The 230,686-nt window shown below is 48.5% G+C and carries 180 protein-coding genes, 4 tRNA genes, 1 other RNA gene and 2 pseudogenes (1 of these 187 cut by a window edge); 84 read left to right on the top strand and 103 right to left on the bottom strand.

Annotation, left to right across the window (positions count from 1 at the left end; all coding sequences use genetic code 11):
• From B3A20_RS09255 to B3A20_RS09240, 4 genes are all read left to right on the top strand, one after another.
• Positions 1 to 885 carry the 3' portion of a sodium-dependent transporter gene (locus B3A20_RS09255; protein WP_290763881.1) on the top strand. 801 nt of this gene lie to the left of the window's left edge, so only the last 885 of its 1,686 coding nucleotides appear in the window; its start codon lies beyond the left edge, outside the window; its stop codon occupies positions 883 to 885.
• Positions 886 to 1,180: 295 nt separating this feature from the next.
• Positions 1,181 to 4,516, top strand: a complete 3,336-nt coding sequence (locus B3A20_RS09250; RefSeq protein WP_290763878.1) for an MFS transporter — start codon at positions 1,181 to 1,183, stop codon at positions 4,514 to 4,516.
• Between the two features lie 229 nt (positions 4,517 to 4,745).
• A complete protein-coding gene (locus B3A20_RS09245) occupies positions 4,746 to 5,213 on the top strand; it encodes a RidA family protein (RefSeq protein ID WP_290763876.1) in 468 nt (155 codons plus the stop codon).
• Between the two features lie 206 nt (positions 5,214 to 5,419).
• Positions 5,420 to 6,418, top strand: a complete 999-nt coding sequence (locus B3A20_RS09240) for an Rpn family recombination-promoting nuclease/putative transposase (RefSeq protein ID WP_290763873.1) — start codon at positions 5,420 to 5,422, stop codon at positions 6,416 to 6,418.
• A gap of 97 nt (positions 6,419 to 6,515) precedes the next feature.
• Here B3A20_RS09240 and B3A20_RS09235 read toward each other — a convergent pair whose 3' ends face one another.
• The 5 genes from B3A20_RS09235 to rapA form a co-directional block, all read right to left on the bottom strand.
• The gene (locus B3A20_RS09235) at positions 6,516 to 6,998 is read right to left on the bottom strand and encodes a hypothetical protein (protein WP_290763870.1); all 483 of its coding nucleotides are present in this window, start codon (positions 6,996 to 6,998) and stop codon (positions 6,516 to 6,518) included.
• A gap of 141 nt (positions 6,999 to 7,139) precedes the next feature.
• Complete coding sequence (gene mutS, locus B3A20_RS09230) at positions 7,140 to 9,779, bottom strand: DNA mismatch repair protein MutS (protein ID WP_290763867.1); 2,640 nt, start codon at positions 9,777 to 9,779, stop codon at positions 7,140 to 7,142.
• Positions 9,779 to 10,483, bottom strand: coding sequence for an SMC-Scp complex subunit ScpB (gene scpB / locus B3A20_RS09225; RefSeq protein WP_173389478.1), 705 nt, complete (start codon positions 10,481 to 10,483; stop codon positions 9,779 to 9,781). Before scpB ends, mutS begins: the two co-directional genes overlap by 1 nt.
• A gap of 41 nt (positions 10,484 to 10,524) precedes the next feature.
• Positions 10,525 to 11,664, bottom strand: a complete 1,140-nt coding sequence (gene proB / locus B3A20_RS09220; RefSeq protein WP_290763859.1) for a glutamate 5-kinase — start codon at positions 11,662 to 11,664, stop codon at positions 10,525 to 10,527.
• A 214-nt stretch (positions 11,665 to 11,878) separates the two neighbouring features.
• The gene (gene rapA / locus B3A20_RS09215; protein WP_290763856.1) at positions 11,879 to 14,869 is read right to left on the bottom strand and encodes an RNA polymerase-associated protein RapA; all 2,991 of its coding nucleotides are present in this window, start codon (positions 14,867 to 14,869) and stop codon (positions 11,879 to 11,881) included.
• Positions 14,870 to 14,935: 66 nt separating this feature from the next.
• On the opposite strand from rapA, the gene B3A20_RS09210 reads away from it, so the two are divergent.
• Both B3A20_RS09210 and murA read left to right on the top strand, forming a co-directional pair.
• The gene (locus tag B3A20_RS09210) at positions 14,936 to 15,700 is read left to right on the top strand and encodes an RDD family protein (protein ID WP_290763854.1); all 765 of its coding nucleotides are present in this window, start codon (positions 14,936 to 14,938) and stop codon (positions 15,698 to 15,700) included.
• Positions 15,701 to 15,705: 5 nt separating this feature from the next.
• On the top strand, positions 15,706 to 16,983 hold the full coding sequence (gene murA, locus B3A20_RS09205; protein ID WP_088629505.1) for a UDP-N-acetylglucosamine 1-carboxyvinyltransferase: 1,278 nt from the start codon (positions 15,706 to 15,708) through the stop codon (positions 16,981 to 16,983).
• 56 nt (positions 16,984 to 17,039) lie between these two features.
• Here murA and B3A20_RS09200 read toward each other — a convergent pair whose 3' ends face one another.
• From B3A20_RS09200 to B3A20_RS09175, 6 genes are all read right to left on the bottom strand, one after another.
• Entirely contained in the window at positions 17,040 to 17,900 is an 861-nt protein-coding gene (locus tag B3A20_RS09200) for a tetratricopeptide repeat protein (RefSeq protein WP_290763849.1), read from the bottom strand.
• An 18-nt stretch (positions 17,901 to 17,918) separates the two neighbouring features.
• A complete protein-coding gene (locus B3A20_RS09195) occupies positions 17,919 to 18,497 on the bottom strand; it encodes an OmpA family protein (RefSeq protein WP_290763846.1) in 579 nt (192 codons plus the stop codon).
• A gap of 11 nt (positions 18,498 to 18,508) precedes the next feature.
• Positions 18,509 to 19,786: a translocation protein TolB gene (locus B3A20_RS09190; RefSeq protein ID WP_290763843.1), complete on the bottom strand. Its 1,278-nt coding sequence runs from the start codon at positions 19,784 to 19,786 to the stop codon at positions 18,509 to 18,511.
• A 122-nt stretch (positions 19,787 to 19,908) separates the two neighbouring features.
• Positions 19,909 to 20,841 carry an energy transducer TonB gene (locus B3A20_RS09185; protein WP_109572308.1) on the bottom strand — a complete coding sequence of 311 codons (933 nt, stop codon included), beginning with the start codon at positions 20,839 to 20,841 and terminating at the stop codon, positions 19,909 to 19,911.
• Positions 20,828 to 21,244, bottom strand: coding sequence for an ExbD/TolR family protein (locus B3A20_RS09180; RefSeq protein WP_085490153.1), 417 nt, complete (start codon positions 21,242 to 21,244; stop codon positions 20,828 to 20,830). The genes B3A20_RS09185 and B3A20_RS09180 overlap by 14 nt, the downstream gene beginning before the upstream one ends.
• On the bottom strand, positions 21,241 to 21,942 hold the full coding sequence (locus B3A20_RS09175; protein WP_144065916.1) for a MotA/TolQ/ExbB proton channel family protein: 702 nt from the start codon (positions 21,940 to 21,942) through the stop codon (positions 21,241 to 21,243). Before B3A20_RS09175 ends, B3A20_RS09180 begins: the two co-directional genes overlap by 4 nt.
• Before the next feature lie 191 nt (positions 21,943 to 22,133).
• Between B3A20_RS09175 and B3A20_RS09170 the strand changes: the two genes are divergently transcribed.
• Positions 22,134 to 22,673, top strand: a complete 540-nt coding sequence (locus B3A20_RS09170; protein WP_290763833.1) for a hypothetical protein — start codon at positions 22,134 to 22,136, stop codon at positions 22,671 to 22,673.
• Positions 22,674 to 22,783: 110 nt separating this feature from the next.
• On the opposite strand, the gene B3A20_RS09165 is transcribed toward B3A20_RS09170, so the two are convergent.
• Positions 22,784 to 24,121: a bifunctional folylpolyglutamate synthase/dihydrofolate synthase gene (locus tag B3A20_RS09165; RefSeq protein WP_290763831.1), complete on the bottom strand. Its 1,338-nt coding sequence runs from the start codon at positions 24,119 to 24,121 to the stop codon at positions 22,784 to 22,786.
• Positions 24,122 to 24,818: 697 nt separating this feature from the next.
• Here B3A20_RS09165 and B3A20_RS09160 point away from each other — a divergent pair.
• Positions 24,819 to 25,562, top strand: coding sequence for an endonuclease (locus B3A20_RS09160; RefSeq protein ID WP_290763829.1), 744 nt, complete (start codon positions 24,819 to 24,821; stop codon positions 25,560 to 25,562).
• A gap of 97 nt (positions 25,563 to 25,659) precedes the next feature.
• Complete coding sequence (gene rpsD / locus B3A20_RS09155) at positions 25,660 to 26,265, top strand: 30S ribosomal protein S4 (protein ID WP_012820048.1); 606 nt, start codon at positions 25,660 to 25,662, stop codon at positions 26,263 to 26,265.
• A gap of 63 nt (positions 26,266 to 26,328) precedes the next feature.
• On the opposite strand, the gene B3A20_RS09150 is transcribed toward rpsD, so the two are convergent.
• The gene (locus tag B3A20_RS09150) at positions 26,329 to 26,688 is read right to left on the bottom strand and encodes a hypothetical protein (RefSeq protein WP_290763824.1); all 360 of its coding nucleotides are present in this window, start codon (positions 26,686 to 26,688) and stop codon (positions 26,329 to 26,331) included.
• 309 nt (positions 26,689 to 26,997) lie between these two features.
• Here B3A20_RS09150 and B3A20_RS09145 point away from each other — a divergent pair, with 309 nt between their 5' ends.
• Entirely contained in the window at positions 26,998 to 28,116 is a 1,119-nt protein-coding gene (locus B3A20_RS09145) for a glycosyl hydrolase family 8 (protein ID WP_290763821.1), read from the top strand.
• A 55-nt stretch (positions 28,117 to 28,171) separates the two neighbouring features.
• On the opposite strand, the gene B3A20_RS09140 is transcribed toward B3A20_RS09145, so the two are convergent.
• The gene (locus tag B3A20_RS09140; protein WP_290763817.1) at positions 28,172 to 29,497 is read right to left on the bottom strand and encodes a GntR family transcriptional regulator; all 1,326 of its coding nucleotides are present in this window, start codon (positions 29,495 to 29,497) and stop codon (positions 28,172 to 28,174) included.
• Positions 29,498 to 29,564: 67 nt separating this feature from the next.
• Here B3A20_RS09140 and B3A20_RS09135 point away from each other — a divergent pair, with 67 nt between their 5' ends.
• Positions 29,565 to 30,176 carry an FISUMP domain-containing protein gene (locus B3A20_RS09135; protein WP_290763814.1) on the top strand — a complete coding sequence of 204 codons (612 nt, stop codon included), beginning with the start codon at positions 29,565 to 29,567 and terminating at the stop codon, positions 30,174 to 30,176.
• A gap of 62 nt (positions 30,177 to 30,238) precedes the next feature.
• Here B3A20_RS09135 and B3A20_RS09130 read toward each other — a convergent pair whose 3' ends face one another.
• Both B3A20_RS09130 and B3A20_RS09125 read right to left on the bottom strand, forming a co-directional pair.
• Positions 30,239 to 31,252 (bottom strand): hypothetical protein, encoded by a 1,014-nt coding sequence (locus tag B3A20_RS09130; RefSeq protein WP_290763811.1) that lies wholly within the window; start codon positions 31,250 to 31,252, stop codon positions 30,239 to 30,241.
• Positions 31,253 to 31,466: 214 nt separating this feature from the next.
• Positions 31,467 to 31,790 (bottom strand): hypothetical protein, encoded by a 324-nt coding sequence (locus B3A20_RS09125; RefSeq protein ID WP_290763809.1) that lies wholly within the window; start codon positions 31,788 to 31,790, stop codon positions 31,467 to 31,469.
• Between the two features lie 151 nt (positions 31,791 to 31,941).
• On the opposite strand from B3A20_RS09125, the gene B3A20_RS09120 reads away from it, so the two are divergent.
• Positions 31,942 to 32,826, top strand: a complete 885-nt coding sequence (locus tag B3A20_RS09120) for a phosphoribosylaminoimidazolesuccinocarboxamide synthase (protein ID WP_072828256.1) — start codon at positions 31,942 to 31,944, stop codon at positions 32,824 to 32,826.
• Positions 32,827 to 32,905: 79 nt separating this feature from the next.
• Here the strand turns inward: B3A20_RS09120 and B3A20_RS09115 are convergent, their stop codons facing one another.
• From B3A20_RS09115 to B3A20_RS09100, 4 genes are all read right to left on the bottom strand, one after another.
• Positions 32,906 to 33,715 carry a tyrosine-protein phosphatase gene (locus B3A20_RS09115; protein WP_290763806.1) on the bottom strand — a complete coding sequence of 270 codons (810 nt, stop codon included), beginning with the start codon at positions 33,713 to 33,715 and terminating at the stop codon, positions 32,906 to 32,908.
• Positions 33,716 to 33,846: 131 nt separating this feature from the next.
• The gene (locus tag B3A20_RS09110; RefSeq protein ID WP_290763804.1) at positions 33,847 to 34,533 is read right to left on the bottom strand and encodes a hypothetical protein; all 687 of its coding nucleotides are present in this window, start codon (positions 34,531 to 34,533) and stop codon (positions 33,847 to 33,849) included.
• Positions 34,530 to 35,771 (bottom strand): glycosyltransferase, encoded by a 1,242-nt coding sequence (locus B3A20_RS09105; RefSeq protein ID WP_290763802.1) that lies wholly within the window; start codon positions 35,769 to 35,771, stop codon positions 34,530 to 34,532. The genes B3A20_RS09110 and B3A20_RS09105 overlap by 4 nt, the downstream gene beginning before the upstream one ends.
• Complete coding sequence (locus B3A20_RS09100; RefSeq protein ID WP_290763800.1) at positions 35,768 to 38,308, bottom strand: NPCBM/NEW2 domain-containing protein; 2,541 nt, start codon at positions 38,306 to 38,308, stop codon at positions 35,768 to 35,770. Before B3A20_RS09100 ends, B3A20_RS09105 begins: the two co-directional genes overlap by 4 nt.
• A gap of 205 nt (positions 38,309 to 38,513) precedes the next feature.
• Between B3A20_RS09100 and B3A20_RS09095 the strand changes: the two genes are divergently transcribed.
• The 4 genes from B3A20_RS09095 (at position 38,514) to B3A20_RS09080 (ending at position 42,079) form a co-directional block, all read left to right on the top strand.
• Positions 38,514 to 39,533: a hypothetical protein gene (locus B3A20_RS09095; protein ID WP_290763797.1), complete on the top strand. Its 1,020-nt coding sequence runs from the start codon at positions 38,514 to 38,516 to the stop codon at positions 39,531 to 39,533.
• 101 nt (positions 39,534 to 39,634) lie between these two features.
• Positions 39,635 to 40,537: a hypothetical protein gene (locus B3A20_RS09090; RefSeq protein ID WP_290763796.1), complete on the top strand. Its 903-nt coding sequence runs from the start codon at positions 39,635 to 39,637 to the stop codon at positions 40,535 to 40,537.
• 15 nt (positions 40,538 to 40,552) lie between these two features.
• On the top strand, positions 40,553 to 40,981 hold the full coding sequence (locus tag B3A20_RS09085) for a hypothetical protein (protein ID WP_290763794.1): 429 nt from the start codon (positions 40,553 to 40,555) through the stop codon (positions 40,979 to 40,981).
• A 21-nt stretch (positions 40,982 to 41,002) separates the two neighbouring features.
• Positions 41,003 to 42,079, top strand: a complete 1,077-nt coding sequence (locus B3A20_RS09080; protein ID WP_290763792.1) for a TIGR04133 family radical SAM/SPASM protein — start codon at positions 41,003 to 41,005, stop codon at positions 42,077 to 42,079.
• 150 nt (positions 42,080 to 42,229) lie between these two features.
• On the opposite strand, the gene B3A20_RS09075 is transcribed toward B3A20_RS09080, so the two are convergent.
• Entirely contained in the window at positions 42,230 to 43,135 is a 906-nt protein-coding gene (locus B3A20_RS09075; protein WP_290763790.1) for a hypothetical protein, read from the bottom strand.
• 67 nt (positions 43,136 to 43,202) lie between these two features.
• Positions 43,203 to 43,511, bottom strand: coding sequence for a type B 50S ribosomal protein L31 (locus B3A20_RS09070; RefSeq protein WP_012820063.1), 309 nt, complete (start codon positions 43,509 to 43,511; stop codon positions 43,203 to 43,205).
• Positions 43,512 to 43,606: 95 nt separating this feature from the next.
• Between B3A20_RS09070 and B3A20_RS09065 the strand changes: the two genes are divergently transcribed.
• Positions 43,607 to 44,191, top strand: coding sequence for a hypothetical protein (locus tag B3A20_RS09065; RefSeq protein WP_290763787.1), 585 nt, complete (start codon positions 43,607 to 43,609; stop codon positions 44,189 to 44,191).
• A 295-nt stretch (positions 44,192 to 44,486) separates the two neighbouring features.
• Here B3A20_RS09065 and B3A20_RS09060 read toward each other — a convergent pair whose 3' ends face one another.
• The 6 genes and pseudogenes from B3A20_RS09060 to rpsT form a co-directional block, all read right to left on the bottom strand.
• Positions 44,487 to 45,887 carry a BamA/TamA family outer membrane protein gene (locus B3A20_RS09060; RefSeq protein ID WP_290763785.1) on the bottom strand — a complete coding sequence of 467 codons (1,401 nt, stop codon included), beginning with the start codon at positions 45,885 to 45,887 and terminating at the stop codon, positions 44,487 to 44,489.
• Complete coding sequence (locus B3A20_RS09055; protein WP_290763783.1) at positions 45,887 to 48,760, bottom strand: hypothetical protein; 2,874 nt, start codon at positions 48,758 to 48,760, stop codon at positions 45,887 to 45,889. Before B3A20_RS09055 ends, B3A20_RS09060 begins: the two co-directional genes overlap by 1 nt.
• A gap of 6 nt (positions 48,761 to 48,766) precedes the next feature.
• Positions 48,767 to 49,234 carry a hypothetical protein gene (locus tag B3A20_RS09050; RefSeq protein WP_290763781.1) on the bottom strand — a complete coding sequence of 156 codons (468 nt, stop codon included), beginning with the start codon at positions 49,232 to 49,234 and terminating at the stop codon, positions 48,767 to 48,769.
• A 9-nt stretch (positions 49,235 to 49,243) separates the two neighbouring features.
• Entirely contained in the window at positions 49,244 to 49,669 is a 426-nt protein-coding gene (locus B3A20_RS09045; protein WP_290763779.1) for a roadblock/LC7 domain-containing protein, read from the bottom strand.
• A gap of 398 nt (positions 49,670 to 50,067) precedes the next feature.
• Positions 50,068 to 50,634, bottom strand: a pseudogene (locus B3A20_RS15550) (GTP-binding protein); the annotation flags it as partial.
• A gap of 227 nt (positions 50,635 to 50,861) precedes the next feature.
• Positions 50,862 to 51,122: a 30S ribosomal protein S20 gene (gene rpsT / locus B3A20_RS09035; protein ID WP_012820070.1), complete on the bottom strand. Its 261-nt coding sequence runs from the start codon at positions 51,120 to 51,122 to the stop codon at positions 50,862 to 50,864.
• 207 nt (positions 51,123 to 51,329) lie between these two features.
• Between rpsT and B3A20_RS09030 the strand changes: the two genes are divergently transcribed.
• Positions 51,330 to 52,496, top strand: a complete 1,167-nt coding sequence (locus tag B3A20_RS09030) for a DegT/DnrJ/EryC1/StrS family aminotransferase (protein WP_290763774.1) — start codon at positions 51,330 to 51,332, stop codon at positions 52,494 to 52,496.
• Positions 52,497 to 52,587: 91 nt separating this feature from the next.
• Here the strand turns inward: B3A20_RS09030 and B3A20_RS09025 are convergent, their stop codons facing one another.
• Entirely contained in the window at positions 52,588 to 53,433 is an 846-nt protein-coding gene (locus B3A20_RS09025) for a Cof-type HAD-IIB family hydrolase (protein ID WP_290763773.1), read from the bottom strand.
• 75 nt (positions 53,434 to 53,508) lie between these two features.
• On the opposite strand from B3A20_RS09025, the gene B3A20_RS09020 reads away from it, so the two are divergent.
• Entirely contained in the window at positions 53,509 to 54,459 is a 951-nt protein-coding gene (locus B3A20_RS09020; RefSeq protein WP_290763771.1) for a DHH family phosphoesterase, read from the top strand.
• Between the two features lie 29 nt (positions 54,460 to 54,488).
• Here the strand turns inward: B3A20_RS09020 and B3A20_RS09015 are convergent, their stop codons facing one another.
• Both B3A20_RS09015 and B3A20_RS09010 read right to left on the bottom strand, forming a co-directional pair.
• Entirely contained in the window at positions 54,489 to 55,157 is a 669-nt protein-coding gene (locus tag B3A20_RS09015; protein WP_290763770.1) for a LysE family translocator, read from the bottom strand.
• Positions 55,157 to 55,537, bottom strand: coding sequence for a hypothetical protein (locus B3A20_RS09010; RefSeq protein ID WP_290763769.1), 381 nt, complete (start codon positions 55,535 to 55,537; stop codon positions 55,157 to 55,159). The genes B3A20_RS09015 and B3A20_RS09010 overlap by 1 nt, the downstream gene beginning before the upstream one ends.
• A gap of 136 nt (positions 55,538 to 55,673) precedes the next feature.
• Between B3A20_RS09010 and mraY the strand changes: the two genes are divergently transcribed.
• From mraY to B3A20_RS08985, 5 genes are all read left to right on the top strand, one after another.
• Positions 55,674 to 56,822 carry a phospho-N-acetylmuramoyl-pentapeptide-transferase gene (mraY, locus tag B3A20_RS09005; protein WP_173561780.1) on the top strand — a complete coding sequence of 383 codons (1,149 nt, stop codon included), beginning with the start codon at positions 55,674 to 55,676 and terminating at the stop codon, positions 56,820 to 56,822.
• 147 nt (positions 56,823 to 56,969) lie between these two features.
• Entirely contained in the window at positions 56,970 to 58,307 is a 1,338-nt protein-coding gene (locus B3A20_RS09000) for a UTP--glucose-1-phosphate uridylyltransferase (RefSeq protein WP_290763765.1), read from the top strand.
• Positions 58,308 to 58,437: 130 nt separating this feature from the next.
• Positions 58,438 to 59,301 (top strand): lauroyl acyltransferase, encoded by an 864-nt coding sequence (locus B3A20_RS08995; protein ID WP_290763763.1) that lies wholly within the window; start codon positions 58,438 to 58,440, stop codon positions 59,299 to 59,301.
• Positions 59,302 to 59,406: 105 nt separating this feature from the next.
• A complete protein-coding gene (locus B3A20_RS08990) occupies positions 59,407 to 59,862 on the top strand; it encodes a Smr/MutS family protein (protein ID WP_073424555.1) in 456 nt (151 codons plus the stop codon).
• Positions 59,863 to 59,964: 102 nt separating this feature from the next.
• Positions 59,965 to 60,038 (top strand) — tRNA-Pro (locus B3A20_RS08985).
• An 828-nt stretch (positions 60,039 to 60,866) separates the two neighbouring features.
• Here the strand turns inward: B3A20_RS08985 and B3A20_RS08980 are convergent.
• The 6 genes from B3A20_RS08980 to B3A20_RS08955 all read right to left on the bottom strand — a co-directional run bounded on the left by B3A20_RS08980 (position 60,867) and on the right by B3A20_RS08955 (position 67,506).
• Complete coding sequence (locus B3A20_RS08980) at positions 60,867 to 62,015, bottom strand: FISUMP domain-containing protein (protein WP_290763760.1); 1,149 nt, start codon at positions 62,013 to 62,015, stop codon at positions 60,867 to 60,869.
• A 7-nt stretch (positions 62,016 to 62,022) separates the two neighbouring features.
• Positions 62,023 to 63,096, bottom strand: a complete 1,074-nt coding sequence (locus B3A20_RS08975) for an FISUMP domain-containing protein (RefSeq protein ID WP_290763757.1) — start codon at positions 63,094 to 63,096, stop codon at positions 62,023 to 62,025.
• A gap of 91 nt (positions 63,097 to 63,187) precedes the next feature.
• Positions 63,188 to 64,282 (bottom strand): FISUMP domain-containing protein, encoded by a 1,095-nt coding sequence (locus tag B3A20_RS08970; protein WP_290763755.1) that lies wholly within the window; start codon positions 64,280 to 64,282, stop codon positions 63,188 to 63,190.
• 93 nt (positions 64,283 to 64,375) lie between these two features.
• Positions 64,376 to 65,428, bottom strand: coding sequence for an FISUMP domain-containing protein (locus B3A20_RS08965; protein ID WP_290763753.1), 1,053 nt, complete (start codon positions 65,426 to 65,428; stop codon positions 64,376 to 64,378).
• Positions 65,429 to 65,524: 96 nt separating this feature from the next.
• Positions 65,525 to 66,328: a hypothetical protein gene (locus B3A20_RS08960; protein ID WP_290763751.1), complete on the bottom strand. Its 804-nt coding sequence runs from the start codon at positions 66,326 to 66,328 to the stop codon at positions 65,525 to 65,527.
• 311 nt (positions 66,329 to 66,639) lie between these two features.
• Positions 66,640 to 67,506, bottom strand: a complete 867-nt coding sequence (locus B3A20_RS08955) for an NAD(P)/FAD-dependent oxidoreductase (protein WP_085490083.1) — start codon at positions 67,504 to 67,506, stop codon at positions 66,640 to 66,642.
• A gap of 54 nt (positions 67,507 to 67,560) precedes the next feature.
• Here B3A20_RS08955 and B3A20_RS08950 point away from each other — a divergent pair, with 54 nt between their 5' ends.
• A complete protein-coding gene (locus B3A20_RS08950) occupies positions 67,561 to 68,697 on the top strand; it encodes a glycosyl hydrolase family 8 (protein ID WP_290763747.1) in 1,137 nt (378 codons plus the stop codon).
• 10 nt (positions 68,698 to 68,707) lie between these two features.
• Positions 68,708 to 69,622 carry an FISUMP domain-containing protein gene (locus B3A20_RS08945; RefSeq protein ID WP_290763744.1) on the top strand — a complete coding sequence of 305 codons (915 nt, stop codon included), beginning with the start codon at positions 68,708 to 68,710 and terminating at the stop codon, positions 69,620 to 69,622.
• 187 nt (positions 69,623 to 69,809) lie between these two features.
• Here B3A20_RS08945 and B3A20_RS08940 read toward each other — a convergent pair whose 3' ends face one another.
• The 3 genes from B3A20_RS08940 to argJ form a co-directional block, all read right to left on the bottom strand.
• Positions 69,810 to 70,988, bottom strand: a complete 1,179-nt coding sequence (locus tag B3A20_RS08940; RefSeq protein ID WP_290763741.1) for an iron-containing alcohol dehydrogenase — start codon at positions 70,986 to 70,988, stop codon at positions 69,810 to 69,812.
• Positions 70,989 to 71,083: 95 nt separating this feature from the next.
• Positions 71,084 to 72,307 carry a hypothetical protein gene (locus tag B3A20_RS08935; protein ID WP_290763739.1) on the bottom strand — a complete coding sequence of 408 codons (1,224 nt, stop codon included), beginning with the start codon at positions 72,305 to 72,307 and terminating at the stop codon, positions 71,084 to 71,086.
• A 140-nt stretch (positions 72,308 to 72,447) separates the two neighbouring features.
• Positions 72,448 to 73,665, bottom strand: coding sequence for a bifunctional glutamate N-acetyltransferase/amino-acid acetyltransferase ArgJ (gene argJ / locus B3A20_RS08930; RefSeq protein WP_012820087.1), 1,218 nt, complete (start codon positions 73,663 to 73,665; stop codon positions 72,448 to 72,450).
• A 74-nt stretch (positions 73,666 to 73,739) separates the two neighbouring features.
• Here argJ and greA point away from each other — a divergent pair, with 74 nt between their 5' ends.
• Together greA and holA are read left to right on the top strand one after the other, a co-directional pair.
• Positions 73,740 to 74,207: a transcription elongation factor GreA gene (greA, locus tag B3A20_RS08925; protein WP_290763736.1), complete on the top strand. Its 468-nt coding sequence runs from the start codon at positions 73,740 to 73,742 to the stop codon at positions 74,205 to 74,207.
• Positions 74,208 to 74,210: 3 nt separating this feature from the next.
• Positions 74,211 to 75,179 carry a DNA polymerase III subunit delta gene (gene holA / locus B3A20_RS08920; RefSeq protein WP_290763734.1) on the top strand — a complete coding sequence of 323 codons (969 nt, stop codon included), beginning with the start codon at positions 74,211 to 74,213 and terminating at the stop codon, positions 75,177 to 75,179.
• Positions 75,180 to 75,312: 133 nt separating this feature from the next.
• Here holA and pilQ read toward each other — a convergent pair whose 3' ends face one another.
• From pilQ to pyrR, 9 genes are all read right to left on the bottom strand, one after another.
• Positions 75,313 to 76,782 carry a type IV pilus secretin PilQ gene (gene pilQ, locus B3A20_RS08915; protein WP_290763731.1) on the bottom strand — a complete coding sequence of 490 codons (1,470 nt, stop codon included), beginning with the start codon at positions 76,780 to 76,782 and terminating at the stop codon, positions 75,313 to 75,315.
• A complete protein-coding gene (locus B3A20_RS08910; RefSeq protein ID WP_290763729.1) occupies positions 76,779 to 78,518 on the bottom strand; it encodes a hypothetical protein in 1,740 nt (579 codons plus the stop codon). The genes pilQ and B3A20_RS08910 overlap by 4 nt, the downstream gene beginning before the upstream one ends.
• Positions 78,518 to 79,123 (bottom strand): type 4a pilus biogenesis protein PilO, encoded by a 606-nt coding sequence (locus tag B3A20_RS08905; RefSeq protein WP_290763727.1) that lies wholly within the window; start codon positions 79,121 to 79,123, stop codon positions 78,518 to 78,520. Before B3A20_RS08905 ends, B3A20_RS08910 begins: the two co-directional genes overlap by 1 nt.
• A gap of 1 nt (position 79,124) precedes the next feature.
• Positions 79,125 to 79,736, bottom strand: a complete 612-nt coding sequence (locus B3A20_RS08900; RefSeq protein ID WP_290763724.1) for a PilN domain-containing protein — start codon at positions 79,734 to 79,736, stop codon at positions 79,125 to 79,127.
• A complete protein-coding gene (gene pilM, locus B3A20_RS08895; protein ID WP_290763722.1) occupies positions 79,736 to 80,881 on the bottom strand; it encodes a pilus assembly protein PilM in 1,146 nt (381 codons plus the stop codon). The genes B3A20_RS08900 and pilM overlap by 1 nt, the downstream gene beginning before the upstream one ends.
• Before the next feature lie 90 nt (positions 80,882 to 80,971).
• On the bottom strand, positions 80,972 to 82,003 hold the full coding sequence (locus B3A20_RS08890) for a PilZ domain-containing protein (protein ID WP_290763720.1): 1,032 nt from the start codon (positions 82,001 to 82,003) through the stop codon (positions 80,972 to 80,974).
• A gap of 9 nt (positions 82,004 to 82,012) precedes the next feature.
• A complete protein-coding gene (locus tag B3A20_RS08885) occupies positions 82,013 to 83,272 on the bottom strand; it encodes a dihydroorotase (protein ID WP_290763717.1) in 1,260 nt (419 codons plus the stop codon).
• A complete protein-coding gene (locus B3A20_RS08880) occupies positions 83,259 to 84,200 on the bottom strand; it encodes an aspartate carbamoyltransferase catalytic subunit (protein WP_012820097.1) in 942 nt (313 codons plus the stop codon). The genes B3A20_RS08885 and B3A20_RS08880 overlap by 14 nt, the downstream gene beginning before the upstream one ends.
• A gap of 1 nt (position 84,201) precedes the next feature.
• The gene (gene pyrR, locus B3A20_RS08875; protein WP_073424570.1) at positions 84,202 to 84,759 is read right to left on the bottom strand and encodes a bifunctional pyr operon transcriptional regulator/uracil phosphoribosyltransferase PyrR; all 558 of its coding nucleotides are present in this window, start codon (positions 84,757 to 84,759) and stop codon (positions 84,202 to 84,204) included.
• 344 nt (positions 84,760 to 85,103) lie between these two features.
• On the opposite strand from pyrR, the gene B3A20_RS08870 reads away from it, so the two are divergent.
• The 4 genes from B3A20_RS08870 (at position 85,104) to B3A20_RS08855 (ending at position 88,522) form a co-directional block, all read left to right on the top strand.
• Complete coding sequence (locus B3A20_RS08870) at positions 85,104 to 85,652, top strand: peptidylprolyl isomerase (RefSeq protein WP_290763712.1); 549 nt, start codon at positions 85,104 to 85,106, stop codon at positions 85,650 to 85,652.
• 193 nt (positions 85,653 to 85,845) lie between these two features.
• Positions 85,846 to 85,918, top strand: a tRNA-Ala gene (locus B3A20_RS08865).
• A gap of 161 nt (positions 85,919 to 86,079) precedes the next feature.
• A complete protein-coding gene (locus B3A20_RS08860) occupies positions 86,080 to 88,086 on the top strand; it encodes a M23 family metallopeptidase (RefSeq protein WP_290763708.1) in 2,007 nt (668 codons plus the stop codon).
• 58 nt (positions 88,087 to 88,144) lie between these two features.
• On the top strand, positions 88,145 to 88,522 hold the full coding sequence (locus B3A20_RS08855) for a hypothetical protein (protein WP_290763706.1): 378 nt from the start codon (positions 88,145 to 88,147) through the stop codon (positions 88,520 to 88,522).
• A gap of 15 nt (positions 88,523 to 88,537) precedes the next feature.
• Here the strand turns inward: B3A20_RS08855 and B3A20_RS08850 are convergent, their stop codons facing one another.
• Positions 88,538 to 89,263 (bottom strand): polysaccharide deacetylase family protein, encoded by a 726-nt coding sequence (locus B3A20_RS08850; protein ID WP_290763704.1) that lies wholly within the window; start codon positions 89,261 to 89,263, stop codon positions 88,538 to 88,540.
• Between the two features lie 136 nt (positions 89,264 to 89,399).
• Here B3A20_RS08850 and B3A20_RS08845 point away from each other — a divergent pair, with 136 nt between their 5' ends.
• The gene (locus tag B3A20_RS08845; protein WP_290763702.1) at positions 89,400 to 90,245 is read left to right on the top strand and encodes an undecaprenyl-diphosphate phosphatase; all 846 of its coding nucleotides are present in this window, start codon (positions 89,400 to 89,402) and stop codon (positions 90,243 to 90,245) included.
• Between the two features lie 90 nt (positions 90,246 to 90,335).
• Here B3A20_RS08845 and B3A20_RS08840 read toward each other — a convergent pair whose 3' ends face one another.
• Entirely contained in the window at positions 90,336 to 91,247 is a 912-nt protein-coding gene (locus tag B3A20_RS08840) for a PD-(D/E)XK nuclease family transposase (RefSeq protein ID WP_290763700.1), read from the bottom strand.
• A gap of 1,459 nt (positions 91,248 to 92,706) precedes the next feature.
• On the opposite strand from B3A20_RS08840, the gene htpG reads away from it, so the two are divergent.
• Complete coding sequence (gene htpG / locus B3A20_RS08835; protein ID WP_290763698.1) at positions 92,707 to 94,593, top strand: molecular chaperone HtpG; 1,887 nt, start codon at positions 92,707 to 92,709, stop codon at positions 94,591 to 94,593.
• A gap of 153 nt (positions 94,594 to 94,746) precedes the next feature.
• On the opposite strand, the gene B3A20_RS08830 is transcribed toward htpG, so the two are convergent.
• Positions 94,747 to 97,014, bottom strand: coding sequence for a fibrobacter succinogenes major paralogous domain-containing protein (locus B3A20_RS08830; protein ID WP_290763696.1), 2,268 nt, complete (start codon positions 97,012 to 97,014; stop codon positions 94,747 to 94,749).
• A 171-nt stretch (positions 97,015 to 97,185) separates the two neighbouring features.
• A complete protein-coding gene (locus tag B3A20_RS08825; protein ID WP_290763694.1) occupies positions 97,186 to 98,601 on the bottom strand; it encodes a PLP-dependent aminotransferase family protein in 1,416 nt (471 codons plus the stop codon).
• 295 nt (positions 98,602 to 98,896) lie between these two features.
• Here B3A20_RS08825 and pdxS point away from each other — a divergent pair, with 295 nt between their 5' ends.
• Together pdxS and pdxT are read left to right on the top strand one after the other, a co-directional pair.
• The gene (gene pdxS, locus B3A20_RS08820) at positions 98,897 to 99,775 is read left to right on the top strand and encodes a pyridoxal 5'-phosphate synthase lyase subunit PdxS (protein ID WP_097019906.1); all 879 of its coding nucleotides are present in this window, start codon (positions 98,897 to 98,899) and stop codon (positions 99,773 to 99,775) included.
• A 27-nt stretch (positions 99,776 to 99,802) separates the two neighbouring features.
• Positions 99,803 to 100,399: a pyridoxal 5'-phosphate synthase glutaminase subunit PdxT gene (gene pdxT / locus B3A20_RS08815; protein WP_349680074.1), complete on the top strand. Its 597-nt coding sequence runs from the start codon at positions 99,803 to 99,805 to the stop codon at positions 100,397 to 100,399.
• Positions 100,400 to 100,575: 176 nt separating this feature from the next.
• Here pdxT and B3A20_RS08810 read toward each other — a convergent pair whose 3' ends face one another.
• Together B3A20_RS08810 and B3A20_RS08805 are read right to left on the bottom strand one after the other, a co-directional pair.
• Complete coding sequence (locus B3A20_RS08810) at positions 100,576 to 100,968, bottom strand: YkvA family protein (RefSeq protein WP_173561864.1); 393 nt, start codon at positions 100,966 to 100,968, stop codon at positions 100,576 to 100,578.
• 120 nt (positions 100,969 to 101,088) lie between these two features.
• Positions 101,089 to 102,573, bottom strand: coding sequence for a DUF1846 domain-containing protein (locus B3A20_RS08805; protein WP_290763686.1), 1,485 nt, complete (start codon positions 102,571 to 102,573; stop codon positions 101,089 to 101,091).
• Between the two features lie 105 nt (positions 102,574 to 102,678).
• Here B3A20_RS08805 and B3A20_RS08800 point away from each other — a divergent pair, with 105 nt between their 5' ends.
• A complete protein-coding gene (locus tag B3A20_RS08800; protein ID WP_290763685.1) occupies positions 102,679 to 104,433 on the top strand; it encodes an NAD(P)/FAD-dependent oxidoreductase in 1,755 nt (584 codons plus the stop codon).
• A 154-nt stretch (positions 104,434 to 104,587) separates the two neighbouring features.
• Positions 104,588 to 105,745 (top strand): RluA family pseudouridine synthase, encoded by a 1,158-nt coding sequence (locus B3A20_RS08795; protein ID WP_290763683.1) that lies wholly within the window; start codon positions 104,588 to 104,590, stop codon positions 105,743 to 105,745.
• Between the two features lie 112 nt (positions 105,746 to 105,857).
• Here B3A20_RS08795 and B3A20_RS08790 read toward each other — a convergent pair whose 3' ends face one another.
• Positions 105,858 to 108,278 (bottom strand): ATP-dependent helicase, encoded by a 2,421-nt coding sequence (locus B3A20_RS08790; protein ID WP_290763681.1) that lies wholly within the window; start codon positions 108,276 to 108,278, stop codon positions 105,858 to 105,860.
• A gap of 234 nt (positions 108,279 to 108,512) precedes the next feature.
• Between B3A20_RS08790 and B3A20_RS08785 the strand changes: the two genes are divergently transcribed.
• A complete protein-coding gene (locus tag B3A20_RS08785; RefSeq protein ID WP_290763678.1) occupies positions 108,513 to 108,776 on the top strand; it encodes a YbjQ family protein in 264 nt (87 codons plus the stop codon).
• A 5-nt stretch (positions 108,777 to 108,781) separates the two neighbouring features.
• Here the strand turns inward: B3A20_RS08785 and B3A20_RS08780 are convergent, their stop codons facing one another.
• Positions 108,782 to 109,126, bottom strand: a complete 345-nt coding sequence (locus B3A20_RS08780) for a hypothetical protein (RefSeq protein WP_290763675.1) — start codon at positions 109,124 to 109,126, stop codon at positions 108,782 to 108,784.
• 128 nt (positions 109,127 to 109,254) lie between these two features.
• Between B3A20_RS08780 and ispD the strand changes: the two genes are divergently transcribed.
• On the top strand, positions 109,255 to 109,992 hold the full coding sequence (gene ispD, locus B3A20_RS08775) for a 2-C-methyl-D-erythritol 4-phosphate cytidylyltransferase (protein ID WP_290763673.1): 738 nt from the start codon (positions 109,255 to 109,257) through the stop codon (positions 109,990 to 109,992).
• A gap of 80 nt (positions 109,993 to 110,072) precedes the next feature.
• Positions 110,073 to 112,508: a phenylalanine--tRNA ligase subunit beta gene (gene pheT, locus B3A20_RS08770; protein ID WP_290763670.1), complete on the top strand. Its 2,436-nt coding sequence runs from the start codon at positions 110,073 to 110,075 to the stop codon at positions 112,506 to 112,508.
• Between the two features lie 109 nt (positions 112,509 to 112,617).
• Here the strand turns inward: pheT and B3A20_RS08765 are convergent, their stop codons facing one another.
• Complete coding sequence (locus B3A20_RS08765; RefSeq protein ID WP_290763668.1) at positions 112,618 to 113,295, bottom strand: hypothetical protein; 678 nt, start codon at positions 113,293 to 113,295, stop codon at positions 112,618 to 112,620.
• Positions 113,296 to 113,317: 22 nt separating this feature from the next.
• A complete protein-coding gene (locus B3A20_RS08760) occupies positions 113,318 to 113,701 on the bottom strand; it encodes a hypothetical protein (RefSeq protein WP_290763665.1) in 384 nt (127 codons plus the stop codon).
• Positions 113,702 to 114,037: 336 nt separating this feature from the next.
• Between B3A20_RS08760 and dnaX the strand changes: the two genes are divergently transcribed.
• The 6 genes from dnaX (at position 114,038) to B3A20_RS08730 (ending at position 123,603) form a co-directional block, all read left to right on the top strand.
• A complete protein-coding gene (gene dnaX / locus B3A20_RS08755) occupies positions 114,038 to 115,765 on the top strand; it encodes a DNA polymerase III subunit gamma/tau (protein WP_290763662.1) in 1,728 nt (575 codons plus the stop codon).
• A 192-nt stretch (positions 115,766 to 115,957) separates the two neighbouring features.
• Positions 115,958 to 116,266: a YbaB/EbfC family nucleoid-associated protein gene (locus B3A20_RS08750; RefSeq protein ID WP_012820129.1), complete on the top strand. Its 309-nt coding sequence runs from the start codon at positions 115,958 to 115,960 to the stop codon at positions 116,264 to 116,266.
• Between the two features lie 146 nt (positions 116,267 to 116,412).
• Positions 116,413 to 117,828: a TolC family protein gene (locus tag B3A20_RS08745; RefSeq protein ID WP_290763656.1), complete on the top strand. Its 1,416-nt coding sequence runs from the start codon at positions 116,413 to 116,415 to the stop codon at positions 117,826 to 117,828.
• A gap of 20 nt (positions 117,829 to 117,848) precedes the next feature.
• Positions 117,849 to 118,898 carry an efflux RND transporter periplasmic adaptor subunit gene (locus tag B3A20_RS08740; RefSeq protein WP_290763654.1) on the top strand — a complete coding sequence of 350 codons (1,050 nt, stop codon included), beginning with the start codon at positions 117,849 to 117,851 and terminating at the stop codon, positions 118,896 to 118,898.
• Positions 118,899 to 118,918: 20 nt separating this feature from the next.
• Positions 118,919 to 122,083 carry an efflux RND transporter permease subunit gene (locus tag B3A20_RS08735; RefSeq protein ID WP_290763652.1) on the top strand — a complete coding sequence of 1,055 codons (3,165 nt, stop codon included), beginning with the start codon at positions 118,919 to 118,921 and terminating at the stop codon, positions 122,081 to 122,083.
• Between the two features lie 233 nt (positions 122,084 to 122,316).
• Positions 122,317 to 123,603: a GspE/PulE family protein gene (locus B3A20_RS08730; protein ID WP_290763649.1), complete on the top strand. Its 1,287-nt coding sequence runs from the start codon at positions 122,317 to 122,319 to the stop codon at positions 123,601 to 123,603.
• 93 nt (positions 123,604 to 123,696) lie between these two features.
• On the opposite strand, the gene B3A20_RS08725 is transcribed toward B3A20_RS08730, so the two are convergent.
• Positions 123,697 to 124,869 (bottom strand): CHC2 zinc finger domain-containing protein, encoded by a 1,173-nt coding sequence (locus B3A20_RS08725; protein WP_290763648.1) that lies wholly within the window; start codon positions 124,867 to 124,869, stop codon positions 123,697 to 123,699.
• 27 nt (positions 124,870 to 124,896) lie between these two features.
• Here B3A20_RS08725 and murB point away from each other — a divergent pair, with 27 nt between their 5' ends.
• On the top strand, positions 124,897 to 125,862 hold the full coding sequence (gene murB, locus B3A20_RS08720; RefSeq protein WP_290763646.1) for a UDP-N-acetylmuramate dehydrogenase: 966 nt from the start codon (positions 124,897 to 124,899) through the stop codon (positions 125,860 to 125,862).
• Between the two features lie 22 nt (positions 125,863 to 125,884).
• On the opposite strand, the gene B3A20_RS08715 is transcribed toward murB, so the two are convergent.
• Together B3A20_RS08715 and B3A20_RS08710 are read right to left on the bottom strand one after the other, a co-directional pair.
• Positions 125,885 to 126,292 carry a VanZ family protein gene (locus B3A20_RS08715; RefSeq protein ID WP_290763643.1) on the bottom strand — a complete coding sequence of 136 codons (408 nt, stop codon included), beginning with the start codon at positions 126,290 to 126,292 and terminating at the stop codon, positions 125,885 to 125,887.
• A gap of 26 nt (positions 126,293 to 126,318) precedes the next feature.
• Positions 126,319 to 127,794: a FecR family protein gene (locus B3A20_RS08710; protein WP_290763642.1), complete on the bottom strand. Its 1,476-nt coding sequence runs from the start codon at positions 127,792 to 127,794 to the stop codon at positions 126,319 to 126,321.
• A 226-nt stretch (positions 127,795 to 128,020) separates the two neighbouring features.
• On the opposite strand from B3A20_RS08710, the gene B3A20_RS08705 reads away from it, so the two are divergent.
• Entirely contained in the window at positions 128,021 to 129,223 is a 1,203-nt protein-coding gene (locus B3A20_RS08705; RefSeq protein WP_290763640.1) for a class I SAM-dependent rRNA methyltransferase, read from the top strand.
• A 117-nt stretch (positions 129,224 to 129,340) separates the two neighbouring features.
• The gene (locus B3A20_RS08700; protein WP_290763638.1) at positions 129,341 to 130,873 is read left to right on the top strand and encodes a xylulokinase; all 1,533 of its coding nucleotides are present in this window, start codon (positions 129,341 to 129,343) and stop codon (positions 130,871 to 130,873) included.
• 168 nt (positions 130,874 to 131,041) lie between these two features.
• Here B3A20_RS08700 and B3A20_RS08695 read toward each other — a convergent pair whose 3' ends face one another.
• Positions 131,042 to 132,316: a tetratricopeptide repeat protein gene (locus B3A20_RS08695; protein WP_290763635.1), complete on the bottom strand. Its 1,275-nt coding sequence runs from the start codon at positions 132,314 to 132,316 to the stop codon at positions 131,042 to 131,044.
• A 98-nt stretch (positions 132,317 to 132,414) separates the two neighbouring features.
• Between B3A20_RS08695 and B3A20_RS08690 the strand changes: the two genes are divergently transcribed.
• Positions 132,415 to 132,660 (top strand): hypothetical protein, encoded by a 246-nt coding sequence (locus B3A20_RS08690; protein WP_290763633.1) that lies wholly within the window; start codon positions 132,415 to 132,417, stop codon positions 132,658 to 132,660.
• Between the two features lie 275 nt (positions 132,661 to 132,935).
• Here the strand turns inward: B3A20_RS08690 and B3A20_RS08685 are convergent, their stop codons facing one another.
• Both B3A20_RS08685 and B3A20_RS08680 read right to left on the bottom strand, forming a co-directional pair.
• Positions 132,936 to 133,943, bottom strand: a complete 1,008-nt coding sequence (locus B3A20_RS08685) for an FISUMP domain-containing protein (protein ID WP_290763630.1) — start codon at positions 133,941 to 133,943, stop codon at positions 132,936 to 132,938.
• Between the two features lie 87 nt (positions 133,944 to 134,030).
• Positions 134,031 to 134,801 (bottom strand): phosphatase PAP2 family protein, encoded by a 771-nt coding sequence (locus B3A20_RS08680; protein ID WP_290763627.1) that lies wholly within the window; start codon positions 134,799 to 134,801, stop codon positions 134,031 to 134,033.
• Between the two features lie 178 nt (positions 134,802 to 134,979).
• Between B3A20_RS08680 and B3A20_RS08675 the strand changes: the two genes are divergently transcribed.
• Together B3A20_RS08675 and B3A20_RS08670 are read left to right on the top strand one after the other, a co-directional pair.
• A complete protein-coding gene (locus B3A20_RS08675) occupies positions 134,980 to 135,933 on the top strand; it encodes an ArsR/SmtB family transcription factor (RefSeq protein ID WP_290763625.1) in 954 nt (317 codons plus the stop codon).
• A gap of 374 nt (positions 135,934 to 136,307) precedes the next feature.
• Positions 136,308 to 138,917, top strand: coding sequence for a YfhO family protein (locus B3A20_RS08670; protein WP_290763622.1), 2,610 nt, complete (start codon positions 136,308 to 136,310; stop codon positions 138,915 to 138,917).
• Positions 138,918 to 139,675: 758 nt separating this feature from the next.
• On the opposite strand, the gene ilvC is transcribed toward B3A20_RS08670, so the two are convergent.
• From ilvC to B3A20_RS08640, 6 genes are all read right to left on the bottom strand, one after another.
• Positions 139,676 to 141,154 (bottom strand): ketol-acid reductoisomerase, encoded by a 1,479-nt coding sequence (gene ilvC / locus B3A20_RS08665; RefSeq protein ID WP_290763620.1) that lies wholly within the window; start codon positions 141,152 to 141,154, stop codon positions 139,676 to 139,678.
• A 209-nt stretch (positions 141,155 to 141,363) separates the two neighbouring features.
• A complete protein-coding gene (locus tag B3A20_RS08660; protein WP_290763618.1) occupies positions 141,364 to 143,298 on the bottom strand; it encodes an FISUMP domain-containing protein in 1,935 nt (644 codons plus the stop codon).
• 99 nt (positions 143,299 to 143,397) lie between these two features.
• Complete coding sequence (locus B3A20_RS08655; protein WP_290763616.1) at positions 143,398 to 143,763, bottom strand: helix-turn-helix transcriptional regulator; 366 nt, start codon at positions 143,761 to 143,763, stop codon at positions 143,398 to 143,400.
• 255 nt (positions 143,764 to 144,018) lie between these two features.
• Entirely contained in the window at positions 144,019 to 144,150 is a 132-nt protein-coding gene (locus tag B3A20_RS08650) for a hypothetical protein (RefSeq protein ID WP_290763614.1), read from the bottom strand.
• 278 nt (positions 144,151 to 144,428) lie between these two features.
• Complete coding sequence (locus B3A20_RS08645) at positions 144,429 to 145,379, bottom strand: fibrobacter succinogenes major paralogous domain-containing protein (RefSeq protein ID WP_290763612.1); 951 nt, start codon at positions 145,377 to 145,379, stop codon at positions 144,429 to 144,431.
• Positions 145,380 to 145,524: 145 nt separating this feature from the next.
• Entirely contained in the window at positions 145,525 to 146,235 is a 711-nt protein-coding gene (locus B3A20_RS08640; protein ID WP_290763611.1) for an SDR family NAD(P)-dependent oxidoreductase, read from the bottom strand.
• Positions 146,236 to 146,684: 449 nt separating this feature from the next.
• Between B3A20_RS08640 and B3A20_RS08635 the strand changes: the two genes are divergently transcribed.
• Complete coding sequence (locus B3A20_RS08635) at positions 146,685 to 147,077, top strand: helix-turn-helix transcriptional regulator (RefSeq protein ID WP_290763609.1); 393 nt, start codon at positions 146,685 to 146,687, stop codon at positions 147,075 to 147,077.
• Between the two features lie 21 nt (positions 147,078 to 147,098).
• Here B3A20_RS08635 and B3A20_RS08630 read toward each other — a convergent pair whose 3' ends face one another.
• Positions 147,099 to 148,004: an MBL fold metallo-hydrolase gene (locus B3A20_RS08630; protein ID WP_290763607.1), complete on the bottom strand. Its 906-nt coding sequence runs from the start codon at positions 148,002 to 148,004 to the stop codon at positions 147,099 to 147,101.
• Positions 148,005 to 148,085: 81 nt separating this feature from the next.
• On the opposite strand from B3A20_RS08630, the gene B3A20_RS08625 reads away from it, so the two are divergent.
• Positions 148,086 to 148,484, top strand: coding sequence for a GNAT family N-acetyltransferase (locus B3A20_RS08625; RefSeq protein ID WP_290763604.1), 399 nt, complete (start codon positions 148,086 to 148,088; stop codon positions 148,482 to 148,484).
• Between the two features lie 4 nt (positions 148,485 to 148,488).
• On the opposite strand, the gene B3A20_RS08620 is transcribed toward B3A20_RS08625, so the two are convergent.
• The gene (locus B3A20_RS08620) at positions 148,489 to 149,592 is read right to left on the bottom strand and encodes a PDDEXK nuclease domain-containing protein (RefSeq protein ID WP_296013820.1); all 1,104 of its coding nucleotides are present in this window, start codon (positions 149,590 to 149,592) and stop codon (positions 148,489 to 148,491) included.
• A 1,276-nt stretch (positions 149,593 to 150,868) separates the two neighbouring features.
• Here B3A20_RS08620 and B3A20_RS08615 point away from each other — a divergent pair.
• From B3A20_RS08615 to B3A20_RS08605, 3 genes and pseudogenes are all read left to right on the top strand, one after another.
• Positions 150,869 to 151,315 (top strand): GNAT family N-acetyltransferase, encoded by a 447-nt coding sequence (locus tag B3A20_RS08615; protein ID WP_290763600.1) that lies wholly within the window; start codon positions 150,869 to 150,871, stop codon positions 151,313 to 151,315.
• 73 nt (positions 151,316 to 151,388) lie between these two features.
• Positions 151,389 to 151,724, top strand: a pseudogene (locus B3A20_RS08610) (DoxX family protein); the annotation flags it as partial.
• A gap of 106 nt (positions 151,725 to 151,830) precedes the next feature.
• The gene (locus tag B3A20_RS08605; protein ID WP_290763596.1) at positions 151,831 to 153,765 is read left to right on the top strand and encodes a glycoside hydrolase family 44 protein; all 1,935 of its coding nucleotides are present in this window, start codon (positions 151,831 to 151,833) and stop codon (positions 153,763 to 153,765) included.
• A 46-nt stretch (positions 153,766 to 153,811) separates the two neighbouring features.
• On the opposite strand, the gene B3A20_RS08600 is transcribed toward B3A20_RS08605, so the two are convergent.
• Complete coding sequence (locus tag B3A20_RS08600; protein WP_290763594.1) at positions 153,812 to 154,798, bottom strand: guanosine polyphosphate pyrophosphohydrolase; 987 nt, start codon at positions 154,796 to 154,798, stop codon at positions 153,812 to 153,814.
• Between the two features lie 209 nt (positions 154,799 to 155,007).
• Here B3A20_RS08600 and B3A20_RS08595 point away from each other — a divergent pair, with 209 nt between their 5' ends.
• Positions 155,008 to 155,247, top strand: coding sequence for a DUF1653 domain-containing protein (locus tag B3A20_RS08595; protein ID WP_290763593.1), 240 nt, complete (start codon positions 155,008 to 155,010; stop codon positions 155,245 to 155,247).
• Between the two features lie 20 nt (positions 155,248 to 155,267).
• Positions 155,268 to 156,038: a lysoplasmalogenase family protein gene (locus B3A20_RS08590; protein WP_290763590.1), complete on the top strand. Its 771-nt coding sequence runs from the start codon at positions 155,268 to 155,270 to the stop codon at positions 156,036 to 156,038.
• 44 nt (positions 156,039 to 156,082) lie between these two features.
• On the opposite strand, the gene B3A20_RS08585 is transcribed toward B3A20_RS08590, so the two are convergent.
• The 6 genes from B3A20_RS08585 to B3A20_RS08560 all read right to left on the bottom strand — a co-directional run bounded on the left by B3A20_RS08585 (position 156,083) and on the right by B3A20_RS08560 (position 163,440).
• A complete protein-coding gene (locus tag B3A20_RS08585; RefSeq protein ID WP_290763588.1) occupies positions 156,083 to 157,462 on the bottom strand; it encodes a glycoside hydrolase family 16 protein in 1,380 nt (459 codons plus the stop codon).
• Positions 157,463 to 157,619: 157 nt separating this feature from the next.
• A complete protein-coding gene (locus B3A20_RS08580; RefSeq protein WP_088629278.1) occupies positions 157,620 to 159,035 on the bottom strand; it encodes an MATE family efflux transporter in 1,416 nt (471 codons plus the stop codon).
• 46 nt (positions 159,036 to 159,081) lie between these two features.
• A complete protein-coding gene (locus tag B3A20_RS08575; protein ID WP_290763581.1) occupies positions 159,082 to 159,426 on the bottom strand; it encodes a MetQ/NlpA family ABC transporter substrate-binding protein in 345 nt (114 codons plus the stop codon).
• Positions 159,427 to 159,434: 8 nt separating this feature from the next.
• Positions 159,435 to 160,625 carry a hypothetical protein gene (locus B3A20_RS08570; RefSeq protein WP_290763579.1) on the bottom strand — a complete coding sequence of 397 codons (1,191 nt, stop codon included), beginning with the start codon at positions 160,623 to 160,625 and terminating at the stop codon, positions 159,435 to 159,437.
• Between the two features lie 49 nt (positions 160,626 to 160,674).
• Entirely contained in the window at positions 160,675 to 162,069 is a 1,395-nt protein-coding gene (locus B3A20_RS08565) for an alpha/beta fold hydrolase (RefSeq protein WP_290763577.1), read from the bottom strand.
• Between the two features lie 162 nt (positions 162,070 to 162,231).
• Positions 162,232 to 163,440, bottom strand: coding sequence for a pyridoxal phosphate-dependent aminotransferase (locus tag B3A20_RS08560; RefSeq protein WP_290763575.1), 1,209 nt, complete (start codon positions 163,438 to 163,440; stop codon positions 162,232 to 162,234).
• A 50-nt stretch (positions 163,441 to 163,490) separates the two neighbouring features.
• Between B3A20_RS08560 and B3A20_RS08555 the strand changes: the two genes are divergently transcribed.
• Positions 163,491 to 164,924, top strand: a complete 1,434-nt coding sequence (locus B3A20_RS08555) for an alanine/glycine:cation symporter family protein (protein WP_290763572.1) — start codon at positions 163,491 to 163,493, stop codon at positions 164,922 to 164,924.
• Between the two features lie 241 nt (positions 164,925 to 165,165).
• Here the strand turns inward: B3A20_RS08555 and B3A20_RS08550 are convergent, their stop codons facing one another.
• From B3A20_RS08550 to B3A20_RS08540, 3 genes are all read right to left on the bottom strand, one after another.
• Positions 165,166 to 166,161, bottom strand: a complete 996-nt coding sequence (locus tag B3A20_RS08550; RefSeq protein ID WP_290763570.1) for an Rpn family recombination-promoting nuclease/putative transposase — start codon at positions 166,159 to 166,161, stop codon at positions 165,166 to 165,168.
• A gap of 497 nt (positions 166,162 to 166,658) precedes the next feature.
• Entirely contained in the window at positions 166,659 to 167,198 is a 540-nt protein-coding gene (locus B3A20_RS08545) for a hypothetical protein (RefSeq protein WP_290763567.1), read from the bottom strand.
• A gap of 62 nt (positions 167,199 to 167,260) precedes the next feature.
• Positions 167,261 to 168,436, bottom strand: a complete 1,176-nt coding sequence (locus B3A20_RS08540) for a hypothetical protein (RefSeq protein WP_290763564.1) — start codon at positions 168,434 to 168,436, stop codon at positions 167,261 to 167,263.
• A 1,024-nt stretch (positions 168,437 to 169,460) separates the two neighbouring features.
• Between B3A20_RS08540 and ffh the strand changes: the two genes are divergently transcribed.
• A complete protein-coding gene (gene ffh, locus B3A20_RS08535; protein WP_173564720.1) occupies positions 169,461 to 170,825 on the top strand; it encodes a signal recognition particle protein in 1,365 nt (454 codons plus the stop codon).
• Positions 170,826 to 170,839: 14 nt separating this feature from the next.
• On the opposite strand, the gene B3A20_RS08530 is transcribed toward ffh, so the two are convergent.
• A complete protein-coding gene (locus tag B3A20_RS08530; RefSeq protein ID WP_290763560.1) occupies positions 170,840 to 172,213 on the bottom strand; it encodes a GGDEF domain-containing protein in 1,374 nt (457 codons plus the stop codon).
• A 323-nt stretch (positions 172,214 to 172,536) separates the two neighbouring features.
• Between B3A20_RS08530 and rpsP the strand changes: the two genes are divergently transcribed.
• The 10 genes from rpsP to B3A20_RS08480 all read left to right on the top strand — a co-directional run bounded on the left by rpsP (position 172,537) and on the right by B3A20_RS08480 (position 180,302).
• Positions 172,537 to 172,950: a 30S ribosomal protein S16 gene (gene rpsP / locus B3A20_RS08525; protein ID WP_073424630.1), complete on the top strand. Its 414-nt coding sequence runs from the start codon at positions 172,537 to 172,539 to the stop codon at positions 172,948 to 172,950.
• A 183-nt stretch (positions 172,951 to 173,133) separates the two neighbouring features.
• Positions 173,134 to 173,688 (top strand): ribosome maturation factor RimM, encoded by a 555-nt coding sequence (gene rimM, locus B3A20_RS08520; protein ID WP_290763558.1) that lies wholly within the window; start codon positions 173,134 to 173,136, stop codon positions 173,686 to 173,688.
• Positions 173,685 to 174,389, top strand: a complete 705-nt coding sequence (gene trmD, locus B3A20_RS08515) for a tRNA (guanosine(37)-N1)-methyltransferase TrmD (RefSeq protein WP_014547027.1) — start codon at positions 173,685 to 173,687, stop codon at positions 174,387 to 174,389. The genes rimM and trmD overlap by 4 nt, the downstream gene beginning before the upstream one ends.
• A 16-nt stretch (positions 174,390 to 174,405) precedes the next feature.
• Positions 174,406 to 174,753 (top strand): 50S ribosomal protein L19, encoded by a 348-nt coding sequence (gene rplS / locus B3A20_RS08510; RefSeq protein WP_073424632.1) that lies wholly within the window; start codon positions 174,406 to 174,408, stop codon positions 174,751 to 174,753.
• A 31-nt stretch (positions 174,754 to 174,784) separates the two neighbouring features.
• The gene (locus B3A20_RS08505; protein ID WP_290763554.1) at positions 174,785 to 175,693 is read left to right on the top strand and encodes a Crp/Fnr family transcriptional regulator; all 909 of its coding nucleotides are present in this window, start codon (positions 174,785 to 174,787) and stop codon (positions 175,691 to 175,693) included.
• Positions 175,690 to 176,589, top strand: coding sequence for a Crp/Fnr family transcriptional regulator (locus B3A20_RS08500; RefSeq protein ID WP_290763552.1), 900 nt, complete (start codon positions 175,690 to 175,692; stop codon positions 176,587 to 176,589). The genes B3A20_RS08505 and B3A20_RS08500 overlap by 4 nt, the downstream gene beginning before the upstream one ends.
• A 146-nt stretch (positions 176,590 to 176,735) precedes the next feature.
• On the top strand, positions 176,736 to 177,101 hold the full coding sequence (yajC, locus tag B3A20_RS08495; protein WP_015732288.1) for a preprotein translocase subunit YajC: 366 nt from the start codon (positions 176,736 to 176,738) through the stop codon (positions 177,099 to 177,101).
• 2 nt (positions 177,102 to 177,103) lie between these two features.
• Positions 177,104 to 177,643, top strand: coding sequence for a peptide deformylase (def, locus tag B3A20_RS08490; RefSeq protein WP_173564726.1), 540 nt, complete (start codon positions 177,104 to 177,106; stop codon positions 177,641 to 177,643).
• Between the two features lie 38 nt (positions 177,644 to 177,681).
• A complete protein-coding gene (locus B3A20_RS08485; protein ID WP_290763546.1) occupies positions 177,682 to 178,896 on the top strand; it encodes a SpoIID/LytB domain-containing protein in 1,215 nt (404 codons plus the stop codon).
• Positions 178,893 to 180,302 (top strand): MiaB/RimO family radical SAM methylthiotransferase, encoded by a 1,410-nt coding sequence (locus tag B3A20_RS08480; protein WP_290763544.1) that lies wholly within the window; start codon positions 178,893 to 178,895, stop codon positions 180,300 to 180,302. The genes B3A20_RS08485 and B3A20_RS08480 overlap by 4 nt, the downstream gene beginning before the upstream one ends.
• Positions 180,303 to 180,429: 127 nt before the next feature.
• Here B3A20_RS08480 and B3A20_RS08475 read toward each other — a convergent pair whose 3' ends face one another.
• Positions 180,430 to 181,899, bottom strand: a complete 1,470-nt coding sequence (locus tag B3A20_RS08475; protein ID WP_290763542.1) for a carbohydrate binding domain-containing protein — start codon at positions 181,897 to 181,899, stop codon at positions 180,430 to 180,432.
• A 301-nt stretch (positions 181,900 to 182,200) separates the two neighbouring features.
• Between B3A20_RS08475 and serS the strand changes: the two genes are divergently transcribed.
• Complete coding sequence (gene serS, locus B3A20_RS08470; protein WP_290763541.1) at positions 182,201 to 183,487, top strand: serine--tRNA ligase; 1,287 nt, start codon at positions 182,201 to 182,203, stop codon at positions 183,485 to 183,487.
• Between the two features lie 277 nt (positions 183,488 to 183,764).
• Here the strand turns inward: serS and B3A20_RS08465 are convergent, their stop codons facing one another.
• On the bottom strand, positions 183,765 to 184,097 hold the full coding sequence (locus tag B3A20_RS08465) for a hypothetical protein (RefSeq protein ID WP_290763539.1): 333 nt from the start codon (positions 184,095 to 184,097) through the stop codon (positions 183,765 to 183,767).
• A 61-nt stretch (positions 184,098 to 184,158) separates the two neighbouring features.
• Here B3A20_RS08465 and B3A20_RS08460 point away from each other — a divergent pair, with 61 nt between their 5' ends.
• Positions 184,159 to 185,928, top strand: a complete 1,770-nt coding sequence (locus tag B3A20_RS08460) for an AMP-dependent synthetase/ligase (RefSeq protein ID WP_290763536.1) — start codon at positions 184,159 to 184,161, stop codon at positions 185,926 to 185,928.
• 90 nt (positions 185,929 to 186,018) lie between these two features.
• Here the strand turns inward: B3A20_RS08460 and B3A20_RS08455 are convergent, their stop codons facing one another.
• From B3A20_RS08455 to B3A20_RS08425, 7 genes are all read right to left on the bottom strand, one after another.
• A complete protein-coding gene (locus B3A20_RS08455) occupies positions 186,019 to 187,185 on the bottom strand; it encodes a phosphoglycerate dehydrogenase (protein ID WP_290763534.1) in 1,167 nt (388 codons plus the stop codon).
• Between the two features lie 125 nt (positions 187,186 to 187,310).
• Positions 187,311 to 189,059, bottom strand: coding sequence for a (E)-4-hydroxy-3-methylbut-2-enyl-diphosphate synthase (ispG, locus tag B3A20_RS08450; RefSeq protein ID WP_290763532.1), 1,749 nt, complete (start codon positions 189,057 to 189,059; stop codon positions 187,311 to 187,313).
• Positions 189,060 to 189,202: 143 nt separating this feature from the next.
• Positions 189,203 to 190,921: an HD domain-containing phosphohydrolase gene (locus tag B3A20_RS08445; RefSeq protein WP_290763529.1), complete on the bottom strand. Its 1,719-nt coding sequence runs from the start codon at positions 190,919 to 190,921 to the stop codon at positions 189,203 to 189,205.
• Positions 190,922 to 190,944: 23 nt separating this feature from the next.
• Positions 190,945 to 192,651 carry an HD domain-containing phosphohydrolase gene (locus B3A20_RS08440; protein ID WP_290763526.1) on the bottom strand — a complete coding sequence of 569 codons (1,707 nt, stop codon included), beginning with the start codon at positions 192,649 to 192,651 and terminating at the stop codon, positions 190,945 to 190,947.
• A gap of 171 nt (positions 192,652 to 192,822) precedes the next feature.
• Positions 192,823 to 195,060: a polyribonucleotide nucleotidyltransferase gene (pnp, locus tag B3A20_RS08435; protein ID WP_290763523.1), complete on the bottom strand. Its 2,238-nt coding sequence runs from the start codon at positions 195,058 to 195,060 to the stop codon at positions 192,823 to 192,825.
• A 20-nt stretch (positions 195,061 to 195,080) separates the two neighbouring features.
• Positions 195,081 to 195,353, bottom strand: a complete 273-nt coding sequence (gene rpsO / locus B3A20_RS08430; protein WP_290763522.1) for a 30S ribosomal protein S15 — start codon at positions 195,351 to 195,353, stop codon at positions 195,081 to 195,083.
• Positions 195,354 to 195,620: 267 nt separating this feature from the next.
• Positions 195,621 to 199,817: a hybrid sensor histidine kinase/response regulator gene (locus B3A20_RS08425; protein WP_290763521.1), complete on the bottom strand. Its 4,197-nt coding sequence runs from the start codon at positions 199,815 to 199,817 to the stop codon at positions 195,621 to 195,623.
• Positions 199,818 to 199,976: 159 nt separating this feature from the next.
• Here B3A20_RS08425 and B3A20_RS08420 point away from each other — a divergent pair, with 159 nt between their 5' ends.
• The 4 genes from B3A20_RS08420 (at position 199,977) to B3A20_RS08405 (ending at position 203,742) form a co-directional block, all read left to right on the top strand.
• Positions 199,977 to 201,554, top strand: a complete 1,578-nt coding sequence (locus B3A20_RS08420) for an NfeD family protein (protein WP_290763519.1) — start codon at positions 199,977 to 199,979, stop codon at positions 201,552 to 201,554.
• A gap of 115 nt (positions 201,555 to 201,669) precedes the next feature.
• Positions 201,670 to 202,644, top strand: coding sequence for a flotillin-like protein FloA (gene floA, locus B3A20_RS08415; RefSeq protein WP_290763516.1), 975 nt, complete (start codon positions 201,670 to 201,672; stop codon positions 202,642 to 202,644).
• A 3-nt stretch (positions 202,645 to 202,647) separates the two neighbouring features.
• Entirely contained in the window at positions 202,648 to 202,914 is a 267-nt protein-coding gene (locus B3A20_RS08410) for a hypothetical protein (protein ID WP_290763514.1), read from the top strand.
• On the top strand, positions 202,915 to 203,742 hold the full coding sequence (locus B3A20_RS08405) for a hypothetical protein (RefSeq protein ID WP_290763511.1): 828 nt from the start codon (positions 202,915 to 202,917) through the stop codon (positions 203,740 to 203,742). It begins immediately after the preceding gene.
• 187 nt (positions 203,743 to 203,929) lie between these two features.
• Here B3A20_RS08405 and B3A20_RS08400 read toward each other — a convergent pair.
• From B3A20_RS08400 to B3A20_RS08365, 8 genes are all read right to left on the bottom strand, one after another.
• Positions 203,930 to 204,002: transfer RNA gene (locus B3A20_RS08400), tRNA-Asn, on the bottom strand.
• Positions 204,003 to 204,148: 146 nt separating this feature from the next.
• A tRNA-Asn gene (locus tag B3A20_RS08395) sits at positions 204,149 to 204,221 on the bottom strand.
• 102 nt (positions 204,222 to 204,323) lie between these two features.
• A complete protein-coding gene (locus B3A20_RS08390; protein WP_290763508.1) occupies positions 204,324 to 205,151 on the bottom strand; it encodes a deoxyribonuclease IV in 828 nt (275 codons plus the stop codon).
• A 1-nt stretch (position 205,152) separates the two neighbouring features.
• Positions 205,153 to 207,435, bottom strand: a complete 2,283-nt coding sequence (locus tag B3A20_RS08385) for a hypothetical protein (protein WP_290763505.1) — start codon at positions 207,433 to 207,435, stop codon at positions 205,153 to 205,155.
• Positions 207,432 to 208,754 (bottom strand): FecR domain-containing protein, encoded by a 1,323-nt coding sequence (locus B3A20_RS08380; RefSeq protein WP_290763502.1) that lies wholly within the window; start codon positions 208,752 to 208,754, stop codon positions 207,432 to 207,434. Before B3A20_RS08380 ends, B3A20_RS08385 begins: the two co-directional genes overlap by 4 nt.
• Positions 208,755 to 208,843: 89 nt before the next feature.
• On the bottom strand, positions 208,844 to 209,170 hold the full coding sequence (locus B3A20_RS08375) for a stress response translation initiation inhibitor YciH (RefSeq protein WP_290763499.1): 327 nt from the start codon (positions 209,168 to 209,170) through the stop codon (positions 208,844 to 208,846).
• Positions 209,171 to 209,309: 139 nt separating this feature from the next.
• The gene (locus tag B3A20_RS08370) at positions 209,310 to 217,976 is read right to left on the bottom strand and encodes a cadherin domain-containing protein (protein WP_290763496.1); all 8,667 of its coding nucleotides are present in this window, start codon (positions 217,974 to 217,976) and stop codon (positions 209,310 to 209,312) included.
• Positions 217,977 to 218,257: 281 nt separating this feature from the next.
• Complete coding sequence (locus B3A20_RS08365; RefSeq protein ID WP_290763493.1) at positions 218,258 to 224,104, bottom strand: cadherin domain-containing protein; 5,847 nt, start codon at positions 224,102 to 224,104, stop codon at positions 218,258 to 218,260.
• A gap of 225 nt (positions 224,105 to 224,329) precedes the next feature.
• On the opposite strand from B3A20_RS08365, the gene ffs reads away from it, so the two are divergent.
• Positions 224,330 to 224,426: signal recognition particle sRNA small type (gene ffs / locus B3A20_RS08360), an RNA gene on the top strand.
• A 155-nt stretch (positions 224,427 to 224,581) separates the two neighbouring features.
• Positions 224,582 to 225,205, top strand: coding sequence for a histidine phosphatase family protein (locus tag B3A20_RS08355; protein ID WP_290763490.1), 624 nt, complete (start codon positions 224,582 to 224,584; stop codon positions 225,203 to 225,205).
• Here B3A20_RS08355 and B3A20_RS08350 read toward each other — a convergent pair.
• Positions 225,202 to 226,320, bottom strand: coding sequence for a DUF5683 domain-containing protein (locus tag B3A20_RS08350; protein WP_290763489.1), 1,119 nt, complete (start codon positions 226,318 to 226,320; stop codon positions 225,202 to 225,204). The two genes, B3A20_RS08355 and B3A20_RS08350, sit on opposite strands and share 4 nt — an antisense overlap.
• A 232-nt stretch (positions 226,321 to 226,552) precedes the next feature.
• Here B3A20_RS08350 and B3A20_RS08345 point away from each other — a divergent pair, with 232 nt between their 5' ends.
• The 3 genes from B3A20_RS08345 to B3A20_RS08335 all read left to right on the top strand — a co-directional run bounded on the left by B3A20_RS08345 (position 226,553) and on the right by B3A20_RS08335 (position 229,226).
• Complete coding sequence (locus B3A20_RS08345; RefSeq protein ID WP_290763486.1) at positions 226,553 to 227,086, top strand: CinA family protein; 534 nt, start codon at positions 226,553 to 226,555, stop codon at positions 227,084 to 227,086.
• A 41-nt stretch (positions 227,087 to 227,127) separates the two neighbouring features.
• Positions 227,128 to 228,228, top strand: coding sequence for a recombinase RecA (gene recA / locus B3A20_RS08340; protein WP_290763483.1), 1,101 nt, complete (start codon positions 227,128 to 227,130; stop codon positions 228,226 to 228,228).
• Between the two features lie 209 nt (positions 228,229 to 228,437).
• Positions 228,438 to 229,226, top strand: coding sequence for a hypothetical protein (locus tag B3A20_RS08335; RefSeq protein ID WP_290763480.1), 789 nt, complete (start codon positions 228,438 to 228,440; stop codon positions 229,224 to 229,226).
• Here B3A20_RS08335 and B3A20_RS08330 read toward each other — a convergent pair.
• Positions 229,146 to 230,132, bottom strand: a complete 987-nt coding sequence (locus B3A20_RS08330; RefSeq protein WP_290763477.1) for a hypothetical protein — start codon at positions 230,130 to 230,132, stop codon at positions 229,146 to 229,148. The genes B3A20_RS08335 and B3A20_RS08330 overlap by 81 nt on opposite strands.
• An 80-nt stretch (positions 230,133 to 230,212) precedes the next feature.
• On the opposite strand from B3A20_RS08330, the gene B3A20_RS08325 reads away from it, so the two are divergent.
• Entirely contained in the window at positions 230,213 to 230,656 is a 444-nt protein-coding gene (locus B3A20_RS08325; RefSeq protein WP_290763474.1) for a hypothetical protein, read from the top strand.
• Positions 230,657 to 230,686 lie beyond the last annotated feature (30 nt).

The raw sequence follows: 230,686 nt of genomic DNA, 5'->3' as shown, positions 1-230,686 counted from the left end.
CTCACGGCAAGTGCTACGAACGGATTTGCCGAAGTGATTATTGGTGGTACGGTTGTAATCCCGATGGCTGTGCTTATCGCAGGCGCAAACATCGAAGAATGCGCGAAGCTCGGCACGTTTGGTCTTGGATTCCAGACGATGCCTTACGTTTTCGGAACGCTCCCGTTCGGTGGCGCGCTCCAGACCGTTTGGTTTACCATGCTATTCTTTGCAGGCATCACAAGCGCCATTTCCATCATCCAGCCGCTCATCAGCTTCTGCGAAGACGACCTCAAGTTTACGCGTAAAAAATCCGTCACGACGGTCAGTACGATTACCTTTATCGGTAGCCTTACCGCCATTTTCGGCCTCGCCGCAGGCACCGTCGATGAACTCGACTTCTGGGGCGGTACGTACCTCATCGTGTTCGTAGGCATGATCCAGGCTGTTCTCTTTAGCCTCGTGCTCGGACGCCGCAAGGCGAAAGAAGCCCAGGCCAATGGCGACCTCCCTGCCGAAGTGGAATTTGAACCGGGCGAAAACGAAGCCTTCGCAACAATGAACGACGGTTCGCTCCTCAAGCTCCCCCGCTTCTTGCGCCCCATCATCATGTATGTTTGCCCGATTTACCTGATTGTGCTTTTGGTTTCGTTCACGCTCACGGACGGTCTCCCGTTCATCACGCTCAGCAACGTGGACCCGAATGCAACGGTCAATTTCCTTGGCCACACATTCCCAAAAATCGGATTCACATGGGCATTCCGCGGATTCTTGCTCATACTGTTCTTGCTTTTAAACCTCGCCATCGCCTACGCCTGGCGCAAGGGCGGCCCTGCTGAAAAAGGCCGCAGCAAAAGCATCAAGAAGATGGAAATCGGAAACTCTGACGAAAACATGGAGGGCTAAAAATGGACGCTGAATTCACTACGGGCGGACTCGTTTTCATGATTTGCGCTTGGGGCGCAATCACTGGGCTCTGCGCATTCTGCTTCTACAAAGTATTCAAGAAGTAACGAGACGCCCCCCGCCCCCTACTATGTCATGCCCGCCACCGTGCGGGCTTTTCCTTTTTTACCCCCACCAATCATTACTATATTTACCTCGCAATTTTGAACAATTTTTATACAAAACAACCTATATGAAACGCACATTACACTCTGGCGAGATTCCCTATTACATAGCTGTATTTTTAACATCTTTTATGCAACTGGGTTTATTCATCCACTTTCAACGTTGGATAACCTTCAACTCCGAAGGCACACGATTCTTCTGGCTGAGCCTTTTACTCCAGTTCGCCATGTTCTCGCCGAGCATCATCATGATGCATGTCGCAAGCTACTTCGCAGGCCGCTTCCCCAAGAGCAAGGTCATGGGCTGGACCTCCATCGGCATGGCAATTTCCGTTTTGCTGATTGCATTCTTCTTTGGCGAAAGGCTCGACTTCGGTGCATTTGCGCTATTGTTCCTCTACGGCATCTTCCTTGCGATTTTCAGCCCTGCAAAAATCGGCCTCATGAAAGAAATCACCGACGGGAACGACCTCGTGAGGATCAACGCCAAGCATTTGATTTTCATGGCGCTCGGCATCACGATTATATCCTTCCTCACGTTTGACTACAGCCCGAACGACAGCTCGACAATCAGCTACACACTGCTTCCGTTTATCCTCTCGGCTGTTGGCCTTGTTGCCGCGATTTCGTCTTTCTGCATCCGCATCTGCAAGCAGAACAAGTTCGTGAAGCTTCGCTCTCCCATGCGCAATTTTTCTTCGACCTGGTCGAACCCGATGCTCAAGCTCTCGATGCTCGGCATTGCTGCATTCTGGAGCGTGACGCAATTCCTCATCATGATTTCGCAGAACATGACAGGCACGCAGAGCACAACGCTTTTCCAGTGGACGTTCATCTTTACAGGAATCGGCTACATCATTGGCGCCATCAGTGCCGCAAAGTCTTCCAAGAACTTCGTGGAAACAGGCCTTATCCCGCTTGCCGCCATTGCGTCTTCCATCACGATGATTATGACGCCATTCATCAATAACCAGTACGTCCTTGCGTTCCTCTACGCATTCATCGCCTTCTGGGCAGGCTCCGCATTCGTCATCCTCCGCACGGTCATCCAAAACGTCACACGCCCAGACACATCTGGCCGCATCCACGCCGTTTCGTTCATGATTCAGATGAGCTTCCTGTTCATCTTACTTGGCTTCCAGGTCATCCTCTTCCTCATGACCGAACTCAGCCTCCACAAACAGCTATTCTTCCTCGCTGTGATCCTCGCCCTCACGTTCGTGTTCACGCTCAAGCGCACCCCGATGACGCTCCTCCGCGCTGGGCTCCGCTTTGCATTCTCATACGTGTTCCGCTATAAGGTCAAGGTCCACGGCATCCAGAATATGCCCGAATCTGGTCCGCTCCTTTTGGTAGGCCCGCACTACAGCTTTATTGACTGGGCCGTGCTCCAGATGGCAAGCCCGCGCCCGCTTCTCATCGCAAGTAACCGCAACACCTTTGCCGACTGGTATTTGCGCTGGTTCGCACACGGCAAGTCCGTCATCGACATCAACCGCCGCGACCCAAGTGAAGCGATGAAAAAAATCCACGAAGCGCTCCTCAAGGGCGAAGCCGTCGTCATCTTCCCCGAAGGCGAAGTATCAAAGACTCCATTTGTATCCAAGTTCTCGCTCGATTACACAAAGGCTATTGAAGGCACCGAAGCCCAAATCGTCCCGTTCTACATACAAGGTCTTTGGGGCAGCCGCTACAGCCACGCCTCCGAATGTGTGAACCGCCCGCAGTATTTCAACCGAGTCATCAGCGTAGGTTTCGGCAAGGCTCTCCCCGCCACCACGCCCGAAAACGTGATCCGCAAGGACTTGCAGAACCTGGGAACCGACATCTGGAACATGGCGATGGACCATTCCGCAAGTATCATCCCGCTCTGGTACCGCGCGATGCGCAAGCGCCGTTCCCGCCCAATCTTGATTGACCCTGCCGGCCGCCACGTGAATGGTTACGAGATGATCCGCCTCTGCCACCACTTCAGCAAGAAAATCAAATCGCTCACCAAGAACGACCAGAACGTAGGCTTCATGCTCCCCACGAGCCGCGACGCCGCTCTCGGCATTATGTCTATTCTCGGCTGCGGAAAGACGACCGTCAACCTGAACTACACCTCGCCTGTAGACACGCTCATTGGTTGCATCGACAAGGCTGAACTTTCGACAATTGTCACGTCCCGAGCCTTCTTTGACAAGCTCTGCGGCAAGAACTCCGACTTCAAGCAGCTTGCCGAAAAATGCCAGATGTTCTACATCGACGAAGAAGAACAGAAAATCAGCACATTCTGCCGTCTGCTCGAATCGTTCATCGTCTTAACGTTCCCCAAGAAACTTTTGAGAGACCTCTGGTTCACGACCGCAAAGCTGAGCGACGATGCTGTTATCTTGTTCAGCTCCGGTTCTGAAGGTACACCGAAGGGTGTAGAACTCACGCACAAGAACGTGATTTCCAACGCCCAGCAAGGAGACCACGTCATCAGGCTTTGCCGCACCGACGTGATGACATCGCTCCTCCCGCTGTTCCATTCGTTTGGCTTTACGATGACATTCATGATGCCGCTTTTGGACGGTGTGCCGATGGTGCTCTGCCCCGACCCGACTGACATCAAGACGCTTGCTCGCGTGTGTGCCGAATACAAGGCGACCATCCTCATGGGCACCCCGACATTCCTCCGCGCCATCGCCATCAACCGCTGGGTCCACCCGATGTGCCTCGACTCTTTGCGCTACGTGATTGCCGGTGCAGAAAAGCTCCGCCCCGAAATGCGCGAGACCTTCAAGCTCAAGTTCGGCAAGGACATTTACGAAGGCTACGGCTGTACGGAACTCACGCCGCTTGCAACGCTCAACGCCCCGAACGTACTTTTGGACGACTTCTTGACGATGGAAAAATGCAGTGACCCATCGAGCATCGGCATGGTCGTCCCGGGTTCTACAGGTGCCATTATTAACCCCGAGACAAACGAATTCTTGGCTCCGGGTGAAGAAGGCATGCTCGTCATCACAGGCCCGCAAGTGATGAAGGGTTACCTCCGCGATGAAGCTAAAACTGATGCCGTCATTTTTGAAGTCGATGGGCGTCGCTGGTACAAGACCGGAGACAAGTGTACCATCACCGAAGACGGCTTCGTCAAGATTCTCGGCCGCTACAGCCGCTTTGCAAAGCTCGGTGGTGAAATGATTTCGCTTACCGCTGTGGAACTCCGCATTGCAGAAACAGGCATCATGGGAGAACACGAATTTGCCATTACCGCCGTTCCGGATTCTGTGAAGGGCGAACGCATCGTGCTCCTCGTCAAAGGCGACGAAGCTCTCGATACCGAAGAAATCTCAAGAAGTTTGCGCAAGTCAGGCATTCCGCCACTCATGCAACCGGGTTCCGTGTTCTGCGTCGAAGCCATCCCGAAGCTCGGCAGTGGCAAGTGGGACTTCAACGGAATGAAGAAGCTCGCCACGGAATTAGTCGAGAAGAAGTAACGGTCCGCATCATCCTGAGCGAAGGCGTATTGCGCCGTAGTCGAAGGAACCTGTGCTATTTTGCAAACGTCATGCCGGCCCCCAAGCCGGCATCTTCTTTTATACCAGTAATAGTCCTTGCATATACCTCAGCAAAATACAAAGTACATTCCACGAAATCGCCTAACGAAAAAATGCCAAATAAGGCGCAATTATTGTATATTAGAAGCGCAAAAAACAAGGAGATTACATGAGCAATATTGTCTCTAAATTTGAAGAACTGGGGCTGACGCTCCCCGCCTGCCCCGCACCGGTTGCCGCTTATGTTCCGGCAACGCGCTTTGGCGATACGATTATTGTTTCTGGGCAGTTGCCGTCCGTGAAGGGAGACTTTTCTGCTTTTATAGGCGTTGTTCCGAACCAGATTTCTGTGGAAAAGGCCAAGGAAGCGGCACAGATTTGCTTCTTGAACAACATTGCCGCCGCCCTCACGCAGTTGAAAGCCGGCGAAACACTCCGCCTCGTTCAGATTCAGGGATTTGTGCAGTCTGCAAACGATTTCCATGACCAGCCGATTGTACTGAATGGCGCCAGCGAACTCGCCGTGCAGATTCTCGGTGAGAACGGCAAACACGCGCGTACGGCTGTCGGCGTTTCTACGCTCCCGAAGAACGTCGCTGTTGAAATCAGCTGCTCGTTCCAAGCGATTAAAGAATAGTTAGTTGTTCATCTCATTGGTCTTTTGTCTCCTAGCCACAAAACCGGGCGCCAAAAGACCTCTTGCTTTTTTCAGTACAGTTTTATAGATTACAATTAACTAGTTCCAACGAGCTAGGCTTTTCTATATCTTTTTCTATATCCTTTATTATATCGTTTGCTATATGAACAAAAATCGAGTTACTGAACTCGATGAAAAGTGATTTCATGGAAAAAGAAAAAAAAGCGTCAAAACGTAAGCACGATTCCTTCTTTAAATACATCTACTCCATTCCACAAAACACAAAAGCACTTTTACAACTCGCTCAACGCCGGACTCCAGCACTCCGCAAAATGCTTTCGAACGTCAATATGGAAAGCCTCGAACCCATTCCTGAAAGTTTCAGCACCGTTGGCGAACGAGGCGAAGCCGATCTCGCCTTCAAAGCAAAGTCGCTTAAAGGAGGGCCAGACGCATTCGTTGGCATATTACTCGAACACAAGTCTGTCAGAGAAAACGACACGCTCTCGCAAATTTATCACTATGTTTTTGAAGTGATGGTGAACAAAAGTAATTCCGACTTCAAATGGCTCCCGACAAAAGCAATTATCATCTACAACGGAAAATCTCACTGGAACCCCGTTGAAGAATTCAAGAAAAAAGGGTATGAACAATTCAACGGAAAAGATCTTCCATTTGAATGCGTCATGGTAAGCCTTGCAAACATTCTTGATTCTGATTGCAGCGGTTCGAACAATCCTGTAGCAGCCATCGGGCTTCTTGTGATGAAACACGCCTACGATCCTGATGGACTCAAGAGCGCCGGCAAAATTATCAAGGAATTGCTCGACAAACTGGACAACAACGCGAGGGCTACTCTCGTCAAAAAAATTGAATTATATTTGAAGTGGTATGTTGATAAAACTTTAATCAAGGAGATGATTATGGCATTCAGAAGCATTGGAGAACGCATGGGCTTTGTCAGCATCGCCGATGCAGAAAGAAAAGCCAAAGCGGCGGGTCTCCGGAAAGGTATGAAAAAAGGACTTGAAGAGGGGCTCAAAAAAGGAATCGAAGAAGGAATCGAAAAAGGGATCAAAAAAGGGATTGAAAAAGGAATTGAAAAAGGTCGCAAAAATAGCGAGAAGATGTTTAAGCTTTGGGTTCAGAGAGTGTCAAAAAAGCTGAATGTTCCCGAAAAAGATCTTCTTGCATTGAAACCATAAATCAATGAAACCTAGCCTTACTTCAGCATGCACTCTTCAACATGGCTCAGTGCAAACAGCACAAGTCGCGAGGATGACTAAAATCGCAAGAATAACATCACAACACAAGTGAGCGGATCCACTCGCGCATGTGGAATACGGAATAGCCCGAAGTCAGCGACTTCTGGGCTATTTTTGCACCCCATTCCGTCGCCATTTTCTTGGGATCCAGCGGAAACCCGACACGGCCCAAATCCAAGCGGTCTGCATCAAAGCAAGTGTCTATCGTAACAATTCCCGTACGCGGCTGAATCGTGTGGAAGCGGCACGCATCATAGAGCCAGCCAAAGCGCTCATCGTCCAATTCAAAAAGCTTTTCCTCACGGCAACGCTTTGCAAATTCTGCGCCGCGTGCACCATGTTCACGGTCGTATGCATCATCCAAACGCTGCGAGTCGTGGAAAATCGCAAACAAGCGCACCACATCAATGTCGGCGCCAGTCTTTTTCGCCAAGAGGAGCCCATTGTACTCCACCTGATGCCAATGCTCAATGCCATGAACCTCGGACTCGTAGAGCCGATTCTCAAAAGCAAAGTTCATTAAAGCCGCGAAATCGATCATTGTTAGGAGTTAGGTGGTAGGCTATAGGTTGTAGGTAATAATTAGCAATTTTGTTAGGCAAAGGTCGGCGAAGCCACTTTTATAAACCTAATACCTAACACCTATTACCTAAAACCTATTCTATTTCCCGTAATTTTCCTTCAGGTCCATGAGGCGCTGCAGCGCTTGCATCGGGGTCATTTCCTCGGGCTTGAGCCTGCGAATTTCATCCTTGAGCAAGAGCGTGTTTTCGTCTGGCGGTGCAAACAAGTCCATCTGCGGCTGCGCCTTGATTTTCTTGTTTTGCGCCTCGTCGCTCGGGTCAATCTTCTGCTTTTCCAAACGGAGCAAAATCTTGCGAGCTCGGCGCACCACGTTAGGTGGGAGCCCCGCCATCTCAGCCACGTGAATGCCATAGCTCGAATCGCAAGCGCCTTCGAGAATCTTGTGCAAGAACGTGAGCTTGTCGCCCTTTTCCTGCACGGCGACCTGGAAGTTTCCGGCATGCTCCAGCGAATCCACAAGCCCCGTCAATTCGTGATAGTGCGTTGCAAACAGCGTAAGCGCCATGCGAGCGGGCTCGCTGTGGAGCGTCTCGACAATTGCCCACGCAATCGAGAGGCCGTCAAACGTGCTCGTACCGCGACCGATTTCATCGAGCAGCACAAGGCTATGCGGCGTCGCATTGCGGAGGATGTTCGCCGTTTCAATCATTTCGACCATGAACGTACTGAGGCCACGGCTCAAGCGGTCACTCGCGCCCACACGCGTAAAGATGCGGTCCACTACGCCAATGCGAGCACTTTCGGCAGGCACAAAGCAGCCAATCTGCGCCATGAGCACAATAAGCCCAGTCTGGCGCAAGTACGTCGATTTACCGGCCATGTTCGGGCCTGTAATGAGCATCAGTCGCGTACCATCCGGCGAGAGCGTCACGTCGTTCGGGATAAAGTTCAAATCAGGGTTCACCGCGACAATCACCGGATGGAAACCGCCGCGAATTTCAATACCCGTCCCTTCAAAAACTTCCGGGCAAACGTAATTGTACTTGCGGGCCGCACGGGCAAAGCTATACAAACTATCGACTCGAGCAATTGCATCGGCAATGCCCTGGAGTTCGGCGCGCCAGCTGTTCACGCGTTCGCGAAGTTCGCAGAAAATCTTGTATTCCAACGCATGGATGTTGACTTCGGCGTTGCTGATGACGGATTCGCATTCCTTCATTTCCGGCGTGATATAGCGTTCGCCATTCACCGTTGTCTGCTTGCGGATATACTCATCCGGAATCGGCTGCGTGGCCTTTGCCATCTGCGCCTTCGTGATTTCGATGTAATAACCGAACACGCGGTTGTAACCGACTTTCAATGACGGGATTCCAAGGCGTTCGCGTTCGCGACCTTCCAAGGAAGCAATCCATTCGCGGCGTTCCTTGATGTCTTCGTTCATCGCATCAAGTTCAGCACTTGCCCCCGGGCGAATCATACCGCCTTCGCGCACGGTCATCGGCAAGTCATCATTGAAGTACTTGAGCAAGTCTTCGCCACGGCCCTTTGCTGCATTCAACGTTTCGCGTAGACCTTCAAAAAGCGGCGCATGCAAGCCTTCCAAAACGTCAGCGACCTTTGATGCCTGCGAAAGAGAACGTCCCATTCCCGCGAGGTCACGCGCATTTGCACGACCGGAACCCACACGGCCCATCAAGCGCTCCATATCGAGAATCGACGTGAGCGATTCCTTGAGTTCGTCAAGCGCCACAGGATTCTGGACAAGTTCGCCCACCGCTTCTTCGCGTTCGCGGATGCGGTCCACAGCAATCAACGGATGGCTCACCCAGTCCTTGAGCGTACGCCCCCCCATCGCCGTCACCGTAAAATCGAGCACCGAGCAAAGCGTGCTGGAATAATCGTCAGCATTCAGCGGACGCACGAGTTCCAAATTGCGGAGCGTGCTCGGGTCGAGCGTCATGTAATCGTCCAGATTCAAAATTTCGAGCGTCGTAAAGTGCGACAATTCGGACTTTTTCTGGTTAATCAAATACTGGAGCAACGCACCCGTCACTGACGTTTCAAAAACGCGACCATCCAAGCCAAGGCCATCAAGCGCTTCGACCTTGAAGTGCGTAAAGAGCACATCCTTCGCTTGGTCTTCTGCAAACAAAATAGCAGGAAGTTCCGTGACCAGAACGTTTTCGGCCTTGATCAAGTCCATAATGGCAGCAGGGATTGTCGTTCCTTCGGGAATCACGATTTCCTTGGGCATGCGGCGGCTGAATTCGCATTCGAAAGCCTGCACACTGCTACGGCACGTGGCCAAGTAACCCGTTGTCACATCGGCAATCGCAAAAGCAGCTACGTCCCCGTTTCCGCCCTTGCCATCATCGCTTGTCGCAGGCACATAAGCGCAAAGGTAGTTTGCCTCTTTCGCATTGAGGTTTTCTTCGTTCATCGCCGTGCCAGCGCTGATGATTTCAACAATGTCGCGCTTGACAATGCCCTTTGCAAGTTTCGGGTCTTCGACTTGTTCGCAAATGGCGATACGGTAGCCAGCCGCCACCATCTTGGGCACATAGCGTTCAGCAGCGTGGTGCGGGAACCCGCACAAAGGCGTTGCACCGGAAGCGCCGTTATTGCGGCTCGTGAGCGTTAAACCTAAAATTTTCGAGGCGATTACAGCGTCATCTTCAAAAAGTTCAAAGAAGTCGCCCATGCGGAAAAACAAAATGCAGCCAGGATTTTCTTTCTTGATTTCGTAATATTGCTGCATCAACGGAGTAACGGCCATTAAGCATCTCCCATAGACAATTCAATCTGGTCAGTCGATTCTTCGAGCGGAGTCGGTTCTTCCGGAGCATTTTCCGGCTTTGCATATTGCGGCACCAAAGCGCCCGCTTCCAAAAGTTCACTGAATTCACGCAAACGCGGCAAATCTTCAGGAATGCGATTGATACCAAAGTATTTCAAAAATTCCTGCGTAGTCACGTAAGTATAGGGGTTACCGACCGTTTCAGCTCTTGCGCCCAAAGTAATAAAGCCTTTGTCAAGCAAGTTACGGATCGGACCATCCGCAGACGAAACGCCACGCACCTGTTCAATCGCGGCCTTGGTAATCGGCTGCTGGTAAGCAATCACGGCAAGCGTTTCAAGAGCCGCCTGCGAAAGGCGCCTTGCATTTGCTTCCGGGAAGAGCTTGCGCACCCACGGATAATACTTTGCACGTGTTCTAAAGCGGTAACCGCCCGCCTGTTCCACAATTTCAAACGGAGACTGAATCTTGTTCAAAGAATCGTTCGCGGTAATGAGCGCATCCGCCACAGAACGAGCATCCAAGAAGTCGCCGAGAATTTCGCGAAGCTTCTTGAGCGTCACGACATCCGGAGACGCAAACACAAGCGCCTGTATAATGCGAGCCAGGTCTTCCCTACTTTCAACTTTCGGGAGTTCCGCCGATTCTTCGGCCAGTTCTTCGACATTCTGATCTTCAGCCATACGTTTGATCCTTTTGTCTAAAGCGGTCTAAAGTCACCTAGTTAGAATACAACCAAGTCGTTCTTGTGGATAAGTTCATCAGGAACGTTCTTGCCCAAGATTTCATGCACCTGGGCAGTCTTCTTACGGAGCACAAGCTTGAGCGTTTCGCTATCAAAACCAGCGACACCGCGAGCCACAGGATTCTTCTTTTCATCCTGGACTTCAATCAAGTCGCCCTTGTCAAAATGCTTCTGTACGGCAACAACACCCACCGGCAACAAGCTCGAATGATTTTCACGCAAAGCCTTCACGCCGCCTTCATCGACAATCACGCTTCCACGCGGCGTTGTGATAAAGCTCAACCAGCGCTGACGGCTATTAAGCTTTTTCTTGGAACCTGCGAACAAAGTACCATTTGCGTTTTCAAAGAACACCTGATGCGGGAGGACCTTCATACCGTTTGCGAGGAATGCATTCGCGCCACTCTTCGTCACATTGCGAATGGCTTCGAGCTTGCTCCGCATGCCGCCAGTACTGACAGCGGAACCAGCCTCACCGGGCTTTCCGGCAAGTGCCAAAATCGCAGGCGTGATTTCAGGAACAAAGTTCAACAAGCGAGCGTTCGGATTCTTCTTCGGATTGTCATCGAACAAGCCATCTTCATCCGTAAAGATGAGGAGCAAGTCAGCATCAAGGAACAGCGCCACATCGCTTGAGAGCTTGTCGTTATCGCCCACCTTGATTTCAGCAACGGCCAAAGAGTCGTTCTCGTTAATAATCGGAACAATCTTTTTGGCAAGCATGGCCTTGATGGTGTTTTGCAAATTCTTGTAACGTGCACGGTCACGGAAGTCTTCTGCAGACAAGAGAATCTGACCGACGGAGAGTTGCACCCAGCGGAACATTTCGCGATAAGCGTACATAAGGTCAATCTGACCCACGGCAGCGCAAGCCTGCTTTTCGGCAAGCACAGTCGGCTTCTGCTTGTAGCCAAGTTCTGCCATGCCAGTGCCCACAGCACCACTCGTGACAATGACGACTTCCTTGCCTGCATCCATCAAACGAGCCACGGAATCTGCGAGCTTCTGGATGTAACGCGTACGAACGCCACCACGCTCGGAATCCACGAGAATGCGAGAACCAATCTTCACCACCACGCGGCGAGCTTCATCTAAAATGTTCTTTCTTAATTCACTCATTTTTCAGTCGTTAGTTATTAGTCAATAGTTATTAGTTAGCAATTTTCCTTTGATGTCATGCCCGCCTCTGAGCGGGCACCTCCTTCTTTCGAAGGAGAAAATGGAGATTCCCGATCAAGTCGGGAATGACAGCATTATTTTCATTTCTGTTTACTAACCACTGCATACTCTTTCGTCTCTCGTCTGTAGCCCACTTCTGTGGGCGTTCTTTCGTCTACTTACACACCACCAAGCGAATGGCATCGAGGCGGAGTTGCGGGTTAGCCACAATCTTCTTGCGTTCCTGTACATTCTTGCGGAGCTGCTTCAAAGCTTCGCTCGTACCCGCCTTGCCACGCATCGAGAGCAAATGATTCATGCGCTGGTATTCCTGTTCCGAACGGGCTTCCACGGCATTTGCCGCTTCTTCGGCATACTTCTTCGCCTGTTCAGAAACAATCAAGCGAGCCTTCGCAAGGCCATCCTTAGCAAAGTAACGAAGCGTCATATCGACAGCCGCATTGCCCTGCGGAACGCCCACATCCTTGAGCGCCGCATTCGAAAGCGCATCGAAATGTTCAGACATGTTTTCGCCCTTCGCATTCACGAGCACCTTGAAATACTTCGGCCCAGCGATATCGGCGCAGCCCCATTCTTCGGACACTGGGAGTTCCACAGCAAAGTTGTACTGCATCATGAGTCCGCGCAAACCGGAGTTCGGCCAAATCGCGCAAGAAACCGTTCCACGGCCAAAGCTCGTTTCGTAATCGAACACGCCCTGAGCGAGCGGATGGTCCAAGCTGATAAATTCGATATCGTCATGCGTCATGGCAACATCGCGATCGAACGTGACCGTCATGCAAGTGCCACCACTCACGCGACCGTCGCCATCGGAATCTCCACCGCCTTCGCCACACAAATCCGTCTGACTATTCACGCGACCACCGCCAGCAGTAGTAGCGGCCATTGCCAAATCAGGCATGCCCGGCACAGAGCCCGCTTCAACCTGCGGTCCCATCGTGATGAGGAAGCAATCCTGCACAGAGCTCTTTTCCACATCGAGTCCGCGATTCATCAAAGAATCAAACACGAGATTCTTGAGTTCCGGTTCCGCATCAAGTTCACGAATTTCGTCCGTGATTTCCTTTGCCTTTTCAGGATTGCGGGAGTTAAATTCCAGCAAGCGGTCACGACCGTTTTCGATATGCTTACGCATCTGTTCGCAGTCTTTCTTGACCTGCGGGATGACGTTCTTCACAAAGTTTTCAAGGCTAGCGCGCGGCGTTGCCAAAGCTTCAATCAGTGATTCCGTGTACTTGAGGAAGAGTTCACCACCGCTCATGAGCGGAGCGCCAAACGAATTCAAACCTTCGTTGTACCAGCGGAACATCACTTCCTGGCCCGAGCCCTTCACGTACGGCACGTGGATGATAATGTCCTTGTCCTGACCAATGCGGTCCAAACGACCAATACGCTGTTCCACGAGAGCTGCATCAAGAGGCAAGTCGAACAAGACCAAGTGATGCGAGAACTGGAAGTTACGGCCTTCAGAACCAATTTCAGAAGCGATGAGCAAGTTTGCACCATCGGGCTTGCTGAAGTTTGCCGCAGCCTTGTCACGAGCCATGATGCTCATATCTTCGTGGAACATCACAAACGCACCTTCGCCCAAGAATTCGAGGAGCAAAGTTTCAAGCGCCTGCACGACCTGAATGGATTCGCAAATCAGCAAAACCTTTTCGTTCTTGTATTCCTTGAGGAACCCCTTAAGCCACACAAAGCGTTCGTCCATCGCCCATGCGTCGGAGAACCTCGTGCAGAGGAGGCCATTTTCCTGAATGTCGGTCGATGCTTCCAAGTCGCGGTCGGCAGCGACATCCACCATTTCACGGTAAGCCGGATTCGGTTCAAGCGGGATTTCATCGAGCACACGCTTCGGGAATCCGCCCACGCCCTTACGCGTATTGCGGAACACCACAGAACCCGTACCCATGCCATCGACAATGCGGCGCATCCATTCGCCTGCGGTCATGGATTTTGAATTTTCCTGTTCCAGCCACGGACGGATCTGCGAGTTCTTCGGGACACATTCGTACAAGTCGTCCCAGCTCATGTGGTGGTTCGGGTCGGTCGGGAGCTTATTTAAATCTCGCACAAGCTTGAGGTAAGCTTCCTGGTCCTTGATAAAATCGTTATAGTCTGCAAAGCGCACCGGGTCGAGCATCTTGAGACGGTTGAACTGCGATTCCGGATGGAGCTGCAAGGGCGTACCGGTCAAAAGCAAAACACCCTTAGAGCGACCAATCACCCTATTTGCAAGCATGTACTCGTGGCTCGTAAAACCATCCTCGCACACCAGATGGTGGGCTTCATCAATGATGGTCATATCCCAGTTCGTCTTCAAAAGGTCTTCGATCAATGCAGGCTGTGCCATCAAAAAGTCGATGGACACAATGATGTCGTTACTCTGCATGAACGGATTGGGCTTCGTTTCATCTTTTGCGACACCCACAAACAAGCCACGGATGTAGCCTTCGTCCACCAGCGTAAAAAGCTGGTTGAAACGGCGCTTCATTTCAATCATCCACTGGTGCTTCAGCGTTTCCGGGACAATCACGAGCGTACGCTGGATGCGGCCTCTCGACTTGAGCGCATGCCAAATCATGCCCGCTTCAATAGTCTTGCCCAAACCCACTTCGTCCGAAAGCATAAGCCTCGGGAGCGTAGAGCTAGAGCATGCGCGGTAGCAAAGGTAATACTGGTGCGGGATCATGCTCACACGCGGGCCAATCATGCCGCGAACCGGCGAAGACATCCACTTATAATACATTTCCATCGCATCTTCATGACGCAAAAAATCACGTGACGAGCAAACTTCGTCATCGGCCAAGGCCTTAAACAGCACTGCCGGTCGAGCGGTCGAAATCTTCGAGCTCAGCTCGGATTCCTTCATCTCTTTGCCATTTCGCCCGACATAAACCATGATACCCGCATCTTCGCGAACGGAGTCTACCACAAAGGAGACGCCCTTTTCGCTCTTGACGGTTTCACCCACTTGCAAAACAAAACGTTCAATCGGAGCTTCATCGGTCCTGTAAATACGAGCTTGACCGATAGACGGGAACAAAATTTTAACAGTACGGCCCTGAACTTCAGATACAATACCAAGCCCCAGGGTAGGTTCGGCTTGGCTAACGTAGCGCTGACCAATTTTAAACATCATCATAACCTGTAAATTTAGGATTTTTTCGAAAATTCGGCTTGCGAACTTTTTACTAAATTATTCCACAACATGAAATGGTTTTATATCGATACATCAATCACCGACGGGGATAGGCGTCAAGGTCCTTATTCTATCGATGAAATTAGAGATTTTGTCAACGAAGGCAAAATAAAAGACGAAACTTTAGTCTGGCACTCAGGCGAAACGAATTGGAAAGCATGGAAAGATTTCCCTGAAGCAAGCGAACCCCCGGAGCCGACCGAAGAAGAACTCCTCAAGCAGACGATTGAAACGTTATTGCAAGGCAGAATGCAGCGCAAGCGATTTGCAGGATTTTTTGTACGCGCGAACGCCTTTATTATAGACAACTTAATTCTTTCTGTAGTCGGTGCAATTTTCCTTTACGTCATGAGTTTGGCCGGTATGGTGGACTTAAGTGCCGCCTCCGAAATCGCAAATCAGTACATCGAAAGCCCCACCTCCACGGACCTTGTTTCCAAAGCTCTCGATCTCCCCGGAATGTCTACATTCTTTACGATTTGGAGCATTGTACAGGCAATTTACTTTATCGTATTCCACGCCGTTTGGGGCGCCACGCCGGGTAAAAAGCTCATGCGCATTCATGTCGAAATGGCAAATGGCGAAAAGCTTTCGTGGGCATTCTCGATTTTCCGCTTTGTGGCAAGTATCGTCACGCAAGCGACACTCATTTTTTATGGTCTGGGTTACCTTATTGTCCTTATCGATCCGCAAAAGAGAGCGCTACACGACTTTATCGCACAGACTCGTGTCGTTCATAATGCCATCGAACCAAAAGAAAAGAAAGAGGTTTAATTTATATGGATCAGTTTATCGTTCCGCAAGTCAAAGCACCGGTCAATGGTGAAGTTGAAATTTCTGGTGCCAAAAACGCCGTGCTTGCCGTGATGGCAGCGGCCCTCCTCGCCGATGGCGTTTCTGAAATCACAAATGTTCCGCACCTAAAAGACATGAAGACCATGTCCGATGTGCTCCGCGTGATCGGTTGCCACATCAATGGCGGAAGTCACGTCTTGAGAATCGACACCCGCGGTGTAGACCATCTCGAAGCACCGTACGAACTTGTGAAGACCATGCGCGCAAGCTTCTACGTGCTCGGCCCTCTCGTTGCCAGATTCGGACGTTGCCGCGTCTCGCTCCCCGGCGGATGCGCCTGGGGCCCGCGCCCTGTGGACCTTCACCTCAAGGGTCTCGAAGCGCTCGGTGCAAAGATTACCGTCACGCACGGTTACGTCGAAGCCACTTGTGAAGGCCGCCTCCCTGGTGGTAACTTCAACTTCCCGATTTCTAGCGTCGGTGCAACGGTCAACGTCTTGATGGCAGCTACACTTGCCAAGGGCGTAAGCGTCTTGCAGAACGCCGCCCTCGAACCTGAAATTGACAACCTCATCGACTTCCTCACGAGCATGGGCGCAAAGATTCAGGGTCGTGGCACACGCACCCTCACCGTCCAGGGCGTCGAATCGCTCCGCCCGGGCACAGGCGTCACCATCCCGGACCGCATTGAAGCAGGCACATTCCTCTGCGCAGCAGCCATCACGCGCGGCCGCGTGAAAGTCACTCGCATCATTCCTGAACACATCGCCTCTACGCTCGACGCTTTCCGCGAAATCGGCTGCAAGGTGAACGTCGGTGCCGACTGGGCCGAAGTTGACGCCCGCCAGCAGGAACTCAAGCCGATGAGCCTTGTGACGCTCCCATTCCCGGGATTCCCGACCGATATGCAGGCTCCGTTCATGGCAACGCTCCTCTCCATTCCAGGGAACAGCCTCGTGCAAGACACGGTTTATAACGACCGCTTTAAACATGTCGCCGAACTTGAACGCTTGGGAGCCTCCATCCAGCTGAACGGCAACACGGCTACCATCAAGGGCGGCCTCCCGCTCGAAGGTGCCGACATCATGGGTTCCGACCTCCGCGCAAGCGCAGCCCTCGTTCTCGCAGGCCTCATTGCCGAAGGCGAAACGACCATCAGCCGTATTTACCATCTCGACCGCGGCTACGAAGATTTCGAAGCCAAGATGGCAAAGATTGGTGCGACCGTCAAGCGATTCAACCCGGACGCCCGCGACGAATAAAAAATGGCGTCACCCCAAACGCACAAAAGCCGGCTCCCAGCCGGCTTTTTTCGTATTTATCGCATTTGTTCGCGGCAAATTTCCGTTGCCGAGCGCCCATCCGGAGACTTAAAGTCAAGCATTTCCTGCAACGAAATCGCGGCCTGCTCCAGTTCCGGAGTCGAAGCGCACGTATTGTTCGAAAGAATCATCTGCAAATACTGCTTTTTACGGTCCAGATTGCATTCATTGCCGTAAATCGTCGCAAGCTTGTACATACCCGCGCAAGCCTTCATCCCATTCGGATTGGAATCTACGAGATTCGTGAGGAGCGTCTTTGCCTTTGCCGGCTGATTTGCCTCCATCAAGCAAAGCGACATCCAGTAGAGAGCCCCTTCTGCCATTTCGCCCTTTTTCACAAGCTCATAAACCTGCTTAAAGCCATTGTACGCAAGCTTGTATTCGCCACGGTGATAATCCGAATGAGCGGCATTGAACATCGTTTCCGCTTCAATCATCTTTTCGGCATTGGCGTCCGGTTCCATCACGGCGCTAGCCACGCCATTGTTCACCACGACCTTCTTTGCCAAAATCTTGTCAGACTTACCAAGTAGCAAATCCAAGCGGTAAATGATTTCTTCCTGACGCGTATCGCGGCGGACCGTTTCTTCGCTCATGCGATTCGAAAGCACAGTCACTTCGGCCTGCAAGCGCTTTTGCGCCACTGCAGAAGCATCAAGCTGAGCCTTTACGCTATCAAGTTCTGCACGGAGTGATGCATTTTCAGCCGAAAGAGCCTTGTACGCCGAATCATTCTTAGCAATGACATCGTCACCGACTGCACGCATTTCTTTTGTGCGCAACATCGTAATGCTACTGCATCCCGATAGCACAAAAGATGCCAAAACAACGCCTAGAGATAAAGTCTTCAAATTCACAATCAAGTCCTCCCCAAACTATTGATCAATGGACACGCGGAAATGCGCTCTGCGATTCTTGGAATACGCCGTTTCGTCAGTTCCCTGAACCTTCGGACGCTCCTTGCCATAGCTCACTGAAACAAGCCTGTTGGCATCCACGCCGTACGCAATCAAGAACTCACGCACCACAGTCGAGCGGCGAGCACCCAGAGAAATATTGTAGTCTTCGGTACCGCGAGCATCTGTATGGCCTTCAACAGTCACGATAAAGCGATTTTCATTGACCAGGATTTCAGCCACTTGCGCAAGCAAGCGCTTTGCATTCTCGGTCAATTCGGAGCGGTCATAGTCAAAGTACACATCTTCAAGCATGATGCGGTTGATCAATTCTTCTAGGCGTGCACGTTCTGCTTCAAGGCGTTCCGCTTCCAAACGAGCCAAAGAATCCGCGCTTAACGTATCTGCCACAAGCGCATCGAGATTGAGCGTCGAATCCGCAGGAGCTTCCGGCGCCGTTTGCGGTTGCGGATCCGTTTCCGGCTTTTCCTTGCTGCAGCCCCAAGCGAAGAGCGCAACTGCAGTACCCATCAAAGCAAGTTTAAATATCTTACCCATAATTCACTCCTCTATTTAACTTTTTTCTCGTCAAAGAACCAGGACCAAGTCGGCGAAGTATTTTCGCTACCATTCGTAATGCGAGTCACGCCGCTCCCATCTTTACGCATAATATAAATTTGATAATTACCGCCACGGTCACTGGCAAATGCAATCAGCTTGCCATCGGGCGACCAAGTCGGGTGTTCGTTATTCCCTGCGTTCGAGGTCAGCTGGATAATATCCGTACCATCGAGAGCGCACGTATAAATGTTCATCTTGCCATCGTCCATCGATGTGTAGACAATGCGGTCACCTTCTGGGGACCAGCTTGCACGTTCATTGTAATGGCCCATGTACGTAATGCGGCGCACGTCCGTGCCATCCTTCCCTACCGCGTACACTTGCGGAGAGCCACCACGGTCACTCGTAAAGAGCACTTCGCTTGCAAACGGGCTCCAAGAAGGGCTCACCTGATTCGATTTCAAGTGCAAGAACTTCTGCGCAGAACCCGTCTTCATATCGCCGCGATAAAGTTCCGTCTTTGCACCTTCCGTCACCGAGAAAAGAAGTTCTCCGGTCTTCGGGTTTACTGCCGGGCTAAACGTCTGCTTGAACTGCGTAAAGAGCGGGGTTTCCTTGCCGCCAAACGTGATGGCGTAAAGGTTCGGACGTTGCTTGCGGAAGTTCACATACACAAGGCCCTTATTGCCCTTCTGCCAAACCGGCATCATATTAATCGAAGAATCGCGCGTAATCTGGCGACGAGAAAAACCATCGTAATCCGAAATCACGACCTGCTTCACGCCATCGATTTTCGAAACATAAGCAAGCTTCGTCGAAGCGACACCGCGTTCCCCGAACAAGCGATAAACGACCTTGTCAAAGAACGAATGCACCGCCTGACGCACGTCATAAGGCTTCACGGTATAGCTTTCGCCAAGCAATACGTCCTTCGTCTCGGAAGCATACAGATAGCAATCAAGCTTGATTTTTCCATTCGGGAGCTTGGTCGCATTGCCGGTCACGTACTGGCGAGCGCGTTTCTTGCTAAAAAGCACCAAGTCAAACTTATCCGAACTCACAGCTTCAAAACGCCCCGTGAGGTTTGCATCACGCGTCAAAATCAAATGCGGAGCTTCATTTGTCCACTTGATGTTTCCATTTTCTTCAAAAGGCACAACGCCAATCGGCATCGTCTGGAATACCGAAATTCCCACATCCACTGCAATCGTATCAATCGCCGCAAACGCAGGCACCGCAAGCGCCATCGCAACAAACACAAAAAGCAACTTTATTTTATTCATCATAAACCTCATTGTAGTTACTAGTTAATAGTTACTTCGCCCTTCGGGCTAGTTACTAGAATTTGCTATAAGAACATCTCTAGTAACTAGTAACTTAGAACTCATAACTGTGCCGAAGGCACCTCCTAGTTCGGCGTAAAGTTAAACTGCAACACAAGACTTGATCCCTTGTACGTCGGCGGGAGTTCCGGCAACTTCGAAATCTTCACCGCTCGCATCGACAAATGGTCCCACGCACTGTTCGACGAAGAACGCTTGAGGAACACGCTAGTAATCGCACCCGAGCGTTCAACTGTAAACTGTACCGTCGTTTTTGCATCACGATCAATCGTCAGTCCGTTTGGCGGGTTGAAATTGCTCATGATTTTCGCCTTTGCGCGTTCCAAGAACACTTGCATCAGCGGGTCCATATCAATCGGATTCACCGCCTTGAGGCTCGGCATTTCAAACGACTTCTGCAAATTCAAGTCATCGATATCAAAGTCGTCATCCTTCGGCTTTTTCGCAGGTTTCTTTTCGACCTTCTTCTTTTCAACTGTTTTTTTAGCGACCTTTTCCACCGGCTTTTCAACAGGCTTCTCGACCGGCTTCGGCTTTTCGACTTTTTCTTCCGGCTTTTTTTCTTCGGCCTTGGGTTCCGGCACAGGCACAGGTTCCGGAGTATCCGGCTTCACTTCAGGAGCGGGCTCTTCAGGAACTTGCGGAGCTTCCGGCTCTAGCGTTTTCACAGGAGTCGGCTCTGGAGCAGGTTCCGGTTCCGGAGTCGTTTCAGGCACAGGCTCGGGCGGTTGCGGAGGTGGAGGTTCCACCTTCGGCGCTTGCTGCGGTTCAGGCTCCGGCAAAGCAGTCTTAGCCGCAGGAGCTTTTACCGGTTCATCGACTTGCACCATCTCGAACACGGGAATTTCTTCGGCAGGCTTGCTCAAATCAATGTTGTTGAGAGCGATCAAAGTCCCGACAACCGCCAAATGAAACACGACAGCACACACGATGATCTTGAACAAAGATCCATCGTTTTCCGTCTCGAAATATTGGATATGGTCCCTATTTCTTTTCATTTACCAGTTCGTCTTTTGGAGTCATTGTCAAGAAACCGAGCTTCGTTACACCGAGCTTTTGCACCAGCGTCACAACCTTCATCACAAAGCCGTAACTTACAGCCTCGTCCGAATTGATGACCACAGCCATTTCGCCGTTCCACAGCGACTTGAAAATGCTCTCGAAGCTTTCCATGTCCACCTGCATATCGGCGATGAAAATTTCGAGGTTCTTGGTGATGGAAACTTTCAAAAGTTTCTGCTGTTCCATCGTCGGAGCCTTGACCTGCGGGAGATTGACCTTCACGCCCTGGCTCATCAACGGTGCGCACAAAATAAACACAATCAAGATGGCGAACACGATGTCAATCATGTTCGTGAGGTTGAGTTCCTGCTTTAAGTCCTTACGGCGGCTGCGTTTCACGCTTCCTCCTCGGCAACTCCTTCAACAGCGAGCATGTCACCTCTCTTAAACAAGCTCAAAACTTGCGATCCAAAGTTGTAATAAGAAGTTTCGTTACTTCCATTTTTAGAGGTAAAGTAATTGTACCCGGCAGAGGCAGGGATAGCCACCAAAAGGCCTGCCACCGTAGTGATAAGAGCCATAGCGATACCCGGAGCGACAACGGTCAAGTCCGCAGAGCCATGATGACCAATCTGGAAGAACGCAATCATGATGCCCCAAACCGTACCGAGCAAGCCAAAGAACGGAGCCAAGTTAGAACTCGTGGCAAGGAAAGTCAAATAGCGGTCCTCGCCCATGCGGATACCTTCGATCGAACGCTGGATAGCATCTTCGAGTAAGGAGGAACGATGCTGAATAGATTCGTAAGTTACTTTACCCTTGAACTTGGACACTTCGTTCAAGACTTCGACGCTCAACAGACGGAGTGCGCTATCGTTCGAAACCGTGCAAAGTTTTTGGAGTTCAGAGAAATGCTTGAGCTTGCAAAATTCCTTAAAAAACTTGGCGTTCGCACGCAAATTTGATTTATGCTTAAAGAATTTCACGATGATGATGCCCCAGGAGCCAAGCGACATAAAGGCGAGAATCCCGAGAATAATCATGGTCACAATATCGGACTGCGTAATCATTTGCAGGACAGGTACTGTATTGTTCAAGACAACCTCCAAAATTTTACAAAAATATACGTACTATATTATAATACAAAAAAGCGCTACCGAAAGTTATTTTCAAGCCATTTAACAACACTTTTTTTGACAAATGTTGCAAAACAACATCTTCGCAAAATTTTTTTTGTATATTAAAATCACAAAACAATGTAATGGATTTTTATTCCAAGGAGAAAACAATGAAAAAACTCATCGCATGTTTCGCTCTTGCCGCCCTGTTTGCCGGCTGCTCTAGCAATCCGCCGCAGACCCCGCAAGAAAAGCAGGCAAGCCTTCTCATCGAAATGCAAATGCAGAAGAAGAGCTACCTCAAGCAGCACATTCCGGCCGGTATCGGTATCGGCGAATCTGCTGACGAACAGATTGCTTACGAAAAGGCCGACCAGAACGCCCGCGTAGACCTCGCCAAGTCTATCGATGCACAGACCAAGGCTCTTATCAAGAACTTCAAGGAAGACGTGAGCGATGAAATTGCCGAACACTTCCAGAGCACGTCCAAGACCGCAGTGGACCAGCGCCTCAACGGTGCAACGCTCAACGACGTCAAGGTCGAAACGACTGCCGACGGCAAGTTCAAGGTTTACGGCGTGATGACGCTCGACTCTGACCTCGTCTCTGAATACATCAAGATGCTTGAACAGCAGGAAAAGAAGGAAGAAGCTGAAAAGATTCGCGCCGCTGCTGAAAAGGCATACGCTGAACTTGATGAAATGGAATAATCTTCCTGCATAAAATTCAAGCAAAAAGACATTGGCTAAGCCAATGTCTTTTTTTATCAAGACTTCACAGGATTCCTCGCTTCGCCCCGAAGAATCCAGTCAAGTTTTATTTACCGGTGTTCGTTTGTTGTGGGCTCCATCCCACGGAAAAACGCAAGCCCGTCAAAATCGTCCTTGAGCGCTTGCACAGTCGCCCCGATCATGTAAAGGCTACCTGTAATGAGCACCGGCGAACCATCCGTAACGCTTGCACAAACTTCATTGAGATATTCGCGGGAAAACTCGCCCGCACTTGCGACATTCAACCCAAGCTTTTCTAGCTCACCCTGCAAATCAATGAGTTCACGGAATCGCGGATACGGCGTACGCGTGATATGCCAATGACTCACATGCGGAGCCATGAGCTTGAGCATCTCGCCAACATCCTTGTCGCGGAGCGCACCAAACACGCAATGGAATTTCTGGTTCGGATAATACTTGCCAAGAGTTTCGACTAGACGACGAACTGCATGAGAATTGTGCGCACCATCTAGAATAAACTTCGTTACACCGTTTGCATCTATAAGCTTTTGCATACGGCCCGCCCAGGAGCACGTCGCAAGTGTTTTGAGTGCAAGAGCGTCGTCGTAAACAATTCCTTTATTCACAACAGCATCCGCAACAGAAATGTTGCGCGACTTTTGTAAAAACAGTTCCGCGGCCTTGAGAGAAAGGCTTGCATTTTCGACGTAATGTTGTCCTAAATTCGGGAGCTCAATATCGTTACGAATTTCCGGGATAACACACGAGCAGCTGTGAGAAGACGCAAAAATTTTCGCTTCGGCAATCAAAGCTTCGCTCAAGCCACCTAAGACAAAAGTCTTGCTACGGCCATTTGAAATGATACTTTGTGCAGAACCCGCCACGCCCATTTTTTCCTTGAGGATAGCAGATTCCGTGCTACCGAGAACTTCAGTGTGTTCAAGTCCAATGCTTGTAAGAACAATCAAATCACCATCGGCAACGGCAGTGCTATCCAAGCGACCGCCCATACCCGCTTCCAAGACCGCCACATCGATGTTCTGTTCTGCGTAATAGAGGAATGCGACAATCGTCAAAACTTCAAAGAACGTCGGTTCCACTTGCGTTTTTTCGGCTGCGGACTTGACCTGCATAATCAGGCGGTCGAGCGATTCATCATCAATCGGCAAATCGTTCACGCGGATGCGTTCACGCATGCTCACCAAGTGCGGGCTTGTATAAAGTCCCGTCTTGAGGCCGTGCGCTTGCAAAACACCCGACAAGTAATAGCTCGTCGAGCCCTTGCCATTCGTGCCAACAACATGAATCGTCTTAAACTTTTTTTGAGGATTTCCGAGAGCTTCACAAAGTTTACGGGTAGAAGCAAGACCCGGCATCATCCCGAATATGAGGCGGGAATTCAAATATTCCAATCCGTTCTGAATCATGGCTATAATATAGAAAGTTAGGGCACCTACGGTGGAAATTGCGGAATTTCGAGCGATTTTTAGGCGTTTCCTGCGATTTTTACGTACTATAAGGCAAATAAAAAAGTTGTTAGTACGTAAAAACAAGCTTCTAGTTTATTCACAACATTCATAATATTTCCATTTTACGTACTAAAAGGACATAAAGGCACAATTCAGTACGTAAATTAGCCTCCCATAAATTTAATTTGTATATAAGATTAAAGCTATTTACGTACTTAAACAGGAAAATTTCCACGCCAAGTACGTAACGCATAAATTAAACACTCAATTTTAGCCCTGAAAAACAAACTTTCGGCATAGAAAAACGCAAAAACAGGCACCATCCCGAATTATGAGGCGGGAATTCAAATATTCCAATCCGTTCTGAATCATGGCTATAACATAGAAATAGTGATTAGTAGGAAGTAGGAAGTAGACAGTAGGCGGCAGGAAGTACGAGGTGTCATCCTGAGCGAAGGGCGAAACCCGGAGTCGAAGGATCCAGGGAAGTGGTTGGTGATTAGTAGGAAGAAGACAGTAGACTGTGAGCAGTGGTTAGTGTTTATGAAAAATGGTTAATCCACCCTTCATTTCATGATCCTGTTTACTTAACCACTGTTTACCGACCACTAAAATGATTACATTTCTATCACACATAAAAAGAGGTTTTGTTTATATGAAAGTTTCAGCAAGCGCTGTCGCTTTGATTCTTTGCGTTTTCGCAGCATTTTCGTTTGCGAAAGTCGATCCCGAGGCCGCCCCTCGTCACTACAACTACCGCGATGCAGGCAAGCAAATGAGGCGCATCTACTACGGTGAACTCCAGGAAACCATCTACTGCGGTTGCCGCTATCTCGACAAAAAGCACGTGGACTATAGCACCTGCAACTACAAGCCGCGCGAAAACCCCAACCGCAAAAGCCTTGAACGCACCAAGCGCATCGAATGGGAACACATCGTCACCGCCCACAACATGGGCCAGCACCTCCCCTGCTGGCGCGACGGCGGCCGCAAGAACTGCAGTGCGAACGACACCACATTCAAAATCATGGAAGGCGACCTCCACAACCTCTACCCCGCCATCGGCGAAGTGAACGGAGACCGTAGCAACTTCATGTTCAGCCAGTGGACGAACAACCCAGTTCCCATGTACGGGCAGTGCGAAACCATCGTCGATTTCAAGGACAAGAAGGTCCAACCCCGCAAAGAAGTCCGAGGCTTAATCGCCCGCGTGCATTTCTACATGGAAAAGACCTACAACATCAACATTTCCAAGCAAGACCGCAAACTTTTCGAAGCCTGGGACAAAATGTACCCCGTCACCGAGCGCGAATGCGAGCGCGATCGCCGCATTTTCAAGGTCCAGGGAGACCACAACCCCTTCGTCTTCGAGAAATGCCAAGATTCTGTTGACAAGTAGTGAACATTTGACTAAATTTGAAGTCCAAATCTCGCATGTCGTGCCAAGCTCTGCCAACTTGCGAGCGTAACCAAAGAGCTTCCTCAAAGAGGTAAATATGTCCTCCTTCCGCGGACCTAAAGGTAAAGTAGCACGCTCTCTCGGCGTTGCCGTTTCTCAGAAGACTCAAAAGGCTCTCGACCGCCGCAACTTCGCACCTGGCCAGCATGGTCAGACCCGCAAGAAGTCTGCTTCCGTTTACAAGCAGCAGTTGGTCGAAAAGCAGCGTCTTCGTTTCACCTACAACATTTCCGAAGCTCAGCTTGCCAAGGCATACAAGGAAGCTAACCGTCGTGAAGGTTCTGCAGGTGACAACCTGATGATCTTGCTCGAAACTCGTCTTGACGCAGTCGTCTACCGCATGGGTTTTGCCCGTACGATCTTCGCTGCTCGTCAGTACGTTGCACACGGTCACTTCACTGTGAACGGTGTTCGTAGCTTCTCTCCGAGCCGCCTCATCAAGGCTGGCGACGTGATCGCTGTTCGTGAACAGTCCAAGGAACACGTGCAGATCAAGGAAGCAATCGCTTCTGCAGCTGCCGCTCCGGAATACTTGTCTGTCGATCTCGGCAAGATGCAGGGTACTCTCGTGAAGCTTCCGCTCCGCGACCAGATCCCGGTCAAGCTCGAAGAACAGCTCGTCGTGGAATACTACTCCAGGTAGTAAGCCGCTTAGAGCCAAGAAGACTCAAGCTTTTAAAGACGCTCGCAGAAATGCGGGCGTTTTTTATTTTCGCTGACGATCCTTTTTAACTTTATGTTTTATCTTAAGCATAGCCAAATTCAATTCTATCTCCGTTTCTGTTTCGGATTCTTCCAAATCATTCGTAAGAACATTTGAAATTATTTCTCCACTACGCTTCAACAAAGACTTTCGTTCCGATTCATCTACGACATGAGGAATACTAGCTACAGCACGCGATAATTCTCTAATTTCAACAAATGTATCTATAATATTTATCGTTGTCTGGATAGCTATTTTTCCCCTTAATATCGTAGCTAGCATATATAAACCACGTTCTGTAAATGCAGTTGGATTAACAGGGCTAAATTTCAACTTTCCAAGGTGGTCAATTTTTTTTACCACCTCACTTCATAGAGACAGGCTACATCGCAATCCAAAATAACTCGTTCATTTCGGATCGTTAATATTTTTTCTTCAATAATCTTCATTTTGTTCTCCTTCCCCGTCTACACGCTTGAAAAAACGGGATTAATCATTTTTTATAAATATAGAATCATAAAATGTCAAATCATGACATTTTCAATTTTATTCAAGTTTTGTTTTCGCAATTACCTCAATTTTCCAAGCCTTCCAAGAAACACTCACGACACTTTTAAATTATTTCATCTACAAAACAGGACGGGAGCCCAATACATTTCTATTTTAGATGCCATGAGAAACATTTTTGAAGAAATTGGTAAGACCCCCGCCGAAATCGAGGCAAAACTCAACAAGGCTTTTGCACAACTGTTCGAAGGCGACTGTGAAAACGAACGCATTTGCTTTGACAAGGGCGACGACATGGCGTACATCGTGGATATCGGCCACAATGACATCCGCTCCGAAGGTATGAGCTACGGCATGACGGTCGCCGCTCTCCTCGGCAAGCAAGACCTTTTCGACAAGCTCTGGAAATTCGCCAAGACGCACATGAAGAACACCGAAGGCGACCTTGCCGGTTATTACGCATGGCAAGTTTCGACCGCCGACTTTTCGATGATGGATCCGGGCGCCGCCCCGGATGGAGAAGAATACTTTGCTGCAGCGCTCCTTTACGCCGCCAAGAAATTCAATTGCGATAACTACAAGAAAGACGCCGTTGAGCTCATCAATGACATGGCGCACAAGCCGCAGTCTGGCGATGTATACACGATGATGGACGCAAACACAGGCCTCGTGCGATTTTCCCCCATGAAGGGTAACGATTACACCGATCCGAGCTACAACACGGTCGCCTTCTACAGAATGTACGGCGAAGCAAGCGGTGACAAGATTTGGAACAAGATTGCAGACAACAGTGTTGCCTACTTGAAAAAGGCTTGCCACCCGATCACGGGACTTGCCGCCGACTACAGCGAATTTGACGGAACACCCAAGAAAACATCATGGCACCCGGTTAGCGACTGCTTCTGCGGAGACGCTTGGCGCGTCGTGTGGAACATCGGGCTTGACGCAGCAACATTACAAGACAAGGGCGAACGCAGCGACGTGAGCGAATGGGAAGTTTCTGCGGTCAAGAAGATTCTCGGTTACCTCCACGGGCGTCGCCCGTACCTCGCCGACATGCGTGTCGACGGGAGCGCGTTCCCGCGCGAGGCAAGGCCTGCTACGGGCGGCCTCATCGCCATGAACGCAGCATCGACTGTTGCACTTCCCGCAGGCGATCCGCTTATCAAGCCGTTTGCCGAAGACCTTTGGAATATGGATGTTCCGACAGGCACATGGCGCTACTACGACGGACTCCTGTACATGCTCGGGCTCCTCGCCTGCTCTGGGAAATTTAACGTTTGATATTTATCGCATCACGTCATCCTGAGGGCGTAATGCCCGAAGGATCCATTCACTTCTAGTGTTTCTCGACAACTCTTCCAAGCGGCGTCTGCATTTGGCGCCGCTGTTCTGCATATATGGTCGGCGCGACAATGTGGTAAATAGCCTCTTTCACCATCGTCCCGACGTTAAAAGCAAACGAATCAAACACATAGCGGTAACTTTCAATCGTATCGTCAAAGCCCACCACATACGGCGTCGGCAACTTTTTCGCCTTGAAGTAATCAATCAGCGAAGCTGCCACCCAGTCATTGGAACATACAAATTTATCCAAAATTGCATTCTTCAAAAGCGAATCTAAAACGTTATTCAAAAGCGACTGGCTTTCAAGACCATCACGATTGGCGGCATCCATCAAGTCAAACGGAGAAGCAAAGCGGTCATCAACAAGCGGCACGACATCAATTCCAGATTCTTGCAACCCAAGCAAGCGCGCCTTTGACCAAAAACTGGCATGGTATGGCGATAGGTAGTGAACTTGTCCTATATTCTTACTTTTAAGGTAACGCCCAACAATGACTCCAGCCTCCTTGCCAAAGGCCACATTGTAAAACGCCCACTTCTTTTTATTGCGAGCAATCACCGGAATTACATCTGGAGCGTATTCCCACCAGACCGAAATCGGATTTTTGAACGATGCAAAATGAGCAAACAACTTCGCAGCATCATCCACAAGCCACGTTGAGAGGAATACCCCCAGGCAATGAGTATCGTTCTTTACAACAAAGCTTTCACCCGTCGATAAATAGAACTGGTTTGATGCTTCATGGTACCCGATAAACTTCACTGCAATTTTCTGTTCTGCCGCAATTTGCGCGAATGTGCGAAACACATCGGATTCACGTTCGGACTCAATCTTCAATCGACCGATTTCATTGGAACGGTGCACAAACAAAATGTAATTCGATTTTTCGACCGAGCGTTCTTCGCTAAAGAAAAAGCGATGTCCCACATGGCGCAAAATCCCTTGCGCGCACTTTTGCATCAAAAACTTTTTGACAATGTAAAGCGAAACATTATAACGGTTCGAAAGTTCCTTGCACGAAGGAAGTTCGTCAAAGGCGTTCAGATACCCGCTATCCAAATCATTCTGGAAATGACGTTCCACTACAGAATAGACGCTCTCTTCGGCTTTTACTTCGAACGATGGAGCGGTCCCCCAAAAACAACCCTTGCCGTGCACAAGCTGCACGTATTTTTCACTCGCCAAAATCTTGTACGCACGATGGACCGTATTGACAGAAAGGCCTAGATGTTCCGCCATTTTACGAACGGAGGGCATCTTTTCGCCATCGTGAAAACTGGCATCGATAATTGATTTTTTTACATCTTCAATTAGCAACTTTAAATCCTCTTCATTTCACAAAATAACAAAATTTTCCATCATGAAAATTTCTAAATTTTATACCATGAGAATTGGTTTAGTATTTATGCTTTTGGCTGCTAGCATCGCCGCAGCCGCCCCCTCAAAAAAAGCCTCCGCGAAAAAGTTCAAGGATCCGCGCGACGGCCACACCTACAAGATTGTCAAAATCGGCAACCACAACTGGCTCGCCGAAAACCTCACCTACAAGACGACAAAAGGCAGCTACTGCTACAACGACGACAAGACGAACTGCCACAAGTACGGACGTCTTTACACATGGAAGGCAGCAATGAAGGCCTGCCCCACTGGCTGGAAACTCCCCGACCGCAAAGACTGGAATTTCTTGAGCAAGTACCTCGGCGCAAGCAAGAAAAACGGCTTTAGAGTCAAGCAAGCAGGTCAGAGGATCTGCTTCGGTAACAACGACATGTGGAGTCCTTACTGCGAAGAAACCAAATCATCATTCAACGCGTCTGGCAAAAGCGACTCTCATTTCGCTTACGAAGACATGGAAAAATCAGCCTTCTTCTGGACAGCCACCGAAGAAACGACCTACATTGCAAACTTCGTGACCATCGGCGGTTACAACGAACGTTATGCGGAACGCGCCATCGAAGAGAACAACGCTTTCTCTGTCAGGTGCATCCAAAAGTAATATAAAATAGTTTATTAAAAGAGCCTCCCCAACGGGAGGCTTTTTTACGTTGCTATCATTGATTAAAAATCATTGTTAGGAATATCATCAGTACGAATAACATCTAAATCAACAATCATCATTTTATTGTTGAAATTGGAGCCACGGTCATTCAGAACAAGATATTCGGCGGTAGAATAAACAGGATCTATTTTTACGCTGAACGTGATTTGCGAACGGCACAAGCATCTTTGTGCATTTGTGAAGTCATATTTCGCATTGACATAAATTGTATTATCAGCCGTTGTGATTTCCAGGCTGTCAATGGAAACATTGCAACTCATCGTAACATTCTTTATCGTAAAGCCAACATTTTCCGTTGACACATAGCGATAAGCGACCGGCGGGAGCGCCGCATCACTTTTTTCGCGTATAAACGATTCTACTGAATTGCCATCAAGCAGCGGGTCAAGCGTACGACGGTCCTCGCATTGCACATTAGCATCCGTAACAATTACGCGGGACGGGTCCTCCTCAGACGAAGACGAAACAACAGAAGACGAAGATTCGGCCATATCCGAGGAAGAAGACTGCATCAAAAGTTCACTTGAAGAACTCCTTTCCAGAAGCGGTTCCGCCACGACTTCATAAACAGTATTCAGATATACCAAATACTTGATATCGGCATCCAATGGATCGATATTGAACCATACATCATTAATACACCTACATTCTGCAGGATCACCTTCAAAATTGATTTTTAGCGTATCAAGTACACGTTGGTTATTGAATACCATGTTTTCATAACCGCAAGTTCCAGCCATGTCCGGAATAACCACATGATATCCCGCATCGTCGGTAACCAAATAGGCTTTGGGATTTTCCGCAGCCGTTTTCTTCAGGGCATCATTATATGAATAGTTGAAACAACCCTTAAACGCGACAGACACATTGCGTGTGGAATCTAGCGTGGTTCCTCCCCCTTGACCGGCGCCACCCCCAGCAGGAGGAAGAGTTCCCGTCACTGAATCATCACTACAAGCAGAAAATACAAGTGCGGCAAACGCCGAGCAAACAAAAAACGAAAGCTTTTTCATAATCTTCTCCTTTTAGGAAACCTCTAAATTTTCTCATTCACAATATAACCATTCCATTTTACAAAGTCAATATTTCACACAACAAAATGCTTATTTTTCTTTAATTTTAAGCATTTTTATAAATCATCTTGTAAAATATTTTGCCATATGCAACAAACCGTTGCATAAAAAGGCAAGCAAATACTAAGCCAGCTTGTGAAAAAAAATCCAAAAATTATTTTGCTTTTTTAAGTCGTAATTCAACCTTTTTATGTGCTTTCGGATCGTTCTTGGCAACCGCGTACAGCAACGCCACCATATAAATAACCATACAAGCGATACTATGCACAACCTCTTCACCATTCAACCCCATAAAACGATCCGAAGCCGCTACAGTAGCCAAAGAAAACAAGCTATAAAAATACACGAGCACCCTAGACGTAACGCGAACAATCGCTATTTTCGTCTTAGTTTTATACAGCAAGCCAATCAGGACAATCAAGAGAAACGACACAAAAAGCGTATATGCATACAAAATAAAAATTCTCAAGAAATCCATATTTAACTCTTTTTAGGCAGCATGCCTCGTTCTTTCGCTTTATTTAGCCATTGCAATATAAAAAAGAATCGACCCTAAAATCACTTTTTTATTATTTCTAGCCACTCGTAACTAGCTACAAACAGCGACTTTTTCTACATTTGCTTGCACTATGAGCTTAAAATTTGATACTCCCATTACCGAAGTTCCGCTGTTCCACCAGGGTAAAGTACGCGACATGTACGACCTCGGCGACAGCTTCCTGATGGTCGCCAGCGACCGTCTTTCCGCTTTTGACGTGGTGCTCCCCACCCCGATTCCTGGTAAGGGTAAAATCCTCAACCAGCTTTCGCTGTTCTGGTTCCAGCACCTCGGCATGAAGAACCACCTCATCACCGCCGACGTGAACGAATACCCGGCTGTTTTGAAGAAGCACGCCGACTACCTCCGCGGCCGTTCCATGATCGTGAAGAAGGCTCACCGCCACTCCGTGGAATGCATCGTGCGTGGTTACATCGTTGGTTCCGGCTGGAAAGACTACCAGAAGACCGGTAAGATTTGCGGTCACGTTCTCCCGGAAGGCCTGCAGCTCTGCCAGAAGCTCGAAAAGCCGCTCTACACGCCGAGCACCAAGCCCGACGTCGGCCACGACGAAAACATCAGCTTCGAACAGACTTTCGACATTGTGGGCGAAAAGGTTGCAACGACTCTCCGTGACATGTCTTTGGACATCTACACGAAGGCCCGCGATTACGCTGCAAGCAAGGGCATCATCCTCGCCGACACCAAGTTCGAATTCGGTGAAATTGATGGCGAAACCATCCTCATCGACGAAGTGCTCACGCCGGACTCCAGCCGTTACTGGCCGGCCGACAAGTACCAGGTGGGTAAGAACCAGGAAAGCTTCGACAAGCAGTACGTTCGCGACTGGCTCGAGACGCTCGACTGGGGCAAGACCTATCCGGGTCCGGAAATCCCGGCAGATGTCGTGAAGAACACGCTCGCCAAGTACGAAGAAATCTTCGTGCGCCTCACCGGCAAGCAGCCGGAATTGTAATGAGACCGCACGGCTCTATCGCATAAGCAAGAATGTGATAATAAAAACGCGCAGACCTTCGGGCCTGCGTTTTTTTTAATTATTCTAGGTAGTATTCCCGGAGCGCATCGATGGTCGCTGTAGGCACGTGCATCCGCTGCGTGATGAAGTTCAGTAGCGAACCATATTCCGCATTAATGCGATTGAGCGGGATTTCAAGATACTCGCGCTTGACGCTCACCAAGAAATGAAGAATGTCGAGCTGTTCGTCCGTCATTCCCGATTCACGACCTTTGGCAGTCATCGCCTCTAGCGGCTTGCGGTACGAGTTTTCGGATTCCGCAAAATCGTCTAGAATAGCGTTATCGTCAGCACCGAGAGCAGCAAGCATCAAGGCGGAGCAAAAGCCACAGCGGTCTTTGCCAGACGTGCAATGCCACAAAACTGGCGCCCCCTTTTGCGCACGAACCGTTTCAAAGACTTTCGCATACTGCGAGCTCGCGTAATCGCTATCCACAAAGTAATTATAAAGTTTGTCTTTTAACGTATTTGCAATCGGATGGCGCGCTATGCCAAAAAGGAACTCCATAAAGTCCACGCCTGTCGCAGGCACCACCTGATCCTTGTTGAACGCATCACCATGCATGGAATCGTCCAGAACAGGAATCAAAGCGGAATCCATTCCATCAAGGAGCTTATCCGGCTTTTGCATGTATTCAAAGTCAGAGCGCAAATCAATCACCAGATGAACGCCAAAATCATCGCGCAAGCGGTGCAAATCATGCTCCGTCGCTTTGGACAAATTGCTACTGCGAAAAAGCAAATTGTGCTTGACATGGGAACCGCCCGCCGGAATCCCGCCGAGCTGTCGCGCGTTATCAATCGATTCAAACTTTAAAACATTAGCCATAAGCTCCCCTTCTATTGACTTTGTCATGCCTGCGAAAGCGGGCATCTCCCATTCTTTTTGAAAAGGAGATTCCCGATTAAATCGGGAATGACAAATCCTTCCTACTTTCTACGGTCTACCGTCTACTGAATTCACTTTTTCACGATTCTCAGAACGCCCTGCTTATTGTATTCAGGGGCATCTTTGGAGAAGAGCGTCTTCGTTTCTTGACGGAGCACGTATTTTTCGCCCTCGCCCCAGTCAATAACACTTCCAGACTTTGCCGGGATGCCATCGCCAAACAAGCTATCCGCAGCCATCAAGAGAGCCTCTTCCGGGTCTTCAATCGTACTCGAGATGCACAAATCCGGCAACGTAAACACAGCTAAGCCAAGCGTGTAAAGCGAATCGCCAGAATCGAGAATGTTGATCCACGGATCCATCGGATAATCGCAATCGCCAAACTGTTCTTCAAAAGCCTTCGCAGTCCATGCCGTGCCAGACTGTTGCATATAAACGCCCGCGGCCTTTGCGTTGAGGACCTTCAAAATGGCAGAATTTACCATTTCGACATCGTCCATCGTCTTGACGTTTCCAAGCAAGAACAAGAGAGACTTGTGATCGACAATCGCCTTTTCTTCTTCGGCGGAAAGTTCATCACGTTCCTTGAAAATTTCTAGGAAGTCGGCAGATGCGCCCTGGCGAACCACATTAAACTGCACGCTGCAACCAGGAATCATCAAAGTCTTGGTATCAGCATTCACCTGAACCGTTTCAGTAATGGCAAACGGTTCATCGACAGCAACGGGAATCGGGAAAGCTAAAACGAACTGGTTCATATCGACCTCTCTTTAAATTTTCGAACAACATCTTCAACCGCATCGTGAAGCAGGTTTTGCTTTTCGACCTTCGGCATTTTCACGGACTTTTCGAAAGCGCTTGCAAGCGTTTCAGCAGAAAGTTCATCTGCTGGAATTTCAACGGCATAGCCCGCCTTCGACAAATCGTGAGCGAGAACAATCTGTTCAAACTGACCTGGCGTCGGTACAAAGATACATTTTGCGCCAAGTTCCGCCATGTCCATCACCGTACTGTAACCGCCTCGACTTACCACAAAATCGGCTCTTTTCACAGCTTCTGCAAAATCGTTCGTCGCCAAGTGCGTGTGGAACTCGATATTCCCTTCGGTCCACGTTTTTTGCTCCGTCGAAGGCTTCCCGAGAATCATCATGTGGCGCCCAGGAATCTGAGCCAAAGCATCTCGCAACTGCTGTTCGAACTGCGTACGTGCAGGTTCCACCCCCGACACCACCGCCACGACCTTGTAGTTTGCGCGCATTTCAAAAGAGTGGTTTCCAGAAGTACGCTTTTCAGGAGCAGCGTCCCACTCCACGTTCGCCGAGTGCGCCATAAACTCCGACATGCTCATCAAGTCCACCTCTCGTTCTTGGTCGACAGGCGCCGATGCATTTCCAAGCGCGTTCCCAACATTCCCCATCTCCGAGAATCTCGAAAGCGTCCCGACGTAACGCATCTGCTTTTCGCCCGGCGTCGCGCCCGAATGCGAAAGCGAGCCCGCATAGCCTGGATAAATTTCCAAATCCGGCACCCAGACTTCATCGAACTTGCGCATGATGTTCGCATGCCACATCACGCCAATGCGTTCAAACGCAGCTAAAGCCCGCGGGAACGCAATCCTGCGTTGGTGCGTCATATAAATGCTAAGCGCGTTCTTAGAATAAAATGCGAATCGGTTGTCCGAAAACAGCACATCGTAGCCATGGCGTTTTACCATCTCTTCGGCAAAGTGGTGTTCGTAACGCATCACGGCATTCAAGTGCACACTGTTTTTGAGCAGCCAAAGCGCCATATTGTAGCCGTGCTTCGGGTAGACAATGTTGTAGCTCGGAGCCAAACGCTGCCGCAAATCCGGGAATACTTCACGGAAAAAATTTGCGTTCGCCTTGACTACCGCCAGTTCCACCTCGGCACCCGCCCGCAAGAATTCGCGGACAACAGGCACGCAACGAGTCGCATGCCCAAGCCCCCAATCGAGCGGAGCTACAAGGACTTTCATTTTTCAGCCTCTAGCCAGGCATGAGCCCAGTCGCCGTGGTCACAGTCCTTGTCGTTGCCCATCAACACGCGCAAGTTAATCGACTTGGCGCCCTTGATATCCAGCTTCAAACGTTCCTTGTCCGTCGTATAAAGTTTCTTGGAATGGTAAATTTCACGACCATCCGCTTCAACGGCAAAGTAGGCACCATCGCCGCAAGCACTTTCGTCATCAAGGCCAACAACCACATTCAGCCAATCGTAATTGCGTGCAAGCGGGAACTCAATTGCCGAATTTGCATGGCTACCAATGCCGTAACGAAACGGCTCGCCATCAATCGTAATCTTGTGGTGATCGACAGTCTCGTTCATTTGCGGTTCGCCCCATTCCTGGAAGAACTTGCCCATCTGGAGCTTCGAGAGGAGCGCTACATTCGGGGCATCAACAAAGAAGTCGCGGTACGTCACAAGCGTATCCTCGTCCGACATGTAGCAGCTCAGCACAACGCGGTTCAAGCCCGCACGAATCTTGGCAGAATCGAGCAACAACGTGTCCGCGCTGTTCGACACAAGCATTTCGCCCTGGTCCTTGTCGTTCACCTTGTAATCGCAGGCAATCGATTCCGGGAATCGCTTGTTCACAACAATCATGCCGTCCGTTTCTTCGCTCACCATGAAGTTCTGCGCATAATGCGACACGCCCTTCTTCGAGATAATCTTGTAAATAGCAAGGCCATAACCAAACAGACGAGCTTCCATCAGCACACGCTCGTTTTTGTATGCGCCCAAGATATCGTCAATTTGGTCGGTCGTCTTGAAGCCCACCACACGGCTATTGCGATTCACCTTGCCGTAGCCATCCTGACCGCGCACGAGATAAATATTACCACCCGACTTTTGCATCCATTCAGCAAACTGTTCGGTACTCCAGCTCTTAAAGGAGCTTTCGCTAAACGAAGTATGTCCAGACGCAAGCATCTGCCACGGTCTAGCATAAATGAACACAGAGTTTTTCGGATACTTCGCCAGTTCCGTATTCAAAAAATCTTCTTCGGCCAACAGCTTGTTCTTGTAATAAAGCATGTTCGCCTTGTAGCTCGGAGCATGGTAAAGCATAAGCCCGATAGACAAAAGGCAAGCAAACCCCGCCACAATCTTAGCGGCAGCATCGCTCTTCATCTTCGTCGTAAACACGAGTGCGTCGTAAAGACCAAGCGCCATCAAGAGCGCAAACAGCGGGAGCGCCACAAGCACATAGCGCTGGTTGATATCAATCGTAAACGTTCCAGACACGTTCAGGAGAATCACAAAAATCTGCACGCAGAACGTGATGCCCAAGATAAATCCGCGCACGTAACGGCGAGAGTAAATCATGCGGAACAGGAGCCAAACCGTTGCCAAAAGCAAAATCACGGTAAACGTCGTGTAGAACGGATTTTCCATGATACCGCCAAATGCAGAATCCGGCTTGAGGTTCATCATGACTTCGATATTCGTCTTGAGGTTGTACCACAAGTTTTCAATCGAGTGCGCCGCATGCGTACCGCCCTGGAAGTCGTACCCGCGATATGCCGCCATCGTGTTGATCGAAGGCCAGCTCACTGCAATCACCGACGCCACAAAGGCTGGCAAACGGTACGGCTTTTCGAGGAAATAACGGTAATAGTAAAGCGCAAACGGGATAAACGCAAATACAGTTTCCTGGCGGGTCTGCGCAAAGAATCCAAGCAGCGGAACCGTCAAAAGGAAATGCTTCCACGTGACCTTGTTCGTCGGCACAAACGCGTACCATGCCATGAGTACCGCAAGCAAGAGGATGTAGAGAACTTCGGTCGATGCCGAGCGCGACTGCAACAAGTAAATCGGCATGCCGCCCAAGAACGCCGTCGCCGCAAGCGCAAGCTTATCGCTTTTGAACCACTTGCTAAGCGCAAGGAAGAACGCAATCAAGCTCAAGATGTAGAACGGGTAGTTCACCATCAGCGCAGTATCGCGGTTCGGCTCCATAAAGTTAAATACAAGCGAATAGACAAAACCAAGCGCCTTGCCCTTGAAGTTATTCACTTCGGTCTTGCAATCGAGAACGCCATCGGTCCAGACGCCTTCGTTACAGACACCGCCCGTATGCTGGAAATACATCTGAAGACCCATCGATTCCCAGCTTGTCTCGTCACTCAAGACGCGGTGCGTATTGCCGATGTTCCCGAAAATGAACACCGAGAACACGATGAGCAAAAGCGCAAGCCCGCAAAAGCTCTTGCCGCTCGGCAAGAATCCACGCACATGCTTTGCCACAAACGGAGCATTGACAACAATGCCCGCCACGAGTAACAGGAACGTAGCGAGAATCGAATAATACCCCCACTGGATATCCCAATGGCGCGCATACGGCACGGATAAATTGTTAAAGATAAGGAAAGCAGCCACGAGCACAAACATCGTAACCGCCAACATTATATTTTGAGGCTTATCCCAATGAAGGGAATTCTTCCATTCCATAAAGGACTGACGCAAAGACTTAGACTTTACACCGTCCCTTCCTAACGTTTCTTTTTTCATAGTGACCTAAATATAACTTTTATACGCAAAATCCGAGCGAGGCTGGGCGAATTTTTGACCAAAACTCCTTACTACAAGCCTATATGCAACAGATGCAACAAAATCTTTTCGGTACACGGGTTTTATCGCCTTTTTGGAGCATTTTAAGCCTTATTTTGTATATATTTGTAGAAGTGAGGACCCTAGTGGGCACGAGGAGTTAAAAATGTTTTACAAACACTGGAAAAAAATTGCTCTAGCACTGACAGCATTTTTCTGGAACAGCTGCGATAACGCACCGACATCCGTCGACAGTAACGGAGCCAATTTTACAAGTTCTTCTACAGACTCGCAGTCCAGTTCTTCTACGGACAACAATCAATCCAGTTCTTCAGTGGTGGCACCAGCTTCTAGCAGTGTTCCGTTATACGGGGTTATGTCTAGCATAGCCGAATCGAGTAGCAGTTTCGTGCAACCGGCGCCCGCATACGGCGTTGTAGCAGTTCCCTGTTACGAAGACGGCAAGGGCGTCAAAACAAACGGTGAAGTCAACGAAACAAAACTCATTTGCGATGACGGTGTCAACTGCAAGGAACACGAAGTGCTTAAAACCGGTGAACCCTTACCATGTACACCTATCGACGACGGCGACCTCAAGGGAGCCGTAGCCTGCCCCGAATATGGCATTGTTTTTATCTCCGAAAAAACTTACGACTGTGATGGAGTCAAATATAACGAGGCCGAATTCCGCACACGCTACGATAGGAAATACACCACAAAGCCCGCAAGTTCCAGCAGCACCGAACAAAGTTCTAGCAGTCAAGTTACATGCAGTCTAGATCCAACCTCGTTTTTTTACTACAATCGTTCAGAAAAATACACGGAACGCCAAGCCATATCTAACGCCACCGACCGAGCTAAATGGGAAGCTTCTGGGAAAATCGGTGAAATTATCAGGGAACAATTCAAAGACAAAGACGTTCCTCAATGTCTTGACAATATGCTAGACTCTCTCGAAAGCGGTTTTGTCGCATTGTATGGAGCTCCGGGCACTTCAATGCCCAAAGAACTCAAGTGTAGCGACGGCACAACAAAGCCCACCAAAGAATACCTTGAGCAGCAAGCGTTTGACGAAGAACAGAAAAAGAAATTGCCTCAATACGAAGAAAAGTACAACGCTGTTTTTAAAGAGGAAACCGAAAAATTAGACAAGAAAATCAACGATTGCCTGAATTCTGAAGAATAGGACAGCCACGTTCTACAAATAAACGGCTCCGACAAGCAAGACAAAGAATTTTCAATCAACGAGAAAGATTTTAGAATAAGGTATTATACTGAGGACAAAGAATGAATATACGCAAGCACTGGAAAAATCTTCTACTCACGACAACCGCCTTCTTTTGGGCGGGGTGTAACGGCGACAGCGTCACGGAATCAGGTTGCCCATGCGACAACGGTTCGGGCATAGAATCCAGCTCAGACAATAACGATGAGAGTTCTAGTTCTAACGCACCAAGTTCCAGTAACGCCGTAGAATCTAGTTCCAGCGAGGATTTGACAAGTTCGTCAGCCGGAACTAGTTCCGAATTGTCCTCATCGTCAAGTTTCGAAGCATCAAGTTCCAGCACAGGCGAAGTGACGTGTGTTCCCGGAGATTCCGTTATAAGCTATTTTGCAACGCAATACTCCGCAGACCTAGCCAGATTCAACGCTGAAGAAAAAGCAAAGCACGCAAGCGTTAGCAAAATCGACAGCATTTCAAATACACTGCAAACAGTCCCGCAATGCCTTGCAAATTTGCGCCAAGAACTAGACATGTTTGTTGCTCTATACGGCGCTCCGAACAATATCACCAAAGACGAAGTTTGCAGCGACGGCACCTCCCGCCCTACGCAAGAATACCTCAATTACCTGAAAATGAAAGAGGAATGGGAAAAGAACAAGCCCGCACTTGACGCAGAATGCCAAAAGATTTTCGAAGACAAGTTAAAAGAAATCGAGCAGACCGTCAAAGAATGCCTTGCAATATCAGACCCAAACACGGATTTAACGGTTTGCGATTTTGACGCCATGTGCCCCGAATACGGTGTAGATTCTAAATGCACTTATAAATACACCTGCAATGACGGAGTCACCTGCCGCAGAACCGAAGGCAATACCAATATGGATTGCACCGACAAACAAGGAGAAAAATTCACCAACACCAAAAAAGATTTCGACAAGAAATATTACACCAAAGAAAATTATTAGTTTTACCACCTAATTATGTTCTACAAACATTGGAAAAAATTTTTACTTTCGGTACTCGCACTTTTCTGGAGCGGGTGTGAAAACAAGGATGATGCCGTAGCAGGTTATGGATGTTTTTCAACTCATTGCTATAACGCAACAGCAGTCACAAAGAATGGCAAAGAATTCGACATTATCGAATGCGACAACGACATAAGATATCTTCGGCATCCAAAAATTTATTATGAGGATGCAGATATTCGTAACGAGATTCCCCGCAATAATCTGAATATACAAGCTCCGTATCTTGCAGATTCTGAGTATGGAAACGGCTGTGGCATCGAGAACTGTAAATATATAGGGCCAGACATTTGCTATGAAGAAACCCTAACAGATTTGGCAACCGGAACCGAAAGAAAAGAAACTATCTGTCGGCCCACCATCGACTGCCCTGAGAAAAACTAACCTTTTCTACCACCTATTATTATGCAACTTTCGCTTAAAAAGAAACTCGCTCTCGAAGCTTATCGTCTTTACCGCCACAACGAAATCAAGGCGCACCCGCTCACGTACTTTTTCTGGGAATGCACGCTCCGCTGCAACTTGCACTGTTTGCACTGCGGTAGCGACTGCGTCAAGGACGCCATCCCCGACATGCCCCGCGAAGACTTTATGAACGAGCTCGACAAGCTCGCTCCGCACATCGACCCGAAGCACTTTATCGTGGTCATAACCGGCGGCGAACCGTTGATGCGCCCGGACCTCGAAGAATGCGGCCTAGAAATCAAGAAACGCGGCTACCCCTGGGGCATGGTCACGAACGGTCTTGCGATGACTCCCGAACGCTACTCGCGCCTCTTGAACGCAGGGCTGCGTTCGCTTACCATCAGTCTTGACGGCCTCGAAGCAAACCACAACCATTTCCGCGGCGACCCGCATAGCTTTGAACGTGCCCTCCGCGCCATCGACATGGCGGCCCACACGCAAGGACTCACCTTCGACGTGATGACCTGCGTGAACCGCGAAAACCTCAAAGAACTCCCGAAGATTCTCGACTTGCTTTTGAAAATCGGCGTGAAGCGCTGGCGCATTGCAACCGTGTTCCCGAAGGGCCGCGCCAAGGACAATCCGCTGTTCCAGCTTACGAACCAGGAATTCCGCCAAGTGTTCGACTTCATCCGCGAAGTAAAATCGATGAACGTCATCAACGTGAATTATGGCTGCGAAGGATTCCTAGGCAGCTACGAGAAAGACGCACGCAACTACCCGTTCTTCTGCCGCGCCGGCGTAAACGTCTCTTCCGTGCTCTGCGACGGAAGTATCTCGGCTTGCCCGAGCTTGCGCGGCGACTACATCCAAGGCAACATCTACAAAGACGACCTCTGGGACGTGTGGCAAAACCGCTATCAGGTGATGCGCGACCGCAGCTGGGCTAAAATAGGCGACTGCAAGACCTGCAAATACTGGCGCTACTGCGAAGGCTCCAGCCTGCACCTCAGAGACGAGAAAACTAAGGAATTAGCCTACTGCCATGTGCAGCGATTAGAGGCTGCTGGGGCATAACCACTTCTCGTCATCCTGAACGGCGTAAGCCGTGAAGGATCCAGTGAAATCTTGCATCCAGCCCCCATCCAGTTAAATCTAGAGCTGAAAAACAGAAAAACGCCCGGTTCCAAAGAACCGAGCGTCTTTTAATTTCAAACGTATTCCGAATTACTTGGCTTCGAAATAGTAGGTCTGGAGAGTCTTTCCGTCCTGGGAAAGCTGAATAATCTGCTTGCCCTTCGGGAGGTTGCCGGTAATCTTGAAGAGGTTTTCAGCAACGTATTCGACCTTGAGATCGGTTGCCTTGTCCTTGACCGGGAACACGCCCTTCGTTTCGCCTGCGCCAAAGCCCTTGCAGTCCTTGTGAGACGCGATCGGAGCGACGACAGCCGGATAGGTCTTAGCCGTGATTGCGGTAGACACGGAAGAAGAGTTGTGGTAGAACACTTCGAGTTTGCCTTCGATGACTCGCGGATCCGGGAGGTTCGTTACGGCAGAAGTAACAGCGGCCGGTGCGGCGGCCTTCTTAGCCTTCTTGCCCTTCTTGCCTTTCTTCTTGACGCCAATCTTTTCAGCAAGGCTTGCCTTTGCATCACCAGCCTGCTGCTGCGGCATGCTCAAGCGGTAACCAGCAATAGATTCATCGCAGTTCGTGGAGTAGACAACCCACTTGTTATCAATCTTGAGCGGTCCTTCCGGAGTACCCTGGTACAGACCCGGATCAACCTGAGCGCTGTAAATGTAAAGAATAAGAGAAGCGTTCGGATTCTGTTCCGTCGTTTCAATCTTCATACGGGTCTTCACGTACTTGGAACGACCTGCATAAACTCTATAAGCGCCAACCGGAACCTTGACGAACTTGAACTTGCCCTTGCGGAGTTCCTGGTTGAATTCGTACTTCTTGGAAAGAGTGGTGTAAATCGTGGAGTCCATACCGACGGTCGGCATTTCCAACGGCTTGTTGGTGAAAGCATCACGAACTTCACCTTCGATGGTACCAGTCTTACCGTTATCGCAGCCAGTCATAGCAAGAGCGATGAAGGCAGCGGCACAAATGCTAAGTTTCTTTTTCATTTTGCGTCCTCAGGGTTAAATAAGAGAAAAGCCTCCCTAGTTAGGGAGGCCCCAAAATTTAAGAAGATTAAGCTTCTTCTTCAGCCTTGACCGGAGCAGCCTTGCGCGTCTTACGCTTTGCAGAGGTGATGTTAGCACCGCCGCCATAGCGCTTGTTGAAGCTGTCGATACGGCCAGCCGTATCCACGCGATGCTGCTTGCCCGTCCAGAACGGATGGGTATCAGCAGTGATTTCCAAGGAAATCACGTTATATTCAACACCATCGATAGTCTTCTTTTCGGCGGAAGACTTCGTGGAGCGGGTGATGTATTCTTTACCCGTATTCGCATCGACGAACACGACCGGTTGATAATTAGGGTGGATACCTTCTTTCATTATAAACTTCCTGTGAAGTAATTGTTGAGAGCTATAATTTAGTTGTTTTTTAGAATTTTGGCAAGTTGCAACCTCATTTTTAGTATTTTTATAGCATGAAACCTTTATTGTTGCTCTTTCCATTACTTTTAATTGCTTGCGAAAACGACCACCCGACCATAAAAATTGTCGAGGTGAACAAGCGCATGGTGCTCGAAGAATGGCCCGACAGCAACTATATCGCCTCGCTGGATTCCATTTTGAAGCTCGAACCGGTCAAAAAGGGCAAAGATACCGCCGACGTGAGCCTCAAGATGAACGCTTTCAAGGCACCGGTATTCAAGCTCCCGCCGTCCGTTACGGGCAAAAGCACGAGCCGCAAATCCGGGCTGAGCAAGCCGCCAAAACAGGTGAAGCAAGCCGCCGAAGCCACGAAGCCGAGCAACAACGCCGAAAATTTCGTCGCCAAGTTCTCGAACGCGCTCTCCGCCTTGCAGTCCGACCCCTCGAACAAGGGTCTTTACAAGGTCGTTACCGCTAACGACGGCGAAGACCTGTTCAAGCTCCTCCGCAGAACGTATGGCGCAGGCACACAGAACCTCCCCCGCTTTTACGTGCTTTCGGCACTCCAGTCCGTGAACCCAGGCGTTATGCTGGAACACCTGAATGCAGGCGACAAAGTCCGCGTCCCGAGACTCTAGAAAAGCGTCTTCACGCCAAAGCCAAGCACACCGTCCAGGTAATCGCACATATTGGATGCAATTATTATTGCTGTTAGTGAGATGTTCTATAAAAAAAGAACCGAATGATTAACAGAGTGAGAACATAGCGTCGGCCAAGGCTATTCCTTCGCAGTAGCGTGCAAAACGAGAGTCGCGGGCGACAGCTTGCTGGCGAACATGACTGAGTGAAGCCGCTGACGCCGTAGGCGTCAACTCCGAGCTGGGGCCCCGCCCGCATGACGTACTTTTTTTTGCTTTTTTCAAAAGCTTTTTTCTAAAACAGCGTCTTCACCCCAAAGCCTAGCACACCGTCCAGGTAATCGCACCCATTGCGAAGCGCATAGTAAATGCTAAAGCTCCAGGACTTGCGGTACTGCGTAAACCCGATACCATAATCATGCTCACGCGCCCACCCGTGGAACGGCCTCATCCGCCTATAAAGCCCCGGCTGGTAGAAAAGCTCAATCGACAAGTCGTAACCATCCTGCCATAAGAACGCGGCCTGCGAAAAACCGTACGCGCGCGTCCGCATAAAGCCATACATCATTCCCTTGAACGAATTGATGCCGCCCAGGCTAAACAAATCCTCGCGAGCAAACGAACCACCCGACGGAAGCAACGCACCCGCCGCTGCCGAATAGCGCACAATAAAGTTCCTCCACAGCGGCAAATAATGCACAAACGAAGACTCCAGGCGCAAATAGCTATCGAGCGAATCCGGGCGGTCCATCATCCACGCAAGCGACAAATCAAACGACGTTCCGCTTCGAGGCAAAATGCTACGGTCAAACGACACGTACGAAAGTTCAAACGAAGAACTCTTCTCGTCATTGCCAATGCCCACAAATACCGCAACATCAAAGCTAAAGCCGATATTCCGTGACACACCAATTTCCAAACGGGAATCACGCGACAGCGAATCATCTTCAAAGAACCCGCGCACAAGCACATCCCAGGCGGTCCCAAAAATAAAGCGTTCGCGGTACGAGCCTTCTAGCCTGCGAGAATCGCTCTGCGAATAGCCTTCCATCTGCAAATCGCGCCCCGTGCCCAAGATGTTGTACAAGTCTAGATTGATTTTACCTTCCCAGACATTCTCATCGCTCGAATACGTGAGGAAACCTTCGGCCGCAGAAATCGGGACCGCCCGCATGGAATACGCCGGAATAATGCGATTGCGCACCGGATCGCGAAAAAGCCGCACATCGGCAGTTTTTTCGTAATAGCCCAATCGGGCAAGCCTGCGTTCCGAGCGCTCCAGGTCCGAAAGCGAAACTTCCACACCGATTTCAAGTCCCGTCAGCATTCTAAAGACTTCGATATCCGTTGCATTAGAATCAAGATTTTCAGGTTCAGCCCACACCCAGGCGCTACCGCGTTCAAACTTGCAACGCGCCACGCCCGCACTATCTACACGCACATCCAGCGACGCACCAACAAAGCCTCGGTCCTCGTAATAGCGTAACAGCTTTTGCCTTGCCGCACGCCAAGAATCACAAGGCGCCCCGACAATCACGTTCATCGAGAGTTCTTCAAACTCGCTATGGTCACCAACCCATTCCACGCGTTCAATACGGCACGTCGAAGCAAAGCACAGGTTCAAAGCCGCTCCCAGCAGAAGCACAACAAAAGCGACGTACCGTCCATTCTTCACTTTTAATTCTTCATTTTTCATTAGAAAAACGCCTTCGCCTCGCTAGCCAACTTCTGGAACACATTTTCTTCGGCATTGCCGAAGCGCAAAATATAACGGAGCGAAAGCGACAAGAAGTTGTTCACCTCCACCGAAGCCATCGCCTCAAGTCTATATGTGACGCCATCGCCAAAACCGGACATCATCTGGTACGGAATCGCCCCCTCATGGGTATCCATCTGGATTGACGCAAAGGCCACATGAGCATTGACCATACCCTCTTTTTCAAAACCGACACGCAATTCTTCTTCCCAAAGATGCGCCCCAAAAGACTCATCCGTATCGTCTTCGCCCAATCCTTCCCTATAGCGGACTCGCGGCGAGAGGCTTAAGCCTGCAGGCAATTTCCAGGTGTACCGTCCCGTAATTTCCCAAATATTCCAGTCCAGCTTTTGCAATGCACTCAAGTGAACTTTTTCAAAAGTATTTTCAACACCGACAAAGTGATTTTCATTTATATTGAACCCCACCTTGACACGATGATCAAACATATCCTGGAAATACCCGATAGAAGACATCTTTTTCTCGTAACTTGCACTCGGATTGTACGATGCCGATATTCCCGACGGATGGTCCCACGCAAGGCTTGCATCCCAAGAAACAGTACCCGCCGTCACGCGACGCAAAGCAGCCGGATAAACAGGCGGGAAATAAATCTTTTTGCCCGTCGTATCTTCAGCTTCGGAGTGGTACGAAGCACTCAACGTTATATCGCGCAACAAACCTTGCGTTATCCCAAGCGAAACACCCGGATTCCATTCCAGCGAAGCTTCAAACGTCGCATTTGACGAAAGTACGGCACCCACGGAATCGTTACGTCCCATGCCTTCATAGACAAAGTCACCGTTATCGACACCTTCGATAAAAGCCCCCGTGAGGCTGTCATAACGCACATCGCCCGTGCCCTTAGCGACCGCCTTGTAAATCGCCGTGTAAGTCTGCTCCGAAGTCATCCCGAAGCTATAAGCCAAAGCGCCTTGAACGCCCCAATCATCATCGCCAAAGTTCGTCGACAAATCGCCCACCCAAGAATCCGAGGCGCCCAGAGAATCGGTCACCGCATGGGAATACTGCAACAAATGCGAAAGGCTAAACTTGCGGAAATTAGCCTCAGCAGACTGAGTCCAAGTCACGAGATTCACGGAATCGCGCCAGTCTTCATCGCGCTTGCGTACGGTAAGCGTCCCGACGGATTCTTTCACATTCCACAAGTCTTCATTCAAAGTTGCGCCAACAGCAGTCTTTACATAGCCGCGCTCCGTCTTGTAGCCAAGCGAATCGCGCACAGAATAGCGCACATCGCCACTGCCAAACGGCCTCAAGAACCCACGCAAAAATTCCGACGAGAACGTTCCCTGGTATCGCTTTTGCTCTACCTCCTGCACACTAGAAACATAAGCCGCTGTAAACTCGCTAGCGACATCTAAATTGCGATGCATAAGGGACAACTGCGAGCGCGAAGAATTCCAGCGTTCATCATCGCCACGGCGGTAGCCCCACCTAGCCGTTCCAAACCAGTCCTTTCCCAAGCGGATCCGGAGTGCAAGCTCGTCATGGCGCAAGTCGCCTTTCAAAAGCGCACTATCCAAGTCCCATTCATTGCGGAGCGCATACGCATCCCAATCCCGTTCACTTCCGCTAAATTCAGATATTGCAAAGCCTTCCTGGACGTAATTTCCATAGACCGAAAGTGCTACCGGAAACGCATTCATGTTCAGCGTCGAGTCTGTAGTCACGAGCCATCTGAACGCACGCCCACTCGGGCCACCGACATCTTTAGAAACCGTATTCGAATCCATGCGATTGAGCCCAAGTTCGACATCGGCGTAAAACCGATGTTCCGCCTGCAAACGGAGGCGTGCTCCCAAGCGTTCCGACATTTTCGGGCGGTGCAGCACGTTCCTTGAAGAATCAAGCAATTCGCCGCCGCGGTCATTCTTCAATTGCTCGTAATCGGCGCTGTCGAGCGTGCTTTTACGCATGCGTTCCACGTCATTTTCCAGGTGGAATCCCGACACGTCAAAGAATACATTCTCCAGTCGCAGGCAGCCACGAAAGGCATACATCGTATAAATGTCATCGTTCAAGTAAGCATCGTACTCCACACGGATATCATCATCCGTCCCCGGAATAATCCCGTTCTTGAAGTTCAAAAGGCCACCGGCATAGTTCACCTCGTAATCGCGTTCACGGACAAGTTCTACGCCATTCAACCAGACGCGCTCAGAATTCGGAACCACAGAGACAAAGCTCCCCGATTCATCCAGATAATATCCCTCACGCTGCCCCTGCACGCCATTAAACGACCGCGAGTAACGCGTTACCTCGTCCGTTCCCCACACGCCACTAGCCTCGCCACTCACTTTGGAACCTCGATAACGCAGCGTCGCCATCGCCCCAAGTGTCGAACGGCTAAACGACGTGAGCCCCATCGAATTGTCCGTCCATGTCAAATCGCCCAAATGCAACATCGCAAACGGAGACTCCACACGGAAATAAATCTGGTCCACCTCCTGGAGCGTCGCCGTCGTCTGGTCCCCAGCCTTGCGGTCCACATCCGACAAAAGGGCATCAATATAAACGCTATCCGTGAGGCGCCCCTGAATCGAAAGCCGTAGTTCCTGATCGACCTGCGTACCGCCATCGCCTACCGTGACCTGCATCGTCTTGTAGCCGTGCGTCTCGATTTCTGCACGCGACGAATCCTCGGCCTGCACGCTATACAAAGACGCGCCCGGCGCATTTTCCACAACATTTTTTGCAAGAATTGAAGGATCCCAAACAGGGAGCGAGTCCACATCCAACGCAAAGGCTAAGCTGGCAAACAGCAGGCCCAGACAAGGAATAGACCGCATACAGAATTACCGGGAAGGAGTCACCACGCGGAACTGCCTGCTAGCAAGCAACTTGCGGCCCGCCACCAAATCAACACTCCATTCGCCAAGCTCCACCAAATCCGAAGCAAGCATAGAACTGCAAACATCACCGGTTAAATTACAGGGCTCGACAAAAATCGTATCAATCCCCAAAAACCAAATATGGACAAGAGTATCCTCTTGGTAACGTGCAGAATTTGTAATAGATGAAAAAACGTAAAGTCTTGTATTCTCTTCGAAAACGCTATCGGCGCCAAACGGTTCACCGTTCACGATGTGGCGGCAAACAACACTATTCGCAGGAGAAAGCTCGATATCGGAATTGTCCGTAAAGTTGACGTTGTCATCAATAAAGAACATGACAAAACGGTGGACAAAGAATCCAAGAAAGACGACTATCGCTAAAACAGTCGTCTTACGCAAGTTTCTCAGTGGCGGAAATCGACCAGCCACAAGCACCTCCTAGCGGACAAGACTGCTCGTATTCTGCGTAAACGCAGGAACGGCGTCCTCCAGCTTTTCGACCAGCAAACGGTTAAAGTCGTCGATGCGGTTCGGGAGCTTGCCCCCATTAAAAACCTGCACAAGTAAAAGCGACTGGTCTACCGGCGAAATGTAAACAGAGCGGTTTTCGCCAGTAAAGGACACAGACTGGAACGTTTCGCCGCCAAGCATCACCCCAATTTGGCGCGAGGAGTCAAACGCAGCAATACTCAAAACAGCAAGAGGCGTTGCATCGAGATCGGAACCCAGGGAACCGACTTCTGCAATGATATTTCCATCACGATGGCAAAGAACAACATATTCGCACTTGACGCTTGCCTGATAAGCAGACATCAAGCGACGCACTTTGTTAGCATCATCAGAATAAATTGTATAATCGCTCATATTAATCCAAAAAATATATAAAGCTACTGATCTTTGGGCTTGTACGGACGCAAGACAATTTCATCATCATCCGACTGTGCCGGTTTATCGACGGTTCTGCCAAATGTAGGCATTCTAGGGACGGCAGTCGATACGCGTGGGCGTGCAAACGGCGAAGACATGGCACCTTTCTGGAACAAGCCAGAACCGGCACCACCGGAGTTACCCATATTTGCCTGCGGCTTGGCAGCAAATGACGGCATGCGGAACGGAGACGTCGGCTGCTGTGGAGTTGCCGCCTCGGCCTGCGGCTTGCCCGCCTCGGCATTTTCTGTCGGAGCTTCACTTGTAGCCGGAGCTGCGGTCCCCGCATTGACGGCGGCCTTGCGCAAGAATCCCTGCTTAACGTTAAACTTTTCAATCACCAGCATGGCGATTGTCTTAAGCGTCGTCACGACCCCCTTACCGTTATGGGCTGTCGCCGGGAAGAACTGGATTTTCTTTTCTGGATTGAGCATTTCATTCATCTCATCCAGAGTAAAGACGTTCTCCATGTCGCGCTTGTTGTATTGCAGCACAAACGGAATGTCGTCCAGATTCATGCCATAATCTTGCAAGTTCTGGCGCAAATTCTGAAGGCTTTCCAGGTTTTCGGCCTGACGGGAACGCTGGGAGTCCGCTACAAAGACAATTCCATCGACACCACGAAGAACGAGCTTACGCGTGCTGTTGTAATAAACCTGTCCCGGAACCGTATACAGTTGAAAACGGGTCTTGAAGCCCTTAATATCACCCAAGTTCAGAGGCAAAAAGTCAAAAAACAGAGTACGGTCGCCTTCTGTAGCAAGCGACACCATGTCCGTGCGTTTGTCTTGGGGCATTTTCTGGTGGATAACCTGAAGATTGGTGGTCTTGCCACTTAAACCAGGACCATAGTAAACGACCTTACAACTAATTTCTCTTGTAGCAAAATTAATAGACGACATTCTAATTCCTTGAAACCCAATACTTAATCTAGTAAAAAAGTTTCGTAACAAAAAAAATATATTTTGAATTTTGGCTTTTTTTAACCAAAATCACAACTTTTCGTCTAAAAATAGGCGACAACAGCCCATACACACCTTGTCGTCCAAGCCCACCCTGTATAACAAAACAACCCGATATGCCCTAAGCATACCGGTTCATTTTGCTTAAAACCTATAAAAGACTTTAATTAAGCAAGGCCGTTGATGACCTTAGCAACCTTGGCCTTGTAGTTGGCAGCACGGTTGGCGCAGAAACCAGCGCGGTGAGAAACGGCAGCCTTGTCGAGCATGCTGAAGAGCTTCGGCATTTCTTCGAGGGCAGCAGCTTTAGTAGCAGCAGTGCGGATAACCTTGAGGCTAGCACGGATAGCGCTACGGGTGGAACGGTTCATTGCGTTGGCCTTTTCGGCCTGGAGCAAACGCTTTTTGCAAGACTTGTGTTGAGGCACCTTAAAATCTCCGGGTGAAAACCTACTTAAAAAATGTTAGCACAAAGATAGTAAAAGTTTAAAAGTTGTCAAGGGGTGCGGCAAAGCCGCAGTTGGCAGATTTTAGTTGGCAGATTTTAGTTGGCAGAACTTAGCCCGCTTCGCTCTTAGAACTTAGTTTTTTTCTTTTAGAGAGAAGAGATAGTTCTAAGTTCTATATTTACCCGCATGATTCCGTTCATCAATGTACGTGCGCAGCGCGAAGCCTATTTATCCGAATTTAAGCAAGCCGAACAAGAAGTCCTCGACAGCGGCTATTTTATCGGAGGGCCGCAAGTCCATGCGCTGGAATCAGAACTTGCGGAGTTCACAGGCGCAAAGCACGCCATCACCTGCGGTAGCGGAACGGACGCATTGACCATCGCCCTTACCGCTCTTGGGCTTGAACCAGGCGATGAAGTCATCGTCCCGGACTTTACCTTTATCGCGCCCGCCGAATGCGTAATGCGAATGGGCGGCGTTCCTGTTTTTGCAGACATCAATGCAGAAACGCTCCAAGTCAGCACCGAAAGCATTGAAGCGCGGATTAGCGATAAAACTCGCGGGATTATCGCGGTCAACCTGTTCGGTCAGTGTGCCCCGTATGCAGAAATCAAGAACATCGCAAAGTCGCACGGCCTATGGCTGATCGAAGACTCGGCTCAAGCGTTCGGCGCCACGCAAAACAGTACACCCGCCTGCACGTTCGGTGACATTTCTATCACGAGCTTTTACCCGGCAAAACCGCTCGGTTGCTACGGCGACGGCGGAGCACTCTTCACCGCAAGCGATGAACTCGCGCAAAAAATCCGCCTCATTGCAAACCACGGCAGCCAAACGCGATACATCCACGAAATCTGCGGCATGAACAGCAGGCTCGACGCCATCCAGGCTGCAGTCCTGCGCGTGAAGCTCCGCCATTTCAAGGACGAATTAAAAATGCGCCGCGAAAACGCCCGCAAATACAACGAGTTTTTCAATGCTGTTCCGGGAATCACGCCGCAAGAAATCGCAAACGGCAATACAAGCACGTACGCGCAATACACCGTGCTGGCCGATGACCGCGAAACATTTATCAAGAAGCTGGACAAAGCGGGAATTCCGCACTGCATCCACTACCCGATGCCGCTGCACGAACAGCCGTGTTTCGCGAATTTCCTGCCCGACTATAATATAGCATCCGCCTTATATGGTCCACCAGGCATTATCAATACACTGCCGCCCAATATCGCTGATAAATTATTAGAGAACGCAAATATACATGCCGATCGAGCAGCGGAAAAAGTCGTCAGCCTCCCCATGTGCGCCTTCACGGACGTGGACGAGATAATTGCAAGACTTAAGAAAGAAATGTAAAAGCGAAATAGCTAGTTACTAGTTATTAGTTTAAATCTGGTGACTTCGTCGCGACCTTTTCAACTAGCGACCAACGACTATTGACTAACGGCTACATCACAAATTTCTCTATAACTTCTGTGATTCCCGAATGGTTGTTGTCGTGCTCGGTCACGTAATTGGCAACAGCCTTTGCCGCCGGTGACGCATTCGCCATTGCCACACCAACGCCAGCCGCCTCAATCATCGGGCAATCGTTTTCTTCATCGCCCACGGCAATCGTATTTTCAATCGGCTCGTGATAGAAGTCCGCCATGTAGCGCACAGCAGCGCCTTTATTCGAAAGCATGTGCGAGAACTCGAGCATTTCGGGCTTACTAAACACGTCGAATAGCTTGCCCGCCGTGACTTTCCGCATCTCGGCGCGGAAATCCACGAGACTCGAATGTTCAAACGGCGTAATCACGTTTACCTTAATCGGCGGCTTAACCACGACATTGATCGGACCGTCATTGCCATTAACCCCACCATAATAATTGCGGATATCATCTACAACAACATAATCCATTTTCATCAAGCGGCAATACGTCTTGAGCTGTTCCGTCTCGTATTCCGAGACCACCAAATCGCCCGCATAAGTGTGTGCGTGCATTCCGCGCTTGTGAGCCTCGTCCATGATGAACTTTACCTGATCTACCGCAATGCGACGCGTCAAAATCGGCTGTTCGGTTCCGCAGTCGTAGATGAGCCCACCATTAAAGCTCACCAGAAAATATCCCGGCTTTAAGAAGCCGTACTTTTCGGCAATGTGCTTTACGCTTGTGAGCGGGCGCCCCGTCGTCATCACGAACTTGTGACCAGCCCCGATCATCGCCTGGATTGAAGCCATGTCCGCCTGGCTAATATTCTTCTCGTCGTCGAGGAGCGTGCCGTCTAAATCAGTAAATAAAAGTTTCATCAAGCCAAATATAGAAAGTCCGTCTAGCCAATCCAAAATATTTATTTACATTTTTCAAAAAAGAAGGAAAGCCTTATGCAAATCGATGATTTACTGAAAGAAGCTAAAAGCGTTGCCATTTTTGGGCACGTACGCCCCGATGGAGACTGCGTGGGCTCTACACTTGGTCTTTACAACTACATCTGCGACAACTACCCGACCACAAAAGTCCGCATTTTCTTGGAACGCTTCCCGGAAAACTACAAGATCCTCACCAACTCCAACGAAATTAACGAATTTTACAGCGATGAGTTTGGCTCGTTCGATTTAGCGTTCCTTTTGGATTCATCCACATTTGACCGCGTTGGCGCAAACGGTGAAAGCTGCATCAAGGCAGCCAACAAGACATGCAACATCGACCACCACATCAGCAATCCGCTAAACCTCTGCGATGTCAATTTCGTCGATGCAAAGGCAAGTTCCGCTTGCGAAGTCCTTTACTTTTTATTGGACCCGAACAAAGTCAGCAAAGCCACCGCCGAATGTTTGTACCTCGGCATCGTGCATGACACAGGAGCCTTCAAGTTCAGCAGCACCGGCCACAAGACGATGACGGTCATCGGCGATTTGCTTGAAAAAGGCATCGACTTTACACGCATCATCAACGAGACGTACTACACGAGAACGTACACCCAGACGCTCGTCACAGGCTACGTGATGATGAGCAGCAAGCTCGCTCTCGACGGAAAGGTCGTCTACAGCTACCTCACGCCCGAGGACATGGACCGCTATTCCGTAACTCCGGTTGAACTCAGCAGCGTCATCGACACCTTGCGCGAAGTCACCGGCACCGAAGTCGCCATATTCCTGTACCCGGTCAACGGCGATTACAAGATTAGCCTGCGCAGCAATTACGTTGTCGATGTCAACAAAGTTGCAGGAGTATTTGGCGGAGGCGGCCACGTCCGTGCTGCGGGCGCAAGCTCCAAGGACTCTCCCGAAGAGACGATTGCAAAGCTATTAAAGGTTATTCAAGAACAGCTTTAAAAAAGGACGCGCGGCAAAACGCGCGTTTTTTATACCATAAACAAGGCAACAGCCAAGAAGACGAACACCGCACCGCTGAACCAATTCAGATTGCGATTCGCCTTCGGCGATGTCAAAAGGAACTTCTTGACAGTTCCTGCTAAAAGAGCAATGCTCCCAAAAACAATCATCGTCGCCAAGATAAATTCACCGCCGAAAATAGCCATTTGCAAGCTCGGGTGGATTGGACGGTCCAAGCGCACCGCCGGCGGAATCAGCGAAAGCACAAAAAGAATCACCTTCGGGTTCGTGAGATTCATGATAATGCCACGCATGTAAAGGCTACGCGCAGAAGGAACGCCACCATTGCTAGACTTTACCGCATCCTTCGAATCTGCATTTGTCATTCCCAGCTCCGACCGGGAATCTCCACTCATCTGAACAACACCCGAGCGCACCCCGAAACTCTTGTACGCGAGATAGAGCAGATATGCCGCGCCGAGGCACTGGATGACGAAAAACGCCGTCGGGCTAGCCGCAATCAACGCCGAAACACCCGCCACAAGCAGGCAAGTATGTATAGCAATTCCTGTGCAAAGTCCAAGGATAATGCAAAAACCGAGACGCGCCCCATAGGTAGCGCTCTGGGCAAGCACAAAAAGGTTATCTGGTCCAGGAGCGATCCCAATGACAAGCGCGGCGATAAAAAATTCAAGCATTACAGTTTACTCAAGAAAGCGTCCACGTCGAGGTCCGCAAGGTCTTTTTGCAACGCGTCAAGTTCATCATCCGTAATCACAGTGTGATTTTGCTCACGTTCGTCGGCACGTGCATTCGAGACATCGACAAGCTTTTTGAGTGCATTGGCCACCTCGCCAACCGTGCCATCCTGGCGCATCACGACGTTCAAAACCTTCGAAAGTTTTTCACGCAATTTCGAGAACTCTTCGCGGTCTAACTCAGATACTTCCCCATGATAGCACATCAAGGGGGTCTGGCACCTAGCACACGGAAACACCATCATATTCGAGAAGTCTCCGTCTATCTGGACCTTAAATTTCGTTCCGCAATGCGGGCATTCGATATCCATTTCACTCATATACCATAATGTAGAATTTTTTACAATTCCTAGCCAAATACAGCAACAATATTTTATCTTTACGGAGTCCATCTCGATTTGTGCTCTCACTATATTTTTCCCTATTATCTAAAACCTATTACCTAAAACCTAAACTATGCTTTGCCACTGGCTATATCAAACAACAAACATTGACCTTTTTGACGGTCGTCTGTTCCGTGCGGGTGTTGCCGCCATGCTTTCCATCATCCTGGTGCTCTTCTTCATGCCGAAGTACATCCGCTTCTTGCAGAGATTGGACGCCACGAGCGATTTCGACAAGGACGGAAAGACAAAATCTCCTCCGATTATGGGCGGCCTCCTCCTCGTGATTGTAGTAGAAGTTGTGTCACTGCTCGTTTGCCAGATGAACGGCTACACCATCTCGACACTCGTGATTTTGGCACTGTTCAGTGCCGTGGGTGCCACCGACGATATGGCCAAGGTCCGTGCAAAGCGCCTCGTGAACCAAGGCAAGCTCAAAGCCGCCGAATACATGGACAAGGCAGATGGCATTTCCAGCTCTCTTAGACTTTTCCTCTACTTCTTGTTTAGCTTTGTCGTTGCCGTTTTCTGCTACAAGTTCATTCCCGAACTCAAAGGCGATTTGACCATTCCGTTCTGTCCGATTGACGTTTTCCAAATCCATCTTCCCAACTGGATTTTCGTTGCCTTCATGACGTTTGTCATCGCCGCATCCGCTAACGGTACAAACTTCACGGACGGTCTCGACAGCCTCGTTTCTGTACCGATTCTTACCAGCATGGTGTTCGTTGGACTCGTCGCTTACGTGAGTGGCAACTTCATCTTTAGCCAGTACTTGAGCGTTCCGTACCTCCCCGGTTGCGACGAACTTTTCCCGCTCGCAACAGCCATCGCAGGCGCATTGCTCGCCTACTTGTGGTTTAACAGCCCTCCGGCTGAAATCTACATGGGTGACGCAGGCTCTGTAGGCTTCGGTGCAGCCATCGGCATTATGTTTATCTTGGTGCAGGCAGGGCTCTTCCTCCCCATCGTTTGCATCATCATCATCGCCGAAGCTTGCTCCGTGTTGATGCAAATTACGTGGTTCAAGATTACCAAGAGAGCAACCGGCACTGGCAAGCGCATCTTCCTCTGTGCGCCGCTCCACCACCACTACCAAAAGAAGTGGGACGGACGCTTCCCGAGCAAGCCGCTCATGAACTCCAAGATTGTGTGGCGCATGCACCTCGTGAGCATCTTCGCCCTCATCTTTAGCATGGTTGTGTTCTTCGGTATTAGATAGTATGCGGCTTCGCCGCAGTTACTAGTTATCAGTTAATAGTTACTAGGAAAGCCCCAACCGCAAATACAAAACTTGTCATGCCCGCCGGAGCCTGTGCTGAGCGCAGTCGAAGTAAGCGGGCATCTCCTTTTTATTATATTACACCACATGAATATTATCGAAACATTGAACGCCGCAGGTCAGCAAGAACTGGCCCAACATTTGGAATCCTTGACGGGTGATGCCCGCGCAAATTTGGAACGCGATATTTTAAGCCAGGACTGGCAAGAACTCAAGGCTTTGCATGCCGAAAAATCCGTCGCCAACTTGAGCGATAACGTTTCCGCCGACCTCACTCCGATGCCGTGGAAACTCGCGACCGACGATCTCCGTTACGAATTCTGGAAAGAAACAGGTGAAATCCTCCTCGGTCAAGGCAAAGTTGCCGCATTCCTCGTGGCAGGCGGTCAAGGTTCTCGTCTCGGTTTCGATGGTCCGAAGGGCATGTTCGATATCGGTCTCCCAAGCCACAAAAGTTTGTTCCAGTTGCAGGCCGAACGCTTGCGCAATTTGGGCGCCCGCGTGGGTCACGCCATCCCGTGGTGCATCATGACGAGCCCCTTGAACCACGAAGCGACAGTCAACTTTTTCAGCGAAAATAACTTCTTTGGATTAAACCGCGAAGATATCCGATTCTTCCAGCAGGGAACAATTTGCGCCCTCACCGCAGACGGCAAGGCTGTCCGCGATGGTGAAGACCATTTGGCTCTTGTGCCCGATGGAAACGGCGGTTGTTTCCGCGCTCTCGCCCAGAGCGGAACACTCGCTTGGCTTGTGGAACGCGGCGTGCAATACGTGTTCCTCTACAGCGTCGATAACGCCCTCTGCCGCATTTGTGACCCGGCATTCATTGGCGCGCTCGCCGAAAAAGGCACGATTCTCAGCGCCTCGAAGGTTGTGCACAAGGCCGGCCCGAACGAAAAAGTCGGCATTTTCGCCTTCCAGAACAAGAAGCCAGGCGTTGTCGAATACAGCGACCTTCCGGAAAACTTCCGCGACATGACAAACGCCGATGGAAGCCTCACGTTCGATGGCGGCAACATCGCGATTCACTTGTTTAAAATCAGCGGACTCCGCAAGTTGCAGACAAGCAAGCTCCCGTGGCACACCGCACGCAAAACCGTTTGCGGCATCGAAAAGTGCTTCAAGTTCGAACAGTTCCTCTTTGACGCCTTCCCGCAGCTCGGTTCCATGCTCCCGTTCGGCGTTGTACGCGAAGAAGAATTCAGCCCGGTCAAGAATGCCGAAGGCAACGATTCTCCAAAGACCGCACGCATCATGATTGGCAAGCTCCACCGCGAATGGCTCCGCAAGGCGCACGTCAAGATTGACGAGAAGAAGTTGTACGAAATCTCGCCGACCATCAGCTACGCTGGCGAAGGCCTCAAGCAGAGTGTTTTTGACCGCGAACTCGGAAGAAACATCCTGGAATTTGAAGAGGAATAACCAGGCGTCAGCCTGTCATTCCCGCGAAAGCGGGAATCTCCATTTCAGCAAAAGGAGATGCCCGACTAAATCGGGCATGACATTAGTGAGAAAAACTTTATATAAAATTTTTCTACATACCTTATTATGTTTGCCGAACATATTCTATTCGGCATTTTTTACAGTCGTTTTCCCGATTTACAAGGTTTTGCACAAGAAACGCGCTTACGGGCGCGTTGAAAAGCACCTAGAATTAGCGCGGCAGTACCTCGCTGAAAACAGTATAAACTGCGCGGAACTTGCCAAAGTCAACCCGCGCGACACATTCAAAGGCATCTTCTGGAATGCACTCGAATCCTACCGCGGACTCGCCCGTTTCAAAAGCGTTGAAAAACGAATCGTCTACGAAAACGAACACATTATCCAAGGCGCCATCGCCGAATGCGCAAAACAAAACGCCCCCATCGCAGGCATCAGCATCCACCAGGGCGCATTCGAACTTTTGCACCGCGCACTCTGCCGTTACAGCGAACACGTCCACCTCATCACCGACTCCATCGGCGACATGGCATTCCGCGAAGTCCTCAAAGACCTCCGCAGCGACCCGCACCTTACCGAATATCATCCCGACGAAACAGGCCGCCTTATCCGTGAACTCTTCCGCACCAAAGGCATTCTCGCCATGGTCATTGACCAAGGCAAACATACCAAAGGGAACACAGTCTCGCTATTCGGTCGCCCAAGTACGCTCTACTTGCGCCTCCCGCAAAAAATAAACGAGATGGGAGCAGGAATCGTTACATTCCGCACGTGGAGCGAAAAGAAGCGCATCGTCATCCGCTTCGAAAAATATTACCCGCCAAAGTACGACGCAGGCATCGAGAATGCTGAAAATGCCGCGCCATCAGAAAGCCCGCTCGTCACGGGAATCGCGCGCGAAGTCGAAACATGGATTGCCGAGCACCCCGAACAGTGGAGCTGGAATTACCACGGGAATTTTATTGCAACACTCTAAAAACAATGCCAAACGCAATGTCACCCCGGATTTATTCCGGGGTCACCTCTTTACACACAGGAAAGCAAAGCTTTTTTTATATTTAACTTCAAAAAGAGATTTACAATGCCTTTAAATGCCGAAGAAGAATTTCAGTTAGAGTGGATCAAGAATCACCAAATGGAAGACAAGGACGAACTTGCCGAAATCCAGGCCGAGGCAGAAGCCGAAGCAAGACCGCAACGCGCCACACGCGGCAAGAAAATGCGCCGCAATCCCGCTGCATGGGAAATGCCGAACCCCGAAGATGAAATCGACCTTCACGGCCTCACCTCCGAAGAAGCAGCCGAAGCCGTTGAGCGCCGCATTGACGACCTCCTCATCGCAGGTCTCAGCGTTCTGCGCGTGATTCACGGCGGTGGCAACCCGGAATACGGCAACGTCAAGCGCATCATCGACCGCAAAGTGCGCTCCGAATGGAAAAATCGAGTCGTTTTTTATAAGGTTGAACCCGATAACGCTGGTTCCAGCATCATGAAAATCGGCAAGCCGCGCCCGCAAATCGCAAAAAAGAAAAAATAATGAAAAAATTTTCACTTTTTTTGCCCTTACCCCTTTAAAAGTCAATCGAAATTAACTATAATTGTGCGCGTCAACGACGAACCGTCAAGACAAAAACAAAAACGGAATATAGCTCAGCCTGGTAGAGCGCTTGCTTCGGGAGCAAGAGGTCGTGAGTTCGAATCTCGCTATTCCGATTAAAACAAAAAAGACTCCTTTACGGAGTCTTTTTTGTTTTATACAGCATAGAGCAAATGAGAACTCACGAAGTGAGTTCGACTAAATCACGCCATGAGCGCAGCGAAAAACGCGTGATTTAGAGATTACGCCGTAAGGCGTAACCCGAAGGGCAAAAGCCGAAACGCAAGTGAGGATTTTGTCTTATCTCGCTATTCCGATAAGATTCCGGCTCGAGGCCGGAATGACGTTAAAAGAAACTCATAACACGTCAAGCCATAACCCGCCGAAGCATCCATCACTACCAGCAAGGCGAGTGAAGCGAAAACAAACTTGTTTGTTTTCATTTCCGAGCCGTAAAGGGAGGCGCTTGCGCCTCAACGAGGTTCAAGATTTTCAGTAATGAGCAAGCGAGTGCCGCAAGAACGGGCTTGCCCATTCTTATGGTCGAGCGCAACCATAGACGCCGGAGGCGTCCATTTTGAAGTTCTTTTTGGAACTTGTTCTCGACCTTGTCGCTTTTTTAGCGGTGTTTTTGGTGTTTTTGGTGTTTTTACGGGAATTGTTGTTTGTTTGACGCCTACGGCGTCCGCGGCGTCGTTCGGTCATAGAAAAATGCTTGCATTTTTCTGCGACACTCACTTAGCACGCTTTTTTGACATAGGATTTGCCTTTGACGCACTGATGTGCGCCGATTTTAATTAAAACTTTGCAAGACGAGAGCCACGACAGACTACTTGTAGACTGGCATGGCCGAGTCGAAGAGGTTTCTGTAAAACTTTTGGATAGGAATTCCTTCCAACAGGAATTCCTGTAGTTAAAATTTTGAAGAATTTGTTAGGAGTAGGTTATTCCAACTTTACACAACGGACGGAGAAGCCTTTAGTTTTGAGTTCGCGATGATTTTTCTGCGGAGAACTTTCATTTTTGGCACTAACAAGCCCATGATGAGCTCTAATTTCTTTATCCTCTTCATATTCCTCCGGACGGAACCATGCTGTTTTTTCATACAATCCAGAAAAACCACCCTCGGCAGTTCTCAATCCAGCACCGGTGAGGGAGAAACCGCTATAATTATTTCCTGCAAAGCCGTATGAAGAACGAAGACCTTTGATTCCATAGCCGAATTCATCCTTATATCCCATTACAACACAATAGTCATCATAAGTGAACAGTCGCCAGCCGTCAGGGCAGATACCTTGATGGTTTGGTTGAATTAAATTCGAACAACTTTCAGTATTGCAACGGCTCGGCAGTTGCATCATCTCCGCCCACTGGTACAATCCACCAAATTCATCGCACTTGGTGGTATCGTTATTGTAACAGTATCGTTCAATCTTGGTATCGTCGTTCTGGTCATTTTTTCCAAGAACCATCTCGCCAATATTTAAATTTTCTGCCATAACAGTCACTGAATAACCTTTATATTCGGAATATATTGTGATGTAATAATAACTACGACCATTGCGCGGGTCAGTGAATTGTTTGTAGGCGTCCTTACCCACCTTGCTCGCGTTAGCATGCGTTTTCGAATGATCGAAGGGGACGTATTCGCTGCTGGAAGAGATATTCTCGTTCGGGGTCGAGGATGACGAGGAGGATTTTATGCGACCTTCGCTGGAGCTCAGGGTGACGCTCGAAGAAGTGGTTTTCGCAGAACTACTGCTTTGAATGATTGTTTTGGATGAACTGGATGGGAGATTCCCGCTCGAAGCGGGAATGACAGAAGAAGAGGATGATTTTCTGTCATTCTGGAGGCTCGAAGAGCCGATAGAATCAATGCGGCTACTTGAAGATTTTTTGGTACTGCTACTAGACCCATTCGACTTCGCTGACGCTCCGCTCAGGGTGACGCTACTACTGGTTTGAACAACTGTATTCGATGAAGAAGAATCATCGTCATTTACGGATGTGCTGCTGTCGTCGCCGCAGGCGGTCAACGAGATAAAAGACGAAAGACTAAAGACGAGAGATAAAGTAGCTAAAAATTGTTTCATAGGAAAACTACTGTTCAATTTTTACGCAACGGACGGCATTACCCACTATTTTTTCAGAACGTTGGTTTCTTGATGTTCCAGCTACATTTTCAGCACTAGCAACATATGCTGCATGAACAAACGCAGCAATATCATACTCATGCTCTTCAGGATAAAGCCAATAAACGACGCTTCTCAAATCGTCAAACCCACCCTTTTTTGTTCTCAATCCAGCACCGGTGAGGGACCAACCGCTATAATTATTTCCACCAAAACCATAAGCCGAACGTAGTCCCTTAATGCCATAGCCGAATTCATCCTTATAACCTTCTATTACAACATAATCATCATAGGTCATCAACCGCCAACCTTCTGGGCAAATGCCTCGATGGTTTTCTTGTATCAAATCCGAGCAGCTTTCGGTATTGCAGCGGCTAGGCAGCTGCATCATCTCAGCCCATTGGTATAAGCCTCCGAACTCATCGCACTTGGTGGTATCGTTATTGTAACAGTAACGTTCTATCTTGGTATCGTCTTTCTGGTCATCCTTGCCCAGGACCATCTCGCCGATGTTCAGATTTTCTGCCATTACAGTCACAGAATCACCACTATAAACAGAAGTAATGGTTATATAATAATAACTACGGCCATTGCGCGGGTCAGTGAATTGCTTGTAACGATTTTCTCCGACACGCCAATCTTCAGCCAAAGTCTTCGAATGGTCGAAAGGCACATATTCACTGCTGGAGGACTCTACCTTTTTACTCGAAGACGAAGGGAGATTCCCGCTCGAGGCGGGAATGACAGAAGAAGATGATGAGATCTTCTTACTGCTACTGGATTCCGGGTCAGGCCCGGAATGACGGCTACTGCTGCTCGCTACGACTATTTTGCTAGAGGAGGACGAGACCTTCTTTCCGTCACTGGACCCATTCGACTTCGCTGACGCTCCGCTCAGGGTGACACTACTACTGCTTTGAACGACTGAAGAAGACGATTCTTCGTCATTTACGGATGTGCTACTGTCGTCGCCGCAGGCGGTCAACGAGATAAAAGACGAAAGACTAAAGACGAGAGATAAAGTAGCTAAAAATTGTTTCATAGGATATCCTCCGCAAATAAAATATACAAAGTTTGGGCAGTAAAAAAGCCCGGACAACGTATGATTGCCGGGCATGACAAAGTAAGCGGAACTACCGTTCAACTTTTACGCAACGGACGGATGAACCTACGATCTTTTCAGAACGTCGATTTTTACTAGTTCCTGTTCCACTATCGCTATCGCTTGACACATACGCAGCATAGGCGTAATCTTCAATTCCATCTTCATATTCTTGAGGATACATCCAGAATATCGCTTTTTGCAATTCATCAAATCCCCCCCCCTTTGTTCTCATTCCAGCACCAGTAAGTGAAAAGCCACTGTAGTTGTTCCCTCCGAAAGCATAAGCGGAGCGAAGCCCCTTAATACCAGATCCGAATTCATCCTTATATCCCATCACAACAGCAAAATCATCGTATGTAAACAATCGCCAACCATCCGGGCAAATTCCCTGATGGTTCGGCTGGATTAAGTCCGAGCAACTTTCTGTATTGCAGCGACTGGGTAACTGCATCATTTCCGCCCACTGGTAGAGTCCGCCGAACTCATCGCATAAAGTAGTATCGTTGTTGTAGCAATAACGTTCTATCTTGGTATCGTCGTTTTGGTTGTCCATACCTAGAACCATCTCACCAATGTTCAAATTCTCCGCCATGACGGTCACTGAATAACCTTTATATTCGGAATATATTGTTATGTAATAATAACTCCGGCCATTACGCGGGTCAGTGAATTGCTTGTAGGCATCCTTACCCACTTTGCTCGCATTAGCATGCGTCTTCGAATGATCGAAGGGGACATACTCGCTGCTGGAAGACTCTACCTTTTTACTCGAAGACGAAGGGAGATTCCCGCTCGAGGCGGGAATGGCAGAGGAAGAGGAGGACGCCGTCTTAACAGACGAAGACGACGAAGCAACCTTTTGACTAGAACTTGATGAATCCCCTTCGCTACGCTTCGAGGATGACGACTTCACGTCATTGCGGGGAGTCGAAGACGACGAAGCAATCTTTTGACTACTACTTGAAGGGCGATTCCCGCTTGAAGCGGGAATGACAGATGAAGAGGAAGAAGACGACACATTATCGTCACTCACAGATGTGCTGCTGTCGTCGCCGCAGGCGGTCAACGAGATAAAAGACGAAAGACTAAGGACTAGAGATAAAGTAGCTAAAAATTGTTTCATAGGTTATCCTCCGCAAATAAAATATACAAAGTTTATGCAATAAAAAAGCCCGGCCAATACGCATGATTGCCGGGCGAGACAAAATAAGCGAAACTACTGTTCAACTTTTACGCAGCGGACGGAGAGTCCGATTTTTTTACTATCGTTTGTATTTCGACTGGGAGCATAATCATCCAACGAAGACACAAAACCTGCATAAGCATGTGTATTTTTTTTCTTTTCAAATTCTTCGGGAAGGAACCAATACGCCCCCTCTCTTAGGCCATTAAATCCTCCCTCGGCTGTTCTCAATCCAGCACCGGTAAGGGATAAGCCACTTGAATTGTATCCATTAAAGAGATACGCAGAGCGAACCCCTTCTATGCCATATTCATTTGTTTCAGCATGCCAAGCGATATAAAAGTCTAAATCCTTCATCAAACGCCAGCCTTCTGGGCAAATGCCTCGATGGTTTTCTTGTATCAAGTCCGAGCAGCTTTCGGTATTGCAACGGCTGGGGAGCAGCATCATCTCCGCCCACTGGTAGAGTCCGCCATATTCATCACACTTGGTGGTGTCGTTATTGTAGCAATAACGTTCTATCTTGGTATCGTCTTTCTGGTCGTCCTTGCCCTGAACCATCTCGCCGATGTTCAGGTTCTCCGCCATGATTGTCACGGAGTCTTTATCACCTAGATAATCTTTACCAATTATCTTGATGTAATAATAACTACGACCATTGCGCGGGTCAGTGAATTGTTTGTAGGCATTTTCGCCAACGCGCCAATCTTCAGCCAATGTCTTCGAGTGGTCGAAGGGCACGTATTCGCTGCTAGAGGGTTCCTCTTTTTTACTCGAAGACGAAGGGAGATTCCCGCTCGAGGCGGGAATGGCAGAAGAAGAGGAGGACGCCGTCTTAACAGACGATGATGATTCCTTCTTGACGGAAGACGACGAAGCAATCTTTTGGCTACTACTTGAAGGGCGATTCCCGCTTGAAGCGGGAATGACAGATGAAGAGGAAGAAGACGACACATTATCGTCATTAGCGGATGTACCGCTGTCGCCACCGCAGGCGGCAAGGGCTATGGTAAGTAAAAGAACCATGATGGATCCTATCGCGCTTTGCGCTCCAGGATGACACATAGCTCTTACGAATTTTCTCATTCTGTACTCCTTTTTCAGCTGCAAGCGCAAAACAAGCACATGCCGCAGACCTCATCCATATACCCAATAAATATTAGAAATTTATTATTAAGCACCTCAAGAGGTCCTGAGACCATAGGCCCCAAATCGTCTTTCCGGATTCGGGCAATGGTCCTCATGACCGTCTGGCCATACCCACACTTCGTCTGCAAAAGGACAAGATTCGCACTTACCGCCAACAGCACAAACGTCTGCGCCATCATCAAAAAACAGACTTCCTTCATGCATCACATTCGAAGCAGAAAACTCTCCCGACCGCAAATGATTACGCAACGATTCTAGCTGCGCATCATCTAGCGCATACATTTCACGGAGCTCTTGCGAAGCGACGCTCAACAGCACCACTTTATTCCACTTAATCCTGTCAATTCCAATCGCAGAAGCCCACGACACCAACGCAGGCACATCCTGCAAATTCTTCTTGTGCAACGTCACTTGCAGCGAGACCGTCGCGACTCTCGATTTCGCAGTCCCCACATAGTCAGCATCAGCGTCCCCCGCGCTCTCAGCTTTCTCGCGCAACTTGTCGCGCACCCGAACTAGCTTTTCGACATTCGCTTTCCAACCGTCGAACTGTTCCGACGCCAAATAGCTCACCTTGATATCGCTGCACGAGCGCAACAAGAGTTCCATCGCCGCATCACTTCCCCACTTTCCAGGGAACGACCCATTCGTCGTGAGGTTCAACGGAATTTCAAGCGCCCTGCACAACTCCAGCAGTTCGTCAAAATGCGAATAAAGTAGAGGTTCCCCCATCGTCGAAGGGATTACTTCTCGCAACAAGCGCTTTCCCGAAGCATCCCGCTCCGCAACATACTTTTCAATCGCAGTCCGCGCAACTTCAAAAGGCATTTCGCCCATGCCAAACGCGCGGCGCTCCTTATTACAATAAAAAAAGCGTTCCCTACCATTATCCGGCGGGCAAACCCCGTTACCATTCTCAGCACTCCGCGCATTACAATTATGCAAAGCCCGCTGGTTCAAAAAACACAGCGGGCAATGCAAATTGCAAACGTCAGGATTTGTAAGAAGCGTAATGCGTCGCATATTAGGGGATAGGTTACAGGTTATAGGTTTTAGGACAAACATTTCATGCGCTTTGCGCATCTACAAAGGGCGGCATCGCCGCGATTTATTCGCCTAATACCTACCCCCTAATACCTAAGACCAAATTACTCTCTATGTTCTCTAAGGTACTTAATTGCAGCAAGTCCCGCAATAGCGCCTTCGCCAACGGCTACAGCCACCTGGAGCGTGCCACCCGTGCAGTCGCCTGCAGCAAAGAGTCCTGGAACTGTTGTCTGGAAATCCTTATCAAGCACAAGCTTTCCAGCATCGAACGCAGCGCCAGCTTTCAAAGCCAGATCCGTCGCATTCGCACTACCCATAGCGACGAACATGCCGTCAAAATTGGCTTCAAGACCATCGTCAAACTTCACGCCTTCAAATTGCCCGGCGCCCTTGAGCCCCGTAATCTTGCGGGTTTCAATCTTCACACTTTCGGGGAATTTCGCTGTGAGCTCAGCACCGTTCGTCAAAAGCGTCACGCTGTTGACTACAGACAAAAGTTCAGTCGCTTCATGCAATGCATACTCGCCCGAACCAAGCACTGCCACATCCTTCTTACGATAAAAGAATGCATCGCAAACAGCGCAATAACTCACGCCGTGGCCTTCCATCTCTGCCATTCCTGGGAGCGGGGTCTTCTTGCGGGCAGAGCCCGTCGCCATCACGCAAACCTTTCCGCGATACGTTCCGTTCAAGCCCGTCGCCACAAAACCAAAACCGTCAAACATGAGGTCCGTCACCTCATCATCTACGATTTGCGCGCCAAGAGCAAGCGCCTGTTTCTTACCGACTTCGGCAAGTTCAGCTCCCGTGAGCGGTTTTTCAAGACCAAAATAATTTTCAATTTTGTGGGCCTTTGCAAGCGCACCTACATCCTTACCCACAAGCTGAACCTCAAGTCCAGCACGAAGACCATAAAGGGCAGCCGAGACACCGGCCGGTCCATGCCCCAAAATCAATATATCAGCCATAATAACCTCAACACTAATATACGATTTTATTTATTTTAAATCATGTAATAATTAATGATTTTGGATACCAGGACGATGTTGCAACGCTACCCGACGCGAGATTTATTTGTTGAAGCTGGATATGGTCCCAATTTTGCGGACCAGCTTATTCAGAATGCCTATAGCAAACTTTTTGAGGGCGATCCGATCGACGAGCGCATCTACTTTGAAGCGTCCGACGACATGGCATACATCATCGACATTGGACACGACGACATCCGTTCTGAAGGCATGAGCTACGGCATGTTCATTGCCGCGTTGACCGACCACGAAGTCACGTTCGACAAACTCTGGAACTTTTCCAAGCGCTTTGTCCGCAACAACGATGGTCCGCACAAAGGGTATTTTTCATGGCAAGTCAACACGACCGACTTTTCCATGATGGACCCAGGCGCAGCTCCTGATAGCGAAGAATACTTTGCCGCCGCCCTCCTTATCGCCGCAAAGAGATTCAACCGCGAAGACCTCCTCAACGATGCCAAGGAGCTCATCCATGATATCAAGTACAAACCGCAAAACGAACTTGTAGGCCCGATTATCGATCCGGAACGCAAACTCATCAAGTTCTCCCCCGTTCTCGGCAACGACTTTACCGACCCAAGCTACCACACAATGGCATTCTACCGCATGTTCGCCGAAGCAACAGGCGATGAATCCTGGCTTGAAGTCGCACAGGCGAGCATTGAATTTTTGCAGAAGGCGGCCCACCCGGTCACCGGTCTTTGCGCTGATTACGCCGAATACGACGGCTCACCAAAGGCCATGCCCTGGTTCCCCGAAAGCAACAACTTTAGCGGAGACGCATGGCGAGTGGCTCTCAACTTGAGCCTCGACTATGCCATCTTCCACGGACACGAAAGCGAAAAAGAAATCTGCGAACGCATCTTGCACTTCTTCCAGAACTGCACGCCGTACCTCTCCGACTACTCCGTCGACGGAGGCCCGTATCCACACCAAGGCAGAAACGCGACGCCAGGGCTTATCGCCATGAACGCAGCCGCCACGCAAGTGCTCCCGTTCGATGACCCACGCATTACGCCGTTTGTCAGACGTCTTGCAGCGCTCTCCGTGCCCTATCGTTTTTGGCGTTACTATGACGGGATGTTGTACTTAATCGGATTACTCGCCACCGCGGGAAAAATCACACTCTAAGGAGGATCGTATGAAACTACCTGCCATCTTATTCATTGCGGCAAGCTCTATTGCTTTTACCGCCTGCGACGATGTTCGTGTTGAAAAATACCCGAACGGGAACGTCCGCTTCGAAGCCACCTACGTCAACGACAAGAAGGAAGGCATCGAAAAGGAATACTACGATGACGGTACGCTCAAGCGAGAATCCAATTACGTGAATGACCGCCGCGAGGGTGTGACCAAGGAATATTACAAGGACGGTACACTCCAGGCCGAACTCCCGTACGCGAACGGTTACATCGAAGGGACTGTTATCCGCTACCACAAGAACGGCAAAGTCGCGACAAAGGCTGAATACAAGCAAAATAAGCAAGTTGCCTTCGGTGAAACATACAACGAAGACGGCAGCCCCGCTACAAGCGGAAGCTACAAAGATCCGCGCGATGGAAACTCCTACGAATGGATTGTCATTGGCGACCAGCTCTGGACTGCAGAAAACATGAACTTCGCCACCGCCTCCGGTGCAATTTGTTCACAATGCAACCACTGGGGTCGCCTCTACGACTTCCAAAACGCACAAAAGGCTTGCCTCGAAGGATTCCACATGCCAAGCAAGGCTGAATGGCAAAAACTCCTGAAGGTCGCCGGCAAAAAACCGGGAGTCGCCCTCAAAGCTGGCTACGGCTGGGATCCGATCAAGCCGGAATCTCCAATTTTCGGAAACGGCAAGGATGAACTCGGATTTGGTGCAAAAGCTGGTGGCGCACACTTCGCCAAGAGCGATGTCGCAATAAAGGACCGCAAGTTTGATGAAGCGGGTAAAAAGGCATACTTCTGGACAAGCGAAGGAGACGTCCTCGTATTCTTCCACGATAAGGATATCGCCAAGTTCGAAAAGTTCAATCCAGAATTCGGCGCAAGCCTCCGCTGCTTGAAAGACTAGTTAGTCCATGGTTATTAGTCAATAGTCATTAGTAAATGGTATAGAAAAGTATTTTGCATGACCACGTGTCATCCTGAGTCCCGGAACGAGCCCGGGATAAACGAATACTAAGAATCCAGTAACATTTTAGATAGAGCAAAACTCCTCGGCACAACCGAGGAGTTTTTTACTTTTCAAATTTATCCGCCTAATCTAACGTGGCATGCGCAGCAATCGTATAAATAGCAGTCACGTCCTTAGCCTTGAGCGGCACAAAGCCCCAACCATCGCCTGGATTCAGTTTTTCGACAAGCGTCGGGATGTCTTCTTCCTTCGCGCCGAGTTCTGCAAAGTTGATAGGCATACCGATAGAATGCAGGAACTTGCGGAAAGCCTTGATGCCTTCGAGCGCAGTCGCTTTCGGGTTTTCAAAATTCATCTGGCAGCCAAAAACGCGTGTTGCCATTTGCGCAAAACGCATCACATTGTGGTCCACCACGTACTCCATCCACGCCGGCATAATAACAGCTAGCCCCGCGCCATGGGCACAGTCATAGAGTCCCGAGAGTTCATGTTCAATTGCATGGCTATTCCAGTCCTGACTGCGCCCGCAGCCCACAAGGCCATTGTGGGCTACCGTACCCGCCCACATAATGTTCGCACGAGCCTCGTAATTGGCAGGTTCAGCCATGGTGCGCGGACCTTCCTTAAGCATCGTAATGAGCAAAGCTTCGCAAAGGCGGTCTGTCGTTTCGACTTCCAAAGTATTCGTGAAGTAGCGTTCAAACACATGAGCCATGATGTCGGTAATGCCGCAAGCCGTCTGATAAGCAGGCAACGTGCAGAGCAAAGCCGGATTCTGCACCGCAAATCTCGGGCGAATCACATCAGCACCAATGTCGCGCTTAAGCATTCCCTCTTCTTTTGTCACAACAGAATCGCCGCTCCCTTCGGAACCTGCGGCCGCAATCGTCTGCACCACGCCAATCGGGAGCGCCTTCGTGACCGGCAACTTTTTCGCATAAAAGTCCCAAAAATCGCCATCGTAAAGAGAACCGACGGCAATGCCCTTCGAGCTATCAATGACGGAGCCGCCGCCCACCGCAAGGATAAAGTCGACGCCGTTCTGGCGAACAATCTCGATGCCCTTGTAAATGAGCGTATCGCGCGGATTCGGCTTCACACCGCCGAGCTCCACAAATGAAACACCCGCAGCATTGAGCGACGCCTTAACGCGGTCAATCAAGCCGGAGCGCACCGCAGAGCCACCACCGTAATGAATCAGCACCTTCGTGCCGCCATACTTTTTAACGAGCTCACCACATTCGTTTTCGCGGTCTTTACCAAATACAAATTCCGTGGGGCTGTAGAAATTAAAGTTATCCATATTCCATCCTTGTGTTTCAATTAAAAATACAAGAAAATCCCACCCAGCGGCAGGATTATCACAAGAATTCCGTTCACAAAAGGAACCATCGCTCATTACCAGACATGAACTCCGAGCCCCAAATAAACACGGTTATGCCATTCTTTTTTGGTTTCTGGAGCATTATAAATTCCCATATACCTAAGTTTCAAAGTCAGGTAGGTGGCGTCATGAAATTCGGAACCGCACGTCTTCGACATCCAAAAACGGTAATCCACTTGCAAACCCGCAGTAAAGAGGTCATACCCACCCGCAAACGGCTGGATTTTAAGCCACTTATTTTCATACACATCTATACCGGCTGTAATGAAAAATGCATCGGAATATTCCCCACCTAAAAACATAGACGGAGTCACGATAAGCCGCGATATCTGAACTGGAACACCTAACAAAAATTCACCTTCGGTAAAAGATAGGCTTACGCCGAGCAAAAATGCTTCTAAGCCTATACCCCCAGTATAAAGTTTTTCTTCATAATAGTTTCTATACCTTTTGTAACTATTTTGAACCCTTTCTATTTCCCAGGAAATGTTCTTCAGCCACTCCGAATACTCCGATTCCGGATATTTTTCACAAAAAGCCTGAATTCTTTCAATCATCAACTTGACGGCAACCGTGTCCATTTCTTGATGAAGATCGACTCTATCCTCTACTCTTTGTGAAATAATATTTGCCAAGCTGTCGTTGTCGGGAACTTTGTTGATTGTTATTAGATAAGTCCAAAATCCCTTATCAAAAAAATGATAAAAGGGGTGCAAATCCGCAAAAATGGATGCAAGATCCTTGTATTCCTGCTTTATGTTTGCCTGTGCCGCTTCAGTCATGTACCCCTTTAATTTCATATGACGTTCTGCTTGGTCGCGCTCCGCAGAACGGTCCGTATATTCGGCTGCAAAGCGGGTCTCGTTTCTTAAGTAATGGAATAGGGAATCGTAGGCGAAGGAGTATCGGACTTTTTTACGCCCTTTCATAAGCATATTCGCAAACTGCGGAATGGCCTGGTCATAGCGTTCCAGCAACAAGTTTATCTGAAGAAGTTCCAAACTATCCAACGCCGACTCAGGAATCATCTCATGAGACAAGAACGCAAGAGCGACATCGACCTTGTTAACATCGCCATTTTTCAGCGCAAGCCACAGACTATTACGAGCATCTTGAAATTCCGCCATATCGGCTGGGTTGACTTTAACCTTGTTGTAGTCAACCGGGTCAAGATTTGCATTTTGACCAAGAGCTATCGCACAAGAACAAAGAATAGCAAGAAAAGCTGTACGAATCATATAAGTTAAATATAAAACAAAAACTTCCCGGAGCATACCCGAGAAGTTCTAAAAAAGGAGATTCCCGATCATCCCCGTTAAGCGAGGACAGGGTCGGGAATGACAACTCTAGTAACTAGGAACTATTAACTAGTAACTAATTACGTTGTATACTCTGCGTTGATTTTCACATAGCCATAGCTCAAGTCGCAAGTGAATGCACTTGCAGAAGCCTGACCAATGTTCAACACGAGCGTTACTTTGTATTCACGCTGACGAACCACGGCATGCAGTGCAGCCGTCTGCTTTTCATCCAGCTGTACCGGACGGCCACCTTCAAGAACCTTGACTTCACCAAAGTAGAGGTCCGTGTGTTCGGCAACCATGTTGCAGCCGCTAGAACCAGCACTGCTAAGGATACGGCCCCAGTTCGGGTCTTCACCGAACATAGCGCACTTGGCGAGGTTCGACGTACCGATGAAGCGGGCCATGCGGAGTGCTTCTTCGTGGCTTTCAGCCTTTTCAATGCGGAGTTCGATGAGCTTCGTTGCACCTTCACCATCGCGGACAATGTCCTTGGCGAGGCTCTGCATCACGAGCGTCAAAGCAGCGCGGAATTCGCCCTGCTCGCTGAGCGAAAGGTCTTCGTACTTGATGCCGCTCATGCCGTTAGCAAGCATGATGCAAGTGTCGTTCGTGCTGGTGTCACCATCAACCGTAATAGCGTTGAAGGAGTCTGCGATGTTAGCGCGGAATTCAGCAAAGAAGTCAATCGGCAAAGCAAGGTCAGTCGTGATGAACGCAAGCATCGTTGCCATGTTCGGGTGGATCATGCCAGAACCCTTGCAGGCGCCACCGATAGTCACCACACCCTTTTCGGTCTTGATTTCCACAGCGTGGCTCTTGAGAGCAAGGTCCGTTGTGAGGATTGCGCGGCCGAATTCTTCGGAAGCATCTTCATGGAGCTTTTCCACGAGCTTCGGGATACCGGCTTCGATCTTGTCCATCGGCATCAAGTGGCCAATCACGCCCGTGCTGCAAACAAGCACGCTCTTCGGCGTGAGCTTCAAGGCTTCTTCCGTGAGGACAGCCATACGTTCAGCATCGGCATAGCCCTTTTCGCCTGTGCAAGCGTTAGCGTTACCGCTGTTCACGATCACAGCAGATGCAAAGTGGGCATGTTCCAAAGCGGCCTTGTCATAAAGGACCGGAGCGGCCTTCACCTTATTGGTGGTAAAAACGGCGAAGCAGCGGGCAGCCTTTTCGCTCTTGAGAAGAGCCATATCGGCATTGCCGCTGGCCTTGATTCCGGCGCAAATTCCAGATGCGGTAAAGCCCTTGGGGGAGCAAACGCCGCCTTTTTCCAACACAGTGTACATAGTATCTCCTAAAAAGAAGCTTTCTTTGCGATTCTGGGCTCGCAAAGCCCGTTAAAATTTTTACCTTATGGAGCATGGAAAAGATCATGTTTACACAAGAGGCTTACGACAAGCTCGTTAAGGACCTTGAAAATTTAAAAAATGTTGAACGTCCCCGCGTACTTCAAGAATTAGTTGATGCCCGTGCACAAGGCGATTTGAGTGAAAACGCAGAATACCATGCTGCCAAGGAGCGCCTTGCCTCTATTGACAACATCGAAATGCCGAAGCTCCAGGACCAGCTCGCCCGCGCCCAGGTGATTGCATTTGATGCGAACTCCGACACCATCAAGTTCGGCGCCACCATCACGGCCAAGAACTTGAAGACCAAGCGCGAAATCGTCTACCAGCTCGTCTCCCCCGAAGAAGCCGATGCCCTCAACGGCAAGATCAGCTTCAAGAGCCCGATTGGTGCAGCCCTCATGGGCAAAAAGCGCGGCGATGTCGTGGAAGTCGTAACGCCCAAGGGCAAGAACCAGTTCGAAATCATCGATTTCAAGTAATCCATGTTCGTAACGCTCATCGGCAAAGACCAGTTCAGCAAGGACAAGCGGATTGATAAATTCCTCGCTGAGACTCTTGGCGACCGGATTTCAGATCCGATGGCCAAGCAGGTGCTATACGCCACCGACACAAACATCGCCTCCATCTCCGATGTCATCATCGAAGCGTGTGATTCCGTGTCGATCTTCTCGCCTGAACAGGTCATCGTCGTGCGCAAGGCCGAAGCCCTCAAAACCGACGACATGAAGGCACTCGCCAAGTGGCTCCCCCATGCGGCAAGCGGCAAGCTGCTATTCGATTTTGAAACACTTCTCGCCTCCAGCGAGCTCTACAAGGCTCTCGCAAAGGTTGGCAAGGTCGAAAAGTTCGACGTCCCGAAGCAATACGAAATGGCCGACTGGATTTCAGCCGTTGTCCCGACGCACTTCAACAAGGCGATTGAGCCTGCAGCATCGCAGTACCTCGCCGAAGCGCTCGGCAACGATACCAAGCTCGTGAGCGAAGAAGTCGAAAAGATCCTCCTCTACGCTCCGGACTGCAAAAAAATTACGCTCGACCTCGTGAAAACGATGGTCGTCTCCCAGCGCGATATCCCGACCTACGAGATTGAAGGCTTCTTCGGCATGCAGAATGCCAAGGCTTACGTCCAGAAGCTAAACGAGCTCTTGAACAGCGGCGTCGACGCCATCCGCATTTCGAACACGCTGTACAACTACGCGCTCTCGCTTTTGAACTACGGCTCGCTTACCGCAAAGGGCGTCTCGCCCGAAGAAGCTGCCAAGAAGATCGGCAAGAACTACTACATGTTCGTGAAAAAAGGCCAAGCCGCAGAATGCTGCCGCCGTTGGCGTAAGCCGCTCCTTGTGCGCGTTCTGCGCCGCCTCGCCGACCTCAATTACGAAATCAAGAGTGGCAAGTGCCCAACCCGCATGAGCCAGGAACTCGCCCTCGCCGCACTCGTCGTGCGATAATTAGAATACAGAACGTCGCTCGCGACTACAGACGAAAAAAGCCCTGGCCAAGCCAGGGTTTTCGCGTTTATAAAACTAGTGCTGAATTGAGCGAGCATACAAAAAAGCCGGACCGAAGTCCGGCACTTTCTAATTACTGATTCCAGCCATCGTCGTGGGAATTTTCCGGAACCGGAGCTTCCGGGGTTTCACCCGTCACGACCGGAGATTCCATAATCTTGTCATCGACCGGCTTGAGTTCCGGAGCGGCAACACTAGAAGTTTCTTCGGACTTTTCAGAGATTTCTACATTGCCGACGTAATTGCGGATAATACGCGGCGTCACGAAAATCACGAGGTCCTTCTTTGTGATGGACTTGCGAGTGTACTTGAAGAGGTTGCCCAGCAGCGGAATGTCCTTGAGGAACGGGATGCCGCTTTCGCTTTCCGTATTTTCGTTACGGGTAAGACCACCAATCACAACAGTTTCACCGTCAGCCACGACAACCTTGGTCTTTGCTTCCTGGGTCGAAATCACGACTTCGCCCTTTTCGTCATAGCCGTAGGAGTTGTTTTCCGGATGGAGGTCAAGCAAGATGCGGTTGTCACCAGAAACGTGCGGAGTCACGGTAAGCTTGATACCCGTTTCCACCATCTTGGTCGAAGATTCACCGCTATCGTCAATCACGCGGATAGAGACCTTGTCACCCATGAACACCTGAGCTTCGGTGTTGTCAAGCGTAGAAACCTGCGGAGAAGCAAGCACTTCCGTAGAAGCATCACCCATCAAGTTCGAAATAGCAATCTGGAGATTATTGTCGAGGAGGCTAGCCGTAATGGCGGTATTGGCCTTGCCCACAGCCGGAGACGTTCCGTTCGGGAAAGACTGAATAACGCCGCTGATTCGGCTAGAGCCAGCTGTAGCACCTGTTGCTGCAGTAGCCATGCCCGGCGTAAGCGTAGCAGAACCCATCGCAGCAGTCCAGTCCACTCCAAGTTCACGAGCAAGTTCGCTGTTCACAACCACGAGCTTAGCCGTAATCATAATCTGAAGCGTTTCGACATCAAGTTCGGTGAGCGCATTGCCCATCTGCTCTATCTTGTTTTCTGTATCGTAAACGATGATGGAGTTCGTGCGTTCCACGACAGAAATCTTACCACGGTTCGACTTCATGCTTTCGAGAACCTTCACGAGTTCATCAGCCTTAGCATGATGCACCTGGAAGTTCTTACGGACGAGCGGTGCATTCTGTTCTGCCTGATTTTCCTCGTCGGCAAGCTTTTTCTGCTTGGCCTGGTAAGTGCTCAAGCGCTGGATGGAAATGTACTTGTCCTGAATCACCCACGTGAGGTCATTCATGTTACAAATAATATCCAAAGTTTCCTGCCATGTCTTCTTGGTCACACGCAAGCTGATCTTGCCCTTGACATCAGGGGCAATCAAGATGTCCACGCCTGCAATCACGGACACAGAGCGGAAAATGGCTTCGTAGTCCATATTGACAAAGTTGAAGTCATATAGCTTCTTATTCGGGGCTACAGAACCCTCCGCAGGTGCGGCCCACGCGGTAGCAAAGCTTGCCACCATGATAAGAATCGTCAGAATTTTAGTCAGCTTTTTCACTTTTGACCCCCAAATTTATCGGGAAGACCCATAGAGTAGCGACGGCTCACCCCGAATTCCTGAATCAAGAAGAGCACATCAGTTTGTGTAATTTTAAGAACTTTTCCGTTCATGATCTTATCGCCTTCCTTAATCGTATAAGACACGCCCGGATTCTTGGATTCGACGAGGATAGCCACCGGCTCCTCGGCTTCCCAAATGATACCCACCAATTCAACCTGGTCGATGTTGATGCCTTCTTCGACCAAGCCCTTGATTTCAACAAACGGGTCACGACGGCCAAATGAACTGTAAGTCACACGGTCTTCGTAAAGTTCATCAAGAGCGCTTCCGGCAGGTTTCATCCCCTGCGTAAGCATTTCACCGCGTTCCTGGTCCACCTTCTTTAAGCGTTCCATCTGCACGGCAGATAGTTCATCTGTAAAGCTTACGGCACGGCGGTTCACATAACCAACCTTGTTGCCCACCTGGACCTTGCGATAAAGGCCAGTCAAGTCCATGTTCACGAGGCGGTCACCAAAGACCACTCGCTGCATCACCTGAGCCTTTTCGCTCGGAGCTGCATAGAATTCCGTTTCATCGGCAACGACAATCAGTTCACGCACAACCGGACGCAAATGGAATGTCTGCGTACTGGAAACGACCTTTTTGCTTTCTTTCTCATAAACCTTCACGAAGTCCGAAAATTCAGGAACGGCATCCGGAGACTTCATCCAGTCGCGCACATAAATACCACTCGGACGGGCGCTCCAAAAAACGAACCCATCGCGACGGACCGCATTTTCAGAAGTCTGCAAGACCAAGGCGCCTTCCTGCACCAATATGGCGGGTTTTGCCCCAGCCGAGAGCTGGATATTGAGTCCGTTAGGATCCCAGAATACAGATTTGACCAAAGAACCTGCACCAACTTTAAATACCGGAGACCTTTCCGGGCCCTGGGCCTTAACAGTAATCAAGAAGGATCCGTTCGGGTCCGAGACATCGGCAATACTCAAACGAGAATTAGCAACCAGTCGGAACTGTTCCATGCCCGAGCCGATAAGGACGGTCATTTCCTTGAGTCCCGGAAGCAAAGCAGAAGCACCAGCCGGAGCCGCAGCCTGCGCTATATTTTCACGGGCAGCCTTTTCTGCGGCCTTGCGTTCGGCAGCCATGCGCTTTTCTTCTTCGCGGGCGGCCTTACGTTCGAGAGCGGCTTGCTTTTCTGCTGCCTTGCGGTCAAGGGCGGCCTGTTTCTCTGCAGCCTTGCGTTCGGCAGCAAGGCGCTTTTCCTCTTCACGAAGAGCCTTTTCAGCAGCCGCCTTTTTGCTTGCAAAGAGCTTCGAAAGCGTCCAGGACTTGCCATTCTTGCCGTTAAACTTCAAAAGGAAGCTTGACTTTTCCAAGGCAATCGCATTCTTGTCCGAATTGACGGAGGCGCCCACCGGCATACGGATCATCAAGAAGTCCATTCCGCGATACTGCTCCTTAGAAACACTCAAGGAACGCACATACGACGAAGACTGGTCCACATCGAAATTGCCAACACCAAGGGCAAAGTCCGATCCGGAAAAACCGACCGTCAGCGTCTTCGAGGCGTTATCAAATTTCTGGAAGAATGTCGGTAAATTCTTGTCAGAGGCAAACTGGAAGACCATCTGGCAATTCTTCGAGCAATCAAAGCGAACATCCTTGATCATTGCAGCCTGCATGGCCACGGCACTCGATAAAAGCATAAGAAGGAACTTGCATTTCATTATTTGCCAACCTTCTTGGATGTATAAGTGGTCAAGTTGAAATTCACCGACATAGTAATCGGCGTCCAACCGTGAGTTTCAGCTTTCTGCACTTCGGCTGCGATACCCGAATAGCGAGAAAGCTTCAAGTTCGTAATAGCCGTCGGATAGTTGAAGTTTGCGATTTCAGCAAACAGGTATCCGAGCATGTGATAACCGGAATTGACCGCAATAGAATAGCGGTTTTCAATGTAATGTTCCCTTTCGGAACGGCCTTCCGGATTGAACTTCTGAATCTGCACGCCGGAACTGCGGAGCACAGAATAGAGGTCCTGCAAGCGCATGGGCACCTTTTCTTCTTCCGGGAACATTTCCTTCAGCTTCTGGAAATCCTTTTCGGCCTGCGCAAGCTGCATTTCGAGTTCGGCCACGCGATGCTTCTTGGAATTAATCTTGTCGAGTTCTTTCTGTGCCGATTCTCGCTGGGATTCAAGATTGCCATATTCAACTTCGAACGGTTCCCAAATATACGTATAGCCAGCATAGATCATCAAGCAAATAATGACTATAACAGCGATACAGTATACGTTCTTCTTGTCTTTAAAGTCAATATTAAGGTTGCCCATATCAACCCTCCTCTCCAAGATCGCGCTTGAGTTCGACCTTGAGTGTAAAACTGTAAGCTTCGTCGCCATCGACCTTCGTTGTCGAAATCGACACAAGCGAAACCTTTTCTACACTCATCTGCTTTTCGAGCTTGACCATATACTCAGCCACTTCGGAAAAATCGAACGTCGTGCCCTTCATTTCGAGGTTGAATTCGCTTACTTGCGACACACTCATGAGCCACATGTTCGGAGGCAGCACCGAAGAAATGTTTTCGAACAGGACTACCCAACGTTTTTTGCTAATCTGGATAGACTTGAGCGCATTAATCTTGGTATTGATAATAGACTGGTGCTTTTCAAGTTCACTGATTTTCCTGAGCAACGGACGTTCACGTTCGACAGCGGAGCGTACTGACTCCAGTTCTGCGGTCTTGCTAGAGACTTCTTCAATCGTATAAGCGTATACAAACAAAACCACAAAAACAGCAAGGATGAAAAACACGGTCGGCCAAACAACACGTCGGTCGGTAAGCCAAGTCAAATCCTTTTGCTGTTTACGGTGTTCACCCGGCAAAAGGTTGATTGTAATCGCAAGCGCCTTATTGGCACCTTTATTCTTCTTCGTAGCCATTAGAACTTCCTCATTGCAAGTCCCAAAGCCGGGGCGTAAATGTTAGACAGAGCGATAGCACTAGCCTGTTCGACCACGTTAGAATCGCATTCCACAGAGCGGAATGGGTTCACAGTATCCGTCTCAATTCCAGTCTTTTCCTTAATGTACTGCACAAGTTCAGGAACAGAGGCACCACCACCACCTATCAGGATTCTTTCGAGCGGACGGGAATCCTCGGCAGAAGAGAAGTAGCGCATACCAAACGTAATCTGCGACATAAGCTCTTCAAAAGCGACTTTCATGGCGTCTTCAATAACAGAAATAGCCACGTCATCCACAACCTTCAAGTCCTGTTTTTCAAATATTTCATGACATTTTTCGGCAGGAATATTTAGACTAGAAGAGAGCTTGTTAATAATAAGATTCAGCGAACCGCCATTCATGGATCTAACAGAATGGAACTTACCATCCTGGATAAAGCCAACACTCATCTTGGATTCGCCAATATTAAAAATGGCGGTCGTCTTCTTGAGTTCCTCATCGGATGCGGTTGCAACAAATGAATTCAGAAGCCCAAAAATATCGACATCCAGAGCCGAGAGCTTAATGCCCTTGCGAATAAAGAACTGCGACCAGGATTCAAGCATGGAGTTCTTTGCGGCAACTACGTTCACCTTGACTTCGTCGCCCTCGCGGGAAACGACCTCATAGTCCAGAACGTTATCCTGGTCGTCGAACGGCGGACGGGACTGAGCAGTCTGAACAATAATCGCTTCTTCGTTGCCGTTTTTCGGGACCTTGATGGAGAGGCGATCCACAAGGACTCCACCTTCACCGGCACCGCAATTTACCGAGGCAACGACATCCACATTTTCGTCTAGCTGGTGACGGAGCATCAACTTGGAGAAAGCTTCGCTCAATTTGTCGAAGCCGTCTTTCTCCTTCTTGGCGCCCTTTTCCGTAGACACATCTTCGGAATCGCGCCTTTGGATAACACCATTAATGATAGAGCCTGCGGGAACAGGTTCCAAATCCACTTCGCGCACAATCCTTTTACCGTTAGCATCATGAAAGACCTTAACGTACTTGATGCTGTAGTGGCCAACATCTATGCCAACAGTTTCGCGCTCTCCACGAATTCTAGCAATCAACCCTAAAGCCAAAATAAACTCCGATAGGTAACAATACTATGTAAATTTTACTTTCATAAACATCGAATGTCAAGCGAAAAATCACTACAAAAACACATAAATCTAAGTAGTTACGCCATTTACCTCGTTTTTTCTCAACTTTGTTTTGCGAGTGACCTCAAAAATGTACTGGAGGACACGTTCCTGGGTCCATGCGTATTCCCCGGTGAACACCGCAGAAATGGAATTGAACATTGGGAAACTCGGATTTCGATGCCCCAAATTGTTCAAAATCTTGACATCCACATTCTGAACACCAAATGACGGAAGTTCAAAGGAAATGGAAATCTGCTGGTCAGGCCAGCACTCTTCGGCAAGTCCAAGCAGAATACCGCCAGCAGAAAGGTCATAAAGAATCCCCGAGTGCACCCTGCCGTCCGGGAACTTTGCCGTCACCGGGAGATTGACCACCTCACGGACCCATTTACGCAACTGTTCCTTGTCAAGCTGGTCACTGTGGGTAAAAACAACTTTATCTGAAGTCGCAGAAAACACCGTTAACTTTTTAGAATAGACAGCATCGTTCATGCGAGTCCAACGAATGAGCACAAGAGATCCTTGAATCGCTTTGGCCAACGAATGCAAGCCCTCGATTTGCACGCTCCAAGTTTTTTCCGAGCGCTCTAGGATAGGCACTCGCCTGAAAACTTGTCCGCTTTCAAATTCCAGATCCACTTTATCGCCGACATTGAACTGCCTTGTCGAGCAGACCATCGTCAATGGATTGGAGCCCGTAAAATTCATCTTGTTTCTCAAGCCCGCGATAGCGTCAAGCGTTTCGTCACGGACCGAAAACACATTACGGATGCGATAAAATTCAGAGACAGCGGCTTCAAAAAGTCCCGAAGAATTCAACACGGCGTCCTTGTTCTCGAACTTGGAGGAACGCACGAGCTTTTCCAGAGTGCGCACTTCCTTGGGCGTAAAATCAAACGCCTTAATCTTCTCGTTGAACGCATCTGTACCAAACATCACTTCATTTTCGCGACGTTTGTACATGAGCTGCACTTCAATCAGCACAAGCGCTACAAACGGAAGAACCGGAAGAATGTAAGACTGGAAAAAATTCCAGACTTCTTGAAGCACGCTAGTCATCAGCCCCCACTACAACTCCGTCCAGACCCCGTTAATGTAGCTTGCGAGGATGGAAGACGGCAATTCCTTGCCCGTGAGAGGCGAATTGCAGACGTGACCAGCGAAGTCGCTTTCGACAACCTTGTGCGGATTATCCGGAGAGAACACAACTACGCTTTCGTGAGCGGATTCGGCACCAGCCAAACGAGCTGGAGCAGTCGAGAGAAGTTCAATAGCACGAGCCTCACCCACCTTGGCGACTAACTTGTTCCAAATAGCAGGGAGTGCGACTTCCAAGGAAAGTGCGCCCGGCACGGAATCTTCGAAGTTCACGACCGTATCCTGACGAAGCACCGGCGTGTGATTCACGCTAATCGCATTGACGGTTCCATCGACAACGCCCTGCCACAAGGCTTCGCGGTCTGCAGCCGAACGAATCGGCGGCAAAATGTGGTATGCGGAATCGAGCGTTTCGAGGCAGGAATCGTCCAAGAGCAAGTGGTACAAATTCACATCGCAAGTGACATCGATACCGTTCTTGCGGGCGTTACGGACGAGTTCAAGAGTTTCACCACAAGTGACCTGCTTGAAGTGCACCGGCACCTGGAGGAATCGAGCCGTTTCAAGAACTGTATAGGCGGCAATCGTTTCGGCAATGCGAGGAATGCCCTTCATGCCGAGCATGTCGGAGTAGGCACCTTCGTGAACGCAACCACTGTGGCGGAGCGTCTTGTCCATCGGCTGGAAGAAGAAGCGCTTGCCCGTCATCTTGCCATATTCCATGGCGAGGCGGAGGAAACGGGAATGCGGAATCACGCCGTTACCGTCGCCAAAGCCTGCGACACCAGCTTCGGCAAGTTCGACCATTTCGGCCAAGCTATCCGAGCCAAAACCCTTGCTGTAAGCGCCGAGGAACTTGATATCGAAAGCATCTTCGCCGCGTTCTTCGGACTTGAAGCGGTTCACCATTGCAGTGTACTTGTCGGCATCGTCAATCGGGTTTGCGGCACTTTCGTAAAGGCCACCGTAGAAACCGCCCTTGCGCAAAGCATCAAAGCCATCAGCAAACGTGTAGACGTCATCGCGGAGCGGTTCCATAAAGTCAATACCAAGGCCAAAGAGGGCCGGCATCACAAGCGCACCGTTGCAGTCAAATTCAACCGTTTCGGCATTTTCGCAAGCGTTCAGGCGAACTTCGTTCTGAAGTTCAAAAGACTTGCCGTTCCAGAACTTTGCATTTTTCAGAACGACATTCACAAGACGACTTTTACTAGGTTTACGCATTTTCATTGTTGCGACCTCCAGCCAAAAGGAAGAGAACGGCCATACGGACGGCGACACCGTTGGTCACCTGATCAAGAATTACAGAATGTTCGCCATCGGCGATGTCGGAATCGAGTTCCACGCCGCGGTTGATTGGCCCCGGGTGCATGATGATGACCTTGTCCTTAGCGCATTCGAGGAGTTCTTCCGTGATGCCGAACGTATTGCGATATTCGCGCATGCTCGGGAGGAGAGCATCGTCCATGCGTTCTTTCTGCAAGCGGAGAGCAATGATAGCGTCGGCATTTGCAACAGCCTTCTTCACATCCGGTTCCCATGTCACATGGTTCATGAGGTCTGTATTGCGCGGCACAAGCGTCGAAGGTCCGCAGAGCGTCACGTGAGCGCCCATCGTGGACATGCCCCAGAGGTTACTGCGGGCCACGCGGCTATGGCGGATATCGCCAATAATCGTGACATTCTTACCTTCGAGCGTTCCGAGCTTTTCTTCGATCGTCAGCATGTCGAGGAGAGCCTGCGTCGGATGTTCATGGGCACCGTCGCCAGCATTCACGATAATGGCATTGCTGTTATCGGCAAGGAACTTCGGCACGCCCGTCCCCTTGTGACGGACGACCACGATGTCAATCTTCATGGCTTCGATGTTCCTAAGCGTATCGACGAGCGTTTCGCCCTTCTTGACGCTGGAATTCGAGCTTGCGAAGTTCACCGTATCGGCAGAGAGGCGCTTTTCGGCAAGTTCAAAGCTTGTGCGCGTACGGGTGCTGTTCTCGAAGAACAAGTTCACGACCGTCATGCCCCGGAGGCTCGGCACCTTCTTGACCGGGCGTTCGAGAATTTCGCGGAACTGTTTTGCATGGTCCAGAATCAGACGGATATCATGCTTGGACACTCCACGAAGTCCAAACAGGTGTTTAATTTCCAAAGCGCTCACTTTACGCCTCCACTTCTACGAGATAAACGGAATTTTCTTTATCAATAGGTTCTATCGCCACGCGGACTTCCTGGTTCCTAGCGGTTTCGACCGTAAGGCCCACACAATCCGGAGCAATCGGGAGTTCACGGTGACCGCGGTCCACAAGCACGCAAAGGCGAATCGCCGCCGGACGGCCAAGGTCCAAGATGGAGCGCATGGCAGCCAAAGCCGAACGGCCCGTGTAGAGCACGTCATCCACGAGAATGACCGTCTTGCCTTCCACAGAAGCAGGCATTTCGGTAAAGCGCATTTCGGTCGCCACCTTCTTGCGGTAATGGAAGTCGTCACGGTAATACGTGGCATCGAGGCTACCCATTTCAATGGGCTTGCCAAATTTCTGGGAAAGACGCTCGGTGAGCTTTTTGGCGAGCGGAATTCCGCGGCTAGCCATGCCGAGTACAATCATGTTGTCGGCGGACGGATGCATCTTCGCAATCTTCGCCGCCATTTCGTCCAGCGCAAATTCCATCGTCTGCGCCGTAAGAAGCTCGCTTACTTTTTTGCAGTTATCGTTCATAAAACAGTCGTTAGTTATTAGTCGTTAGTCAGTAGTTATTAATCAAAAGTGGTTTGTGGTTAGGTTTTAGGTAAAAAACGCAGTTTAATTCGACCCTTCGGCAACGCTTCGATAAACTCAGTGCATCGGCTCTGGGATCTCTACAAGGTTGGTGAGCTTGTCGAACCACCTGATACCTATAACCTTAATACTCTTTTTAATAATCTAGCTTTTTTGGAGAAAAACCGACAAACAGCGTTCAAATCATCTCGCGATATTTGTATATATGTATGCAAAAACGCGACGCTTAGTGCCGTGCTTTAAAAACTATTTTCATAACGAAACCATTAACTCATGGAGCCAAAATGGAATTTAATCAGTTAGACAAACCGCAGGCAGGCGAAACCATCGCCATCATGAAAACCAACCATGGTACCATGAAACTCCGCCTTTTCGAAGAACTCGTCGGCGAATGTGCAACAAACTTCATTGAACTTGCAAAACAGGGCAAGTACGACGGCGCTCCGTTCCACCGCATCATCAAGGACTTCATGATACAGGGCGGTGACTTCACCCGTAGAAACGGCACCGGCGGCCACGCAGCAAAGGGTCCGGGTTCTACCATCGGCGACAAGTACGACAGCCGTCTCACCCATGTCCGTGGCGCTCTCAGCTGGGCAAAGACTTCCATGCCGCACTCCATCGGCAGCCAGTTCTTCATCGTCCACGGCAACAATGTGCACTTCTTGGACCACGACCAGTGCGGCACGGGACCTGCTGACGGCTACTCCGTATTCGGCCAGCTTTACGAAGGCTTCGAAGTGCTCGACAAAATCGCCGGTGTGCAGACCGATCGTATGGACCGCCCGTACGACGACGTGATTATCGAAAGCATCACGATTGAGAAGGCTTAATTAGGCAATAGGTATTAGGTGTTAGGTTATAGGATAATAATCGCGGCATAGCCGCGCATTATAGACGCGCGAAGCGCGTGATACTTTTCCTAACCCCTAACTCCTGTAACCTGATACCTAGAAAAAAATTCATTTTTTTCGACATTCACCCTTGACACGTACAACAATTCATTCTATATTTGTGCGCGTCCTCGGGGTTATAGCTCAGTTGGTAGAGCGCCTGCATGGCATGCAGGAGGTCAGGAGTTCGACTCTCCTTAGCTCCACTAGAAAGACTCGCTAAAAAGCGGGTCTTTTCTTTTTTGCAACAATTTATTTGTCCTGTTTACAAAACAAACAACTCCCACGATAACTATAGGGAAATTGCAATACTTTTCCGACAACATCCGTTATTATAAAATAATATTTTTGTATTTTATTCAACACTATGGTCAGGCTTATAAAAATTTCGTCACTCTTACTCTCCGCCGGAGCGCTCTGCTTCGCCGATAACGCAAGCACCGTCTGCGACGCATCCAAGATGGACGCGTTTGCTTATGAGGACTGCATCGCCGTCCAACGAGGTGCAAAACTCGACAACACGGACTTTTCCGAAAGAAACGCCCCACCTGCCGAATTGATTTCGGAATCGTACGTTGAACCTTTTAAATACGATCCGTTCAACCGCGACGCCTACCTGACATCGTCTTTCGGCGAAAACCGTGGCACACGTTACCACGCTGGCATCGACTACTCCACACAAATGGAAGAAGGTTGGCCCATTTTTGCCCCCGAAAACGGCTTCGTCAAAGAAATCAAGACCTCCCCTTTCGGCTACGGCAAAGTTATGTTCTTTGAGGGCAACAGCGGAAAGACCTGGGTTTTCGCACACCAAAGCAGTTTTCCCCAAGCCATAGAAGACCAGATTAAGCAAAAGCAGTACGCCACCAAGAGTAACGACATTTCCATCAAGCCAAACATCAGATTCCGCAAGGGTGACACACTCACATTCGCCGGGAGTACCGGAATCGGCAATCCGCACTTGCATCTCGAAGTCCGCCTGAACAAAGACGACATTACCTCGCCATGCCAGCTCGGCGTCAAGTGCCTCGACACCATAGCACCACAGATTTTTGGAGTCGCCGTATGGCAAGGCAATGAACTAGCCCTCACAACAGATGAAGCGCTCCGCAACGGCTGTGTCGAAACGCCCGTCAAGAACGAATTTAACTTGTCCATGGCGATAAAAATTGCAGATTACAGCCGCGAACCCAAGGAAAATCCGATGGCTATCCGCCGTCTAGAACTGTGGCGTTACGATGACAAGATTTACAGCAAAGTCATGGACACACTCAGCTACAAAAAGATGCTCGACATCCGCAACGAGCTCCTTTGGGCAGAAGAAGCGGACACCGCCGGCGACTGGCACTACATCAACGCGAAACTCGGACCGGTTTCCACTTACAGACTCGAAATTGAAGACTTTAGCGGACACATAGTCCGTCGCGAATTCAATTTTCACCAATCTTGCAAGGATAACGGCAAACTCGTTCTCATACAAAATCAGAACACCCCGCTTTACACGTTCTTGAGCAAGAGCATGCTCGACATTTACCGCTGCGAATCCGGTTACAAATTCACTGCTCTGAATAAGGACAAGGAAACAATCAATAGCGATCTCTGCAAAATTTTCGACCACAACAAGCCGCTCCCCATCGGGAAAATTGTTGAGACATTCCCCGAAACGAGATTCATCAACTACAGCGCAGATGCTTCTGCAACTGGCACCGGCCGCAGCGTGAACGAACTAATTTCAATTTATCCTTACGGCAAGTACAAGACAAGCATCAACTGGTACACCAAAGTCGGCAATGTGAAAATATCGCAGAAGATTTCGGGCATTCCGGTTGTTGGCGACACATCACAGCGCGTCCTCGCCGTCACGCGCAATCAAACGGATAGTGTCGACTTTTACGAATTCCATCCGAAGGGATTGCAGTTCTACGGCAAGTGGAACGTGTGCATCGAAAACGACGACAACTCAGCCCCGCTTTACTGGCTTGGAGAAACAACCCGCCGCTGGTTCTATTTTGAAAAGCAGACAGGCGGAAAGAATCGTTGTGCAACAACAAATGAACTTAGAGACCTCGCCAACATCACCGACGAAGACGGCTTTTCTCTCGGCTTCCCCTACTGGGCAGAAACGCTTGTCGCTGGCATGTACCAATCCTCTCTAAAGATTCCGCTTTACTCCAGATACGCAGGCATCCCGGACGGGAACGCCATCAGCGTCAAGTACAAGAACAAATGGATTGCCGCAGAATACGATTCCGAACCGCGAGAAATAATTTTGCTTGGCGATGCCCTCCCCGATGCAGGCGAAACGATTACCATCGAAATCACCGACGATTCCAAACGCAAGACGAAAAAAGAATTTGACGTTCCCGGGTTTTAATGTTTTTGTTGAATACAATTTTGTACATTCAATATAAACTTATTTCAAAGGAGACTTCATGCATTTTCTAAAATTAATGCCGATTGCGGTAACCATCGCAGCAATGGGATTTGTAGCCTGTGGCGACAGCAGTTCTAATGCAAAAATCGAGAGTTGCGAAGTAACATCTCAAAAACCGCTCACACTCGAAACAGTCCAGCAGGGAGTTCCGGTTAAAATCATAATCGATTTAATAAATGGCAAATTAGTCCAAACGTTTATCGCAGGTCAAGACTTTTCAGAACAAAGCTGCAGAGAGTCTAACGAAAACGACGATTACGAAAACGTTTACTGCATGGGCAACAAGCTCATCACCACTAGCAAAGAATCCTATACTCAAACCGATTTTAACAAGATTGAGCAACAGTACATCAGCGAGTGCAACGATGCAAATTAGCGAACACTTTATAATTTACAACTCGCTATAGTGGACCAACTTTCGTCTGTTGTTTAGCGCTACGCGGATTGTATCACGAACAACATCTCGCAGTCGAGGAAAATCCACAGGATGGACAGCAAGACGAGGCAAACCCACTGGTAGTTTCATGATAAAGGCAGCATAAGCAATGGCTGCCTTTTCTGCAATCTTCGGAATCCCGGCAAAGCTCGCCACCGGTGACGCATAGCGGATACCTTCGGCAGTCGTCAGCGAGAAGCGGTCTTCGTACAACATTTTTTCCACACGGACTTGCCCCGATAAAAACTTGTTGCTAAACCATGTCGGCGGAACAAACGCAATTGGCGCATCCGCATTTCCGTTTTCATCAGCAAACAGCTTTTTCCAGGATTCTAGGGCCGCTTGCAAAAGGCGGCTCGATTCGTACTCGGAAAGGCCTGCAAATTCAGCCTCGCCTCCCGTGAGGTTCATGCCCACAAGCCCTGCGTAACTGCGGCCCTGGCTGAATTCCGCCTTGTGCTTAAAGCCATGCAGAGCAAGTTCAAAGCCTTCGGACTTGAGCTTTGCGAGAGTCGCACGGAAATCAGCAACAGCGTCGTCCGAAGCATTTTCCGTATCGGGAATCACGAGTAAGCTAAAAGGCCCTCCGACCAATTCCTTGAGCTCTTCAAGAATCGGTGTCACTTTCTGGTAATTCCAGACGCTAAAATCATGAAAACAAAGGAGAAACTTGCGAGACATGCAATGGAATATAGCTAATAGTGGTTAGTGGCTAGTGGTTAGTGGTTAGGAATTACAAACGAAAACATCTTGATTCCCGCATCCCTGTTTACCAACCACTGTTTACTAACCACTCTTTTGCTACATTTACCTTACTATGTTCGAATCTATCATTCTCGGCCTGTTGCAGGGCCTCGCCGAATTCCTCCCCATCTCCAGCTCCGGCCATTTAGTGCTCGGGCACGAACTTTTAGGCATGAACGAAGCAGGCATGTTCTTCGACATCATGCTCCACGCAGGCACGCTGCTTTCCATCTTCGTGGTGTTCCACAAGAAGATTACGGACATCATCGTCGGATGCCTCCGCCGTGACCGCGACCAGCTCCGCGAAGCGGGCTACATCATTCTCGCTAGCATCCCGACAGCACTCATCGGCCTCGGTTTCAAGGACGCACTCGAAAGCCTGTTCGAAAATCCGCGCGCCGTCTGCGTTGCAGAACTTTTCACCGGTCTTTTGCTTTTCACATCGCAGTGGGGCCCGACCGGCGCCAAGCACCCGGATAACGAAGGCATCAAGATGAATTGGTGGCGAGCTCTCGTGACCGGCACCGTGCAGGGCATCGCTTGCATTCCGGGCATCAGCCGCAGCGGTTCGACCATCAGCGCTATGATGTTCATGGGCGTGAACCGCAAGTACGCCGGCGAATTCAGCTTCCTCATGAGCATTCCGGCCGTTGGCGGTGCAGCACTCCTCGATTGCATCAAGTGGATCAAGTGCCAGACTATGACTCCGGAAAAAGCGCTCCTCAACCCGGAAAAGGCTTTGAAGTGCGTTGATGCCGGCGGATTCACCCCGGAACTCTTGGTCGGCATGATTGTCGCATTTATCTTTGGAATCATCGCCCTCAAGTGGCTCATGAACTTTGTCCAGAAAGGCAAGTTCCAGCACTTCGCCTGGTACGTCTGGGCAGTGGGTATTTTGGGATTGATTTTCTTGAAATAGACTTTATATGCAAGACGCCCGTTCACTCAATTGTGAACGGGCTCTTTTCGTTTTAGAGATTTTTAGGCAATCGCCATTCTTGTCGCGACACTAGTGCTGAGCGCGACGCTTTTTGATTTCGTCCAGAGAAATTTTTGAAATTGCCGAAATATCCTCATCGGTTAATTTGGGGTTAGCAAGCATAGCATCGACCATTTCAAATCGAGTCTCAATCTTGGCACCAGCCAAACGGCATTCAATTTCTTCTTTTGCAATCATTTCTCGCTCCAGTTCGGTCAGAGTGGTTTTGTCCAAATTCTCGATTTTGATGCGGTTCAAGGCTTCGTTGACAACTTCGTTTCCAAAGTCAGGGAGTGGGTCGCCCTCATGCGCGTGCTTGAGCACATAGAGCCAAGCGTCAACAGGATCTTTTACCTCGTCTACGGTTTTATTAAACTTCGGCAGATATACAATAATATACTTATTTTTAGGGAATATCGTCTCGACGGTTCCGCTATTCAGCATTTCCTTGCTATAAATAGCCCATTCATCGATGTAACCATCCATACGGTGAGGCAATTCAAAGTCGCAAATCCAAATGGAAATTGTTTCTGGAACTTCATAACGCTTATATTCCTTCTCTTCTTTTGTGAGCATTTTAAATTCTTCCGATTTTTCCATTTCATGTTTGCCTTTAATAATTAGGAACGCTTTGTACAGTATAGTGCGGTCAATAAAGAAACTGTGATCAGCCTTCTGCATTTCAATATTAAGGAAGCGCTTAGAACCCGTAGTCGCAAACGCATCCAAGATGACCTTACGTTCTTCAGGAATCATAAACCGTAACGTATGTTCAAACGAATAATTCAAATTCTTGATTTGGTCATCACCCTTCAACTGCAAGATTCCATCAACAAAATCCTTGATAGCATCCTTGCTTGCAAACAGTTTTTTGAAACCCGTATCGGTTCTCGGGTCGATGTAGGTTTTTCCTTTCAAAGTTTCAGAAATAAATTGATTCATTGTTATAGCTCCGTTACGTTTGGAGGTTCTAATCTACAACAGCGATTTCTCAAAAAGTGAAACTTTGCAAATTTTGCAATCAACCGTTAGCAAAATCGTTTATTTTGTCAACTATAGGATTACAAGAGCTTACAAAGACTCATAAAATAAGGTATATTCAAAAGTAGGTCTTATAGGGACTCTTTTTGAGCTGAGGTAAAACTAAAAAAGCCACCCCTTTTCAGGATGGCCAAGCACAATGTGCCGCTAGCCTGTAGGCTCCATAAAGCCCCGACAGAATCCAGTTGATCATTTGGTTATGGCCATCACAACGTTCATCATCCATAATATACCATTTTTCACAAGGAAAGTCAATACCCCATGGCAAGTTTCATCAACGCAACCATAGATGACCACAAATTTGACGCTCTAATCGAGGTCATGAACGACCATGCCGTTCATTTGTCTTATAGGGACTCTTTTTGAGCTGAGATAAAACAAATAAAAAAGATTACAAGCTAAGCGGGGTTCCAATATTCACAAAACTCTAAAATGGTCGAGGACGGCCTCCTGCAAGAGAACCGTCCCCTTTCCAGTTTTAATTGAGTTGCAGCCCTAAAACTTTCAAGCACCATTAATATACCATTTTTCACAAGGAAAGTCAATACTCCATGGCAAGTTTCATCAACGCAACCATAGATGACCACAAAGTCTTATAGAAGCTCTTTTTGAGCTGAGGTAAAACGGAAAGCTTGTTTCAGAACGATTTTACGTACTTGATGTGTATTTTGTGGAGCATTAGTACGTAATGTGGAAATGCTTAATTTGTATGTTACGTACCAAATGGCGGTTTATCGACTGTATTGTACGTAAAATTTTATGTTACTCAAAAATTCTTAAGATTGAAATTTGAAATTTACGTGCTAGAAGCCTTTTTAAAAGGTGAAAAGTACGTAAATGCGATGCTAAATCTGCAAAAGGTTCTGTGAGGTAGTAAAACTGGTCGTGAATTTACGTACTAATAGGCTATTTTGCAAGACTTAAGTACGTAAAAAACTCTCCAAAAACAAAATGCACAATCGTTTATCCCTGTTGTTCCATCTTCAACGGATTTTGGGAGGGGACGGGATGCCTTGGGGGCTCAAATTTATTTGAGTCTTATAGGGGCTCTTTTTGAACGTTGTCAAAACGATAAGCCAGGCGTTGAGGGTCGGCGTCTGAGACCCGCAGTAGGGGTAGCGTATGCCGCAGGCGGCAGAAGCGAGAGGGACACCTCCCCCTCATTATCCTATTCATAATAATCATCTTTATAATAACGGGCCTTCGCAGACCCATTCTCTCGTCTTTCGTCTCTAGTCTCTCATCCAAATTGGCACGGTTCTTGCATATACTAGCGCGGAAACAAAACAAAACCGCCCTTTAGTTTCAATTTGAAACATTAAAATTGCGGGATTGCTTAAAAATTTAACAGGAGATTAAAATGGCAACAGAAAAGATGGAGTTCCAGACCGAAGTTCGCGACATGCTGAACTTGATGATCAATTCTCTTTACAGCAACAAGGAAATTTTCCTCCGCGAATTGGTTTCTAACGCAGCAGATGCACTCGACAAGCGTCGTTTCCTCTCGCTTTCGAACTCCAGCCTCCTCCCGGTGGGCACTCAGTTGCGCATCGATATTTCGGTGAACAAGGAAGGCAAGCGCCTCGTTGTCGAAGACAACGGTATCGGCATGAACAAGGAAGACTTGATCAACTGCTTGGGCACGATTGCTCGTAGCGGCACCAAGAACTTTATCAAGAATTTGAAGGAAGGCGACAAGGGTAGCGTCGATTTGATTGGCCAGTTTGGTGTGGGCTTCTACTCCGTGTTCATGGTCGCAAAGAAGGTCGAAGTGTTGACCTTGAAGGCCGGCGAAACTCAGGGTTACCTGTGGTCTTCCGAAGGCACGGGCGAATTCGAAATTTCTGAAGCCCCGCGCGACAAGGTGGGTACCAAGATTACTTTGTACCTGAAGGATGACGAAGACGCCGAAGATTTCGCCAGCGAATGGAAGATCAAGGACATCGTCCAAAAGTATAGCGGCTTTGTGAGCTATGGTATTTATTTCCACCCGGAGGCAAAGAAAAACGACAAGGGCGAACTTGAAGAAAAGCCCGAAGAACGTTTGAACGAAAAGACCGCTTTGTGGCGCCAGAGCGAAAAGGAAGTCACCGAAGAACAGTACAAGGACTTCTACAACGTCATCAGCCACGAAGCCGACGAACCGGCCGCCTGGAGCCACAGCCACGCCGAAGGTTCCCAGGAATTCTGGAGCCTCGTGTACATTCCGTCGAAGGCCCCGTTCAACATTTGGCACAACGACGCACTACACGGTCTGAAGCTCTATGTGAAGAAAGTCTTTATCATGGACGACTGCAAGGACTTGCTGCCGCCTTGGCTCCGCTTTGTGCGCGGCGTGGTCGATAGCGAAGACTTGCCGTTGAACGTGTCCCGTGAAATCTTGCAAAACAACAAGATCATCACCAACATTCGTAAGCACGTAATCAAGAAGGTGCTCGACGCTTTGCAGAACATGGCCGACAAGGATGCCGCGAAGTACAACGCCTGGTGGCGTGAACTCGGCATGGTCTTGAAGGAAGGCTTCTACATGAACTGGGAACATCTTGACGAGCTCAAGATGTTGCTCCGTTTCGAAAGCACCAAGACGGAAGGCGACGCTCTCGTCAGCCTCGACGAATACGTGAAGCGCATGCCGGAAGGCCAGAAGGAAATCTACTACCTCGTGGGCGACAAGAACGCCATTAAGTCGAACCCGATGCTTGAAGCATTCAAGGCCAAGGGCTACGAAGTGTTGCTCATGAGCGACGGCATCGATGAATTCATGATGTCTAGCCTCACGGAATTCGGCGACAAGAAGTTCCACGACATTTCCCGTGGCGATGTGGACTTCGAAAAGACCGAAGAAGAAAAGAAGGCCGAAGAAGAAAACAAGGGCATTTTCAAGGGTCTCTGCGAAAACCTGCAGAAAGTCTTGGACGAAGACATCAAGGAAGTCCGCGTTTCTAGCCGCCTCAAGGATAGCCCTTGCTGCCTCGTGACAAGCGAAGATGCGATGAGCGCCCAGATGGAACGTATGATGAAGGCTATGGGCCAGAAGAACTTGCCGAAGAGCAAGCGCATTCTGGAAATCAACCCGACACACCCGATTTGCGAAATGCTCAAGAAGAAGGTCGAAGCGAAGGAAGATTTGGGTGACTGGCCGAAGGCCCTCTACGGTCAGGCTCTGCTTGCCGAAGGTTCTCCGCTCCCGAACCCGGCAGAATATGTGGCTGCGATTACAAAGCTGCTGACCGCATCTGTCAAGTAATTACGCGCTATGCACCATCAAAAAGACCGCGATTAATCGCGGCCTTTTTTGCTTTTCTGCGACACCCGATTTGCCAGTCTTTGCACTACTTCGTAGTGCAAATCGCTTCGCCTCGGTCATGGGAAAGCAAGCTTTCCCGCGACTCTCGGCTCGCTAATTTTTGACGCAGCGGACTGGATATGCATCGTCCTTACCCACGTTGCCCACAAATGAATCATCGTTTAAGCTTGTCAAAGACACATTGCACGCGACGACTCTTCTGCAAGTCTCATCGCACCACTCATCGCTTTCGGCCTCTGTAGACGTCCACAAAAACCCGAGATAGCCAATCTCGCTGTAAATGGGATATATTCCATTGATAAACCTGTATCCAGCAGGCGATGCCGAAAAGGAATAATCATCCGTACCGTTACCGCCTTCAGACCAACCAGAAGTTGATTTGAGTTTTTCACCTGCAGTCTCGGAGCCGCCAATTGCGGCAAACAAAGTATCATATTCAGCCTTCGTAGGCAAATGCCAGCCACTGGGACACGCCCCCTGCACTGGATAGGTGGGTGTACACGTTTTTTGATAACCGCAGCCTTTGCCGTTTTCACTCCATACGCCAGCACTGTCCATTGCTGCGGCCCAAGTGTAAAGGCGACCGTACTTGGAGCAGTACTTAGCGGAGTCGTTGAAGCAATAGGAACTATCCGTCTCAAAATTAAGATTCTCAGCCATCCAAATCTGCGAACCTATCTTCACGGTTTTATAAGTTTGTTTGTCACGGGAGTCCGTTAGCGTGCCATATTCGCATTCATCTTTAGTTTTTGTTTTGCAGGCTTTTGCCTCGGGCACTATAATAACCGGGGGTTCTATAATTTTAGGTTCGACATCCATCACGCAACGAACAGAATAGCCGTCGTCTTTGTTTCCAGAGCGGATATCCGCACCATCATACACACTCTGAAAATACACACATCCACTACTGTTTTCATATTCATTAGAACTCCAAAAGAGCGCTTGATATCCCTCCTCGTAATAATCGTCTTGGTAGAGCCAGTCCCTGCAACCTGCAGGAAGCACAGAAAAACCGAAAGCATCAGTCGCATCGCCACCGCGATTCCATCCACTCGTCTTGAGTGTTATGCCAGCGACTTCTTCGCCCCCCACCGCGTCAATCAAGGTTTTCCATTCCGCTGTGGATGGTAGATGCCATCCCTCGGGACAAGCGTCCGCAGCTGCAGTCCATACATATAAGCGCCCAAACTTATCGCATTTATCTTTTGAATTATTGTAACAATAGCAATAATCGTTTTTGTATTTAGCCTCTCTCCTGTAATTCAGGTTCTGGGCAATCCACCACTGGTCACCGATTTTCACAGTCTTGTAAGTTTGTCCGTCGCGGTCATCCACCAACTCGCCATACTCGCAATTATCTTTAGTTGAAGTTTTGCAGCCTTTGGGCACAGCTACAGAGCTCCCCGATTTCGCAGACGAAGAAGACTTCGCACTAGACGAAGACTTTGCCTTGCTGCTGCTAGACTTTGCGTTAGACGAAGTTTTGGAATCCAGAATGCAACGGACGGACATTGCATTAATCATCGGCTCGCCCCAAATATCAGCCTTTGCGTAACGATTTTCCAAAGACATGCAGAACGCGTGATCGATCAGAATCCTATTGCCATCAAGCCTAGTCGATGTTTCAACATCTTCCGTAGAACTCCAGAAATACGCCTCGGTCTTGTCGCCAATAAAATCGTACGATTCAATATTCTCAGTGACATAATCACTCAAATCGTCTTCCTTTCTGAAGCCTCCAGGGAGGGCCGTAAAACCATACTCATCCGTTCCAACAGTTTCTTTTTTCTCAAATTTCCAGCCGTCAACAGACTTGAGCTTTATTCCCGCATTACCGCTACCGCCAACTGTTTGGATCAAGGTTTCAAATTCGTCCTTAGAGGGCAAGTGCCAGCCGCCAGGGCAAACTTCCGTTGCAGCATCCCACTTATAAAGTCGACCGTATGTACCGCATAAGCCCGGATGACTATTTTGTTTGTATGAAGGTTCTTCGCCAAAGCAGTAGCTAAGGCCCGAATTATAATTCAAGTTTTCCGCCATCCAGACCTGATCGCCGATTTTCACGGTCTTGTAGGTCTTGTTGTCGCGAGGGTCCTTCATGGTGTTGTTTTTCTCGTCATATATAGCCTTAGCGTTGCTCGCACTTGAGGATGTTTTCGCAGACGAAGAAGACTTAGCAGAACTAGACGAAACTTTTTTACTTGACGAGGAGTTCGCGTTGCTGTTGCTGGATTTTTTCACAGCGCTGCTAGACACCGGTTCTTCTGAATCAGCATTGCTGCCAGAATCACCACCGCAAGCGGTAAAGACAGACATAGCTGTCACAAGCATAAACGGCACAAACTTTGCAAACATTTTCATAAACATTTCCTCCCCATACATTTGAGGTAAATATAAGTAATTTGAGGATTTAAAAGGGCGATCCCGGAACAAAAGCAACCAAGGCGAACGCTGCGAAAATGCTTGCATTTTCATAGCTGAGCCGAAGGGCTTTGTACTTGTACAAGTCCGGGATGACAAAGCAAGATAATCTCATTCCATAATTTTTTCAAGCAGCGAAATAGCCTTTTTCATCTGTTTTTCGGGCACGGAGGAATAGTTGATGACAAATTCATGTTGTGAGGGTTCGGCCATTGTGTAGTAATCCGAAAGTGCCCCGATGCGAACGCCTTTTTCGAGAGCCCGATTGCAAAATTCTTCATCGGAAAGCGTTGTCTTCACTTTTAGAATAAAGTGCAAGCCTGCATCTTGTTCAGCGACTTCAACGCGGTCGTGAAGCGGACTGCGACGGATGATATCAAGCAGAGTATCGCGACGGTGGCGGTAAAAATTGCGCATGCGGTTGATGTGCTTTTCGTAATGACAGCCGCTGATGAATTTTGCGAGTACGTACTGTTCAAGGTTCGATACAGTGCACGTGTAAAATGAAAATTCTTTGTGAAATTTTTTCGCAAGCGGTTTCGGGAGAATCATGTAGCCCACGCGCACTGTAGAGGCAAGCGTTTTAGAAAATGAATTTATATAAACCGTCTTGTCTTGCACGTCAATGTTCTGCAACGCAGGTATCGGGCGGCCCACCATGCGGAACTCGCTATCGTATTCGTCTTCGACGATGTAGCGGTTGCTAGATTTTGCAGCCCAGCTCAAAAGCTCGTAGCGACGGCTCACAGGCATCACCTTGCCAGTCGGGAAATGGTGCGACGGCGAAAGATGAACGACATCGGTACACGTTTCTTCTAGTTGGTCTATGCGAACGCCCTGTTCATCTAGCGGGATAAAATTGCAAACAACATTTAGCTTTTGGTAGATCTTAGAAATCTTGCTGTAGCCGGGATCTTCTACGCCGTACTTTTTATCAAAGCCCAATAGTTGCACAAGCCAAGTGTAAAGGCAATCCGTCCCAGCGCCAACGACAATCTGTTCCGGATCCACACGCATTCCGCGAAAATCCAGAAGCATCTTGGCGATCGCTTTTCGAAGCGCGATAACGCCAGAATTCGGCGAACGAGTCAGCAGCTCATTTTGCTGTTCGCAAAGGACTTTTCGCGTAATCTTCGCCCACGTTGAGAACGGGAACGTCGAAGCATCTACTTGATTATTAACAAAATCGGCAATGTAATGAGTCGCCTTTGGCAGTTCAACGCGTTGCGATTCACGGGATTGCTTGGCGGGAATAGGCTTTGGGAGAATTCGCGGATTTTTTGATTGAATCGCCGCAACGAAAAAGCCCTTGCGCGGGAGCGAGTAAATGAAGCCCTCCGCTAAAAGCTGCTCGTATGCATTTTCAACCGTCACGACGCTCACGCCCAACGCATTTGCAAACGGACGTTTCGACGGAAGCTTCGCATCCGCCTCCAGACGCCCCGACAGAATATCGTCTTTGATAGAACGATACAAGAAATGATAAAGAGTATCATCCCCCGCTTTTGAAATGTCGTATGAGAGCATTAGGAAAAAACCTTTTTTTTTCTAACAGGAATGGCGATGTCCGAATAAATCGGGCATGACATCGTTATTACAAAGTTTAAAACAAACAAGCATACAACCTCGCGAGCGAGGACCGTTTCAAGTGTTTTTACAATGCGAAGTTCTAGCATTATCAAGCATTCCATTTGAAAAAAACTGACCACAAACTGACATTAAACTGAACCTATTAAAATAATAGAAATTTGAATATTTGATAAAGTCAACAAAAAGCCTAAATTAAGCCTCGAAATGAAACAAACGCAACAAGGAGAACCCAATGTCTACAGAAAACCGCTACGAACTCAACAAGAATCTCGCCCAAATGCTTAAAGGCGGAGTCATTATGGATGTGACTACCCCGGAACAGGCAAAAATCGCCGAAGCCGCCGGTGCAGCCGCCGTCATGGCCCTCGAACGCATCCCTGCCGACATCCGCGCCGCAGGCGGAGTCTCACGCATGAGCGACCCCAAGATGATTAAAGGCATCCAGGACGCCGTTTCCATCCCCGTGATGGCCAAGTGCCGCATCGGTCACTTTGTCGAAGCCCAACTCCTCGAAGCCATCGAAATTGACTATATCGACGAAAGCGAAGTACTCTCCCCCGCTGACGATATATTCCATATCAATAAGCACGAATTCAAAGTGCCGTTCGTCTGCGGTGCCCGCGATCTCGGCGAAGCCCTCCGCCGCATCGAAGAAGGCGCTTCCATGATCCGCACCAAAGGCGAACCAGGAACCGGCGACATCGTACAGGCAGTCCGTCACATTCGCCTCATGAATCAGGAAATCGCACGCATCTCGTCCATGCGCGAAGATGAGCTTTTCAACCGCGCCAAGGAATTGCAAGTCTCGTACGAACTCGTTAAATATGTTCATGACCACAAGCGACTCCCCGTCGTGAACTTCGCTGCAGGTGGCGTTGCCACTCCCGCCGATGCCGCCCTCATGATGCAGCTCGGCGCCGAAGGCGTGTTCGTCGGCTCGGGCATTTTCAAGTCCGGCAATCCAGCCAAGCGTGCCGCAGCGATTGTACAAGCAGTCACAAACTACAAAGACGCAAAGCTCATTGCCAAGCTCTCCGAAGATTTAGGCGAAGCGATGGTCGGCATCAACGAAAACGAAATTGCACTTTTAATGGCTGAACGAGGAAAGTAAATGAGCGAAAACAAAACAAACAAACACATTAAAATTGGTGTGCTCGCCGTACAGGGAGCGTTTGCAGAACACCGAACCGCACTTGAAAAGCTCGGCGTTGAAACGTTTGAAATCCGCCAGTTGCGCGACCTAAATCAACACTTTGACGGTCTCGTGCTCCCCGGTGGAGAAAGCACCGTACAAGGAAAGCTTTTGCACGACCTCGGACTTTTCGAGCCTTTACGCGAACGCATTGAAAGCGGACTCCCGACTTTTGGAACTTGCGCAGGACTTATATTGCTTGCCGAAAAATTGAGCAACGACGGTCACACGTATTTTGCGACAACGCCCGTCACTGTAGAACGCAATGCCTACGGTCGGCAGCTCGGGAGTTTCTACACCGAAGAAAATTTTGAGGGAATCGGGAAAATCCCGATGACATTCATCCGAGCCCCGCTCATACAGCGCGTAAGCAAAGGCGTACAAGTTCTCGCGACCGTCCAAAACCAAATCGTCGCCGTGCGGTACAAGAATCAACTCGCTATTTCGTTCCACCCAGAACTCAATAGCGATTTACGAGTGCATCAATATTTCGTGGAGGAAATTGTGAAAACGAATCAAATCACTGTGAAGGACGCGGCTTGAAAAAGGCGACCCCGTCCCCATTCGCGGATCATGACCACATAAGAGCTAGTTGCATTCAAGGCGAGTGTCGTGACAGGCTGCTTGCAGACTGTCATGATTGAGCCGAAGATGCTGACGCAAAACGTCAAAGTTCTAAGTGGTCAAAGAGAATAAATCCGGGGTGACAACTCAAAGAACTAGTGCGTAACGAGTGCGATTATCGCCGTTATAAGACCACCAACGGCAACACCCGCAAGCACGACAAAGGCAACCATCATCCACTTGACATATTTTGCAAGGCGGACTATCATTGCTGACTGATCCTTTGCAAAATGCTGGTAAGCGTTGAGGGCTGCCATTAATGTAAAGCCGACATCATCGAGCCAGCCAAAGAGCGGAATTGCATCGGGAACGGCGTCAATCGGAGACAAGTCATAAAGAACCGCCAGCATGGCGATAATCACGGAAAGTGCTTTCCAAACAACGGGAGCGCCATTCTGTTCATCCCCCGCTTTCACAGTCCGACGCTCACGGTGTATATCATTCATATCGTGAACTTCAACATCATCGTAAACTTTACCATTAGCCATTCAAACCCATCCTTTAATCAAATTACTTTTTAAATATACAAACAAAAAGAAAAAGACTACCGATTTCTCGATAATCTTTTTCTAAAAGTATCTGCTATTTGCGCCGTTTAGCGAACGTTCCTAGCCATGATATAATTTACTCGTCTGATAATTCGGTTCAGATGTCAAATTCACACCGAGACGGCGGAACACACCAACGTCAACCTGCGAAAGAATCACGCTGGAGTGGACTTCGCAATGGCGGAGTTCCGGAAGTTTTTCGAGCGCAATCTTTGCATTGTAATCGGTCAGAGCGCAAACGGAGAGTGCCACGAGAACTTCGTCCATGTGGAGGCGCGGGTTCTTATGACCGAGCTGTTTCGTCTTGAGGTTCTGAATCGGTTCAATCACCATCGGAGAGAGCAGGCGGACTTCGTCCGGAATGCCAGCCAAATGCTTGAGAGCATCGAGCAACATAGCAGAAGAGGCTCCCAAGAGCGAAGAAGTCTTGGCTGTGATAATCGAGCCATCGTTCAATTCGATTGCGACAGCCGGACCATTCGTTTCTTCGGCCTTTGCCACAGCGGCGACAGCGACCTTGCGGTCCTTAGCGCTGATGTGAGCCTGTTCCATCACGAGTTCAAGCTTGTATACTTGATCCTTTTCGGCATTGCCCTTGCGGACTTGGCACAAAGTATTGTAGTAACGGCGGATGATTTCGGCATTGGCGGCTTCGCAAACAGCGGCATCGTCAACGATGCAGTTGCCAGCCATGTTCACGCCCATGTCCGTCGGAGACTTGTACGGAGACTGTCCCAAAATGCGCGTGAAGAGAGCGTTCAGCACCGGGAAGATTTCGACGTCGCGGTTGTAGTTAATCGTTGTCTTGCCGTAAGCTTCCAAATGGAACGGGTCAATCATGTTCACGTCGTTCAAGTCAGCCGTTGCAGCTTCGTAAGCGAGGTTGACCGGGTGCTTGAGCGGGATGTTCCAAATCGGGAACGTTTCAAACTTGGCATAGCCAGCCTTGACACCGCGCTTGTTTTCATGATAAATTTGCGAGAGGCAGACAGCCATCTTTCCACTACCCGGCCCCGGAGCAGTCACCACCACAAGTTCGCGAGAAGTTTCAACAAATTCATTCTTGCCATAACCGTCATCGCTCACCACGAGCGGGATGTTGCTCGGATAACCGGCAATCGGATAATGGCGATAGACCTTGAGTCCGAGGCCTTCGAGCTTTTTCTGGTAAGCGACTGCGCTCGGCTGTTCTTGCCAGCGGGTCAGCACCACACTGCTCACATAAAGACCATAACCGCGGAAAGCGTCAATCAGGCGAAGAACGTCTTGATCGTAAGTAATCCCGAGGTCGCCACGAACCTTGTTCTTTTCGATGTCGCCAGCATTGATGGCGATGATGACTTCGGCCTTATCCTTGAGCTTTTCGAGCATGCGAATTTTGGAGTCAGGAGCAAAGCCCGGCAAAACGCGACTTGCATGATGGTCATCAAAAAGTTTTCCACCAAATTCAAGATAAAGTTTTCCACCAAATTTAGAGATACGTTCTTGAATTTTTTCAGATTGAGTTTTTAGATAAGCATCGTTATCAAAACCAACTTTAAACATATATCAATACCATTTTTAGTGTTTTCACAATTATAAAAAAATGCAAACCACTATCTCAAGTCCAAAAAACTATTTTTTTGCCATATTTCTAAATTTGTGGCATACATGTTTACATATCGCTACAGAGAACTCGCTGTCGCCCTTGAAAAAAAAGGCGAAATCCGTCTTGCGCTCGCCAAGACGCTCCGAGTGAACCCCGAAGAAATCTTCAATCTCGAAATCGAACGTTTTTCGCTAGACTCCAGACGCAAAGGCGACTTGCACTGGTCCTACAATGTCGTTTTCGACCTGAAGCGCAAAGTCCGTGCTATGGGGAACAACGCCCGTGGGCTCATCGAATCCAAGCACGAGATCAAGAGCCTCGATGCAGAACCGTTAAAAGACACTGTAGCGATGGCAAGCCACGTGGACGTGATTGGAGCAGGTCCTAGCGGTCTCTGGGCGGCGCTACACCTTTTGCGCAAAGGGTTCTCTGTTGACATCTATGAACAAGGTAAACAAGTCGAAGAACGTTTTCGCGACATCCGCAAGTTCTTTGTAGACCGCAAGTTCAACGCCTACAGCAACGTGCTATTTGGTGAAGGTGGAGCTGGCGCATTCAGCGATGGCAAGCTCAACACCCGCAGTCGCAACCTGTTCAGCGAAACCGTACTCAAGGACATGGTGGACTTTGGCGTTGACGAAAGCGTTGTCACGTTTGCAAAGCCGCACATCGGCACAGACAAACTCGTACTCATGTTGCGTCAAGTCCGCGCCGAAATTGTCCGCCTTGGCGGGCGTATCCATTTCAACACAAGCCTTGAAGATATTGAAATCAATGATGGTCGCATTTGCGCGATCAAGCTGAAAAACGTTGAACAGACGAGAGACGACAACACCATAAGGCGAGCGTTGCGACCAACAGAGTTGGGCATAACCGAGCCGACTTGTTGGCACGAAGTGCAAAGACGAGAGACGAGAGAAAACCCTACAACAAACGTATTCTTAAATTCCTCAACTTCGATCTGGCAGCCGTGCGAAGCGCTGGTCCTTGCAGTTGGGCATTCCGCACGTAGCGTTTACGAGATGCTCCACACTCGCGGCGTGACTCTCGAAAGCAAGGCGTTCGCCATGGGCGTCCGCGTCGAACACCCACAATCGCTCATCAACATGCGACAGCTCGGACTGAACGTCGATACAAGACTCACTGGAGCCGCCGAATATTTCCTCGCCACGCCGACAATCAACAAGACTTCGAGCGCCTACAGCTTTTGCATGTGCCCCGGCGGAGTCCTTGTGCCATGTGCCTCGGAACCGGGAACGCTTGCGACAAACGGCATGAGCTACAGCCGCCGCAATGGCGCATTTGCTAACGGAGCCATCGCCGTCCCGATTACAGCAGGCGCCGAAGGCTTTGACATTCCTTCAAGCGGTTCGCTTTTTGGCGGTCTCGACTTACAACGAAAAATCGAAACCGACGCCTACAACGTCGGTGGAAAAGTTTACGCCGCTCCCGCGCAAACGATCAAGAACTTCCTCGCCCACCGCGAAGACAAAACGCTCCCCAAAACCACCTACCCTTGCGGGCTCGTGCCAAGCAATCTGTGGGATTGGATGGACAAGACGATTTGCCAAAGTCTCGCCGAAGGCTTCCAAAATTTTGACCGCAAGATTCCGGGATTCATCAACGAAGGCCTGATTGTCGCCCCCGAAACGCGCACCAGCTCGCCGCTCCGCATCACGCGCAACAACGAAACACTCGAAAGCGTAAACACCCAAGGACTATTCGTCCTCGGCGAAGGAGCCGGCTATGCAGGCGGAATCGTCACCAGCGCCGCGGACGGCGTACGACTTGCACACTACGCTAGGAGATGCAAGTAATGAAAAACGCACTATGTCATTCCCGCCTCCGAGCGGGAATCTCCAATCTTAATAACGGGAGATGCCCGACTGTCATCCCGGACTTGTTCCGGGACGGGCATGACAGACATTGCTTCAATTCTAGTAACTACTAACTATTAACTAGTAACTAAAAATGATTACACGTACTATCGATCGCAATTTTGCAAACATGCGCCTTGACCGTTTCCTCCGCAAGGCTTTCCCCGAAGAATCACTCTCGGTGTTCTTCGCAGTCATCCGCAAAAAGAAAGTCCGTGTAAACGGCGTTATTGGCAAGGCAAACCAGATGCTCGTCGAAGGCGACGTGGTCAACATTTACGAGAACTTCAAGTCGGTTGGTTCGACAAGCTCACCAACCTTGACGGGAGAAGAGAGGAATACCAAAGGGGAAAGCCTTCCCCTCGCTTCGAGCGGGGACACACCACCTAAAGGTGGCCATGCCCACATAAGTGCTGAAGCACTAAGTGGTCAAAGGCCGCAACGCCCCGATGCAAAAAGCGCAACAGGTTTCGCCAAGAACAAGTCCACTTGGGGCCGCCACCTCACAGGTGCCGAAAAGCAAGCACACTGGGGCGCTCACGAGCTCGACCTCGTCGTGCAAACCGAAGATTACGTGATTGTGAACAAGCCCTCGGGACTCGCAAGCCAGCCGGGCAGCGGCACACGCCCTGGCGAAAGCCTCGTGGAATACCTCTGGGAATGGGGACGTAGCGAAGGTCTCGATTTCAAGCCGACCATCGCCCACCGACTCGACCAGGAAACGTCTGGCCTCATCATTGCAGCCCTCCACGGCGACACGCTCCGCGATTTCACGCGCATGATTCGCGAACATGTTGTAGACAAGTTCTACTTTGCGCTCGTCAAAGGCAACCTCAAGAAAGACCGCGGTACCATCAGCGAATCGCTCCTGCGCACAGACAGCGCCAAGGGCAGCAAGATGCTCGTCGGCAAAGATGATGAAAATGCACAGAAGGCCATCACGCATTACCGCGTCAAGCAGCATTACGAAGGCTACGATCTTGTGAAAATCAAGCTCGAAACAGGCCGCATGCACCAGATTCGCGCCCACTTCGCAAGCATCGGGCATCCGCTTCTCGGCGATACGCGTTACGGCGACTTCGCGCTCAACCGCGAAGTCAAAAAGCAGTTCGGACTGAACCGCTTATTCTTGCACAGCTGTCGTCTAGAATTCGACTGGCAAGGCGAACACAAAGTTTTCGATTGCCCGCTCCCCAAAGAACTCCGCGATGTCATCAAGCAGCTCAAGCCGATGCGTTACGAGCGCCACTAAAATGTCATGCCCGCCTCCGAGCGGGCATCTCCATCTGCTCTTGAAAAGGAGCTCCCCTCCCCATACACGGATCATGACTACTAAGCAGCATAGCTGCAAGTAGTCAAAGAGATCAAGTCGGGGATGACAAAACTAGCGGGAAATCAAACTGTATCGAGCGCGGGGTTGCAAACTTGTCAAAAGTAATTTCGTAGCAGAAATTCTTTTTGTCAACAGCGCTGACGGTCCCGATTCCAAAAATCTTGTGCACCACACGATCGCCTACCGCAAATTCTGCCGTAGGCGCTTTCTTTACAGCGCCAAGACTCTCGTCTTCTTCAAAATCGCCCATCAAGTCTCGATTGCGGTCCGCTTCTGCAATAAAATCTCGTGCCGCCAAAAGCAAATCGTCCGAGAATCCACGCGCCACATCGAGCTCGCCCATGTCCATTTCGAGCAAGAATCTCGACGGATAACGCGACCCGCTCTCGCCCGCCACGCCATCTTCGGCATCGCTCAGGCAAAGCACATTTTCGGCGCGCGTGAACGCCACATACGCAAGTCTGCGTTCTTCTTCGAGCTGAATCTTGTTCTGCACGCGCTTTACCGGGAAAAAGCCCTCGTTCAAACCGCAAACAAAGACATACGGAAATTCCAGGCCCTTCGCATTGTGGATCGTCATGAGCTGCACACGGTCTTTCTCTTGCACATCTTCATCCGCATTCGTGAACAGCACGATGTTCTGCAAATACTCATCCAGCGAAGCATCTTCTTCGTAGTAATTCTCAAATTCGAGAATTCCCTGTTTGAGTTCTGCGAGATTGTCCAAGCGGTCTTCATCGCCATCTAGGCGCAGCATTTCCTCGTACTTCGTCTCACGCAGCATCTTCGAAAGCAATTCCGAAACGCGCATATCCTTATAACGCGAGCGGTACTTTTCAATCAACTTCACGTATTCAACGACGTTGCTTCTCGACAAGAATTCCTTGCAGTCAAAATCAATTTTCCGATGGTCATTGCCAACCGACGAAAGTTCCGCCTGCGTCGTGACATCAGGCGCCACATCGTTCAAGCGCCCCGCCTCATACACAATTTCAAGCAAAGCCTCGTAAAGCCCGACCTTGCGCGTATCCGCAAACGCCTGCAAAATCGCCATTTTCTTCGGCCCGAACTGGCGCTTTGGCGTATTCACCGTCCGGATAAACGACAAGTCGTCGGCATACACAAGCATCCGCAAATAGCAAATGATGTCCTTGATTTCCTTGCGCTGGTAAAAGCCGACACCGCTATAGACCTTGTAAGGGATAGACTCCGACATCAACGCCTCTTCGACAGAACGCGACTGCGAATGCATACGGTACAAGACCGCGATATCCTTATAAAGCACACCGCCCGCGCCATTTTTCACGGAGTTCTGCACCGCATTCTGGATGCGCTCCACAATCCATTTCGCTTCTTCGCGAGTGTTCTTTGCATGGTAAAAAACAGGCGTCTTTCCGCCCGCACGGACTGGCCTCAAGACCTTCTCGATTCTGTACTTGTTATTCTTGATGACCGCATCCGGCACCTTCAAAATGCTCGGAGTCGAACGGTAATTGTTCTGCAACAGAATCGTCTTTGTGCCTTTATGGAACTGGTCAAATTCCAAAATGCGGTTGATATCGGCCCCGCGCCAGCCATAAATCGTCTGGTCCGGATCGCCCACTACAAATAAATTTTTGTGGTAACTCGAAAGCAAATCCGCCAAGCGGTACTGTTGACCGTCTATGTCCTGGTATTCATCGACCATCACATACATCATGCGCTTGCGCCACTTGTCGAGCTTTTCCGGAAAATTCTCCAGAATATACAGCGTCACCAGAATCAAGTCGTCAAAATCGAGCGCGTAATTTTTCTTCTGCTCGTACAGATAGCGGTAATAAACCGCCATCCACTTGTCTGGAGCATCGTCTGCAAGCTCCACCAGATGCTCGCGCTTTTCGCCTTCAACGGCCTGCGCATTCCCGGCCGCCGATGTACCCACCTCATCCGCCAAGTGTTCCGCAAACAAAGACACATAGCCAATATCATTTGCCTTGCGGCCACCCACAAAATCAAGGACACTGCTGATTTTCAAGTCCTTGAGCGAGAATCCCAAATCCGCATACGCCTTGCGTAAAAGCGACTTCTGGTCATCCTCGTCCAAAATCATGAATTCCTTCGGGTAGTTCAGCACGTGGATTTCCTCACGCAAAAACTGCACGCAAAAGCCGTGGAACGTCGAAATGTAGCCGCTATCATCACCGCCCAAAATCGAACGGATGCGCTTTTTCATTTCGGCAGCCGCCTTGTTCGTGAACGTCACGCAGAGAATATTCGCAGGCGAAATGCCCATTTCCTTCACGAGATACAGATAGCGGTGCGTGAGCGTCCGGGTCTTGCCCGACCCCGCTCCAGCCACTACACGTACGTAGCCCTCGGTCGTCTCTACCGCCTCAAGTTGCTCCTTGTCTAGGCGGGAACGCTCCCATTCGAGGGAGTTTTCAACATTTTCGCTTTTCGGGCTTTTTTCCATACGCGAGCCGCCTTGTAGTGAACATCTGTTTTACTGCACAAAAAGTAGTCTTTGTAAAAGAAACTGTCAAGTAATTTTTCCGCCCCCCTAAGCCAAAGTTCTTCCAAATCAGGATTTCCGTTTCATGACGTCCTTCGTTTCGTTGAAAAAAAACGTAAAACGAAAAATTATCGTTAGCACGCTGAATTATTTGAGCTTATATTATCTACAGAAAAAATTTACAAAAAGGCTTCAATGATTATCGTCAACACAGACTTCATTACAGGCAAAGAAATCGAAACCATCCAGCTCGTCAAGGGGAGCATCGTATTTTCAAAGAATGTTGTCCGAGATATTTTCGCCGGACTCAAGACCATTATCGGTGGCGAAATCGCGGGATATAGCGAAGCAACCATGATTGGAGCAGACGCAATCGTGAATGTCCGCTATTCCGCAAGCAGCTTAATGGCGAGTGCCGCAGAAATCATCGCCTACGGCACGGCAGTTCGATTCAAATAAAGTATCTAGAATCCGTTACGAAGGATGATAACAGCAAGAGTTGCCGCCAGGGCAATGAAGGCAAACATAAATAGCACAGCCTTTCGACGGCTGCCTTCGAAACGGATTTCCGGCAAAGTTTTCACAAAACAAATTTGCCACAGGTCAAATAGAATCCAGGCAAAATTGACTGCCGCCAAGCACAGACTCACATGGTAAGGCGCAATAAGTGCTACAAGCGTCAAGTATATTTTAATGCTACCCGAAACACTATTCGCAAGCATAAAGTTATGTGCCCCGACAAATCCGCCCAAACAGGCAACCACAGCCATTCGAGTTCGATTGCGAGGTTTTAATTCGCTAAAGTCCATTTGTATCTCCCATAAACACCGACACCAAAGGTAAAAACATAATTACCATTTAAAGTTTTCATACTTCTTATATTTTTTTCACGGTGACGCAAATCACAAAAGGAAAAATTCTTTTCTATTTTTTTAATATGTCCAATTCGTTATTCTCTGGAAAATTCGCAGCAGTTCTCCCCGCAGGCGGTCTTGGCAAGCGCATGGGCGGGACAATTCCCAAACAATTGATGAATCTCGGCAATAAGCCTGTTTACCAATACAGCCTTGAGACTTTCCTCAACATGGATGAAATCGCAGAAGTCGTGATTGCGGTTCCTGCCGATTGGAAAGACTACTTTGAAAAAGATATTTTTAGCCGTTTGAGTTCCGCATTTGGAACCGGATACGGAAATAATTTAAACAAACTAAGGATTGTCGTCGGCGGAAAAGAACGCTGGCAGTCTGTGCAAAACGGCGTGAACGCCCTTACCAGCGGCGCAGAATACGTCCTAGTCCACGATGTCGCACGCCCGTTCGTAAGCGAAAAGATCATCCGCGATGTCTGCGAAACACTTATCAACAAAGGCAGTTGCCTTGTAGCCAAACCCGCAATCGATACCATCAAGATTGCAAGCGATGGCCACGTCGAAAGTACAATTGACCGCAACAAGGTCTGGCTCGCGCAGACGCCGCAAGCGGCCCGCATCGATTTACTCAAAAGCCTTTACGCCCGAATCGAGAAGGAGCCGCTAAATTTCACGCCGACCGACGAAGCAAGCATCCTCGAATTCTTTGGCGAGACCGTCTACATCGTCAAAGGCGAAGCGGCAAACGACAAGCTCACTACGCCCGAAGACTTCGAAATCTTCGTAAACCGAGCAAACCAAAACTAACGAAGCATTGTCGCCCCGGATTCCGTTCCAGGGCCTCCTTTTTTCTATATTTACCGCCGAAAAATTTAAAGGGTAATAAAATGAAAGTTTCTTTGAATTGGCTTAGACGTCACGTTGACCTTCCGGAATCTGCGGAAGATGTCGCAAAGGCGCTCACCTCCATCGGTCTCGAAGTTGAAGGCATGGAAGAACCGGGCAAGGTCTATGACAAGTTGCTCGTTGCAAAGGTTCTCACTTGCGATCCGCACCCGGATAGCGATCACTTGCACATCACTACCGTGAACGACGGCACGAACACCATCCAGGTTGTTTGCGGAGCCCCGAACGTCGCTGCAGGCCAGACGGTTGTGCTCGCCCCGATTGGCGCAGAACTCCCGCTCCCCGACGGCACCAAGCTCAAGATGAAGAAATCCAAGATTCGCGGTGTCGAAAGCTTCGGCATGATTTGCGCCGAAGATGAAATCGGACTTTCTGACGACCACGGTGGAATCATGGTTCTCGACGATTCCATCCCAGCTGGTACGCCGTTCGTAAGCCTCGGCATGTACGATGTTTGCTATGAACTGAACGTCACGCCGAACCGCCCGGACGCTCTTAGCCACCGCGGTGTCGCACGCGAACTCGCCGCCAAGTTTAACCGCCCGCTCAAGCCGCTCGCTTACAACTTCAAGGAAGATTCCGAAGACGCAAGCGCCGCCATCAGCCTCGAAGTCGTTCCGGGTTGCGGTTGCTCCCGCTATGTGGGTCGCGTCATCAAGGACGTGAAGGTTGAAAAATCCCCGGCATGGCTCGCCAAGCTCTTGCACGCTGTCGGCATGAACAGCATCAACAACGTCGTCGACATCACGAACTTCATCTTGATGGATGTCGGTCAGCCGCTCCACAGCTTTGACATGGACCAGCTCCACGGGAACAAGATCAAGGTCCGCCGCGCCGTCAAGGGCGAGCATATTGAAACGATCGACCACACCGCACACGAACTCATCGAAAACGATCTCGTGATTTGCGACGGAGACCGTCCGGCTTGCGTCGCTGGCGTTATGGGTGGTGTCGAATCCGAAATCGTCGACGCGACGAAGAACGTGTTTCTCGAAAGCGCATGGTTCAACCCGACCGTTATCCGCAAGCAGGCCAAGCGCCTCTGCATCTCCACGGACTCCAGCTACCGCTTCGAACGCGAAATCGACTTCGCCACGCAGGACGAATACAGCAAGTATGCTTGCGCCATGATTCAGGAAGTCGCTGGTGGCCGCATCCTCAAGGGTTCCGTCGAATACACCGGCGAAGACCACAAGAAAGAAAATAACGTTGTTACGCTCCGCATCGCCCGCGCCGAAAAAGTCATCGGCATGAAGCTCGAAGCAGCCCAAGTCGAAAAATTCCTCACGGGTATCGCTCTCGAAGTTGTAAAGAAAGACGCAGAATCCATCACCTTCAAGATTCCGAGTTTCCGCCCGGACCTCGAACGCGAAGTCGACCTCATCGAAGAAATCGCTCGCCTCATCGGCTTTGACAACATTCCGTATAGCTTGCCGAAGTTCACGATGCAGCCGAACGACCTCCCGGCCATCGAGGTTTTGAACCGCAAGATCCGCAAGACGCTTTCTGCTATGGGCCTCCACGAATGCTTGAGCCTCCGCTTCACGAGCAAGGCCCGCACCGAAGCCCTCTTTGGCCCCGAAAGTGACGACCGTCGCAGCAAGCCCGCCCTCCTCTTGAACCCGCTTTCCGAAGAACTCGGTGCCGTGCCGACGAGCCTCCTCCCGAATTTGCTCAAGGCTGTTGCCGAAAACGAAAAGAACCGTCCGGGTTCTGTTCGTCTGTTCGAAGTGGCAAAGGGTCAGTTCAAGCGCGCCCGCAAGGACGAACGCGATCCGGGCTTTGACGAATCCAACCTTGTCGCCCTCACCATCGCTGGTAACTTTGACACAAACCCGCTCAACGACAAGCCGAAGCAGATTGACTTTGCCGCCTTCAAGGGCTTAGTCCAGAGCTTCTTCAAGCGTCTCGGTCTCGTCGTGGAATTCCGCGCCGCCACAAAGCCGGAACTCTTCCTCCACCCGGGCAAGCAGGCAGAAATTGTCTGCAACGGCACGGTGCTTGGAACGATGGGCGAACTCCACCCGAACTGCCTCAAAGCTAACGAAATCAGCTACGAGACCTACGTGATGGAAGCCGACATGGACAAGATGGAACACGAAAGCCACAAGAAGATTGTGTTCCAGCCGTTCAGCCGCCAGGTGCCTTCGACCCGCGACATTTCTATCGAAGTTGCAAAGTCGATGACTCACGAAGACGTGCTCGCCCGCATCAAGGCTCTCAACCCGAAGAACCTCGCGAAGATTACTCTCAAGAGCATCTACGAAGGTGAAAAGATTGAAGCAGGCAAGAAGAACATGGTCTATAGCCTCACCTACCAGGCCATGGACCGCACGCTCACGGACGACGAAGTCAACAAGGCTCACAACAAGCTCCGCGACAAGATCGTCCAAAACGGCGACATCGTGCTAAGATAAGTGATTAGTAAGCAGTGGTTAGGAACGCCACACACTGCACTTCGTCATTAAATTCACAAAAAAGAGTTGGTCACGCGACCAGCTCTTTTTTAGTACATATAAAAGGGATCTAGTGAAGCCCGTGTTGTTCGCAAAGAACAGGAATGTTACCGCCCGACAAAATCATGGCGGCAATCGAGCCGTAGCAAAGACCTTTCCCGACTTTAGACATTGCCTCATTAACGTTCGTTCGATCTTCAGAGCCAATCAAAATCGTTGGGTTATGGAACCCTGCCGGAATTGTTTTCGGGCGCTCCGGTTTTTCATCGCGGAACTCATTTTCAGGAGCATTGTAAACAAAATATTTTTCATCGATTACTGGGAGTTCATCAACCGCCGGGATTGAATCCATTTCAATTCTTCCCAACAATTTGCGAGCATACAGAGAATCGTCCGGATGTCCAAAGGTACAATACAATATCGGGAACATAAAGAAATCAGTAGAGTCCAATTTTTTCATCAAGACATTAGCGGCAACAGCACTAAAAGAAGCTCCCAATGGCAAAAAAGAATTACTACAACCAATCAAGAAAGTACAATATGAATCGTCATAAAACGTATTGTCATTAATCGGGAAGCCCGGATACACCGGGGTATAGCTAGTAATCCTTAACTTAGAATCTTCCTTAGTCGTATCTCGAGATGGCCAAAATTGAATAGACATGTCATACGGTTTACCCGCGCTCACCCAGCAAAACGAGCATCCGACAAAGATCGCTACAGCGATAAATTTTACGAAGCCTGCCACAAACACTCCCCCAAGCCTAAGCTTAATTCAGTCCAAGCTGCTCACGAACATTCTTAATAAATTCATATTCTTCGGGCGATATATTAGTCCTGTTGTAGTCTTCGTGCGAAGCATTTGCAATGCGGACCATGCAATTTATCACGAGAACTTTTGAATCACGGGACTGCGACTGAAGAGCCTTGACGCAAGCCTTAGTACGGTCGCTAGCCGACTTGAAGCTTGCATAAAGGTTGTTGAATTCGTCCCAACTGGCGTTCGGAGTCACTTCGTCATGAACCTTGTCGAGTTCTGCACTTTCCGCTTCCGTAGCCGAGGCAGCCCCCGGCAAAAGCGGTTCATTTTCGTAGTCATGGGAAAGGCAAGCCGTCTGCCAGCACAAAATCAAAAGCGCCATATCAAAATTCATAAGTACCTCTGTTTACATAGTCATCCGCTTAAAGAGCGATATGACAATTTTTAAATATTTACATTTTAAAGATACGAAATTAGTGGTTAGTAAACAGTGGTTAGTAAACAGGATTGCAGAAAAAATCGCTTTGGCTGTTAGTCAATGGTTATTGCATAGTTGTCACCCTGGAAGGAGTGCAACGACCGATAGGGTCCATTATTTCACGCACAGGATCCTTCCTACATTCCCCCAAACCAACAATCACTAACCACTTGCAATCCCCCATACCTCAAAAACGCAATTTTTCTCATTCTCTCGTCTCTAGTCTCTCGTCTAAATACTATATTCCTAGCCATGGCATACATCGCAATGGCGCGTAAGTGGCGCCCGCAATCATTCAGCGATATGGTCGGTCAGGAACATATCGCAAAGACTCTCGAGAACGCCATTCAGGGCGGTCGTCTCCATCATGCATTCCTTTTTACCGGCACCCGTGGTGTGGGCAAGACTACTAGCGCCCGCATCCTCGCCCGCACGCTCAACTGCAAGGGCTCTGACCCATTGCACCCGTGTGGGCAGTGCGACAGCTGCAAGGATATCGCCGGTGGAAACCCGATGGACGTCTATGAAATAGATGCGGCATCCAACACCAGCGTCGACAACATCCGCGATGTGATTGAACGTGTGCAGTACCCGCCCGTCATCGGCAAGTACAAGATCTTCATCATCGACGAAGTCCACATGCTCTCGACAGGCGCCTTCAACGCGCTCCTCAAGACGCTCGAAGAACCGCCGTCCCACGTAATTTTCATCTTCGCGACGACCGAAGTCAACAAGGTCCCGCAGACGATTTTGAGCCGTGTCCAGCGTTTTGACTTCAAGCGCCTGACCGTTGACCAGATCCGCAGCCGCCTCCGCTACATTTGCGAACAGGAAGGCATCAAGGCTACCGACGAAGCCCTCGACATCTTTGCCGAAAAGGCCGACGGTTCCATGCGCGACGGTCTCACCTACTTTGACCAGGCCTACGCCTTTACCGGGAACGAGATGACCGCGGAATCCGTCCGCTCTGTGCTCGGCATCCCGCCTGTAGAACTTTTCTTCTCGCTCATCCAGTCCATCGAGAACCACGACATCAAGGGTTGCTTCCGCATGGTGGATGACGCAGTGAAAATCGGGATCGAGTTCATCCCATTGCTCGACGGCTTTGGCAAGTTCCTCCGCAATTTGCTCTATGCCCGCCTCGACGCCTTCACGCCAGATGCACTCAACATCACCGAAGAACTTTACACCAAGTACAAGAGCTGCGCACAAAGTCTTACGAACGGCGACATCCTCCGCATAAGCAAGATGCTTATCGACTTGCAGGGTACGCTCCGCTATAGCACGAACCCGCGCCTCCTCGTCGAGACGACGTTTGCCCGAATGGCTTGGCTCGACCGACTGGTCGACTTGCGAAAAGCTCTTGCAGCGATTAACGATCCTAAAAGCGCCGAAAACGACGCGGTAAAAAAAAAAGTAACTGAAGTTAGCGCCATGATAGACGCCCAGGAAGAAGTCCAGGCGTCTTATGATGACCCGTTTGCAGGCTACGATCAAGGTGGCGTGCAAGCGTTTTCACGTTACGAGATTGCGGCCGCTTGGCCCTCCATCCTTTCGAACATCGCTAACGATGGCGACTACGTGTTCTCCGCCGCCATTGCTGGCACCACACTGGAAACCGGCGACCCCGAACAGAACCCGTTCCCGATTACACTCACCTACGCGGGCACGACCGAAAATGCCGAAAACTGGGGCTACCGCCAGATGACGGAACATCCCGAGTATGTCGAACGCGTCACGCGCATTTTGGAAGATCGCCTACAGACGAAAATCGCGCTTTCCATCCGCACCCGCGCCTACACCGAGAGCGAACTTGCCGAACAGCGCGCCGCCAAGATGAGCCCGTACGAACTCGACCTGGAAAAGGAACCGGGACTTGCAAAACTCCAGCAGATGTTTGCGACGGAACTCGTTTTCACCAAGAAACTCAAGAAAGCGGCACTTGTCGCCCAAAGTGACGATGAGGATTGCGACGCATAGATTATCATGGACCCTATCGGTCGCAAGCTCCCTCCGGGGTGACAATTAAAACGTCATCCTGGAACGAAACGTAGTGTAGTGATAGGATCCAACCAAATAAAAATTCTATAATTACGAACGATAAACGACTTTAGTGTTTCCTCTGGAGCACAAAAACAACCTTTAATACACTCAAAAAGCGAGGATATATTCATGGACATGAGCAAGATGCTTAAGGACCTTCAGAAAATGCAGAGCAAGATGCTTAAGGCGCAAAACGACCTCAAGGCTCAGAGCTTTGACGCCGAAGCCGGTGGCGGAATGGTGAAGGTCGCCATGAACGGAAAGGGCGTGCTCACGATGGTCAAGATTAATCCGGATGCCGTCGACAAGGACGATGTCGAAGCTCTCGAAGACCTCATCATGGCAGCCGTGAACTCCGCCGTCAAGAAGAAAGACGATGCCCAGCAGGCAAGCATTTCGGACATCACCGGTGGCATGAAAATCCCCGGTTTGATGTAATTTTGAGCAAAAAAACGCTGATTTACGCAAATTAGGCTGCTATTCATCCCTACATTTGTGCACTTCATCAAAAACAGAAAAAAGCCCCCTTATAAAAAGGGTGCTTTTTTTTTACATTTGGCTAGCTTAATATATTAGGAGAACGAATGTCAAGGAAATTTTTAGTCCTTTCTGCCCTAGCGTTAGGGTTGATTGTACCGGCCTCGGCAAAAACCTATACGCGAGATGAGGCGATTAAGACCGCCATGGAAAACTCTTCGGATATCAAAACCGCCGAAGAAGAACTCATTAAGGCATCTTCTCAGGTTGAATCCGGATACGGAAACGCATACCCCTCTATTGACCTTAGCGCCAATGTTACCCGCATTTTCGGGCTTGACGATGTCAAAAAAACATCCGCCCTTACAGATGCAGCCAAGGACATGGCCGACGAAAAAGATGACGCGGGCTACCCCAAAGCAAACGCTTATGACCAAAACGTAATTGGCCCAGCTTTGGACGGAATGACTTATGGAATGAAGTCCCAAGCCTACCGCTGGCAGTCCAGTGTTGGCCTCACTGTTACCCAAATTCTTTACGCTGCAGGAAAAGTCGGTACCGCCATCGATATCGCCAAAGCCTACAAGCACTTGGAAGAAGTCAACCTCGAAGACAAAAAGGCTAAAGTCCGTTATGAAGTCGACAATGCTTTTGACCAGCTCATTTACCTAGATTCTTCAATTGCCATTGTTGACGAAAGCATGAAGATTACTCAAGACAACATTGATTTTGTGGAACAAGGCGTTAAAAGCGGACTTGCCACAGAACTTGATTTGGCAAGAGTTCAGCTCGCCATGGAAGCCCTCAAGGTAGACAGAAAGACTCTCGAAGACAAGCGCCTCCTTGCCAAGAACGCTCTTCTCAACACCATGGGTCTTGACTGGGACAACGACGTTCAATTCAACGGAGAACTCCGTAGCCCGGAATCCAACCTCCCGTACCCGGACACCTCCATGGCAAGCGTCAAACAGCGTCGTAAAGAATTGGTGATGCTCCAAGCTACCGAAACGATGAAAGAAAAGAACATCGAAATCGAAGAAGGTGGCTACAAGCCGACAATCGCATTGGTAGGCGGCCTCAAGTATGCCAACAACCAAAACAAGATTACCGAATGGGACGCACCGAAATGGGACAAGCTCAATAAATACGTTTCTTTGAACTTGTCGATGAACCTTTTCAATGGCATGAAGACCAAGGAAGCAGTGGTCCAAGCTAAATCCAGCCTCCGCAGCACCCAGATACAGAAAGAAACCGCAGAACGAGGCTTCCGCGTGCAAATCGAAAGTTGCGCCCAGACCCTCGCCTCCTCTGAACGCAACCTCGAAGTTTTGAAGAACAACATCGACCTAGCCCAACGCATTTACGATATGACCGACGCGGCTTTCAGAAACGGTATGGAAACGCAGCTCAACCTGCTTACCGCCAACATGGACCTCCGCAAAGCAAAACTCAACTACTTGCAAGGGATTCTCAACTGGAACACCGCTTACAACGCTTTGCTCCAAGCCACAGGTGAATACTAAGATTTAAGAGGAAGACAATCATGAAGACCATTACAAAATCAATCATTACTATTTCTGCCCTGTCGCTCCTCCTCGCTGGATGTGGCGACGCCAAGAAAGACGCCAAGTCCGAAAAGAAAGTTTCGACCATCGAAGAAATCCAGAAGGTCAATGGCAAGCCAGCCCGCGTCGTGAAGGCAGCCACCGTCAAGCTTACAGACGTGCGTTCCTTCAGCGGCACCATCGAAGGTAGCCAGCAAACGACAGCAACCGCCAAGCTCGGTGACCCGATTGCCAAGATCAACGTCCACGTTGGTTCCAAGGTCAAGAAAGACCAGGTTCTCGCTGAATTTGTTTTCACAGGCGACAATACAGCTTACCAGCAAGCAAAAGCAGCCATGGAACTGAACGAAAAGACCCTCGCCCGCACCAAGGAAGTGCAGGCAAAGGGCGGTGTCACTCAGAACACCGTTGACCAGCTCGAAACCCAGATTAGCATATCCAAGATGCAATTGGAAGCAGCCCGCCGCGCAACGCTCGTGCTCGCCCCGTCTTCGGGCACCATTACCGAAGTCAAGTTCAAGGTCGGTGAAGTTCCGGGTGTCGGTGGAGCCATGTTCACCATCGCAAACCTCGACAAAGTAATCCTCAAGCTCAACGTCACAAGTTCCGAAATCGGCTTCTTCAAGAAAGGCGCCAAGGCAACAATCGAACTCAACGGCGAAAAGCTTCAGGGCGAAGTAAGCCTCATTCCGCTCGCCGCAAACCCGATAACCCGCTTCTTCCCGGTTGAAGTCACATTCAAGAACAAGGGTCAAAAGCTCCTCCCGGGCATGTACCTCACCACAAAGATTGACGCCCGTGAAGTTACAGGCGTTACAGTCCCTGTCGAAGCCATTGTCTATAGCAATGGCGTGAACGCCGTATGGATCGTCGATAAGGAAGGCAAGGCCAAGCGTAAAATCGTGCAGCTCGGTGTGCAGACCAAAACAGACATCCAAATCAAGGACGGCCTTAACGAAGGCGATGTCGTGATGGTCGAAGGCCAGAACCGCATGAACGACGGCGACAAGGTGCTGATTGTCGAATAATCGACACTGGAGAATAGCCAATGATTAAAGCCAGTATTTACAAACCAATCACCATGCTCATGGTCATCTTGACCGTGGTGGTGTTCGGTCTTTATACCTATTCCATGATGGTGGTGGACTTGATGCCGAAATTCGAAGTCCCCGTGGTTACGGCCACCATCATTTACAAGGGCGCAAACCCTGAAGAAATCGAAACCACAATTATCAAGCCGATTGAAGAACAAGTGGAACTCGTGGACGGTATCGACTACGTGCAGTCCATCTGCTTGGAAAACTACGGCATTATCGTCGCCATGTTCAACATGGGCGTGAACGTGGACGTTGCCGCAAATGACGTGCGTTCCAAGGTGGACCTCGCCTCAGCGGACTTCCCGGATGCAGTTGAGGCGCCGATTATTTCGAAAGTCGATATTAACGGTGCTGCCATCATGGCAATCTCGTTCACCGGTCCTCTAAACTCTACAGAACTCCGCCAGAAAGTCGAAGACGAAATCGAACCGCTCTTCACTTCTGTTTCCGGTGTTGCTAGCGTCGATATTTTCGGTGGTACAACCCGCCAGATCGCCATCGAAGTCGACAAGGAAAAGATGATGGACCGCGGTGTCGACATCGGCACTATGATGGGCCTTTACGGCATGTCCAACGTAAACCTCCCGATTGGTGAAGTTATCGGCAAGCACAAGAATACATCTGTGCGTACCGCAGGTAAGTTCAAGAGCCTCGATGAAATGCGCAATATGGAAATTCCGACGGCTAACGGAGTGGTCAAACTCTCCGAAATTGCCGTCGTGAAAGACACCATCGAAACGATTACATCGACATCTCGCTTTAACGGCATCAACTCTGTCGCACTCGATATCAAGAAACGCTCCGATGCAAACGTCGTGGAAGTTTCCAGAGGCGTGCTCAAGCGCATGGCAGAAGTCAACAAGACTCTCCCGGAAGGCTTCAAGCTCACGCTCATTTACGACAAGTCCGAAGCCGTGAACGAATCTATCGATAACGTTATCCAGAACATCATTATCGCTATTGCGCTTACCGCAGGCCTCTTGCTCCTGTTCCTCGGCAAATTCTCGACGATGATTATCGCGGCTCTCACGATGCCGATTTCCGTGATTGGCGCATTTACGCTCATGTACTTTGCAGGCTTCGGCATCAACATGATGTCCCTCATGGCTCTTTCAAGTTCTGTGGGTCTGTTGGTGACGAACTCCATCGTCGTGCTTGAAAACATCAACAGCAAGTTGAACCAAGGCCTTGATCCGAAGGAAGCCGCCTACAAGGGCACTTCTGAAATCATGATTGCCATCATGGCATCGACGCTCACCAACGTCTGTGTGTTCGTGCCTATCGCATTCATGAAGTCCATCGTAGGTATCTTCTTTAGAACATTCGGTATGACCATGGTGTTTGCAACGTTCGTGTCGCTCCTCGTGACATTCACGCTTACACCGCTTATGGCCGCTTACTTGTTCAAGGGTAAAAAGAAAGACGAAAACGGAAACATCATCGAAGAAAAGCCGGGCTTTATCGGAAGCCTGCTGGGACTTTTCCCAAAGGCCTTGAACGGTGTTCGTTTTGTCTACTTGAAGATGCTTGGATTCTGCCTTTCTGTTCCGGGCGTGATTGTCCAGGTACTGGCTCTTGGCGTAGCCATCGTCCTTGTAGCAGGCCTTGCCAAGAACAACTTGACGGTTGAACTTGCCCCAAGACAAGACCAGGGCATGATGAGCATCAAGCTCGAAATGCCCGTAGGTACGAATATCGAAACGACCGACAGTGTCGCACGCATTATCGAATCCCGCGTCAAGGATATTCCTGAAATTGTTCACTACAGTATGAACGTGGGTGGTTCCAACGGCTTTACGACCGTAAACCAGGCCACCATGCGTGTTAGACTCTTGAAGGACTGGGAAAAGAAAAACAATCCCAACTGGAAGGGCAGACATCGCAGTACGGACGAAATCGTCGACTCCATCCGTCCGTACCTCGCCAACATTCCAGACGCCTACATTTCTGTAAAGTCCACCTCCGCCTCTGAAATGCAGAACAACTCCGCTGGCGATGTGGTGCTCGAAGTGAGCGGTCTCCATGCAGACTCCGTCATCAAGGCATCACAAATCGTCCTTGACCGAGTGCAGCAAAAGATTGACGGTATCGTGGATATCAAGACAAGTTACGAAGCCGGTAAGCCTGAAATCCGCTTGGTTCCGAACCGCGCAGCTCTCGCTGACTATGGCGTAACGCTTGAAACAGTCGCAAACTACAACTACATTGCAGTGAACGGTTTCGAAGCAGGCCAGTACACCGAAGACGGTGAAGAATACGACGTTTACGTACGCTTGATGGAAAAGGATAGGCAGAGCCATGCCGACATCGAAGACCTGCCTGTCAAGACACCGAAGGGCTACGTAAGTGCTAGCGAACTCTTCCACATCGAAGATGGTGCTGGTCCGACACGTATTGACCGTAAGCGCAAGATGAGACGTGTAGACGTTTCGATGAACTTGCTCCCTGGCCACACGACCGGTGAAATCATGGGCAAACTCACGGAACTTACAAACAGCATGAAGGACGAACTCCCAGAAGGTATCTCGTTCAGCTTCGGTGGCAACGCCGACATGCAGAACGACATGCAGAAGGAATTCATGACTGCAATCGTGATGGCTATTCTCCTCACCTACATTTTGCTCATCGCACTCCTCGAAAGCTTTGCCCAGCCGTTCATTATCATGACGACCATCCCGATGGGTGCTATCGGTGTGCTCCTCGCCCTTATCTTTACCGGCAAGGCGCTCTCCATGATCGCCCTCATGGCTATCGTTATGTTGATTGGTGTGGTGGTGAACAACGCTATTCTTTTGCTCGACGAAGCAAACCGTCTGTTGCGTAGTGGAAGCATGGGCCGCCGTTCGGCAGTGATGACCGCAGCAAAGTCCAAGTTCCAGCCGATCATGCTTGCAACGCTTGCATCCGTGATTGCACAGCTTCCGCTGGCATTTGCTCTCGGTGGTAACGTGGCCGCCATGACGCAGCCGATGGGTATTGCCTCTGTGGGTGGCTTGATCGTGTCAGCCGTGCTTACCATGTTCCTTGTGCCGACATTCTTCTGGCTCCCGAACGCCCTCTTTAGCAAGGCAAAGAAAGGCGCTCGCAAAGTCAAGGCAAAAATGAGCAAGGCTTAATCGAGTTTCATTAGACAACTCCGCAAAGTCCCCCACTCCGGGGGACTTTTTTGCGTTTATAGCCATTAGCTATTAGTCAATAGTATTTAGCCATTGGTTTTTATAATCGCGGCTTCGCCGCCAAACTTTAACAAACAACTAATGACCATCGACCATTAACGACTTTGCAAACAGTTGATTGCAAAATTTGCACGGATATGTCTTTTCGAGATTTTTGTATGTATTTTACGGGGATGAATACAAAAAACTTGTCCAAAAAATGGTGCCAGAAAAACGGGATTGCGGTTGTTGAAAGCACAGAGAAATGCGCCGAGCCCATGAAAGTCGCCGTGCCAAACGCAAACGATGAATTTCTCCTCGAAAAAATCCGCTTTATCACACAGCAACGCATTATTCCAAAACAGCACTCCCCTGCCGAAATCAAGATGATGCACAGCCACACCGATACAATCGACGACGAAGATTTGCTACAACATCTCAATCATCTCGAAATTTCGCGAAATTCTTCTTGGGAATCAGAACCGATTATAAACCTCGTCGATAGCCTTATCGTCAAGGCTCTCCAAAAAAAAGCGACCGACATTCACCTCGAGCCGTTGGCAGATGCTCTGCGCGTGCGATTCCGCATTGACGGACTTTTAACGGATTATAGGACGTTCCCGCAATGGCTTGCCGAGCCTGTTTTGATACGCCTCAAAGTCATGGCCAATGTCGATATCACGGAGCGCCGTTTGCCGCACGACGGGAGTTTCGCCTTTGAAGATTTTCACGAAAAAGTGAACGTTCGCGTCAGTACCATTCCCGTAAACAGCGGCGAGAAATGCGTACTGCGATTGCTCCCAGCAAACGATTCCGCACAAACGCTCGACAGCCTTGATTTTAACGAAACGACACTCCAGGCAATTCGGAAAATTTTCAGCGCTCCGCAAGGGCTGTTCCTCGTTACAGGCCCCACAGGAAGCGGCAAGACGACAACGCTTTACGCAGGCCTCCGAGAAATCATACAGCGAAAGATCAATGTTACGACCATCGAAGACCCTGTAGAATACGAACTCCGCGGAGCAAATCAGGTTCCCGTCAACGAGAAATGCGGATTCACATTTGCAGTCGCATTACGTTCTATTTTGCGCCAGGATCCGGACGTGATTCTCGTCGGAGAAATCCGCGATGCCGAGACCGCACAAATTGCGTTGCAAGCCGCACAGACTGGGCATCTTGTGTTGAGCACGTTGCACACAAACAGTGCAAAAGCGGCGGCGGCGAGACTTCTCGATTTAGGCGTTCAGAAAAGCATCTTGGACGAAGCATTGCTAGGCGTGTTCGCCCAGCGCCTCGTAAGGAAGCTTGATAAAACAGCATCTAGTGAATCTACACCGCAATACAAAGGCAGAACAGTCGTCTGCGAATTGTTACTCCCCAACAACACCTACGCCGACGGTACCATGCAAGAAAACGCCACCCACCTCATCCACCAAGGAATCACCACCGAAGAAGAAGTCGATAGAGTAATGGGATCATAATAATTCTTATTCAGCAAATCAAAAAGCATTGAATCCGTTTAAAGCGAGAATAATTGATAAAATAAAAACAGAAGAAGTGAACTATATCTTAGTTCACTTCTTCCCACCAAACCAATCGTTGATGTCTTCGCCTTCTTTCATCGACAATTTGCCAAATTGATCTACACCATCACCGAGCACAACCGTGCGGATATTCGCATTTGCAAAAACCGTCTGCAAGTACTCCGTGCCACTGCGCCCCGCCTCATCTTTGTCTAGGCAGAGCACGACACTCTTGTTTTTAAAGAGCGGGAGCCATTCTGTCTTGAAAGAACGCACGCCCGGGATTCCAATTGCCGCAATGCGTTGTCCCAAGAACGTGAGCGTATCAACCACGCCTTCGCAAAGGTAAACCCATCCCGGCCTTTCGTCAAGCGCCGAAACATTGTACGGGAACGGCACCGTCCCGCGCAAGTTCAGCTCCTTCGGCACAACCGTGCTATCGATTGCGCGTGCCTGGAAATAAAACGAACGGCGCTTGGAATCGAGATATGGGAAAAACAGCGGATGCTTGTAATACCTCAAGTTCCCTTTCTCGCTAAAAAGCCCCACATACTTGAGGACTTCTAAATCATAAGTTTCCTTGAGCTTGTTGTTCAGAGCGCCGTAATCCGTAATCGTACGCAAAAGCATTTTGTCCCAAATCGGCTTGTAAATGCGCCGGCGAGCAAGGTATGCAGCCGCGGGCGTTTTGTCGACAGGACTCAACATTTTCAAAAACGAGAGGATAATTTTTTTGCGTTCATCTTCGCTCACAATCTCTTTTGCAGGCTCGGGAGAGCGATATTCAAGAGCGGCATCACGGACTGCCGTTTTCGCAACAAGCGCTGCACTTTGTTCAGGCGACACATTCAAAGCAGGTGCTCGATTCGGCATCGTTGCCGCAGAGGCGAAATTCGTCGTTGATACGCGATTTTGCGCCTGAGGCTTTGTTCCACGCAACAGGAATCCATACGTTTCCTTGAGCCAGTTCAAAGCTTCCAAAAACGAACAATTCTTGACAAACTGCACAAGCGAAATCACATCGCCGCGAACGTCATCGCAAACCCAGCAGCGGAATGTTCCGCGTTCTTCGGAGAACGATACAGACGGAGTTCTATCGCCATGCGCATGGCGTGTCGGGAAAAAGCAACGACAACGGCCACGCACCACCGGAAGGCCTAAATCCATAGCCACCGTCGTAATCGAGAGTGCAGCCTTAAATTGTTTGAGTTCCTCTTCTGTCATTGCTCCAAGAATATATATATTTTCTTCATGATTATTCAAGAAAATGTACCGATGTACGAGCACACTTCCTTTAAAGTAGGCGGTCCCGCACGATATTTCGTCAAAGCAGAATCCGTAAGCGATATTAAGGAAGCAATAGCATTTGCAAACGAGCGCACACTCCCGAGCTACATTCTCGGCAAAGGCACGAACATGCTCGTCTCTGATAGCGGATACAACGGCGTCATCATCCAGCTCGATAAGTTTTTCTCGGAAATCACGAATCTCGGCAACGGGAAAATTTGCGTCAAAGGCGCCACGCCGCTTGCTCGCCTCGCCCGCTATACCATTAACGAAGGGCTTGCCGGCATCCACAAACTCGCAGGCATCCCCGGGAGTCTCGGCGGCGCGATTTTTATGAACGCAGGCGCTTACGGCCAAGATGTTTCGCAGACTTGCGTTGAAGTCGAAAGCATCGATTCTGCCGGCAATTTGCGCACTCGAACAGCAGCAGATTGCAAATTCGGTTACCGCCATAGCGTATTTCAAGAGCTTGCAAAATGCGAGCCCAAGGTCCCTGAGCCTGCCGAAGGGGGGCAAAGCAATTTTCTTTCAGAAACAATTCTTTCTGCCACATTCCAGCTTACGCACGCAACAGAACTTGGCAAGACAGCCAAAGATCTCGAAAGCGAAATGCAAGAATGCATGACAAAGCGTCGCAATTCGCAACCGCTTTCCATGCCCAATGCGGGTAGCACCTTCAAGCGTCTAGATGCAGGCGCTGCAGCCACACCCACGCAAATCGCGCCGGGCTATTACATCGAACAGGCGGGATTAAAAGGGTTCCGCATCGGTGGCGCCGAAGTGAGCCGTATGCATGCAAACTTTATCGTAAATGCCGGAGGCGCCACAGCAGCAGACATCAAGGAGCTTAGCGAACACGTTCAAAAAATTGTCGCCGAAAAATTCGGCCTCCAACTAAAACGCGAAATTATATTGCTTGGGAAATTTTAATATTTTATCTGCAATAGAAAGTCTACTTAACAAGCGGATCGTACTTGTTCAAGATTTTCACAATAAGTACGTACACCGAGCCGCCGATAAATCCACCAAGAGCATCGGCAATCAAGTCGAACCCGCTACAGTCACGGCCTTCCACAAAGCTCTGGTGGTATTCGTCCGTGCAACCGTAAGCAAGCGCAATCGCCATAACAATCAGCACCTTGAGCCACGGCTTTATAGACCACTCACCACGAGCCCACCACATACAAAAGCAACCCGCCAAAGTGGCGTATTCACAAGTATGCGCAAGCTTATCCCACACATGCGGAAAGTCTTCGAGTTCATAGGATGTCATCGAAGAAATCTTGAATATAATCGCCATGCAGAGGATGGCAGGGACTTTTCTGAAAAAAGGGTACTTGTCAAAGAGCGATTCAAACATGCGCCCAAATTTAGCTTTTGTAAAAGCTATTCGTTCTTGAGCAGGCGCTTGGAGACGACATTTTTGTATTCTTCTTCTGCCGTCATGTCGTTGATTCGGTTACTCTTCTTGCCATCTTCGTAATTTTCGAAGAAGCAATACGTCTCATAAACTTTCCTTGCCTTGATTTTTTTGCCATTTACAAACATGGCCACAATTTCGAAATGGGCTATTCGATTCTGCTTGAGGCGAATCGGCAATTTAAATGAATTTGTCATCAATTCATCGTCTGCAAAAGTCTTTACCACAACACCCTTGCGTTTCACGATGATTTTCTTGATTTGCGACAAGTCCGAACCCATCAAGCCAGCCACACTAAAACGGAGCGTCGCCGGGATATCACGTTCTTCGGGCAATACATGAATGCGTTCGCGACCGGAGCCCACAATAACAATCGACGGTTTGAGTTTTTTCGGTTGGACCGTATCTTTCGGAACGTTAGACTTGCGTTCATCTGCCTTCGTCAAGACCGCAGCCATCTTTGCCGAAACAAAATTCGTATGCCACGTATGGCAAATGTATTCCACTTCACCATTGCTGCAATTCACAACAAAATGCTTCGGACCAAACGCTGTAGAATCAGCCCATTCAAACGTACGCCTGTAGAGCCCGTTTTCTGGGATCGTATCGACAATTCCGAGCACAGAAACAAAGCTACCCGGAATAAACAACGCTTCAAGCGTCACGCTCGGCTTGCCAATATATTCATTCAAGACCTTCGGCTTAAACTCAATCTGCGAACTCTTTATGAAAGCTTCCGATTTTTTCTTGTAGGCTTCATCAAATTCCAACAGCATCGTTTCGAGTTTGTCGAGATTCAACCTTGCAGCGCGCACACCAAGTTCAGTAGCAGCTCCCGTTGCAATCGAATCAAGCGCTCGCGCCAACTTGAGCGAACCTGAACTTGCAAGCGATAAAATCCTTAAGCCATTCGTATTGACAATCAAAGTCTGCCCGCTCTTGACCGACTGCGCCGTATCGGTTTTTACAGTCACGTCAAGACGACCTTCCTTAAGCGACGAGATTTCCAACCCATCGATATTTTCAATAAAGCCCGCCGTTCCACGAACAACTGACGAAACATTTTCCGTACGGAGTTCGAACTCATCCTTGACAGCCTGCTTTTGCACCTCGAACAACAACTTTCCATAGCGGAGGGCTACAGTCATCCTTGTTTTCAATTCATCAGCTTTCGTCACTTCAATCGCCATCTCCGACCGACCATCGGTCTTGAGCGCAGAACCATCATCAACAGATATCACAACCGAAGAACCCGCCTCGGTCACAATCGATGATTTTTCATGAACGGCTAAACCGACCTTCAACGACTTAGCATGGCTATCAGCGGTTTTCACAAGAGCATCGCCCACAACGCTCTGGACAACGCCATTAAACAAAGGCTTTCCGGGAATCGCATTTAACGATTCTTTTTTGGAGGATTCAGAATCACCACAGGCAGACAAAGATACAGCAAAAACCAGGGCTAAGCCCAAAAGCCCAACCCTAAAAAACTTTGCTTGATTCTTTCCTACCATGTTTTTTAATCTAGCAATTAAAATTTCAAAAAAGAAATTTACAATCACTTTTCCCCCTCGATTAAAAACAATAATTTGCGCACCGTCTCACGTTTTATGAACCACACAAATGCGTGACAAAATAAATATAACTAAAAATTCTAAATTTTCACCTATGAAAGCAATTACATTGAAAGCCGGGCGTGATAAATCAGCCCTCCGTTACCACCCGTGGATTTTTAGCGGCGCCATTGATGAAGTTGTTGGCGACCCCGCTCTTGGTGACGTTGTCGAAGTTTATAGCTACCATAGCGATTTTTTGGGCCTTGCAGCCTACTCCCCCAAATCCCAGATTCGAGGCCGTTTCTGGACATTCGGGACCGAAGGAAAGAACGTCAAAATTGACCGCGAATTCTTTAGCGACATTTTGGACCGCGCCATCGCCTCCCGCAAGAGCCGTGGGTTCGACATCCATGACAGGGAATGTGCATTCCGCCTTGTGAACGCAGAAAACGACGGCATTCCGGGCTGCATCATCGACAAGTACGCCGACATTTACTCCGTCGAAATTCTTGCTGCAGGCGCCGAAGTCAACCGCCAGATTATTTACGAATTGCTCGCCGAAAAGACGGGCTGCCGCGGCATTTACGAACGCTGCGATTCTGAAGTCCGCAAAAAAGAAGGTCTCCCCCTCCGCACGGGCGTCGTGTTTGGCGAAGTCCCGGACGAGCCGGTCATCATCAACGAAAACGGAATTCTTTTCCCGATTGACGTGAAAAACGGACACAAAACAGGCTACTACCTCGACCAGCGCGATGCCAGACGCCGCGTAGGCGAACTCGCTCGTGGCAAAAAGATGCTCAACTGCTTCTGCTACACCGGCGGCTTTGGTCTGTACGCACTCCGTGGCGGTTGCGAAAAAGTTTACCAGGTCGATGTATCCAAGGACGCGCTCAAGCTTGCCAAGGAAGGCATCATGCGAAACAAACTAAGCACCGCACATGCAACCCACGTTGAAGCCGACGTGTTCCAGTACTTGCGCAAGTGCCGCGACAAGGCCGAAACATTTGACTTTATCGTGCTTGACCCGCCAAAATTCGTCGAAAGCAAGGACAACTTGCAGAAAGGCGCTCGCGGCTACAAGGATATTAATTTGCTTGCAATGAAGCTTCTCGCCGAAGGCGGCATGCTCGCCACATTCAGCTGCTCAGGCCTTATGGAAATGGACCTGTTCCAGAAAATTATCGCCGATGCCGCAGCCGATGCCCACCGTCGCGTGCAGATTATCGAGCGTTTTGGACAGCCCGCCGACCATCCCGTGAACACGGCCTTCCCCGAAGGACAATACCTCAAAGGCCTCCTAGTCCAGGTCGTGTAAAAAGAACATAAAAGCTTTCAAAAAACTTACTACACAGGTGACAAAGCCTGTGTAATTTTTTTATAATTTTCCATGTTGTTTAAGGGTATATGAGGACGTTTTATAGAGGGTAAAGAAATGTATTTGGTCACATACGACATCGGCAATTCCTTTATAAAAGCAACGCTCACGAAAATTGCGAATTCGATTGAATTCGTGGGAGCAACAGTAGTCAACACCCACAGTACAATAACACTCGGCGGAAAAGGTGTCGAACAGAGCACCGAACAATGGTGGGATTCCATCTGCCGCAGCACAAAAGAGCTCCTCAAAAATTACGGCATCTCTAGTGACCAAATCAAGGGCATCAGTTTCTGCTCACAACTGAACGCAACTGTACTCGTTGACAAGAACGGCAATACAGTCCGACCGCCAATGACATTCTTAGACAGGCGTGCCGACAAGGAATTTAAAGATTACTTTGACCATGGACTCAAGCTCCACGGCTTAAACATCTGGAAGCTCTTCAAAGCCATTCGACATACAAGCATGGTCCCCGTTGGAGGATACAGTCCCATCTGGAAATACAAGTGGGTACAAAACAACGAGCCCGAAAAATTCGCTCAGGTTGACAAATTCCTCGATGCTGGCGATTACCTTTTGTACAAGACTACAGGCCGTTTTGTGCGCACCGAGGATTCCGCATTCTGCGCCGCATTGAACGACTGCCGTAAGGGCCATTCAGGCTGGAGCCATACGATGGCAAAAGTTTACGGCATCAACGAAAAGCACCTGCCCGAAATCGTGCAAAGCACCGACATCGTTGGTCGTATCACAGCCACGGCCGCAGAGCAGATGGGCTTGGAAAAAGGAACTCCCGTCATTGCAGGTGGTGGCGATGTCGCCATGGTCGCAATCGGCTGTGGCAACACGCAGAGCAACATGACGACCATATACTGCGGAACATCAGGCTCCGTAAGCACGGTCGTCGACCATATCATCCAGTTTGCAGACATCATGATGATCGCGGTCAAGGGACCAAATACCAAGCAGAAATACTTGTACGGTGAACTAGAAACCGCAGGCAAATGCTTTGCGTGGGCACGCGAACTTATCGGCAAACTCGACAATTCACAGTACAGCTACGAAGAATGCGCATCGCTTGTTTCAAAAGCGGAACCCGGTGCCCATGGGCTTTTGTTCACACCATTCATGAACGGCTGCAAGACGCCGTTCGAAGACGGCGACATCCGCAGTTCGCTTTCGGGCATTAGCCTAGAAACCACTCGTGGAGATTTACTCCGTGCAGTCATCGAAGGCATCTGTTTCCACTTCCGCTGGCTTTTGGAATGCCAGGCCAAGAAGTGCAAGATTTCGGACACGATCCGCTTTGCAGGTGGCCTTGCAAGAATCAACATCATGAACCAGATTCTCGCCGACGTGACCGGGCATACGATTGAAACGGTCAAGCATCCGCAGTACGTGGGAGCGCTTGGTGCCGCCGCCGTTGCTGCAATCGGGCTTGGACAGATGAAGTTCGATGACATCCACAGCTACATCGAAATCACGAACACATATACACCGAATCCCGAAAATCACGAAATTTACAACAAGCTCTACAAGAAATTCCTGGATAAAGTCAAGAGCGATCGAAAGCTTGTGAAAGGATAATTTTTCTCAAAATTTTTTCAAAAAAGGCGATGCCCTCCCTTCGACAAGCCCAGTGACCTGAGCGGGCATGACATCTTAAAAACAATGAAGCCGGGGCAAGCCCGGCATAATTTTATACGAAATCTTTCAGTTGTAACTAATAACTAAAGACCATTGACTAATGGCCAATTAGCGCTTATTTCGCGGGAGTTCGCTCGCGTGCTTTTCAAGCCACACGGCATCTTCGAGAGCGCGTTCGGCTTCAGTAGCCCAGTCAGAATCCGGGAATTCACGGACAACGTCACGATAGCGCGTTACAGCACTGTGGAAGTCGCGCATTTCACGGTAGATGTTGCCCATCTGGAGCATCGCAAAATAACGTTCATCCGGAGTGATTTCGTTTTCAAGCAAAGCCTTGTACATCTGGAGAGCGGCTTCGTGATAGCCGTCTGCATAAAGCGCATTGGCATTGGCAATGGAATTCGAAGCGGTCGGAGCAACGTCTTCCCTCTGCGGAACAACAGATGGTTCAGCAGACTTCGACTTGTCGTTCCCGCTCTTCTTCGCATCCTTCAAAGCTTTAGCTTCGGCTTCTTGCATAGCCTTTTCTTCGGCAGCAGCACTCGCGACAGCGTTGATTTCGGCCAGGCGGTCTTCAGCAGCCTTGCGGAACTTGGCATCCGGAGCAGCTTTCTTCAAGTAAGCGGCGAGGTACTTCTTTTCTTGCTCGGTGCGCTTGCTCTTCTGGTTGATTTTTGCCAAATAGAAATTAGCGTCGTTACCGCGTTCCTTGTACGAAAGTCCCTTCTTCAAGTTGAACTCGGCCTTGTCGTATTCTCCCAATTCATAACGGGTTAAGCCCGCATAGAAGTACGCACCGGCATCGCCAGGTTTCTTTGAAAGAACAACTCTCCAAAGCGGAGCGGCTTCAGCATAGCGGCCTTCGGCAAGCAAAGCCTTGCCCTTTTCAAACGGATCTTCAGAGGCGACAGCCGTTGCAGGCGCCGGTTGTGTAGCCTTCGGGGTTTCGACCTTTGCAGGAGCAGCGGGCTTTGCCGGTTCCGCCTTCGGAGCCGTTGCGGGGGCGGGTGCTGCAGAAGCAACCTTGCCACCTTTCATCTTAGCGCGCTCAGCGTCAGCCTTTGCCTGCTGGCCCATAGCCTCGTAAGCCTTAGCGGCCCCTTCGTATGCATCAGTCAAACTCGGGTCATAACCATAAGCGAGGCGGAAGTTCGCCACAGCCCCCTTATAGTCCTTCATCTTCATGCGAACCTTGCCTGCCGCCATATAAGCTTCGGTATTCTTTTTATTTTCAGCCAACATGGCACGGTATTCACCAAGAGCTTTATCATACTGACCCTTGGCCTCAAAGCGGGCACCCTGTTCAATACGGGGGTCCACAGCCCAAGTTTGAGACATTCCAACCAACAACGCAAGCGCGATAAAAGACAATTTCTTGTTCATAGCGAAAAATTTAGTAAAAACCATTGACTTTATGGCATAGATTGGTGATATTACTATCAGAGATGCGGATAATACCAATTACCCGCAAAGGAGAAAAAATGAAAATCACTGAAGCAGTCGATAAATATAAAGTCGATGAACAGGAACTCATCATCGAAGCCTACGAGCGTGAGGGTGGCGACCCCGAAGATGTGGACCTTATCCTCCTTGACCGCATTTGCGCACGACTTGGACTTGGGCTTGACAACGACGACATCGATAACGACGACATTGCCGAAGAAATCAACTTTGATGAGTACGGAAGCCACTTCGGAGACGTGTCCGAAAGCGAAGACGAACTTTAATCCACGTAGTGACATTTAATGACATTATCTTTATCTATTTTATAATCAGTTAAAGATAAACATTAAAGGTCACACATGTTCAATATTCATTTTCCATTAAGCCTGAGTAAAATAATTCTTCTTTCACTGACGGTAATCGTTTTCGGGCTTTTCGTTTACCTCTCGGGGAGCTTTGTCTCTGCAACCGTATTTTCTATACTGTACGCATTTTTTGCAATTAGCGATTAATAGTTTACCACGGTGTTCGCCGTTCAGGACGACGAGTTGCCAAAGCATCAATCCGCAACACAGCGAACATAAAGCCCTTTGTAAACACTTACATCCGTACGTTCAATATCCTTGTCTTGACGATTGAATTCCCAGGAGCGCGCTGTATTGGGCTGGATGGAACTTCTGGACCAGTAATGCCCGGAATTCATGCCATCGCAGAAATTGTCCCAATCCTGGCAACCGCCCTGCCCAAGATTGTCCCAATCCAGCGTTGCACGATCTTTCTGGAAATCGCGCCATTCGCCGTCATCCGGCAAATGCCAACCTTTTGGACAAGCCTTGAGAGCATCATCATAGGTGTAGTAGCGCCCGAATTTTTCACAGAAAGATTTATCGTCTACATAGCACTGTTTTTCAGAAGTCACACTAAACGCCAGATTTTTCATCATCCAGATTTTGCCACCGCGAACGCCGACCTTGTATTTTTTGTTATCGCGTTTATCTGTAAAAATCATATCCTTTGAGGAGATATTCTTTTCGGCAAACTGGTCTCGAGGAAAGACGCAACGGATTTGAACGGCATCCGCATCTTCGATATCGACATACTTTGTGATTCCGCGTTTGGTTTCAAACCTTATCGCATGATTCGCAGGACCACGAACGGCAAAGTAAACAAAGCCCTTACGAGCATTCACGACTTCATCAAATTCAAACTTGTAAAAGCCTCGCGACGAATGTCCAACAAAGTCGCCCATGCTCTGGATTTTATCAGGGCCACTAAACTTATCTTCAACGAGTTCATCCCAATCAGTTTCATCCGGGAGTTGCGTACCCTCCGGGCACGAAGCCTTCCAGCTGTCGCTACGGTAATAGGGATTTCCCTCTTCGTCCGTAAAGAACGCGGTCTTGCTGTACTTGAGACTTTGCTTAAACCAGTTTAGAGAGCCCGAGGGAATTCCGCGGTAAACACGCCCATCCCTATAATCCTTAAACTCTGCTGCGTAATTATGGCTGACCACAGACACGGTCAAAATAGCAACGGCGCACAAGTGACGCCACACCTCATCCAACATCAATAAACCTCACAAACATAGTCGACTTACGAAGTAAGCCTACACAATATATATACGCTTTTTCACAAAAAATGCTATAAAAAAATGTCAAAAATAAAAAATTGCGCCAATATTGCCCGGAATCGCCCAAAAAGAAATATTCTTTTTACAAATCTCATGCAATTTGAGGACACCCAAGCTCACGCCTGTCCCCACAAGCGATCCAACTACAACATCAGTAGGATAATGTTTACCCGCAACCACTCGCAAGGCTCCAACTGCCGCGGCTAGCGTCAATGACGAAGCCCAGACAAGATTTTTGTACTGGGAGTTCGGGTAAATTTCAGAGAACCATTCGCCCGTAAACACCGCCACCGTAAACGCAGCCGAAGCATGCCCAGAATAAAACGAGCCATAAGCTTCCCCACGTGCAGACTCCGCTTTTTTACGGCCTTCGCCGCGTTCGGCGTAAATGAACGGGCGCGGCCACAACTGCGTAGAACGCACCAACTGATTCAAGGCGTTCTGCAAAGCAATCGCTTCCACAAACATGAACGTAAAGGTACCAAAGTCATGACCATCGGCATCGCCCTTGTACCAAGAGTACCCTGCCAACACCAATGGTGCGACAGCCAAGGCTCCCGAATAATGGCTCACGGTCATAGCCCACCCGCTGTAATGCCCAGCAAACGGGCGGTCCCAAGGCAACAGTTCTGATTTCGGTTTCAAGTCGCTCGAAGAGATGCGAGACATTCCGTAATACTGATAAACGCCCAGCACCGAGGTCATGACGATTCCAAGCGAAAGCGGAACATCTAAGCGGACAGAAACTTCGTAATGACGAGGTACTGGATTTTCTACGGGGAGTGCGCTGGACATGTTCCGTGATGTGCCGGACGCGATTTCAGATGCGACGGGTGCACAAAAGACAAGCGTAGCCAAACACAACACCGCAAAAAGCGCTTGAAACAAGCTTTTAAATCGCCCAGAAAACATCAAAAGTCCATTAAAAATTTATATTCACAAAGACAAACATAAAAAAGTATTGGCGGACCACGTGACAAATTCGAATTTAAACCAGAACCGAGAACCGATTATCCCGAACATGGAACTTTTTGGAGCCATTTCCGACGAAATGCGCCTCAAGATATTGCTCCTCCTGGACCAGTCCGAATTTACAGTCAACGAAATCAAGGACATTCTAGACATCCACCAGAGTAATGCAAGCCGCCACTTGGCAAAGCTTTCGCAATGCGGGCTCGTGAAAGACCGCCGCGACGGCATCAAGGCTTATTACCGCCTGAGTGAAGAACTTTACATGAGCAGCCGCCTATTGCAGATTATCCGCGAAGCCTACGACGAACTGCAGGACAAGGATATTCTCAAGTGCCGCGCCGCACAAGCGCTCGAAGAACGCACCGACAAGACCAAGGGACAAATCCACAAGCTCGACCAGGCCGGCGGTAGCCTCAAGGCGCAAATCAGCCTGTTCAGCAAGCTCATGGTGCCATTTGAAAACGCCGTGGACATCGGTTGCGGCGAAGGCGGAGACCTCTCGCTGATGCTCGCCAGCCGCTGCAAGAACGTGACGGCCCTCGACTATGACCCGAAAATCATCAGCGGATTCCAGCAGATTTTGCACCAGAAGGGCATCGAAAACGTGATGCCGAAAGTCGCCGACATGACGCAGACGGGCCTTCCGTCCAACTACGCAGACCTCGTCTTGATGAGCCAAGTGCTCCACCATGCAACCGACCCGCGCCTTGCCCTCAAGGAAGCGACCCGCATCTTGAAACCGGGTGGAATGCTTGCGCTTTTGGACCTCGCCCAGCACAAGGAAGAATCATTCCGCACGACCCACGGCCACATTTGGCTTGGTTTTGAACGTAGCCAGCTCGAATTCTTTGTGAAGGAGCTCAACTGCAAGGTCGTCGAAAGCGAAATCATCCCGAGTGAAAACGAAGTCGACAAAAAGCTCCCCGTGATTTGCATGATTATCACGAAAGAGTAGCGCCGGGGGCGCAGTTGGCAGAGCTTAGCCCGCTTCGCTCTTAGAACTTAGTTTTTTTCTTTTAGAGAGAAGAGAGTGTTCTAAGTTCTAAGTTCTAAGTTCCAAGCTCAAAGTTCTAAAAATCACTTGACCGTTTTGCGAAAAACAAATATCTTTATAAAAAAAGCCAAGGAGAAACCTTATGGGAAAATTGATTAAGTACGTCGTCATTGCCGCAGTGTGCATCATTTCTGCATTCGGCATCTACAGCCTCGTCAAGACCGCCAAGACCGACGAAAACACGCTCGAATAACTTCGACAGCAAATTCGTTCAAAAGCAAACAATTTAACAAACCGTAGTGGGCTTCCTCTGCGGTATTTTTATATTTCCTGACATGAATTTCCTCAACAAGAAACCTGCATTCTTTGTGGCTATGGCCACAGTTTTCTTTGCGATTTTGCTGTTCGTCTTCCGCGATTTCGCATTCGATTCCAGTCAACTCATGCTCAACAGCGACCAGCTGAACGGCATCGGCAGCCGCATTTTGCGCACGTTCGACGTCATCCTCACGGAATGGGACGATAGCCGCCTTGGCGGTGTCCCGACGATTGACGCACTCTTTGCCGACGCTTACCATCCGCTCGTGTGGACTCAGTTCATCATGGATCCGGCACGCGCCGTCGGTTTCAAGTTCATCTTGACCGTGTGGGTTGCCTTCATGAGCGCGATGCTCCTCGCCTGGAACTTGACCGGCAACAAGTGGTGGGGTTCTCTCCTCGGATTCCTCTACGCATTTTCGCCGGAATATTTCACTTACATTTACGGTGGTCACGATGGAAAGATGATGGTCTTTGCGATTGCCCCGTTGGCACTCCTTGCCATCCGTAAAATCGTCCGCGACGGAAGCCTCCCCTACCTCATCGTCTTTGCGCTGAGCGTCACCTGGATGATTCTAGGGAGCCACTTGCAGCTCACGTATCTCTTCTTGTGGGGTGCAGGGCTTTACACGCTCTACGAAGCCGCATTCCATTGCAACACGCTTGCTGTACGCGGTAAACGCGTCGGGCTTGCAGCCGCAGCACTCGCCTTTGGACTTGCCCTCAGCTGTTTCCAGATTATCCCGCCTTACCTCTACACTACAACACAGTCCGTTCGCGGTGAAGGAGAACACACCAATTACGGTCACGCCGTAAGCTGGTCCTTCCATCAGGAAGAAATGGCGCAAATGCTCATTCCGGGATTCATCGGAGTCGATGTCTACGAACAGGACGAAAAGACAAACGATTTGAAGAGCAGTTCCTTGGTCAACATCACCATGGACGAATACCGCAAGATGGCCGAAGCCGGCAGTCAAGGCAGCCCGTTCTACTGGGGCCACAACAGCTTCAAGCTCGACCACAACAATGCGGGCGCACTCCTCACGTTCCTCGGATTCCTCTGCTTGTTCCTCCCGGGCAAGCGCCGCTGGGCAAGTTTCTGGGGACTCGGAGCCGTCGTCGCTTTGAGCTACGGCATGGGCGATCATTCCCCGCTCTTCAAGCTCTGGTACAATATTCTGCCGGGCGTCAAGAACTTCCGCGCTCCGGGTATGGCACTATTCTGGCTCCCGCTCTTGCTCGTAATGATGGCAGGCCCCGTACTCAAGGCCATCTCTGATGAAAGCGAAGATGCCGCCAAGAACCGTCGCGCCCTGTTGCACGGAACCGCGATGTTCGTCATTCTGCTTTTGCTCGTCGTGATTGCACGTTTCAACTGGACACTCTTTATCAGCCCGTTCGGATTTGTCGTCTGCCTCGCCTACGCAGCAGCATGCCTCGGTGTGATGAGCCTCGATGATCAAGGCAAAGCAATTAACGTCAAGAACTTTGTCGATGCATTCAAGTCCAAGCTTCCGGGAACTTCTAGAAGCGTCCAGGCAGCCGTCGTTATCGGATTTGCAATCATCGGGCTCTTCCTCATGAGCGGACAAAAGCTCTTGAACGACCCAGTGACCGCCCCGTACTTCAAACCGCTGAACGAAGTCGCGATGAACGCCACCGCCTCAAAGATTCTCCCGAGCTTCATCTTGATTCTCGTTGTGATTGGCGCAAGCATCGCCGTGTTCAAATGGAAAGGGAGCACACCCGCCAAGGTCGGAATCCTCGCCCTTGTCGCTGGCATCGAACTTTTGACCATCAATGGCGCATTTATCCAAAACGTTCCCGCCAATGAATACCTGCAGCCAAACAATGGCGTTGTTGCGGCACTTAAGGCTCCATACAAAGCAGACTCCATCAACCAACCACGCGTGCTTTCGCTCTCCCGCAACAAGGCTCTCAGCGGAAACATCTTCCCGCAATACCACATGCGCAATGCAGACGGTTTCCACGACAACGAGCTCTCAAGCTATCGCGAGTTCCGTGGCGGTCAAGGCAATGCGAACTATCTCTTGAACATCAACGACCAAAGCGCACCGCACCCGTTCCTTGACTTGATGAACATCAACGCCATCATCTTCGACACGCAGCGCGGAACAAGCTACATGCCGATTACAACCGCCATGGGCGAAGCCTACATCTACGGTGAATCCACCACGATGGATGATGCCAAAGCCATTGACGCGCTCAAGAACGGCTTTGAATACCGCGAAAAAGTCATCCTCTCCGAAGAACCGCAAAACAAGGGCGAAGGCGGAGTCGCACAGGGCAAGGCAAAGCTCGTTGCAAGCCCGAAGATGGACACGCAAGTGTATCAGGTCGAAAGCGACCGTGCAGGCTTTATGGTCGTCGCAGGCAACTACCACCCCTACTGGAAAGCGACAGTCAACGGCAAGGAAGCCAAGGTCTACAAGGCATTCGGCAACCTCCGCGCAGTCGAAATCCCGAAGGGCAAGTCCGAGGTCCGCATGGAATACCGCAGTAAGCCATTCCACGCCTGCCTCAAGGTGAGCCTGCTTGCAGCAATTCTGCTCATCGCCTTCGGCGCATACCTCTTCGTGAAAAGCAAGAAAACGAAGAACGCATAATACAACGCAAGACGCACCTGTAATACAAGACGCGCGCAATTCATAACAAGGCGCGCGCAATTCATAACAGGATGCGCGCGGTCCTATAACGAGATGCGCGAATCTTGACTTCGTCATATAAGACGCTCGCCAAACGCGAGCGTTTTTTACTCTTAAAAAAGCTTCAAAACCAACCTTCAATGCATATAAAAAACAATTTCTGCCTATTTTTATATGCACTGGCACTAAAAAAACGGCTATTTCAATCGTTATTTTATCAGCAAATCACAAGAACGAGCATATAAAAAAACATTTTCATTCAATTTATATGCATCAAGTTCCGAAAACATCTTTGCAAAAGACAATTTCAAGAAAAACAAAGCATATAAAAGTCATCATTTTTCCAGTTTTATATGCTCAGCAGCGCAAAAAAGCAGCATCTTAAGCATTATTTTATTTACAATATTTAAAAACAAGCATATAAATATACCAAAGCAGTCACTTTTATATGCACAATTCCTAAAAAAAGCATTATTCCAACATCATAAACAAAAAAAAATCCCGCCAGGGATTACCTGACGAGATTTTAAAACGTTCAAAGCTATGAACTGCGGTTTTATCGCCCCGCAAGTTTAATCAAGCAGAACGATTATCGAAAGTCGTATAATCAAGATTAGACAACTTTCTTCCCGCAAGTATAAGCGAGTATAGCAAGGCCGCAGACCCCGAAGCTGTACAAGTAGTACAGCGAGAGGGTCGAGAACGCCGCTAGACGAAGCTTAGACGACGCGGGTCATGCCAGACATGCGTTCGCGGAGCCATGCACCGACTTCTTCCACCGGATGCTGACGGATGTTCTTGTTCACCTTGATGAGTTCTTCGTTATCGACAGCGTTGGTATTGCCTTCGTTGAAGATATCGCCAATGTCGCCCTTCTTGACTTCGTTCTTCATGAAGTCTGCGAGGAGAGGAACGCACTTGTTAGCAAACAGGTAGCAGCCGTATTCTGCAGTATCGCTGATGACGCGGTTCATTTCGAACAGCTTCTTGCGAGCGATGAGGTTTGCAATGAGCGGAGTTTCGTGGAGGGATTCGTAGTAAGCGCTCATCGGCTTGATGCCCACAGAGCACATGGTTTCGAATGCAAGTTCCACACCGGCCTTGATCATAGCGGTCATGAGAACGCCACGGTCGAAGTATTCCTGTTCGGTGATCTGCTTGTCTGTTGCGGCAACCTTTTCGAATTCGAGTTCGCCGGTTTCACCACGCCACTTGAGGAGGTCCTTGTCGCCAGCTTCCCAGTCGACCATCATCGTGCTGGAGAACTTGCCAGAGATGATGTTGTCCTGATGTTCGCAGTAAAGCGGCTTCATGATCTTCTTCATCTTTTCAGCAAGTTCCGTTGCGCGGATCTTAGCCGGGTTGGAGAGACGGTCCATCATGTTCGTGATGCCACCATGCTTGAGGGCTTCGGAAATCGTTTCCCAGCCGTACTGGAGGAGCTTCACAGCGTAAGCCTTGTCGATACCGAATTCCTTCACCATCTTGTCGTAGCAAAGGATCGTACCGGTCTGGAGCATACCGCAAAGGATGGTCTGTTCGCCCATGAGGTCAGACTTCACTTCGGCGACGAAAGAGCTTTCGAGAACGCCCGGACGGTCAGCATGGAGACCAGCAGCGTAAGCCTTGGCATAGTCCCAGCCCTTGCCTTCAGGGTCGTTTTCCGGGTGAACAGCGATAAGACACGGCATGCCGAAACCACGGAGGTATTCAGAACGAACTTCGGAACCAGGTCCCTTCGGAGCGACCATGATCACGGTGATGTCCTTGCGGATTTCCTGGCCTTCTTCGACGATGTTGAAGCCATGGCTGTAAGAAAGAGCTGCGCCCTTCTTCATGAGCTTCATGATAGCCGGGATCACATTGTGGTGCTGCTTATCCGGTGTGAGGTTGCAAACGAGGTCTGCATCCGGAATCATTTCTTCATAGGTACCGACCTTGAAACCGTTTTCAGTAGCGTTCTTCCAAGACTGGCGCTTCTGTTCGATGGCTTCCTTGCGGAGCGTGTAGGAAACATCCAAACCGCTATCGCGAAGGTCGAGACCCTGATGGAGACCCTGAGCACCGCAACCGACGAACACAATCTTCTTACCCTTGAGGGCTTCAACACCACGGCTGAATTCAGAATGTTCCATGAAACGGCAGTGGCCAATTTCTTCAAGTTGGCGACGCATAGGGATAGAGTTGAAATAATTCATTTTTTTGAACCTCTGTTAAGTAAAATGTTCCAAGCGGAAAGATAGCAAAGTAAAGTGGAAAAAGTTACTAGTTTCCAGCCACTAGTTACTAGAAAACGTAAAAAAACGGGACTGGAGGGGGAAGCCTCCCCCTGATTGCAGCCCCGGTACGCCGGGTCTTCCATCACCCCTACTGCGGGCGCTCAGTCGCCGCCCCGCAACGCCCCGGCTTATTTATCCTTTAAGCAACGAACAGAAGTTCCCACATCCTTGCGGGTAGGCAAATCCACGTACGCTTCGTCTTCGTAGTTTTTCACGTGCGCATTATACGCCCAGTCACGATCTGTATCCTCCGTAGAACTCCAGAATTCCGCAAAGTGGCTTGCATCGTGGAATCCTTCACGGTCCCCCCAACCGACAGGCAAAGCGCAAAAACCAAACTCATCCGTACCATTCCCGTTGAAAAAAAAGTTACCCGAATTGATAACAAACCAGCCACTCTGCGATTTAAGAGCCTTGCCCACAGGAATGCCCACCGACAAAAACAGGGTATCCCACTCCGCTTGAGTTGGCAGGTGCCAATCCGGCGGGCAAACACCCTGTACCTTTGCAGGCAGGTTACATTTCCTGCCATAACCGCACACCTGCGGGGCGTTCGCATCGTTCGCTAACTTCACCGAATCGATGGCAGCAGCCCAAGTGTATAGGCGACCCGCCACGTCGCATTTCTTAGGATCATTATCGAAGCACCACGACCAATCATATTTATCCTCATCCGAACCACCCTGACCAGGATCAAAATCAAGGTTCTCCGCCATCCAGATCTGGTCGCCAATTTTTACTGTCCTATAAACCTTGCCATCACGTTCATCGGTCATAGTGCCGTAATTAATATTCGGATTCAAGTAAGCCTCTTTCGGTAAACTCCAATCAAAGCCATTCAAAGAGCTCGACGACCAGTCCTCACTTGACTTCGGCTCCCCCTTAACACAACGAACAGATAACCCGGTGTTCTTGTGGTAGGCGCCCTCCAGATACACACTCTTGTTAAGGGAGGACAAACTCATGCTGCACGAGTAGTAGCGATTGTCCTCCGTAGAACTCCAGAAGTACGCTCGATCGCCTTCATCGAAGAAGCTGTAGTCATTCAGGCCAACAGGCAAAGCGGAAAAGCCGACGTCATCCGTGCCACCACCACTTCTATACCAGCCATTAGAGGTCTTGAGTTTCATGCCCACTGTAGATTTATCACCGACCGCTGTAAATAATGTTTCAAATTCCTCCTTCGTAGGCAAGTGCCAGCCCGTAGGGCAAATTCCCCGTACCGCGCCGGTCAGGCCGCATTTTTTTTCGTAGCCGCAGTCCTGCGGGTTATCCGCATCATTCGCAAGTTTCACCGAGTCAATTGCCGCAGCCCAAGTGTAAAGGCGACCGGCCACATCGCAGGTTGTGCTATCCCCATTATCCTTCTTTCCAAAGCACCAACTTTTTTTCTTCACACTTAAATCCAAGGCATCATAGTAATTCAAGTTTTCAGCCATCCACACCTGATTACCAATCTTTACGGTTTTGTAAACCTTGCCATCACGTTCATCGGTCATAGTGCCGTAGTCAATATCTGGATTAAAACGACATTCCTTCGGCACATCCCAGCTCCAACCCGTTTCGTTTTCCAGAAGTGCCGTACAATTTACCTTGCCCTCACGACTACTAGAACTTGACTCAGTTTCGCTAGAGCTAGACAGCACATCAGTAGAGCTACTACTCGACAGATTCTCGGTCCCTTCGGCTGAACTCAGGGCAGGCTCCGCCGAGGATGACGAACGCACGAAGCTGCTCGACTCTGCGACGCTAGACGAGGACTCCGCCAAACTGCTACTGGATTCTTCGCTTGCGCTCAGAATGACGGATGATGAGCTACTCGACTTCACCGAACTTGACGATTCTTTATCATCTTTTTCTTCTTTCAACGACGAAGACTTTGTCTTATCACTACTCGACGAAGTCACTTCGGCTGTTTCGGCAGGCTCACCAGCCTTGTCTCCGCTCGAAGAGGACAATTCCACAACCGCTTCATCATCCTGCCCTGCAGATGCCGACGAACTGTCGTCGCACCCGACAAAGGCAAACGCCACCAAACCCATCGTCAGAAGAATCTTTTTCATAAAACCTCCGATAACCCGATATAATAAATTCTAAGCAAATGTAATTTATTTCGCCTAAAACGACAAAAAGGCGGCCTTGCGACCGCCTTACAAACAATCTTACTTCCCGAAAACAAAAAATGCTGCGGGATCCGTTCCGAAAATTTTGCCGAGTTTTAATGCCATCTTGCGGGAAACAGCCCTGCGTCCATTTTCCATAGCGCACAGGTTTTGCACCTGAATTCCAAGTTTCTCGGCCAGAGTCACTTGTGACCAGTTGCGCAAATCCCTATTCGCGACAATCATCTCTGCGGGTGTCGTCTCCAGAGACTTGAACCATTCCGACTCCTCAAAAGGAACGGCAACATCTTCATCACTGACGATTACATTCTCCGGTTTATAAGTGTCCTTCAAGAACCTGACAAGCGGAGCGGGGATATGCTTCGCCCTGATTTCAATACGGGGCCTTTTCACGACTGCCAGCATAATACACCTCAATATCTATAGAGCCATCTTTACAAGTCCAGCATGCCACCCAGTTAAGGGCCAGATGACAATGGTACCTGTCGCCTCCGAGCTTGGAGTAATGCCAAAACAATGGTTGAATCGGCCCGGAGACCTTGAGTGACTGGACGAGTGCCTTAAGCTTATTTTGTACAGCCTTCGGCATAATCGCAGCACTCCTTTGGGCTCTTTTGGTTATAGTTACATTGTACATAGTTGAATATAATCAGTTTTTGATTATTTGTCAAGTTTTTCGACAACCCACTCAGGCATTTCCCAAACACAATCAACAAAGCCATCACCAGTTGGTGTTTCGGATATAACCCTAAACGGGAAATCCTCTTTGCATTTTTCGATGTCGTTATTCATATAGCCTCCGTTTTGTGGTCGCAGTTTGCGACCGGTTTATTGTTAGAGGCGTTCCCTTCAATCCAAATTTCAGGATAAAAAAGAACGCACCTCGCCTTTCCTTAGACGAGATGCGTTCGGGGATGCAGTAATTGTACCTATATTTTACAACCGTGGCAAGGGGGCCCAAAAAAATTTACAATTCGTATTCGCCTTTTAGGGGACTCCTACGGAGTCCCTCGCTGCTCGGCTCGGCAATGCAGAAAAGCCAGCATTTCTGCGCTACATTTGCCTCACTGCTAGTCCTTGAGGCAGCGAACTGAGAACCCGTAGTCCTTGTAGAAGAAGCTCAGGGCCGCGTCGTCGGCGTCGTATTCCAAATACACGCGATACGCGTAGTTGCTACTGATTTCAGTAGAACTCCAAAAGTACACGCTGTAGCCCTCTTCATCGTAACTCACATCACTACCTCTGCGGCCAGCAGGCAACGCGGAAAAGCCGAAAGCATCCGCGCCGTTTCTATTATACCAATCCGTCTGCGACTTGAGAACCTTGCCTGCAGTCAATTCATCTCCCACCGCCGCGAACAAGGCGTTCCATTCTACCCGACTGGGCAAATGCCAGCCCTTGTCACAAATACCCTGAACTAAGGTCGCGGGTCTTGAAGCGAGGTCGCATTCCTTGCCATAGCCGCAGTCCTGCGGGTTGTCCGCATCGTTCACCAACTTCACAGAATCCATGGCAGCAGCCCAGGTATAAAGGCGACCGACTACGTCGCAATTTTCCGGTTCATTGTCATGACACCAAGACCATTCATATTCGTTCTCACCCGAACCGCCCCGACCGGGATCAAAGTTCAGGTTCTCAGCCATCCATACTTGGTCGCCAATTTTCACCGTCTTGTATGTTTTGCCATCGCGGCTATCGGTCATGGTGCCGTTATCAATATCAGGGTTAAAGCGGCACTCCTTCGGCACGTCCCAGCTCCAACCCGTTTCGCCTTCCAGAAGTTCCGAACAATTCACCTTGTCCGCAAAACTGCTGCTCGACTCCGACGTCACTTCAGAAGAAGACGATTCCTCGACACTAGACGAAGACTCTGCGACACTGCTACTAGCCCCTTCGACAGGCTCAGGGACCTTCGAGGAACTGCTCGACTGCGCTGTGATGCTGGAAGAATACGGTTCGTCGCCGTCCGGGGCTGCACTGCTGCTATTGTCGTCGCCACATGCCGAAAACGCTAGTATCAAGGGCAACAAAAAAAACAACTAAAGATTGCCACGTCGCCTTACGGCTCCTCGCAATGACGTTTCGCATAAATTCTCCTTCGCCTCGACAGCCTGTCATTCAACTGAAATATAACCTTTCCTACCCCACTTGTCCTGAAAGGGGACTTTACCCTTCCAATTTCCAGCCGCAGTCGTTGTGGTAAATCATCTGGCGGGTCATGCCGCCATCGATGCAGATGTTTTCGCCGGTGATGAAGCCGGCCTTGTCACTTGCAAGGTAAAGCACCATGTTCGCGATGTCAAGCGGATTGCCGACGCGGCCCGCAGGCTGCTGAGTGGCGTCGGGACCTTCGTAGACCTTGAAATCCGTATCAATCCAACCCGGCGAAATCGAGTTCACGCGCACACGGCCTGCGAAACTCACGGCAAGCGCATGCGTGAGGGCTGCAATCCCGCCCTTTGCCGCCGTATAGCTTTCAGTTTGCGGTTGACTCATGCGGTCGCGAGACGACGAGATATTTATAATGCTAGCGCCCTTTGCAAAATGCGGCGCGAAAAGTTTTGCAAAGTAGAACGGAGCGGTCACGCCGACAGCGAGCGCATAGCTGAATTCTTCGTAACTACATTCGTCAATACCCTTCATCAGCGGGAGTGCATTATTTACCAGCACATCCACGTGCCCGTATTTTTCGACAACGAACTGCGCAAATTTTTCGAGGACTTCCTTCTTTGAAAGGTCCCCGACAAAGCAGGGATTCTCGCGAATGTCAATATACGCGACCTTCGCGCCCTCTTTTTCAAATTCACTCACAATAGAAGCACCAATTCCATGCGCCCCGCCCGTCACCACGACCACTTTATTTTCAAACAATTTCATAAAGGTAAATATACATTCCAGTTCTTTTCAAGTGAACGACTGACAACCATAGACGACAAAATCAAGCTTTTTGCAAACGGTCGATTGCAAAATTTAGGGATTTCTCTTTTTTCAAATATTTCAATTGTAGATTTGGACTCCAAGTTTTTACTTGGAGTCCTTTTCAATATAGACGTAAAGAAAATTTCTTGACAGGAGAAAAGATTTTTCATATATTACGAATGTAATAACAAAACCAAAAATTCTAAAAGCAGTAAGGCTTATGCCCCAAAAAGAGCAAGTTCTCTTCGCCAAATTGGTAAGAGACTTGCACGAGAAAGGGCCTGTCCTACCCAACTGGCCGAACTACAAAAAACTTGTAAACACAAATACGCATCATTGCCACCTATCATACCACTGGGCGGCATGTTGGATCGAAACGATTAAAGGAATCGAACTGGAGGTCACCTATGTTGGAAGCCGTGAAAATGCGCCTTACTAGCAAGGCAAAAAACGGGACCGTTTTTACATTCGAAGGGAAAAACATCCCCGATTATCTCGTCATATTTTTAAAGTCCGCTTTTCCAAATGTAGAGGAAATCAAGTGCGATAATAACGAAAAATCCATAAACATTATGGATACCGACTGGTTCAAGGAAACGGAAGCCAGTTCCACTCCTGCAGAAAGCTTGAAACTTTTGCGAACAACCTTCGGCTATACGCAGCAACAGCTGGCAGACAAAGCAGGAATTACAAAGCAACAAGTATCCGCAATGGAACGAGGCAAAGAGCCTATCGGACGCAAAATGGCACATCGTCTCGCCAACGCTCTCGGAACTAGCTACAAGAACCTGTTCTGGTAACGATCTTTCTGCAAAAAACCTTTACTTCGCGAATCCGGGAGGCGGCAAGTGCATGCCTGCCATAAGGAGTTTATGTTCGCGTGCGTACTGCATAATGCGTTTGCGGCTTTCGGCTGATTTTACTTTGTCCATATCGTAATTGGAGCTGATTTCAGGATGGAACTTTTGCAAAGCGTAGCCGTGCATCAAGTCTCCGATTACGAGTAAATTCGAAATTTGGAAAACGGTATGTCCCGGCGTATGTCCCACGGCATCCATCGCAAGCACTCCATGCGGGAGACGATCGCCAAACGCAAACAAATGAAGGCTATCTTTATAAAGAGCCATGATGTTCTTTTGCAAATCATTTTTCGGGATATCATTCATCCAAGCATCATATTCCACCTTGCCTGCATAAACGGATGCATTCTTAAAAACCTTTTCCATCTTCCCGGCGCTACCGCTTTTCACGAGGCCTGCAATGTGGTCTGCATGGAAATGCGTCAAGTAAACAAGCCCGATAGAATCCGGATTCACTTTCAAAGCATCAAGACGCTTTAAAAGCTGTCCGCCCCACGCTCCAAGACCAGCATCAAACATGATGTACTTACCATCCGTTTTTACCAAGAACGTGCTGACAGAAGCTGGGAGGCCCGCAGGCATATTCAAACTTTCGTAAAGCGAATCGCTAGCATCGCTGAAAAGTTCGCGAGGCATCAGCTTTTTACCCTCGTTATCCTGAATCCAAGTGACCGAAGCTCCGTTCGCAAGCGTAATAGTTTTGGTTCCCTCGACAGCAGGCGTTTCCACTTTTGCAGACGTCTCGCGACTCAACGCGACCTTATTTTCTGTAGAATTTTTTGTTGAATTTTTCGATTCGTTGCAACCAACGACAGTCAAAGCAAGCGCTGCGATAAAAGGAATAAAAATATTGTCAAACAGTTTCATATGAGTAAATATATACTAAAAGACGCAGGATTACATTCGCAAACTTGACACACAAGACTCATTATCCTATTCTTTCTGCAAATGCTCCAGTTTTTCGATGGAGATTTATTCTGCGGGTTCTCGAACTCCATCACGCACGGGAGCATTACGAACATCATCTATTTTGCGGTTATGCCAGAACTGCGCAGTCGCGGATACGGCTCACAAATTCTGCAAGTCATTCGCGAACAACACCCCGACACACGCATCGTCGTCGATATCGAAGTCGAAGAAGATTCCAAGGACGCCGAAGAACTTGAACGCAGGAATCGTCGCCGCGACTTTTACCAGCGCAACGGCTTTGACTCCTCCCCCTTTGATTACGTCTGGCAAGGCGAACACTACCGCCTACTCACCGCAGGCGGCACCGTCACCGAAAAGGAATTCCGCGACTTCTGGAAAGAAATTCTGAAGAACGTCCCCGGAGCAAAGTACCCGTAAAATCTTACAGCGGCACTTCGCACAATCTTTTCTCAATTTCCTCAATAGAGGGCATTGTGCCTTCAACCTTTTCAGGGTAGAATTTTTCCAATTCATATTCCGAAATGCTGATAGGTTGCGTACTTGATTCCAGTGCGTACTGTGCCTGCACCTTGTCCTTTTCCTTGCAAATCAGCAGACCGATTGTCGGGTTGTCGCGCCCTTCCTTTTTAAGGATGTGATTGCATGCCACCATGTATCCGCCCAGTTGCCCGATATCGGCAAATTCAAAGCGCCCGATTTTCACCTCGACAACGACATAACAGGAAAGATTCAGGTTGTAAAAAAGCAAATCCATGAACTTCTCCCTTTCGCCCACCATAATGCCATATTCTTTGCCGACATAGGCAAATCCCGTGCCCAACTCCACAAGAAAACGGGTAATGTTGTTCAGCAGGCTATCTTTCAGCAGTTTTTCGTTGTAGCGGCCCGTAATACCCGTAAACGCGAAATTGTAAGGATCTTTCGTCAGTTCTTGAGCCAAATCGCTTGTTTCGGCAGGGAGAGTCCGTTCAAAATTCGTCAAAGCCTTTCCCTGGCGCTCGTAAAGATCGGTAGAAAGCGCATTCAGAAGGGACGAACGGCTCCAGCCATTTTCTACCGTCTGGCGGGCAAAAAACAGGGCCTTTTGAGGATTTTCCTTGAACTTGTCCATTAAGACAACGTGATGTCCCCATGGAATTGAAAAGATGTCATGGGCAATTTGCTCAACAACTTGTTGAGTAATTGGAAAATCTTCCTTTTGTTCCCCGATCTTGGGTGCATTTTCCAAATAGGGGCGATACATAAGATAAAAGTTCTTCATGTACAGAATGTTCGTGGGAGAAAAACAAGTGGCACTGGGAATCTGAGCCTTTAAATCTCGGCTCAGATTCTTCATGAAGCCGCTGCCCCATTTGCTTTCAGCCTGCTTGGTTACAATATCGCGCCCCAATTCCCAGTAGTAGCGCAACATTTCGCTATTTACCTTCACCGCCGCCTTGATCTGGCTCTTGCGATAACGGGAAGAAAGTTCCTTGACCCAGTGAATGTAATCCTTGTCCAAGATGTTGATAGATTTTTTCGACATAGATATCCTCTTAAAAATGGTTGCAGCCCCGGCGTTACTTGCCACTCTTTCGAGTGAACTCGAGTAGGTCGTGTTCCTACCAGCTATCCAACAGGACCGTCAAGAAGGTTGATGGGCCCCGCCGCGAATGCACGTACGGACCAAATGGTCTATGTCGACTGTCGCGAGGATTATCGAATTACGATTGTAATATAAGTAAATGTGTATTCCCGGTCAATGGGCACGCCGCTAGTTTCAAACCACCAGAGTTTCATCTTCTTCAAGAAATCCGCATCCAGTGGTCACCCTGAAGCATCGGGGATTACGGAATCCACGGCGCAATAAAGGCACAATGCCGTCCGACGACGAATCGCCAATATAATCGAGCCCCGCTCCACAGTTTGCCTGCTGAGCGTCTCCGACAGGGAATTCCTGGAAATCTACAGTCATTTCGGCAGCACCAAGGCTCCGAAAAATGGCCCAAAAGCCAAGAATCTATCCAATTCTTCTGATTTTTTCAGCGTCAAACCGCTTGCGAACCCGCATAAAATAAGGTATATTCAGAAAGTAGGTCTTATAGGGGCTCTTTATGAGCTAAGGTAAAACAAAAAGGAAGCATGTATGGTCCTCAGGTCCCATCATAGGAATGATCAATTCAAAAAAATTGGTATTCCAAGCGTCGAGGATAATTTCGCTTACTCATGCTTCCTAACCCTTAATATACCTCTTTTTTCGGATAAATGCAATGATTAACGCTCAATTAGATGACCAAAATTGCAAAATTCTGCTAAAAGGCATCGAAAACAAGTCGAAAGACTTATCCAAGGCCACGAAAACAATAGCCGTTGATCTTAGGACATCCAATCTTATAAGGGCTCTTTATGAGCTGAGGTAAAACAACAAGAATATCGTTTTTGTTTTTAGAGCATATAAACACAAACTCACTGCATGGACCGCATACAGAGATGACTGTAAAAAATAAAAGTAGATGGAAAAAGTTTTTTATGAAAATATATCCATTGGTCATCCATGTATGCCATAGGAGTCCCCCGGCTTCATTCCGACATGGCGGTCCAACCGAGAGATATCCATAATATACCATTTTTCACAAGGAAAGTCAACACCCCAAGGCAAGTTTCATCAACGCAACCATAGATGACCACAAATTTGGTCTTATAGTGACTCTTTTGGGGCAGAGGTAAAACTATCCCTTTGAAAAAGTGGTATATTGTCTCTAAAAGAGGTTTATCATGTTTAGTTAAGTCCTATAGGGATTCTTTAAAAGCCGAGGCAAGCAATGATAATCGCGATTAGCAAAGATGATCCGTGGTGGGAAAAGACCCGCGCATTTGCGAAAGATTGCCCATGGCTGCCGGGGCGTCGTTTAGCCGAGCGAATGTCAAAGAACGATTTCCTAGACTGGGAAAAAGTTTTCGTTGCTGTACACGGTGAAGATGTTGTCGGCTTTTGCGTTCTCGAGGAGAACGGGAACATTCCTGCGAAATTCAGTTGCAGCCCTTTTATAAATCTCGTTTACGTTGGCGAAGAATTCCGGGGAGAGCGGCTATCCAAAAGCTTAATTGACGCAGCGCTTGATTACGCCCAAAGGCTCGGCTACAAAAAAGTTTATCTCAAAAGCGAGCACCACGGCCTATACGAAAAATACGGGTTCAAGAAGATTGCTGATTTCGAACCAACGGTCGGGCTTGCGAACCAACTGTTTGAAATTGAGATTTCTTTTTAAAACTACCTTTCATCATTCCTTACTCGCAAAAATTTTTTTGGCATTTCCGCTCTACTTATCCTATATTAAAAGTATGAAATACTTAAAAATATTTTGTAGGGGTCTGCTAGGGTTATTTATGACCTATGCAGGTATCAGTCACTTGACCATCGCTAGGCAAGAATTCCTGGCGCAGGTCCCATCGTGGTTTCCGCAGAATCCGGGATTCCTGGATTTCGTGGTATTGGCCTCGGGCGTCGTCGAGATTTTGCTCGGCCTCAGCATGATATTCTTGTACAAGCACAAGGGTACGGTTGGTGTACTGCTTGCGCTGTTCTACGTTGCTATTTTCCCGGGCAACATCAGCCAGTACGTGAACGGCATCAACGCATTCGGACTTGACACTGACCAGGCTCGTTTTATTCGCCTGTAGTCACAAATGTCCACAGGCGTTTATTTAATTTTTGCCAAACTATATTTTGAGTATATATTTACAGGAAAACCGTTCCACAGGGACCATTTAAAAGGCGTTGTTTATGGGATATTCAAATTTTTTCACAGTGGCTGCATTCGGCACGCTATTTGCTGTCTCCCCCACATTGGCCATCGACATTACCGTTGATGCGAACGCGGGCATCAAGAAAATTTCGCCGTACCTTTACGGGCGAAACATCGATAAAATCAGCGATGGCGATGCTGAGGTCACCGAAGAAGAGTCTGCCTTCATCAACCAGATGCTCGATGCGGGCATCCACATGTTGCGAGCGAACAACGGCAACAATGCCACGCGCTACAATTGGCGTCACAAAATGACAGTTCACCCCGACTGGTATAACAACGTGTACTCGCACGATTGGGCGATTACCGCACAAAAGGTACTCGACAAAATGCCGGGTGTTGACGCCATGTACGCCTTCCAGCTCACAGGCTATGCAGCTAGCAGCACTGACTACAACTTTCCCGACTGGAACTGGAAACAAGAACACGGCACGTACGCAACGCAAACGTTCGACCTTGCGGGCGGCGGCGAAGTCTCAGAAGACGGCAAGACGCTCATCAAAGCGGGCGACCCATCGCTTTACAACATGGAATGGCCGGCCGATTCTACGGTAGCCATTATCCCGCATTGGAAAGACGAACTCAAGTTTGATATGAGCCGTTTCAAGTATTGGAGCATGGACAACGAGATGGAAATTTGGCGCGGTACACATTCCGACCTGGATTTGCCCGTCACGGGAGACTTTCTCGTTGAGCGTTACATTGACGTTGCCAAGAAGGCGCGCGCCCAGTGGAAAGACATCAAGCTCACCGGCCCTGTTGCCGCAAATGAATGGCAATGGTGTTCCGTATCTTCGTACAACAAGGAAGATCGCCCTAAAGGCGAAGACCGCAACTACTGCTGGCTAGAATACTTTATCATGAAAGTTGCCGAAGAACAGAAAAAATCTGGTGTTCGCCTACTCGATGTTTTCGACATTCACTGGTACCCGACAGAAAAAGATTACGAATCACGCGTGAACTGGCATCGAGTCATGTTTGATACAACCTATAACTATCCCGGCGCAAACGGCATAAAGATGGTCGGTGGCAACTGGGACAATAAAATCACCAAGGAGTACATTTTCGTGCGCATCAACCAGTGGCTCGAAAAATACTTCGGCAAGGATCACGGCATCACACTCGGCATTACCGAAACAAGCATCCTCGACAACGATCCCATGGTGACAGCACTCATTTACGCGTCATTCCTTGGCACCATGCAAGATAACGGTGTGGAGATTTTCACCCCGTGGACCTGGGGCGACGGCATGTACGAAACGGTGCACCTTTTCAGTCGCTACGGCCATCCAAACCGAGTGCAATCTACATCAAGTAATGATTCGCTGGTATCCGCCTACAGTTCTATCAGCAACAAGGGCGATTCGCTCACAGTGATTTTTGTAAACCGAGCCGAAAAAGACGCACAAGATATAGACCTCAATCTTGCGAACTTTACCTCCGACGGAACAGTCAAAACACTCACCTTGCAAAATCTCCAAGGCGAAACGTTCGTTTCGCACACAAGCAACGCTTTGAAAGAGAACGCAGTTGAAGCAAATGCGCAGGGCGGAACGACCACTGCGACGGGCTACAGCATAAACAGATTCAAGATGACGCTCCCCGCCAAATCCATCACCGCGGTGCTACTCACTACAACTACGCCAAAACAAATCGACGCCATAGCCCCCACGAGAAGCGCTCTCACAGGGAACCTGCTGCACCATGAAAACGGCAACTGGTTTATCGACAACGGTTCAGGGAAAGTGCGCCGTATAAACGTGTTCAACAGTCTCGGGCAAAGCGTACTGCGAATGCACGCCATCGCCCGCGGAAACATCCGCATTGCAAGCGAAGTACTCGGCAGAGGCAATTTCATTGTGCGCATAGAAACTGCAAGCGGAACGCAAATGCAAAAAATAACAGTGAAGTAGAATTTATCTATAGCAACAACTAATGAAAGCCTATCATACCAGAACGCTAATCTATCAAGTCGTTTTGGAATCTTGACAGGTGTTCGAACGGCAAAATTTGGCGTCCTCTGAAAAGTCCGCAACCATCGTTGATCAATTGATTGTTGATGGCCTTGAACATGTTCACATCAAGTTTCGATAACTCAAGTTCCTGCAATTTTGTCAGGCGCTCATAAGCATCATCAAAGTAAACGCACTCGCCGCTTGGAATTTGGTCATGTTTGGAACGACGCGTTTCTTGAGTCTTTTCATACCCGAAGTGGTTTGCATCACCGATTTCGGCAAAGTCATCCATATCTTTTGTTCTAAGTTGTACTTCCGTATAGCAACGGGCAAGATTATCATACATCGTTATGTGCAACGATTGGTACCCGGAGCTTCGCGGAGTCGCCACCGAGTCATGGTAATACGGCTGAACAGCATCTTTTAGCAAGTCGCAATGTCCGCCATCCTTATGTCTTGAAATTTCTGGAGTAAAACCTCGTTCCTCCAAAAATTCAGGCATGACGTTCGCAATTTCGTAAAGATACTTCCGTTCAATTTCACTCCGTTCCTCGCCTTTTTTGATATGGCAAGATGGCATCGAAATGACAATACGATAAGCAATCAAGTCGCGAAAATTCAGCGTGCTTTTTATTTCGGCTTCAGATGGGAACACCCCATTCTTCTTGTAATAGTTATAAACAAATTCAAGGATATACCCATTAAATTTTTCTTCGGCGCGAATCAGAGACTTGATGCGCCCTTTGAACGTAAACGCCAAGAAGGGATATTCCCTCGTCATGTACTTGTAGAATTCTTTTATTCGTTGAGATTGCGAAGTCAAGAAGTCGTTGTGTTCCAGTAATTCAATAATCTGAATTAAAAAATTCGAATGCGCAAGATCGATGCCATTATGTGTTTCCTTAGCACTGTTTCTGAGATCATTTGAATATTGGTGCAAAATTTTCAACACCGTGTTTCCAGAAAACAAATAGTCGTTCAAAGAAATCATCTTACGCCTCCCGAGCAAGAATTCTTGCGGTTTTTATGTGTCAAAATATAACAAAAGCTCTTGCGAATTCCCACGAAATAAGGTAAATTGCAAAACAAATATTTTTTTGCATTTCAAAACATTACGTACGATGTAAAAGAGGTTTCAAAAATTGTAACAAATTACAAAAACTTAAAAAACATTAATCTAAAAAATTCAGGAAATTTTTTATGGAAAATAGAGAACTTAAAATTCACGGCATTTACAGGCACTTCAAAAACCGCTACTACATTGTCGAAGGTGTAGCGAAACATTCCGAAACCGACGAAGAATACGTCATCTACCGCGCACTTTACGGCAATAATACAGTTTGGCTTCGCGAGAAATCCATGTTCTTAAGCGAAGTCGATCACGAAAAACACCCAGATGCAAAGCAGAAATACCGTTTTGATGAAGTAGAGTTAGGATAAAATTGATTATATTATACGTTATGAACAAGAAAAATCTCATAACTTCGCTTATTATTATCGTCGGAATTCTCATGATTACATTCTTCGTGAGGGACTGGCTTGTATTTTACAACTGTGGTGCTGTCGAGCAGTGTCTCGTCGAAAGCAGCAACTACCAGAACATAGCCAAGTTCGCTGTTACCGCCATCATGACAATTGTCGTATTTTTCATCGGCGAGAATTGTCTTTGCAAGCGCGACCGCAACTTTTTGCAGGCGGGTTTCGCTATGGCTTTGTGCGCGGATTTCTGCTTGAAAATCATGCACAACTACGCACACGTTCTGGAGCACCGCAGCGATTACACGTTGCTTGGCATTTGCTTCTTTATGGTTGTGCAGGCACTTTTCATTTACCGTCACACGCGCACAAGCGATACAGACAACAGCTCTCCGTGGATTCTGATTATCCCATTTGCCGTCATGTTCATCACGAATGCGCTCCATCTGTTCCGCATTTTCGAAGGGCCGACCGTCCCGATTATCGCGACTTACGCTGCGTTTCTCATCTGCTCGCTCGTTGTCGCCTGCAAAGTTCCGAAGAAAGGCTACTTCCCAGCTAAAAACGCGCGCAACATCAAGCGCGGCATGATTCTGTTTTTCTGCTGCGATGCATGCGTAGGCATTTCGCTTGCAACCGGCGATGACCACAGCGTTCAAGAAATCGTGGCCACAGTCGCCAACAACTTTGTATGGTATTTCTATACGCCGGCCCTAATTCTACTCGGGCTCAGCGGATACAAGAGGAAAGAGTAATTTCTTACAAGATGGAGATGCCCGCTCGGAGGCGGGCATGACAATCATTTAATGATACGGCCCTTGAAATCATAGGTGCGGGATTCGCCGAACTGCACGTAAAGCATCCCGTTCTTGCGGAAAACTTTTGCGCCATAAGCAGGGGCAATCGTCCGCGCAGTCTCGTGGATTCCAACAGACGGGTCCTTCGTCGGGATTTCATCACCTGACTTGAGCAAGCGCCACATCTGGTTCCATTCCCAGTCATCAGCCCAGCTCTGCACCACGCGTTCGCCATCCGTCGTTGCTCGCAGATACATATTGCTGTGTTGCATTTTCATGCGCACCACGGAGCCCTCATAGCCGGATTGCTTTTCCATAGCCACTTTCTGGTGAGCGCCGCCGTTCCACTTGTAAAGGCTCATCGTTATGCCAGCCTCAGTTGATTCATTCGGCGTATCAAGCGAGATATCGCCAAAGTTGATGCGGTAAGTCGTCGATGAAAGCGGTGTCATCGTCGCAATCGCGTTATCGCCACTACAGTCGCCTAGCGCAAGCTTGTTCTCGGCGGTCCTTGTCATGCACGTGCCAAAATTCATGGACATGAAGCGCACAGTATCCGGCTTTGCAGGTTTCGCTTGCCATACACGCACCCAGTCCGCCTCAAAATACGCAGGCTTGTCCGAGGTGATTTCGATATCGTCGCCCGCCCAGCCACCAATCGCCAAATTCACGATAATGTACTGCGCCGAAAGTTGCTTGATTTCGGTCGGGCGGTTGTAACTTGCAAACTTCTTGTCGTCAAAATAAAAGCTAAGCGTTGACTCGTCCCATTCCACCGCATACGTGTGGAAATCCGCCGAGCGGTCCACATTGTCGTCCTTATGACCGCCAAAAGAGGCTTCATGATCCCACGCCGAACCATGACTGCTGTACCAACTCGGGTCGGTGTAATGCAGATAGTAATGATGCTGCTTGCGCGATGCGGGGATTTCCAAAATGTCAATTTCTGGAGGCCAGCCGTCTTGCAAAGTCCAAAATGCAGGCCAGGTTCCCTTTTGTGAGGGTGCCTTGAATCGGCCTTCGATATAGCCGTACTTGACCTCAAATTTTCCCTTCGTGTCAATTGCACCCGAAGTGTAATCGACCGGGATTTCCTTGTTGTTGAACTTCGCCGTTCTGCCCTTGGCATCCGGGTGTGTTTTCTTTTCGCCCTTAAGCTTGAGGGTACCATCGGATACAATCACGTTTTCTTTAGCGCAGTAGGCGCGATGGTTATGCGTCGGGCCCCAGTTGTACGTCGAATTCCACTTTTTCGTGTCAAGCGAAGTGCCGTCAAAGTTATCTTCAAAAACGAGATTCCAGCCGCTAAAGTTAGACGGCGGGGCAGCAAAAGCGATAGAGGCGAGCGCAACGAAGCCCGCAATGACGTGATTTTTTTTCATATCCAATTCCAATCCTCTCCCACGACTTCTGCTAAAAAATTTGCCACCACCAAAAAGCAAAACAAAAAAGCCGCAGGCAGTATAAATATACCTACGGCACCTCGATAAGCCTAGTTAAAAGTTGTAAAAAAGCCCCCGAATCTACGATTTTCGAGCTTTATTTAGCGTTCATCACGTGTCTGCGCCATTTTCCGCTCTTCCAGCGACGCCAGAAAATCAGCGGAGCCGTGCTATAAACGGCAACCACGACAATCCAAGCGTAATGGGCCGGCAGGTGGAAAACGTAAGCCACGATGTACAAGGCAATCGCCACGAACCAGTTCATGATACCGCATGCGAACATCACCCAGACCGTATCGCCCGCACCGCGAAGCGCACCCGCATAAATCACGAGCAAGACTTCAACAAAAATGTAGAACGTCGCAATCCGAAGCATGAACATGCTCATCGGGCGAGCCGCATTAAAAATCGCAAGCGCGCTTTCCGTCGCCTCGGCAACATCCGGCTTGAAAATATCCGTCAGCACTCCCGGCAAGAAGATGAAGAAAATCCCCATTACCAGGGAATAGCCCCAGCCGAGCTTAAGCCCGGAATAAGTCGAACGCGTTGCCGCAGCAGCATTCTTGGCGCCCACATAGCGCCCCACCAGGCTCGTCGACGCGACCTCCAGCCCCATCAGCGGCACATACGCCACCAAGTCCCAGTTAAACATAATCGAAGAAGCAGTCGCCGCCTCAGGCCCAAGCGCATGGAACATCAAAATCAACGACTGGAACGCCGCCATATTCAAGAACATCTCGACGCCAGACGGGATTCCTTTTTGCAAAAGTTCACGGGTCAAAGGCCAGCTAAACGCGAACGCAAAACGCGTGCGGAACCGACGATGGCAACTATTGCTAAAGAACTTCGCAAACAGAATCACCGTAGAAACCACATTGCCAATAAGCGTGCCATAAGCAGCGCCCGCAACGCCCATCGCGGGAATCGGACCGTAGCCATAAATCAATACAAAGTTGCAGGCCACGTTCACAATCATGCCAGCGAAAGCCGCCTTCATCACGACCTTGGTTTCGCCGATACCGCTAAAGAAACACGGAGCGGCATTACGCAACAAATTGATCACGCCGCCAAACATCAAAATATTGAAATACGTCTTCTGGTATTCGAGCTGGTCGGCCGGCAAATGCTCCAGTCCAAACGCAAAATGCCCCAGCGGAATCGTGAGGTACAAAAGCGGCACAGAAATCAGCGACAAGTACACCGATTGCATGAACACGCGGGCGCAATCCCAGCGTTTTTTACCACCCAAGCGCTGAGCCACCATTGCCGTCGTATAGCTAATCGCGCCCGTAAAAAACATCGTGAGTGCAAGCTGCACCGCCCCCGCCCCAAGCGCCGCATTCATTTCGGCAGGGCCAAGCTTCGAGAGGAACAAACGGTCGATGAACGTCATGAACGTATCAAACGACATCGACAGAAGCATCGGGAGTGCCACCACGAGCACATCCTTCACGTCCCCGTTCTTCTTGAATTTCGAAGGTTTATAGAACCTATTTAAAATAGCATCAACCATAGCTTGGCAAAGATAGAAAAAATCAAAGACCGCGCGACAGCCGATTTTACTTTCCTATTTCTTTTTTCAGCCTCAAGAGAACTTCTTTCTTATCTGAATCCGAGTTAAACCAAAGGCTATCGATATACAAGCCATCGACAAAGCCTTTGGCAAGCGCCTCGTTGGCATGCTCCTGAGTATCCCACTTTTTTATCTGTAACGTGATAGATTCCTTGGCAAGCGAAGATGAAGCCTTCTTCAGCAGGGACTCATCTTCATCACGAACCACGCCCACTGAAAAACTCAACGAAGTTTCTTGTTTTTTAATAGTCGCGCGTTTGCGGGCACAGCAATCAAAACGAGCCATCGCAAGGGAACTCAGCAAAATACAAAGTAATACAATCTTTTTCATATGAACTCCTAGAAGTCAAACATCGCTTCTACACCAAAAATAAAGGAAGGATCATTCTTATTCCCTTCGGACGGCCAATCATCGCCATACGGGATATCGACAAGCACCATCGAGATGATATCAATTTTGAAATCAGGCACATTAAAGTAGAATCGTCCGCCAACACGTACCGAGCTCAAGTCGTCTTTTTTATCTAATGTATTTGTATGTAATTCTAGCGGAACACCAATCGTCCAATATTCATTCAAAGCAACGCTCGGCTCGATGGCCGCAAAAAAGTATTCCGGTCGGCTCGTTATTTCAAGGCTAGTGCGTACCGGATCATCAACAAACGCATAAAATAATGAACCGATAATGCAGAATCTCGAAATTTCGAACGACGGTTCTGCAAGCAAAACATGATTCGAGACAGCATCGTCACTTGCGAGGAATACCGAATGAAATCCGTACAACCCGTGGAAAGCAAAGTTTCCCAAAGATAGCGATACATCCAAGCCTGCATAAAGTTCATTGTAATCTTTACGCTGATAGCTTTTGTAATCAACATAAGGTCGAAAAACTTGATTTGCAATTTCTAGGTCATACGCCGCATGAACTTCATACGTATAACCTTCCAGACAATCCATTCCCATGTACTCGCCAAACATGAAATGGTAGTGGCAACTTTGGTCATTGCCCGCAGTGCCAAAACCTATATCAAATTGCAATCCGTTCCACTGGAATTCTAAACCGCGAATCGTCTTTTGCGAAATGCCTGCAGCGTCATCGCGCGGATCTCCGAAATCATAATAATTCTTGAAAATACCTTCAAAAAATTTCAAGTCACCAACGCGAAAGAAAGTGCGTTCCGAACGAGTGTATTGAATATACGCTCCGTTAAAAATAACCGCAGGGTTGACCGGATCCATGGTCGAACCATCGCCCATGTCCATTCCCTCCATACCTTCCATACCCTCCATTCCATTCATCGCCATCCCCATCGCTTCGAGTTCAAGCCACGCCGACCAACGTTCATTGTAGTGAAAGTCAAAATCTAAATCAAGCATGGATTCAAAACGATGCGTCACCTTCGTTTCATCAGTATTCCAGTCGGCATAGGCATGCACCATCACCATTCCCGAAAGGTCAAATTTAGGCTGAGCCTCAGCAAAAGCAACACCCGCAGACAATAAAACGCATGATAAAATTCTTTTACTCATAAAACAAAGGAGCATCCTTTTTACAGACGCTCCTCCCCATAATGATTAATTACTTGTCGCCCTTGATAAAGTTGTCGATATAGTCCGTTACCGTTTCTACAGCGGCTTTGGAACCCCAATGTGTATTATGGTCCGCATCTTTGACTTCACGGAACACGACTTTCTTTGCCTTAGAAAGGCCATCCTGCAACGTTTCCTGCGACTTTTTATCGAATATAGCGTCCTTTGTACCCCAGATAATCTGGACATCCGATTTAATCGAAGAAAGACGATTCGAATTATCAATCTTCAACAAATTCTTGACGAGGAATTTCCATGCATAGTAAGGAACTTGTTTTAAATGTTCCAAGTTCGCCGCTTGGAATTCTTCATCGGAATTCGTATTTTCGCCCCACTTTTCAATGAAGGATTCAGGAAGTTTCTGCGTGGAATCGTAAGCAAAAATTCCATCAAAAGACTTGTCGCCAGTACCGTTCACAAGCCAATCAATCGTGGCATTCGATTCATCGATTGCTGCGCCCGAGCCAATCAATGTAATGGATGCAATTTTATCGGCATGCAAAATAGAGAGTTCCTGCGCCACAAACGCGCCTAGAGAATGACCAACAATATGCGGCTTCTTCAGTTCAAGTTTATCAATAAAGGCTGCGATATCATTCGTCAATTCCTTGACCGCATAAGCGGATTCTTCAATAGGCTTATCCGTCTTTCCGTTGCCGCGGAGTTCCGGAACATAAACGCGATAGCCCTTCTTTGCAAGCGCCGGCGCCACCTGCGACCACGAAACACGACCATCCGTAAGGCCGTGGATCAAAATGACAGGAGTGCCCTTTTCGTCACCCGTGACCGTGTAAGATAAATGAATTCCCGTAGACAGGTGAGTCGCCTTTTCGGTCCAATCCACTTCCTGATAATCCGAGAATCTCTTGGTCGTAAAGGTATTGTTCTTGCCCATAAAATGATGACCATTCACCTTTGCGTTGTCTTCAAAAGCGTAGACATCCGTATTGCTGCTACCCACATGAACAACGTCCGCGCTCCCTGAAAAATCAACACGGCCCGAGCGCTTGATTAGCAAATTGCCCGTGACCTTGACGTTTTTAAGCACTGTTGCGCCCGGCGTCGACGTATTCACCGTCAACACGCCTTCAATCGTCGTATCCTGCAAGAAGATGATGCCATCTTTAATATTTTCATTGCCAAGTGTCAAGCCGCTTGATGCTGATTTGTGGTCACCAGATTCCGTAGCATGACCAGAATGTTCATCGGCAGCACCGGAATGCGTTTCGCTAGAACCGGAGTGTTCATCCGTAGCATGATGTTCATGTTCTTCAGAGGTTGATGGAGCGACAGAATTTGAATCGTCATCAGAACATGCAGAAAGAGAAAGGAGCGATGCTAAAATAATAGTCGAAAGTTTCGTATGGTTTTTAAAGATATTCATTGATTCCTCCGTTGTTAAGTTGATTTTTGTAGGCACAATGATAGATTCTGCGGAGGCTTTTGTCCAATACTATTATTTCATTACTGATGATACAATTTATTTATAACTAAAAAAGGAGCAGCATTTCGCCACACCTTTCAATTACAAATTAATTCACACAAGCTATCGTTTCAACTTTTTCAAATTTTCCAAGCGATTGAGTGCTTCGTAAAGCGTTTCATCTTTCTTCGCGAAATGCAAACGAACAAGGTGATCCACCGGTTCGCGGAAAAAACTTGAGCCAGGTACTGCCGCCACGCCCACCTTCTGCGCCATATCAATGCAGAATTGTTCATCGGGCAATGTGCCAGCCGCTGATTTAACACAACTACAAGATTCGCGGCGACCGTATCCGAATTCCGAAATATTAATCAGCACAAAGTAAGCACCCTGCGGTTCTGTAAAACGCAAACCGAGATTGCGGAGTCCGCTTGTAAACACATCCTTCATGTGCGTGTAATGCGCTTGCAAGCCCGCATAATACGAATCGTCAAAACGAAGCGCCGTCACAGCCGCTTCCATCAACGGAGCCGCAGCACCCACCGTCAAAAAGTCATGAACCTTCTTGATGCGTTCCATAACCGGTTCTGCCGCAAGTACATAACCCAAGCGCCAGCCCGTAATCGAATAGGTCTTGCTCAAGCTGCTACATTCAATCGTGCGTTCGAACATTCCCGGGAGCGTAGCGATGTAAGTATGGCGATGCGGAGCGAAAATAATATGCTCATAGACTTCATCCGTAATCACATACAAATCATACTTGACCGCAAGCGATGCAATAATCGAAAGTTCTTCGTGCGTAAAGACCTTACCGCTCGGATTTGCCGGATTGCAAAGCACAAGCGCTTTCACGCCCGGCTGTGACATCGCGCTTTCGAGCACATTCGCATCAAAGCTCAAGTCAACAGGCGAAAGCGGCACATAGACAGGAGTCGACCCGCAAAGAATCGTATCCGCTGAATAGTTCTCGTAAAACGGCGAGAACAAAACCACCTTATCGCCCGGATTGCAGACCGACATCATCGAAGCCATCATCGCTTCGGTACTACCGCACGTAATCACAATCTCTTTTTGCGGATCATAACGCAGCCCGCTAAAATGGAACTGCTTATCGCTCAGCGCCTCGCGGAAATTCTGCGCGCCAAACGTAATCGCATACTGGTGCGGACCCGTCAAAGCCACTTCCGAAAGACGCTTCGTGAGCGCCTCAGGCGGGTCAAAATCAGGGAATCCCTGCGACAGGTTAATAGCCCCGCAAGCATTGGCAATACGGGTCATTCGGCGGATAACGGAATCGGTAAAAGTTTCAGTGCGTTTACTTAACGGTTGCATGGCGGGGAAATTTAAAAATTTTTCTACTATTTATCCAATAGGAGAATTCTATGGTCAACCCCTTACATCCCGTTGTTTCGGCGCTTAACACCGCCCTGTATGATTTCTACATTGTCCCGCTGTTTTTGATTGTTGCTGGGGTATTCCTTTCAGTCCGTTTGGGATTTCCGCAAATCCGCTACCTGATTGAAACATTCCGCGTTACCCGCGAAAAGCCTTTGCACAAGCACGGCATTTCGTCATTTGGAGCCTTGATGGTCTCGACCGCCTCCCGCGTGGGCACCGGAAACATCGTCGGTGTTTCATCCGCTATTTGCCTCGGTGGTCCAGGCGCCATTTTCTGGATGTGGGTCATCGCCATCCTCGGCGCAGCCTCCGCATTCGTAGAATCTACCCTCGCCCAGATTTACAAACGCCATGATGACGAATCAGGGCACTCCTACGGCGGACCGTCCTATTACATCCATACTGCACTCGGCAAACGCTGGCTAGGCGTTCTCTTCTCAGGCTTTGTGCTCCTCACCTACATCGTGGGCTACAACCTGCTCGCTTCGTACAACATTCAAGACTCCCTTACCGGATACAAATTCTACGACAAAGCATCGACACCGTTCATCGTCGGATTCATTTTAGCCGCCCTCTTCGCATTTTGCATCTGGGAAGGTGCCAAGAAAATCTCCACCATCACAAGTTACCTAGTCCCCTTCATGGGAACTATCTACGTCATCGTCGCCTTCGGCATTATCATCTACAACATCTCGAATGTTCCTGCCATGTTCGGCACGATTTTCAAAAACGCATTTTCTTTTGACGCTGGATTTGGCGGCTTCGCCGGAAGCTGCATCATGTACGGCATCAAGCGCGGCCTCTACTCCAACGAAGCAGGTATGGGTTCTGCCCCGAACGCAAGTGCAAGTGCAAGCGTTTCGCACCCCGTCAAGCAAGGCCTCGTGCAATCGCTCTCCGTATTCATCGACACGCTCCTCATCTGCTCCGCCACAGCCCTCATGTGCCTCTCGACCAACATCGAGCCCAGCAAGGACATTTCGGGAATCATTTACGTACAAAAGTCTCTCGCCTCCGTTCTCGGCAGCAACGGCGCCATCTTCATCACATTCTCCATGTGCCTCTTTGGCTACACCACGCTCATCGGAAACTACTACTACACCGAAGGCTGCCTCCGCTTCATCTTGAACAGACGCCCCACCAAGAAAATCCGCAACGTATTCAAGACCATCGCGACCGCCATCGTCTTCTTAGGCGCCACCTCCAGCGCATCGTTTGCCTGGGACAGCGCAGACCTTTGCCAAGGCCTCATGGTCCTCGTGAACATCCCCGTCATCTTGATACTCTCGCCAATCGCCATCAAGGCCCTCAAAAACTACACCGACCAAAAGAAGAAAGGCCTCGAACCCGTCTACATCGCAAAAGAATGCGGCGTCGAGCAGCCCACCGACTACTGGAATCCAGGACAGAAGCTGTAAAAATAGCTGTATACACACGCACAAAGGACAGGTTACTTCAACCTGTCCCTTTTTTATTCACGAAACGTCAAAAATTATTTAGTAGATCCGGCAAAACTATTCGAGTTACGAGGCAAGATTCAAACATTTTGCATTTTCGGGAAAAAACAAATAAAAAGATTTTGCATTTTCGTGAAAAACGACAAGAAAAGCAGGTCGTTCGCACGGCCTGCTTTTTTGCATTCTTAAAACTGAATTTCAGCTATAAACTGAGAATTTCCTCTTCGGAAAAACCTGTTGATTTAGCGATTATAGAAACATCGACATTCTGTTCCTTGAGACTTTTCGCCATTTGGCGTTTTTCCTGATCCGCTTTCGTCCGCTCGGCAGAAGCCCCTTCAGCAAAGCCTTCCGCCCTGCCTTCGGCAAAACCTTCTTCCTTGCCTTCGGCAAAACCTTCTTCCTTGCCTTCAGCAAAAGCGTTTTCGCGTTCAGCCATCACATCCGTCATTTTCTTTACCTCGCAGTTGAAAAGCTCTTCTGCAAAATTAATCAATTTCACCGATTCAAGCAACCGCCTAAACGTTTCATTCTGCATAATTTTTTCAGGAGCAGGTTCTTCCTTGATAACAACCCTGATAGCACGGAGCCACTGAGCAGCATCAGATTCGTCATCCTTGGTAAATCCCAACTTTTCGAGCTTGAAAAACTTTTCGATTTCCACGAAAACCTTCTGAACCTTCGGGAAGAACTTCTTGCCATGACACATTTCATCGACATGATGGATGTATTCATGTTCTTCTTCCGGGAAAAGTTCAAAATCCAGAAGTCCAAGAAAATAGATATGCGGCAATTCAAATTTTTCGCTCTTATGGACCTGATTTTCAATAACACGTGATACATAGTATTCCACGCGATCCTTGAAAAACTTGTCCTTCTGCTGTTGAATTTCAACAAGAACCTTTTCGCCTGCATTGGTCGTACCAATGATATCGACAATACAGTTTTTCTTATTGAAAATACCCGGGAATTCCTGCATTTCCAGCGAAATTTCCCCGATGGCATCGCCACCATGCAAGTCAAGCATCGCATTCAACAGCGAAATGAGAAGCGAATGTGACTTTTCCTCCGTGAATACAATCTTGAAAACGCCATCACTCAAAAGATAAGCGTACTTGTACATTTTTTGATATTTGGCAAGGTTCTTCGGATCCTTTTCCATATCCTTAAGCATTTTATAGTGCTGAGAACAATCCATATTTGATTCATCCCGCCAAACGGGATGTCCTTTTTGAATGGTTAAACAGTTGTGATTTGCAAACTAGAACCTCAACAACGACAGCAGAACACAGCGATCGCCACAAGGCTATCGTTCGCAAACCTTTAACGACAAGGCTTTACGTCTACCACATTTTTCTTATGACAGACGGTGCTCTACGTTAATCGCCAGGGGGCCAGTTTCCCCATAGGGTGTATGCTGCCTCGAATATTTTCGCCTGCCAAGCGAAACAAAGGGAGGTCGGCGTCAAGCAGATAGTGAAACAACCTGCCCGGATCGAATACGCTGTCAGCAGGACGAGATGCTATCAATACCATGAATATACCATTTCAAAACTTTGCGTGCAAGGGGCCGAAGTTTTGGCAGATTTTAACGGAATAAATAGAAAAAGCAGGTCGTTCGCGCGGCCTGCTGTTTTCATAATTTTCTTTGAGGGCGTTCCCGCACATATATGTGCGTCGGGCTATATTGCAAGGCTACGGTTCACCAGCCTTAAAAATCAAACCCCGAGCAGCTCGATATTTGACTCTTTCTGCAAATTTTGGATTATTTTCAAGCGTATTTAAGTTATACCATGTACCAACAGCAGGAACATCAGGGAAATCTGCAGCATCGAATTCCTTGCCAAAGATGATTTCTTCAATCCACCCTCCGAGACCTATTTTTGAAACAATGGCATCGGGGCAAAAGGACTTCATAAAGCGAAAAGAATACCCATTATGGGAACCTTTGCCATATGCACACACCCAAATTTCGCTATAGCCCTGTTTTGTGTAAGGTTGCCAACTAGTCAAGAAAGCAATCCCAAGCGGAGGACAGAGTTCTCCAAATTCAGTGTCAAAAGTCCTTCCTAAATAGGTGAGATTTTTGCCATTTTTTAAAGGGTATTCACACAAAGTGGTCCCGTTCACTTCTATTGCATTTACATCATCTGCATAGTAAGCAAACGGGTCTCCACTAGTGGAATAAGTATAGTCATACTTCGGATAAGTAGGCTTGCGAAAGTTCTGCGCCATACTTAGCGAAGAACCTGTAAAAAGTATCAAGCACAAGATAAACAAAAACATTTTTTTAAACTTTATCTTTTAGAAATATTAAAACGAGATAATTCATTATCGTAAGCATCATAGATATGTCTCTCAATATGATCAGACCAAAAAGTATCGTCAATTGTTACAGAAGAACTTGTATAACCAACTAATCTATAATGCGGTGATCCTCCTTCTTTAAATAATGTTGCGCCATTTTCATCACAAACATAAATCCAATCTCCATCTTGATACGCGGTTCCAATTACTTTTTTAGTCCCACTCTTTTTAGCTTTACTTTTAGGGTTAAACTCCGTTGGCAGGCCAAAACTTCTATTGACATTTTCAGTAGCTTCAGCCATTCCCTCTGCAGCGGCCCCCAAACACGAAAAAATACCCTTTATAATTTTTCCTATAAATAGAACAACCTTAACAAAGACGACTACAACATACAAAGCTTTTTCACCATGCTCGTCAATTTTACCTTCTATTTGGGCTTTCGTCTTCAAAAACCACTTTTTGTGTCTTACAATAAAAGGCTGTCTAAGAATCCCTTTGAATTCCAGAACGCTCATAAGAGCAATACTCAATATAAAAGAAATCCAAACACACACCGTCGAATCAGTTATGTTAAAAAGAGCGATTTTCGGAGAAAAAGCGATAACCGGTATCAAGGATACAAAAACGCCCAACATAAATCCATACAGGAGAGGTCTTAAAATTCTTGTCAAGATTTTTCTGTATATCACAGTAACAGCAATGAGAGCCGCAGCAACCACTCCTACTACAACAGAAAGTACAGTTCCCCATTCCTTATTATCCTGCGCAGCCATGAAAAATACCAAAGCCACCAAAACTTCCACAACAATTGCAGCTACGGCATATCTTTTTTGAGAACGGATGTCTTTTTGTTCCATCCACTCTTGCTGTTTTGCAGGCGTAAGTTCATTCCATTCCTCTGGAGTAATTTTTTCATTCCAATAATGCTCGTGAAGATCGGCCTGCGCCATCGCTCTAAAATCGGAAGCATTTTCAGGAAACATTTGAGCCATCACCCAATAGAAATTCGCAAGTTTTCCGTCAAAAGACTTTATGACTTCTTGCTTGATTTCTTCATTTTGTAAAAAATCATTGGTACATTCAAGAATAGACGCACTATTTTTCTGAGCCATCAAATCCTTGATTTCGGCAATTTTCTGTTCTTGTTCTTTTTTAAGTTTTATCATAGGATTCCCTTAAATTGCTTATTGTTCTTTATTTCCTTGTTATATTCATTCACTAAAATGGAACCGTATCTACATCTAAAGGATCTTTGTCATAAGGGCATGCTCGTTGCATTCTATCGCCACATTTTTCACATACATGAACATCTCTATGTTCCGCACAGTAGAGATAAGTTTCACCCGGATTAATCGTCTCTCCACATTTTGAACATTTCATAATGACCTCATCTAATATTAATCATTTTATTAATTCGTAAAAACATTATTACAAAGTTTGTGAATAACCATCTCCATTAGCTTCGAATAAGCTAACACAGCCATCTTCAATTTTAGCGACATAAATCATAAAAACAATCCCTTTATCCCGCAAATTGTTGCACACCATGCCGCGCGGGTTTCGGCACGATGCGTTTTGCGCATGCAAAAACCACAGCCAAGTTTCAATTAAAACCTGCTGTTCGCCCCTGCTCAACAAGGAACTTCACCAAATTTCGTGAGAATACAAAAAAGGCGCAGATCGTTGCATTTACCACCTTGAGGCTCTGCAAAGCCTATTACCGATAAACGCAAACGACCCACGCCCCAAAAGGGCTGTTGCCCTTGGTCATATGACCAAAGCCCGACTCTAAAAGTCGGCATAGCAAACTGAAACATACCGCAAAACGGCATGCCTGCGTGAGCGTTCGCCTTGCTCTCGGTAAAGTGAAATTTGCAGATTTCAAGGTGAGAACAAGAGCAAAAACTCTATTTCGTTAAAAAGATAACTTAAAAAAGAGCGAAACACACAAAAAGTTTACAAAAGAGTGAACTTTTCTTCAAAAATGAGAAATTTTTAAAGGATTTTTAGGGTGGGTGGGCGGGGAAAGCCAGGCGTTGCGGGCTGGCGTCTGAAGCCCGCTAGAAAGGGTAGCGGAAGCCGAGGCTGAAGCGAGGGAGAGACTTCTCCCTCCCCCATGTGGCTTTTTCACTCATATTTCTCTCGTCTCTCGTCTCTCGTCTCTCGTCTTATTACTAAATTTGACCCACTATGTTTTCACAGCTGACTGATTCTCTAGAAAATACTCTCAAGAACCTGCGTGGGCAGGGCAAACTTACCGAAGAAAATGTGGCGGAATCGCTGCGTGAGGTGCGTCGTGCGTTCCTCGCTGCCGACGTGAACTTCAACGTGACTCGCGACTTTGTGAAGTCCGTCAAGGAAAAGTCCATGGGCGCCGAAGTGCTCAATTCCGTGACCCCGGGTCAGCAGATTGTGAAGATTATCCACGACGAACTTGTGGCCGTCATGGGTGGCGAAACTAAGGAAATCAATCTTTCCGCACCATCTCCGGTGGGCATCATGATGGTTGGTCTGCAGGGTTCGGGTAAGACGACTTTCGCAGGCAAGATCGCTCTCTGGATGCGCAGCAAGAAGAAGAGGAAACCGCTCCTCGTCGCTGCTGACGTTTACCGTCCGGCCGCTATCAAGCAGTTGCAGGTGCTCGGCAAGTCCATCGGCGTTCCGGTTTATGACGAAGGCCAGGGTAATCCGGTCGAGATCATCAAGCACGGCTACCAGTATGCTAAGGACAACGGTTTTGACCTCGTGATTTACGATACGGCAGGCCGTTTGCAGATTGACGAAGAGTTGATGCAAGAACTTGAAAAGGCCCGTGACGCGGTTCATCCGGACGAAATTTTGTTCGTTGCCGATGCTATGATTGGTCAGGAAGCGGTGAATGTCGCCGAAACGTTCTGGAACCGTCTGAACTTCACGGGCGTCTGCCTCTCGAAGATGGATGGCGATACCCGCGGCGGTGCAGCGCTCAGCATCAAGAAGATGACGGGCGTGCCTATATGCTTTATCGGTGTAGGCGAAAAGCTGAACGAAATCGACCTTTTCCACCCGGACCGCATGGCTAGCCGAATCCTCGGCATGGGCGACGTGGTCTCTCTCGTTGAAAAGGCTCAGCAGGTCATCGATGAAAAAGACGCGAAGGACCTCAAGAAAAAGATTCTCAACAACACGTTCGACTTGAACGACTTCTTGAAGCAGCTCCGCACAATCAAGAAGCTCGGACGCATCAAGGACATTTTGAGCCTCATCCCAGGACTCAACAAGCTCCCGCTCGACCAGATTGACGAAAAGCAGTTGGTCTATGTGGAAGCAGTGCTCAGTTCCATGACGCCGAAGGAACGCAAGAAGCCGCAGATTATCGACGGTAGCCGCAAGGCCCGTATCGCAAAGGGTTCTGGCACGGATGCCGCCCGCGTGAACGCAGTCCTCAAGCAGTACGAAAGCATGAAGGAAATGTTCAAGAAGGTCGGCGATTTCGCCAAGCGCCAGAACAACGGCGGTACGATCGGTTCGAACTACACCCCGCCTAAAGACAAGAACAAGAAAAAGAAGAAATAATCGAACGCTCGGCGCTAGATATTCATTCTCGCACCGATGGTTCTGATAATCGTATTGATAATTTCGTCGCGACCACCCTTGAGGGACATCTTGTTCCTGTACATCATGGCGTCGGCGCGTTCAAAGACTGCGGCTGTATTTTCGTCGTGAGCCTTGTCGTACACGGAAATGCCGCAAGCCACAATAACCTTGTCTTCTTCGGCATTGCGCTTTACGGTTTCATAAAATTGCTGTGAAAGCTCTTCGCGGTTAGTGAAATCAGACCCACGCAAAACTACAACAAATTCATCACCGCCCACGCGGAATACGGGGCTATGCTTAAAGGTTTCGCAAATAAGCTTAGCCGCATCCCTAATGTATATATCACCCGTCTTGTGTCCCTGCGTATCGTTTACAGTCTTGAGGCCGTTCACATCACAAAGAGCAATCGCAAATTCAATATCCTTACCGCACTTGATTTGCTGATCCAATTTCTTTTCAAATTCACTGTAAGCGTTCTTGTTCCTGATGCCGGTCAAATCATCGTGGCAAGCCTTTTCATAATTGGCACTCGCCTCTTCCCTGATTTTCTGTTCACGGCGCACCTGCGCATCCACGTTGGTCACGCTGATAACGACATGATTCTTGTCGGCATAGACAGCCACCAAATTCACGTACATCGGACCATTGGGGCTATTCAGTCGGTACGTCATTGAGAACACACCATGTTCATCGAGTTCACGCAAGAAAGCTTCTCGCTCTAAAGCGGCAGTAATCAAAGGAATATCTTCACTATAGATGACCTGCATGGCATCCTTCTTCAGCTGATTGAAGAAGTCATCGCCTTCAACCGTAATGCTCAACTCACAAAACAAGCGTTCGCTCTTGTACTGTGCAAAATGGTCTGTCACCAAATCCACCATGTACAAGGCATCATAGCGCTCAGCAAGCGCCATCACAATTTGTCCGTAAACCTTGCTCTTGGACGCCTTCTGTTCCAATTCCAATCGTTCACGTTCCTGCTTATCAATGTTGGTCACACCAATAATCAAATATTCCCGCCCCTGCGAACGGCCAAGGACAGCCTTCATCTGGAACCAGACGGGTTCCCCTTCCACCAGCAGACGGTACTTGAAATTAAAAGCGTTATCGTCTTGAATCGCTTTCAAGAGCGTTTCGCGGTTGATATGCTCCGAGAACGACTGTTTGTCTTCGGGATAGACGACGGCTTCCATATTAACCTTCGTATCCGCCCAAAAATTTCGCGTATCGGTCAGTTCTAGCTTGGTATGCTTGCCTCGAAATGCAAACATAGCATACTGATTAGTCTCGTTATCGACAAAGAATACGCACTCGTAATCAAGTGAAAGTGCAGATGCAACATCTTCAAAAGTCAATTGCATATCCATAGAATGGCCCCTCAAATCATTATACATACTTAATATAACTCTTTATTTGGGGAGAAAATCGAAAAACAACTGGAATTCAGCCACAGATTGTAAGAAGTTTGAAGTATATCACACATTGGTAGTCCGTCGACTCAAATTTGGCGTTTTTGAATGAATTTCGGCAATTTTATAGATTTTCGCGCCGCTCAACAAATTAATTTATAAGAAAAGGACGGATTTTTTTTCATTGCCGTCCTTTACACACAAAAGCAAGTTTGCTATATTTGGCATCAAAAGAACTAAAACCCCGAAATTTCGGGAAAAACCCCATAAAGAGGTATAAAATGGCAACTGTTATCCGTCTCGCCCGCTTCGGCAAGCGTCACAACCCGATCTACCGCATCGTCGTCATCGACAACCGCAAGGCTCGCGACGATAGCTTTATCGAACAGGTCGGTTTCTTCAACCCGAACCTCAAGCAGCCGGAAATCCGCTTCGAACAGGAAAAGGTCCTCAAGTGGCTCTCCGTCGGTGCACAGCCGTCTGACACTGTCAAGTCTCTCCTCAAGAAGACTGGCATTTCTGACTTGTTCCACGACCTCAAGGCAAACCGCTCCATCGAAGGCAAGGCTCCGGTCGCTCGCGAAATCAAGTCCAAGCAGCGCAAGTTGAGCCCGAAGGCTCAGGCTCGTCTCGAAGCTGAAAAGGCTGCCAAGGCAGCTGCTGAAGCTCCGGCCGCTGAAGAAGCACAGGCTTAATTACGCCTTTAACAAAGAGTCTCGTGCCACACGCACGGGACTTTTTTTTCTTGCTAGTCAGCAGTCAACAGTCATTAGCTTTTAGTTATAAAACGCACCGCAGGTGTCAAACTTCAACTAATGACCAATGACTAACAACTAATAACAATATAACTTTCTCTCGTCTCTCCTCTCTCGTCTAATATGGACTCTCAAGAATACATCACCGTCTGCCAGCTCATGCGTGCGCATGGCGTCAAAGGCTACATCAAAGCGATGCCCCTGACCCACGACCTGACTCGCTGCAAGAGCCTTAAAGACGTGCGCGTTCAAAAGAGGAATGGCGAAATTTTGGAACTCACCCTCGAAGATGCCAAGCAGGCAAACAACCTCTGGCTCTTGAAATTCAAGGGTTTCGACACTCCAGAAGCACTCTCCCCGCTCGTCAATGGCGACGTCATGATTCCCGAATCCGAACGTCTCCCGCTCCCCGAAGGCGAATACTATCTTGACGACCTGGAAGGTTTCCGCGTCCACACCGAAGACGGTCGCAACGTCGGTGAAGTCATCGAAGTGCAAGAACTGATGACGGTCGATGCGTTCCTCATCAAGTTCGACCTTGCCGTGCAATCTGAATTCAGCAGCAAGTCCATCCTCGCCCCTTGGATTGACGATTGCGTCAAGGAAATCAACGACGAAGAAAAGTTCATTGTTTGTGATAGCGACTATTTAAAATCCGTTTGCCCGGAGGAACGATGAAGATCGACTGCATCACCATCTTCCCCGAAATGTTCGCGCCGATGAAAAGTTCAATCATGGGCCGCGCACAGGCAAAAGGCTTGTTTGAGTTCAATACAGTCTATCTGCGAGACTTCGCCATCAACGCCTACGGGCAGGTGGACGATGTTCCGTACGGTGGCGAACCGGGCATGGTACTCCGTCCCGAACCGCTTGCGAAGGCCATTCGCAGCACGGGAGTCAAGGAAGATGGCGGAAAAGTCATCTACCTCACGGCAGATGGCGTCCCCTTCACACACAAGATTGCCAAAGAACTCTCTCAAGAAAACCACCTTGTTCTTGTCTGCGGACACTACAAGGGAATCGATGACCGCATCCGCCAGACCGAGGTCGACATGGAAATTTCCATCGGGGACTTCGTCGTAAGCGGAGGCGAACTTCCGGCGATGCTCGTCACGGACGCCGTAGTGCGACTGCTAGACGGGGCTCTGGGCCACAAGGAATCCGGTGAAACGGACTCTTTTGCGCAAGGCGTTTTGGGCTGGCCTGTCTACACCCGCCCCGAAGAATTCGAAGGAAAAAAGGTGCCTGAGGTGCTACTTTCCGGTCATCACAAGAACATTTCAGAGTGGAGACGTCAAGAATCGTTAAAAAGAACGCAAGAAAGACGCCCCGACATCTTTAAAAATCTTGAAATAAATACTACATTTGGCGACAAATAATAACGAGGTACACATTATGTCCCTGAACATTGAAGCAATCCAAAACGAAAATTTGAAGACCGACCTTCCGGAATTCCGTGCTGGCGATACCGTTACCGTTAACGTCAAGGTTATCGAAGGTACCAAGGAACGTATCCAGCCGTTCAAGGGCGTCGTTATTCAGCAGAAGAACTCTGGCATCGGCAAGTCCATCACGGTCCGCAAGATGTCCGGTGCAGTCGCTGTCGAACGTATCTTCCCGGTCAACTCCCCGCGCATCGACTCCATCGTTGTCGAACGCTCTGGTAAGGTTCACCAGGCTCGCATTTACTACATGCGCGACCTCCGCGGTAAGGCTGCACGTATCGAAGAACGCCAGGCTTAATTAGCCGGACTTCGAAGGCGGTTATTTCCCGATGATTACGGGGAATTCGCAACCAAGACTTATCCCGCCCACGCGACTCCGCGTGAAGGCGGGTTTTGTTGTATCCTCACCTCAGGACGAAGACAAGAAAATCATCCTTTTGAACGAAGGTGAGCTTGTCGCACTCGATCCAAAAGCGAACAACAAGGTCGTTTTCAAGATCCATCCCGGAAATCTCGTGGGCGTAGGCGCCCTGCTTGAACGCGAACCCGTACGCTATATTTTCCAGGCGACCACCGATTCCACCATCACCATCATCAATGACGAGTGCATGGAATCCGAGCTAAAGGCGCTCCCCGTCTGGCTTTTGGCAGCTATCAAGGCGATTTCGGCCAAAACGCGCCGCATCAACGAGTCCATCCGCGCAGCAAAGACGGAAAACCCGCTCGAAAGCCTCGCCTCATTCTGCAAATTCTACAGCAAAGACGAAATTTTGCAAAAGCAGTTGCTGTTGCAAGAATTCTCGTGGCTTACCAAAACGCCGTTCCCAGCCGCGAACGAAGCGCTAAAGACGCTTATCCGTCGCAAGATGCTCATCCAGCAAGCCAATGGCTCGACGCTTACCATCCCTGATCCGCGCCTTCTCGAAATTTTTGCGGATTACCTCAAGACGCAAGAACTTGAACTTCCGTGGCTTCCGTTCAAGCTCACGCTCCAGCAAAAGAGATGTCTCGTTTGGCTATCGACTCTCGAGCCAGACACGACCATAGAAGGTTCCGCATGGATGAATTTATTCAAGGAACACAACCTTGAAGTTGGCGTTACAGACTGGCTCCAGATGCAGCAATTTGAATGGTTCATCGAAAAAGAGAACCATCTTTTCTCCCTTAATTTTGACAAAGTAAATTACTATTTATTGGCTTTGCAGTACGAGCCAAATCTCAAGGGGACGGTCAAATGATTTTGAGAGAAGGCGAAAATCTCTGCCTGCAAGGCGACCTCACCCATTCATTTTACATCGTCAAAAGCGGTACGCTTACAGCAACTTCTAAGGACGAGCAAAACGGCACACAAGTCCAAAATTTCGGCCCCGGTTCCACGTTTGGCGAACTCAGCCTCATCGCAGGCGAACCCATGGAATACACGGTCCGCGCCGAAGAAGACTGCGAAATCGAAGTCATTCCACAAAGCGCCTTGCACAACACAATGAAAGAGCAACCCATCTGGCTCAAGTCTATTCTCGCGTTCCTCACGCAGCGCAATCACATCGCGCAAGAGAACAAGCGCAAAAGCGACTTGATAACAACTTTCCCGTCGCTGTTGTTCGTGCTTTCGAGAGAGCCAGCAAAAGATATTAGTTTAGTCGCACTACAAGACGAAATCGCTCAATTTTCAAAGCTTTCCGCACTAGGAACATACAAACTATTAATTATTTTACAGGACTTCAAGCTCGTCCGTTTGCAATCGGAATCCGTATCTGTAGAGAACAAGCCACTGATCAAGATTCTCTACGAAACGCTCCGCCATCGTGCCATTTACAAGAGCACATCGCCGAACATCCTTTCGCTTACCGACCAGGCAATCCTCACCGCATTCGTGAAAGCCGCCTGCGACAAAGGCGAGCTCCAGTCCGACGGTCTCGTTGCTGTAAACTTGAACGATTTGATTGAGCAGACCAAGCGCACCATGCACGGAATGAGCCTCACCCCGCGCAACCTCGAAACGCTTTTGCAAAAGCAGCTCCTCAAAGAGCTCCCCAAAGAAAAATATTGCGCCAACTTCGACAGGCTCCTAAACCTGCTCGAACTCAATCGAATCTATCCACTGCTGGATAAAAAATTAATTACTGGCCAGTAGGCAGTAGTTAGACGAAAGAACGGCGTTTCCCGCCTACAGACGAAAGATGTTTTTAAGAGACATTTCTCTCGTCTATCGTCTCTCGTCTCTCGTCTAAATTTCTATTTTTCATTGCATAAAACATTCACCCTTTTACAAGGTTCAATATGAAACTCTCTGCACTTCTCGTGACTCTTTCCTCCATCGCCGCTTTCGCTCAGGACGCAGCCGCACAGCCGGAACAGCCGGGTGCTCTCGCTAGCTTCCTCCCGCTCATCCTCCTCTTTGTGGTGATGTGGCTCTTCTTCATCCGCCCGAAGCAGAAGGAAATGAAGCAGATGGACGAAATGCGCAAGCAGCTCAAGAAGGGCGACAAGGTCATGACAGCCGCAGGCATCATCGGCACCATCGCTAGCATGGAAGAAAACATCATCACGCTCCGCACTGGCACCTCCACCATCGAATTCGAAAAGGCAGCCATTCTCCGCGTCATCAACAACGACACTTCCGCTAAGGTCGAAGAAAAGAAGTAATCATGGCCATTCTCCCCATCAGAATTTACGGTGACCCGGTGCTTCGCAAAAAGTGCGAACCCATCACCGAAATCACGCCGGAACTCCGCCAGCTCGCAAAAGACATGCTCGAAACCATGTACGATGCTCCGGGCTGCGGCCTTGCCGCTCCGCAGATTGGCAAGAACATCCGTCTCGTGGTCATCGACACAGCCATCCCAGGCGAAGAAGATCCTCGCCCCTACATCATGTTCAACCCCGAATGGGAAGCTGAACCGGATGCCAAGAACGTCGATTACGATGAAGGATGCCTCTCCCTCCCGGATATTTTCTGCAACGTTGTCCGTCCGGACCGCGTGACAGTGCGTTTCTTTGACATCAATGGCGAAGCCCAGGAAATTCATAACTGCGAAGGTCTGTTCGCCCGCTGCATCCAGCACGAATGCGACCACCTCAACGGCGACCTCTTTGTCGATAAGATCTCGACGTCAGACCGCACGCTGAATCAGTCCAAGCTCCGCAAGATGGCAAAAGAAACCCAGGCGAAGCTCAAAAAGAAATAAGGTCCATGGGCCTGCTCCGGATATTTTCAGCAGTTGCTTTGACGACACTCTCTTTGGCGACCCCATCTCTTGCGGCCGGCAATTCTGAGTATAGCCCAATCGAAGCAAATAGCGTATCCGAGCAGACCATCGTTCCTCAAAAAATCAAGAAAGAGCTCAACCGCCCTATCCAGGTGGGTGTTTTTGTCGGTGTGCCAAACATTTTCATCCGTCAAAAGAACGAAGAACTGCACATCACCGCCTCTAAAGGCAAACTCAAAATCAAGACAAAATCAAAGCGCCAGCAGACCGCTGACCGACGCGTTTTCAAGGCCACGGGTTCATCTGCAAGCGATTGCATTGCCATTGCAACAGACAAGGCAGGCCTCAATAAAGCCTGCTACAACGGTGAATTTATCGTCACCGCCAATGGCAACAAGCTAAACGCCATCAACGTCATCGACATTGAAGACTACTTGCGAGGTGTCGTTCCTTACGAAATCGGCAAACTCGACGAATCCAAGTTCGAAGCGCTCAAGGCCCAAGCCGTTGCCGCACGTACCTACGCCTACAAGCACTTCGGTAGCCGCACAGCACAAGGCTTTGACGTTTACGCCGACACACGCGACCAAGTCTACAAAGGCCTCCACAGCGCCACAGCACTTACAGACAAAGCAGTCCGCGAAACCGAAGGCGTCGTGATGACGTACAACGGAGAATTCATCACCGCCTATTACCATTCCACTTGCGGTGGCGAAACCGAAGGCGTAGTCACCTGGGGTCGCCCAGACCACCCCTACCTCAAAAACAAGCCCGACCTCCGCCCCGACGGAACGCCGTGGTGCCGCGAATCCAACTACACCGAATGGACTCGTGAATTTACCGAAGACGAACTTCACGATTTATTCCAGATAAACGCAAAAGAAGCAAAAGCAAACGTCCCAAGTTTTTCGAGCATCAAGTCGATGCACATTCAAGACACGCTCAAAAGCGGTCGCATCCACACGCTCGTCATCGAAACGAATAACGGCTCGTTCACAGCAAAAGCAGACAAAATCCGCTGGCTTTTCAAGCGCGGTGGCACCATCCTCCCCTCCAGTTTTTTCCGCATCCACAAGAACGGGAATGAATGGATTCTCAAAGGCAAGGGATTCGGGCATGGCGTTGGGCTTTGCCAAATGGGCGCTCGCGCACGCGCTCAGGCGGGCCAAAGCTACATCCAGATTTTAACGCACTATTACCCCGGCATCACGCTGGAAAAATTCAAGAGATGATAGTCGTTTTAAGCCAGGGCTGTGCCGCAAATTTCGGTGACGGTGAAAAGATTGCGCGCATTCTCTCCCAAAAATCCGAAGTCACGTTCGAGTTTCCGGAAGCGAAGGCCGCGCATTCCACAAGAGCAGCGAGTTTTTCTTCCAAGACGCCCGCGAATCTTGTAAATGCCGAGAATTCCACAAGCGCCGCGAATCCCGCGAACTTCAGCACAGAAAAGCCCGAAGCGTTCTACTTGAACGTTTGCACGGTCAAGGGCAATGCAGGCGCCATGAAGCTTCTGCGCAAAGCAGCGAGCACATTTCCAGGCGTTCCCATATACATCACGGGTTGCGCCCCCAAGGACTTCCGCGAAGAAGCGCTCCGCACCGTTCCACACGTACAATTCACAAGTCTAAAAGAACTTGAAAATTCGGCAATATTACCAACCCAGTCCGCGCAATCACCCTCAAGCCAGATAAACGCGCGCACTCCCGACAGCAATAAAGCCTCTCGCAATGTCCTTCGCGAATCCCCGTTCGTCGGCATCGTGAACATCGAAGAAGGCTGTCTCGACGCATGCGCCTTCTGCAGCACGCATCTCGTCAAAGGCCGCCTCCACAGCTTTGCACCCAACGCAATTGTCGATCAAGTCCAAGCGCTCGTCGATGACGGTTGCCTCGAAATCCAGCTCACCGGCCAAGACTGCGCCTGCTACGGCTTTGACATCGGCACGAATATCGCCGAACTCACGCAGAGAATCCTCACACACGTGAACGGCAATTACCGCATCCGCCTCGGCATGGGCAATCCGCGCCATGTCCTCAGCTATCAGGAGGCGCTACTAGATTGCTTCACGGATGACCGCATTTACAAGTTCATCCACATTCCCGTCCAAAGCGGCAGCGAAAACGTGCTCAAGGCGATGAACCGCCGCCACACAGCACGCGACTACGCGACCCTCGCTCACGCATTTACCGAGCGATTCCGCAAATTCACGCTCAGCACCGACCTTATCGTCGGCTATCCCGGCGAAACCGCCGCAGATTTCAACGACACGTTAACGCTCTTGAAAGAAACTCGCCCGACCGTCTGCAACATCACGCGTTTTGTCGCGCGCCCAGGCACCGTCGCCGCGCGTCTCGAAACAGCATCCAACCAAGCGGTCCCCGACGATATCAAGCACGAGCGTTCAGCTATTCTCGCCGAAGCGTTCCAGCAAATCGCTCTCGAGAACAACCGCGAATGGATTGGCGACGAATGCACCGTTGTCACCGAAAAGCCCGGCTACCGCGCCGGAACCACCATCGCCCGCAACGAGGCCTACCGCCCCGTCGCATTACAAGGCACCTTCCCAGCCGGGAAAACGCTCCGCGTCCGCATCACCGGTGCCGAACCCTTCGCACTGCTCGCAGAACCACTCGTCTAAAAAGCAGAACAGGTATAAACGGACTGCGCGCATTTTTAACGCACTCCCAAAACATTCACAATTGCAAAAAAGTCCATGACATAGAAATTGCCATGGACTTTGCAAAAAGCTTTTTGCGAGCGCTTAACTACTTCACAGAATAAATTCTGCTGAAGGAGCCGTTTTTCACAACATACAAGCCTTTTTCCAGCTTCATTGAATTCAATTTCGACTGGACGTCATTCACGCGCACGCCCTTAAGATTACATATAAAAGCGCCATTCATATCGTACACGCTAAGCGTTCTTTCGCCAGTAAGCACGCGCACGTTCTTCGCAAGACCAAGCGTACCTTCGACTTTGCTCAACACCACATTGTCAATGAACACGCTACCCGTAGCAAGGCCCGCATTGAAAGAAACGCGTCCATTTTCATCCGTAGCTTCATTCATGGTGAACAGAATCTCAAAGCTCGTTTTCTCAGTCCCTAAGTCAAAAGTCTTCGCCTCGCCCAGGTAACTCGTCCACGGGTCCGTATCCTTTTCGATATTCACTTCAAGCGTTCTCGCCACAGATGCATAGGCATCGAAAGTCACCTTGTAGCTTTGACCTTTTTCGTAGTGGACGCCATTCTGAATCATTTGTACATCATAAGCATTCGTACCCGTCTTGGTCACATTGATTTCGGCCTTGCCATCGGTTAATTTCAAGGAGCCTTCGCCACTGTGGTTGTTGAGCGTCCAGCCTGCAAGCTTGAGCGAATCTGAGAAAGAACCATTAAACACGGAATCCCTGTTTGTAGGAACTTCAATCGACGGTGTAATCGAGGCACCATCCAAAGAATACTGTTTCACGAAATTCCAGATGTCAGAAACATCGGCCTTGGAAGGGCTATGGCCACGGCCTTCAAGCTTAAGGTGTTTAATATAAACGCCTTCATCGCAAGGGCCCCAAGTATACATCGTTGCACCCGAATTTTCGGAATTGGGATAGTTATTCTGGACTTCCGCCTGAGACGGGCAATGGAACTGGTCGCGATAGTTCTTAAGAAACCCTTCAACCTGGCTGTAATTCAGCACGTCATCGTTTGTTCCATGCGGATGGATAATCGGGACTGGACGCATCGCTTTAGACGCACCCATCACATTTGTACCAGAAGTCGGTGCAAATGCCGCTATTTTATCTGCAATTTTACTCATGGCATGGTAAGTGAACATACCGCCCATCGAAAATCCAGAAAGATAAACTCGCTTCGGATCAATGTCATATTCCTTGACCATCTGCTCGATAATTTGTACGACCCACTTCGTATCCTTGTCACCGCTGATATCCCAGGTACTCATCCCTGTTCCACCTCTAGGATACACGACGACAAAGCCCGCCGTATCGGCAACCGCTTCCCAATGCGTATTGGACTGTTGGTAATTGGGGTCTTGGTCCATGCCATGGCACGAAATGAGCAAAGGGCTCTTGGGCGCGAGATTGCTCGGTGCATACACGTGGATATCTCTGCCCGACACTGATTCTTTTTTATAGTCGTTTAGCGATTTTCCGCCACCGCCACCCCATTGGGCAAAAGAGAACGACGCGGCTACTAAAAGCAATAAAGGAAATTTCATTATGTACTCCTCTTGATTCCTTCATGTTTTACCCTTCGTTTTTATCCTTTCCCTACTTAAAATGTATATTCAAAAAATATCGGAACAATACGTCCCGCTTAATTACCGATGTAAACGCAAACAACAGAATAATTAGTAGAATTTAGCGCTTAGTGAAGGATCCTGTAAAACTATGCTATTAGTTGTTAGTCGCAAGTTATTAATCATTGGTTTTCGTTAAATTTTCACTTCCTACTTCCTACTTCCTACTTCCTACTTTTCTATATTCTTCCGCGTAAAAATTTTCAACCGAGGCAATCAAATGCTTGATATCAAAAAGATCCGTGAAAATCCGGAATATTATATTGCTGAAACCGAAAAGAAATATACGACCGTAAGCCTTCGTGACGTGCTCGCCGTCGATAACGAACGCCGTCCGCTCCTCACCGAAGTCGAACGCCTCAAGAGCGAACGCAACGCCCAGTCCAAGCGCATTGGCGAACTCAAGAAGAAGGGCGAAAATGCAGACGAAGCCCAGGCCGCCACACGCGAACTTGGCAACAAGATTGACGAACTCGATAAGAAGCTCAAGGAACTTGACTACAAGCAGACCGAAATGCTCATGCACGTTCCGAACATCGCTCCACGTTCTCCAGAAGGCAAGGACTCCAGCGATAACGTTGTCGAAAAAGACGGCCCGATCCCGTTTGACTACTACACCAAGAACGATGACTTCGCCCGCGTTGACCACAAGACTCTCGGCGAACGCCTTGGCATTTTTGACTTTGAACGTGGCGCCAAGATTTCCGGTTCCGGTTTCCCGGTTTACCGCGGTCTCGGCTCTCGCCTCGAACGCGCCCTCATCCAGTTCTTCCTCGACGAACACATGAAGAACGGCTTCGAAGAATTCACTCCGCCGTACCTCGTTACCCGTAACACCATGCGCGGCACGGGTCAGCTCCCGAAGTTCGAAGAAGACATGTACCGCTGCGACAAAGACGACGACCTGTTCCTCATCCCGACAGCAGAAGTCCCGCTCACAAACCTCTATGCCGGCGAAGTGATTCCGGAATCCGAACTTCCGAAGCGCATCTGCGCCTACTCTGCATGCTTCCGCCGCGAAGCTGGTAGCTATGGCAAGGACACCCGCGGTCTCCTCCGCTTGCACCAGTTCAACAAGGTTGAAATGGTCTACTTCGCCCATCCGGAACACAGCTACGAAGACCACGAAGAACTCACCCGTTTCGGTGAAAAGCTCCTCGAAAAGCTCGGCCTCCCCTACCACCGCCTCGCACTCTGCAAGGGCGACCTCGGTTTCGGTGCAGCCAAGTGCTACGACCTCGAAGTTTACGCTCCGGTCGAAAAGAAGTGGCTCGAAGTCAGCTCCTGCTCGAACTTCGAAGACTACCAGGCACGCCGCGCCAACATCAAGACCAAGATTAACGGCAAGAACGTCTACCTCCACACGCTTAACGGCTCTGGCCTCGCCACTCCGCGCGTGATGGTCGGCATCTGCGACAACTACCAGCAGAAAGACGGCTCGCTCAAGATTCCTGAAGTCCTCCGTCCGTACATGGGTGGGCTTGAGTTTATCAAACCGAAAGCCTAACCATGTAGTGAGGATTTTTCGCAAGAAAAATCCGAGTGCGAGGTTTCGCAAGAAACCTTGCCCGCTCATCGGGGTGGGCTTGAATTCATCACCCCGAAGAAGTAATGAATTGTCATGCCCGGCCCTTGTGCTGAGCACAGTCGAAGCATGACTGGGCACCTCCCTCTTGTTATGGCAAGACAGGATCCATTAAATTTCAAAAGCAAGTCCCTCGGACTTGCTTTTTTCATTGCCTCCGAACTGTCACCCCGGCCATCGTGCCGGGGTCGCCATATTCCTACAACTTTTCCAATTTCTCGTACACGTCGTACAGTCTCTGCACTCCATTTTCAAGCCCGTAGTAATGCTTCACGTAAGGCACCAAAAGCACAAAGAATAGCGCATCAAGCGCCACCACCGAAATCTCGGGAACCACAATCAAAAATAGAATCCCGCCAACGGTCAAAAGCGCAAACAAAATCATCACAAGTTCGTGAACCAAGCGCTCATGCTGAAAAAAGCCGATGTGCGTCCGCACCGACAAGAGTTGTTCCGCCGTCAAAGGCGCCCCCACCTCAACCATTTTCAAAAGTTCATTTTCGTAGTCGCTCAACTTTTTCAGCATATCCATAATATACTGTTTTTTTTGAAAAAAAATGAGCTATTGCAAAATAGAATGTTATTTTAAAAGCATGGAGTTGTTGGAATTCAAATCTCTGCCGTCCATGTTCTTTGCGAACTGCGACAGAGCTGATTTTAAAGGATGGTATCACCGTAAAGACGGTGAGTGGATCCACTATTCCAAAGAAACGCTCAAACGCAACACCAAGGCGCTTGCACTAGCTTTGAACGCGCTCGGGCTAAAAGAAAACGAAAGCGTAGGCATCATCGCACCAAGTTCACCAAACTGGATTATCGTAGATATCGCCGTTCAACTGAACCATGCGCGCGTCGTCCCTCTTTTCCCGAACATTTCGTCCGAAAACTTCGCCTACCAAAGTATCGATAGCAACATCAAGATTCTCATCATCAATTCGTTCGAAGAACTTGACGAACCACTTTTCGGCATTTTAGACAACTTCACTAAAATTATCTGCATTGACAACGATTCGTTCCTTCCTGACAACGGAATATACTGGGACGAACTTCTCAAATGCGGCTACGATGCCCTCGCCGACCAAGTTCGAGCAAAATGGATAGACAACCAGCTTTCGACAATAAATCCTGACGATATTTTCAGTATCATCTACACGAGCGGTTCAACAGGTTGTCCCAAGGGCGTCGAACTCACGCACCGGAATATGTTAGTACAAATTCAGAACATCAAGCCGATGTTCCGACTTGATACCAAAAAAGACACATGCCTTACGATTCTGCCGGTGGCACATGTCCTTGAACGCATGGCGGTCTACTTTTACACGTTCTGCGGCGTTACCGTTTACTTTGGAGACAATCCAAAGAATCTTTCGCACATTCTGCGCGAAGTCCGCCCCACCATCATGATTGTCGTTCCGCGCATTCTCGAACGCCTTTACGAAAGCATGACGACAGCATCGGATCGCGCCAAGGGCATCAAGCGCTTCTTAATCAAGCAAGCCATTAAAGTTGCAAAGATTAAAGACCCGAACAAGCGTTTCGAGCCCCTCCACTGGGTATTCAACCGGATTGTCTACAAACAAATGCGCGAAGCCGTCGGTGGAAATTTCCGAATGATAATCTCCGGTAGCAGTTCCTTGAACAAGTCTATATTGCGATTCCTTTTGAACATCGGACTCCCCGTATTCGAAGGCTACGGCATGACAGAATGTTCTCCGGTCGTTTCTGCAAATTGCAAACAAGCTCTCAGGCCCGGTTCCATAGGCAAGCCACTCGCCCACCTTGACGTACGCATTGGAGATTGCAACGAAATCCAGATTCGCGGAGAGAGTGTTTTTAAGGGCTATCACAATCGCCCGGACTTAAATGTCAAAAACTTCACACCAGACGGTTTTTACCATTCTGGCGACCAAGGCTATTTTGACAAAGATGGATTCCTGTATTTCACAGGACGCATCAAGGAACTGTTAAAGACAAGCACCGGAAAATACGTAAGCCCGAACCCCATCGAGCTTGAAATCACGCGCCACCCGCTTGTAGAACAGGCACTCGTCATCGCCAACGACCGCAAGTTTGCCTCGGCCATAATCTGGCTAAACCCAGTAGGCGCCCGCCGCATGCTCAAGCCGCAAAACGAAGATTACGATGTCGAAAACGCGATAAAGTCGCCGCTAATTTTAAATTCCATCAAACGCCACATCGAACATGTCAACGAAAAGCTAAACCATTGGGAACAAATTCGCAAATGGACTTTAGTCGGTGACGAACTCACGATTGAATCCGGGCTATTGACGCCCACATTAAAAATTCGGCGCACCGTTGCAGAAAAACGATACGCCAAACAAATTGAAGCGATGTATTCTTAGCTATTAGTTGTTAGTCATTAGTCACTAGTTTAACAATCGCGGCTTCGCCGCCTGATTGAAATCTAATAACCAATGACCATTGACCAATGACTAGAAATGAATCACGCGGACCTTGATGACCTTGTCAAGCTTGCCAAGCTTTTCAATGATGGAATCATCGACCTTGCTTTCGACGTCAACGAGGTTGTACCCGATCTTGCCATTGCTCTTGTTGCTGAAAGAAGCAATGTTGATGCCTTCTGCACCGAACACCTTCGTGATTTCAGAAATCATGTTCGGAACGTCCTGGTTGATAACGACAACGCGGCTCTTGATGCCAGCATGCGGATGATCGACGAGAGCCGGGAAGTTCACAGAATTGCGGACGCAACCGTATTCGATGTAATCCTTCAATTCTTCAACAGCCATGACTGCGCAGTTTTCTTCGGCTTCTTCAGTAGAAGCGCCGAGGTGCGGGAAGCAAGTGACCTTGTCGTTCTTGATAAGTTCTGCAGTCGGGAAGTCGCAGAGGTAGCCCAGGAGGGAACCAGAAGCGAGCATTTCATTCACCGGATCCATTTCAACGATGCCACCACGAGCAAAGTTCATGATGTAGGAACCCTTGAACTGAGCGAGGTTCTTCTTGTTGAGGAGGTTTTCGGTAACACCCTTGATGAACGGAACGTGGACCGTGAGGAAGTCAGAATTTGCAATCACGGTGTCGAGATCAGCAATTTCGACCTTGTTAGAAAGTTCATGCATGTTGTTTGCATTCGGATACGGTTCGTAAGCGATCACGCGCATGTTCTTCCAACGGGCATAGTTAGCAACGAGCACACCAATCTTGCCGAGGCCAACAACACCGAGAGTCTTGCCGGCAAGTTCCATACCAGCAAACTTCTTCTTGCCGCTTTCGACCGTCTTGGCGAGATCCGGATCGTTCACATCGAGGTTCTTGACCCAAGCAGCAGCCTTGTCTGCATTACGGACAGCCATGCCGAGCACAGTCATCACGAGTTCAGCAACAGCGTTTGCGTTTGCACCCGGAGTGTTGAACACGCAAATGCCCTTTGCAGAAGCCTTGTCAATCGTGATGTTGTTCACGCCTGCACCGGCGCGAGCGACAGCCAAAAGGCCATCGTAGTTATCCGTATCGACCTGAGCAGAACGCACCAAGATAGCATCCGGATTTTCGATAGAATCGGAAACCTGGTAGAACGAGCCAAACAGGCTCAAGCCTTTCTTGGAAATGTTGTTCATCGTCTTAATAGTTGCCATTTTTCATTCCTTTGTTTAAGTTAAAACTTAGTTGGAAGTAGGAAGTTAGAAGCAGGAAGTTGAATAATCGCGGCTTCGCCGCCAAATTTATTCTGTCTACTTCCTACTGTCTACCGTCTACTAAATCAAGGTTCCACCCAGCGACCTTTTTCCTTGAGCAAATTCACGAGTTCTTCAATCGCGTTTTCCTCAGGGATGTTCTTCTTCACTGCGGTCTTGCCTTCAAAAAGCGTAATGCGGCCAGGACCACCACCGACGTAGCCAAAGTCGGCGTCCGCCATTTCGCCCGGACCATTCACAATGCAGCCCATCACTGCGATGGAAATATCCTGCAAGTGACCAAAGCGTTCCTTAATTTTGCCGAGCACCGTGCGAATGTCATACAGCGTGCGACCGCAGCCCGGACAGCTGATAAAGTTTGTCTTGCTACGGCGGCATGCGGCAGCCTGCAAAATATCAAATGCGAGCGCAACAGATTCCTTAGCGCCCTTGTAGCCGTCAATCACAACGGCATCGCCAAGACCATCCGTCAAGAGGCTTCCAAAGTCGGCAGAAACACGGAGCATGTCCTTGTCCGAGCTACCAATCTTTGCATAAAGCAGAATCGGGTCTTTGCGGCCAGCGGCAGCCAAAGCAGAAGCAAGAGCACGCACGCCATAAACCATGTCGCTACCCGTGTAGCAGAAAATCGAACCCGCCGGAACGCTTGTCGGATTTGCAGCAAAACCAGCCACATCCATAGCATCCTTGAACGTCACAATGTTTGCACCAGCAGAAGCATCAAGGCCAGCCAAAGCAAATTCAGGACCGCGGCGTTCACCCGTGAGGCTTGCGGCATCAGACTTCACGCCCACCTTCACCGGAAGGCTACCGCCAATTTCCACGCCTGCAATCTTCACCACAGAAGATTCGCGACGTTCATAATGATACGGGTCCTTCTTAAGCACCGGCACTTCAAACTTCGGAGCGTCCGCCTTGAGTTCGCAGGCTTCAATCAGGTCCTGCGCCACCGGAACTTCTGCCACCGGATCTTCGGTAAGCGAAACACGAATCGTATCGGCAAGGCCATCAAGCAACAAAGCTCCAATGCCAGCCGCAGACTTCAAACGGCCATCCGCACCAGCACCTGCTTCCGTCACGCCCACGTGGAACGGATACGGCTTGAAGTTTTCCTGTTTCAAACGTGCAGCGAGCAAACGGTAAGCGGCAATCGCCACACGCGGATTGCTCGACTTGAGGCTCAAGACCACCTGGTCAAAATGTTCCGCTTCGCAAACCGCCAAATATTCCAAGGCGCTTTCCACCATGCCTTCCACGGTGTCGCCATAGCGGTAAATCATACGGGCCGAAAGCGAGCCGTGATTCACGCCAATGCGAATCGCACGACCGAGACGCTTAGCTTCCTGTACAAACGGCGTAAATGCTTCGGCAACCTTTTCCTTGCCTTCGTCAAACAACTTGTCCGTCTGCTGGTCGAGCGTCAAAATGCCGGTATCCACAAAGTTACCCGGATTAATGCGGACCTTTTCGACCCACTTGAGCGCTTCAAAAGCGGCCTTCGGCTGGAAGTGGATGTCTGCAGAAACAGGCACCGTGCAACCGGCAGCGCGCACGCGCTTCATGACTTCTTCAAGTCCTGCGGCATCAGCAAAAGTCGGAGTCGTGATGCGAACCAAGCCACATCCTGCCTTAGCAAGAGCAAGCGTCTGGCGGACGGTCTCATCCACGTCCTTCGGCTTGGTCGTCGTCATGGATTGAACTAAAATGGGGGCGTTGCCCCCTATCAAGGCCTCGCCCACGCGGACCTGAACAGTTTCCCTGCGAACCGCCTTAAAACGGTCACCAACATACGGAAGTGTAGTAAAATCTAGCATGCCTAAAATGTAGAAACTTTTACGTCAAAACAATTGATGTATAGCCGCATGCAAACCTATTATTTCGAGTGACTAGTGACTGGTGGTTGGTGATTAGGATTGTAATAAGAATGTTCCTTTTACATTCCTGTTTACCAACAGCTCTAAGCCTTCTCAGCTCTCTCCGCCTCGCACTCCTTCCGATAGTATTCTTCCAGCTCCGCACGGCTCTGGTCGAAATATTTCTTGAGGTTCGGATCAAAATGCTTGCCCATCGACTTGTCGATGATATCGTAAGCATCCTCAAAGGAGAACGCCTCCTTATAACACCTCTTACTCACAAGAGCATCATAAACATCAGCAACAGCCATCACACGAGCTTCTAGCGGAATGCTTTCGCCCTTGAGTCCATACGGGTATCCACTGCCATCCCAACGCTCGTGATGGCCACCCGCCATGTTCTTTGCAATTTCTACAAACAATTCACTCTGGAAATTCGAAAGCAGGTTCTTGATAATGATAGCGCCCTTTTCGGCATGCGTCTTCATCTCGTCAAATTCTTCAGGCGTAAACTTGCCCGGCTTGCAAAGCACATAATCGTCAATGGCAATCTTTCCAATATCGTGCATCGGTGCCGCCGCAATCATGTCATCATAAAACTCTTTTGAATAATTAAGGTCCGGATCCTTTTGCATCTTGGAAACAAGAATGCTCACCACTTCCTTTGTACGTTTAAGATGCGCCCCGGTAAAACCATCCTTGTTATTGACCATTTCAGCCATGCCAACAAGCATCTGGTTCTGGAACAAGCGAATCTGATCTTTGTTATTCTTGATCAACGCCGCAAGCTCTGTATTGTTTGCATCCAGGCGTTCTATGTAGCGTTGGATATTCGTTTCATCTTCAATGCGGAACAAGTATATTTGCAATTTCTTGTTCTGGCAAACATTGCGCATCACCGCCTTGAAATAGCGATCCTTGTACGTAAAGCGATAAACCGTATCGCCACTCAAGCCTTTCAACTGAGCCATGCCATCTTTAAAAATCTTGGCAATTTCAACATCTGTTGGCAAGACGTGATCTACACGGCATTCCAAAAGTTCCGGGAAATAGCGACAAGCGATGTCGTTACATCCAAGGTAAAGCCCTTTCGGCGAAAACGCCAAATATGCCGCCGTATTTTCAGCTTCAAGCGATTCCAGCACACTGTTCATCACATCGTGCATTTTCACCAAGGCGCAAATATAGAGCAACACAAGTTCGTCAATCAAATAGACAAACGGCATGAGCAAAGTGTCGTTTTCCAAATTGCGAGCCAAAATAAAAGCACCTATCGAGACAAAAGCAAGACCCGCAATCGCAATCAAGGTCTTATAACTGACATTGCGCTTCTTCTTTGCAGCTATCACGATGACAACGATATTTGCGACAATATAAAAGTACAGCAAGACATTCCACAAAATATGTCCGGGGCCATATGTCGGCATATAGCTACCAAAGCCGTTTAAAATAACATAGCGCACCGATTCATAGAACACGTCGCTAAAGCCCACTGTGCAAGAGAGCGCAAAGACAAGCGTACTGTACATGAACAAAGCAAACTTAATCCATCTCGACAAATCAAACGAACATAGGCGACAAATCAACAGGAACAGGAACAGCGGCAAAAAGCACGCTCCCAAATAGCACACCTTGTTTGCAACAATCGCCCCCTCAATCGTCGTCGAAAGAGCAAGGAACAAATAACCGAAATCGGCAAGCACAATCGAAAAGAAAAATGCCGTAAAATAGGTATTCAGCGGTCTGCGATAAAAATACGAAAGCAGGCAGGCATTCACCGCAGAGAATACGCACATGGCAATCAGGTAATATATGACAAACATACCAATCTCTCAGACAAGTTCAATCAATGATCTACAGAACAGTAATAATCCATCAGCTGGTCCTGGCATTCCAAGAAGCAATCTTTCAAATGCGGATCAAACTGCTTACCCATCGAGGCCAAAATTACATCGCGCGCTTCCCTGAACGACATGCGTTCCTTATAGCAGCGTTTGCTCACCAGGGCATCGTACACATCAGCAAGAGCCATAATACGCGCTTCCATCGGTATATTTTCACCCGAGCGCTGTTCGGGGTATCCCGTACCGTCCCAGCGTTCGTGGTGGTACAAAGCCATATTCTTTGCGACACTTACAAAGTAACTATCCTTGACTTCGGAGAGAAGTTTTTCGATAATGTTAGCACCCTTAGCCGCGTGCGTCTTCATGATTTCATAATCATCAATATTAAAACGCCCAGGCTTTCGCAACACAGCATCATCTATGGCCACCTTGCCCAAATCGTACATCGGGGCAGCCGCAATCAGCACATCGAGGAACTTGTCAGACAAGTTATCGACACCTTTTTTGCGCATCATCGACACGAGAATTTTCACGACTTCGCTAGTGCGCTTGATATGCCCGTCCATGTTACCGGCACGACTTTCTGCCATCTGCGCCATACCGACAATCCATTTTTCCTGTACCGACAGCTTTTCATTTTCCGTCTGGACCATGTTTTCTTGCAACTTGTTGTTGCTACGGCCCAAGGCATCAATATATTGGCGTTCCTGCGTGTTGTCTTCAATTCTGAATAAGAATACATTCTTACCATGCACCTGCCTCAAGACCTTGACTTCGCACTTGTAGTGGCGACCAAAGTAGTTGAACTCCGTCATCTGGCAGTAATCTGTCAAAATCTTGGACTTTCTGTACTTTTCAATCCAGGACATGATCTGCATTTGCAATTCGGTTTCGCCTTTCAAATGGGCATCCACTCTCATCTTGACAAGTTCTGGGAAAAACTCTAACGCAATGCGGTTTGACCCCAAGTAAGCGCCATCAATCGAGAACGACAGATACGCACAAGAACTTTCAGTCTCAATCGATTCTATCACACATTCCGTGATGTCATACCACTTGACGTTATTGCAAATATAAAGCAAAAGTATCTGGTCCAGCACGTAAATAAACGGCATAATGAGCATATCGCTGCCCAGGTAACGCGCCAAGAAGAACGAGACTATTGTTGCCACTTCGCCAATGATCATTGCGACAATATTCTTGAGCGACACCATTTTCTGGTGCAAAATAGCGCGTACAATAATCCACACATCCAAGAAGAGGTAGCACACCAAGAACGCATTGAACAAGCCATGAGCCCAACCATACGTTGCCACATAGTTGCCAACGCCAGCCTGCACCACATATTCCACAGTCTCGTAATAAGCCGGGAAATACCCAACCGTCATCGCCAAAGCGCAAATGGTAAAGCTCATGGCGATAAGCGCCAAATTCAGCCATCTCGGGATGTCCATCTTGCAGACCTTCAAAAGGGCAAAGAACATGAACATCGGGAGGAAAGACCCGCCAAGGTAGTTCACCTTGTTTGCAATAACAGCCCCCTCGACGGATTCCGAAAAACCAAGGAGCCAATGCCCAAAATTTGCAACCAGAATCGCATAGAAGGCATAATAAATATAGTTATTCCGCTGATTTTGGAAACGAAGCGAAAGCACCGCCAAATTGACAGCAGACAAAACAAACATCAATGTCAAATAGATGTAACCCATATCCGCAACCGGAATATATCCATTAATAAAGGTAATCTATTTTTGCGAATAATGAACACTCCACCTCAAAAAATATTCACATTGCAAAAAATGTCATTTTAAATATAAAAAAAGAAGCGCACAGCCAGAGCCATGCGCTTCTTTAATAGCCTTTTTGGACAAAATCCAGGACTAAGCTTCTGCCGGAGCTTCCGGAGCAGCGTCAACCGGAGCTTCAGCAGCCGGAGCTGCCTTCGGAGGGAGCAAAGCCTTGATAGAGAGCTTCACCTTGCCCTTCGGGTCAACACCGAGGCAGAGCACTTCGACTTCGTCACCAACGTGAACCACGTCTTCGACCTTATCGACACGGTGGTCGGCAAGTTCGGAGATATGCACGAGACCGTCGCGACCCGGGAGGATTTCGACGAATGCGCCAAACGGCTGGATCGTCTTCACCTTGCCCTTGTACTTGCGGCCTGGTTCCGGTTCTGCAGTGAGTTCTTCGATCATGCGGCGGCAAACTTCACCAGCCTTGCCTGTCGGGGCGGCGATGTCGATATTGCCGTTGTCGTCAATGTTGATGGTGCAGCCAGTCTGAGCCTGCATGCCCTTGATGACAGAGCCACCGGAACCGATAACGTCACGAATCTTCGTAGTCGGGATGCGCATCTTGAGCATCGTCGGAGCCTTTTCAGAAACGTGCGGACGCGGTGCCGGGAGGCCAAGTTCAGCCATCTTGCCGAGGATGTGGATACGGCCCTGACGAGCCTGTTCCAAAGCTTCACGCATAAGTTCCGGGGTGATACCGCGGATCTTGATGTCCATCTGGAATGCAGTGATACCTTCTGCAGTACCCGTTACCTTGAAGTCCATATCGCCGAGGTGGTCTTCCGTACCAGTAATGTCGGTCAAGATCTTGATCTTGCCGCCTTCCTTGACGGAACCCTTTTCGGAGATGAGGCCCATGGCGATACCTGCAACCGGAGCCTTGATAGGAACGCCAGCGTCCATCAAGCTGAGGCAGCCACCGCAAACAGAGGCCATGGAAGAAGAACCGTTGGATTCCATGATTTCAGAAACCACGCGGATCGTGTACGGGAAGTCTTCCGGGAGCGGAAGGACTGCAGCGAGGGAGCGTTCGGCCAAGTGACCGTGACCAATTTCACGGCGAGAAAGCCCGAGCTTCTTGCATTCACCGACGGAGAACGGCGGGAAGTTGTAATGGAGCATGTAGCTCTTTGCGCCTTCGCCCTGCAAGCTTTCGAAACGTTGTTCGTCAGCCTTTGTTCCAAGCGTACAAATGACGAGACCCTGGGTTTCGCCACGCTGGAAGATTGCAGAACCGTGAGCACGCGGGAGCACGCCCATTTCGATTTCGATCGGGCGGACTTCGGTCGTGGTACGGCCGTCAAGACGAACGCCTTCGTTCAAAATCATTTCACGCATAGCCGTGCGTTCGAGTTCGCCATAGATGCCCTTAGCATCGGCAACGAGCTTCGGATCCTGAGCGTCACCTTCACCGATGATAGCAAGGATACGCGGATCTTCGAGCATGCGAGCGCAGAGGTCTGCCATAGCCGGATAGAAGTCCGTCTTCACCATGTTGGAGTGGACGTCCTTGTTCAGTTCGTCCCAGACAACTTCCTTGACCGTAGCAACGAGCTTGTCGTGTTCTTCACCAACAAACTTCGGCTTGAGTTCCATCTTCGGCTTGGAGCAGCGGTCCACCAGTTGCTGTTGGGCCTTGCACATTTCCTTAATGACTTCGTGACCAGCGAGGATAGCGCCGATCATCGTGTCTTCGGACACTTCGTAAGCACCACCTTCAACCATGCACACAGAGTCTTCCGTACCGGCGACCACGAGGTCTAGATCGGCCACGGCAACCTGGTCATAAGTCGGCATCACGATGTTCTGGCCATCGACAACAGCCACGCGAACGGCAGCGACCTGCTGTTCGAACGGAAGTTCAGAAAGACCAATAGAAAGAGATGCTGCACTTACGCCAAGAACGTCCGGAGCGAACTTCTTGTCGGAAGAAAGAACCTGAACGATGACCTGGACTTCACGAGTGAAGTTTTCCGGGAACATCGGACGAATCGGACGGTCGATGATACGAGCAGAAAGAATTTCTTCATCGCTCGGACGACCCGGTTCGCGCTTGCTATAGCCACCAGGCAGGCGTCCGGCAGCGTAAGACTTTTCGCGGTATTCAACTGTCAGAGGGAAGAAGTCACCATCCTTTTCTTCACCGTAGCAAACGGTAGAAAGGACAAACGCGTCCCCCATCTTGGCGACAGCAGAACCACGTGCCTGCTTTGCGATACGGCCAGTTTCAAACGTAATGACACGGCCATCCGGAAGGTTTACAGACACTTCCTTCGGGTCGAGCATCTTGCCGTATTTAGCTTGATAAGCTTCTGTTGACATAAAAATCTCCAGTCAGAGAATTAGCCGCGGAGACCGAGTTCCTTGATCAATGCACGCTGAGCGATAATGTCCTTTTCGCCGTAGTACTTGAGAAGGTTCTTGCGCTTTGCAACCATCGCAGACAGACCACGGAGAGAATGGAAGTCCTTCTTGTTGATCTTGATGTGTTCGGTGAGGTTCTTGATCTTTTCCGTGAGGATAGCGATCTGAACGCGGACGTTACCGGTGTCCTTTTCGTTAGCACCAAACTTAGCGGTGAGTTCTGCAGCCTTTTCTTTAGTGATAGTAGCCATTGTAGCCATTCCTTTTTTTGATTGTTTGTTTCATTACATGTTTTTGTCCGAGTTTACTGCTCTAGCACCAGTGGAATTGGCGAATCTGGTCACAGGACCCAGGCAAAAATGCAATTTGAGAGCAAATATAGTATTTAGAACTTAGAACTTAGAACTTAGAACTTAGAAAATACATCGAAATTAAAGTCTTTTTATGGGTTTTAGGTATTAGGTCTTAGGGATTAGGTGAATAATCCTAACCCCTACCACCTGTGACCTAACACCTATCTACAAAAATCTCGACAGCACTTCTTTCAGCTTGTTGACGTTCACGGGTTTTGCCACATGCTCGTTCATGCCGGCATCTAGAGCGGCCTGTTGGTCATCTGCAAAGGCATTTGCCGTCATGGCAATAATCGGAATTTCTGCAGCTTCCTTGTTTTCGAGCTTACGAATCTGGCGGGTCGCCTCGTAGCCATCCATAATCGGCATCTGGACATCCATCAAAATCAAGTCGCAGGCGCCCGACTGCAAATTTTTCATATATTCAACAGCCTTCTCGCCATCACAAAGCGAGGTCACCTGAATTCCGCAATCTTCCAAAATTTCCTGAGCGATTTCGCGATTCAGTTCATTGTCATCTACGAGCAGAACCTTCTTGCCGCTAAAGCTAACCTTCTTGTCCGTCACCGGAGCTTCCGCCTGCATAAGGCCAAAGCTACGCAACAAAGCCGTACGCGCATCCGACGGGAACACGGGTTTACTCATAAAATTGTGTATTCCGACTTTCGTGGCCTGCTCTTCGATATCCGACCATTCATAGGCTGACATCACAATCACAAGTATTTCGCGTCCAAGCATTTCGCGTAGCATGCGAGCCGTCTTCAAGCCATCCATGTCCGGCATACGCCAATCCACAAGGAACGCGTCATACGGACGTCCCTCTGCATCGGCCGCCTTCGCACGTTCAATAGCTTCAGCTCCGGAATAACAACATTCCGCAATAACGCCGAGCTTTTTGAAAATTTGCGGAACGCTCTTTACGCAATCCTCGTCATCATCGACAACGAGAATTCTCTTGCCTTCAAGTTCCCTGATTTTTGAAATATCCTGTTCCTGCGTTGCAATCTTGAACTGGAAATTCAGAACAACATCAGTACCTTCGTCTACCTTGCTCTTGATATCAATGGAGCCATCCATCATATCGACGATGTTCTTCGTAATCGCCATGCCAAGGCCAGTCCCTTGAATGCCCGAAACAGTCGAAGAATTGACTCGCGTAAACGCATCAAAGATTTTCGGCAAGAAATCTTCGCTCATGCCAATACCCGAGTCCCTAATCCTAAACTCGTATGCGCCAATGCCTGGTTCCGGCGAAGCCTTCTGTTCCACAGAGAACCAAATTGAGCCCCCAGCAGGAGTGTACTTGACGGCGTTCGATATCACATTTAAAAGCACCTGATTCAAGCGCAATCTATCACAGACAACCTTCTCATTGCGGATTCCTATGCTATTGGCATAGAACTGCAAATTCTTCGCATTGATATCCGCCTGTACAATGTCCTTGAGCGTATGGATAATTTCCGGAAGCATTTCCGGCTTCTCGTTCAAGTTCAACTTACCAGACTCAATGCGGCTCATATCAAGCACATCATTGATAAGCGAAAGCAAATGATTCGAAGACAGTTCAATTTTTCCAAGGAAATTCTTTACAAGTTCCTTGTTGCCAATATGCATCGTCGCCAGTTCCGTATAGCCGATAATGGCGTTCATCGGAGTACGGATATCATGGCTCATATTGTTGAGGAACATCGTTTTTGCACGCGATGCCGACTTCGCCATTTCAAGCGCCTGCTCAAGAGCCGCCTGCTGCGCCATTTCTTTTCTGTAAACGACATCGTTATTGAACAACCCGACAAGCACACGGTGCGACTTGGACCAGTCGCCCATCTTGGTCACTCTCATGCGGTACCACTTGAGGCCCTCAGAGGTCACACGTCGGTAATCCAGGAAGAACGAGTTCTCGTCTTTAAGGCGCGAGATGACAAAATCGCGATTAAGCGTACGCAGGACAGATTCCAGGTCATCCTTGTAAACAACCTTTCTGACATCCACTTCTTCGTAATCAAAGAAGTTTGCGCCCTTGCCAGTCTTTTCATTTAAGACGTCGCTAAACTTTCCGCCCTTTATAGAAACACTAAATAAGCCAGTATCAATGTTCACATCATACACGATTTCGAACTGGTCCGAAAGGCTCATGATGCGTTCAACGTTTTCCTGGTGCTCCGTCTCAGCGCGGTACTGGGCATCAACTTCAACAAAGCCAACAGCAATAAGCTTAGGAGGCTCATCCACAGGTTCGGCCTTTGCAAACACCAAACGCGTGTACTTGTATTCACTACCGTAAAGGTGTCTGAACACAATCGTCAAACGCTTCTGGTGCATTAAATAACTGGCCACAACCTCTCTAGAGGCAAGCTTCATAAGCCTTTCACGGTCATCCGGATGCGCCTGGGCCAAGACAAATTCCTTAAAGACATCTTCAAGCCTATTGCAAGAAACAAAGAAATCCTTTAGGGAATCGTTAATTTCGCTGCGGACAGCAAGCACTCCACTCGTATTGTCCACAAGATTAAAGTAGAAGAGCGATGAATAGTCTTCCGAAAGGATGTCGATAATTTCAAGGTTGCGCTTCAGGTTCGACTGGATATCCATCTGCTTCTTGATTTCTTCATCGACGCTATGCAAGCCAAAGACAATGCCCTTAAGATTGCCGATTTCATCCTTATCGGCAATAATCTTCATCTGGTAATAAACTTCCTTGCCATCAAGCTTAATCTTAAAGTTGATATGGGTAATCGGCTCGTTTTTCAAGACCGCAACCAGATGATCTCGGCTAGTCTGTTCATGGAAATACAGCTTATCAGAATCGCAAATCAGGTACTTGAGCAATAAATCCATTCTCTTGGAGAAACTCTTTTCCGAAGACCACCCAGGAATGGCCTTCAATAGCACAGAACTTGCACGGTATGTCACCACGAAATCAGACGCAGAATCTTCACCAATCGTTACGTAGTTCACAAAGTCAAAATCCGAGGCCAAGGATTCGATAACCCTGTTGTTACGGTCCATTTCCTGCCGCTGTGCAATAGCCTTGTTGACTTCAGAATCAATATTTTCGACCGCAACGATAACATGGTTTTCGTCCTTTCTGGACTTGATAGCTTTCATTCTATAGAACTGAGGGACACCATCAATGACAAGTCTATACTCAACAGAGGCACTCGGATTTTCTTCTAGACGCTTGAGGAAAGCGCCCTTTTCCATAAAGTGCATTACGATTTCAAGATCGTCCTCATGAAGATTATGCCTCAGGCTTGAAATAGAATCAAAGAAGAAGTCACGTCCGGTCACCGCCTCATGCAACTTGTTCATCAGCTTGTCTGAATGGAAGGTATCAAATGAATCATCCAGGATGTTCACATAGAAGATGCATTCGTAAGTTCCGCTCAAGGCATCTGCAATTTCGGAGTATTCATTACTTTCTGCTTCGACCATACGGCGGGCATTCCACACCATGCGGAGCAGGTACAATAAAATCACCAGAAGTTCAATTGCCGAAATTCCGATATAGAACTTTCGAATTTTATCGACACGCGCAAAAGCGATATTCTCGTTGACATACAAGATTTGCGTCCAGCATCCGCCAAACAACGGCAATGCAACAGCAAGTTTCGCTCCATCCGAAGATGTTTCATCATAAAAGATGTGCGAAGTCTCGCCTTTCATTACGCCAGCCGCCCATTCTTCCAGCGAATATCCATTTTTAGGTTTTACGGCACGGACAAAGTCATTGAAATTTTTCCACTTTCCAGTTTTTTCAACAACAAAGGAACCATCTCGACGGTCCACAACAATTAAAGAGGCTTTTCCCTTAAATGCATTTGTCGCCACATAGCCAAACAAGGGCTTGATTTCAGAAACAGCCGATAGCATCGCCACCACCTGTCCCCTGCGGCGAACAGGGACCATCTGTTCAAAAACGATATTTTCGGCATGAACGACATCGCGACCGACTTTTGATATATACGGCTTGGGCGATACAATTTTCTTGTAGTTTTCAACGTACGAAGAATCAAAAACAACGGCATGGTCAGCAATGATATGTCCATCAGGCAAGTACAGACGAGCGACAGATACCAAAGGTCCAATGCGCGAACCTCGAATCAAGCGCACTATATTTTCGGACAGGAGGTTTTCTTCCATCCCGACCACGGTTGCAATATTGGACAACGCACTCAAAAGTGAGCGCCCTAAAAAGCCCATTTTCGCTTCGGAAGCGTAGGCAACTTCATCAAGCGAGTCCCAGCTATCGTCAATCGCCTGCCTATTTATGTATAAAAAAGAAACGTTCGTTACAATAAACAAGAACGCGACAAGGAGTAGCGATACGATTAAATTTCTTTTAAAAAAATTTTTATTCATAAGTTTTTTGTAACATTCAACAATATATTATACATTTTGAAAAAGCCTTTTGACGGGAAATCTTAAAAAATTTATGGTTTTAACGCATTTTTCTGCAAAAAAGTGTTTTTTTTCACAAAAAAGCGCGCTTAAGATATTAAATCTTTATACATTGACGATATGAAATTTATAACGAATATTATTCTCCTTATTGCGTTATTTACCGCATTCGCCTCCGCAAGCACCACAACCGTAGCCGATACCGCAAAAAAATCCGATATCAGGGAAATCACCCTTCCAAGCGAAAGCGATAGTTTAAAAATTCAAAAAAAACAGGCTATTTGGATCAAGCTTGAAGGCGATGTTGACCCCGCCATGTATGAATTCTGCGCCCGAGCCATTGGCGAAGCCATAGAAAAGAAACCTGACGCCATCGTTTTTGAAATCAACACCTTCGGAGGCCGCCTCGACGCAGCGTTTGACCTCGTCGATACCATCATGGCTGTCAAAGGGCCCGAAACCATAGCTCTAGTGAAAAAGAAAGCGATAAGTGCAGGCTCACTCATCGCCCTTGCTTGCCAAAAGCTCTACATGCTCGAAGCCACGACTATTGGTGACTGCGCCCCGATCGTGCAAGGCGGCGACGGCACTCCGCAAATCGTAGGCGAAAAAATTCAATCCCCGCTCCGCGCGAAATTCAGAAACCTGGCGCAACGTAACGGCTACCCGGAACTTTTGGCATCCTCGTTTGTCACTCCAGAACTCGAAGTTTTAGAACTCACGGCCAAGCTTGACAAGGGCAAGGAAACGGAACGCGACACGACACTCATTATCGAAGGCAAGAAATACGCCGTCCTAGACAGCGCCGAAAAGAAGTTCTGGGGTTCCCCTAAGATTCTCGTAAAAGAAGGCGAACTCTTGACCATGACCGACAAAGAAGCCGAAGAACTCGGATTCTCCAGAGGAACGTTCAAGAACCGCGAAGACTTTGAAACCAAGCTCGCCTTTGAAAAAAAGAGCGAAGTCGAAACAAATACCGGAGAAAAAATCGCAAGCGCCATCGCCGCCATCTCGGGGCTTCTCCTGATTCTCGGATTTGGCGCGCTTTACATCGAATTCAAGACTCCTGGGTTCGGAATGTTCGGCATCATCGGCATTATCCTTATCGGGATTGTCTTCTTCGGGCAGTTCGCGCCGCAGCTTGACGGCTACATCCCGGCCATCTTGCTTGTAGCTGGCGTGATATTGTTCTTAGTTGAGATATTCGTCATGCCGGGCACGTTCCTGTTTGGCATTGGCGGTATCGCCTGCATGATTATTGCGCTCATCATGAGTTTTGACGCTGCAAATATTCCAGAGTTTGTTCCGGAAGCCGTCGAGACGACCTTTGACGCGACCCCATGGCTATTCGGGCTATTCTTTGTGCTCAGCAGCGCAGCCATCGCACTTATCATCCCAATTGCGGCAAGCAAATACTTAATTCCATTACTCCCTGAAGGCTGGACACCCATGCTCAAGACCGACATGGAAACAGCCGTCTCGCCGACCGAGGCCGTGCAAGAAGTCGCCATCGGTACAGTCGGAACCGCAAAGACATTCCTCCGCCCAGTAGGCCAAGCTAGCTTTACCATGCCAGACGGAAGCACTAAACTTTTTGACGTGCAGACCCACGGTGAAATCATCGAGGCCGGCGAAAACGTCAAGATAGAAGCAATACAGGAAGGTCATATATGGGTTTCTCGTGTCATCCCCGCGTAGGCGGGGATCTCCTATACAATAAACAAAAGGAGATGCCCGCTCGGTGGCGGGCATGACAAGAAAAAACAGGCATGACAAAAAATTTAAAACAAAAACACATAACTTGGAGAAAAACATGGATAACCTTATCATCATCGGCATTATCATTGCCGCCATCGTCGTCATCATCTTGCTCGCCTTTATCGGCAAGTTCTTTAGCCTCTGGCTCCAGGCCTTGTTCTCCAAGGCAAACGTGAGCATTTTCCAGCTCATCGGTATGCGTCTCCGTAAGGTTCCGCCACAAGTCATCGTCGAAGCGCGAATCCTCAGCTGCAAGGCAGGTCTCCCCGTTGACACCAACCTGCTCGAAGCCCATTACCTTTCCCGCGGTAACGTGCTCCGCGTGATCCAGGCACTCATCGCCGCCAACAAGGCTAACATCAAGCTTGACTTCAAGGAAGCCGCTGCTATCGACCTTGCCGGCCGTAACGTGCTCGAAGCCGTGCAGATGTCCGTGAACCCGAAGGTCATCGAAACCCCGAAGGTTTCCGCCGTGGCTCTTGACGGTATTCAGCTCCACGCCATTACCCGAATCACCGTACGCGCCAGCATCCAAAAGCTCGTCGGTGGCGCTGGCGAAGAAACTGTTGTCGCCCGTGTTGGCGAAGGTATCGTGTCTTCCATCGGTTCTGCACAGAGCCACAAGGAAGTGCTTGAAAACCCGAACATGATTTCCAAGAAGGTGCTCGCCTCCGGCCTTGACGCAGGTACAGCATTCGAAATTCTCTCCATCGACATTGCAGACGTAGACGTGGGTCAGAACATCGGTGCTATCCTTGAAACCGACCGTGCCGAAGCTGATAAGAAGATCGCCCAGGCCAAGGCAGAAGAACGCCGCGCCATGGCATTCGCCGCCGAACAGGAAATGAAGGCAAAGGTGATGGAAATGAAGGCAAAACTCGTCGAAGCCGAAGCCCAGATCCCAATGGCTATGGCAACCGCCCTCCGCGAAGGAAAGCTCGGCGTAATGGACTATTACAACCTGAAAAACATCGAAGCCGACACGCAGATGCGTAAAGAAATCGGAACCGCCCCGGAAGCAAGCAAATAAAATATGATTGGTGAATTTGTTGGTGAAATGCTGACTGAAGTTGCAGCGGGGATAGTTCAAGGACTCGCTGATGAAGGCTTTTCCAAAATAAAGGACGCATTGTCGCCAACATATAAGAATCCGACAGTTCCCCCAAAAGCTGTTAAAGCAAAGCATGCAAAGCCAGAAAAGAAACCCTACGTCAGCCGGGACAAAAGGCACGAAAGGAATCTGAAAAAGAAACTGGATTTGCAAAGACGCAGAGCGAAAACAAACAGCGAAGGAGCCTAAATGGAATCATTACTCATATTCATTGCGATTTTCGTCATTGACGCGCTTATCAAGAGGGCTAACGCGAAGAAGAAAGCCCTTGAAGAGAAGCAATACCACGAAGATTCCGATGAAACAGCAAACGAGGAATTCGACGAAAACGAGGACACCTCTCTTAAGCCGCCGCCGTCTGCAAATCGCAAACTGCAAGAATACATCAAGCAGTTCGAAGAAGCGCAGCGCGAGGCGGCTCAAGGAACGATGGAATCCCCGATGCCGCCTCCAATTCCCGAGAACTACCATCGCCTGGGTGACCAAGTGACCATGCGTGAAGTCGCAGAAGACATCGTTCAGCTTGGCGCTGTCGATATTGAATACCTCAAAACCGAATTTGAAGTATCAGAATCTCGCGCCATCGATTTAATCTACGAGCTCCAGCAACACCGCATTATCGGCCATGACATGGGTGATGGCGCCTACGACGTTCTCGTGCAAGATATCGACGAACTCAACAATCTGCTATCGCACGAGCAAAAAGCGGAAGATTTTGCCCAAGCGGCAACAACCACGCCCAAGCCAAGCGCATCAACGACAGCCAGCGATAAGCAGAGCCAGCTGAAAATCCTCGAAGAACGCGCCCGCAAGGCACGTGAAGAAGCTGCAGAAGCAGCGCGCCAAAGCGATATCGAAAACGGCTACACAGGCGAAACAGCCGAGATTGCAGATCCGCTCACCAAGCGCACTGTCGTGCGCTCGATAAGCCGAGAAAGCGCACGTCGCGGGTTCATCTGGGGTAAAATCATTGACGAGCCACGCTTCAAAAAGCGCTGGACCGCATTAAGCAGGTAATTCGCGCAATTAGCCAAACGCGAAACTTGCCGAAATCTTACAATTCATCCCGGACGGTTCCACCGCCCGGGATTTTTTATACTATTGATAAGCGAGATGGCAAATCAACCCACCATGACGTCACCATCGATTCGGCCGACATAAGCCTAAACACAAAACCCCCGATCTTTCGATCGAGGGTTCTGAGCTGCTTCACTTGGACTCGAACCAAGGACAACGCGATTAACAGTCGCGGGCTCTACCAACTGAGCTATGAAGCATCGTAGTCATTCAAAATCTTTAGAAGATTCCTCTGACGCGCACAAATATAGATGATTTCTATTTTCTTGTCAAGGGGATATGCGCGTATTTTTCATATTTATGACTAAAACACAAAACCCCCGATCTTTCAATCGAGGGTTCTGAGCTGCTTCACTTGGACTCGAACCAAGGACAACGCGATTAACAGTCGCGGGCTCTACCAACTGAGCTATGAAGCATCGTAGTCAATTCAAAAATCTTTGAGGGATTCCAATCGACGCGCACAAATATAGATGATTTCTATTTTCTTGTCAAGGCTTAAGCTCAAAAATTTTCATTTTTTAGCGTTCCTGATTCCGCATCAAGGCGATTTCCTTGGCATAGCCAGGCAAATCGTTAGGCGTCTCCAAATAGAACGGGAGTCCCTTAAGCGCCGGATGGTTCACGACATCAACAAGTGCCGAAAGACCAATAAATCCTCCACCAATAACCTCGTGCCTATCCTTGTGACTGCCTAGCGGATTCTTACTGTCATTCAAATGGATTGCACAAAGACGCTTAAGGCCTATCACCTTGTCAAACTCGTCAAGAACATCATCCAGATGGTTCACTATATCGTAACCGCCATCGAAAACATGGCAAGTATCCAAGCAAACCCCGACCTTTTCGGCAAGCTCTACACGATCTATAATTGCACACAACTCTTCGAATGTACGGCCAACCTCGGAACCCTTCCCCGCCATCGTTTCAAGGAGAACCTTCGTCTTCAAGTCCTTGTGCAAGATGTTGTTCAAGTGTTTCGAAATCAAATCGATTCCCACCTCAACGCCTTGCTTCACATGGCTTCCTGGATGAAAGTTATACATCGCACGCGGAAAATGGTCCATGCGAAATAAATCGTCTTTCATTACGTCCTGGGCATATTGCCTCAGCGACGGATCAGCCGCACAGGCATTCAACGTGTATGGAGCATGCGCTAAAATCGGAGCAAAGTTGTGAGCATCCATAAACGCATTCAGCGCCTCGGCATCAGCCTTGTCAAACGGCTTTGCCGAACCGCCACGCGGATTACGCGTAAAAAACTGAAACGTATCGGCGCCAATGGAAAGGGCGGTCTCCCCCATTGCCAAAAAGCCGCCCGAAGAAGATAAATGACATCCAATATGCATACTAGAAATCGTAATTGACTGAGATCAGCCCGTAAATGTCTCTGTAATCTTCGGACTCATTGTCCGGACGGTAGTTGAAGAACGCTCCCGAAGTCAATTCAATACCAAGCCGTTCCGTCACCTGGAATTTCAAGCCAAGGGAAAGATCCAAGTCCATTTCCATTTCGTCCATGTCCTTGCCATCTTCTTCACGGCTCATGAAATTCTGACGAATGCTTCCATGCAGCATCAAATCCAGGAACCCGGGATTTAGCTGGATTACCGCATTGTCCATGAGATTCCATTCAAACTCGCTCATTTCGTCACGGTTATAGACTCTGAATCTCGGCGTCATAGAAACCGTATTGCGAATCCGCTCAACCGTCGTCGTAAGGGAAATCGGATAACGCGCATCCAGATAATCACCGCCATGGAAGTAATACCCAAGGATGCCATAAGTTTCATCAGAAAAGTCAAAGCCATTCAGCAGGTCATCCCGATTAAACTTCGACATATCGGTACGGTAAGTCCAGATGCCGCCAACTTTCAAAACATTCTTTGGGAAACGAATCGTTGCAGAAAGTTCAAACGTCTGTTTCAGCAGTCGTTCTTCAAACTGCGTTGCCAAATATTCCTCATTTTGCAAAGCGGCATACTTAGCCCAGCGAGCAGAGTCTATCTGAATCGTTCCGTCTTTTGTTTTCACATCAATCGTAGGATTACCCTTTTGAGCGTCAAACCAGGAATCCGAATAAATTCCAGACGAAGCAATATAATTACCATGAAGCCTTTGCGGAGTGCTACGCGTACGATAATTCAACGCATAGCGAGCCATGACCTCAATGGAATCGCGAACCTTAAAGGAGTTCTTCAAGTCAAAATCGTGAATATAGAGAGTTCTAGATGCATCCTGTTCGTGCCGTTCCAGCCAATCGTCATCAGCGCCTGGCAAAAGTCCAAGTTTGGAACCTTCGGCAAGACCAAATACGTTATACGCATCGCCATGTCCAGACGCATTTTCGACATTCAGTTCATAACCGAAATTCAATTTCCAAAAATCCTTGATACCCTGCTCCAACTTGGCCCCTAACTGGCGAGAGTTCTGCAACAAGTCCGGAGAGCCAGCACTGTAAAAGTTACGGCCCACAAAGCGGAAGTATGCATCAATCATCGTTGAATTCTTTTTCCAGTTATATGCACCAGACAAAGCGAGATTTTGAGCAGTCCATTCCGTCGGATCGCCTTTATTTTCGTCACGATGTTTTTTCAGAGCGTCTTGGGCAATCTTTAAAATGCGCGAAAGTTCCGCCCGCATTTCACTCACGTTCATGTCCGTATTATCGCCAAAAATGAGTTCCAGCTCTTCACGGCTCATTCCATTCACAAGCGAAGAATTGTTCATCAACCGACGCAACTGGGCAAAACGGGAAACATCAAGGCCAGCCTCTTCAAAAACCGCATTCACGGCGCGATGAGCCACAACATTCACTGTGTCTGCGCCACCAAAGCCAATTTGTACGTTATACGAACCACGCCCACCAAGAACCTTTCCATTAACTTCGCCAAAGAAAGACTTCGATGAAAACATCGGACTAGAAAGATTTACGTTATCCTTTGTTCCGTCACGCAAGAACGGATCATCCAAATAGTCCTTGCTCCCGATAAAACCAATCGTGGCATCAAAATTTTCTGTAGCATTCCAGAAAACCTTACCGCCAACCAGCATCGTCTGCGCTTCAACGTCATCAAGACCGATATACTTATTGTACTGGTCAGGATCCCTTTCATAAGGCAGCTTGGGAGCGCGGTTTTCACCACCAAACACGCTAAACACAAGCAGAGGTTTAGCCGTTCTATTCAGATACAAGTTAAAATCATAGCTTGCACCAAGCAAATCAAAGCCCGCAAGCGACAATTCCCCACCCGAAACATACATGTCGCCCAAGACAAGCTTCTGCATGTGGTCTTCGTAAGAAGCTTGTACGAACTTCGGGTCAAAACGGTTCCACTTATCGCTAGACGCATCCAAAGTAAAATCAATTTTTTGCCCCGTCGGAGATTCCATCTGGACATAGGCATTCCACGCCCCGAAGATTCCAGGAACCTGAAAATAGTTTCTGTACTTCTTGCCCGGGGAAATGGAATCATTTCCGTTCACATAAACTTCTTTCGTTTCGTTCTTTTGAGTCACTACGGAATGATACCCAAATTCGGCAGAAACAGAACCATTAACCGTCCACGTTGAATCTTGTGCCAAAGCAGGAATCGCACAAACAGATGCTAGAGCGAATTTACGAAAAATCATTTACCAGCCCCATAAACCTTCGTCGCCTTAACTGCATAACCACTCTTATGAATCACTTCCACATCAAAGCGGTTCTTGTGGCCTCTCTGCAGTTCCACAGGAATCTGGTAGTCCAGGTTCTGAATTTGTGACAGGCGTTCCTGCAAAATAACCTTGCCGTTCTGGCGGACAGTCACCTTGTTCAAGAAACTCGGATCGTGCTCCGGCACGCGAATCTGAAATTGCAAAATCTGCGTGATAACATCATCGGCACCTGGAGGTGCAGGAGGAATATCAACTTTTTCATTGCGCTCTCCGAAAATTTTGACAGAGAAGGGCTTCATCGGATAGCAACCCAATGTTTTCTTAACGCTATTGCGGCCTGCATCGTTTTCAACGACAAATTCATATTCATGAACACCACTACGTAAGGCAACGCGCCTAGACATGTTGCGCTTCAACGCAACCTCTGATATCGGAGTTCCATCCATCAAAGCCGACAAGCGGGCTTCGGTTCCCTTCTGCACATCAAAAACACTGATATTTGCGACACAACGCAAGGAGTCGTAAGAGGAATACTTGATTTGCGGGATTTTCAAAGCCGTAGCCATTGCGCTGTCCGTTGCGACCGGCACGGCCGCCGCGGCCTTAGAGGCAATCATTTCCTGATAAAGGGAATCTGCCTTTATCACTGCAGTCTTCAAATCTTCCAAAGAAAGCGTAGAATCTGCAATAATTTTGTTCAGCAACTTAGCAAAATCCATATCACCAGAAGACTTGAGTTTCAAAACTAAAAATTCACCTTTACCGATAACAGTCTCGCCAGCGCCAATTTCAAGGGAATCCCTATTTTTCGGCTGAATAAAAAGTTTTCCATTTTTCAAACCCGCAAAAAAAGCATAGTCATAGCCACCGATGAAGCCTTCCGTACCACGAATCGATGCGGCTGCGGTTCCTGTCTCAAATTCAACTTTCTGGTCTTTATTTTTTTGAACCTTAAAGCCCATGTACCCCTTGCGGATGATGAAATTTCCGTCACCATCCTTTTCTACAACATCGTTAATACTAACAAGGGAATTTTCACCAATGGTGAGCCTGCTCAAGTTGCTCTTCAATGTAAGCTCGACATCCCCGCCATCCTCGGTTTTAAAGCAATTCAGAACCTTAAGGCTCGTATGAATTTCCACAGGGGTCATTTCCTCTAGAGCACAGCTTCGTTCACCCTTTTTGGCATCATGAGCGCTTTCAATAGTTCCAATCTTTTTATTTCCTTGGGCAAACACGCTTGAAGAGCTCATCAAAGCAAACAGCAAGCAAGATAAAGACAGATGTTTGAGCATACGACCACTCCATTTATTCTCTTACAATAAATTTACTTTTTCTTAAAAAATATAGTAGCAACAATTTGCAAATGATGACATAAAACACGTCAACCGCCAGCAAGTTTGACGGTATAGCCCTTTTTCTCAAGTTCGGTCTTGAGAACGTTACGCTTGTCGCCCTGAATTTCGATGTTAAAGTCTTTGACTGAACCGCCCACTCCGCACTTTTGCTTTAGTGCACGAGCAAGGTCCTTGAGTTCATCTTCGTCCATCGGTACGCCAGATACCACGCTAGCCATTTTACCGCCGCCAAGGCGTTTCAAGGAAATTCGTACTACACCATCCCCCTGTGGGCGATTTGCCTTCGGCTTTTCTTCCTTGATTCGGCCAACACCACTTGCAAATACTAATGTGGAACGTTCTTCGATACCCATATAAGACCTCTTTTTTAGTAAAAAAGATAGTTAAGTTTTTTGGGAGAGTTACTAGATACTAGTTGATTGTAGATTGTGGGTGTGAAAAAAAATCCCGGTCAGCTCGTGCTGATCGGGATTCTGCGTTAAGCGTTAGACTTTACTTCTTGGAATCTTTCTTTTCTTCCTTTTTAGAAGAAGAGGAGGCTTTTTCGTTTCCGCGAAGTACCGGACGACGATAACCAAAGCGCTTCAACATTTCGTCGCTGGACTTCAGCACGTCACCAGCCTTAGACTTGGCAACCGGCGGAACTGCGCAACGCAACTTCGAACGGATATCGACCTTGGTTTTCACGATATACGGACCTGTACCATAGAGACGTCCAGACTTGTCTCTCAATTCACCGTTTATATCCGGTTTCATTTCGAAGAACATCTTTACGAGACCAGCCTTGTCTACGAAATCAGGATCATCAATATCATAATCATAACGGTACTTGTCTACGAACTGGCCGCCAGTCGTGTAGAACCAGAGTGTCACGCGGGCACTTGTAGAATAAAGTCTTGCCCTGCTGTAATCCTTGCCGAGTTCTTCACGGAATTCCGTAGAGCAGTACTTTTCAACGTATTCCTCGACGGACATCTTTTCACTATTATCAGCATCAACACCTTCCAGCGGAATCATGTTGCCTCCGACAATGATATCGTCCAAAGTCGCAAGACCACCAACTGCGCTTACAATCGGCAACTTCATATCCACCGTGATTGTCGGACCGATATGGCCTTCGTAGCCAGGATACGGCTCCTTGCCCGAGCCTTCCTTGGACTCATTAGCCATGCCCTTGATAACTTCGGACTCCGTTTGGGTCTTCGGATTAAGGATGCTTACCGCATACTTCTGATCTTCTTCCGGCGGATTGCTTTCGTAGTACTTGTTGACAGAGTCAATAGACACGATAACCATCGGCTCTTCGAGATTGATATTTACATCCTTAGCCTTCTTCATCATCACATTGATTTCGGCGATAGTCTCATTACCGGCCTTGTCACGGTAAACGCGCTTGATGACATTCGGCCCCTTTTCAAGGCTCTGGAAGCTCAAAGTATCCTGCTTGACGCAGTTCTTTTCATCACCGTCAATAGCGACACACCATTCAACATCCACGTAGTTTGCATAAACCACATCGCCATCAGACGGAGTGAGAATCTTGACAAGCGGCTTAACCTTGTCGAGCACCATGAACACAGACTTATCTGCAGAGTTGCCATACTTGTTGGTGTAAGTGTAGGTTACGAGATAACCTCTGTCACCTTCATCGTTAGCGACAATCTTGCCCTTTTCGTCAATGACGTAAGAGACCGTAGACTTGTTGCCTTCGACACCCTTCGCATCGTAGGTCACAGTGAAGGCACCCACGCCAGTCTTCAAATCAGCATTTTTCTTCTCTTCCTTTGAAGAATCCTTGCTGCTAGACGACTTCGGCACGTCATACATCAAGTTGCCTTCGGAATCCCCGTAAAGGATTTTGCCAGTTTCTGCATCAGCCTTATAGGAGACCACAACCTTTTTGCCCTTGACATCGACAACCTTGGAAACTTCAATCACGACAATATCGCTCTTTTCACCCGACTCGTCCATAACAGCGGTCTTAATGATTTCACCGTCATTATCGACAAAGTAAGATACAATCACAGAATCACCATTTATAACCTTGTCATAAGAGATTTTCTTCTTGTCGCCAATCGGAGTGGTCTTGGCACTAGACTTCGGGTTCTTTTCAAGAGTAATCTCGGACTTGGAAATTTCAACCATTTCCTTCACAGTCTTGTCAGCCACGGAGATTGTATCCAGGACAACAGTCACGTTGAAAGATTCCTTGTAATGAGAAACAGTATCTTCTACCGTAACCTTCACATCCTTAGTCTTGTTATTCACGTAAATGGAAGAGTCCTTCTTATCTACGCCTTCAACAATCGTATAGATGTTGTCTGCAGAGACAATCGTCTTTGTAGCATCGACATCGACCTTCGGAGCAGCAGTACTGTAACACACTTCGATAGTGTCTGCGCCAGCCACATCCTTGCTCGAATCCTTGTAAGACTTGATAATCTTCTGGCAGCCTTCCTTCAAGGTATCAAGACTCGTCATGATCTTGCCATCTTGGGTCCATTCCACCTCGATGACTTCCTGGTTCGTGTAGATTTCCTTGTTCGGCTTAATGTACACAGAATCGCCAGCTTCAACACGGGTAATCTCGACCTGAGACTTTTCAATGACGTTACCCACCTTGACAGTGATGTCCGTTGTATCGGTAAATTCGCCATCCGTCACATAGACCTTGATTACGTAGGACTTTTCCTTTTCGTAGTCAAGTTCGCCCTTCAAGACAATATCACCATTGGACTTGATTTCAAACTTGTCATTTTCTTCCACCGGATAGAACTTCAAGTCGTTGAACTTCTTGTTCTTCGTATCCGGATCCTTGGCTTCGACAGGTCCCTTCTTGGTGCCCGGCTTGGAATCTTCCGGGAATGTGAATTCCTGCGGTTCAATCTTCGGCGGTTCGTTCTCGTCAATGACATTGATGACGATATCACCATCAAATTCAAGACCGTCAGCATCCTTGACCGTTACCGTAATCGTAAACTTCTGCATCTTTTCGTAGTCGATGACAGCGCCTTCCTTGACTCGAATTTCGCCATTCGGCTTAACGGTCACATATGGGCTTTCTTCGGCAAGCGAGAAGAGGAATTCGCTTTCGCCATCTGGGTCAGTCGCTTCGATAATACCGATAAGGGTATCAGCCGGCGGATTTTCCTTGACACTGAATTCAGTACTCGTAATCTGCGGAACTTCCGGAACATCCTTCAACGTGATTGCAATCGTCGTCTTGGTGGTAAGCTCCGAATACTTCGTCTTATTTCTATCAGACAAAGCGATTTCCAATTCAAATGTGCGTACCTTTTCCTTTTCGTAGTCAAAATCTCGCAGAGTCTTGATTTTGCCATCTTCGGTAATCGTGAACAAATCAGTATCACCACCTATAGCACTGAACACGTTATCGGTAAACACCTTAGACGTATCAATGTCGTCAGAATAAAGTCTGCCAACCACATAACCTTCACCCTTGTTTTCGTAGAGCGATAAGGTCTTGTTACCCGAAATAATCGGCATTTCGTTCACGTCAACAATGTTGATTGTCTTTTCCACCTTAGCAGTAAGGTTGTCAGCATCCATCACTTCGACCGTGATTTTGTGGACATGCTTATTCGTTTCGTAATTGAGCTTAGAAGCGTCCTTCACAATAAGGCAAAGGCTATCCTTCTTCATTTTGGCATCAAATATGCGGTCTGCATCCGTATTGCCAATATCAGTCACGTAAGCGACAAGAGTAGAAAGCTGTCCCTTGTCTTCATCCTTGACCTGGTAGCAAGCAATTTCCTTACCGTTCGGAGAATTATTATCGACTGTATTTTCTTCAATATCGTAGCTCTTCTTACCATCATCAATAATCTTCGGACCATCCGGATCATCGATCAGGTTAATGGTCACAAGAGTCGTGGCGGTATAGTTCGGGAAACCCTTAGATTCACCATTATCCGTAGCCTTAGCCCAAACCTGATACTGTTTCTTCGTTTCAAAATTCAAGGAACTAGACTTCAAATAAATCTTACCATCTTCAATCTTAAAGGCCGTAGCATCCTTGGAACCAGTCTCATAATCCGAGAGGGCGTACGTGAGCTTGCTCCATGTATCTTCATCATCGGCAACAACAGAGCCAACAAATTCGCCAACCGAAGCATTCTCATGAATTTCAAATACATATTCCTTCTTTTCATAAGTCGGAGCATCGTTCACATCATTAATCTTGATTGTGACATCGACATACGTAGAAAGTGTCGGATCATCACCATCGGTTGCGACAACGCGAACAGAATATTCATTCTGCACTTCATAGTTCAAGATGCTATCTTTAGCCACCTTGATTGTACCGCTTGTTTTATCAATCTTAAACGACTTATAGTCGTCAGCATCGGTATCCGTAGCAGCAAGCGTATAGTTGGGCTTCTTGCAAGTATTGCCACTCTTGCAATCGTCATCGACTGCCACAACAACACCAACTTTAGCATCCTCCAAAGTATTTTCATCAACAGCCAATTCCGGAACATCCGAGAATTCAGGAGTTTCATCGACATCCAGAATATTGACTGTTACAGGAACCTTCTTTGTATACTTCTTATCCGTCACGACAGCATAGAATTCATATTTCTTCTTGCTTTCGTAATCAAGCTTTGCAGACTTGGTAACCGAGATTTCACCATTACTTCCGATATCAAACGGAGCGGCATCAGCGCCTTCGAGCGAGAAATAAAGTGTTCCAAACCTAGCGTTATGAATATCCGGGTCATGAGCTTCTGCCTTGCCCAAAACAGAATCCTTGGCAATGTTTTCGCGAACCGCCAATTCATAAGATGTCTTAGTAAACCACGGTTCTTCGTTCACGTCATTCACACGAATTCTCGTATCCTGCGAAGTCTTATTCCCTTCAGTATCCACAATGGTCAAAGTAACATTGAATACAGCATCAGATTCCAGAGTCTTGTAAAGCGCTTCGAAATCAATGCCTGCCTTAGTCTTGATAACAAACTTGCTCAAGCGATCGCTATCGGTCTCACCCACCTGAACCACTTCGAAAAGTTTTGCAGCATCAATAGCGGCCGTAGCATCTTTATCTGTTATTGTAATTTTCAATTTATCCAAATCGGCATCATCTTCGTCATAGACGACAATCGGCTCGCCAGACAGCACCGTTCCCACATCCACATTTTCGTCAACATCGTACGGATTTGTCAACACCTTGAATTCAGAAGGTCTATTTTTATCCAAGACATTAATAACAATCGTTGCGGTTGTAGACTGAGATGGATTTTCAGGATCCAAAGAACGGTCCATGACCTTTACAACACATTCATATTTTTTCTGCTTTGTATAGTCGAGTTCTTTACCAGCAGCAACCGTAAATGCGCCAGTATTGGGATTAAGTTCAAACGGGAACTCAGTACTGCCCTCAACAGAATTGATTTTTTCAACCTTATAGGTCAGTATATTAAACCCATAAGGATGCGGTAACGAACCATAGGCATTATCCGGGTCCGTGGCATCAACTTTACCAAAGACATCATCCGCACTAGTCCATGTTTCAGGAACATAAATTTCAAGATCTTTCTTTGTTACACCAGTAGGAAGCTTATTCTGGGTTGCTTGAGAAGTTCCTGTAATTGCCGGTTTTTCGTTAACATCAACGACAATAATCTTTCTGTCGATATTAACCTTCACATCTGCACCATCAGCATTCTTTCCAGATGCAACAACCTTGACTGAATATTCAACATTCGGATAAATCGCTTCAAAATCAATAGTGACTCCCGGCTTAACGGTAATAATACCCATCTGGTCATCAATTTCAAAGAGTCCCTTTGCACTGGCGCTAGCCGTTTGGTCAATGTCGTAAGAAATTTTTCCCTTAATCTTGTCCAATTCAGCACGCACGTCTTCATCATCAATGGCAGCGAAATCATCTACTTCTTGACCTGAAGGAGTATTTTCCTTAACAATTGCAGATCCCTTTGTATCAAGATTGATTTCAGGCTCTTTAATATCATCAATTACCACAGTAACTTTTGCATCAGCGGAGAACTCTCCATCAGATACAGTCACATAGAACGTGTATTTTGTCACGCCAGTTTCAAAATCAAATTTATCGTAATTAGAATATAAGCTACCATCATTAGCTACAGTAAACTTTTTAGCAGCTTCAGCCATGTCTCCAGTATTATTTGCAGACATCTTATATGTCAACTTCTTGAAAGAAGCCGTATAGAGGTCTACATCAGAACCTTTTACGTGTGCATATTCAGAACATTCAATGGGTTTATTTTCATCATCCTTATACGCTGCAGCACACAGCGGGCTTCCAGCCGGATAGTGTTCGTTTAAGTAGAACGTTCCTCCCTTTGCAGAAACATTTTCATTGACATCCTTAACAGCAATATTCGTTGTCTTCGAGACTTCATGATTAGCCTTGTCCTTAATAGTGATGGTCGCCTGATACGTCGCATTCCCCTTGCTACTAATGTAGAGCTTTTCGTAATCAAGCAAAGACGCATTCCTTACATTAATCAAGACTGTTCTTGTACCATTAGGATTTTTAGTATCCTTGAGCTCAAAGATATCAGACAAATCCTTTAACGCTATAGTTGCATCAGCGGCACCCGTCAAAGCTCCCGTTATCGAATAGGTCAATACATCGCCAGCATCGGGGTCAAAGACTGTAAACGTACCAATAGATGTAACTGCAGGATGTTCATCCGTATTTTCGTAAACAGAGTATTCTCTTGGCAAAACGGGTTCATCAATAGGTTCATTCACATCCGTAAGCTTCACAGTAATCGTAGCCTGAGCAGAGAGTTCACCATCTGAAACTTGAACCTTCAAAGTCCATGTCGGCTTAGTTTCAAAATCAAGCACGCTACCATCAGTAATAACAAGTTCGTTAGAACCATTGTTAAACTTAAACGGAACACCCGTAGTTATGATGCTGTAAGTCAACGGATCACCGTCAGGGTCTTTTGCAGTTGTAACCTTGCCAACACTCGTACCGCTCGGCCAATCTTTTCCTATATTCGGAGCTTTATCCTGTTTTTCAGCAATAGTAAAGGTCTGGTTCCCAATAGTCGGAGCATCATTTTCGTTCTTGATAGTGACCGTGATCGTAAACTGTTCAGAAGTCTGCGGACCGTTCACAACCTTTGTTTCTGTAACGGCATCATCCGTTACAGTCGCATAAACAACATACTTATTCTTTTGACTGTAATTAATTACAGCACCGCTCTTGACCTTGATCGTAGCGTTCTGGTTACTCAACTTGCTGATTTCAAACAAGTTGTTGAATGCAGCATAGTCACCCTTATTAGTTACCAACTTATAGGTGTATGTATCTACATTTCTTTCGTTAGAAACGTCTGTAATGACAATCGGGCCACCAGCTACAGCATGATCCAATTCATTCACGGTAAAAGCAGCATCGGCAACAGACGGTTTATCGTTAACAGGAATTACATTCACTGTAGCCGTGTATTCCGTAGATGTGTTACCACCAGCAGGGCCATCACCGACAACTTTATACTTGAAGGTAGCGTAATTATTACCAAATTCATTGGCTGCAGCCTGGTACGTAAGTTTGCCAAGATCTGCAACAGCAACAGTTATACCCGAGCCAGCAGAAGTAAGTTTTGTACCATTCAAAACCAAGGAACCCTTATTCGGAAGGCTGGTTATAATAACAGAAGCAAAATTTTGTGTAGCATGCTGGAACTGGAATTCAGCTTTAGCGAACGTATGCTTTTCATCTTCATTAACATCAAATTTAAGGGCAGTCTTAACCGTTGGGAATTCATCGTTACTTACAATGAAAATTTTGTATCCTAAATCAGCTTCATATTCAGATGTAGTTTCAGCACCTTCCAAATCAGAAAGTTGGAACCAAAGTGCTTCGTCAGCTTCAACCAAGCCATCGATCAAAGGCTTTATAGCAATACCTTCGGCTTTTGTCTTACCAGCAGGAATAGTCACCTTCGTTTTGCTAACACCGCAAATCGGGAACGCATGGGTTGCATCCTTAGCTCCGACATCATCATGTCCAGCATATTGTCCATGAACACCTTCTGGTCTATTGAATGCAAAGCAATAATTAAAAGACACTTCTTTTTTGGAAGCTTCGCTCAAAACGATTTCAATAGGTTCCCAAACATCACTTTCCTTTATCTTCTTAGAATTGTTTCCTACAGAAATTTCAATCTTCGGGTCAAACTTTTTAAAGACAAATGTTTCAGCTTTAATTTCGTTACCAACTTTAATTTTTTCAGCAATAAACTGTCCCGCAAAAATCATATTGCGTCCCAGCGTTATTGTACCCCTACTGACAATCGTACCCATAATAGGTACATTATCTGTATTATCAAAATTGATATCCCCATTAGAATAAATCAGCAAGTTGCCGTCATATTCTTTCAGTTCTAGTTCGCCTTTTCCCTGATAGGCCACAACAATTTCAGGGTGGGTTCCAAAATTAATACTATTGGTAAAAATACGTGTAGGCTGCCCCTTAGGACCAGGCATTTGGACAATCAATCGGCTATCATTACTAAAATTAATAGAATTATAGAAAAGGTCACAAATTTGATTTTCAGCGCAATAGTCGCTCACATTAAGGACAGTTCGTCCACTAACATTTAATGTTCCGGACAAAGTCGCCCCCTTCAATCCCGGAACACTCAAATTTGGACGAACTTCAGGAACGTCGGCACAAGCACCCGATTTATTGGTTCCCTGGCACACGGTTCCTCTACTCCTAGCACTGCCAATCCCCCCCGTAGTACGAATAGGGCCAGTTAAGAGATAAGCTCTACGCGATTCAGCGTAGCCAGAAGGAACAGTAACAGCACCACCCACAATAATCGGACCATCAAACCATCCGACTTCATCTGTAGTCAAATCACCCTTAGCAGTACCGACCCAACCTAGCGTATCAGGATCAACGCCTGTATACCCGCTAAAATCGCTTTCGTTTTTACGATCGTAAAATCTGGAATCATAAAATTCAGGTCTGTTTTTGGTATCAATCCCCGTAGTTCCCCAAAGCTTAAAGTTGGAGAGGTAATTCCAGTCGTCGGCACTGATATCTAATGGTGCCTGCGCAAATGTAGACGAAACCACGCCCACAAAGACCAGGGCCGCTGCTTTAAGACTTGTTTTGCCAAACCACATAAATTCTAACGCTCCTTTTGCTACAGCAAATCGTATGCATCCAATTTGCCACAGTTATTCCCCAAACATCCTAATATTTTTTAGAAATATAGTAATGACTTTTATATATGCAATAAGAAATTTTGAAAAAAATGTAAGAAAAAAGTACCATTTTTGCCGTTTTTGGGGAACATAAATCCCTAATATACTTCATGCGTATTATATGACGTTCCCTATAGAACCGGAAAACAAAAAAGGTGGAACCAAAGTTCCACCCTACAATTTATCAACAAGCGATTCACCTATTTATTCACGGGACGCCTATAACCGAAGCTCTTGAGAAGTTCGTCGCTAGACTTGAGAATAGCGTTCTTCTTCTTGTTGGCCTCGTCCTTGCTAATCGGCGGGAGCGTGCAACGGAGCTTGGAGGTCATTTTGACTTCGGTCTTGAAGAGATAGGCGCCCGTACCGTAAAGACGTCCATCATCGTTTCTTACGTCACCGTTCTTATCGGGCTTCATCTCGTAGAAGAACTTCAGGAGTCCAGCTTCGTTCACGTAGTCCGGATCATTGAGGTCGTAATCAAAGCGCGAATGATTGACAAACTCTCCCGTATTCGTGTACACCCAGACATTGACTCTAAGCGTGGTCCAGTACAGATTCATCTTGCTGTAGTCCGAAGTCATTTCCTTCTTGAACTCATCCGTGCAATACTTTTCAACGTATTCGCTAACCGGCATTTTTTTACCGTTCGCAGCGTCCACACCTTCCACGGCGACCATTCCACCGTTACTTACAATGTCATCCAAGGTTGCCAGTCCACCCAGGGCATTCACGACCGGAACTCGAGCTTCAACCTTGAGTGTCGGTCCGAGATGTTCTTCCAGGCCAGGATACGGCTCCTTACCAGACCCATCCTTGGACTTGCCCTTGATACCGACAATAGCTTCTGTTTCAGCTTGTTCCTTGTAGTTATAGAATGTCACGCCGTAAGTTTGGTTATCCTTGGGCGGGTTCTTGTCATAGTACTTTTCGATGGAATCGCGGTCTACAATCGTCACCGGCTTTTCGACATCGATTGCAATCGCCTTCACATTCTTGACCATGACCTTTACAGAATCGCTTGATTCGTTACCAGCCTTATCGCGGAACACACGAACAATCGTATTTGGACCATTGTCAAGGCCCTGCACACGAAGCGTATCCTGTTCATCGCCGTTCACAGTCCATACAACTTCAACGAAATTAGAGGAGAGGACATCGTCCATAGAAGGAGTCTTAATCTTTACGACAGGTCCCTTCTGGTCGAGAACGATAAACACATCCTTTTTCGCGGTGTTGCCAAACTTGTTCACATAGGTATAGCCTACGTTATAGCCGATATTGCCTTCGTTATTCTTGGCAATGTTACCCTTTTCGTCAAGGTAATACGAGACATCGACGGTATTGCCGTTCTTATCCGTGTAGGAGTAAGATACTTTGTACGAACCATTAACATCCTTACCGTCGGCAGAAAGCACAGACTCGCTATCTGTAAGACCCGTCTGGAGCTTCACGCGTTCACCTGTAGACGCATCGGCATAGTAAGAAACGGTCACTTCCTTGCCATCAATCTTAACCTTATACGAGACTTCAATAACAGCGACTTTTTCAGTCTTGCCCGAAGAATTCACTACGGTGCGTTTGACATCTTCGCCCTTGCTATCGGTATAGTACGTAATAGTCGTCTTGATTCCATTGATTGTTTCGGTGTAGGAGTTCTTGGTATAGGACTCGTTTTCACGTGTTGTCGTAATCTCCGAAGATTCCTTCTTTTTACGAGCGACCTTGGTTTCGGCAATGCCCTTGATGTTCTTGAATTCATTCGAAGATACAGAAATGGTATCCAGGTCCAGATTTACAACAAAGGATTTCGAGACCTTGGACGCCGTATCCTTGACGGTCACCTTGATTTCATTCTTTTTGCTATTTACATAGATAGCGCTGTCGTTCTTTGTCGCTTTTTCGACAACGGTATAAATGTTATCTGCAGAAACATCCTTGCCATTTGCAGAGACGGTCACAACCGGAGCTGCGGTGCTGAAGCAAACAACAACGGATGCAGAACCCGGATCATTCTTGGTCGGATCCTTATACGTCTTGGTGATTGTCTGGCATCCCAAATGGAGCGTATCGTCGCTGTACCTCGCCCTCCCATCGGCAGTCCATTCGATATTCACAACCGGAGCATTTGTAAATACGGAATCCGGCTTGATGTAAATGGAGTCCTTGCTTTCGACACGGGTGATGATAACCGTAGACTTTTCGTAGACGTCCTTCACCTTGACAACGACTTTCTTGGTCGAGGTCAATGTCGGATCATCCTTGTCGGTCACGCGAACGTTAATCACGTAAACGGAATCCGTTTCGTAGTCTACCGGCTTCAGGAGAACCACGTCGCCGTTAGACTTCACGAAAACAACGTCACTTTTATCGGTGTTGTCGTATATATTGTTGCGGAAATCAGGATTCTTGATATCAGGATCGTCCTTGTCAGTCTTGACAGTTCCAAAAGGTTCCTTGACGACTTGGTCTTCGCGAACGTAGACCGTATCCACAACAACAGACGGAGCTTCATTCACGTCAACAACCTTGATGGTCACAGTCGTATCGGAGAAGCCGTCATGCTCATCCCTGACGCGAACGCGAATCGAATAAGATTCCTTTGTTTCGTAATCAAGCTTAGAAGCAACCGTAAATTTGCCAGTCACCGGATCCAGCTTGAATTCCTTAGTTGCATTAACTTCCTTAGTGCCATCCAGCACGTGGAAAGTGAACACAATATCCGGGCCATCGATATCTGTCGCTGTAAGATTCTTCTTGAGAACAGAGCCAATGGAATCACTTTCAGAGACTGTGAATTCAATTTCGTCCAGATAAGGAGGTTCATTTACGTTCGTCAGTTCAACCGTAATGGAACCTGTAACAGAAAGATCTTCCCTGCCAGAGGCATCATAGACACGAATCTGCAAGTCATACACCTTTTCATCGGTTTCGAAGTCGAACTTGCGCGTGATAGCAAGGTTCCCCGTTTCCGGATCTAGATAGAAACCCATTTCTTCACAATCCGCACATTCAAACCTGTCATCGCGGAATTTAGCGGCCTTATCAAAGTCATCAAAAGCAAGTGTTGCGATTGTCGCACCCTTCTTGGTATCTTCCGGGAATGTAATCGTTTCGACCGGGTCCACAAAAATCGGCATTTCGTTCAAGTCATTGAGCTTAATGGTAACCTTTGCGGTATCGGTCTGTACCACTTGATTAGCAATACCGGATTCATCAGAAGCAACGACCTTCATTTCATAGACATTCTTCGTTTCAAAATCGAGTACAACATCCTTGCCGACCGAGATGACGCCTGTATTCGGGTCAATCACGAACGACTTGGATTCATCCAGCAAGGTATAGGTGATCGTAGCACCAATCTGCGTTGTCGTAGCGTTGATGGCGTGGTCCATTTTCACCAAGGTTCCTTCCGGAGAATTTTCATCCACAGAAGCGTTGTAGGCGGCATAATCGAACTTCGGGCCGTCATTGACATCCGTCACGACAACCGTGAATTCCATATCATCGTAAAGGTCCGGATAAATATATTCGCCAGTAGTAGCATCCTTGTTATCGTCATGGACTCTGAGCGTCACCTTGTACGTATTCTTCATTTCGTAATCAAGAACAACGCCTTCCTTAGTGTGGAGGCCACCACCCGGAGTCACGTCAAAGACATCGACATCGCCAGCGATAATATCGACTCTGTTTTTAAAGAACGGGCTCATTGCACCAGCATAAGTGTCGTAATCATTATACTTGACCGCATCCGAAGCGAACGTTTCGTTTTCAGCAATAAAAATTTGCTTTTTGTCGGTATCGGCGTAATCGAAGTAAGGTTTTTCGTTCACATCCGTAATGTCAATCGTGAAAGTAGCGTCCGTGCAAAGCAAAGTATTGAACGAGGTTGCCTTGGTATCGCAAAGCTCCACCTTAATCGTGTACTTTGTACCAGCCTTTTTCCATTCTTCGTAATCGAACGGTTCCACACCGGCCTTCATCGTTACAACACCCGTCGTCAGGCCAATTTCGAACAAATCCTGAGCCGTACCACCCGTAATTTCGTAGAAGTAAGCGTCGCCTTCGTTATCTTCGGCCTTGATTTTACCGGCCATCGCCTTTGTTGCATTTTCAGGAACAGCAAGTTTAGTCTTTTCCAAATCCACGAAGTGAGGCGGCTTGTTGTTGGAATCCACAAGCTTGACCAAGAGGCCACCTTCGAACTTGTTACCCGAGATAACGGCACCATTCAAATTCATAATCTTGAACAACATGTATTCATCGCCTTCAATCTTGTCATCATCGACAACGTGAAGCCATGAAGAATATTCAGGAACGGTCGGCTTACGCTCGCCCTTCTTGATAACGATGTGTCTAGACTCGCCAAGATGGCAAAGCGGCATTTTTTGTTCAGTATTAGACTGAGTTTTGGTTTTTACACCGTCCGTTTCTGCGATTGTAATACCCAAGTCAGCAGGTTCGGCAAAAGAACCCGATTCCTTGATATTACTATACGCCCCCCCAGTCGTATCAAGATCAATACCGAAAAACGCAAAGCAATAGTCAAAAGAAACCTCGGTATGTGCGGTATCCGTCAAGGCGAATTCCATGTTATGCCAATAATCCGTTTTTTCCTTGAACTTGTTACCAGCAAAAACGTTTGTCTTGATTTCGGGAGAGTTGAACGGAACGTAGTGGAATCGGCCATTAACATCCGATTCAAACCAAAGCGTCTTACCTGCAATCAACTGCCCAGCAAGATTCATATGATCCTTGATTGTAAATCGACCGGTCGTCATGAAAGTTCCCTGATAACCAATATCAATCATGGCATTCCAGTCTATATCTTTTGTCGTATAGAACAGCAAATTTCCTGCATAAACAGAATCAGCAGGAATAGTTGACAGACTTAAATCAAAATCTTCCCATTTCTTTTCTGTATCATTCCATTTAGCTTCTTTATTGACATAGACAACCCTAATTTTAGTATCATTGGCTGAATTTTCAAAATTAAAACCATCTCTTGAAAAGACTCTTGTCAAACGCCCCTGTTTTTTATTTGCATTATGTTGTGAGGAGGGCATCAAGATATAAAGTTGTTTTCCAGTAGAAGTTCCTCCTTGATAACCAATTGCAATATTTTTTACAAACTTATCATACCAGGTATGTTTACTATTGGCCTCTTCTTTTGTTATTGGCGGGACCTGAATATACTGGATTTCATTCGGATAACTCGAATTCATGATGATTTCATCAGCATTTTCCCAATCTATTTTGGATTCATCTAAGAGAGGAACCGTAAGATTTCTATCCGGCTGAGGAACATCAGTAGGGCATTCAGAATAAGTTCCGTCTAAAGTTCCAGCTAAATAATCAGCGTCTTGCGAATCAGAATTTCTTCTCAAGCCAGGCAAGCCAGGGATACCAGGATTTCCAGAAACTTCTGTAGAGGGTAAATCCCAATCTGCATATATTTTACCACCTGATTTATGAACATTTCTTATAAAGTTTCTTGCAATTTCTGTTGCAACGGAGACATCTGAAGCAAAACGATCTGGAGAATCAAAAAAGACTTGATGTTCGAAGCAATAGGTTCCTTCATATTTGACATTTGTAAAACTATACCAACCAGGAAGAACAAGCCAACCAGCACGAACAGGACCACCAAGTAAGTAATCGTTATCAGCACCTGAATTCGGGTAACTAAATTGCAAATCCTTACCCGATATAATTGGACCACCTAGCGTATGGTCGCCATTATTAAAGATAACCTTATCTTTAGCAGTTCCTGTATAGCCGCTAGTTTCTTCAATTTTAAAATTAATGTTATTGAAAACAACAGAATCAGTCCCCCAGAGCTTATACTTCATAAGTTCGTTCCAGAGGCGCTGGTTTTCATCTTCATCCGCAGGATCAACGCCTTTAAAATAAAGCGGATCCATTTTGACGATTTCGCGATCAACTTCGGGCAAATCATCACCGTCTGCCATAGCAGGAACTGCCAGCCCTAGTGCGGCCGCCAGTGTGCTCAAAAATGTTCTCAAATACAATTTTCCTTTTTTCATAACAGACCTCAACAATTAAGATCTAAAACCTCAAACACCTAATACTGAATATAGTAACAAATATTTAACAGTAAAACATTAGTTACGAAGAAAATACAAAAAACGGGGTAAATTCGACCACTTTTTAAGAGTTATCACACAGTCCCTGTATAATATGGGATAGATTGTTCCACATAAAACACCAAAGGACTTGAAAAAAAAGCGTTTTAATTCTATATTTAAGGTTCCTAGGCCCTGCGCAATGATTATTTGCGGGCAACTCGCCAGGGCGAAAGCAGCAACGGACTTGCGGATCTTTATGTGCTCAGGTAGCCTAGGATTTTTTTATATTGCGCCCGCCAAGGGCGTTTTTTCATTTTAGGCGTGAGGTCGGTTTACGAACCCATCAGCAGCGAGGTCGCACTCCGTGCTTTGAGCTATATTTGGGTACCGAAGGCATGATTAGTTACTCAAAGCAAAGCGAGCTCAAAACCCATTATGATTCTTTGGACGATACGACACACTAAGCCATACAATCCTAACGATGTTTGCTACGGTAGACTGGACTTTGACGTCTCCCACACATTTGAAGAAGAATCAGACAAGGCACTCCAGGCACTCGTTGAAGCAAACGCAAAACCGACACGCCTTTTTTCGAGCCCGCTTATCCGCTGCACCAAGTTTGCAGACAAGGCCTCAAAGTTGCTTGGACTCCCTGTCGAAAAAGAGCCCGCAATTATCGAGCTCAACTTCGGGACATGGGAAGGCCAAAAGCTGACGGAAGTTCCCCGCACAGAGATGCACGCGTGGACAAGCAACCTTCGCGGATTCCGTTTCCCTGAAGGCGAAAACTTTTATGACATTGACGAGCGCGCCGGGAAATTCTTGGACACGCTACCGGATAACGGTGAATTTTTATGCATCACGCACGCTGGAGTTATCGCCGCGCTACAGCATTCACGCTGCGGACTGCCAGACGAGGTCTTTGTTGAAGGAATGTTCACATACGCCATGGTAACGCGTTTTGAATTTACTCGTAACGCAGACGGGATGTACCATGGGACGTTCACGAAGATCCATGATGGCATACAAATGCCTGCGCTCAAGATGGAAAAAGCTTAAAAATCGAGCGACATGACGGCTTGGGCACCCCCGTTTAAATTCGGGAGGACCGCCATGTGCAAGGGGCTGTCAAAATCGCTCAGAAGCGCATCTACAGCGGCATCAGCGATAGAGTATAAGTAAATTAACACGCCGCCCCAAATATACGTATTGCGATTCTTTCGATAGTACGTTACGCGTTCCTGAATGCGTTCAAATTCTTCGGATTTAGGACTTTCTTTTTCGACCAAGTGTTTACGGTCAAGGTAATAATTGACCATATTCTGAGATGTAGAAACACTAGCCACGGCACCAAGGATGCCCATATAAACTAAGCCAGCTTTACCAAAATCACGATTAAATATCTGCCCGCCGCCAGGCAACAAAGCCCAAAGAACCGCAGTTTTCATATCACGATATTCAGTACTGCGATGGTTATTGTTATACCAAATGCCAAAGGTATCGAACATACCATACAAGTGAACTCCGATGAGCCAGGCAACTTCCGCCTTGCGGACATCTTCCTGTTCCATTTTTTTGTCGCTCTGCGCTCGGACGCGCTCTAGGAATTCTAGACGCTTTGCGTGGTACCTGGCAATACTATCGCGGGAGGCATTGTTTTTACGAGCTTCAAGCACCTTCGTCGTGAAATACAGGACAGAATCCTGGAAGGGACGAGCACGGTCTAAAAGCCTATCACGCTGATACGACCTGTTGAAAAAAATGTCATAAATCAACAAGCCCTCGATACCCGTCAAGAACCCGCCACGGACGTAATGCTCCGTGTAGTACTGACCTCCACCGGGAAGAAGGCTAAAAAGCATGGCGTACTTGAGAGAATTGTGCTTTGTCGGAATATCCCATTCGTTCACAGGGAGCGTATCAATTGCCAAAATTCCCGTTTTGCCCTTCACAAGCGGAGTCGTGGAGACTTCGAAACTTTCATCGGCAGGCGGTTCTGGAATATCATCGTCATCGGACTCTTCTTCGGACTCTGCAGCAGCCTCCACAACATTGCGGGTAGAATCGGGCGCACTCCGCTGAACCGAGTCGGAGACAGCAACCGACGCCGCCGCCTCTGCAAAAAGAGACGAACAAAGCACCAAAAGCGCCATTATGAAGGTTTTTGCTATCATTGAGGGCGAATATAGAAAAAAGTTTATACGTGCAACGCTAGAGCAAAGAGACGCAAAGGCTGGAATTTATTTAATTTTTGCGTCACATGATGGAGATTCCCGGTCGGAGCCGGGAATGACAAAATGAGAACACACGTTAGAGATTCCCGGTCGGAGCCGGGAATGACAATTTTTTAAAAATTTTATTAAAATGTCTGTTTTTGACATTTAATGTTTTTAACTTATGGGTGTAATGATGAACGAAACAATCAATATCGAACACGAAATTCACGAGCTAGCCATGAAGATCAAGGAAGAACTGATCAAGCGCGGTGAGATGATGGCGACGGCAGAGTCCTGCACAGGCGGGCTTATCGCATCGAGCATTGTCAACGAAGCGGGTTCTTCTGCGATTTTGAAGGGTGGAATCGTTGCCTACCAGAACGAAGTCAAGCACGAAATGCTTGGTGTCAGCGATGAAATCCTTGAAAAATACGGCGCTGTGAGCGAACAGACCGTAAAAGCCATGGCCGAAGGCGCCCGCCAAAAATTCCACTGCGAATGGGCGGTTGCTACATCGGGAATTGCAGGGCCAACCGGTGCTGAACCGGGAAAACCCGTGGGTACAGTATGGATGTGTGTCGCCAATAGTTTGCAAAATGAAGCTTTTTGCGAAATTTTTGCAGGAAATCGAGGCCAAATCCGTGAAAAAAGCGTGTATAAGATAATGAGCAAGCTTCTTTTTTTGCTGAATAGCCAAAAAAGCACTTGCACAAAAGTTCACTAATTAGTATATTAACAAAAAACAAAGATAAAACGGAGTCTAAAATGGCTAAGAAAACAACAACACCCACCAGCAACCTTTCCAGCGAAAAAGCAAAGGCAGTCGAAGCAGCAATCGCCCAGATTGAAAAGAATTACGGTAAAGGTTCCATCATGGCCCTCGGACAACAGCCGGTCGAAGACATCCCCGTCATCCCGACGGGCTGCATCCAGCTCGACATGGCTCTTGGCGTAGGCGGTTTCCCCCGCGGACGCATCATTGAAATTTACGGACCGGAATCATCTGGTAAGACAACACTTGCTTTGCACGCCATCGCCGAAGCGCAGAAACTCGGCGGCGTGGCAGCCTTCATCGATGCTGAACACGCCTTTGACGCAGTCTACGCCCGCAAGCTCGGTGTCGATATCGAATCGCTCCTCGTATCCCAGCCGGACACCGGTGAACAGGCACTCGACATCGCCGAAACGCTCGTGCGCTCCGGCGCCATCGACATCATCGTCGTGGACTCTGTGGCAGCCCTTGTGCCGCAGGCAGAAATCAACGGTGAAATGGGCGATAACCACGTGGGCCTCCAGGCTCGCCTCATGTCCCAGGCTCTCCGCAAGCTCACCGGCATTCTCTCCAAGTCAAACACCTGCATGCTCTTCATCAACCAGCTCCGCATGAAGATTGGCGTGATGTTTGGCAACCCGGAAACGACCACCGGCGGTAATGCCCTCAAGTTCTACGCCACGCAGCGTATCGACATCCGTCGCATCGCAGCCATCAAGAACGGCGAAGAAGTCATCGGCAACCGCACCCGCGTGAAGATCGTGAAAAACAAGGTCGCAGCTCCGTTTACCCAGTGCGAATTCGACATTCTCTACGGCGTGGGCATTTCTCGCGAAGCCTCCATTCTCGACCTCGCCTGCGAACTCGACATCATCCAGAAGAGCGGTTCCTGGTTCAGCTACAACAACGAACGCATTGGTCAGGGCCGTGAAAACACCCGCCTCTTCTTGAAGGATAATGCCGAACTCTGCAACGAGATTGAACAGAAGATTCGCGAAAGCATGAAGGATGTGGAACTCTTCAAGCTTGGTGAAAATGACGCCGTTGACCTTGGTGAAGACGGCGAAGGCGAAGCTATCCAAGAAGAAGCTTAGTCCGCGTATGCCGACCCTCGTCCCGGAACAAGTCCGGGATGACAGGCCGGGGTGACAAGTGCAAACAAAAACATTTCTTCCTGAAAAAACATAAACCTCGGCCTTTCCTTCAGCCATTGGGATGGGCCGGGGTTTTCTTTTTATACAACTTTACATAACTTTAACTTTATATGCCAACAACTTTCCCATAAATTATCTATTTTAGTTGCATGATTCCAAGCGCAAAATTGGCGATTACCGTCATCTGCATTTCGATAATTCCGTTAATGGCACAGGGGGGCAATAATCACATCTGCCCACACCTCTTAGCCAATTCTTCTTTAATTGTCAATATCGATGGTAAGTTCGTCAACGAAGAGAAAAACAAAACCAAAGTCTCTATCGAATGGCGCCACCATAGCGATGCGCTTGATACATTTTTCGTGAAACTGAGTGACAGCCCATCATTCAGCTACATCACAGCAGGTAAGTACCGCTACATGGAATTCGAGGAAGGCAAGGTCAAAAGGCAGCTCGGGTTGCACCACCTTAGAGAAAACATCGGTAAGACCCCTTTAAAGCTCGACGACCTGGAACTCTTGGCAAACGGCTATTTCAAGTGTCCAGATTCTACGAAAAAAGAACTGACCCCAAACGTGCTTTCAACGGCTGTTTCGAACACCTGGTGGAGCGTCGTTGTCGACACCCTCCCCAATCCTGAAAAAATCGTCATGCGGGGAGCCTCCAAAAAAGCTCGCTATATTTCCGTTACCAACTGGAAATCGTTTGCGGGTGAACTGCTCCCGACGCTTGCAAGTTTGTCTAGCGATGATTACAGCGGAAGCCTTTGGATAAGTTCAGCTTACCCGAAACATGTTCTTGAGACCAACCCGTTGCAAAGGCCTAAGAAACCAAAAATTCTCTTGCCTGTTCCCAAGTTATTTGGAAAAATTGCTGTGGAAGGGGAAAGAAAAATACCCCTTATACTCAAACTGAACAAGCAACTGCTGAGCGAATGAACCGTTGTAGAAACGGCTCTTGTCGCGTTTCCACAGACCCGCTTTCACAATAATGTTACGTAGTCCATCCTTCCATGTGAAATGGGTTCCCAAGAGCATCATGCGGTAGCTTAAAGACTCCTTCTTGACATTTCCGCCGCTGCGCAGAAGCCCTGTCTTAAGATACAGCCCGTCGTAAACGATTGACACAAAGTCCGTCACCGGGAAGCGCCCAAAACTCTGGAGTTCAATGATGTAATCGCGGCTGAACACGGGGATATTTCGCTCATAGTCATAGCTTTTACCTTCGAAATCCGTACTGATGTCAGACAGCACGTAATGGGCGCCCAAACCAATTACACCTCCATGCGGCAAAGAATAACTGAAATCAATGCTCATGTCAAAAAGCTGCGCATAGTCAAAACCCGACATGGACGAGCGCCCCACATTGTCAAAAATGTAGTCGGAATTCCAAGTTTCAGCAATATAGCCCTTGCCCTTCACATCGGTATTGACCATTTCCAAGTTGGAGTTGAAATAGAAGTAACTTTCATAAACAAAATTGAATTCAATTTGCGGATTCACCTTGAACGGACGAAGTCCCATCCCCGCGCGGAAACCACCATAGAACGGAGACACTTCGACAGAAGCATCCATCTTGAGGTATGCCGAAGCAAAGCCAAGCGGGGCACCGTAATTCAGCGGTCCAAGAGGCTCGAGCCATGTATAGCGCATACCCATCGTAGCCTGCGGCACCCACTGTCCCCAGACAATCGGCATATTCATCATGCCGCCCCACGAAAGATTCGGGCCATAGCGAAGTCCGACCAGATTAGACTGGTCCACCCCCATCGCAGCCATACTCACGGAGCCCCAAATCGCGATATTAAGTAAAATAAATTTAAACAAAGCGCTAATCTTATTCATTTCAGTGTAAAATCTAAAAATTATTTAGCTACTTGCGCAATAAATTCTTATTTTGTGGTCATCAAATACAAGGAGATCCAATGAAATTTTCCCATCTGTGCGCACTTTCCTTTGGTGCACTCATGCTCTTTGGATGTACGAATAGCAAGTATTCGTCGCCCGTGCTGATTGAACGCGGCGTCGGCCAGAACGAATACGAACGCGAGTACTTCATTTCCAAGGAAAGCATGGGCATCGACAAGCACTTGCAGAACACCTTCAAGCAGGGTTACATCGAAGAAGGCATGACGACCGACATGGTGAACCTCCTGTGGGGACCTCCCGATCACGAAACCGCCGACGGCATGGTCTGGGAATACTACACGGTCGAAGGCAAGCTCATCACCCGCTTGTTCTGGAAGTATCCGGAACAAGCCCGTCTGAAGGGCTATGAAGCAGAAAAGGTCCTTGACAAGATTGAAGGCGACCGCTATGGTGGATCTCCGGCACCGAGTTCCGCACGCTCTAGCACGTACGACCACTAGTGTTTGACGTTGGTCAATAGTCAGTAGTCA

It is taken from the genome of Fibrobacter sp. UBA4297, assembly GCF_002394865.1.
Taxonomy (GTDB): Bacteria; Fibrobacterota; Fibrobacteria; order Fibrobacterales; family Fibrobacteraceae; genus Fibrobacter.
The sequence above is the reverse complement of the archived record's forward strand: the minus strand, read 5'-3'. Positions and strand labels throughout refer to the sequence as shown.

Coding starts and splice junctions, on each gene's coding strand:
- B3A20_RS09250 (WP_290763878.1), top strand. CDS start 1,181: ATGCAACTGGGTTTATTCATCCACTTTCAACGTTGGATAACCTTCAAC.
- B3A20_RS09245 (WP_290763876.1), top strand. CDS start 4,746: ATGAGCAATATTGTCTCTAAATTTGAAGAACTGGGGCTGACGCTCCCC.
- B3A20_RS09240 (WP_290763873.1), top strand. CDS start 5,420: ATGGAAAAAGAAAAAAAAGCGTCAAAACGTAAGCACGATTCCTTCTTT.
- B3A20_RS09235 (WP_290763870.1), bottom strand. CDS start 6,998: ATGAACTTTGCTTTTGAGAATCGGCTCTACGAGTCCGAGGTTCATGGC.
- mutS (WP_290763867.1), bottom strand. CDS start 9,779: ATGGCCGTTACTCCGTTGATGCAGCAATATTACGAAATCAAGAAAGAA.
- scpB (WP_173389478.1), bottom strand. CDS start 10,483: ATGGCTGAAGATCAGAATGTCGAAGAACTGGCCGAAGAATCGGCGGAA.
- proB (WP_290763859.1), bottom strand. CDS start 11,664: ATGAGTGAATTAAGAAAGAACATTTTAGATGAAGCTCGCCGCGTGGTG.
- rapA (WP_290763856.1), bottom strand. CDS start 14,869: ATGATGATGTTTAAAATTGGTCAGCGCTACGTTAGCCAAGCCGAACCT.
- B3A20_RS09210 (WP_290763854.1), top strand. CDS start 14,936: ATGAAATGGTTTTATATCGATACATCAATCACCGACGGGGATAGGCGT.
- murA (WP_088629505.1), top strand. CDS start 15,706: ATGGATCAGTTTATCGTTCCGCAAGTCAAAGCACCGGTCAATGGTGAA.
- B3A20_RS09195 (WP_290763846.1), bottom strand. CDS start 18,497: ATGGGTAAGATATTTAAACTTGCTTTGATGGGTACTGCAGTTGCGCTC.
- B3A20_RS09190 (WP_290763843.1), bottom strand. CDS start 19,786: ATGATGAATAAAATAAAGTTGCTTTTTGTGTTTGTTGCGATGGCGCTT.
- B3A20_RS09185 (WP_109572308.1), bottom strand. CDS start 20,841: ATGAAAAGAAATAGGGACCATATCCAATATTTCGAGACGGAAAACGAT.
- B3A20_RS09170 (WP_290763833.1), top strand. CDS start 22,134: ATGAAAAAACTCATCGCATGTTTCGCTCTTGCCGCCCTGTTTGCCGGC.
- B3A20_RS09165 (WP_290763831.1), bottom strand. CDS start 24,121: ATGATTCAGAACGGATTGGAATATTTGAATTCCCGCCTCATATTCGGG.
- B3A20_RS09160 (WP_290763829.1), top strand. CDS start 24,819: ATGAAAGTTTCAGCAAGCGCTGTCGCTTTGATTCTTTGCGTTTTCGCA.
- rpsD (WP_012820048.1), top strand. CDS start 25,660: ATGTCCTCCTTCCGCGGACCTAAAGGTAAAGTAGCACGCTCTCTCGGC.
- B3A20_RS09145 (WP_290763821.1), top strand. CDS start 26,998: ATGAGAAACATTTTTGAAGAAATTGGTAAGACCCCCGCCGAAATCGAG.
- B3A20_RS09135 (WP_290763814.1), top strand. CDS start 29,565: ATGAGAATTGGTTTAGTATTTATGCTTTTGGCTGCTAGCATCGCCGCA.
- B3A20_RS09130 (WP_290763811.1), bottom strand. CDS start 31,252: ATGAAAAAGCTTTCGTTTTTTGTTTGCTCGGCGTTTGCCGCACTTGTA.
- B3A20_RS09125 (WP_290763809.1), bottom strand. CDS start 31,790: ATGGATTTCTTGAGAATTTTTATTTTGTATGCATATACGCTTTTTGTG.
- B3A20_RS09120 (WP_072828256.1), top strand. CDS start 31,942: ATGAGCTTAAAATTTGATACTCCCATTACCGAAGTTCCGCTGTTCCAC.
- B3A20_RS09115 (WP_290763806.1), bottom strand. CDS start 33,715: ATGGCTAATGTTTTAAAGTTTGAATCGATTGATAACGCGCGACAGCTC.
- B3A20_RS09110 (WP_290763804.1), bottom strand. CDS start 34,533: ATGAACCAGTTCGTTTTAGCTTTCCCGATTCCCGTTGCTGTCGATGAA.
- B3A20_RS09105 (WP_290763802.1), bottom strand. CDS start 35,771: ATGAAAGTCCTTGTAGCTCCGCTCGATTGGGGGCTTGGGCATGCGACT.
- B3A20_RS09100 (WP_290763800.1), bottom strand. CDS start 38,308: ATGAAAAAAGAAACGTTAGGAAGGGACGGTGTAAAGTCTAAGTCTTTG.
- B3A20_RS09095 (WP_290763797.1), top strand. CDS start 38,514: ATGTTTTACAAACACTGGAAAAAAATTGCTCTAGCACTGACAGCATTT.
- B3A20_RS09090 (WP_290763796.1), top strand. CDS start 39,635: ATGAATATACGCAAGCACTGGAAAAATCTTCTACTCACGACAACCGCC.
- B3A20_RS09085 (WP_290763794.1), top strand. CDS start 40,553: ATGTTCTACAAACATTGGAAAAAATTTTTACTTTCGGTACTCGCACTT.
- B3A20_RS09080 (WP_290763792.1), top strand. CDS start 41,003: ATGCAACTTTCGCTTAAAAAGAAACTCGCTCTCGAAGCTTATCGTCTT.
- B3A20_RS09075 (WP_290763790.1), bottom strand. CDS start 43,135: ATGAAAAAGAAACTTAGCATTTGTGCCGCTGCCTTCATCGCTCTTGCT.
- B3A20_RS09070 (WP_012820063.1), bottom strand. CDS start 43,511: ATGAAAGAAGGTATCCACCCTAATTATCAACCGGTCGTGTTCGTCGAT.
- B3A20_RS09065 (WP_290763787.1), top strand. CDS start 43,607: ATGAAACCTTTATTGTTGCTCTTTCCATTACTTTTAATTGCTTGCGAA.
- B3A20_RS09060 (WP_290763785.1), bottom strand. CDS start 45,887: ATGAAAAATGAAGAATTAAAAGTGAAGAATGGACGGTACGTCGCTTTT.
- B3A20_RS09055 (WP_290763783.1), bottom strand. CDS start 48,760: ATGCGGTCTATTCCTTGTCTGGGCCTGCTGTTTGCCAGCTTAGCCTTT.
- B3A20_RS09045 (WP_290763779.1), bottom strand. CDS start 49,669: ATGAGCGATTATACAATTTATTCTGATGATGCTAACAAAGTGCGTCGC.
- B3A20_RS09030 (WP_290763774.1), top strand. CDS start 51,330: ATGATTCCGTTCATCAATGTACGTGCGCAGCGCGAAGCCTATTTATCC.
- B3A20_RS09025 (WP_290763773.1), bottom strand. CDS start 53,433: ATGAAACTTTTATTTACTGATTTAGACGGCACGCTCCTCGACGACGAG.
- B3A20_RS09020 (WP_290763771.1), top strand. CDS start 53,509: ATGCAAATCGATGATTTACTGAAAGAAGCTAAAAGCGTTGCCATTTTT.
- B3A20_RS09015 (WP_290763770.1), bottom strand. CDS start 55,157: ATGCTTGAATTTTTTATCGCCGCGCTTGTCATTGGGATCGCTCCTGGA.
- B3A20_RS09010 (WP_290763769.1), bottom strand. CDS start 55,537: ATGAGTGAAATGGATATCGAATGCCCGCATTGCGGAACGAAATTTAAG.
- mraY (WP_173561780.1), top strand. CDS start 55,674: ATGCTTTGCCACTGGCTATATCAAACAACAAACATTGACCTTTTTGAC.
- B3A20_RS09000 (WP_290763765.1), top strand. CDS start 56,970: ATGAATATTATCGAAACATTGAACGCCGCAGGTCAGCAAGAACTGGCC.
- B3A20_RS08990 (WP_073424555.1), top strand. CDS start 59,407: ATGCCTTTAAATGCCGAAGAAGAATTTCAGTTAGAGTGGATCAAGAAT.
- B3A20_RS08980 (WP_290763760.1), bottom strand. CDS start 62,015: ATGAAACAATTTTTAGCTACTTTATCTCTCGTCTTTAGTCTTTCGTCT.
- B3A20_RS08975 (WP_290763757.1), bottom strand. CDS start 63,096: ATGAAACAATTTTTAGCTACTTTATCTCTCGTCTTTAGTCTTTCGTCT.
- B3A20_RS08970 (WP_290763755.1), bottom strand. CDS start 64,282: ATGAAACAATTTTTAGCTACTTTATCTCTAGTCCTTAGTCTTTCGTCT.
- B3A20_RS08965 (WP_290763753.1), bottom strand. CDS start 65,428: ATGAGAAAATTCGTAAGAGCTATGTGTCATCCTGGAGCGCAAAGCGCG.
- B3A20_RS08960 (WP_290763751.1), bottom strand. CDS start 66,328: ATGGGCGAAATGCCTTTTGAAGTTGCGCGGACTGCGATTGAAAAGTAT.
- B3A20_RS08955 (WP_085490083.1), bottom strand. CDS start 67,506: ATGGCTGATATATTGATTTTGGGGCATGGACCGGCCGGTGTCTCGGCT.
- B3A20_RS08950 (WP_290763747.1), top strand. CDS start 67,561: ATGATTTTGGATACCAGGACGATGTTGCAACGCTACCCGACGCGAGAT.
- B3A20_RS08945 (WP_290763744.1), top strand. CDS start 68,708: ATGAAACTACCTGCCATCTTATTCATTGCGGCAAGCTCTATTGCTTTT.
- B3A20_RS08940 (WP_290763741.1), bottom strand. CDS start 70,988: ATGGATAACTTTAATTTCTACAGCCCCACGGAATTTGTATTTGGTAAA.
- B3A20_RS08935 (WP_290763739.1), bottom strand. CDS start 72,307: ATGATTCGTACAGCTTTTCTTGCTATTCTTTGTTCTTGTGCGATAGCT.
- argJ (WP_012820087.1), bottom strand. CDS start 73,665: ATGTACACTGTGTTGGAAAAAGGCGGCGTTTGCTCCCCCAAGGGCTTT.
- greA (WP_290763736.1), top strand. CDS start 73,740: ATGGAAAAGATCATGTTTACACAAGAGGCTTACGACAAGCTCGTTAAG.
- holA (WP_290763734.1), top strand. CDS start 74,211: ATGTTCGTAACGCTCATCGGCAAAGACCAGTTCAGCAAGGACAAGCGG.
- B3A20_RS08910 (WP_290763729.1), bottom strand. CDS start 78,518: ATGAAATGCAAGTTCCTTCTTATGCTTTTATCGAGTGCCGTGGCCATG.
- B3A20_RS08905 (WP_290763727.1), bottom strand. CDS start 79,123: ATGGGCAACCTTAATATTGACTTTAAAGACAAGAAGAACGTATACTGT.
- B3A20_RS08900 (WP_290763724.1), bottom strand. CDS start 79,736: ATGGCTACGAAGAAGAATAAAGGTGCCAATAAGGCGCTTGCGATTACA.
- B3A20_RS08890 (WP_290763720.1), bottom strand. CDS start 82,003: ATGACTAGCGTGCTTCAAGAAGTCTGGAATTTTTTCCAGTCTTACATT.
- B3A20_RS08885 (WP_290763717.1), bottom strand. CDS start 83,272: ATGAAAATGCGTAAACCTAGTAAAAGTCGTCTTGTGAATGTCGTTCTG.
- pyrR (WP_073424570.1), bottom strand. CDS start 84,759: ATGAACGATAACTGCAAAAAAGTAAGCGAGCTTCTTACGGCGCAGACG.
- B3A20_RS08870 (WP_290763712.1), top strand. CDS start 85,104: ATGGAATTTAATCAGTTAGACAAACCGCAGGCAGGCGAAACCATCGCC.
- B3A20_RS08860 (WP_290763708.1), top strand. CDS start 86,080: ATGGTCAGGCTTATAAAAATTTCGTCACTCTTACTCTCCGCCGGAGCG.
- B3A20_RS08855 (WP_290763706.1), top strand. CDS start 88,145: ATGCATTTTCTAAAATTAATGCCGATTGCGGTAACCATCGCAGCAATG.
- B3A20_RS08850 (WP_290763704.1), bottom strand. CDS start 89,263: ATGTCTCGCAAGTTTCTCCTTTGTTTTCATGATTTTAGCGTCTGGAAT.
- B3A20_RS08845 (WP_290763702.1), top strand. CDS start 89,400: ATGTTCGAATCTATCATTCTCGGCCTGTTGCAGGGCCTCGCCGAATTC.
- B3A20_RS08840 (WP_290763700.1), bottom strand. CDS start 91,247: ATGAATCAATTTATTTCTGAAACTTTGAAAGGAAAAACCTACATCGAC.
- htpG (WP_290763698.1), top strand. CDS start 92,707: ATGGCAACAGAAAAGATGGAGTTCCAGACCGAAGTTCGCGACATGCTG.
- B3A20_RS08830 (WP_290763696.1), bottom strand. CDS start 97,014: ATGAAAATGTTTGCAAAGTTTGTGCCGTTTATGCTTGTGACAGCTATG.
- B3A20_RS08825 (WP_290763694.1), bottom strand. CDS start 98,601: ATGCTCTCATACGACATTTCAAAAGCGGGGGATGATACTCTTTATCAT.
- pdxS (WP_097019906.1), top strand. CDS start 98,897: ATGTCTACAGAAAACCGCTACGAACTCAACAAGAATCTCGCCCAAATG.
- B3A20_RS08810 (WP_173561864.1), bottom strand. CDS start 100,968: ATGGCTAATGGTAAAGTTTACGATGATGTTGAAGTTCACGATATGAAT.
- B3A20_RS08805 (WP_290763686.1), bottom strand. CDS start 102,573: ATGTTTAAAGTTGGTTTTGATAACGATGCTTATCTAAAAACTCAATCT.
- B3A20_RS08800 (WP_290763685.1), top strand. CDS start 102,679: ATGTTTACATATCGCTACAGAGAACTCGCTGTCGCCCTTGAAAAAAAA.
- B3A20_RS08795 (WP_290763683.1), top strand. CDS start 104,588: ATGATTACACGTACTATCGATCGCAATTTTGCAAACATGCGCCTTGAC.
- B3A20_RS08790 (WP_290763681.1), bottom strand. CDS start 108,278: ATGGAAAAAAGCCCGAAAAGCGAAAATGTTGAAAACTCCCTCGAATGG.
- B3A20_RS08785 (WP_290763678.1), top strand. CDS start 108,513: ATGATTATCGTCAACACAGACTTCATTACAGGCAAAGAAATCGAAACC.
- B3A20_RS08780 (WP_290763675.1), bottom strand. CDS start 109,126: ATGGACTTTAGCGAATTAAAACCTCGCAATCGAACTCGAATGGCTGTG.
- ispD (WP_290763673.1), top strand. CDS start 109,255: ATGTCCAATTCGTTATTCTCTGGAAAATTCGCAGCAGTTCTCCCCGCA.
- pheT (WP_290763670.1), top strand. CDS start 110,073: ATGAAAGTTTCTTTGAATTGGCTTAGACGTCACGTTGACCTTCCGGAA.
- B3A20_RS08760 (WP_290763665.1), bottom strand. CDS start 113,701: ATGAATTTTGATATGGCGCTTTTGATTTTGTGCTGGCAGACGGCTTGC.
- dnaX (WP_290763662.1), top strand. CDS start 114,038: ATGGCATACATCGCAATGGCGCGTAAGTGGCGCCCGCAATCATTCAGC.
- B3A20_RS08750 (WP_012820129.1), top strand. CDS start 115,958: ATGGACATGAGCAAGATGCTTAAGGACCTTCAGAAAATGCAGAGCAAG.
- B3A20_RS08745 (WP_290763656.1), top strand. CDS start 116,413: ATGTCAAGGAAATTTTTAGTCCTTTCTGCCCTAGCGTTAGGGTTGATT.
- B3A20_RS08740 (WP_290763654.1), top strand. CDS start 117,849: ATGAAGACCATTACAAAATCAATCATTACTATTTCTGCCCTGTCGCTC.
- B3A20_RS08735 (WP_290763652.1), top strand. CDS start 118,919: ATGATTAAAGCCAGTATTTACAAACCAATCACCATGCTCATGGTCATC.
- B3A20_RS08730 (WP_290763649.1), top strand. CDS start 122,317: ATGAATACAAAAAACTTGTCCAAAAAATGGTGCCAGAAAAACGGGATT.
- B3A20_RS08725 (WP_290763648.1), bottom strand. CDS start 124,869: ATGACAGAAGAGGAACTCAAACAATTTAAGGCTGCACTCTCGATTACG.
- murB (WP_290763646.1), top strand. CDS start 124,897: ATGATTATTCAAGAAAATGTACCGATGTACGAGCACACTTCCTTTAAA.
- B3A20_RS08715 (WP_290763643.1), bottom strand. CDS start 126,292: ATGTTTGAATCGCTCTTTGACAAGTACCCTTTTTTCAGAAAAGTCCCT.
- B3A20_RS08705 (WP_290763640.1), top strand. CDS start 128,021: ATGAAAGCAATTACATTGAAAGCCGGGCGTGATAAATCAGCCCTCCGT.
- B3A20_RS08700 (WP_290763638.1), top strand. CDS start 129,341: ATGTATTTGGTCACATACGACATCGGCAATTCCTTTATAAAAGCAACG.
- B3A20_RS08695 (WP_290763635.1), bottom strand. CDS start 132,316: ATGAACAAGAAATTGTCTTTTATCGCGCTTGCGTTGTTGGTTGGAATG.
- B3A20_RS08690 (WP_290763633.1), top strand. CDS start 132,415: ATGAAAATCACTGAAGCAGTCGATAAATATAAAGTCGATGAACAGGAA.
- B3A20_RS08685 (WP_290763630.1), bottom strand. CDS start 133,943: ATGTTGGATGAGGTGTGGCGTCACTTGTGCGCCGTTGCTATTTTGACC.
- B3A20_RS08680 (WP_290763627.1), bottom strand. CDS start 134,801: ATGTCCAGCGCACTCCCCGTAGAAAATCCAGTACCTCGTCATTACGAA.
- B3A20_RS08670 (WP_290763622.1), top strand. CDS start 136,308: ATGAATTTCCTCAACAAGAAACCTGCATTCTTTGTGGCTATGGCCACA.
- ilvC (WP_290763620.1), bottom strand. CDS start 141,154: ATGAATTATTTCAACTCTATCCCTATGCGTCGCCAACTTGAAGAAATT.
- B3A20_RS08660 (WP_290763618.1), bottom strand. CDS start 143,298: ATGAAAAAGATTCTTCTGACGATGGGTTTGGTGGCGTTTGCCTTTGTC.
- B3A20_RS08655 (WP_290763616.1), bottom strand. CDS start 143,763: ATGCTGGCAGTCGTGAAAAGGCCCCGTATTGAAATCAGGGCGAAGCAT.
- B3A20_RS08650 (WP_290763614.1), bottom strand. CDS start 144,150: ATGAATAACGACATCGAAAAATGCAAAGAGGATTTCCCGTTTAGGGTT.
- B3A20_RS08640 (WP_290763611.1), bottom strand. CDS start 146,235: ATGAAATTGTTTGAAAATAAAGTGGTCGTGGTGACGGGCGGGGCGCAT.
- B3A20_RS08635 (WP_290763609.1), top strand. CDS start 146,685: ATGTTGGAAGCCGTGAAAATGCGCCTTACTAGCAAGGCAAAAAACGGG.
- B3A20_RS08630 (WP_290763607.1), bottom strand. CDS start 148,004: ATGAAACTGTTTGACAATATTTTTATTCCTTTTATCGCAGCGCTTGCT.
- B3A20_RS08625 (WP_290763604.1), top strand. CDS start 148,086: ATGCTCCAGTTTTTCGATGGAGATTTATTCTGCGGGTTCTCGAACTCC.
- B3A20_RS08620 (WP_296013820.1), bottom strand. CDS start 149,592: ATGTCGAAAAAATCTATCAACATCTTGGACAAGGATTACATTCACTGG.
- B3A20_RS08615 (WP_290763600.1), top strand. CDS start 150,869: ATGATAATCGCGATTAGCAAAGATGATCCGTGGTGGGAAAAGACCCGC.
- B3A20_RS08605 (WP_290763596.1), top strand. CDS start 151,831: ATGGGATATTCAAATTTTTTCACAGTGGCTGCATTCGGCACGCTATTT.
- B3A20_RS08600 (WP_290763594.1), bottom strand. CDS start 154,798: ATGATTTCTTTGAACGACTATTTGTTTTCTGGAAACACGGTGTTGAAA.
- B3A20_RS08595 (WP_290763593.1), top strand. CDS start 155,008: ATGGAAAATAGAGAACTTAAAATTCACGGCATTTACAGGCACTTCAAA.
- B3A20_RS08590 (WP_290763590.1), top strand. CDS start 155,268: ATGAACAAGAAAAATCTCATAACTTCGCTTATTATTATCGTCGGAATT.
- B3A20_RS08585 (WP_290763588.1), bottom strand. CDS start 157,462: ATGAAAAAAAATCACGTCATTGCGGGCTTCGTTGCGCTCGCCTCTATC.
- B3A20_RS08580 (WP_088629278.1), bottom strand. CDS start 159,035: ATGGTTGATGCTATTTTAAATAGGTTCTATAAACCTTCGAAATTCAAG.
- B3A20_RS08575 (WP_290763581.1), bottom strand. CDS start 159,426: ATGAAAAAGATTGTATTACTTTGTATTTTGCTGAGTTCCCTTGCGATG.
- B3A20_RS08570 (WP_290763579.1), bottom strand. CDS start 160,625: ATGAGTAAAAGAATTTTATCATGCGTTTTATTGTCTGCGGGTGTTGCT.
- B3A20_RS08565 (WP_290763577.1), bottom strand. CDS start 162,069: ATGAATATCTTTAAAAACCATACGAAACTTTCGACTATTATTTTAGCA.
- B3A20_RS08560 (WP_290763575.1), bottom strand. CDS start 163,440: ATGCAACCGTTAAGTAAACGCACTGAAACTTTTACCGATTCCGTTATC.
- B3A20_RS08555 (WP_290763572.1), top strand. CDS start 163,491: ATGGTCAACCCCTTACATCCCGTTGTTTCGGCGCTTAACACCGCCCTG.
- B3A20_RS08550 (WP_290763570.1), bottom strand. CDS start 166,161: ATGGATTGTTCTCAGCACTATAAAATGCTTAAGGATATGGAAAAGGAT.
- B3A20_RS08545 (WP_290763567.1), bottom strand. CDS start 167,198: ATGGCGCAGAACTTTCGCAAGCCTACTTATCCGAAGTATGACTATACT.
- B3A20_RS08540 (WP_290763564.1), bottom strand. CDS start 168,436: ATGATAAAACTTAAAAAAGAACAAGAACAGAAAATTGCCGAAATCAAG.
- ffh (WP_173564720.1), top strand. CDS start 169,461: ATGTTTTCACAGCTGACTGATTCTCTAGAAAATACTCTCAAGAACCTG.
- B3A20_RS08530 (WP_290763560.1), bottom strand. CDS start 172,213: ATGGATATGCAATTGACTTTTGAAGATGTTGCATCTGCACTTTCACTT.
- rpsP (WP_073424630.1), top strand. CDS start 172,537: ATGGCAACTGTTATCCGTCTCGCCCGCTTCGGCAAGCGTCACAACCCG.
- rimM (WP_290763558.1), top strand. CDS start 173,134: ATGGACTCTCAAGAATACATCACCGTCTGCCAGCTCATGCGTGCGCAT.
- trmD (WP_014547027.1), top strand. CDS start 173,685: ATGAAGATCGACTGCATCACCATCTTCCCCGAAATGTTCGCGCCGATG.
- rplS (WP_073424632.1), top strand. CDS start 174,406: ATGTCCCTGAACATTGAAGCAATCCAAAACGAAAATTTGAAGACCGAC.
- B3A20_RS08505 (WP_290763554.1), top strand. CDS start 174,785: ATGATTACGGGGAATTCGCAACCAAGACTTATCCCGCCCACGCGACTC.
- B3A20_RS08500 (WP_290763552.1), top strand. CDS start 175,690: ATGATTTTGAGAGAAGGCGAAAATCTCTGCCTGCAAGGCGACCTCACC.
- yajC (WP_015732288.1), top strand. CDS start 176,736: ATGAAACTCTCTGCACTTCTCGTGACTCTTTCCTCCATCGCCGCTTTC.
- def (WP_173564726.1), top strand. CDS start 177,104: ATGGCCATTCTCCCCATCAGAATTTACGGTGACCCGGTGCTTCGCAAA.
- B3A20_RS08480 (WP_290763544.1), top strand. CDS start 178,893: ATGATAGTCGTTTTAAGCCAGGGCTGTGCCGCAAATTTCGGTGACGGT.
- B3A20_RS08475 (WP_290763542.1), bottom strand. CDS start 181,899: ATGAAATTTCCTTTATTGCTTTTAGTAGCCGCGTCGTTCTCTTTTGCC.
- serS (WP_290763541.1), top strand. CDS start 182,201: ATGCTTGATATCAAAAAGATCCGTGAAAATCCGGAATATTATATTGCT.
- B3A20_RS08465 (WP_290763539.1), bottom strand. CDS start 184,097: ATGGATATGCTGAAAAAGTTGAGCGACTACGAAAATGAACTTTTGAAA.
- B3A20_RS08460 (WP_290763536.1), top strand. CDS start 184,159: ATGGAGTTGTTGGAATTCAAATCTCTGCCGTCCATGTTCTTTGCGAAC.
- B3A20_RS08455 (WP_290763534.1), bottom strand. CDS start 187,185: ATGGCAACTATTAAGACGATGAACAACATTTCCAAGAAAGGCTTGAGC.
- ispG (WP_290763532.1), bottom strand. CDS start 189,059: ATGCTAGATTTTACTACACTTCCGTATGTTGGTGACCGTTTTAAGGCG.
- B3A20_RS08445 (WP_290763529.1), bottom strand. CDS start 190,921: ATGTTTGTCATATATTACCTGATTGCCATGTGCGTATTCTCTGCGGTG.
- B3A20_RS08440 (WP_290763526.1), bottom strand. CDS start 192,651: ATGGGTTACATCTATTTGACATTGATGTTTGTTTTGTCTGCTGTCAAT.
- pnp (WP_290763523.1), bottom strand. CDS start 195,060: ATGTCAACAGAAGCTTATCAAGCTAAATACGGCAAGATGCTCGACCCG.
- rpsO (WP_290763522.1), bottom strand. CDS start 195,353: ATGGCTACTATCACTAAAGAAAAGGCTGCAGAACTCACCGCTAAGTTT.
- B3A20_RS08425 (WP_290763521.1), bottom strand. CDS start 199,817: ATGAATAAAAATTTTTTTAAAAGAAATTTAATCGTATCGCTACTCCTT.
- B3A20_RS08420 (WP_290763519.1), top strand. CDS start 199,977: ATGAAATTTATAACGAATATTATTCTCCTTATTGCGTTATTTACCGCA.
- floA (WP_290763516.1), top strand. CDS start 201,670: ATGGATAACCTTATCATCATCGGCATTATCATTGCCGCCATCGTCGTC.
- B3A20_RS08410 (WP_290763514.1), top strand. CDS start 202,648: ATGATTGGTGAATTTGTTGGTGAAATGCTGACTGAAGTTGCAGCGGGG.
- B3A20_RS08405 (WP_290763511.1), top strand. CDS start 202,915: ATGGAATCATTACTCATATTCATTGCGATTTTCGTCATTGACGCGCTT.
- B3A20_RS08390 (WP_290763508.1), bottom strand. CDS start 205,151: ATGCATATTGGATGTCATTTATCTTCTTCGGGCGGCTTTTTGGCAATG.
- B3A20_RS08385 (WP_290763505.1), bottom strand. CDS start 207,435: ATGATTTTTCGTAAATTCGCTCTAGCATCTGTTTGTGCGATTCCTGCT.
- B3A20_RS08380 (WP_290763502.1), bottom strand. CDS start 208,754: ATGCTCAAACATCTGTCTTTATCTTGCTTGCTGTTTGCTTTGATGAGC.
- B3A20_RS08375 (WP_290763499.1), bottom strand. CDS start 209,170: ATGGGTATCGAAGAACGTTCCACATTAGTATTTGCAAGTGGTGTTGGC.
- B3A20_RS08370 (WP_290763496.1), bottom strand. CDS start 217,976: ATGTGGTTTGGCAAAACAAGTCTTAAAGCAGCGGCCCTGGTCTTTGTG.
- B3A20_RS08365 (WP_290763493.1), bottom strand. CDS start 224,104: ATGAAAAAAGGAAAATTGTATTTGAGAACATTTTTGAGCACACTGGCG.
- B3A20_RS08355 (WP_290763490.1), top strand. CDS start 224,582: ATGATTCTTTGGACGATACGACACACTAAGCCATACAATCCTAACGAT.
- B3A20_RS08350 (WP_290763489.1), bottom strand. CDS start 226,320: ATGATAGCAAAAACCTTCATAATGGCGCTTTTGGTGCTTTGTTCGTCT.
- B3A20_RS08345 (WP_290763486.1), top strand. CDS start 226,553: ATGATGAACGAAACAATCAATATCGAACACGAAATTCACGAGCTAGCC.
- recA (WP_290763483.1), top strand. CDS start 227,128: ATGGCTAAGAAAACAACAACACCCACCAGCAACCTTTCCAGCGAAAAA.
- B3A20_RS08335 (WP_290763480.1), top strand. CDS start 228,438: ATGATTCCAAGCGCAAAATTGGCGATTACCGTCATCTGCATTTCGATA.
- B3A20_RS08330 (WP_290763477.1), bottom strand. CDS start 230,132: ATGAATAAGATTAGCGCTTTGTTTAAATTTATTTTACTTAATATCGCG.
- B3A20_RS08325 (WP_290763474.1), top strand. CDS start 230,213: ATGAAATTTTCCCATCTGTGCGCACTTTCCTTTGGTGCACTCATGCTC.